Origin of the sequence: Pseudoflavonifractor sp. (assembly GCF_050943825.1) — a bacterium.
Taxonomy (GTDB): Bacteria; Bacillota; Clostridia; order Oscillospirales; family Oscillospiraceae; genus Pseudoflavonifractor.
Genome location: NZ_JBMNPX010000001.1, coordinates 55,759 through 282,425, shown reverse-complemented (window position 1 = coordinate 282,425; position 226,667 = coordinate 55,759). Strand labels below are relative to the sequence as shown.

Genomic DNA, 226,667 nt, shown 5'->3' with positions numbered 1-226,667 from the left:
CGGCCGTGTCATCGACCGTGAGCTGCCCGGCAGCCGGACCGAGACCCTGCTGGTGCTGGACGCCACCACCGGCCAGAACGGTCTCATCCAGGCCAAGCAGTTCATGGAGGCCGCCGGCATCACCGGCATTGTCCTCACCAAGCTGGACGGCTCTGCCAAGGGCGGCATTGTCATCGCCATTGCCGATGCCCTCCAGGTGCCTGTGAAGTACGTGGGCGTGGGCGAGGGTATCGACGACCTGATGCCCTTTGAGGCGGAGAGCTTTGTCCGCGCGCTGATCTGATATATAATAAGGAAGGAAACAGATGAAAAAGCTGGTATTGGGCGGCGCCTGCGCCGTGAGCGGAATCCTGCTGACCGTCCTGATGGAGGCCGGGGCCCTTGTCCGGGCAGGCATGTGGGCGGTTCTGGCCGCTCTGGTGCTGATGGCCTCCGGTCTGCTGCTTGGGATTCTGGGCCTGCGGGAACATTAGAGAGAAAGACAGTCTCCCGGGACTGTATCCTGTTTTGGAGGTATATCAATGGCAAGAATTGACGGACGGGCCAACGATCAGCTGCGGCCCATCGAGATTATCCCCGGTATCAACAAATTTGCGGAGGGCTCCTGCCTCATCCGCTGCGGCAACACCCACGTGCTGTGCACCGCCTCGGTGGAGGACCGGGTGCCCCCTCACGTCTCGGAAGGGGAGGGGTGGGTCACCGCCGAGTACTCCATGCTGCCCCGTGCCAACCGGGAGCGGAGCAAGCGGGACATCGCCAAGCTGAAGCTGTCTGCACGGTCCGCTGAGATTCAGCGGCTGGTGGGCCGTTCTCTCCGGGCGGCAGTGGACATGAAGGCCCTGGGCCCCCGCACCATCACCGTGGACTGCGACGTGCTCCAGGGTGACGGCGGCACCCGTACCGCCAGTGTCACCGGCGGCTTTGTGGCCCTGAGCTTTGCCCTGCACAAGCTGGTGGAGGAGGGCGTCCTGGAGGCAATGCCTCTCAAGACCTGCGTGGCGGCCATCTCCGCCGGCATCGTGGACGACCAGCTGCTGCTGGACCTGTGCTATGAGGAGGACTCCTCCGCCCAGGTGGACCTGAACTGCGTCATGACCGGCGAGGGTGAACTGGTGGAGCTCCAGGGTACCGGCGAGGGCCGATCCTTCACTCTGGAGGAGCAGCGGGCTCTCGTGGAGTTGTGTGCCAAGGGTATCCGGGAAGTGCAGGCGGTCCAGAAGGCCGCCCTGGGAGGTTGAGTATATGAAAATGGTATTGGCCAGCAAGAACAACCACAAGCTCAAGGAGATGCAGGACATCCTCTCCGCCCAGGGGGTGGAGGTGGTCCTGGAGTCCGACGTGGGCGCGGATGTAGACGTGGAGGAGACGGGCACCACCTTTGAGGAGAACGCGCTTCTCAAGGCCAAGGCGGTCATGGAGGCCACCGGTCTGCCCGCCATCGCCGACGATTCCGGCCTGTGCGTGGACGCCCTGGGCGGCGCCCCCGGTGTGTACTCCGCCCGGTACGGCGGGCCCGGCCTGGACGACGTGGGCCGTTACCGCCTGCTGCTGGAGAACATGAAGGGCCAGCTGGATCGCCGGTGCAAATTCGTCTCGGCTATCTGCTGCTGCTTCCCCAACGGGGACACGGTGACCGCCCGGGGTGAGTGCCAGGGCACCCTGGCCTATGCGCCCAAGGGGGCCGACGGCTTCGGATACGACCCCATCTTCTTTGTACCGGGTCTGAAAAAGACCTTTGCCGAGCTGCTGCCTGAGGAGAAGAACGCCATCTCCCACCGGGGCAATGCTCTGGCGATTTTCAAGGACAAGCTGGCAGAGTACTGCCGGGACCATCAGATTTAAGCGGCCCGGAAGGTCGTTTGAACAATATATTTATATAAGGAGGCGGCGGGTTGACCCGCCAAAAAACCTATGGATTTGACAAGCAAGCAGCGTGCCCAGCTCAGAAGCCTGGCCAACAGCATCGACACCATTGTCCACGTGGGCAAGGACGGCCTGGGCGAGAATCTGGTCAAGCAGGCCGATGACGCACTGGAGGCCCGGGAGCTCATCAAGGGCAAGGTCCTGGAGAACTCCATGCTCACCGCCCGGGAGGCGGCCGAGGAGCTGGCCGCCGCTACCCGGAGCGAGGTTGTGCAGGTGATTGGAACAAAATTCGTCCTGTATCGTCCAAGTCATAAAAAGGACAAGAAGGACAAGATCGTTCTGGTAAAGGACAGCCGGAAAAAGCCGGTGGTGTGACAGACATTCAGCAAAAACAATTGCGTGAAAGGAGCTGGCTCACTTGAAAATCGGTATCTATGGCGGCACCTTTAACCCGCCCCACCTGGGGCACATGGCGGCGGCCCAGGCGGCCGTGGCCGTCCTGGGGCTGGACAAGCTGTTTTTCATTCCCGCGGCTCTGCCGCCCCACAAGGAGCTGCCGGCCGACGGCGCCGGAGCGGAGCACCGCCTGGCCATGACGGCCCTGATGGCCGACGGCCTGGGAGAGTCCATCGGCCGCCGGGGGGATGTGGAGGCCCTGGACATTGAGCTGCGCCGGACAGGGAAGAGCTACACGGCGGACACCCTGGAGGAGCTGCACAGCCGATACCCGGAGGATGAACTCTGGCTGCTGATGGGGACGGATATGTTCCTCACCATTCAGGACTGGTATGAGCCGGAGCGCATCATGGCTCTGGCAGGGATTGCGGCCTTTGCCCGCACCGAGACGGACAGCGGCGAGCTGCTGCGGGTCCAGGCCGACTACCTGGTCAAAACCTACCAGGCACGGGTACAGCTGGTGGAGCTGCCTAAAATCACCGATCTCTCTTCCACTCAGATGCGGGAGCTTCTGGAGGAGGGGCAGGGCGGTGACCGGCTCTGGCCGCCGGTGTACGGCTATATTCTGCGCAACGGGCTGTACGGAGAGCACCGTGATCTGAAGCAGCTCAACGACGCTGAGCTGCGCTGCGCGTCGTACAGCATGATCCGGGCCAAGCGGATTCCCCATGTGAAGGGGACCGAGCAGGCGGCGGTGGAGCTGGCGGAGCGCTGGGGAGCCGATGTGGAGAAAGCCCGCCGTGCGGCCATCCTCCACGACTGCACAAAGTATCTGAATATGGAAGAACAGTTGCAATTGTGCCGGCAGTATGGTATTGTATTGGACGATTTAGAGCAAAAATCCGTGAAGCTGCTCCACTCCAAGACCGGTGCTGCCATTGCGCGTGATGTGTTTGGCGTGCCGGACGACATATACTGGGCCATCTTCTGGCACACTACCGGCAAGGCGGATATGTCCACCCTGGAGAAGGTGCTCTATCTGGCCGACTACATGGAGCCTACCCGGGATTTCCCCGGAGTGGAGGAGCTGCGGGAGCTGACCCGCCGTGATCTGGATGCTGCGCTCCGCCTGGGTCTGGAGATGAGTGTGGAGGACCTGAAGGAGCGGGGAGTTCCCGTTCACCACAACACCATGGAGGCTCTGAATTGGGTGCTGGAGCATGGGCCCCGGGATCCTTCCTGAATCCGAAACAGAAAAAATGACAGACACAGCCGCCGGTGAGGCGGCGCGCGGGAAAGGAACTACGAACCAATGAATCCTGAGCAGAATCGCAAAAAGGGCGGCGCCCGACTGCTGAAGCCGTCCTCCCAAAAAGCGGAAGCCGCACCGGAGAAGGAGAAAGAAGCGGTCCCGACCAAAAAATCTGAGTTTACGGGCAAGGACACCGAGCCCGGCCGGACTCAGAAGACAAAAAAGCCCAAGAAGCCCAAGCCTCAGCGCACCACCAAGCAGAAGGTGCTCCACGGCGTGTTTATCGGCGTCACCGTTCTGGCCGCCATCATTGTGGTCATCGGCATTGCCCTGGCCATCTTCGTGCAGAAGCCGGCCCAGGTCACCCAGCCCGACCGCAACTCCAAGGAGCCTACCGGCACGGAGGAGCAGGAAGAGGGCGGTTCCACCACTCGGCCGGATGGCGTGTCCAGCGACCGGAAGGAGGACTTCTATACCTTCCTGGTGGTAGGCCGCGACACCTACGGCGGCGGCAATACGGACACCATCATGCTGGCCTCCTATGACATTCCCAACCAGAAGCTGTCCGTTATGAGTATCCCCCGTGATACCCTGGTCAATGTCTCCTGGGACATCAAGAAGATCAACTCCGTCTACAACATGTACGGCGGCGGCGACGAGGGCATGGATGCCCTGAAGGAAGAGGTCAGCCAACTGGTGGGCTTCATCCCGGACTACACCTTTGTGGTGGAGTGGGAGGCCGTGGGTAAGCTGGTGGACGCTGTCGGCGGCGTGTACTTTGACGTGCCCTGCCGGATGTACTACAACGACCTGTCCCAGAACTTCAAGATTGATCTCCAGGAGGGCTATCAGCTCATCGACGGCGACAAGGCCATGCAGCTGCTGCGCTGGCGTCACAACAGCGACGACAACGGCAACATCCTCAACTCCGGCTACGCCAACGGCGACCTGGGCCGTATTGAGACCCAGCAGGCTTTCCTCCAGGCGGCCATTGAGCAGTGCCTCCAGAACATTACGGATGTGAAGACCATCACCGGCATTGCACAGATTTTCTTTGAGAACGTGACCACCGAGCTGTCCGTGGGCAACCTGGCCTGGTTTGCCCAGCAGGCCATTTTCGGCAACAGCGAGGGTAAGAAGCTGGACATGAACAGCGTGACCTTCCTCACCATGCCCTGGGTGGCTGCCAACGGTGTGTGGAGCCGTACCTACAACAACCATCCCTCCTATGTGGCGCCCGATGTGGACGAGGTGGTAGAGGTGGTCAACGAGTACTTCAACCCCTACGTGGAGGACCTGCGCAAGGATGAGCTGGACATCATGTATGTCAACGACGACGGCACCCTGGGCTGCACCAGCGGCGTGCTGGAGGACACCAAGTACAACAGCTGGGTGAAGAACAAGAACTCCGGTTCCAGTTCTTCCGGTTCCGGCTCTTCCAGCTCCAAGCCCTCTGCCAGCACCAGCCCGTCTCCCAGTGCAAGTGCTTCGGCGTCTCCCAGCACCTCTCCCAGCACAACTCCCAGTCCCTCGCCCAGCGAGAGTACTGCGCCCAGCACCTCCCCCAGCGTGACGCCCTCTCCCAGTCCCAGCACGAGTGTGACTCCGTCGCCCACGCCCAGTGAGACGCAGCCTGCCGTAAGCGAGACGCCCACTCCCAGCCCCAGCGCCTCGGAGACACCCAGTCCCTCTCCCTCTGAGAGCGGCGGCACGGACCAGCCTCCCGAGGGTATTCCTATCTATACGCCGGACCCGGCTAGTACGGCGTCCGCTCCTGCGGCGTAATTCAGCGCCATTCAACCCAACCGAGAAAGGGGTTTATCAACTATGACACCCAAGGAAACCGCGATTGTTCTGGCCAAGGCCCTGGACAGCAAGAAGGGCATTGATATCAAGGTGCTGGAGACCGGTCACCTGACCACCCTGGCGGATTATTTTGTCATCTGCACCGCCACCTCCACCACCCAGGTCCGCGCCCTGTCTGACGAGTGCGAGAAGACCATGAAGGAGACCGCCGGCGAGCTGCCCCACCATGTGGAGGGCCACCGGGGCGGCACCTGGGTTCTGCTGGACTTCTCCTCCGTGGTGGTGCACATCTTCATGGATGACGCCCGCAAGTTCTACGACCTGGAGCGCCTCTGGTCTGACGCCACGCCCGTGGACCTGACCGACGTGCTGACTGAGAACTAAAACAGAACAGCAAGGCCCCGTCTCCTCACAGGAGACGGGGCCTTTTTCACAAAACAGAAAACCGGGTGTGCGCTCAGCAGCGCACACCCGGTTTTGCTTATCCTCTGCGGTCCAGTACGATGGTGTAGCCCTCCACAATGTCGGGCGCCTCGCCCTCGGCCACGGGGGCGTGGTTGATGGTGACACGGTCACCGGGGTTGAGAATGACCGCCACATCGTTGTCCTTGGCGGGGATAGAATAGTAGACATCCTCGCCTTCCAGGGAGAAGTAGTAATAGGTGTTGCCGTCAATGACCGCCGAGCGGATGTCCGCGATGACGCCGGACACGTCGGTCTCCAGACGGCTGCCCTGGTCCACGGCAATGCCCTTGGCGGCCATCTGCTCCAGGTAGTTCTGCTCACAGGAGGCCACGGTGTCGCCGATGCCCACCACGGTGAACTGGCCCACGTTGACCATGGCGTACTGCTTCACCAGCTGGCGGTTGTCCTTCAGGGCGATGAAGTAGGTGGGCTGGTCGGCCACGTTGAGGAGCAGGGGGAAGGTGGCCTTGTAGCCCTGGTCCTGTACCATACCCTCGGCGGAGGCCTGAGCGGACTGCTCGGTGGCGCCGGGTACCTCGTAGAACTTGGTCTCCTTGGTGCGCTGGTTGCACAGCAGGAAGCCCAGGTTGGACTGGTCGCTGGTGGCGGAGGTGATGCCGGTGTACATGTACACGTCATCGTTCATGGCAATGTAGTTGTAGCCCTCCGTGGTGACGCGCACATCCTTCTGGCCGAAGATGGAGTTGATGAAGCCATGGATCAGTGTGCCATAGTAGTCGTACTGCTGCATGATGAGGGAGGCCAGGTATACTCGGTCCACCCACTGGGGCACGTCCTCATAGGCGTAGTAGGTGCACTCGCCGGTAACCGCGTTCATCAGCACGGCGCCGCTGATGTCAGTGCCGCCGAACAGGCCGATGGTCTTGACCACACGGGGGCAGATCCACCAGGGGTTGCCCTCCTCGTCGATTTCAAAGGAGGGCTCGGCGAACATGTAGGTGGGGTAGTTGAAGCGCAGGTGACGGTACACGTTGCGGTTGAGAGGCTCGGAGGGGGAATACTTCATGCCCTGACCCTCGGGCAGGCGGACCACCTGCACCTCCTGGGTCACCATGTCCACCACGATGTAGGCGGGCAGGCCATCGGAGCGGTTGGTGAACCATTTGATGATGTCGGCGTACTCCAGAGGCGCCACACGGACAGGGCGGCCCTGGTAGTTAATCTGGGTGGAGTCGTAGGCCACCTCAAACTGGCTGGCCATGTCAGGGATGGTGCCCATCTGGGTGGTGCTCAGGTAGCGGGCGGAGTCCTCATCCAGCATGGGGATCTCGTCAAAGGAGATCTCCTGCACGTCGGTGACAAAGTCGCCCTCCTGGACGTCCAGCAGCTCCCGGTAGGAAGCGGCGCGGAAGATGGGCAGGGAGATAACCTGGCCCACCAGACCCACCACAATTAACAGTCCCAGCAGGATGCCGATAGGCAGGCACTGCTTCTTGATGAAGCGGAAGTACTCCTTTACCTTACCGCCCTGGGCGGTGGTGACCGTGCCTGCGGCGGTGGTCACTGTGGTACCCTCCAGATGGAAGCCGCTGGTGATAAAGGCGCAGACGATGTATACCACGCACAGCAGTCCCACGAAGGTGTAAAAGTCCTCGGACTGGAGGTTGAGGGCAGGGAGGGTGAAGTAGAAGTAGACAAAGCCGATGATTGCAGTGATCACAAGGTTGAACAGTACCTTGCCTACTTTACTTTTGGGAGCGTGGAGCTTCTTCCCGCTCTTCGGTTTCTTCTGATTCAATGTAGGATTCTCCTTTTTGTCAAAGTGCACGGCGCAGGCCGCGCGGCTTACGGGACTTCCTTAGTATAGCCCAGACAAAGGGCAAAAGCAACATAGGCAGCGGAAGCAGAAGATTAAAATTACGTGAAAACGCCCAAAGCGGACACTCGTCTTTCCGGGAAGGAGAGAATAGACAAAAAATGGGGGAGACACATCAGAAAGGTGTGTCTCCCCAGGTGCGGAACAGAAAGGTTAGAGGGCGGCAGTTTCCCGCTCAATGTCGCTCTCGCAGGCCTTCATGGCCTGAAGGGTGCGGTCCAGCAGATCGTTGAGCTCCCAGCCCAGCAGCTGAGCACCCTGGGCGATGGTGTCCCGGGAGCAGCCGGCGGCAAACTTCTTGTCCTTGAATTTCTTCTTCAGGCTGGACAGCTCCATGTCCTGCACACTCTTGGAGGGCCGCATGAGGGCAGCAGCGCCGATGAGGCCGGTGAGCTCGTCCACGGCGAAGAGAACCTTCTCCATCTGGTGCTCGGGCTGCACGTCAGCGCCGGTCATACCCCAGCCGTGGCTGACCACAGCGTGGATGAGGGCGGCGTCCAGGCCCTGGGCCTCCATCAGCTCCCGTACCTTGACGCAGTGCTCGTCAGGCCACTGCTCAAAGTCCAGGTCGTGGAGCAGGCCCACGGTGGCCCAGAAGTCCGCCTGCTCGCCGTAGCCCAGCTCCTGGGCGAACCAGCGCATGACGGCCTCTACAGTCAGGGCGTGGCGGAGGTGAAAGGGCTCCTTGTTGTAGGTTTTAAGCAGGTCCAGGGCCTGTTGGCGATTCAGTTCCATTGCGGCAGCGCTCCTTTTTGGATAAAATAGTAGATAGGGTAGTAGGCTCATTTTAGCGCAGTCAGGCGGCCAGGTCAAGGGCGGGGAAGGGCAGCTATACAGGCAAAACAGGGGGCTGTGAAAATACTCGAAAAAAATAAAAAATACCTATTGACAAATTGAGTGTGAGTGGTTATAATAATCAACGTTGCTTCGGTCAACAGCAAAACAAAAGACTGAATGAGCACAGAGATGGAGTAGTATCGAAGTGGTCATAACGAGCACGACTGGAAATCGTGTGGCCGTCAAAAGCGGCCCGAGGGTTCGAATCCCTCCTACTCCGCCAGAAATCCCGCAGCTGAAAAAGCTGCGGGATTTTTCTTTTCCCGGCGTATGAGAGAAAAAGCTCCCGGCAGTTGAACTTCTGCCGGGAGCTTTGCTTATCATGTGAAGATTGTCATTTTCTCTCTTTGTTCTGCCTGCGCTCAGCGCGCTTTCTGATCCGCTCAGCCTTGGCGCGGCGGCTTGCCTCAGAGAGCTGGGAGAGGGCGGTGGAGAGACTGGAGGAGGACATGCTGCGGTAAACATAGCGCAGATGGCGTGTCTGCCGTTCTGCCTTGTTCAGCAGCTCGCTGTACCGTTTGCGCAGGGCGGCCAGGTCGGCATCTCTGCTGTCCAGCACAGATTTGGCGGAACCAATCCGCTCAGACAGGCTCTCTACCGCACCGTCCAGCCGACCGGAAATAGACTCCTTCGCGTCGTCCAGCTTATCAGAGATAGACTCCACAGCGTCATCCAGCCGGTCAGAGAGAGTTTCCCTGGCCTCGTCCAGCCGGTCGGACAGCTCCGCACGGCTCAGAGCAAGCTGTACCTGCAGCTCCTCGCCCATCTGAGTGAGCTTGCGCAGCATGGCGGTGAGGAGGGCAAGCTCACGGATGGTGGCAGCTGCATCGGCCAGCAGAATTACCAGCAGCACACCGGAGGCCACATGGATGGTCACAGTGGACAGGCGCTCCACCAACCCGGAGATGGCAGGGTGAATCCAGAAAATCACCAGGTAGGCCAACACGCCCCAGGTGAGGGAGATGGTAAGGCAGATACGTCCATGGAGGTTAAATCTGCGGGTGCTGTAATCCCAGTATTTGATGTGGGTTGTGGTCTCCAGCAGCCAACCTACCAGGTACTCCCAGGCGGACATGCAGACCGTAGCTACTACGTAGAAGAGAAGGGGTTGGCTGGTAAATGGAGTGAACCAGCACAGCATCATCAATACGCCGACACCGTAGATAGGGCAGACAGGGCCGTAGAGAAATCCCCGGGCCACAAACCGCTTCTCCAGGACAGAGCAGTATATCGTCTCCAGAATCCAGCCCAGAAAGGCATAGATGATAAAATAGAGAAAGAGCAGTGAGATGGGGAAGCCAAACAGAACAGGCTCTGACATATTATGAATCCTTTTCTTTGGTTTCTGCCGCGTCCGCCTCTTTTAGCAGCACGTCCAGAATCCCGTTATAGACCTGCTCCGGACGGGAGCGGAAGCCCTCAGCCAGCCGTTCAGCCTGGTCCTCCGAGGGAGAGAGAAGCTCCACAGTCAGCAGATTGCCTGCGCCGTCGTCCAGAGAGAGGCGGAGCGTGCAGGTGCCGTCCTCGCCCCGGGGCAGAATCTGCGCCCGGACCTGGGCGTCCCGCCGCAGCTCGGCGTTGAGCTTGACCAGCCTGCGGGAGCACTTGCTCTTCACCGAATAGGGCAGGCTGCTCTCGCAGACAGTGCCGTTTTTTCGCCCTTTTTCCGTGATGACATAGCGGCCGTCATTCAGGTCAAGGTGCCCGCTTTCCACCAGCTCGGCCACGGCCTCAGCAAAGTCAAAATAATCCACGCCCTCGTCCATCAGGGTCAGATCGGTCAGGGTGGAGAAGTCCAAGGGAGCGGCAGCCCGAGACATGATATAGAGCACCAGAAATTTGATTTCCAGCTTGTCGTGAATAAACCCGTATCGGGCCACGGCCACTCACTCCTCTCAAAGGTTGAACAGATAGCATGGCATACTTAATTATTATACCCCGAAAAAACAGCCAGGACAAGAGAAAAATCCCCGCAGCGCAAGACGGGAAAGCGGTCAGGACATTTTGCTGTCAGCAATGCGTCCGGCAAGGTCTGCTACGGTAATATGACTCAGATGTGTCCGGCACAGCGCGTCCAGTTCACCATAGAGTCCGTCCAACACCTCTGCCATTCCAGAGGCACAGAGGCAGTCCATATCGGTCTGCCCCGGCCTCCAGACAGCGGAGACAAAACACACCTCTACTGCGTCGGCAATCATCCGCAGGGTGATCTGGTCCGGTGCACAGGTACAGGAGTAGCCGCCGTCCGCACCCTCTTTGGTGGTAACCAGACCGGCGCAGCGGAGTCGTGCCATAACCCTGCGCACACGGGCTGGGTTGGTACAGGCAGCCTCAGCCAATGCCTCACTGGAGAGTGTGCCGCCCCGACGAAGCAGGCAGACCATGGCGTGGACAGCCAGCGCAAAATCACCGGTTGTCATAGCGTGTCACCCCGTTTCCCACCGGAGCAGGGCCCGGGAAGGGAGAGCTCGCGGCGCAGTGTACACCAGCCATCCCAGAGAAAGCTGAGATACAGGAGAATCAGACCGCCATAGAGCAATACAGTAAGAAAAAGCGGGCGATAACAGAGCAGTCCCTTGGCCAATCTAATCAAGGTGCGAATCAGCGAGAAGGACAGGAGACCTGCCATGCTGAGATAGACCAGCGCAATTCCTTTTTTCTTTGTGAGAAAAAGAAGGAAGAGGCTGACAGCAGCCACTCCAAAAGCTGCAGCGAGCCCCATATAGGAGAGAACTGTGGTGACGGTCAACAAATCAGGACCGGATTGAGAAAGAGGCATATCAGGTCGACTCCTTTTTGGCGGTATGAACGCGCTGAAGCGTAGAACAGATGGCACCGTGAGGGCAAACAGCTTTACACTTGCCGCAGCGAATGCACTCCATACTGTTGGGGGTCGTGTGAACCGGAATATCCATTGGGCAGGCCTTCTGACAAGCCCCACACTGGGTACACTTCTGGGCGTCTATCCGGAAGCGGTAGAGGGCCACCGGGTTAAACAGACCGTAGATGGCGCCCAGTGGACAGAGGTAGCGGCAGAAGGGGCGGTAGACCGCCACAGAGAGCAGAAGGAGGATAACAAGGATAGCAACCTTCCAATTGAAGAGCCAGCCCAGAGCGGACTGGAGCGCCGGATTGGAGGCCACTAGGGGAATACCGGCGAAGAGGGTGCCGGAAGGGCAGATATACTTGCAGAACCAGGGCTGACCCTGGCCCACAATGTCCAGCACTGTGAGGGGAAGGACAATGACAAAACCCACCAGAATGACGTACTTCAGGAACCGGAGCCACCGGTCGCCGGGCAGCTTGCGCAGCTTTTTGACAAAAGGAATTTTGTACAGCAGATCCTGAACCAGCCCGAAGGGGCACAGCCATCCGCATACGAACCGTCCAAACAGGGCACCGAAAAAGAGGAGAAAACCGGTTACATAGAAGGTGAACTGGTAGTTTCGGCTGGAGATTACAGCCTGGAAGGAGCCGATGGGACAGGAACCCAGTGCACCTGGGCAGGAGTAGCAGTTGAGACCGGGGACGCAGAGCAGCTTGCTGTTACCTTTGTAGATGCTGCCCTTGGCGAAACCGGCGGCGTAACCGTTCGAGAGGGCGGCAAAGCAGATCTGAACCCAGGTGCGGAGGTGCTTTCTGAAAAACGAGAGTCGCTTACCCAAGACCGATACACTCCATACAGATATTGATCGCCTTGCGGAATACAGTTTCCGCCTCACCCCGCCACACGCCAATGGCGACGAACACAACCCCAACTAAAAGGAGTATGAACGCGAATTTATTTTGCTTGAGAAAACTCATTTGGAGACCTCCGCCAGCATTTCGTCAATGATGACGGTCCAATCGTCTTTTTCCCGGGCACCCAAATAGGCGGTACCGACCTGTGCGCCGGTCTCATCCACAAAGAAAGTGGTGGGGACAGAGGTAATCTGGTAGAGAAGTCCATAGAGGTCAGCGGAGGGGATAATGTGTATATAGTCGGCACCAGTGGAGGAGACAATCTCGCGGGCAGTGTCCAGCTGAGTCTCGCTGACGGAACCGTCTCTATCCAGCACGTCGGAGATAAGGCCTACAATCTGGACACCCTTGTCGGCGTATTCTTCAGCCAACTCACCCAGTTCAGGCATTTCACTGATGCAGGGAGTACAGAAGGTGGCCCATACATTGACCATGGTAAGGGTATGACCTTCCAGAATGCTCTGATCAATCGAATTCCCGTCCAGGTCCTCCGCAGCAAAGGAGGAGAGGATACCGACGGAGGACTCCGAATCTGTGCCGGCCGAGGACTGGGTGGTATCGGCAGACGATGAGGGAGCAGGGGAGGGAGCGACGGAACTGTCGGACTGAGTGCAGGCAGACAAAAGGAGCGTCAGGCTCAATGCGGCAGCCAGCATAGCGGTGAATTTGCGCTTCATATTAGAACCTCCAAAACTGTAATTAAAAATAGTTCAGTTTCTGTATGGGCACATTATAAAGGAGGGACAGAGAGGTGTCAAGAAAAAGCCTGGAAGAAATGAGCTGATAGCAATGGAAAGAGAAAAGAGAAGTTTTTCGAGGAACCATTGACAAAGATTTAAAAATGAGGTATCGTATAAAAGTTCTCAACATTCAGTATTCCAAAAGCTGAGTGGAGAGCAGAATACATGCAGCGGTATCGAAGTGGTCATAACGGGGCTGACTCGAAATCAGTTTGCGGGCAACCGCACGTGGGTTCGAATCCCACCCGCTGCGCCAAAAATCCCTTGAAACCAAACGGTTTCAAGGGATTTTTTGTGTCATGAAGGGAAAATGCCCTCAAAATACGCTGAAATGCTGCCTTGAAACATGCGCGAAAAAATTTGTGGTGCCCCAATGGTGCCCGGCGCCAAAAAATGATCCCCGGGATGCTATGTGGGTCTAAGGGAAAACGTGGCTGTCCGATGGAAGATGGCGGGGTGAATGTGCACCTTTTTTTAGAAAAATAAGGATATATTAACAGCACAAGGTATGATATAATGGATTCGCCGCACATGGAACTTACTGGTGTGCAGAGGAAGTTCAGCATATGAGAAAAAAGAGCGGAGACGGGAGAGAGATTTTATGGGAATTACCTTCTTGATTGGAATTGTAGTGCTGATGTTTCTGGCGTTGGTAAAGGGGACAGTGGATGCTGCGATCGGGCTTATAACAGTTCTGTTCTGGGCATTTGTGGTTAAAAATATTGTTCAGGATGTTATTTTGGGATTTCTCAAGAACCGTAATACATTGGGTATGACTATATGGCATTTTGCAATAGATATGGCGCGCATCTGGTTGTATTTTACTATGGTGAACCGATACGCCGTCCAGTATGCATCCAGCGGAGGAATCGGCTTTTTTGGAGCGATGTTTAATTTTATCCTCTATTTCGTGATAGGAGGCGCTCTATTTTTGGCGGGAGAGATCTTGAGTATCCTCCATGTCTTTCGGACCAAAGCGGAGGATGCTCAGACAAAGCATTTTTCAATTGGCGCTGATATCGCATGTCTGGCCGTGCTGGGGGGATTCTCCCTACTTTGTATCATCTGAGTATTGTAGAACTGTTGACTGAGGCTCGGAGTGAGGAAGAGGAGAAGCAAAAGAGCGCCATGCCTGTTTCCATGTGAATAAAGGAAAAGATGAGACCGTCGGGGTGTCGCCAAAGACTGCGATCCCCGGCGGTTCTCTGTATATAGCATAAAGGAAGAACTGGTCAAAATGATAGGAGTGTGTTAAAATATGAGAAACTTAAGTCTCAAAAAAGATAATCTTTGAGAAATATAAGGAATGGAGTAACCGTCATTTGTGCCTCTATATGAAGACAGATAAATCTGTTTGACAGAAGAACGTTATAGAGAGTTGGAGGAGTAGAGATGTACAGCGGCAATGTTGAACATACAGAGTCACATCTTGTAGAGGACGTTTACAATATAAAAGCGCAAAAAGAGAATAGTTCTGTTGAGCCAGTAAGACCCGGAGTAGAGTCAAAGGCGTTTGCATTACTTAAGCAATATTGGAGAACCTTCATTGAAACAGGGGAGATTTGTGAGTTCGTGCGCCCGGAGATTGCAGAGTCGTGGAAACGCAGTATAAAATACGGTGTAAATCCTACTGAAAAAAATAAGAATTACGCATTTTTACCAGATCCTGAAGTTAAAAAACTATTAAATGAGAACCAAGCTCTGCTTGATGTGGCATATCCGTTGATGTCAAGAACGGTAGACTATATCGAGGGAACACAGTGTGCATTGACATTACACGACAAGAATTGCCGCCTTATCTGCCATATGTTTGCCGGTGATGATCAGGGCTTCTACAGGTCTTCAGCGGGCTTTAATATAGGTGCAGCATGGGACGAGAAGACAATTGGCACCTGCGCTCCGTCGCTTTGTATCCGGCTGGATCAGGATGTACAGCTGATAGGTGCGGAGCACTTTAAAGAAAATCTTGGGGGTCTGGCATGTACAGCCTCGCCTATTCATGCAAAAAACGGCGAAGTAATTGGGTGTATTAATATGTTTGGAGACTATAAAAAGCTGTCTTCACACACCAGAGCCCTTGTAAAGCAGATGGCGCTGCTCATCCAATCGGAGCTAAATCTGAAAGAATCATCGCAGATGGTGCAGAAAGTATTCAATCTGATGACAGAGGGGATCATTGTCCTGGACGAGCAATGCCATGCGGTTACGGCAAACAACAGGGCTGCAGCCATACTCCAACTGCCGCAGAAGTCGGTTGTATCTCTTGACTTCAGACAGGTTTTCCGTGCAGAGCATTTGGAGAACAGACTGATGCATGAGACGGTTCCGTTTACTTACGCGGAATATCCGCTCCATATAGGAGAGGGTGAAGTAGTCTGTGGAGTCACCGTAACCCCTATGCTGGAGGAAGGAAAACGTGAAGGAGCGCTTATTACATTGCGCAGACCCCAGCGCAGTGAACAATCTTCGATGAAGAAGCCGGGAAACCACGCTAGCTATACCTTTGATAATATTCTCTCACAGGATAGCGGCATTATGGCGTTGAAGGACATGTTAAGGCGTGTGAGCAGTACAGGGCATTGTATTCTGCTGGAGGGTGAAAGCGGGACAGGAAAGGAATTGTTTGCGCATGCCTTACATACTGAGAGTGACTGGAATGAAGGACCTTTCGTTACAGTAAACTGTGGTTCGCTCCCAAGGTCCCTTATTGAAAGTGAGCTTTTCGGCTACGAAAAAGGTTCTTTTACAGGGGCGCGGAGCGAAGGAAGTCCGGGAAAATTTGAGCTTGCAGATGGCGGAACAATTTTTCTGGACGAGATTGGTGAACTGCCATTGGAGATTCAAGCGACATTGCTGAGGGTTTTGGACAACCACAGGGTTAGGAGGATTGGAGCCAAAGCAGAGCGAAGTTTGAACTTCCGTGTTGTCGCAGCCACAAACAGAAACCTGTACGAAGAGGTGAAGCGCGGAAAATTCAGAAGCGATTTGTATTTCAGACTCAGTGTTTTGAAATATGATATTCCGCCCTTGAGAGCGCGCGGAAACGACGTATGTATACTGGCAAATCATTTTCTGGAAGAGATGAATCGAAATAGCGCCCAGGATTTTAAGGAGTTCTCGGCAGAATTTTATAGTATACTGACGCAATACTCATGGCCCGGAAATGTACGAGAACTCCGAAATGTTGTAACACGTGGATTTTATGCAAGCTCAGGGCCTGTAATCATGAAGAAGGATCTGCCCCAATATGTTCTGGAACAGATGGGAATGTCCAAAGCACCTATTACACCAGCGCAGCGAACTGAAGCAGTGCCGGAAAGAGCACCGGTGAGTGTAAAAGAGTTTGAAAAGCGGCAGATATTGGACGCACTGCGCCAATGCGGAGGAAATGTGGTTGCAGCGGGAAAGCTGTTGGGCTTCAGCAAGGCAACAATCTACCGGCGGATTAAAGCATATCAAATCCAGTTGACCAGAAAGAGTGGAGGAGCGGAAGGAGAGAACGGAGATAATTTCTAATGGAGTCTCAACTGTGATTCATAAATGAGACTAGTATCAATTTAAGTATCAAAAACGAAACTTGGTAGTAAGATATGTTTGGTAAGCGCCAACAATGAATGCCTGCAATAGGTCCGAAATCTCGGCTAGTGGGCATAATTGTTGGCGTTTTCCTTTTTGTGATAACACATCGAATGTTGGCACGCCACTTGCTTTATAAATATGGCAAGAATAAGGACATACCACATGTATGTTTTTCTTCCAGGCAGGAGAACTGAGCGGTGCCCCTTATTCGATTTCTGATTCATGCTGAGAAAGGAGTTGGTAAATTGTTTGTAATACTCAATTTGAACCTGGGCTCTACCTCTACCAAAGTATCGATTTACGAAGATGAAAAACTGTTTCAGGAATTTACCGCGAGGCACACAGACGAAGAAATGCTGGCTGCACCAACCCAAAAGGAACAGATTGCGATGCGAAAGCAATGTATCCAAAAGTGGCTGAGGGAAAGCAACATTTCACTGGATCGCATTGACGCCGCGGTTGTACGAATGGTAGGCCTGCGCAGATGTGTAAAAAGTGGTACATACCAGATTGGTGAGGTGCTGCGCAAAGATATCTATGCGCTCTATGAGCCTGACGGAGTGATCCGGCATTCAGCCGGGTTGACGGTTCCTCTTTTGGAAGAGCTGATGGAGGGCCGCAACATTCCGATTTATATGGTGGATACAGTACACGTTAATGAGTTCAAAGATGTGGCGCGCATTACCGGTCACCCCAAATTTGAGTGGGTGAGTGTACAGCACACATTGAATCAAAAGGCAATCGCACGCCTGGCAGCAGCTGAACTTGGCAAGCCCTATGAGGCATGCAAATTTGTTGTCGCCCATTTGGGTGGAGGCGTCTCCATTGGCGCACATGAGTATGGCCGTATTGTAGACAGCAGTAACTGCGGTGCGGGCTGCAGCGGGCCTTTCAGTCCTACCAGAACGGGGACACTGCCGACTATGCCGCTGATTGAGATGTGTTACAGCGGCAAGTATACTTATAAAGAAATGGAAAAGATGATTATGAAGGAAGGCGGTTTTGCTGCCTACCTTGGTGTCACCGACTGCAGAGCCGCAGAAGAAATGGCTGAAAATGGCGATGAGAAAGCAGATTTGATTCTGCGGGCGTTTGCCTATCAGGTAGCCAAAGAAATTGGCGCGCAATGCGCTGCACTGCAGTTCCGTGATATTGATGCGATTCTTCTTACAGGCGGCATCTCGTACTCCAAACGGATTGTGAGTGATATCAAGCATTACTTGGGCGATATCGCTCCTGTGCGCGTCTATCCTGGCGAGCGGGAGGCGGAAGCCATGGTTGACGGTGTGCTCCAGGTCCTCAGAGGTCAGAGAGAGGCAATGGTCCTGTAAGAGATTATCTAAAATATTAAGGGGGAGATACAAATGGCGAATCAGACTCCGGAATATGTACAGAACTACATTATGAACCTGGTGGAAAAAGGAAAAGCGGCGCAGAAGGCCTATGAGCGCACGTTTGTCACACAAGAGGCCGTAGACCGTGTGGTTCATGATGTGGGCAAAGCAATTTATGACAACGCCAGAATGCTCTGTGAAGAGGCTGTGGCTGAGACGGGAATGGGAAGCCTGGAAGGCAAGATGGCGAAGCTCCATAGCGTTACCTTGCGCAACTGGAACTTTATGAAGGGACGCCCCTCCGTCGGCGTAATCGATGACTTTTCCGAGCCGGGCATCAAAATCATCGCAAAGCCTATGGGCGTGATCGGCGCGGTTATGCCCAGCACCAATCCTATTGCCACGGTGATCGGCAACAGCATGATGGCGCTGAAGAGCCGCAACGCTATCATCATTGCTTCGCACCCTGCTTCTGCAAAGGGCTCCACCCACACCACACAGATTATCCGGGAGACGCTTGAAAAGCTGGGCGCGCCCATCGATCTGGTGCAGTGTATTGAGGAACCCTCTATCGAAATGACGACAGAACTGCTCAAGCAGGCGGATGTGAATATTGCCACTGGCGGCGCCGGAATGGTAAAGGCTGTCTATTCTGCCGGCCGTCCGGCCTATGGCGTGGGTCAGGGCAATTGCCAGGCCATCGTGGATGCGGACTATGAGGACTTCAAACGCATTGCAGCGACCTGTGTCGCCAACCGCTCCATGGATGAAGGCGTACCCTGCACCGGCGAGCAGACAATGATTATTCCCGCTGCCCGTGAGCAGGAGATGCTGGATGCACTCAGAGCTGCCGGGGCCTATGTCATTACAGATTCTGAAACGATTGATAAAATCCGCAGCATCATTTTCCCCACGCACCAGATCAACCGGGGCGTTGTGGGACGGTCTGCCCGTCAGCTGGGAGAAATCTTCGGCATTGATATTCCGGAAGGGACCAAGGTTATTGTGCTGAAGAATCAGGCTCGGGGAAGAGAGGACATGCTCTGCAAGGAGATCCTCTGTCCCGTCATCCGGTACACGACCTATACGGAGTTTGAGGATGCGGTGAATATCGCCATTGCCAATCTGGAATATGAGGGCGCCGGACACAGCAGCAGCATCTGGAGCAAGCACGAGGACCATATCAGCTACGCAGCCAGTCTCCTGCCCGTTGGCCGCTTCCATATCGAGCAGCCCACCATCGGCGCCCGCAACGCGATTGCGCCCACCGTTACAATTGGATGTGGTTCCTGGGGCAACAACAGCCTGTCTGAGAACCTGCAGTATTATAATCTGATGAATGTCACCCGGGTGACCACCTCTCTGGCAAACTACACGCCCGACAAGCCGGAGGACTGGGACGATTGGAACATGCGTCTGGACTGGGGAACCAAAGTCCGCTATTGATGCTGCAATACTCTCATTTAACGGGAGAGGAGTTTTCGGACATGAAAATGAATGCTGTGGTCCTGGAGAAGCATCAGCATCTTGTCTATAAGCAGGTCCCAATACCGGCGCTCAAGCCTGGAGAGGTGCGGATTGCAGTAAAATACTGCGGTGTATGCGGTACAGATCTCCATATTGTTTACGATGGCTCTCTCCGTTACCCGCATATTCCGGGGCACGAGATTACCGGCGTGGTCGTAGAGGCCGCCGATGAAGAAGGGGACGGGCTGATAGGCAAAGAGGTCACTGCTTACGGAATCATTGGCTGCGGACACTGTATTCACTGTCAGAATAAGGACTATTCCAAATGTCAGTCTTATACGTTTGTTGGCGCCGCGCGGGATGGAGGATTTGCAGAGTACGTCAATTACCCGGCGCGCAACGTCATTCCGCTGGCAGGGCTCTCTCTGCGCAGCGGTGCTCTGATTGAACCCACTGCGGTAACAGTCCATGCGATACGGCTTCTGCGTGAAATACCGAAGAGTTCCGTAGTGATTGGGACCGGCCCCATAGGGCTGCTGGCGGCCCAGGCACTGAGAGCCATGGGGACGCAGGATACAGTTGTTGTAGGCTTCAGCGACCGCAAAGCAGAGCTGGTGCGCAGCTTGGGCTTTGGGTTTGTCAACTGTACGAAGGAGTCTGTTGCGGAGCGACTGGCTGCCAGGGGATATGCTGACGGCGTACCGGCTGTGCTGGAGTGCTCAGGGCAGGTTACCGGACTAAATTGTGCCTTGAATGCGGCCAGTCCGGGCGGTGAAGTGGTTATGGTGGGCATATTTGAATCAGATGTCCTACTGGATGCCAAAGCATGTCATGGAATTCTGCGGAAGGAGCTCAGGGTATTCGGGTCGTGGATCAGCAGTCATTCCGCAGGCCAGAACGACAGTGACTGGTGTGTTGCCATGGATCTGATCCGCTGCGGGAAGATAGACACTGAGCAGATGATTACTTCAGAAATAGAGTTACAGGATGTGCCGGCAGCACTGGAGCAGCTTCACAGCGCGCGAGGAGCAGATATCAAAACCCTGATTCATGTTTGATATAACAGGGGATAGGAAAATTTAAATACAGAAATAGCTGCTTCATTAGACAGACACTGTGAGAGGGAGCGTTGAATAAAAAATCAGAGAGAAAGGATGGGAGATTCTGAAGTGGTAGTGAAAACATTGGATGAACTTTTTGCGCATGCAGAGGCTCAGCCAAGGAGGAAGATGGCAGTTGCCGCAGCGGAGGATGCCGGCGTTCTCCATGTGGTTCTGGAGGCCTATCACAATGGGGTGGTACAGCCCGTTCTGATAGGTGACGCCAAGCGGATTCGTACGCTGCTGCAGGAACAGCAGGCGGACATTCCGGATACATGGATCGTTGACGCCGAAAGCAATGCGGATGCTGCCAGAATTGCCGTAGACCTGGTGAAGCAGGGCGAGGCGGATATCCTGATGAAGGGGCTGATGCAGACAGCTGATTTGATGCGGCCTGTTGTCAACAAGGAACATGGCCTGAACAGGGGGCGCGTGATTTCACTGGTCTCCGTGATGGAGATTCCGGGTTATCACAAGCTGCTCACAGTCACAGACTGCGGCATCACAGCCAACCCCAATCTGGAACAGAAGAAGGGCATTTTGGAAAACGCAGTGGAGACATTGAAGAGCCTGGGAATTGAAAATCCCAAAGTGGCTGTGCTTTCTGCGTCTGAAACCGTTAACCCGAAGATACCGGACTCAACAGATGCCAAATGTCTGGCAGACATGAACCGGGGAGGGGAGATTACGGACTGCCTGGTAGAGGGCCCCATTTCAATGGATATTGCGCTGAGTGAATCCATCGCGCAGAAGAAGCACTATGAGAGCGCAGTCGCCGGTGATGCGGATATACTGCTCATGCCGAATGTGCTGGCAGGAAATCTGGCGGTGAAGCTGTTGGGACGGTTTGTGCCTGTCAAGACAGTATCTGTGGTGGCTGGAGCCGCAGCGCCCATTGTCCTGACCTCAAGAGGGACCTCTCACGAGAACAAGTACCGTGCCATTCTCCTTGCAGCTGCTGCGGTAAGCGGAAAAGAGCGGTAACCTATTTGCTCAGAACGTATTTCAAACGGAGGGAACTGTAAAAATGGACTATCAAAACAGTAAACGCAGATATTTTGTTCTGCTTCTGCTGATTCTCAACTCTGGCCTTTGCTTCTATGTCATGGGCTCTTCTCTGGGCCTGCTGGTCCCCACACTGGCCCAGGATATGCAGCTGACCACCGTGCAGGTTGGCGCCCTGATTGGCTCCATCTCTCTGGGATCGATGATTTTTTCCTTCTTTACCGGCCCGATCCTGGATAAATTCAGAACCAAGGTTGTCATGATCATCACCATGGTTCTTCTCGGCATTGCTCTGATTGCGCGAGGCCTGAGCACCAATTTTAACCTGCTCTATGTCATCTTTGTACTTAACGGTGTCCTCCAGGCTCTGCTCAATCCTGCGAACAACAAAATCTCCACCTACTGGTTCGGCAGAAAAGATGTATACATGGTAACCTCCTTCATCTCTGTGGGCCAGGGCATTGCCGGTGTGCTGGGCTATATCACCTTCCTGCCTCTGGTGGGCCTTCTGGGCAGCTGGAAAACCGTCTACTCCATGTTCGGCATTATCTTTATCGCACTTGCGGTGGTGTGGGTGTTCTTTGTCCCCTCTGTCAGCGACAAGGACAGCGCCCTGAACCGTGATATGAAGGTGGATGTGGAGCACCATACCTTCCTGATGGGTGTGAAGCAGATCTTCGGCAGCCGTCAGATCTGGCTGATCTTCCTGGGTACTTTCTTCTTCTTTGGAACGATCAACCTGTGGATGTCCCTCGCTCCCTCCGTGCTGTCGGAGATTGGCGGCATCGAACTGCAGACTGCCTCCAGCGTGTGTGCTGTGCTGAGTGTGGGCTCTACTCTGGGCTATTGGCTCTGCCCCATTATCTCCCAGAAGGTGGGCCTTCGCAAGCCTTTTATCGCACTGGCATTCCTCCTCTCCTGCGGCTGCGAAGCGCTGGCACTGGTTTTGCCGTTCAACTTCATGACGACTGGCCTTCTGATCTTCATCGGTGGCTTTATGCACGGCTGGGCTGTCACAGGTCCTCAGGGCATGCTTCTGGAGTCCAAGGAGGTCGGCGGCATCAATGCCGGACTGGCCGCATCGTTCTGGTTTGTATTTGGCAAGCTGAGCGCGGTGCTGCTCCCCATGATCAATTCGGCATTCCTGACCGCCGGTATGTTTGATAACGCCACCTCTCTGGCGGTTACTACCTCGATTGGCATTATCGGTATTGTGCCCATCCTGCTCGCCCGTGAGACCGGCCCCCGCGCCGCCCAAAAGGTTGCGGCGGAGAAGTGAGGCGCTGGCATGGAAAAAGGGACCGTTTTCAATATTCAGCGGTTTACGATTCATGACGGACCCGGCATCCGTACCGAGATTTTCCTGAAGGGCTGCTCCCTGAGATGCAAATGGTGCAGTAATCCGGAGAGCCTGCACAGCAAAATCGAGGTGGGCGTATACCGGGACAAGTGCATCGGCTGCAAGAGCTGCACCAAGGTATGTACCCAGGACGCCCTGCAATTTCTGGATGGCGGAATTAACAGCATTGACCGTGAACGCTGTACAGACTGTATGGAATGCAGTGAAGCGTGCCCGTCAAACGCGCTGAAGGCATGGGGAAAAGTCATGTCCTCCGGGGAAGTCGTGGAGGCCATTGAGCGCGATATGGAGTTTTACCGGAGATCCGGCGGAGGTGTAACCATCTCCGGCGGCGAGGCGCTTCTGCAGTGGAAATTTACCAAGGAAATTCTGCAGCAATGCAGGGAAAAGGAAATTCACACCTGCGTGGAGAGCGCCCTCAATGTCGACCGGACTGCTCTCGTGGAGGTACTGCCTTATACCGACCTGTTCATTACAGATATTAAGCATATGGACACAGAAGTACATCGTCAGTGGACGGGAGCGGGCAATGAACGGATTCTGGACAACATTCGCTGCCTGGCACAATCTTCCACGCCGTTTGTGATTCGCCTGCCCATTATACCCAATGTAAACGACAGCATGGAACACATCAAAGCGGTTTCTGATTTTCTGCGGCAGCTGGAGACAAAACCCGTTCAAATCCAGTTTTTAAGGTTCCGCAGGCTGGGTGAGGATAAGTACCGCTCACTTGGTTATCCGTATATCATGGAGAACTGCAATCCGGATCGCTCGGAGTTTGAGGCCAGAATTAAGGAGATGGTGGACTATATGATTTCATTTGGCCTCCCGGCTGCTGCAGGAACCACCCAGAAAATCAACCATACATAAACGGATAGCAAGGAACACTCATTTTTGAAAGGAGCATATGATATGAGCACCTGTAAAGCGCAAGGATATGACCGCTATGACCAGCATTACGGAGTCGGCTACCAGGTTGGTACCCACGAGTATTCTCCCTTTCCCAGGGTAAACAAGACAAGACAGGAATTCCTGGACACACCTTTTTACGTGGACACGCAGCGTGGAATGCTGGTCACGGAGGCCTACAAGAAATTTGAAAACTATCCTCAGATTCTGAAGGTCGCCAAAGCGTTCGAGATGGTTCTGACCAATGTGGACATCCACATCTATCCCGATGAGATGATCGTAGGTGAGGCCGCTGCACCCTTCAAGGCCGCGGCAGTGTTCCCCGAATTTTCCTATCACTGGATTAAAAATGAAATGGCCACAACCCCCTTCAACAAGCGCGACAGAGATACCTTTGAAATGAAGGACGGGGCAGTGGAGGACTTCAACTATATGACGGAGTACTGGCCCGGCAAGACCCTGGCCGATGCCATTGACGCTGATTGGGAGTACGATGAGCGTAAGGGCAGTCATATGGGTAAGGGAATCTATTTCCTCAATCTCTATTACCAGGCGGGCGTTGGGCATCTGGTGGCCGACTACGAGATGCTGATGGCCAATGGCTTCGGAAGCATCAGAGACAAGATTCAGAATAAGCTGAACGAGGTCGAGGCCAGCGAGAACCCGGATTCTGAGAAGCGGGATTTCTACAAGGCTGAGCTCATCTGCGTGAATGCAGCGATTCACTATGTCAAGCGCTATGCCGCACTGGCGGAAAAGATGGCTGCTGAGGAAAAGGATGAAAAGCGTAAGGCAGAGCTGCTCCGCATTGCATCCAACTGCGCGCAGGTGGCGGAAGGTCCCGCACGGGATTTCTGGGAGGCTCTGCAGCTGTGGCACATTGCAACCGACATGATCCTCATTGAGTCCAACGGACACTCTGTGTCCTACGGCCGCATGGATCAGTGGCTCTACCCCTATTACAAAAAGTCCCTGGACGAGGGGCTGCTCACCAAGGCGTTCATGCAGGAACTGCTGGAGCTGGCCTACATCAAGGCCGGCAGCAACACCAAGCTCAAGCCCATGTCCAAGCTGTACAATGCAGGCCAGGCATTTGCCGGCGAGAGCCTGACGGTGGGCGGCGTGGATAAGAGAGGCCAGGATGCCACAAACGACCTGACCTTCATGATGATTGACGCCAGCGTCCATACCCGACTCATTGTGCCCTGGCTCTGTGTCAGAATGCATGCCAATACCCCCTATGAGCTGAAGGTAAAGGTGGCGGAAGCCATCCGCGCCGGCTATGGTCATCCGAAGGTCTACAATGATGAGGCAGCCATTCCTGCCGCCATGTCCAAGGGCAGAACGCTGGAGGAGGCCCGCGATTACGCAGTCGTCGGCTGCGTGGAAATCGACACGCCGGGTAAGGAGTACGGCTGGCACGATGCCGCGTACTACAATATTGCCAAGGTCCTTGAGCTGGCCCTCAACAATGGCCAGTGCACCAACTGCAGCGACCAGTGCCCCATGTATAAGACCTGCGCCGGAGTGGGCAGCAAACTGGGTCCCTCCACCGGTAGCCTGGCCGACTTCAAGTCCTATGATGAGCTGTGGGCTTCCTTTGAGGCTCAGATGAAGTACTGGACGGACAAGATGGTCTCTGCACTCAACGTGATGGATCGCGTCCATCAGCGGATGAAGCCCCTGCCTTATCTCTCGCTTCTCTATCCTGATTGCGCAGAGAATGGACAGGACATTGCCCGCGGCGGCACTCGCTTTAACCATACCGGTCCCCAGGGCAACGGCCTGGGAACTACGGTGGACGGTCTGAGCGCCATCAAGCAGCTGGTCTTCGAGGAGAAGAAGTATACAGGCGCACAGTTCCTTGACGCCCTGAAGAAAAACTGGGAGGGCTATGATGCCCTGTATGCGCTGGTCAACAGTGAGAAGGTGCATCACTGGTGCAACGACGACGACTTTGCCGATGACATCGCCAAGGAAGTCTACAACACCTACTGCAAGTATGTGGAGCGGCGGCCCAATGCCCGTGGCGGCACATTTACGCCCGGCATCTACTCCGTGTCCACCAATACCGGTCTTGGCGGAATTATGGGAGCGTCTCCTGACGGCCGGAAGGCTGGCGAGGCAATCTCCGATAACCTGAGCGGCGTACATACGGCTGCCTCCTGCCACGAGGTCAGCGGTCCCACCGCGATTACCAATTCCGTTACAAAGCTGGATCATTCCCGCGGTACGAACGGCACGCTGCTGAACTGGAAGTTCTCTCCCGAGTGCCTGTCTGGAGAAGCGGGACGGGACAACATCATCAACCTGATTGATACCTATTTCGCAAAGAAGGGTATGCACAGCCAGTTCAACATCATCAGTGCCGATACCATGAAGGATGCCATGGTCCACCCTGAGAACTACAAGGATCTCCTGGTCCGTGTGGCCGGCTTCAGCGCGTACTTTGTACTGCTCAGCAAGCCGCTGCAGATGGATATTATCGGCCGTACTGAGCTGTCTTTTGAGTAAGAGATATAGATAGCAAAACGGCCATATAGAAGATCCCAGGTAAGACAGCCATTCCGGCAGAACCGATGCGCCACCAGTTTTTGCGGACCGGTGGCGCATCGTTCCTGCTTGGAGCAGCAATGTATCTGACTGATGTCAGCCTGTCGGTTACCTGGTGAATACAAAGGAGCAAATTATATGCACAATTTTACGTTTTCTATCCCGCAAAATATTTCCTTTGGAGAGGGAAGCCTGTCTCAGCTGTCCACGCTGCTGAAGCAGAAGCAGCTGGAACGCATTCTGCTTATTTCCGACCGGAGCCTGGAACAGCTTGGGGTTGTAGATAAGATCAAAACCATTGTCCAAGAAGCTGGGGTGGATGTGCTCCCTTTTGTGGATGTTGAGCCCAATCCGTCCGTTGCGACAGTGGAGAAAGCCAGAGACGCTTATTTGGCCTTTGACGCTTCCGGGATTATCGCACTGGGAGGCGGCAGTCCCATGGATGTTGCGAAGGCGGCGAGCATTCTCGTTTCGTATGGGGGGTCTATCGTTCAATATGAGGGCCGCGCTCAGATCCCGGGTCCCCTTGTACCTGTGATTGCAATTCCAACTACTGCAGGAACCGGAAGTGAGGCGACTGCGGCAGCTGTAATCAGCGACCCGGTCCGAAATTATAAGTTTTCCGTGGTCAGCCGTGAGATTTTACCCTGCCATGTTATTCTGGATCCTGAACTGCTCTACTCTCTGCCCGCCTCTGTTGCCGCGGCAACCGGAATTGATGCACTGATCCATGCGATGGAGGCCTATCTTTCTCTTGAAGCAACACCTTTTTCTGATGCGATGGCAAAACAAGCAATGGCGCTGATTGGGGCGAATATTCGCAGGTTTGTGGCAGACCGTCAGGACAAGGAGGCGGCCGGCGCGATGATGGTTGGCAGCAATTTTGCTGGATTGGCTTTCTCAAGCGCAAGACTGGGGAATGTCCACGCCCTCTCCCATCCTGTGAGCGCACATTTCCATGTTGCTCATGGTGTGGCAAATGCAATCCTGCTTCCCTATGTACTGGAATACAATGCGCCTGCAGACAGAGGCCGTTACCAGGAGATTTATCAGTACATTCATTGCGGAGAGACGAGCAAATTTGATGCTGCATTGCTGATCGATGAAGTACGCCATCTGCTGAAGGAACTGAAAATGCCTGAGAAGCTCTCCGATGTGGGCGTAACGGAGGACAAAATTCCTCTGATGGCAGAGGATGTAATGAAGAGCGGAGCAACTACCAGCAATCCGAGGCACACCACGCTTGAGGACGTGCTGCAGCTGTATCAAGAAGCACTGTAAATGAGAAAATAATTCGTCCTCTCTCCTTAAGAGTTCACAGAGACCGGAGGACAATGCATTATATAGTCCCGAGCGAGCGGCGGCCAATATGGCCGCCGCTTTTTTATACAGAAGCGTTAAGATATGTCCTCCAAAGAAGCTCTGGCTATGTGAATACCAAAGCTCCCTTCCATAATGTGAGGAACCTGATATACTAGTTTATGTAGAGAGTTGGGCAGCGGAAAAACATCATGGGAGAGAAACTGGAACCGTACAAAATCAAAACTGGAGGAGGTGAGAAAAGGCAACGGCCTATGGAGGGTGCGTTGAATATTTCACAAAATGTACTTCGGATAAAAAACGCACAATTTTGAAGTGAATGATAGAAAATGAGAAAAAATGTAGAAAAAAGAGAGCGAAAACTGCTGGTTTATGCTTCGGCTTTCATGCACAAAGAAATAAAAGAAAGTTTGTGTGAAGCATCCCAGGCAGACAGGCGGATGATCTGATATAATCGGTATGTGAAAAAAGCCACAATCATGCTGGCGATGACAGATATGATAGGATTTGACGGGGAGCAGAATGCTTTGGGCGAGCGGGTGCTCCCGCATATATGGATGGAGTGTTGACATGAAAGAAGCGGCGATTCAGTTTGTACTGAACGGGAACCGGATCTCCTGTACTTGCGATCCGGACATGACCCTTCTTCGGTACCTGCGGGGAACAGCATGCCTGAAGGGCGCAAAGAACGGTTGCGGAACCGGCCACTGCGGAGCCTGTACGGTACTGATGAACGGGCGGCCCATCCGCTCCTGTATTACCAAGATGTCCCGGATAGACGGGGCCGAGATTCTCACGATTGAGGGACTGAAGGGGGAGGACGGCGGTCTTCATCCCATTCAGAAGGCGTTTCTGGACGTGGGGGCCATCCAGTGCGGCTTCTGCACGCCGGGCATGGTGCTGGCAGCCAAAGCGCTGCTGGACAAGAACCCCAATCCCACCGAGCAGGAGATAGTCAAGGCCCTGGAGCACAACTACTGCCGCTGCACCGGCTACGTAAAGATTATTGAGGCGGTCTATCTGGCGGCGGCCCGGCTCCGGGGAGAGGAGCCCAGCCAGGAGGAGATTCGGTTCCTGGAGCACAGCACCATCTCCCTGGGTGAGCAGGAGGAGCAGGAGCCCCAGGAGCACAGAGTGCTGGGCAAGTCCATCTGGGACCTGGATGGTCCTGCCAAGGCAGACGGCACCCTGGCCTACTGCGGAGATATGGTGCGCAAGGATATGGCCTACGGCGCCTTCGTGTGGGCCCCTGCGCCCAAGGGTACGGTCACTGGTCTGGACCTGTCCGAGGCGGAGGCTATGCCCGGTGTGCTCCGCGTCATTACAGCCAAGGACGTACCCGGCGAGAACCGGCTGGGTACCTTTGACCGGGAGCAGCCTGTATTCTGCGATGAAGAATTCAACTTCCTGGGCGATATGCTGGCCCTGGTGGTGGCCGAGAGCGAGGAGCAGGCCAGAGCGGCGGCCCAGGCGGTAAAGGTCAGCTGGCAGGCTGCCGACGGTATTTACAGCATTGAGGACGGCATCGCCAAGGGCTCCATCCTCATGGAGAACGGCCGCCAGACCGGCGACGTGGAGGCGGCCAGAGGACAGGCGGCGGTGACCGTGTCCGGCGACTATGAGCTGGAGCGGATTGAGCACGGCTGTCTGGAGCCTGAGTGCGCGATGGGCTGCATTGAGGACGGGATGCTGACGGTGTACGCCACCACCCAGTCTCCCTTTGAGATCCGGCGGATGCTGGGCCACATCATGGCCATGGATGAGAGTGCCATCAAGGTGGTGGGCACCCATCTGGGCGGCGGCTTCGGCAGCAAGTGCGATGCCCACATCGAGGCGGCAGCGGCTGTGGCAGCCCATGTGATGAACGGTCCGGTGATGATCACGCTGGACCGGCGGGAGTCCCTGCTGCTGTCCACCAAGCGCCACGCCTACCATACCAGCTATAAAGTCGGTTTTAACGCTGATGGCACTTTCTCCTATCTGGATGCCTCCCTCTGCTCTGACGCCGGCCCCTATAACAACCTGAGCGGCGGCGTGCTGATGCAGAGCTGCATCTTTGCCGGTGGCCCTTACCATATTCCCATCATCTCGGTGAAGGGCAAGGCGGTGCGCACCAACAACGTGCTGGGCGGCGCCTTCCGGGGATTCGGCATCAACCAGGGCGCCATCTGCATCGAGACCCTGATGGACGAGGCGGCAGAAAAGCTGGGGCTGGACCCCTTCGAGATCCGCCGGCGCAACGCGCTGCGCATTGGCTCCCGCACCGTGGGCGGCGAGCTGCTCAAGCACAGCGTGGGTCTTGTGGATACCATCAACCTCTGTGAAAAGCTGACCCGTGAGGCGGTGGCAGAGTACGCGCCTCTGTATCCCCAGGGGGACAAGGTCTTGGGCGTGGGCGTGGCCAGCGGCTATAAGAACGTGGGCGTAGGCAAGGGCGTGCCCGACGACGGCGGCTGTATCCTCACCATCAAAGAGGACGGCCGGCTGGAGATGCGGGTGTCCGGCATCGACATGGGCCAGGGCTTCCGTACCGCCATGCTCCAGATCTGTGCTGAGGCCACTGGCTGGAAGATTGAAGATATCGACGTTATCTCGGGTGACACCTCCCGTACCCTGCGGCACGGACAGGCGGTCAGCGAGCGGCAGACCCTCAACTCGGGTCACGCCGTTGTGGAGGCGGCCGCCCGTCTGAAGACGGAATGTGAGTCCAACCCCTGGAAGCCGGGCGAGCGGCGGCAGGCGGAGTATTACTTCGTGGCGCCCCCCACCTACAAGCTGGAGGACGAGGAGGCTCGCCGTACCCAGGGCGACGAGTACCGCAACTATCCCGCCTACGCCTACACCACCCAGGCAGCCATCGTGGAGGTGGACAAGTCCAACGGCAAGGTGAAGGTACTGAAAGTTGTGGCAGCCCACGATGTGGGCCGGGCCATTAACCCCCATATCATTGAGGGCCAGATTGAGGGCAGCTGCTCCATGGGCATCGGTTACGCTCTCCAGGAGTCCTTCCCGTCGGAGAACGGCGTGCCCGTCAACCTGTACTACGGCAAACTGGGCCTGCCCAAGGCAGGGGAGACCCCGGCCTACGAGATTGCTCTGGTGGAGGACCCGGAGCCTCTGGGGCCCTTCGGCGCCAAGGGAATCTCCGAGGTGGCCACCGTGCCCATGACCCCGGCGGTGCTCAACGCCATCCACGACGCCGTGGGTGTCAGAATGCGCTGTCTGCCCGCCACACCAGAGCGAGTGCTGGAGGCTATAAAACAGGGATAAGGAGGTCGGGTCGCCATGCTCAGCGTAAAGAGCCTGCTGGGCCTGGAGTGCTTCCGGCGCATTACGCTGGAGGCGGGGAAGAACGGCCTGCACCGCCGTATCTCCTGGCCCAACATCGCCCAGACAGCCAGTATCCGTGAGTGGCTGGTGGGTGGAGATGTGATATTGATGAGCGGAGTTGGACTTGACCACTCTGCTGCATTCCTGAACAACATGATCGAACAGGCCGTGGCAGGAGACGCCGCATGCCTCATTATCCTACTTCACCGGGATCTGATTCCGGAGATACCGGCAGAGACTGTCGCCTATGCAGACAAGCAGGGGTTCCCGCTGTTTTCCGCACCGTGGGACCTCCAGCTTGCCACGCTGATTGGAGAGGTTTCCACCCTGATTCTTCAGGACCAATACGGTGAAAACCTGATGAATGAGCTGCTGGAAATGCTGCTGTTCAAGCGGGAACTGATACCGGAGGACCTGATGCCCAACCTGGTGGACAAATACCGTCTGAAAGGGCCGCACATCGTAGTAGCTTCTGCGTGCAGTTGGGTGAATGCGGGGGTGGATCTGCCCATGCGCCTGGCCGAGCTGCCCATCCGGCGGCAGGTCAACAGTATGATGATCCAGACGCTCCGGGGTGCATTTTCTCAGACCTATTACATCAACCGGGACTGGAATATGATTTTCCTCATCGGACTCCGGCCCGGACAGGAGCGCCAGCTCCGTCAAGCCCTGCGCGAAATTCAGCGTCGGGCGGCAGAGGCCTACCACAGTCTGCGTGTATGCTTTGGGGCGGGGAATATTTACCGTACACCAGAACTGTTTGCCCGCAGTTGTCAGGAGGCCGCAAAGTCCCTCAGCCTGTGCGGAGAGGAAAGTGTCACATTTTTCTCCGACTTGGGTATCTTCCAGCTGCTGATGGAACTGCCTGACCAGCGGCGTGTCCGTGAGTATGCGGCCGAACAGCTGGCACCGTTGCTGGAATATGACGCAAAATACAAGAAAAACCTGCTGCGGACACTGGAGATTTATCTTCAGACCAATTGCAGCTGTAAAAAAACCGCAGAGATTATGTATCTCCACCGCAACACACTGACCTATCAGATTGACAAAATCCGCAGTCTGCTGGGTGTGTCTCTGGAAGAGGCAGAGGTGCGGAATCATTTCTATAACTGCCTGAAACTCTACCGGTACAGCCGGGAACGGAAAAAGGGCGCTCCGGAGGGCGGTGGATAAACAGACGATACAGGCGCGGAAAGCGTTGTCCAAGGGTTGTAATCAAGGTATGTCAATATAAAAAATATTTATTTTTAAGGAGGACATCCAGATGAAAGCTTACTTCAACAACGTACAGAAAGAGGTTCCCCAGCAGCTCCAGGAAGTGTTCCTTGATCCCAAGGATACTGCCATCATCACCATCGACATGCACGACGGCCACCTCTCCGAGGATCCCGAGTGTCCCTGCCCCTCTCCCCGCGGCCGCGAGATCGTGGAGCCCCTGAATAACTTCATGGCTGAGTGCCGCAAGCTGGGCCTGCCCATCATCCATGTGCGTTCCACTCTGCGCAAGGGCGGCGTAGATGAGAAGCTGTATCCTTCCGCCTGGCGCATGGTGTTCCCCGTCACCGTGGGTGAGATCCCCAATATCGACGAGCACGCCATCGAGGGCACCCGCTGGAACAAAATGTCCATCGACGTCCACGATGAGGACTATATGGTCACCACCAAGAAGCGTCTGTCCGCTTTCTATCCCACCGACATGGAGCTGCTGCTGCGCAACCTGGGCATCCGCCGCGTGGTGCTCACCGGCTGCATGACCGACTGCTGCGTTATCAACACTGCCTTCGACGCCGCCAACCGTGACTTCCGCGTGGTGGTGCCCCAGGATCTGACCCGCGGCTCCGAGCACCTGGAGATCCCTGCCCTGCAGATGATCTCCCTCCACCTGGGCCTGGTGGTGGACTCCGCCGACCTGCTGGAGCACTGGAAGCAGGCCCTGTAACCGAACGGGGGAGGGGAACAATATGAAACACACGCCAAAGAGCCTGATCATCCGTTGCCTTGTCATTCTGCTGGGCACCATTATCGCCGCCTTCGGGTGCGCGTCCTTTGTCAAGTGTTCCTCTCTGGGCCTGGCGCCTGTAGACGCCTTTATCATGGGCCTGGGCGACAAGCTGGGCACTAGCTACGGCATGACGCTGAACATCATCAATATCATCCTCTTTATCTTCCTGCTGATCTTCAACCGCAAGATGATCCATTTCGGCACCGTCATCTATACCCTGCTGGTGGGCACTTTCTCCGACATGTTCATTGCCCTGCTCACCAAGGTCCTGGGTGAGGACCCGGCGCTGCCGGTCAAGGTGGTCCTGCTGCTCCTGGCCGTTGTGACCTTCGCTTTTGGCCTGGGTCTTTACCAGTCCGCCCAGCTGGGCGCCGGCCCCATCGACGGCTTCAACCAGACCATCGCCAAGTGGACCAAGATTCCCCTCAAGTACGAGCGGATTGGCTGCGACGTGCTCATGGCGCTGATGGGCTTCCTGCTGGGTAGCACCATCTTTGTGGGCACCGTTCTGGGCATGTTCGCCGTAGGCCCCATCATGGGTCCCACCATCACCCGGCTGGCCCCTGTGGTTGACAAGTGGGCAGACGGGGATTCTGTCGAGGCGAATAAGGTCTCCGGCTGAGTTCCATTCTGGTAACAGACTATATAAAAAGTCCCTGTCGGGAACCAACGGTTCCCGACAGGGACTTTTTTGCTGTGTAGTTCAGGAGTCCTCCTGCATAAATTCGATGAAGCGCCGGGTGGCAAGGGTAGGGTGGGTGAGGCAGGCCATCCCGATCTCCAGCGTCTGAGGTGGGTCCAGCGGGAGCGCCCGAATATTCTGCTGAGAGGGGAGAAGGAGGGTCTCGTTAATCAGGGTTACACCCAAGCCGGCACCGACCATCTCATGAGCTGCATACCGGTCTGAAGTGGTGAATTTTGTATTCGGCTCGATGTTAAAACGTTGGAGCAGAACGGAAGAATCGGTGCCGCTGTTGTTGTAGATGTCAATATAAGGCTCTGAGGCGAAAAGCCGGATAGGGAATACCTTTGCGCAGGCCAGAGGGTGCTGTGAGGAGACAAGTGCGATCATGCGGTCCTCCTGAAGCGGAAACCAGAGCAGATCATCTTCTCCTTTGCTGACAATGCAGACATCAATTTTCCGTTCCAGTACAGCCTGCCGCAGCTCCGAATTGTAGCCCCACAGAATGCTCACCTTGATATTGGGGTAACGTTTGACAAACTTGACTACCCGCTTGGTCAGTATGGGGTAACTGGAGCTGTAAGCGGTACCGATGGTCAGAGAACCAATCTCCAGACCGTTGAGCTGAGCCACCTGCTGACTGAGAAGCTCCTCTGCATGGATGAGATTTCTGATGTCAGGCAAAAGCGCTTCACATTCCTTGGTGGGCGTGACTCCGCGGTAGTTGCGGACAAGCAGGGGAAAGCCCACCTCCTCCTCCAGCGTGGCGATAATACGGCTGATACCGGAGGTGGTGTAGTTGGTCTGACTGGCAGCGGCGGACAGGCTGCCGGTATCGATGGCTTTCAGCAGAAGCTGCCATTTTTCGATATTCATAGGCCCTCCTAGTGTTGACAGTTTCGCAAATCAGAGTCCACTAATTCTCACTTTACAAAAAGGATACTCTATGGTTAAATTCTTGTCAAGGCGGTTGTGGTTTTTTTAACATTCACAATCGGCCTGCTGCACCTCGAAAACCGTATACGTTTTACGGCGCTGCATTACGTGCGGCGCTGTATTGCGAGAAGCCGCGCCAAGACCAAATGTTCTGCCGAAAAACTGCCGCCGGACAGATGGAGGCAGTTGCTGTCCCACAAAACATGTGTGTATTTCCTAGAAAAGAAACAAGGAGGGAATCAATATGAATAGCATGATCATTTGCCTGATTATCTTTGCGGTTATGATCATTCTCTTCTTCAACAGAAAGATCCCTATGTCGTTCACCAGTATGGGTGTTGTTGTGGCGCTGTTTGTGACGGGCTGTGTGGACGCCGATACGGTGTTTGCCGGCTTTGGCAACAACAACGTCCTGACGATGGCCGGTATGTTTATCGTGGCTGCCGGCCTGTCCCGGACCCAGATGGTCAACAACATCACCAAGCTGCTGTATAAGATTACCAACGGCTCCTTCACCAAGGTGCTGGCCTCTTACATCCTGGTTATCTTCCTGCTGGGCCAGTTCGTCCCCAGCCTGCCCGCACTGTTCGCCATGGTCTACCCCCTGGTGCTGAACATGTGCAAGCAGCTGAAAGTGAGCCCGTCCAAGATGATGTACCCCATCGCGGTGACCGTGGTTTCCACCTCCTTCGTCATTGAGCCCATCGGTCCTTATGCTGCCTGGTATGTGACGCAGAACGGCTACCTCCAGTCCTACGGCTGGACGGGCGACCTGCTGAGCATGTGGAACGAGACCATGGTGTTCCTGCCCACCGCAATTGTCACCCTGCTGCTGGCCATTTTCGTGCTGCCCAAGATGATGCCCGATGAGCCGGACGTGCCTACGGCGGCCATCTCCGGGCCCAGCCTGAGCGACCGCGAGCCCCTCTCTCCTGTGCGTGAGGTGTTTGGCTACGGCGTGTTCATCGCGGTTGTTATCGGCCTGATGCTGGGCCTGCCCTCCTGGGCGGTGACCATGGCCGGCGCGGCTGTGGTGGTTCTGGCCGGTGTGCTCACTGAGAAGGAAGCTCTGGTTCAGATGAACATGAGCATGGTGCTCCTCTACGCAGGCGTCACGGTTATGGGTGAGGCCCTGGGCCGTACCGGCGCTGCCCAGCTGCTGGGCGACGCTGCCGCCAGCATCCTGTCCGGCGTGAACAACGGCTATGTTATCGGCGCCGTGTTCTACATTGTCTCCTTCCTGATGACCTCTTTCCTCTATAACAAGGCCACCACTACCGTGCTCATCCCCATTCTGATTATCACCTGCAGCTCCATTGGCTGTGACCCCCGCGGTCCCATCATCCTGTGCTCCCTGGCTTCCATGTCCTCTCTGATTACCCCCATGCCCAACCCTGTGGTGCCCATGGCCATGCAGGCCGGTGGCTACACCCAGAAGACCATCCTGAAGGTTGGACTGGTGCCCGCGATTGTACGCGGAATTGTAGGCGTTCTGATTGCCATGACCATTTTCCCCGCGTTCGGCTAAGAAGCGTCTGCAATCGTGGAGAAGTGCAGCTACATTAACAAGAAAAGGAGTTATTACTATGAAACGATTTGAAAATAAGGTAGTAGCCATCACCGGCGGCGGCTCCGGAATGGGCAAGCTCTCCTGCGAGATGTTTGCCGCTGAGGGCGCCAAGGTCTGCGTGGTGGACATCAACGAGAAGACCGCTCAGGCCACTGCGGACGGCATCATTGCTGCCGGCGGCACCGCCAAGGCCTACGCCTTTGACATCACCGACGCTACTGCAATGGAGGCCTTCTTCAAGGACGTGGTGGACACCTTCGGCCGGATTGACGTCTACTTCACCATCGCCGGCATCAGCCCGGTGGGCACCGCCACCACCACCAGCGTGGAGGACTTCCGCAAGGTGGTGGCTCTGGATATGGAGAGCGTGTTCCTGGGCTGCAAATTTTCCATCCCCTACATGGAGAAGCAGGGGGGCGGCGTGATTTTGAACCTGGTCGGCACCTACGGCATCCGTCCCACTCCCAACAAGCTGGGCTATTCTGCTGCCAAGGCCGGTGCTCTGAGCATTACCCGCTCCGTGGCCATTGACTTTGCCCGTAGCAACATCCGCTGCAACGCCATCTGCCCCGGCTTTGTCAATACCCCGCTCAACAACGGCTTTGAGGGCGAGGCCCGCCAGCGGTTCCTGGATACTTATCAGCCCGCTCCCTTTGAGATCCAGGCTAAGGACATTGCCGAAACCGCACTGTTCCTGGCCAGCGACGAGGCCCGGGCCATCACCGGCCAGGCCATCGTGGTGGACGGCGGCACCGAAGCCTCCCTCTACCTGAACTACAAGCGGGCGTCCAAGTAAGACACCGGAGTGCGTTCCAGCCCGGCAGGGTGTGTACAGGCAAAGAGAACGGAGAGAACGGCGGGGGAGACTCCCGCCGTTCCTTCTCTGTACGGAGCAGGCCATACTTCTGCCGGGCAACCCCAGCGCACAGACGCGGCTTTCAATACCGTTTTCAAAACATCAAAACGGAAGGGAAGGACAAAGTCATGAAAGAATTCATTGTTGTTCCAAAGTACCTGTGGGACGGAAGTGCCGCCGCGGTTGCTGAGCACCAGGCTGTCCTGATCCGGGACGGTGTGGTTGCGAAAATCGGAGGAAAGGAGCAGCTGACGGCGGAGGCGCCCAGTGCCCAGCTCATGGAGAATGAGGACTGGCTCATGCTGCCCGCCTTTGTGGATGCCCATGACCACGGCCGGGGCATGTCTCCCGTCTCCTTCGGCGCGCCGGACCAGGCGCTGGAGATGTGGCTTCAGGACCTCAACAAGCTGCCTGCCATTCCTCACTATACGGCCTGCTACTATGACGGCATCCGCCTGGCATCCTGTGGTGTGGGCACCGTGCTCCACAGCCACAATCCCAACGATTTCTCCAAAATCAAGGACGAGATGATCGCCACTGCCAGAGGCTACAAGGATGCGGGCGTCCGCAGCATCCTCTGCCCGCTGTACCTGGATCAGAACAAGCGCATCTATTACAACCGTGACCAGTTCATTGCCTCTCTGCCCGAGCCTCTGCGCACCAGCTTTGCCGCAGGTATCCGTGACCAGATTATGACCATGGATCAGTACCTGGAGCTGGTGGAGGCCATCCGGGACGGGCTGAAGGAAGAGATTGCCCAGGGCTGGGTGGAGATTCAGCTCCATCCCAACGGCGGTCAGTGGTGCAGTGATGGCGCACTGCTGCGCATGAAGGAGTATGCCCTGGCCCATGGGATGAATATCCACCTCCATCTGCTGGAGACCCAGTATCAGGCGGAGTACGCCCAGAGAACCTGGGGGAAGAGCTTCATCAAGCACTATCAGGACATTGGTTTCCTGGGGTCCTGGGTGTCCTTTGCCCATGCGGTCTGGCTGGATGAAGAGGACCTTCAGCTCATTGCCGCCTCCGGTGCCCGGCTGGTGACCAACCCCTCCTCCAACCTGCGCCTGCGCAGTGGTACCTTCAATATGCGCCGGGCAGCTCAGCTGGGGCTGCACTGCGGTATCGGCCTGGACGGCTGCGCCTTTGACGACGACCAGGACTACCTGCGGGAAATCCGGGTGGCCTGGCTGAACAACCGTCATAACGGTGTGGACGGCAACGTCCCCTATCTGGACGTGCTGAAGATGGCCACCTCCGGCGGCGCCAGCGTTGCCGCCAGTCAGCTCTCGCCCGGCGTAATCCGGGAGGGTGCCAACGCGGATTTCGTCTGCGTCAGCCTGAACAAAATCTTCAGCCCCTACACCGACCCCGGACTGGATCCCCTGGCCATTCTGGTCCAGCGTGCCACCCGTGACAGCGTGGAGCTGACCTTTGTCAACGGCGTGCAGACCTGGGAAAAGAGCGAGACCTTCCGCAATAAGGAGGCCCAGGCCGAAAAACAGATTTGTGATGTCATCAGACAGCTTCGCGCCGCAGATGACGGCAAGCGGGACAACTCTGTTCTGCTGGCGCACGTCCACGATTTCTATGCAAAGTAAGCCTGTCTAAGGAAATGGGAAAGATTTGGTGAACTCTATGAACAAGCACTCCCTCAGAAAATCCGTGTTCTTCCCGGCGTTTGCAGTTGTCCTCGGAGCCGGCATTGTGGGACTCGTCAACAATCAGCTTCTCATCAACTGCTTTCAGTCCGCCTTCGAATGGGCGTACGCCAATATGAGCTGGCTGTACCAGCTGATTATGCTGGCGCTGTTTGTGATCTGCTGTGTACTGATGGTGTCCTCCAAAGGTTCCATCCGGATTGGCGGCGAAAACGCCAAGCCCAAATACGGCTTTTGGACCTGGTTTGCCATGTCCCTGACCGGCGGCATTGGCGCCAGCATTGTCTCCTCCGGCATCGCCCAGCCCATCACCTTTCTCCAGAGCGTGTGGGGAGAGCTGGAGGGGTATGGAATTGAACCGGGCTCCACAGAGGCAGTGCTCTTCGCTATGGGACGCTCGCTCCACGAGTGGACCTTCTTTCCCTACGCCTTTTACGGGGTCTGCGGCATCAGCATTGCCTATGTCTGCTTCAACAAAAAGAAGCCGGTCACCATTTCCAGCACACTGACGCCCCTCTTCGGCGACAGAGCCACCAAGCCGGCCATCTCGGCTGTGATTGACGTGGTGGCAGTTCTGGCGCTGGCACTGGCCATCGTGGGGACGCTGGGCACCTTCATCGGCCTGGCCACCACCTGCCTGAGCAGCGTGTACAATGTACAGACCACACCGTACCTGATGTTCCTCATTATGCTGGTCACGACAGCGCTCTATCTGCTCTCCTCGCTCAGCGGCGTGGACAAGGGAATTAAGTTCTTCGCACGGCTGAATTTCCGCTTCTATATGCTCATGCTGGTGATTGTGGTGCTGCTGGGCGGTTCGCTGGTGTTTATTCTCAATACCACCACATCGTCCATCGGCTACTGGCTGCAGAACCTTCCGCTCTGGGCCTTTGATACGGGAACCGTAGGCGGTCCCAATCTGGTCAAGTGGTGGACCATCTACAACTGGATCTTCTGGATGGCGTTTGCGCCGGTAACCGGCGTTTTCCTGGCTCAGCTCACCTACGGGCGTACCATCCGGGAGGTGCTGTTTGTCAACTGGATCATGCCCAGCCTGTTCGCCATTGTCTGGTTCGGCATCTTCGGCGGCTGCGCCATCAATTGGCAGATCAACGGTGTGGTGGATCTGGCGGCTGTCATCAGCCAGAACGGCACCTACGCCGGAATCTGGCAGTTCCTCCAGCAGCTACCCCTCAGCCAGCTGCTGATTCCCATCATGCTTTTCGTCATGCTGATTTCCTTCTCCACCAGTGCGGACAACAGCATTACTGTTATCTCCGCACTGTGCATGAGAGGGAAGCGGATCGGCGATGAGGCGCCTGCCCGCATCAAAATCATCTGGGGCCTGGTTATCGGCCTGCTGTCCTTCCTGCTGATGGCCTATGCCTCTGGAAGCAAGGGAAATGACGGCGTCCGCTACATGGTGGTGGCCATCGGATGCGTGCTCTCCATTTTTATTGTGCTCCAGATTATTTCTGTTGTTAAGATGATTTTCTTTGATACCAGAAAGCAGGAGCGGGATGAAAGCTGTTCCGGCAGCTGAAAATGAGCCCCAAAGCCCCTTGTCCGTATAAACGGGCAGGGGGCTTTTACTATTATTATAAAGGAAGCCCCGACCCAAAAGTGCTGGCCGGGGCTCTTGCATGTGTTTTACATTCCCATAGTATCCGAGAGATTTTCCACGACTTCGCCCACGGCCTTAATGGCCTTGTCGGCGGCGCGCTTGATTTCCCGCTTTCTGGTGCCCGACATAGCCATGCCCAGGGCGGCGCCGGCCGCCAATCCCATGCCCATACCGGTAATAAACTGGTGCTTTGTCATCGCTTTATGCCTCCTTTTCTGGTCCGCATTTATTATCCCCGGAAAAACAGAAAAATGCGTTGCTAAATAATGTGATTTAATGCTATAATATCTCTGTCCGGGCAGCTGCCGCCAGAGGGCAGCAAAACTGGAAACGGAAATACGAAGAGACACGCTTGCCCCGGTTATCGGATTGACCGGAAGCAGATAGGTTCGTAAGGCAAAGGGGCGGGGAAAACCTGGTCCCTTTTTTGGTGCGCACAGGCGGGAGATAATCCGCCCGATGCGGAAAGGAGTGGTATTTTGAAGCTGCTGATCCGCCAGGGAAAGCTGGTTGACCCCGTAGGGGGTATCGGCGGAGTGATGGACGTATTGATTGAGGACGGAAAGATCGCCGTCATCGGCAGTGACATCCGTGAGCCGGACGCCCAGGTGATTGATGCCCGGGGGATGGTGGTGTGTGCCGGTTTTATCGACATGCACGTCCACCTGCGGGAGCCGGGCTTTGAGTACAAGGAGACTATTGAGACAGGCTGCCGGGCGGCGGCGGCCGGCGGATTCACGGGTATCGCCCCCATGGCCAATACCCGCCCCGTCACCGACAGCCCGGAGCAGGTAGCCTTTATCCGTCAGAAGGCGGAGGAGGCCGGACTGGTACGGGTGTACCCCATCGGCGCAGTGTCCAAGGGGCAGAAGGGCCAGGAACTGACCGACGCGGCTGCCCTCCGGGAGGCGGGGGTTGTGGCGCTGTCGGATGACGGTGTACCGGTCCAGAATGCCAACCTGCTACGGGATGCCCTGATTCTGGCACACCGGCACAATCTGACCGTTCTCTCCCACTGCGAGGACGCGGACATGGTGGGCAACCGTGCGGTGAATGAGGGCCGTATTTCCCGCCAGCTGCGGCTGGACGGACGGCCCGCCATCGCCGAGGAGCTGCAAGTCATGCGGGACGCCATGCTGGCCGAGGAGACCGGAGCAGCAGTCCATATCTGCCATATCTCCACAGCCAAATCGGTGGCCATTGTCCGGCGCTACAAGCGCAAGGGCGTGCAGATTACCTGTGAAACCTGTCCCCAGTATTTCAGCCTGACAGAGGATGAAATACTGGACAAAGGCACCATGGCCCGGGTCAACCCGCCTCTGCGTACCAGGGCGGATGTGGAGGGTATCATCGAGGGCCTGAAGGACGGCACCATCGATGCCATCGCCACCGACCACGCCCCCCACTCGGCGGAGGAGAAGGCCAGACCCCTCACTGAGGCCCCCAGCGGCATGGTGGGACTGGAGACCGCTCTGGGCGTCACGCTGACGGCGCTGTACCACACCGGAGAGATGAGCCTGTCCGATATTCTGCGGAAGATGACCATGAACCCGGCCTGTATTCTGCGCATTCCCCACAAAGGTCGTCTGGCTATCGGCGGAGACGGCGACCTGGTGATTTTCGACCCGGAGGAGAAGTGGACGGTGGACCCGGAGAAGTTCTACTCCAAGGGCCGCAACACTCCCTTCGCCGGCATGGAACTGCAGGGAAAAGTCAAATATACCGTGGTTGGCGGTAAGATTGTATATCAGGACCAGCCCTGAGGGCAGGTTTGAGAGATTTAGAGAGAGCAGGAGGAAACAACATGTCTTTTGACGTTTTGCAGGAGAAGATTCTGGAGAAGCACAACCCCACTGTGGCTGGTCTGGACCCCAAGCCGGAGCAGATTCCCCCCCACATTCTGGAGGCTGCCTATCGGGACTACGGCACCGGTCTGGCTGGCGCCGCCGAGGCTGTGTGGCAGTTCAACCGGGGCCTGATTGACGCTCTGTGCGATCTGGTGCCCGCCGTGAAGCCTCAGTCCGCCTACTACGAGCGGCTTGGCTGGCGCGGCATGGAGGTTATGGAGCGTACCATTGACTACGCCCACGAGAAGGGCCTCTATGTCATCGCAGACATCAAGCGTGGCGACATCGGCTCCACCGCCCAGGCGTATGCCGACGGCTGGCTGTCCGGCACCAAGGTGGGGGAGGAGACCTACAAGGTCTTTGATGCTGACTGCGTCACCCTCAACGCCTACATGGGCTCCGATACCCTCAAGCCCTTCCTAGATGCCTGCAAGGCCAATGACAAGAGCATGTTCGTGCTGATCAAGACCTCCAATCCCGGCTCCGGCGAACTGCAGAATGTCACCGCCGGCGACAGCCTGGTTTACCAGCGCATGGGCGAGATAGTGGAGAACCTGGGCAAGGGCCTGGAGGGCAAGTACGGCTACACTTCCGTAGGCGCAGTCATCGGCGCTACCTGGCCTCACGAGATGGAGGACCTGCGCGCCCGGATGCCTCACAGCTTCTTCCTGGTGCCCGGCTACGGCGCTCAGGGCGGCACCGCCGAGGATGTGCAGTACGCCTTTGGCCCCAAGGGCCGCGGCGCCATTATCAACGCCTCCCGGTCCATCATGTGCGCCTGGCAGAAGACCGGCGGCGACGGACACGACTTCCAGGACGCCGCCCGGGCCGCCGCTGTGGCCATGCGGGACGCCATCGGCGCCTATGTGAAGATGGACTGAGGTGGCTGTCCATGAAGGTAGAGACAAAATGTAAAATTGTCCAGAGGGTCTGGCTCAACCCGGACACGGTCTATATGGTGCTGGAGGCGGGCTCCATGGTGCGGGATACCTGCAAGGGCCCCGGCCAGTTCGTGCACATCAAGTGCGGCGAGGGCAGCTTCCTCCGGCGGCCCATCTCGGTGTGCTCCTGCATGGAGGGCGAGCCGGAGGATACCATCGCCATTGTCTTTGAGCGGCGTGGCACCGGCACCGATTGGCTGGCCCAGCGTGAGTGCGGGGAGTATCTGGACGTGCTGGGCTTCCTGGGCAACGGCTTTACTATGAAGCCGGAGGGACGTTATCTGTTGGTGGGCGGCGGAATCGGTGTGCCCCCCATGCGGGGCTGTGCCCAGTACACCATGGGCCGCTCCACCGCCATCGTGGGCTTCCGTACCGCCCAGCGGGCCATCCTGCTGGACCAGTTCAAGCAGGAGTGCGACCAGGTGCTGGTGGCAACCGACGACGGCACCATGGGCCACCACGGTTTTGTGGATGCCCTGGTCCGTCAGGTGCTTGAGAAGGATAAAAACTTTACAGCCGTTCTGGCCTGTGGCCCCAAGCTGATGCTGCGCTCTGTCTGGAACGTGGCCAAGGAGTTCGGTGTGCCCTGTCAGGTGTCCATGGAGGAGCGGATGGCCTGCGGCGTGGGCGCCTGCCTGGGCTGCGCCACCCCCATGGCCGACGGAACCATGAAGCACGTCTGCAAGGACGGCCCCATTTTCGCCGCTGAGGAGGTGGACTGGAATGCCTGAGTATAACCGCACCTGGCTGCCCCAGGCGGAGCAGTTCGCCGACCAGTGTCCGGCAAAGCAGCCGGAGACAGACGCCCCCTGGACCCCTGCCCAGCCCATTGACGGGCTGGACATGTCGGTGACCCTGGCGGGCATGACCATGAAGAACCCCATCGTGGTGGCCTCCGGCACCTTTGGCTTCGGCCGGGAGTACGGCAAGCTGTATGACATCAGCCGCCTGGGCGGCATCTGCGTCAAGGGCCTGACTCCCGCCCGCCGGGAGGGCAATCCTGCCCCCCGCATTGCCGAGACCCCTATGGGCATGCTCAACTCCGTGGGCCTGCAGAACCCTGGCGTGGACGCCTTCATTGAACATGAGCTGCCCCGGCTTAAGGACATCGACATCCGCATCATCGCCAATATCTCGGGCAACACCCCCGAGGATTATGGAGTAATGTGCGAGAAGCTGTCCGCCGCCGGCGTGGATATGATTGAGGTCAACATCTCCTGCCCCAACGTGAAGGCGGGCGGCCTGGCCTACGGCACCCGGCCTGAGCTGGCCGCTGAGGTGACCGAGGTGGCCAAGAAGCATTCCACTGTTCCCGTGATGGTGAAGCTGTCCCCCAACGTGACCGATATCACCGAGATTGCCCGTGCGGTGGAGGGGGCGGGTGCTGACGTCATCTCCCTCATCAACACCATCCGGGGCATGCGGATTGACCTGAAGACCAGACGTCCCATCCTGAAGATGAATACCGGCGGCCTGTCCGGCCCGGCGGTGTTCCCGGTGGCGGTGCGCATGGTCTGGGAGGTGGCAAACGCCGTGAAGGTGCCCGTGCTGGGCATGGGCGGCGTGTCCAACGGCCGGGACGCGGCGGAGATGATGCTGGCGGGCGCCACGGCGGTGTCCGTGGGCGCGGCCTGCTTTGCCGACCCCTACGCGCCGGTCAAGACCGTGGATGAGCTGGCTAAGATTGCCGCGGAGCAGGGCCTGAGCCAAGTCTCCCAGCTGACCGGAGCCGTGCGGCCCTGGTAAAGCGTCCAATCCAGAAAACAGGAGTGGTCCCATGACCCGAATTTATATTGTCCGCCATGCGGAGGCGGAGGGCAATCTGTACCGCCGTGCCCACGGCTGGTATAACAGCCTCATCACCCAGCGAGGCTACCGGCAGATTGCCGCCCTGTCCCACCGCTTTGCCCAGGTCCATATTGATGCGGTGTACTCCAGCGACCTGTTCCGCACCATGACCACCGCCCGGTCTATCTATGAGACCCACGGCTTGGAGCTGCATATCCTTCCGGCACTGCGGGAGATCAATCTGGGGGACTGGGAGGATCGGCCCTGGGGTGAGATCCTGCGCCGGGATGGTGTACGGATGAGACAGTTCAGCACCGCGTCCCCTGAGTTCCAGGCGCCGGGCGGGGAGAGCTTCGCCCAGGCGGGCGGACGTATGTACAGCGCGGTAATGGACATCGCCAAGGCTCATCCGGGCCAGACTGTGGCGGTGTTCTCCCACGGCACGGTCATCCGTCAGCTCCAGGGCATCATCCGGGGCATGGACCCCAGAGAGATCCGCACTTTGGGCCACGCGGATAATACCGCTGTCACATATGTAGAGGTAGAGGACGGAAAGGCCAAGCTGGTGTTTGAGAACGACAACAGCCATCTGACCGAGGAGATCTCCACCCTGGCTCACCAGACCTGGTGGCGCCACCGGGATGGCAACGCCGCCGAGCCCAATCTGTGGTTTGCTCCCCTGGATATGGAGCACGACAGTGAGATCTACTACCAGGCACGCAAGGAGGCTTGGGTCAATATCCATGGCTCTCTGACCCACTTTGATGGGGACGGCTTTGTCCGGGAGGCGCTGGAGCAGTGCCGGCATGACAGCCGGGCGGTGACCGCCGCCTACCTGGGGGACGAGATGGCGGGCATCATCCAGATGGCCACGGAGCGGGACAAGGAACAGGGGGTGGGGTACATCCCATTCTGCTACATGCTGCCTGACCACCGCAAGCAGGGGCTGGGCGTCCAGCTGCTGGGGGAGGCGGTGTCGATGTACCGCCCCCTGGGCCGGGATAAATTGCGGCTGCGTTGCGCACCGGACAACCATGTGGCCCAGCGGTTTTATAAGCGTTACGGTTTCCACAAGATTGGCGAAGCTCAGGGTACCCGGGTTCCGCTGGACCTGATGGAGAAGTACATCGGATACGAGCCTCAGGAATTCTGAGCCTGAGGCGAAGCCATACGGGCAAATGCTCGTATGGCTTCTGTGTTAAGAAGTGTAATGATATTTTGCTTTACAGGAGAAAACCATGAGCATTGACGCACGGCAATTTTTGCCGGTTTCCAAACAGGATATGGCGGAGCGGGGCTGGGATTCCTACGACTTTCTGGTGATTACCGGAGATGCCTATGTGGACCATCCCTCCTTCGGCCCGGCCATCATCTCCCGCCTACTGGAGCACGAGGGCTACCGGGTGGCCATTCTGGCCCAGCCGGACTGGCGCAAGGCAGAGAGCTTTACAGCGATTGGGCGGCCGAGGCTGGCCGTTCTCATCTCCAGCGGCAACATCGACTCCATGGTGGCCCACTACACGGTGGCCAAGCGCCGCCGCCAGGATGACGCCTATTCCCCGGGGAATAAGGCGGGCCTGCGGCCGGACCACGCGGTGGTGGTGTACGCCAACAAGGTGCGGGAGGCCTTTGGGGACATCCCGGTGGTCATCGGCGGCCTGGAAGCCTCCCTCCGTCGCTTCGCCCACTATGATTACTGGGACGACAAGGTGCGCCGCTCCGTCCTGCTGGACAGCCAGGCCGACCTGCTGGTCTACGGCATGGGGGAGACTGCCACCAAGGAGATTGCCGCCCGCCTGGCCTCCGGCACGCCCATCGGGGAGATTACCGACGTGCGGGGCACTGCCTTCCTGGCGGAAAATCCCTCCGCCTGCGCCTACCCCATGGTGGAGGTGGCGTCCTTTGAGATGGTGGCGGGGGACAAGCGTGCCTATGCCGAGGCCAACATGACCGAGTACAAGGAGCACGACCCCATCGTAGGCCGCGCCATCCTCCAGCGCCACGGCCGGGACCTGCTGGTGGTCAACCCGCCTGCCATGCCCCTCACCACTGAGGAGCTGGACCTGGTGGCCGAGTTGCCCTACGTCCGGGAGCCCCACCCCATGTATGACAGCATGGGCGGCGTGCCCGCCATTGAGGAGGTCCGGTTCTCGGTGGCCCACAACCGGGGCTGCTTCGGCGCCTGCAATTTCTGCTCCCTGGCCTTCCACCAGGGCCGGATTATCTCCTCCCGCAGCCATGAGAGCGTCATCCGGGAGGTGACCGCCCTGACCAAGCACCCCGGCTTTAAGGGCTATATCCACGACGTGGGCGGCCCCACGGCTAATTTCCGCCGTCCCGCCTGCAAGAAGCAGATGAAGGCGGGCCTGTGCAAGAACCGGGCCTGTCTGTCTCCGGAGGCTTGCCCCAACCTAGACGCGGACCACACCGACTACCTCATGCTCCTGCGGAAGCTGCGGGAGATCCCCGGCATAAAGAAGATTTTCATCCGTTCCGGCATCCGCTTTGACTACATGATGAAGGACAAGAGCGGCGAGTTCTTCGCCGACCTGGTGAAGCACCATGTCTCCGGCCAGCTGAAGGTGGCCCCGGAGCACTGCGTCAACTCGGTGCTGGACTACATGGGCAAGCCCCATATCGAGGTCTACGAGAAATTCCGCCAGAAGTATGAGCGGCTCAACCAGAAGTACGGCAAGGAGCAGTATCTGGTGCCCTACCTCATGTCCTCCCATCCGGGCTGCACCCTGGAGGACGCGGTGAAGCTGGCCGAATGGCTCAACAAGTCGGGCCGCCAACCCGAGCAGGTCCAGGACTTCTATCCCACCCCCGGCACTCTGTCCACCTGCATGTACTATACCGGCATCGACCCCCGCACCATGCAGCCGGTCTTTGTGCCCACCAACCCCCATGACAAGGCCATGCAGCGGGCTTTGATGCAGTGGAAGCGACCGGAGAAGCGGCCTCTGGTGCTGGAAGCTCTCCACCGGGCCCACCGGGAGGACCTCATCGGCTTTGGCAAGCACTGTCTGGTGCGGCCCAACGGTCCCCAGGGGGGCCAGAGCCGTTCCAACGGCCCGGAGCGGGATAATAAGGGTAAGGCCCAGAAGGGCGGCAAGCCCCGGAAGCGTCCGGAGGAGAAGCTGAAGCAGGCGGGCAAGCGGGTGGAGCATAACAGCCCCACACCCGCCCGTAAAGCGGGCTGGGCCAAGCCCAAGGCCAAGAAGAACGCCAAGCCCAACCAGGGCAAGCGGGGGAGAGGGTAAGCCCATGGCGGACGCACCCCGAAATGAGGGAGCGGCCCAGCCGCTGACCCTGACCTACACCTGGGACCGGGAGACCCTGGTCCAGGCTCTGGAGCAGGTGAACCTGCACCGGGCCAGGAGCCTGATCTACTGGCGGCCCAATACGGTGCTGATGGCGGTGTGCAGCCTGCTGTTCCTGCTGCTGGCCGCCCTCCGTGTGCCCCACATGGTGCGCTGGCCGGAACTGGTCAACATACCGGAGGTGTCCGCCCTCATTGTCCCGCTGACGGCGGGGCTGGCCCTGAGTACAGTCTGGCTGCCGCTGCTGAGGCCCTTTGTCCGTTCCCGGGTGGCCCGGGAGCTGGAGCAGGGGACCTGTGCCTGTTTTCTGGAGGGGCGCCAGACCATCCGGCTCTCTCCGGAAGGCCTGGAGTACTGTTACGGCGCAGCCTGTGACCTGACGCCATGGAAACAGGTGCGGGCCGTCTGGCGGACCGGCGGGACCGTGGCGGTCTATCTCCGTGGCGGCGGCTTCCGCCTTATCCGCTGCGATGCCTCCGCCCAGGCGGTGGAGCAGTGCCTGCGGCAATATATTGGGAAATAAGGAACGCCCTCTGCCAGGCAGAGGGCGTTTTTCTATGGAATTATGACACGGGTGACCCGCTCTCCCAGCCGGGAGAGCAGCTCGTTGGTGATGGTACCGGCGTCCTGGGCTACCTCTTCGGCAGTGAGGATCTGTTCGCCGTCCCGGCCGATGAGGGTGACGGTGTCGCCCTCCTGGGCCTCCGGAATGCCGGTCACATCCACCAGCAGCTGGTCCATGCAGATGAGCCCCGCCACCGGGGCGAATTTGCCCCGGATAAGGACTTTGCCCTTGCCGTTGGAGAGGCTGCGGGGGTACCCGTCGGCGTAGCCGATGGTGACGGCCGCAACCCGGGCGGAAGCAGAGGGGGCAAAGGCACCGTCGTATCCGGCGCAGTCACCGGGCTCCAGGTTGTGAATCCGGGCAATTTTCGCCCGGAGAGATAGCACCGGCCGCAGGTCGGGCAGGGAGCCCACCTGTTCGTCCGGGCGGCTCAGTACGCCGTACAGGGCGATGCCGGGCCGGGCGTAGGCCATGCCGGCCTGCCGGGGATAGTTGAGCAGGCCGTAGCTGCTCAGGGCGTGGAGGGCCACCGGCCCATACCCGGCGGACATGACCAGCTCAGCCGCCTGACGGAAGCGGTGCAGCTGCTCCTGGGTGTGTTTCACCGCGTCGAGCTCCAGGGATTCGGAGAAGGCCAGGTGGGTAAACATCCCTGCGACCCGGAGCTGTTTCAATCCGCAGACAGCCAGCAGGCCGTCCCCGTCGTCCCAGGAGAGCCCCAGCCGGTGCATACCGGTGTCCACGGCCAGGTGGACCTTTACCTTATGAGCGGAATGGTTCAGCGCCTCTGCGTATGTTCGGCTCACCACAGCCTGGGCCAGCCTCCAGCGGACAAGCAGTCGGGCCTGTTCCGGCGGCGTCCAGCCCAGAATCAGGATTTCACCCCTAATTCCGGCCCGGCGAAGCCGGATGCCCTCCTCCAGCGTGGCCACCGCGAAGGCCTTCACGCCGCTGGACATGCAGACTCGAGCGGTGAGTACATCCCCGTGGCCGTAGGCGTTGGCCTTTACCACCGCCATCAGTTCACAGCCGGAAGGGAGCAGCTCGGCCAGCTGGCCGATGTTGTGAACCAGAGCGGAGCGGTCAATCTCCGCCCAGGCCCGCAGGCCGCTTGGGGCCTTCTGCCTGCGTCCCCGCCGCCAGAAGGCAAAGGGGAGCGCCGCCAGCAGAGAGACGGCGGCCACGGCCAGATAGTGGAGCAGGCTGCTGCCCAGCAGGAAGCCGTCCTGAGAGAGGATACCCAGGGCCTTGGCGCCGCCCCGCACCGCCACAATACAGAGCGGATGGAGCACATAGACCGCCGTGGACGCAGCACGAAAAGCAGGGAAGCTTTTTAGCTTTACACAGCAGAGAAGCCGAATCAGAGGCCAGATGGACAGGGGCAGGGCCAGATACATGCTGTCGTGCCGGGGCAGACCCGACTGGGCGACCAGTTCTCCCTCTGCCACCAGCAGGGCCAGCCCGCCGCAGAGCAGAGCGCCGTACTGGCCGGCAGCCAGGCGGGGCGGATGCTCCCGCAGAAGTACCCCCAGCAGAAGAAAAAGAGGAGAGAGAAACAGGCCGTTTCTGGTGTAGTCAAAGCAGGAGAAGAGCAGGTTATAGAATGCGTTCAGGGGCGGCAGGGCGGCGGAGAGGCCGTAATAGCTGTCGCCCAGCAGGCCCACCAGGTAGAGCAGCAGGCAGACGGACAGAGCGCCCCGCTCTCCCAGCCGCCGGAGCAGGAGAGCCACGATAACAGCACCCAGCACAGCGGCGGGGAAGTACCACAGGTGGTAGAAGGGGCCGTTGAACACCAGGTCGGCGGCCAGGGAGAGGGGCGTGCAGCCGCTGAAATACCCGTTGCGTACCATGAGCGGCAGGTAGACCAGGATGGAAATTCCGTAAAGTAATAACACTTTATAGCAAAAGTGCCGCAGGCCCTGCCAGCCCTTTTTCATTCCGGGAGCCAGAAAGAAGCCGCTGACTGCCAAAAAGAAGGGAACGGCCAGCCGGGCCAGAATGTCGGTGATGAGATAGTTGGCCTGACTGCTGACAGTGAGCAGTGGGCCGGTGTGGACGGCTACCACCAGCAGGGCGGCGGGGATGCGGAACAGGTCCAGTCCGCCATAATGGGCCGGGGCTTTTCCGGGGACGCTCACAGCACATCCCTCCAGATGGTGACCACCACGCCGCTGCCGTTGTTCCCCGACCACTGGCACAGGGTGTTTTTGGGCAGGCGGTCCGGCAGGTCCTCCAGATTGTCCCGGGAGACGGTGTACACCTCAAAGGAGCGGCCCTGCTCCTGGAAATGGAGGTGGGGGCCACGTTCCGGGTAGTCCTCTAGCAGGCGGTGATACTCCTCCAGCACCAGCCCCTCCCGCTCCATCAGTCTGGCGTGGGGCCATCCCACATAGCGGAAGTGCCAGGGCTCATACTGGATGCCGGTGAGGCTGGTCTTGTCCTCTGGATAGCGAAGAATGAAGCCGTACTCCGAGGCCCGGCGGCGGAAGGTGCGGAACACGCCGGTGTCGGGAAACTGGGGACAGATAAAGTCCAGGTCGAGCCGGTTCTCTCCCAGGTCGATGGCCAGGCCGGTCTGGTGCTCGCTGCACCCCGGCAGGGCCACGTAGGAGCGGGTAAAGGCCTCACCGTTGTCCCGGAGGGAGTCGGAGAAGATGGCCTCCTGCTCCCCGCGGCTGCGGTAGCCGCTGACCGGCACAATCTCCCCCGTACAGCCCAGGTCGGAGAGAAAGCGGTTGAGCACCGTCCCAGCCCGGGTGTCCAGCAGGATGTGGGGGCGGCGGTCGTCAGGGGGCAGGAGGGAGGCGGCGTCCGGCTCCCGCTCCAGCGGGTGGGACTGGTTGACCAGTACCAGCGGGCCGGTGCACACCATCTCCGCCGGAGTCATACGCCCACCGCCTGTTCCACCAGACGGTTCACCAGGGCAGAGAAATCCAGCCCCACCCCCGCCATCATGGCCGGGTAGCGGCTGTGGGAGGTGAAGCCGGGAATGGTGTTGATCTCGTTGAATACGATTTCTCCCTCCGGGGTGAAGAAGAAGTCCGCACGGGCGCAGCCAGTGCAGCCCAGCGCCCGGTAGGCTGTGACGGCGGTGCGCTGGACCCGTGCCTCGTCCTCCGGCGTGATACGGGCGGGCATGTGGATTTTAGAGGTGAGGGGCTGGTATTTTTCCGTGTAGTCAAAGAAGCCCTGGGTCAGCTCAATCTCGTCCACCCGGCCCACGGTCAGGGTTTCGGTGCCCAGTACGGCGCAGCCAACCTCAAAACCGGGGACGCTCTCCTCGATGACCACCTTGTCGTCGTGCTCCAATGCGGTGGCCACGGCCTGGGGCAGATCGGAGCGGTCGGTGACCCTGGTGATGCCGAAGGAGGAGCCTGCCCGAGCCGGTTTGACGAACAGAGGGAGGTTCAGCCCGGCGGTCAGATCGGGCAGCAGGGCGGGGTCCTCCCAGGTGCGGAACAGGGCAGAGCGAGGCACAGCCAGTCCAGCGGAGGCGGCCAGCCGGTGGGCCACGTCCTTGTCCATGCACATGGCGGAGCCCAGGCTACCGCAGCCCACCACGGGAATGCCCGCCAGCTCCAGCAGGCCCTGGACGGTGCCGTCCTCGCCGTTTTTGCCGTGGAGCACTGGGAAGGCGGCGTCCAGCCGTATGACCGACGGCCCGGCGGTGGCCAGAAGCAGTAGCCCGTGTGTCTCCCGGTCGGGAGAGATGAGGGCGGGGGTGCAGTGAGCGGCATTGCGGTGCCAGGTGTCGACGGAAATGTCGTCCACCGGGCCGTCATAATGCAGCCAGCGCCCATCCCGGGTGATGCCCAGCAAAACCAGGTTGTATTTGCTCCTGTCCAGATGGGTGATGACCGCATGGGCGGACTGGAGGGACACGGGGTATTCAGTGGAGCAGCCGCCGAAGAGTACGGCGATGGTCATTTTCTTCATCAATAACGCCTTCTTTCTGTGGCGTCATTATACAGGAAAGCGCACCCGGGTTTTTGACGGCGGAATTTCGAATTTCTTACAAAAAAGAGTCAGAGTTCTTACATAAAAATATCACATACACAGGCATAACTTTTTTATGAGTCTCTGCGTCTAAACAATAAAGCGGTTTCGCGTGGAACCACAGATGGCAGGAGGAAGAACCATGAGAGGGCGTCAAAACTGGATTGTATGTATGATTCTGATGGCTGCAATTCTGGCCGGCTGTTCCGCATCGCCGCCGGAAGCGTCTGACGGCAGCAATACGGCAGTACCCACAGAAAGTCCGATACAGAGTATGGAGCCGGAACCGTCGGGGACGCCGGAGCCCACCGAATCTCTTTTGCCTGAGGCGTCTCCTGATGTAGAAAAGGTATATCCGGTCGCTACCCAGGAGGACGCGGCGGAGGTTCTGCGGCAGGCGTACCTGGAATACAGGCCCAGTGTCATTTTTGACTTCCAGGACAGCGATATGTCCCTTCAGGACAGATCAATTCTTTTGCAGAATGCATCCAGCCAGCTGATTCAGGAGCAGCCGGAGCTGAAATATGCCTATGGGCTGGAGTGCGTGGAAGGTTCTGAGGGAACCATCTGTAACATTTCCTATATGCCCTATAAGCTGGGCTATCCGGACGGGATACCGGAGGGAAGCATCAGAATCGACAACCTGTCCCAACTCATCAGTACTGCAAACGATAATCTGGGCGCAGAAGAGATTCCCATTGCAATCTGCAACCCGGAGCTCCTGGTGGACGACATGCAGCGGGCGCTGCAGCAGGCCGGGTACGGCTATATTGTATACATGCTCAACAGTGATGGAACGGCGATAAAGGCCTTCCCGAGCAATGGCGAAACGCTGGAGCAGAGCACCGCAGGCGCGCAGGAGGAGCTGGAGCTTGCCCGGGCGGCGGCAGATAAGATTTTATCCGGCGGCATGGCGGACGAGGAAGCGCTGCGTGCGATTTATCGCTATATCGTAGAAAATACCACATATGACAACCGCTATTACGAGAATCCGGCAGCCCTGCCCCATGAATCCCGCACGGCGATGGGTCCGCTGAAAAACGGAACCGCCATCTGCGGCGGATTTTCTCTGGCATTTCAGATGCTCTGTCAGGAGGCCGGTATACCCTGCTGGACTGTAACCGGAACCGGTGCAGGCGAAGACCATATGTGGAACTGCGCCAGGCTGAATGGGGAATACTATTACTTCGATACCACCTGGGACAGAGGCAAGTCGGACGAGACATTGTGGAGCTATTTTGCCAGCACTGAGGAAGAATTCACCTGGAGTCACCAGTGGGGAATCGGGCAGGAGGAACTGATTCACGCGCTGATAGAAGAGCAGGAGGGGCTTAGTAAGTAAAAGCTGTCCACTATTATAAAAAGCGTTGCCCTAACTCCCGCCATCGGGCGAGGAGCGGGCAACGCTTTTTACATGTATGCACTTCTTAAAACGAGGTGAAAAGTGTCAGCAGCCAGCGGGGGATGGTGGGGAAGGTCTGGAGGATGGCGCTGCGGACTGCACTGGAGGAAATTTCAGCGCCTCCGTGGTTGGAAAAGGTCACCGCACCCTCAACCGCGTCCCCGATGGCGATGTGGCCAAATGCTGCGCCTCCTGCGGCCACCTTCTCAGCAAAGGCCAGGCCCCCTGCGGCATAAACGCCCTTGGCCAGACCGCCGATGGCCAGCCAGCCTACAGCCAGACCGCCTGCTGCGATGCCCGCACCCAGGGCGATACCTCCCAGTGCAGCCAGTCCCAGGGCCGCCGCACCCATGGCCAGCAGGCCCAGGCTCAGGCAGCCGAAGGAGAGCAGTCCGGCGGAGATGAGGCCGATGGACACCAGACCGGTGGCCACATTGCCCACGGCGATAATACCCCTTGCCCGGTACAGCCCAAACCGGCCCACGTTGATGTGGACCAGAGGCAGGCCAAATAGGGTGGTGCTGCTCTTGTACTCGTAGTGGATACGGTACGGCACGCAAACTACCTGCGATGTATCCTCAAAAGGTATGTCTGACGCTTCCCAGCCGGGCGCATCGCCCTTGAGCAGGTAGTCCAGGGTGACGCCGAAGTACTCGCTGATGGCCACCAGATTGTCCATATTGGGCTGGGAGGCACCCGACTCCCACTTCTGCACCGCCTGGCGCGAGACACCGATGATATTGGCCAGCTCCTCCTGCGAGATGCCGTGCTCTCTGCGAAGCTGGTAGAGCCGTTCTTCAAACATAGGGAATTCCTCCTCTTGGTCGTGAGAAAATGGTAGCACAAAGCGGGGAGAAAGACCACCATGAACAGTAAAACATTTGACAACCGCCGGTTGCGTCCATCCGAAACAACGCAAAAGAGCGGCCTGAGCCGCTCTTTTGCATACGCTGTATTCCGGATTTATACCCGGCCGATGTCGGTGCGGAACTGCATATCTGTAAAGGAGATATACTTGGCAGATCTGTAAGCGCCGTCAATGGCGTCAGCCAGGGCAGGGCCGGTTGCAGTAACGCCCAGCACACGGCCGCCGGCGGTGAGGACCTGTCCGTCCTCGTCCAGACGGGTGCCGGCATGGAAGACCATGGCGGTCTCGCCCGCCTTCTCCAGGCCGGAGATGGGGTAGCCGCTCTGGTACTTTCCGGGATAACCACCCGAGGCCAGCACCAGGCAGCAGGCGGCGGCATCCTTCCAGCGGATGTCCAGCTGGTCCAGGGTACCCTCACGGCAGGCGATCATAATGTCAAGCAGGTCGCTCTCCAGCAGGGAGAGGACGGCCTGACACTCCGGGTCGCCGAACCGGGCGTTGTACTCCACCACCTTGGGGCCGTCGGGGGTGAGCATAAGGCCGAAGTAGAGCACGCCGTGGAAGGGGCGGCCCTCCGCCTTCAGAGCGGCCACAGTGGGGAGGAAGATCTCCTTCATGCAGCGATCCGCCACCTCGGGGGTGTAGTTGGGGGAGGGAGAGATGGCGCCCATGCCGCCGGTGTTGGGACCCTTGTTGCCGTCAAAAGCCCGCTTGTGATCCTGAGAGGAGGGCATGGGAACCACGTGCTCTCCGTCACAGAAGGCCAGTACCGTCACCTCGGGGCCGGTCATACACTCCTCGATGACCAGGCGGGTGCCCGCCTCACCGAAGCGCTTGTCCGCCATCATGGAGCGGACGGCGTCCTCCGCCTCCTCCACGGACTGAGCCACGATGACGCCCTTGCCCAGGGCCAGGCCGTCGGCCTTGACCACGATGGGCGCACCCTGCTCCCGGACGTAGGAGAGCGCGGCGTCCATATCTGTAAAGGTGTTATACTTGGCGGTGGGGATGTGGTACTTGGCCATCAGATTCTTGGAAAAGACCTTGGAGGCCTCGATGATGGCCGCGTTGGCCCGGGGGCCGAAGGCAGGGATGCCCGCAGCCTCCATGGCGTCCACCATGCCCAGGGCCAGGGGATCGTCGGGGGCCACAACCACGAAGTCGATGGCGTGGGAGACGGCCCAGGCCACCATGACCTCCACGTCGGTGGCCTTGATGGGAATGCACTCGGCCAAGGAGGCGATACCGCCGTTGCCGGGGGCACAGAAAAGCTGATCTACTTTACGGCTCTTGGACAGGGCCCACACGATGGCGTGCTCCCGTCCGCCGCCGCCTACGACGAGAACTTTCATTGTGATATACCTCGTTTCTTGTTGGGGTTCGGAGTCCCCGCCGGGGACCGTTGTATGGGATGCGGCTTAGTGGTGGAACAGCCGCATGCCGGTGAAGGCCATCACGATGCCGTACTTGTCGCAGGTCTCGATGACGTTGTCGTCCCGGATGGAGCCGCCGGGCTGGGCGATGTAGGACACGCCGGACTTACGGGCGCGCTCCACGTTGTCGCCGAAGGGGAAGAAGGCGTCGGAGCCAACGCTGACGCCGGTCTGACGGGAGATCCACTCCTTCTTTTCCTCCACGGTGAGGACCTCGGGCTTGACCTTGAAGGTGTTCTGCCACACGCCCTCGGCCAGCACATCCTCGTACTCGTCGGAGATGTACACGTCGATGGCGTTGTCCCGGTCGGGGCGGCGGATGCCGTCCACGAACTGGAGGCCCAGCACCTTGGGGTGCTGCCGCAGAAGCCAGTTGTCGGCCTTGCTGCCCGCCAGACGGGTGCAGTGGATGCGGCTCTGCTGGCCGGCGCCCACGCCGATGGCCTGGCCGTCCTTGGTGTAGCACACCGAGTTGGACTGGGTGTACTTCAGGGTGATGAGGGCCAGAATCAGGTCCCGCTTGGCGTTCTCAGGCAGGTCCTTGTTCTGGGTGACGATGTTGTCCAGCAGGGCGGCGTTGATCTCGAAGTTGTTGCGGCCCTGCTCAAAGGTGATGCCGTACACGTCCTTGTGCTCGATGGCCTTGGGGATGTAGTCCGGGTCCATCTGCACCACATTGTAGCCGCCCTTGCGCTTGGTCTTGAGGATGGCCAGAGCCTCGTCGGTGTAGCCGGGGGCGATGACGCCGTCGGACACCTCCAGGGCCAGATAGCGGGCGGTCTGGGCGTCGCACACGTCGGAAAGGGCGGCCCAGTCGCCGTAGGAGCACAGGCGGTCAGCGCCGCGGGCGCGGACATAGGCGGAGGCGATGGGGGAGAGTTCCATGCCCTCGGCGAAGTAAATCTTCCGCTCCACGTCGGTCAGCTCAGTGCCCACAGCGGCGCCGGCGGGGGAGACGTGCTTGAAGGAGGCGGCGGCAGGCAGACCGGTGGCGGCCTTCAGCTCCTTGACCAGCTGCCAGGAGTTAAAGGCGTCCATGAAGTTGATGTAGCCGGGCTTGCCGTTGAGTACCTTGATGGGCAGATCGCCGGATTCCATAAAGATGCGGGCGGGCTTCTGGTTGGGGTTGCAGCCGTACTTCAGTTCCAGTTCGGTCATGTTCGCTCCTCCTTACTGATGCTTGTTGACGATAACGCTGTCCGCCTTACCGGTCTCCAGGTCCAGATAGGAGACGAAGAGGGACACCTTGTTCTCCTCGTTCAGGCTCTCCCACAGGCGGGAAGCCAGCGCGGCGGCGTCGGGGGCGTCCAGGGCCACGGTGCGGGGCTCACCCTCAAAGGAGGGCAGGGGGGAGCCGTCGCCCTGATAGGTGCTGATGAAGTGGGCCTGACCGGCGATGGGGGCGTCGTACTCAAAGAAGAACCGCTGGCAGCAGGCGGGGTTGCCGTTGGCGCTCTTCAGAATGGACAGCCGGTAGCTGCCGTCGGCACGGACAGCGCCGGAGATGCGGGGAGTGTAGTTGGGGCAGTCAGGCTCAAACTCACGGGTGCGCAGGGCACGGACAAAGCCTTCGCCCTTGCGGTAGGCGTCGGCGATGGTGTCGGTCTGGTCGCCGTTGGTGACGATGGTGGTGCCGTCCACCACCCGGACGGGGTGGTAGATGATGAGGGAGGGGTCGGTCATCTTGGACTCGTCGAAGGCGCGGGTACGGATGCCGTCCTCGGTGGCTTCAAAAACCCGGTTGCGGGAGTTCTCGCTGCGGCCCATGATGAAATAGGCAATCACAGCCTTCTTGTTGTCGGCGCTGCGGCCCAGGACGATGCCGCGGCCGGGATAGGAGTTGGCGCTGAGAAGCTGAAACAGATCGAGCATGTCGTATATTCTCCCTTACAAAAGTATCAGTAGCGGGGTGTCAGGCCTGAGGGCGGATATGGACGCACCGGCCCTCCACACAGAGGCGGTCCTGACAGAAGAGGGACACGGCCAGGGGAAGGAGCTTCCACTCGGCCTCCTCCATGACCCGGCGCTGGAGCACCTCGGGGGTGTCGCCCTCTCTGATTTCCACCGCCTTCTGGAGCACGATGGGGCCGCCGTCGGCCTCCTCGTTGACGAAGTGGACGGTGGCGCCGGTGACCTTGACGCCGTAGGCCAGGGCCATCTCGTGGACATGGAGGCCGTAGGCGCCCTTGCCGCAGAAGGAGGGAATGAGGGCGGGGTGGACGTTGAGGATGGCGTTGGGATAGGCCTGGACCATCTCCTCGGTGAGGATGTGCATAAAACCGGCCAGCACCACCAGGTCCGCCTTCAGTTCCCGGAGCTTGGCCACCAGGGCCTGGGTCATCTCCCGGTTTCCCGGGAAATCCTTCCGGGCCACCACATAGCCCGGAATCCCGGCCGCCTTGGCCCGCTCCAGGGCATAGGCGTCGGGGCGGGAGGAGATGACGGCGGTGATGGCGCCGTTCAGAATCTCCCCGCGGCTCTGGGCGTCGATGAGGGCCTGGAGGTTGGTGCCGCCGCCGGAGACCAGGACCACAATATTTTTCGGCATGAGAGTTACCTCCCCAATGTAGTAAAGTCCGTGCTGCAAAGTCTGAAAAGTGAAATCACTTCACAGTGAGCAGCGACAGAGAAAAGAGACAGGGCGGCCCGGGCCGCCGGAAGGACAGCTGCGGGCCGCCCTGAGTGGGGGCGTCAGTCCAGCACGACACCGTCGCTTCCGGGGATGACCTGACCAATCTGGTAGGCAGTTTCGCCGGCGGCGGACAGGACGTCCAGGGCCTGACCGGCCTGGGGAGCGGGGACGGCGAGGATCATGCCGATACCCATGTTGAAGGTGTTGTACATATCCCGGGTGGGGATGCCGCCCTTCTCCTGGATGAGCCGGAAGATGGGCGGGCAGGGAAAGCTGCCGGTATGGATGGCAGCGGTGAGGCCGTCAGTCATCATGCGGGGCACGTTCTCGTAGAAGCCACCGCCGGTGATGTGGCTGACGGCGTGGATGTCCACGCCCGCCTTCAGCAGGGCCTTGACGGCTTTTACGTAGATGCGGGTGGGGGCCAGCAGGGCCTCGCCCAGAGTGGTGCCCAGGCTCTCGCGATACTCCTTCAGGTTCTCGGCGGTCACATCAAAGACTTTGCGGACCAGGGAGAAGCCGTTGGAGTGGACGCCGGAGGAGGCCAGGCCGATGAGCACGTCGCCCTCGGCGAGGGCCTTGCCGTCGATGATCTTCTCCTCGTCCACGATGCCCACGGAGAAGCCGGCCAGGTCGTACTCCTCAGCGGGGTAGAAGCCGGGCATCTCGGCGGTCTCGCCGCCCACCAGGGCGCACTCGGCCTGACGGCAGCCCTCGGTGATGCCGGAGACAATCTCCGCGATGCGGGCGGGGTCGTTCTTGCCGCAGGCGATGTAGTCCAGGAAGAACAGGGGAGCGGCGCCGCCGCAGATGATATCGTTGACGCACATGGCCACGCAGTCGATGCCCACGGTGTCGTGCTTGTCCATGAGAAAGGCAATCTTCAGCTTGGTGCCCACGCCGTCGGTGCCGGACACCAGGACGGGCTTCTTCATGCCGGTCATATCGGGGGCGAACATGCCGCCGAAGCCGCCCAGGGTGCCCATGACGCCGGGGATGTAGGTGGACTCCACCATGGGCTTGATGCGCTTGACCGCCTCATAGCCGGCGGTGACGTCCACACCGGCGGCGGCGTAGGACTCAGAATGGGAGTTCTTCAATGGGGGAACCTCCAATCAAAATTGTAGTAGAAGGGGTGTGGTTTACTCCTTGCCGTTCCAGCAGTAGGTGCACACCTTGTCCCGGTCGATGCCGATGGCCTCCAGCAGGCCGTCCAGGGACTGATAGCCCAGGGAGTCAAAGCCCAGCTTCTCGCAGATGGCCTTGAGCATGCACTGGCCCCGTTCCGTGGAGGCGTCGGCGTACTCATCCAGGTGCTGCTGGCCCTCGTCGCCCTCCAGCTCCTGGATGGTGCGGCGGGCGATGAGCTCCATGTCGGAGTTGCTACGGGAGAAGTTGAGGTACTTGCAGCCGTACATGATAGGGGGACAGGCCGAACGCATGTGGACCTCCTCGGCGCCCGACTCATACAGGAACTCCACGGTCTCACGCAGCTGGGTGCCACGGACGATGGAGTCGTCCACAAAGAGGAGCTTCTTGCCCTCGATGAGCTCGGGGACGGGAATCTGCTTCATCTTGGCCACCTGGTTGCGGGCATCCTGGTTGGCGGGCATGAAGGACCGGGGCCAGGTGGGGGTGTACTTGACGAAGGGGCGGGCGAAGGGCTTGCCGCTGCGGTTGGCGAAGCCGATGGCGTGAGGCACGCCGGAGTCGGGCACGCCGGCCACATAGTCCACCTTGGGCAGCTTGCCCTTCTGGACCTCGTCACGGGCCATAATCTCGCCGTTGCGGTAGCGCATGACCTCCACGTTGACGCCCTCATAGTTGGAGTTGGGGTAGCCATAGTAGGTCCAGAGGAAGGCGCAGATCTTCATCTTGTCCCCGGCGGGGGCCAGAGTGGTCCAGCCGTCGGCGGTGACCCGGACAATCTCCTGGGGGCCCAGCTCGTAGGCGTCGTGATAGCCCAGCTTATGGTAGGCGAAGGACTCAAAGGATACGCAGCAGCCGGTCTCGCTCTGGCCGATGAGCACGGGCAGGCGGCCCATCCGGTCGCGGGCGGCGATGATGCCGTCCTGGTCCAGCAGGAGGATGGTGGCGGAGCCGTCAATCTCCTCCTGGGCGTGGCGGATACCGGAGATCAGGTCATCCTTCTGGTTGATGAGGGCAGCAACCAGCTCGGTGGAGTTGACCTTACCCGAGCTCATGGCCATGAACTGGTGGCCGTGGTCGGAGAAGTACCGCTCAATGAGCTCGTCGGCGTTGTTGATGATGCCCACGGTGGTGATGGCATACAGGCCCAGGTGGGAGCGCACCAGCAGGGGCTGGGGGTCGGTGTCGCTGATGCAGCCGATGCCAGAGCAGCCGTGGAAGTCGGCGATATCCTTGTCGAACTTGGTGCGGAAGGGGGTATTTTCAATGTTGTGGATCTGCCGCTGGAAGCCGTCCTTGGGGTCATAGACCGCCATGCCGCCCCGCTTGGTGCCCAGATGGGAGTGGTAGTCGGTGCCGAAGAACAGGTCCATGACGCAGTCCTGCTTTGAGATGGTGCCAAAGAAACCGCCCATGGATTACTCTCCCATCAGACGGCGCATGACCTCTTCATAGGCCTCTTCGGCGCCGCCCATATCCCGGCGGAAACGGTCCTTGTCCAGCTTCTCGTGGGTCTTCTCGTCCCAGAGGCGGCAGGTGTCGGGGGAGATCTCGTCGGCCAGCACGATGGTGCCGTCGGCGGTCTTGCCGAACTCCAGCTTGAAGTCTACCAGGTCGATGCCGATCTCCTTCATGAAGCCCTTGAGCAGGTCGTTGACCATGAAGGTGTACTTCTCGATGAGGGCGATCTCCTCCTTGGTGGCCAGCTTGAGGGCCAGGGCGTGGTAGGTGTTGAGCAGGGGGTCGCCCAGGTCGTCATTTTTGTAGGAGAACTCGATGGTGGGCTCGTCGAACACGATGCCCTCCTCCACGCCGTAGCGCTTGGCGAAGGAGCCGGCGGAGATGTTGCGGACAATGACCTCCAGAGGCACGATGGAGACCTTCTTCACGGCGGTCTCACGGTCGCTCAGCTCCTCCACATAGTGGGTGGGCACGCCCTTCTCCTCCAGGCGGCGCATCAGGTTGTTGGTCATGCGGTTGTTGATGGCGCCCTTGCCGGTGATGGTGCCCTTCTTCAGGCCGTTGAAGGCGGTGGCGTCGTCCTTGTAGGACACGATGACCACCTGGGGGTCGTCAGTGGCGTAAACCTTCTTGGCCTTGCCCTCGTACAGCTGCTCGCGCTTCTCGTAACTCATGTTAAACCGCTCCTGTCTATTTGAATTAATTTATTTTAAATGATGGAGAAAACTCAAAAGGTCTCGGTCTGGAGCTTGCGGTCCTTCTCGGCCACCTCGTCGGCCATGGCGGCCTTGAAGTCCTTCAGGGCGGCAGCCAGGGAGGCGTCGGAGAGGGCCAGCATCTGGGCGGCCAGGATGGCGGCGTTGTCGGAGCCGTCCACGGCCACGCAGGCCACGGGGATGCCCTTAGGCATCTGGACCATGGACAGCAGGCTGTCCAGACCGCCCATCATGGAGGTCTTAATGGGCACGCCGATGACGGGCAGGGTGGTGTAGGCGGCCAGGACGCCGGCCAGGTGGGCGGCCTTGCCCGCGGCGGCGATGATGACGCCGAAGCCGTTCTCCTCGGCGTGGGAAGCGAAGTCCTCAGCGGCGGCGGGGGTACGGTGGGCGGAGATGACCCGCACCTCACAGGGGATGCCGAAGCTCTTGAGACGCTTCACGCAGGGACGCATGGTCTCCAGGTCGGAGTCGGAACCCATGATAACTGCAACTTTCTTGCTCATAACGACCTCCATGATACAAAAAATTTCAGCTCTGCGAAAAATAAATCAGGTCATCCGTTATTATGGATGACCTGATAAAGTTCAGCAGTCTGCTCCGGGTGCATTGGGGCCGTTGAGAATGACGGTCAGGCAGGTAATGTGTCCTCCGTTCAGCAACGCAAGCACCCCTCTTAGTACCAAGAATAAATACAATATATCGTATTGCGCCCTGGTTTACAAGGGTTCCAACCCATTTTCGTAGGTTTGGACAAGAAAGGACAAATGTATACAATGGACAGTTGACCATTTTTGACAGAGCGCAAAAAGAATGGTCCATTCAGCACAGCCCGATGGCGTCCAGAATACGGCACACCTCGTCCGCCCGCACACTCCAGGCAGCGGCGGCGCCGTAGTCCCGGCGGCGGCATCTGGTCCAGCTGCCCACCTCGGTCAGGGCGCTGGCGCAGAGCTGGGAGAACTCCCGTGCGGTGTGGGCGCCGTAGATCACGTCGGGGAAATGCTCAATCTGCCCGCTGCCGATCATGGAGACGATGGGATTTCCGGTGGACAGGTACTCATAGATGCGGCTGGGGATGATGTCGGTGGGCAGCTCCCGGCCGGAGAGCAGATTCAGGCACACGTCGAACCGGCACAGGTAGTCGGGCAGGTCTACCGGCGCCTTGGGGCCCAGCAGGTGCACGTTGGGCAGGGCGGACAGCCTGCGCAGCTGGGCGCTGCCCTCGATTTGACCCACCAGCACGAAGGAGCACTGGGGCAGCTCAGCAGCAGCACGCAGCAGAGGAGACAAATCCAAATTCCGCCGGACGGTACCCGCCCAGCCCAGAATGGGCCTGGGGATGGAAGCTAGGTCGCCGGGAAGCTCCGCCTCCTGCCGGGCGAACATGGGGAAGTTGACGCCGTTGGGGAGTAGGGCGATGTTGTCGTTGCAGGGGGACAGGTGGTCGATGAGCCCCTGGGAGGCGGCGAAGATGACGTCGGCGGACAGGGCCAGGTCGCTCTCCCACTCCAGGGGGAAGCCGGACCAGTACCGGTCGCAGTCGTACACCAGTCCCCGGAAAGGCAGGCTGTCCAGCAGGTGGACCTGATCCGGGCAGGTGGTCCAGAGGATGGGTTCCCGGAACCGGTGGCGGTCCATTTTTGCCGTAATAAAGCGAGCGAGTTTGTTGACGCCGCGGGAGAAAAGAAAACCGTGGCGCTCGTCCACCTGGAGAACGGGAGGCAGGGTGTAGACTGTCAGGCCGGGCCGTACCCTGCGGCCGCCGTCCCGGGCGCCCCTGCCTCTGGAGGAGGGGGGCTCAAAGAACAGGACTTCCGCATCCCGCAGGCGGGTCATCAGCTGCTGGGTCCGGGTGGGGACCGCCTGCCAGGGGGAGGAGGAGAGACAGATATATTGCTTCAACCGCGTGTACCTCCCGGGGAGTAGTAGGAAAAATGAAGTGATGAGTCAGAACGGAACGGAGATTCTGAACAGCAGAAGCCAAGAGAGGAGAGCAGGCGAACGGAGGGAAGGTTATCTGCCCGCGGAAACGCATCTACCCGGGAGAGGGGAATGACCTCCATTTCATATGGCAGAAGGGCAGTACAGGCCTCCTTCGCCAGCCCCAGTCTCCGGACATGGGGCAGCAGCTCATAACCCAGTTCTGCCACAGCGGCAGCCCGGTCGATCCGCCACAGGCAGAAGGCACCCACGGTCTTTCCTTCCAGCACCGCCGCCCAGGAACGGCAGTCCGCCGTACTTCGTACCCGACGGATATAATCCTCCGCCTCGGCCATGCTCTGATAGGGAGTCCAGCCCATGAGGGCGGCATAGCTTGTGTCCCGGCGGATCTGAAAGATGCACGCCGCATCCTCCGGCGCCAGACAGCGCAGCAGCAGCCGGGGTGTGGTAACAGTATCGGAGAAGATCATTTGCCCAGCAGCTCCGCCGCCGTCTCACTGTTGCGGCGCTCCACCTTCCGCAGCCGGTCCACGCCGCCGGACAGGAACTCTGTGTCCCCAATCCGGGCACAGGCGGCGTCGATATGGGCACACAGACCCTCGTAAGTCAGGTCTGCCAGCTCGGTGTACAGGTCCTGGCCGATATAGGAGAGGAAGGAGCTGATTTTGGGGTCATATACCACGCCCACCAGGGGAACGCCCTGACCAGCGGAGAACACCAGAGCGTGGAGACGCATGGATACCACCGCCTGCATCCGGGCGAAGAGACCGATGGTGTGGTCACTGCTGCCGGTGGCGTGGATGATACGGTAGGGGGCCTTTTTGATATACATGGCTGCTTTCTGGGCTGCGCCCACATCCAGCCGCCGCTCAATGGGCAGGAATACCGGTGTCATACCGTACTTCTCCCACACATAGTCGGCCGCACGGCCGAAGATGGCGGCTTTTTCCTCAAAGCCGGGCCAGGGACGGAGCGTAAAGCCAAAATACTTGCCGGAAGGATCCAGCCCCTCGCTCTCCAGCACGCCGTCGATGACCTCGGGCCCGGCGGCAGGGAGAATGACTGTGGGGTCCGCAGAGAGAATGATTTTGGGATTCGTGACACCCATGCTCTCCAGCTCTGCCTTGGAATGGGTATCCCGCAGGGTGATGGCATCCACCCGCTTCTGGAGCACTTTGGCGGCTCGCTTCCGGTTGGAGGGGGAGTGGATGGGGCCGATGCCGCAGCCGTACATCATCACCTTGTTGCCCAGAATTTTGCCGGCGGAGATGGTGAAGAGATAGAACCACAGGGAGCGGTGGCTGGTCACATCCTGCATCAGGGAGCCACCGCCGTTGATATAGAGCCTGGTCTTGCCCATTCGCCAGAGAAACTTGGGGAAGGCAAAGGTGTAGATGGAGTTGACCCGGTAGGTCAGCCGAGTCTCGGAGGGCTTACGGGAGAGGACCCAAACGGGCAGGTCGGGGTCAATCTGCCGCAGCTCGGTGACAATGGCCTCCAGAATGGCGTCGTCACCGGCGTTGCCTCTGCCGTAGGCGCCGCACACCAGCGCGCCGTCCCGCTTGCCGTGGTTCCGGGCCTTTCGGCGTAGAATGACGGAGTAGATCTCCAACTGGCGCTGGAGGGTACTCTCCAGCGAATACTCGTTTTTGCCCTTCTGATAAAGCCGCTGGCCCATATGGGTGCGCATGGTCTCGTCAGAGGCAAGTGCGGCCAGGTGCTTGGCCAGAGTCTCATAGTCGCCCGCCTCAAAGAGCAGGCCGTTGACGCCGTGGTCGATGAGGTAGGGGACACCGCCCACCCGGCTGGCCACGGTGGGCAGTCCGGCCCGGGCGCCCTCGGTGAGGGAGTAGGGGAAGGTCTCAGACAGGGACGTGAGGGTGTTGATGTCCAGAGAACCGTAGAAGCTGTCCACGTCGGACACCCACCCGGCAAAGCACACATCCTCTGCCACTCCCAGGTCGGCTGCCAGGGACTTGAGCTCACTCATTTGTTCACCGTCACCGGCAATGAGCAGCCGCAGCTTGGGGCAGGACTGTCTGGCCCGGGCGAAGCCCCGAATCAGGGTTGGAATATCCTTCACCGGGTTGAGACGGGCGGCGATACCGGCAATAACGCAGTCTTCCGGCCAGTGGACGCCCACGCTCTCCAGATATTCACGCCGGGTCATAGAGGGGGTGCGGGGAGTGAAGTCGATGCCGTTGTAGATGGTAAAGAGCCTGTCCGGATCGAAGCCCCGGGAGATGAGCAGATCAGTCATGGCATCGGACACGCCGATGCGATAGTCCAGCATCCGCAGGGCCAGGGTGTTGATGGTGCCGTACGTCAGACGGGAGATGGGACGGCCCATATAGTCCAGGCGGTAGTCGGAGTGGACGGTAGTGACCACGGGCAGTCCGGTGGCCTTGCGAAGCAGCGCGCCCATCATGTTGCCCCGGGCGCCGTGGCAGTGGATGATCTCGTAGCCGCCCTCCCGAATCATGTTTTTTAATGTATGGAAGGTGCGGAAAATATTTTTACCGGGCAGTACCACGGTATTGATGCCCAACTCCCGGGCCTCTTGAGAGAAAGGGCCTTCCATAAAGCAGACCATGGTGACATCCACGCCAGGAGTGCGGGAAAGATTATGAAGAAGCATATGGACATGGGTCTTGGCGCCGCCGCTGTCGCCGCCGGAGATAAGGTGAATAACCTTCATATGTTTAGAGCCTCCAAAAAAGACTTGTTATCAGGGGTAGTAGTATGATACAATATCCGCAGTGTCCCTTGTATTGTACCATAATTATGTCAATTTACAAGTTCCATTGACAGCATATACGGAGGTTTCTCAGCATGAACGAAAAAAAAGGAAAAATTGTGGACGAAAAGGGCCGGCTGTTCGGCAAGATCAATGTTATCGACCTGATTGTACTGGTTCTGATTGTGGTTGTGGCCGCTGTGGTCGCGCTTAAGTTCATGGGCAAGGACGCAGGAATTCCCGGCGACAACAGCACCACCCAGATTGAATATACCGTCAAGGTGCCGCTGGTGCAGGAGTCGGTCTATGAGGCAGTCAAGGCCCAGGTAGAGGCTGGCGGCGAGGGTGCTCAGCTGATGGCAGACGGCTCCATGCTGGACGCGTACGTACTGGAGGTTTCCTCTGAGCCCTATCTCATCCCGGTAGAGAAGGATGACGGCACCGTGGTGGCCAGCGAGCAGCCGGGCTATGTCAGCGTAAACTTTACCATCCGGGCCACCATCACCAACCCTGTCACCCAGGCGGTTGGTACTCAGGAGGTTCGTATCGGCAAGACCCACATCGTCAAGACCAAGACCTTTGAGCTGGTCAACGGCATCGTTCAGACCTGTGAAACTGTGGAGCCGGCGGCCTGACCCAAAATGATGCAGGGCGGGGGAGACCCCGCCCTGTTTTTATAATCGGGACGCACAACTTATTAATTAAGGAGGAAGACAATTGCTGGATACGCTGCTCAGCCTGGACGGGGCAGTTCTGCTCTGGATTCAGGAGTTTGTACGCTGTGAAATACTCATGCCTCTGATGACGTTTTATACACAGATGGGCAATGCGGGTATCATATGGATTGTTCTGTCTGTGATCATGCTCTGCTTCCGGAAAACACGCCGTGCAGGAGCACTCTCGCTGGTGGCTATGCTGCTGGGACTGCTGTGCACCAATGTGGTGCTCAAGCATCTGGTGGCCCGGCCACGTCCCTGGCTGACTGTGGAAGGGCTCAACTTCCTGGTGGTGGAGAACGACCCAAACTCCTTCCCGTCAGGGCACACCTGCGCGGCTTTTGCCGCTGCCGGTGTCTGGTTCCGGACCCTGCCCAGGAAGTGGATGCAGTGGACTGCCGTGGTACTGGCGGCGCTCATGGGTTTCTCCCGGCTGTATGTCGGAGTCCATTTCCCCTCCGACGTAGTCGCAGGGTGTCTGGTGGGCCTGTTGTGTGCCTGGCTGGCGTGGCTCCTTTATCAGGCAGCCGAAAAGCGCTGGGGGACAATTCGCTGGCTGGAATAAAAGCGAATATGAAAACAAAAATGCCGCCAGGGCGCTGCCCTGGCGGCATTTTTGTTTTGTCTGTTAACGGATGGTCTTGTCGTATGGGAGGTGCATCAGGTCGGCCATGTTGGTATAGCCTACCTTGTCCAGAATCTCGGGCTGGTCGCCGAAGGCCTTGATGAGCTCGGCCACAGAGTAGTGGAAGGAGCCGAAGGGCACATCGGTGCCGAAGAGCACCTTGTCCTCGCCCAGCAGCTCCACAGCCTTCCGCATCAGTGCAGCGGAGCACATGGAGGTATCGGTCCACACGTTGTCCAGGTCCTTGACGCCCTCGTAAAGCACCTCGCAGCAGGAGGCGGAGTGGGCCACGATGATCTTGGTGTTGGTCCACTTGTGGCAGAAGGGCACCACGGCAGTCTGGAAGTCGGAGAACATGGGATTGGACTCCTTGCTGCGGGGGTCATCGTCGGTGTAGTAGGCGTTGGCGCCGCAGTGGGTGAGGACGGGCAGATCCGCATCGGTAAACACGCGGACGGCGGCCTCGATGCGGGGATCGTCCAGGGGCACGTTCTGGATGGTGGGGTGAAGCTTGAGGCCCTTGGCGCCCCGGGCGATATCCCTGCGGAGCTTTTCGCACATGTCGGCGATGTCCATGTCCAGCACGCAGGTGGTGAAGGGGATGATGCGGTCCTCCAGCTTGGAGGCGGCCCAGTACTCCTCAAAGGTCTGGTTGGGCCAGATGGGAAGCATGACGGTGTACTTCACCTCGGGGTGGGCGTCCAGCTCACGGGTCAGGTTCTCCAGAGTCCACTCCCAGCAGCGGTACTGGCCGGACTTAATCAGCTTGTAGACAAAAGGACCCACCTTTTCCGGATCGCTCATGATCTCGGGCGGGAAGAGGGGAGAGGTGTAGCCAGAGCGCTCACACTGGATGAAGGGATCGTCATAATCGCCCTTGTGGATATTGGTCTTGAAGGTGATGTTTTTCCGCTCATGGAAAATGTCGCCGATATGGGCGTGAGAGTCAATGATACGCATAAACAGGAGCTCCCCCTTTGTTGTATTTTTGGGCCGGATGGCTTACAGGTGGATGAGGTGGGCGATGTTGCGGTAGAAGACCTTGTCCTTGGTGTCGGGCTCGCCGGCAAAGGCGTCGTCGATGACCTGGATGCAATACTTCTCATGGACGAAGGGGCAGTCAGTGCCGTAGAGCACCCGGTCAGTACCCATGATATTGACTGCCTCCCGGGCAGCGGCGGCGTGGCAGAAGGAGGTGTCGGCAAAGACGTAGTCCAGATTTCCGCAGCCCTCCATCAGGTCCTTTGCGAAGGCGGCGCAGTGGGCGGCGATGAGAGGCTGCCCAGGCAGCATCTTGGCGAAGGCGCAGAAGTCGGACATGGCGCCGTATGCCTGAACCTGATTATGAATCATATCGGGGTGATAGTAAATACCCTCGCCCACATGGACCACGACGGGCAGATCGTGCTCGCCGAACAGCTTGGCGGCGGCCAGCATGCGTTCGTCAGTGGCGCGGACGCACTGGAGCACAGGATGGAGCTTGAGGCCTCTTGCGCCGTGGCCGATATCCTTTTTCAGCTTGTCCAGCATATCGTTGATGGGCAGCGTCATGTCGGCGGCAGTAAAGGGGATGATGCGGGGTTCGATTTTGGAGGCGGCCAGGTACTCCTCAAAGGAAGTGTTGGGCAGGCAGGGCAGAAGGACGATGCCCGCCATATCGCTCTCGTCCAGCTCCTTGGTGAGCTGTTCCAGGCCGAACTCCCAGCAGCGGTACTGACCGCCGTCAATCACATGGTCCAGGTCGTTGGGGTCGCCAGTAAAGAGGGGAGTGGTAAAGCCGGACTTCTCCAGTACCTCGAAATGGTCAGGGTAATCGCCTTTTTTCACATTGTTCCGGAAGGAACTGTTGAGGTTGTAGTGAAAAATATCGCCGAGGTGGGCATGGGAATCGATAATTCTTCTGGGCATGTGGTGTTCCTCCTTTTCTAATGGCTCAATTGAGCGGGATCTGGCGGTATTGAGATGCCCCGCATCAGGAGACGACAAATTTTTAACAAAGCGCCGGAAAAAAGAAGCCGCAGTACAGCGGCCCGGACGGGGAAACCCCGCCGGGCACAGCTGCCGGCAGCTTGGGGAGGGAAAAGCTTAGAGGGTGGTGAAGAGCTTGGAGATGATGTACCATTGGCCATCGATCTTGATCAGATGGAAGAAGTCCACCAGGGTGCCTTCGCCGCGGAAGCCGGTCTCAGACACGATGACGGAAGCCACATTGCCCTCGATGCGGATGGACTCGATCTCAGCCTGGTAGGGGTCGTTGTTGGAGGCCATGGAGGGAGAACCGGCGATGTCGGCGATGAAGCCGGAGGGATCGGCCAGCAGGCAGTCGGGGCCCAGGTAACCGTTCATCACGGCCTTCTCGTGGAACACGCCCTTCAGCTTCTCGATGTCAGCCTGATAGGTGCCGTTCATATAGTTCTCGATGACGGCTTTGACAGCTTTGGTCTCAGCATGGTTATTCATAAGTAAAAACCTCCTCATATTTTTCGCAATAGTGCTGCGAGTGCCCTTACCTTATCATTGGCAGAGGGAAAAGAATTGTAAAAAACGGCACTGGCGGTGCGGAAGAAAGGGCGCCTTGTTAAAGGAACGACAAACTTCCGAATTATACAATAAGGCCATTCACCACAGATGATATTATGGGCAAAAAAGAAATGGAGTGTGATGAAAAGAAGGCTGAATACAGGCATTCCCAGCGACCCAACCCAAATAAGCAACTGTGAGACGAGAAAGGGATGGAAATTATGAATCAAACCAAAGGTAGTAAAGGCATGCTGAAATTCGCAATCCTGGCAGTGGCACTGGTGTGCCAGATCAACACCATCGCCTCGGTTATGATGGCGGATATCGCGGCGGCATTCCCCGGTGCGTCCGATGTGGCGGTGCAGTACGTCATGCAGTCCGGCATGATCGGCGGCTTTGTTGTGGCACTTCTGATGAGCGTTCTCTCCACTCGCTTCCGCAAGAAACCCATGATCCTCATTGGCCTGGTGGCCATTCTGGTGGGCGGCCTGCTCCCCATCGCGGTGCACAGCTCCATTCTGATTCTGGACGTGTGCGGCTTCATCGTTGGCGCCGGCCAGGGCTTCCTGACCCCGCTGCTGGGCGCTCTGATTCTGGAGAACTTCGAGGGCAAAGAGCGTGAGCAGATGCTGGGCCTCAACACCACCTTCGGCACCGGTGGCGCCACTGTGCTGCTGCTCATTGCCGGCCCCGTCTGCAAGACCGGCTGGGTCAACGTGTACTTTATCTACTTTGTGGTTATCCCTGTCCTGATCATCGCGCTGCTCTGCCTGGCCATGGACAACAAGCCCCAGGCTGCCGCTCAGGCTGGCGGCGACAAGGCCGGCGTTCCTGTGAAGGGCTGGATTCAGTGCATCCTGGCCGTGCTGATGATGATCGCCTATGCGGCCTTCCCCCTGAACCTCTCCCTGTATGTGGTGCGTGACGCCGCCATCGGTGACGCGTCCTCCGTGGGCATCGGCATGAGCCTGGTCACGGTGGTGGCTGCTCTGGTTGGCCTGATTCTGCCTCAGATTATCAAGGTCAGCAAGCTGTACATCAGCTCTGTGGGCGCTGTTTTCGGCCTGGCTGCCACACTGCTGGTTATCTTCTCCACCAATATGGTCATGATTTATATCGCCGCCATCCTGGACGGCATCTTCTTCGGCATCGTCATGGCCGGTGCGGGCTATATCATCGGCCGTATCTGCACCCCCGCCCAGTATGGCCCCACCTTCTCTATTTCCATGAGCTTTATCTCCCTGGGTACCATCTTCAGCCCCATCATCATCAATGCCATTACCACCCTGTGGGGCGGTGATGTGGGACTGTCCACCAATGCGTTCTATACGGCAGCCGGCATCTTTGCCGTTGTGATTGTGCTGCAGATTATCTGGGGCACCTATCTGACCAAGACGCTCCCGCCTGAGAAAACCGAATCCTAAATTAAGAATAAAAGTAGGGCGGCAGACTGAAAGAGTCTGCCGCCCTGCTTTTGTTTTGCAGAAAAATAAGAAAAAAGAAGAAGTCAGGTATATTAATTTTACATACTAAAGTTGTGCTATTTTGATTTTATTTGAGAAATATCAAACAAAATTGCGTATCTATATTTTTCATGTATAGAATAATAGAGGAACATATTCAAATTATATTATACTTTGTTTCTATGTTATGATATTATACTTTTCGTTCTTTTGCATATCCAGAGAAACCACAGAAGCTGTTCTATTGTAAGAAACGTTCATATAAAGAATTTTTCCTGCTGCAAGACCCCCACTTTTTTTGCGCTCATTGCGGCCGCCCGGCCGCTTTTTTCAGGGCGACCTGAAATCAAAGAAGAGGAGATGTTGTTATGAGCGAACAGCCGAAAACCACAGCACCAGAAAACAGCAGCGAAATGGAATACGTCTATGACGCAGTGCCGCAGAGCGCGCGCAAAAGCGTCGGCAGTATTCTGGTCATTCTGACCGGCTATACCATTTCTCTGTCCAACTTCGTCACCGGCGCCACCGTGGGCTATAAGATGCCCTTCAAGGATGCCGTGCTGGCCTGCGCCGTTGGCAACCTGATGCTGATCCTGGTGGCCACCCTGCTGGGTATCATCGCGTACAAGACTGGCCTGTCCACCTCCGTGCTGGCCAGAAAGTCCCTGGGCGCCCGCAGCTCCGCCATTCTCTCCCTGCTGCTGGCAGTGTCTGCCGTGAACTGGATTGCAGTCAACGCCGACACCTTCTCCAAGCTGATTGCCTCCACCTTCACCTGGTGGCCCATCCCCGTTGGCATCACCTCCATCATCGTGGTTGCCCTGTGGGCCCAGTCCGCTATCCGCGGCGTGAAGGGCCTTGAGATTGTCAGCTGGCTGGGCGTGCCCTGCGCCATCATCCTGACCATCGCCTGTGCCATCGCCATCGGCAAGGTTGCCGGCTATGACACTGTGTTCCACTTTGTCCCCGAGGAAGCCAACACCATTTCCTTCGCCGCCGGCTCCACCTCCTTCGTGGGCGCCTGGATCTTCGGCTGCATCGTCTCTCCCGACGTGTGCCGTTATGCCAAGAAGGGATCCCACGTGGCCATCGGCGCTCCTATCGCAGTGGCTATCGGCCTGTTCGGCCTTGAGGTCATCGGCATCATGACCGCTCAGGCCACCAACAAGAGCGACTTCGTCACCGCCACCGCTGCCCTGGGTCTGGGCGTGCTGGTGTTCATCTGCGCCATCTTCTGCGTCTGGACCACTCAGGACAACAACATCTACAGCGCCGGCCTGGCCCTTCAGAACGTGATGAAGGACACCAAGCTGGAGGGCAAGGTGAAGCACGCCGTGCTGGCCGTCATCGTGGCCACCGCCGCCGCTATCTTCGCCGCTGTTGGTGCCACCAAGTTCCTGCTGCCCGTGGTGCAGACCCTGTCCGTGCTGCTGCCTCCCATCCCCGGCCTTATCATTGCCGAGGCCTTCTTCGTCAAGCGCAGCAAAGAGAAGAAGAACATCAACTGGGTGGCCATCATCACCTGGATTGTGGGTACCGTGGTGGGCGAGGTGGCCCTGAAGCTCAACTTCTTCATCCCCGCCATCCTCAGCATGGTCGTGACCTTCGTGCTGTACATCATCATGAGCAAGGCTCTGGACAACGTTCTGAACAAGGACGTTATGTAATTCCGGAACAGAAGCAGAACACCCCGGACGCTCCGCAATGGAGCGCCCGGGGTGTTTTATTTATAGAAGCTGAGAGCCAGTGGTCAAAGCTGAGCGGAGAGGAAAGCGGACAGCGTCCCCAACAAGGCGGGGTCAGGGTCGTGGGACGGATAGAAGCACCTGACCTTGGAATGGCTGCGCACAGCGGCGAGAAAGGGGGTGTCCAGGTCCCGCACCCAGGCCAGAATGGGAGTGTCGCCGTCCAGCGCGTTCAGCACCGCCTGACAAAAGCGGGGAGAGCGGCTTTCCATGGGACCCAGCTCATCCAGCAGGAGCAGTCCGCCAGGACCGGCGTGTTCAATGAGACCGGCACAGCGGTCAAAGGCCTCCGGAATAGAAGTGGCCTGCCGGTTCTTGCACCAGCCCAGCAGGATGGGAGCACAGGTTTCTGCGGACCGTCCCACAGGGTAGAGCCGGATGGGAGCGCGTCCTGTCTCATCGGCGGCTTCCTTTGGCGTGCGGTAGCCCCAGATGGGCAGGGAGGAGGGGAGTGTATCCAAGAGCGACTCTATCCAGAATGAGCGGCCTTTTCCGCTCGGACCCACAAGAAGAGTGTGAAACATGGCGGTTCCTCCCGTTCAGAATGGTTATGGTCTCAGCCTACCGGATGGACCTCCAGCGGGTTGACGTGGACCATGCAGTGCTTGACCTTGGGGAACTGCTCCTCGATGGCGTCGTGGACCATGGTGGCCGACTCGTGGGCCTGGGAGAGGGGCGTGCTGCCGTCGGCGGCGATGTCGATTTCCACATAAATGCGGTCACCGAACAGGCGGGTCTGAAGCCGGTCCACGCCCAGCACGCCGTCCTGGGCCAGAACCACCTCCCGCATCTGAGCCTCCACCTCGTCGGAGCAGGCGGTGTCCAGCATTTTGGAGATGGCGTCCCGGAAGATATCAAAGGCGGCCTTGAGGATGAAGAGGCAGATCACCACACTGGCCACCGGGTCCAGCACGGGCAGTCCCAGTCGGGCGCCCAGGATGCCGATAAAGCTGCCCACGGAGGACAGGGCGTCGGAGCGGTGGTGCCAGGCGTCAGCCATCAGGGCGGAGGAGTCAATCTTCTTTGCGGCTGCCCGGGTGTACCAGTACATGGCCTCCTTGGACACGATGGAGATGACGGCGGCAATCAGGGCCAGACGGCCGGGGACCACCAGCGCGGTGCTGTCGCCCAGAATATTCTGAATACCTGCCCAGCCGATGCCCAGGCCGGTAAAGGCCAGCAGCACCGAGAGAATCAGGGCCGCCACGCACTCAAAGCGCTCGTGTCCGAAGGGGTGCTCTTTGTCCGACTCCTTGCCCGACAGCTTTACGCCCACGATGACAACGAATGTGCTCAGCACATCGGAGGCGGAGTGGATGGCGTCTGAGACCATGGCGCCCGAGTGGGCGGCAACACCGGCCATCAGCTTGAAAACGGTCAGAAGGAAATTGCCTAGGATTGTGACGAACGAGACCTGCATGGCTAAGTTTTCATTTGCTTTCTTGTCCATAGAGTGACCTCCGGATGAATAGTGTGCTTTGTCACCTGCCCGAAACCATCAGCCATGTATGTCCAGGGTATAAAAAAATACACCCATGGAACATACAACTGTCCCACAGATGTACAGGAGATCATCTGCTGCCGCAACTGCGGCCCGGCTCCATGGATTCCGGAGGAATCCGTGGCCTGCTCAGTTTGTACTGTAGTTGCCCCCGGTGGGGGGGTAGAGTGCAGTGCAAAGTGAATGTTCGCATTGTAGCATATGCGGCGGTCTGTGTCAAGGTTCTGGGAACAAGGAAGAGAGGCGTCCGTTCCGTTGACGGGATTTTCCCCTTGGGATATAATACGTCAGAAAAAGAAACTAAGCGTACCACCGTGTTCGTGAGGCGGAGTGCGCTGGATATTGGAGTAAGCAATGGACTTTTCCCAATTCAAATCACAATTTTCCATCCGCCTGGACCCTCAGCAGGAGGCGGCGGTGCAGGAGACGGAGGGGCCGGTGCTGCTGCTGGCGGTGCCTGGCAGCGGCAAAACAACCGTCCTGGTGACCCGGCTGGGCTACATGTGTTACGTGCAGGGCATCAAGCCGGAGAGCATCCTCACCATGACCTATACTGTGGCGGCGGCCAGAGATATGGAGCGGCGGTTTGCCTCCTGCTTCGGTGAGGAGGCGGCAAAGCGGCTGAGCTTCCGTACCATCAACGGCGTGTGCAGCCGGATTATCCGCTATTATGAACGGGTCATGGGCCGCTCCGCCTTCCGCCTGCTGGAGGACGGCAGTCAGAAAAGCGCCCTGCTGGGGGAGCTCTACCGGAGCCAGACCAATGAGTTTGCAACAGAGAGCACCATAAAGGGGCTCCAAACTGCCATTACCTATGTGAAGAACCAGATGCTCAAGGGGAAGGAGCTGTCCGAAATCGAGGTGGAAGGCCTGAACTTCCCGGCCTTCTATCAGGCCTACTGCAAGGCTCTGCGGGACAGGCAGCTGATGGACTACGACGACCAGATGGTCTATGCCCTCCAGATTTTCCGGCAGTACCCTCAGATTTTAGGCGCGGTCCGGGACCGGTACCGGTATTACTGCGTGGATGAGGCCCAGGATACCTCTAAAATCCAGCATACCATCATCCGCCTGCTGGCGGGGCAGAGCGGGAATCTGTTCATGGTGGGAGACGAGGACCAGAGCATCTACGGCTTCCGGGCGGCCTATCCCCAGGCCCTCACCGAGTTTGACCGGGTCTATCCCCACGCCAAGGTGCTGTACATGGAGCAGAACTACCGCTCCACAGAGCAGATTGTGGCGGCGGCGGACCGGTTCATCCAGAAGAACAAAAACCGCCACCCCAAGCACATGCGGGCCACCCGGGGAAGCGGGCCGGAGCTCCGGGAGATTTCGGTCTATGACCGGCAGAAGCAGTACCGCTATCTCTGCAAGATGGCGGAGAACTGCGAGACCGAGACCGCCGTACTCTACCGGGACAACGACAGCGCTCTGCCGCTGATGGACCTGCTGGAGCGCTCCGGGATCCCGTACCGTTGCCGCCAGGTGGAGAGTGTCTTTTTCACCAACCGGGTGGTGCGGGACATTACGGACATCATCCGTCTGGCCCAGGCACAGGGCAATGCAGAGTATTTTCTGAACATCTACTACAAGCTGGGGGCGGGCATCAGCCGTGCCCTGGCCCAGGAGGCCGTGGCCCGGGCCGGGGCAGGGGAGCCCCTGCTGGAGTACATCGCGTCCTCCGCGGCGGCGTCCCCCTGGACCCGGAAGCAGTGCAGGGCGCTCCAGACCCACATGAACAACCTGTTGGAGGAGCCCGCGGATCGGGCAGTCTACCGCATCGTGCATTTCATGGGCTACGGAGCTTATCTGGAGGAGCGCAGCGGCGACCTGAATAAGGCGGAGATTCTGGAGGCGCTTGGGGCGGAGGAGCCCACACCCGGGCGGCTTCTGGAGCGCCTAGAGGAGCTGCGGGAGGTGGTGCAGGCGGGTGCCGGCACACCGGACTGTCCCTTTGTGCTCTCCACAATCCACTCCAGCAAGGGCCTGGAGTACGACCGGGTGATTTTGATGGACGTGGCGGACGGCATGCTGCCCAAAACTCTGCCGCAGCGGGAAGCGACTCCCCAGGAGCTGGACCTCTACGAGGAGGAGCGGCGGCTGTTCTACGTGGGTATGACCCGCGCCAAACGGGAGCTGGACATTGTCACCTTCCGGAAACCAGGGCTGGAATCCGCATTTTCCCAGGAAATTTTCCCACCCAAGCAGAAGGAGCCCAAAGCGGCAACGGAGAAGAAGCCGCTGACTGTAAAGAGACTGAGCAAGGAGCAGATTTTCCGGCTTTCGGGGGAGTACCAGCCTGGTACACGGCTGTGTCACAAGACCTTTGGTTCCGGGACACTGGTCAGCCGCAGCGGAGATATTGTCATCATTGCCTTTGACAACGGAGAGGTCAAAAAGCTGGCACTTTCCACCGCCCTCCGGGCCAGGCAGCTCCAGCCGGAGGAGAAAGAAATATAAAAGAGCAGAAACAGGCGGCCGGCGGGTATACCCGCCGGCCGCCTGCCTGTTCTCATATCCGGTTAAGTAATTCAGGTCCGTACCTTTTTCTTCTTCAGATAGCCTCTCAGTGTAAGCGCCTCCAGCACGATGAGGATGGCGGCCAGTACGCCGTCCACAACAAAAACGGTCACCTGCCAGGCGGGCATGGCGGTCGCCTCCATGTAAACCTCGGGAGAGTAGGCGCGGGAGTTGGCCACAGTGTAGAGGATGTTGTGGCAGGCATTGCGCATGGCAAGAACGGAGGTGGCGCTGGTCTGGTCGGTGAGGATGGCGTCATTGCCGGCGGTGCCCAGCATAATGTCCGAGCCGCCGCGGATGGCCTTGTCCGCATCCATGTAGCCGTAGTTGCCGAAGTAGTCGGTCAGGACCATACCCTGGAAGCCCCACTCACCCCGGAGGATGTCGTTGAGCAGGGTGGAACAGGCGCCGGCCCAGGTGGTGCCCACATAGTTGTAGGAGGACATGACGGCCAGGGTGTTGCCGTTGCTGGCCTTGACGCAGGCTTCGAAGGGCTTGAGGTAGATCTCACGGGCGGACTGTTCGGTCAGCCAGGTGCAAAGCATGCCGTTGCGGTTAATCTCCTGCTCATTGAAGGCGAAGTGCTTGATGTAGGGGTAGACATCGTGGTCATAGGCCGCCTGGCACTCCGCCACGGCCATCTCCGCGCTGAGCAGGCTGTCCTCGGAGTAGTACTCAAAGTTGCGCCCGCCGAAGGGAGAGCGGTGCATGTTCATGGAGGGGGCATACCAGCCGTTGAAGCCGAACTCAATGAACTCCTGCAGCATGTTGTAGGCGTACTCATAGGCCAGGTCGGTGTTCCAGGTCTGGGCCAGGGAGATCTCGCCGCAGTAGCCCATACCGTAGGAGGCGGTTACGCTGGAGTTGACGCCGGCAGGGCCGTCGGCGTCCAGCGTGGCGATTTTGCCCACGGAGGGAGCCTCTACCGTGCCGTAGCCGCCGTAGGCGATAAGATCCACCATCTCGCTGATGGTCATCTGGTCCAGCAGCTGATCCCACAGGGGGTCGTCGTAGTCCAGACCCCGCAGGTCCACCAGCTCCAGCCCGTTGTCCGCGCCGGTGGTGGGCATTACGTCCGCGTCGTTGTTGTACTGGTAGACGTCGTAAGTTCCGGCGCCGGTGACCTCATAGCCGTCGGGCAGGGAATAGCTGGCGGGGGCGGCCACAGCCTGGGCGTAGTTGGCAAAGCCGTCGGCGCGGGAGAGATAGGTGACCTCGCCCTCGGCAAAGCCCAGCTTGCTGTCGGCCACGGTCAGGTCGCCGTTGTGGAGGTTGTCCTCGTCGTAGACAATGGTGGAGGCCAGGGTAAAGTCGAAGGAATCCATCACGGTGTGGGCGTCGGTGCGCAGGGAGAGCGTGTAGGTTCCGGCTTCCAGAACGTAGTAGCCGGTGCCGTAGGTGTCAAAGGACGCCATGTCCTCCAGGTCAAAGCTCAGGGTGATGACCTCAGACTGGTTGGGCGCCAGCTCACTGGTCTTGCCGAAGGCGGCCAGATTGACCTCGGACTTTTCGATGCCGCCGTTGGTGTAGGGGGGCGTATAGTACAGCTCCACCACCTGCTTGCCGGCCACCGAGCCGGTGTTGGTGACGGTGACGTCCACGGTGACCGTGGTGTCGGTGATGGTGGGCTCACCCAGCTCCTGGGTGAAGGTGGTGTAGCTCAGACCGTACCCGAAGGGGTACATGACCGTCTCGTCATAGTCAAAGGCGAAGCCGTTTTCCAGCGCCTCCGCATAGGCGGTCTCATAGAAGCGGTAGCCCACATAGATGCCCTCCACGTAGTTCACGAAGGACACCACGCCGTCGGCGCGCTCCCAGTGGGCTTTGGCCGCCTGGGTGCTCTCCTGGACATTATCATAGGAGAAGTGGCCCACATTCTGGCTGGTGGGGGAGAGGGAGACATCCCGCAGCCAGGTATCCACGGTCTTGCCGGAGGGATTCACCGCGCCGCTGAGGATATTGCCCAGGGAGTTGAAGCCGGTGGCGCCGGGGCTGGAGCAGACGAGGACGCCCCGGATCTGCTCATAGTCCTCCGTCCAGCCCAGCTCCAGGGGGTTGGAGCCGTTGTAGACAATGATGACCTTCTCGAAGTTGGAAGTGACCAGATCCACCAGAGCCCGCTCGGTGCGGCTCAGCTCCAGATAGGTGGAGCCCGCCTCAAAATCGGCATAGTCGCCGTTGTTCTGGTAGGAGGCGTTGGTGTACTTGGTTCCCTGGTTGTAGCTGCCGTCCAGCACGGCGCCCATGTCGTTGGGCAGGTCGGCGCCCTCGCCGCCGGGGCGGGAGAGGACGATCAGAGCCGTGTCGGAAAAGGCGCGGGCATTCTCCAACATTTCGTCGGTGTAGCTGTCGGCGGTGGGTTCAGGGAGTGTCCAGTCCTGGCCGTTGTTGATGGTGATCTGGGGGCGGTCGCTCCGGTAGGCGGTGTAGAAGTCGGACAGCTCCTGGTTGAGGGAGAAGCCGGCGTTCTCCAGACCGGAGAGCAGAGATACGGCGGTGGATGCGTCCACCGTGCCGGAGCCGGTGCCGCCGTAGACGGGATTGGTGGAGGCCCAGCCGAACACATTCAGGTTGGTGGTGCTGTCAAGGGGGAGGGTACCGTCGTTTTCCAGCAGGACGATGCCCTCATTCATCACGTCCTCCACGGTCTGCTGGGAAGTGCGGATGGTCTCCTCCGACAGGGTGCCCATCTCGGTGAAGGCAGAGGTGATGAGGTTGGACAGCTGGCCCAGCAGGATACCGTTGACCATCAGGGCCACAATCAGTACGGCGGCGATGGCGCTCTGGGCGCGGATGAAGCCGGCGTGGGGCTTTCCGGCTTTGCCGGCGAAGATCAGGAGCAGAATCAGGGCCACAACTGTGACGCCGATGCCGATCAGCCAGCCGCTGATTTGGCTGATGACGCTGAATACATCCTCCCAGGCAATTTGGATACCGGTCATTTTATGTTCCTCCTTCTCATTTCAGCCGGCATATTCGCCGGCCGGTTCTGTGAGGACATTATAACGTGCCCGGGCCCGGAAACGCCGTTTTGGTAAAAGTGGTCATTCACCTGGTAAAAGTGGCAAATGTGTAAAAAGAGCGGCTCGTACGAGCCGCTCTTTTTAGGAAATGCTCAGATGGCGGGGGCATCCGCCGCCCGGTCTGGAAACAGAATATCCAGCACGAACATGCCGCTGTTAGCCTGCATCCGCAGCTCACCGCCGTATTTATAGACGATATACCGGATGCTTCTCACGCCGAAGCCGTGGGCATTTTTATCCTCCTTGTGGGTAACAGGGAGACCGTCACAGAACGCCGGAGGTTGGCTGCAGCTGTTTTCCAGGTGAATAGAGACCATCTGACCGCAGCGTCTGATCTGCAGGCTGATAATCCGCTCAGCCTCCGTTTGCTGCATGACGCTTTCCAGCGCATTGTCAAGGGCGTTGCCCATGAGGGAGTAGATATCCGGCGGGCTGATGAAATTGATGCTCTCGCCCTCAGCCATGCAGCTGAACTGGACAGAGTGCTCCCTGGCCAGCAGGGTTTTCTCGCTGAGAATATAGTCCAGTGCCTCGCAGCCGGTGTGATAGGTGGCGTCATAGATGGTCAGGGCCTGCTGCAGCTCCGCCACGTACTCTGCGCGGGAGGCCGCGTCGGGCGTGCGCTCCAGCGCCCGGAGCTGGTGCTTCATGTCGTGGCACTTCATGTTAATGATATCAATGGCCTCTCTGGAGCGCTTCTGCTGGTCGTTGGCAATCTGGAGTACCTGCTCCATCAGCTTCTGCTCCCGCTTGAAGCTGTTTTCCCGCAGAATGTAGTACTCCAGTGTCAGCACCAGCACACAGCAGAGAAGGCCGTAGCAGGGGCAAATCATCCCTCCCAACAGCGCCAGCCGGCTGTCAGTCCAGGAGGGGGAGTAGTAGGAACTGAGGACAATGGACGAGAGCAGGATAACCAGAGACATGGCAATCAGGCCCAGGTCATGGGGACGGAAGGAACCCCTGGAGAAGTTAGGGCGTACCACCAGCGCATATACCAGCGCGGCCACTGCAACATAAATCAGCAGCCGGAACAGGAGGAACTCGGACACAACACCAATGGACTCCTCTGTCCAGCCGGTGAGGTACTGCAGAATCCGCGCCAGCGCAAAGGCCAGATGCTCGGTGGCATAGCCGCTGGTGCCCACAAACAGCAGCTCAATAGGCATCAGGTCAAAGCAGAACATCATGCCGCCCAGGGTCAGCAGAAACAGGCCAAACCAGAAAACGATGTAGACAGGGGTATATTGGCCGGGAATCTGGGTAAGCAGGAGGTACCAGAGGCTGGCTACAGCCAGATAGCCCACCAGTGTGCCCGCCAGACGGGCAGGGAAGTGCGACCTTTTGGTTCGGCCGATAAGAAAGACCGACTCTGAGATGATAAGCTGAAGGGAGAAGCGGAGCAGACTGATGTATTGCAGGTCCTCCATTACAGAAAACCTCCCAGAAAGTCCATGTAATCCTGGACAAAGCTCTTTTTCATCCGTCGGGATACCGGCAGTTCCTCTCCTCCGACGAGAATTGTCTCCCTGCCGATGCGGTCCACATGCCTCAGGTTCACCAGACAGCCGGAGGTACACTCAGAAAACGCCAGGCCCTGCAGCCGCTGTCGGGCCTCCTGTATGGTGCCGCGCTGCTGGAACAGCCCCTTCCGGGTGTGGTAGACCAGGTAATTCTTGTCCTTCTCAATGCAGAGTATGTCGGTGGGGGGAATTCGGTAAAGCCCATCCCCGTTGCTCAGTAACAGGAACTGCGTCCCACGCTTTTCCGCAGCCCGGAGGGCCTTCTCCAGTTTCTGGACAAAATTAAAATACCCTACCGGCTTGACCATAAAATCCACCGCGTTGACCTCATAGCCGCGGATTGCATACTGTGCCATGTTGGTAATAAAAATGATGGCGACCGTCTCATCCCGGCTCCGAATTTCGTGGGCCACCTCCAGGCCATTGCTGCCGGGCATTTCAATGTCCAGATAGATGATGTCGTATTCTCCGTGAAAGGATTCCAGAAATTCCACGCTGGAGAGAAAGGTATGCACCTGCATAGGCAGACCGTTCTCCTGGTGGTAGCGGGACAGAAAGACCTCCAGATGGCCTGCGTCCTCCCTTGAGTCATCTACAACAGCGATGTTCATGGCAACCCCGCCTTTTCTATGGTTTGGAGTTTATAAATATTATACCATAGGGGAACCTGCGCTGTATAGCGTCCAGAAAAAGCGGTAGCCGCATCCCGGAGAAGACACAAAAGAAAAGGCGCAGCTCGAGCCGCGCCCCATTCTGATACCACATGGAAATAAAAAATGCGGAGTATCATCAGCAGACCTTTTCAGATCCTTTCATGATACTCCGCATGGTCCGAGTGGCGGGATTCGAACCCACGGCCTCTTGGACCCGAACCAAGCGCGATACCAAGCTTCGCCACACCCGGATATAAACCTCTTGCCTGGACATACACTGACATGCTCTGTACAAACTGCAATTAATTATAGTGATTCCACTTCCAAATGTCAAGGTAATTTTTTTCTGTGCCGGCGGAGATATTTTCGGCATACGCCGGGCAGAAGACGAATAGAGATAGTACGCAGAAACATGGACGGGCAGCCTTTGCATTACGCCAGAGAATGGGAGGACACAGGGCATGGAGAGCGCATATCGTCAATGGGAGAAGAGAAGAGACCGCCGCCAGTACAGGACGGCAGAGCGGCGCAGCGGAAATAAGGTAGCTTTAGCGCCCAAAGAGTGCCGGAGACTGGTACAGCTGGGCGTGTGCATTGCTCTGTTTCTCGTGGTATTTGTGGGCAAGGGCGTATTCCCAGAACAGATGCTGGCAGCCCGGGATAAGATTGTCCAGGTAATTCAGGGCGACACGGATTTTCGGGCGGCATTTGCCAGCCTGGGGCAGTCAATCTCAGATGGTGAGCCAGTATTGGAAACGCTGGGGACGCTGTGGGTTGATGTATTTGGCGGGGAAGAGGTGGAGGTGCCGGACAGCGGCTGGAAACCTCTTCCGCTTTATACAGAGACCGTATCGCATCTCCAGAGCGGCGTGACAGTTCATGGATTGCTGACGCTGGCTCTGGATGAAAAAGAGGAAATACCTCAGGCGGCGGAAGTGTCTGAGACACTGCCTGAGAGCAGCACCCCCCCTGCGGAGGAGAGCGTCCAGCAGGAACCTGACACCACGGCGGATGCAGTTCAGCCAACCCCGGTGCCGGATGTCATTCATGTGGATTATGACGGCCCTGCTCTGCCGGCCAACGCCACCATGGATCAGTATAATCTGGGCCTAGCGGCCACCATGTCGCCCATAGAAGGGGCCGAAGGCTGGTGGGTGTCCTCGCCCTACGGCTGGCGGGAGCATCCAGTGGATGAAGAGGAGAAATTTCACAACGGCGTGGATTTGGCGGTCAACACCGGGACCAGTGTTAAGGCCTTTGCGGACGGCGTGGTGGACTACATCGGAGACAGCCCGATTTATGGTCTGTACACCCAGATTGACCACGGAAATGGTGTGACCTCTTTCTATGCCCACTGCAGTGAGCTGCTGGTACAGCAGGGGCAGACTGTGTCCATGGGAGATGTGATTGCGCTCTCTGGAGACACGGGGAACTCTACAGGGCCACATCTGCATTTCGAGCTGAAGAAGGATGGGATACTGCTCAATCCGCTCTACTATATTCCGAGCGCGTGAGGTGAGGATACTGCGGTGGAGGAGGGTTGAAGTATCGGGCGGATTTCTTCTCCTGGCAGCGCTGCTCTGGTATCTGGATAAGGATGGAACACTGCTGCTGGCCGGGGCGGCTTGTGCACTCCATGAGGCGGCCCACTGTGTGGCCATCTGGGGCCTGGGCGGCAGGATTTCCAGGCTCAGACTGTCGGTCACCGGTGCTGAGCTGACCCTCTCCGGTACCCGGCCTCTGGGGCACACGGCGCAGTTTTTGGCGGCGGTATCCGGGCCTGTGGCCAACCTGGCGGCGGCGCTGCTGGCAGCCAGATTGGCGGAGCGGAGCGGGAGAGAGGCGCTGTGGGTCTTTGCGGGACTGAATCTGGGGCTGGCAGGCTTCAACCTGCTGCCCATGTCACAGCTGGACGGCGGGCGGGCGCTGCGCAGCCTAGCTGGCATTTTTTTGCCTGAGACAGCAGCCGATGCCCTGGCAGAAGTGCTGTCCTGGACTACATGCACAGCCATCCTGGTTTTAGGCGGACTGCTGTTCTGGCAGAACAAGGCCAACTTCACCATGCTGCTCACCGCGCTGTGGCTGGCGTATGCTAATAGCCGCAGCCTAGGCGGACTGGGCATGCCAAACAGGCGGCGCAGGCGTGTGGGAAGAAAACGGTGACAAACAGGGGAGAGCCTGCTATAATCCTTGTAGAAGAAAACAAAAGCGAGGATGAGTCATGGACCTCTGTAATGTAAATGATATCAAGGCCCTGCTGGGCCGGCACGGATTCCGTTTTTCCAAGAGCATGGGGCAGAATTTCCTGATTGAGGATCATGTTCCCAGGGACATTGCGGCGGCCTCCGGCGCGGATAAGGACTGCGGTGTGCTGGAGATTGGACCGGGTATCGGGCCGCTGACTGTCCGGCTTGCGGAGCGGGCCGGACGGGTGGTCTCGGTGGAGTTGGACAAGGCGCTGCTTCCGGTGCTGGCGGAGACGCTGGCCGGGCGTGACAACGTGGAGATTGTGCCGGGAGATATTATGAAGCTGGATATCCCGGCCCTTGTGGCGGAGAAGATGAGCGGCCTGAAGCCTCTGGCCTGTGCCAATCTGCCCTACAATATTACCACGCCGGTGCTGACCGCCCTCATTGAGGCGGGATGCTTTCAGGCCATTACGGTGATGATTCAGCGGGAGGTGGCGCTGCGGATCTGCGCCGCGCCGGGCAGCGGGGACTACGGCGCCTTCTCCGTCTACTGCCAGTACCACACCACGCCGGAGCTGCTCTTCGACGTGTCCCCTGAGTGCTTTATTCCCGCGCCCAAGGTCACCTCGTCGGTGATCCGTCTGGTCCCCCGGCCTGCGCCGGAGGAGGTGAAGGACGAGAAGCAGTTCTTCCGGCTGGTGCGTGCGGCCTTTGCCCAGCGGCGAAAGACCCTGCTCAACGCCCTGTCCTCCGCCTATGGAAGCCAGCTGAGCAAGGATGAGCTGAGGGACGCCATCGCCGCCTGCGGCCTGCCTGCCGACGTGCGGGGTGAACGGCTGGGGATTCCGGAGTTTGCGGCTCTGGCTGACGCGCTGGCACAGCGGATAGCGGACAGCAACTAAGCGAATATAAAAATTGCTCCTCTCACATGAGAGGAGCAATTTTTTGCAGAAAATTAGATTTACTCGATGTCGATGGGGTCCACCTCGATGGGATGAAGCTTGCGCAGCTCCTTGGTGACCCGGCCCACCTTGAAGAGACCCCACAGGTCGGAGATTCCGGTGTAGACCAGCACGGCGCCGATGACCATAAAGATGACGTCTGCCAGGAACAGGGGACGGCAGAGAATGAGGACGCCGAAGGCGGCGGACACCAGGGAGAGCACCAGCACCACCCACCAGTTGGAGTAATTCATCCGGTTCAGGTCAAAGGCCCGCTTCAGGTTGAGCAGGGAATCAATGACGATATAGATGCCCAGCACCACGGGGAGGATGGACAGGACGATGTCGGGGCGGAGGAGGAACACCAGGCCCACACCGGCGGCCACGATGCCCAGGAACAGCTCCAGTCGGAAGGAGCCCTGGCGGCTGTCGTGGACAAAGAAGCTGATGATGGTGATGATGCCGTAGATCAGGAGCATGAGGCCGAAGGAGAAGCACACCAGGCTGCTGGTGATGCCGGGCCAGATCAGGAGAACCAGGCCCAGCACGATGTAGAGGATAGCGGCCAGAAAAAAGCTGATTTTCATGTTTTTCAGGTATTCCCGCATAAGAGATCCCTGCCTTTCTGTATCTTGGCATTAGTATATCCCGTCTGTGGGAAAATGTCACGGGACAAAACGCTCTACCTGTGTGAAAGGGCCGTTATTCCTCAGTCTGCCAGTTCTTGCACACGTCCACCCAGCCGGCGCTGCGGGCGTATTCCGCCAGCTCATCGCAGGTGAGTTTAATGGCGGAGTTGGAGGAGCCGGCGGCGGGATAGACTGTGTCGAACCGACGGAGGGACACGTCCAGATAGGTGGTAACGGCGGGGTTGTCGATGCCGAAGGGGCACACGCCGCCCACCGCGTGGCCGGTAAAGTTCAACACTTCTTCTGCTGTCAGCATTTTTGCTTTACAGTGGAACATGGCCTTGAATTTGGAGTTGTCGATTTTGGTATCTCCCGCGCAGACGATGAGGACACAGCCGCCCTCCACAGAGAAGGAGAGAGTCTTGGCGATGCGGGCAGGAATTACGCCCACGGCCTGGGCGGCCAGCTCCACTGTGGCGCTGGAGACAGGGAATTCCAGAATATCCTGCTCCCGGCCCAGAGGCCGGAAGTAGCTGCGTACTGCTTCAATTGACATGGGGCGCCTCCTTTTTCTGATTGGTGCGGGCGAGAAAGCGGTCGTTGGAGATAATAAAACGCTCATGGGTTCCGCTGCCGATGGGACCGCACTCATCCTGTGCTTTTACTGTAAAGTTGATTCGCCTGCCATCAACGGCGGTGACGGTGGCCTCCGCCCACACCTTCATGCCCACGGGCGTGGCGGCGTCGTGGGTGATGTCCAGCTTGGTGCCAACGGTGCCCTGGCCCTCCTCCAGGCAGGTGGACACCGCATTCATGGCGGCGGTCTCCATCAAAGCGGCCATCATGGGGGTGGCGAACACGGGAAGAGCACCGCTGCCAACGGCCAGAGCGGTGTTCTGCTCTGTGACGGAGCACTCCGCCCGGCCAGTCATACCAATTTCAATTGACATGGAAACTTCATCCTCTCGGAAAAACTGCGGCTCAGGCTGTGTCAGCAAAAAGCCGCGCCAACAGACAATATTTTACACCGGTATGGGCTCTCGCGCAAGCCGCAAGATGAAAATAGAAAAGGCCGCCTTTCGGCGGCCTTTTCTCAAATTGTTGGAAGTCAGTACCCTAGAACAGCCCCCAGAACTGACCGCCCGTGGTGGTCTTGAGCCGAATCCACTCGCTGTCGTACAGGTCCAGAATGTTCTGGGGCAGGCCGGCGTAGCTCTCGCACTTGGCCATAATGTCAGCGTCAGGATAGGCGTAGGGGTCGTCGGCAATCTCCGGGTCCAGTTCCTCGCGGACGGACAGAAGGGGAGAGGAGTACCAGATGGCCTCGCAGTTCTTCAGCCCGGCCTGGGTGGAGCACATGTAGTTGATGAAGGCCTCGGCGTTGGCCTTGTTGGGCGCGTCCTTCAGGATGCACATGGCGTCCACGTAGATGTTGGTGCCCTCCTCGGGGATATAGAAGCCCAAATCCGGGTTGTTCTCGTACATGGTGAGGTAGTCGCCGTAGTAGTAGGTGCCCACGTAGGCGTTGGCGCCCTCCAGCTTCTGAAAGATGTCATCCATCACATAGGCCTGGACGATGGGCCACTGCTCCACCAGCAGGTCCACGGCCTGGCGGACCTGGGCTTCGTCGGTAGTGTTGTAGGAGTAGCCCAGACGCTTGAGGGCAATGCCGATGGCGTCCCGGGAGTTGTCAATCATGAGGATGTCGCCAGCGTACTTCTCGTTCCACAGCAGGTCCCAGCTGCCAAGGTCCTCTTCATCCACCGCCTTGGTGTTGTAGATGACCCCCATCAGGCCCCACATGTAGGGGACGGAGTAGAGGTTCTCCGGGTCATAGGCGGGATTTTTCAGTGCCGGGTCGATGTCGGCGAAGTTGGGGATGTTATCGAAGTTGAGGGGGGCCAGCAGGTCCTCCTCAATCAGGCGGGCCACCATGTAGTCGGAGGGTATTACCACATCGTAGTTGGCGCCGCCGCCGGCGATTTTGGAGTACATGGTCTCGTTGCTGTCGTACATCTGGTAGTTGACCTTGATGCCGGTGGCGGCCTCAAAGTCCTTGAGCACGGACTCGTCAATATACTCGCCCCAGTTGTACACGTTGACCACGTTGGAGCTGGTGTCGCCGCCCAGGGAATCCCGGCTGTAGACGCATCCGGTGAGCAGCCCGGCGGTGAGGGACAGAACCATGGCCATGGCAAACAGTTTTTTCACTTTGGTTCCATTCTCCTTTCTGCGCGCTGCTCAGTGCTCAGCGGGCTCACGGCCCACGTTTTCGGCCGTGATATCCATGATGCTCTCGGGGGCCATGGGCGCCTGGCCCAGGGCCTTCCGGCGGCCGGACGCCTTGGCGTCCTGACGGGCCTGACGCAGGTTGATGACCACCAGCAGCACCAGAACCGCCACAAACATCAGGGTGGACAGGGCGTTGATTTCAGGGCTCACCCGGCGGCGGACCATGGAGTACACCACCATGGACAGGGTGGATTCCTGGCTGCCGGCGGTGAAGTAGCTGATGACAAAGTCGTCGATGCTCATGGTAAAGGCGATGAGGGCGCCGTTGACCACGCCGGGCATGATCTCAGGCAGCACCACCTTGCGGAAGGCATACAGACTGGTGGCGCCCAGGTCCTGGGCGGCCTCAGCGATGTTGGGGTCCAGCTGCCGCAGCTTGGGCATCACCGACAGGATGACGTAGGGAATGTCAAAGGTGATGTGGGCGATGAGCAGGGTGCCGAAGCCCAGGTTGAAGCCCAGGTCAAACCACAGGTTTGCCTCAATGACCCAGTCCAGGCTGTTGAGCCAGCCGGACAGGGAGGCGAGCATCTGACCGGCAAAGACAAAGAGCAGCATCATGGACACGCCGGTGATGATATCCGCGTTGGTCAGGGGGATGTTGTTGATGCCCAGGAAAATGCCCCGGGGCCGCCGCTTCATGTTGTAGAAGCCGATGGCCGCGGCGGTGCCCACCACGGTGGCGATGAGGGTGGCCAGGAAGGAGACCAGCAGGGTGGTCCGCAGGGCGCTGAGCACCGTGTCGTTCTGGAAGAGCTGGACATACCAGTCCAGGGTGAAGCCGCCCCACACGGCGTTGCTCTTGGAGTCGTTGAAGGAGAACACGATGAGCACGAAGATGGGGGCGTAGAGGAAGAGGAACACCAGCAGGATAAACAGCCGGGAGAGAGGTCCGTTTCGCTTCACAGCAGCACCGCCTCCCCCTCACCCTCGCCGAAGCGGTTCATGACGCCCATGCAGATGAGGACAATCACCATCATCACCAGGGAGATGGCGCTGCCCAGATGGGGGTTGTAGGCCGAGCCCAGGAACTGCATCTCAATGAGGTCGCCCAGCAGCAGGGTCTTGCCGCCGCCCAGGAGACGGGAGATGACAAAGGTGGACACCGAGGGGATGAACACCATGGTGACGCCGGAGAGTACCCCGGGCAGGGACAGGGGGAAGGTGACCCGGCGGAACACGGTTACACTGTCGGCGCCCAGGTCCTGGGCGGCCTCGATGACCTTGGGGTCAATCTTCTCAATGACCGAGTAGATGGGCAGCACCATGAAGGGCAGGAAGTTGTACACCATACCCAGCACCACCGCGCCGGAGGTGTTGATGATGTCCAGCCTGGGCAGGCCGATGGCGGAGAGCAGGTTGTTGAAGAAGCCGTTGCGCTCCAGCAGGAACACCCAGGAGTAGGTCCGCAGGAGGAAGTTCATCCACATGGGCAGCATGATGAGCAGCATGGCCATGCTCCGCAGCCGGCCCCGCTCTCTGGCCAGCAGGTAGGCCAGGGGGTATCCCACCAGGATGCACACAATGGTGGCCACAAAGGCCAGCAGGAAGGAGCGGCCGAACACACCGGCATACTGCCCCAGGGTGTTGAAGTGGTCCAGGGTGACGGTCCAGTCCCGGGTGGTGAAGGCGTACACCACCACCACAATCAGGGGCGCCACCACGAAAACAGCCATCCAGACCACATAGGGGATGGCGATACCCTTACTCTTCATCGCCGCCCTCCGGAGTGTCCTCGTTGAGCTCGTCGTACTCCTCGCTGTAAGAGCTGTAATCGCCGAACATGCCGGAGTAGCGGCTCTTCTTCATGACGTGGAATCCGTCGGGGTCTATTTTTACGCCGATGCGGGAGCCCACAGGGGAGAAGTCGGTGGTCTGAATCAGCCACTTGAAGCCCCGGAAGTCCACGATGATATCGTAGTGCATACCCTTGAAGGTGACCTCAGTGACGGTGCCGGTGAGCTGGCCCTGCTCCACGGGGACGATGTCGATGTCCTCCGGGCGGATGACCACGTCCACCGGCTCGTTGGGGGCAAAGCCGCTGTCCAGGCAGGGGAACTTCTTGCCGTACATGCCCACCACCTTGTCCTCGTGCATGATGCCGTCGATGATGTTGCTCTCACCGATGAAGTCGGCCACAAAGGCGTTCTTGGGCTCGTTGTAGATGTCCTCGGGTGTGCCGATCTGCTGGATGTTGCCCTTGTCCATGACCACCACCGTGTCCGACATGGTGAGGGCCTCTTCCTGGTCGTGGGTAACGTAGATAAAGGTGATGCCCACCTGCTGCTGAATCCGCTTGAGCTCAATCTGCATGTCCTTGCGCAGCTTCAGGTCCAGGGCGCCCAGGGGCTCGTCCAGCAGCAGAACCTGGGGCCGGTTGACAATGGCGCGGGCGATGGCCACACGCTGCTGCTGACCGCCGGACAGGGCGTTGACCGACCGTTTGCCGTATCCGGCCAGGTTCACCAGAGCCAGGGCTTCCTCCACCCGGGTGCGAATCTCCGGCTCGGGCACCTTGGCGATGCGCAGGCCAAAGGCCACGTTTTCGAAGATGTTCATGTGGGTGAACAGGGCGTACTTCTGGAAGACGGTGTTGACCTTCCGCTTGTGAGGCGGCACATCGTTGATGCGCACGCCGTCAAAGAACACGTCTCCCGAGGTGGGCTTCTGAAAGCCGCCGATGATACGCAGGGTCGTGGTCTTGCCGCAGCCGGAGGGACCCAGCAGCGTGAGGAACTCCTTGTCATTGATATAAAGGTTAAGGTGGTCCAGAATGATGTCGTCGTCATACTTCACGACGCAGTCCGACAGGCGGATTAACTCCTTGGACATGTATCCTCCCCCATTTCTCTCTAATTTAGCGGAAACCGCAAAAAAAGACGCACCCCACACGGTTGGACCGGGCACGTCCTTTCAGACGTGATAATCATATATTCTCCCCATGGGAAAGTCAATAAAAAACCGCAAAGTTTTACAGGATTCTCACCCGGAAAATGGAGAAAAAGCGCGCCCGGCGGAAAAAGACGGAGAAGAGCTCCGCCTAATTCCGCCAGGCGCACGGAAAAACGGTTAAAATCGGGAAAAACAGGAAATTATCCCGTCACAGTCCGGGAAAGTATTCATCCACAAAATCCACATGCTCCACCGTGAAGGTTCTGCCCTTCAGAGGATTGAGGATGCCCGCGTCGGTGGGGAAGGAGAAGGTCAGTTTGTAGGAGTAGAGGGCCTGGCCGTTGGTGCGGCCGAAGCGGCGGTTGTCCCGCTCCCGGCCGTACTTGCCGTCGCCCAGCAGGGGATGCCCGGCATCGGCGAACTGGGCGCGGATCTGGTGAGTGCGGCCGGTGAGCAGCTCACACTCCACCAGGGACAGGCCGTTGCCCACCTTCAGGGTCTTGTATACGGTGAGGGCGGTTCTGCCGTCGGGCACGGGATGATGGTACACCGTCACCTGCTTCTTGACCTCGTCCTTTACCAGAAAGCCCTCCAGCCTGCCCTCAGGCGGGTTCATCTTGCCCAGGACCACCGCAAGGTAGAACTTGTCGATCTCCCGGTCCTTGATCTTCTGGTTCATAATCCGCAGGGTCTCCGCGTTCTTGGCGGCGATGACAATGCCGCCGGTGTTGCGGTCAATCCGATTGCAAAGGGCAGGGGCAAAGGAGTTCTCCTTATAAGGGCTCCACTCTTTCTTTTGATAGAGGTAGGCCTGGATGTGGGTGATGAGGGTGTTGACCCGCTCCGTCTCGTCGGGGTGGACCACGATGCCGGGCTGCTTGTCCACCAGTAGCAGGTTCTCGTCCTCATAGACAATGTTCAGCCGGGGCTTGAACACAGAGAGAAAGGCATTTTCCAAAGTGGGGGTATCAAAAAACTCGTCATTGATGTATAATTGGAGAAAGTCCCCCTCCTGGAGGCGGTAGTCCCGGGCGGAGCCCTTGCCGTTGACCTTGACCCGCTTGAGCCGGATGTACTTCTGGGCCAGGGGAGCGGGGAGGAGGGGGAGCGTCTTGCCCAGCCAGCGGTCCAGCCGCTGTCCTGCGTCGTTCTTTTTTATGGTAAATTCCTTCATAAATCATCTTCTCCGGTGTGGCCGACCAAAAACACGGCCTGTTTTTGTGCCTGCAAAGGGTGAAAAACGGGGAAATCAGAACACCTTTACAGCTGCTCGGGTTATTCTATCACATTTTAAGAAAAATTTGAAGAAAGTATTTGACAATAGCCGAGGTTTTTATTATAATACCATCTGTGTCATTGTGCGAGGTGTACCATGCGTTTAAATCTGCGTAAGATTATCCCGGCGCCCGGCGCAAGCATTCCGTTCGACTTCCAGATGGACCTGTCCGACCTGGAGTGGAACGGGGAGCGGCCCGCGGCACATCCCATTCATGTCAGCGGTACCGTCCGGAACATGGCCGGCGCCCTCTTCCTGGAAGGGGAGGCGGACACAGTTCTGGAGCTGCGGTGCGACCGCTGCCTGAAGGCCTTTTCCCGCGAAACCCGGATTCCTCTGGAAGCTCTTCTGGCCACTGAGCTGGCAGATGAGGAGAACGAGGATGACATCGTCCTGCTGGACGGGGACGAGGTGGATGTGGGTGAGATTGCGCGGACAGCGTTCATTCTCGCCATGGATACCAAGCATCTCTGCTCAGAGGATTGCAAAGGCCTTTGCGCCAAATGCGGCGCGAACCTCAACAACGGCCCCTGCGGGTGCAAGCCCGAGGTTGACCCGCGTCTGGCCAAGCTGGCCCAGTTACTGGACCAGCCTGAGTAAGTAATTCGTGCCCGCCCGGGCATTAGCCTAAGGAGGTGTCACCATGGCGGTTCCTAAGAGTAAAGTATCCAAGCAGCGTCGGAATAAGCGTCGCAGCTCCGTTTGGAAGCTGGAGACCCCCAATACCACGACCTGCCCCAAGTGCGGCGCGTTTCGTCTGCCTCACCGGATGTGCAAGTCCTGCCTGACCTACAATGGTCATGAGATGGGCAAGGCTCAGGCCGAGGCTGCGAAGTAAAACCGAACAGCAGAAAAAGAAGAGGGGGAAACCCCTCTTTCTTTTTGCATAGAAATCGGGTACAATAAAAACAGTATGTCTCCGGGACTCCGGAGGCGGAATATATGCAGGAAGAGAGCAACGACATGAGCCTTACCGTAATTCGCTCCGTGGACCCGGGCAGCCCGGCCCAGGACGCGGGCATCCGTCCCGGGGAGACCCTGACCAAGGTCAATGGCCATCCCATCGTGGACGTGATGGACTACAAGTACTATACCTACGACGCCCGGCTGGAGCTCACCCTCACTGAGCCCGGCGGAAGCAGCCGCACCGTGCGGGTGCGCAAGGAAGAGGGGGAGGACCTGGGCCTCAACTTTGAGACCTATCTGATGGACAAGGCCCGCTCCTGCGCCAACAACTGCATCTTCTGCTTTGTGGACCAGATGCCGCCGGGCATGCGGGAGACCCTCTATTTCAAGGACGATGACGCCCGGCTCTCCTTCCTGATGGGCAACTACATCACCCTGACCAACCTGTCGGAGCGGGAGCAGCAGCGGATTATGGACCTGCACATCTCGCCCATCAACATCTCGGTCCACGCCACTGACCCGGTCCTGCGCACCGAGATGCTGAAGAACCGGAATGCGGGGAAGTGCCTGGACCAGATGAAGCGGTTTGCCCAGGCTGGTATCACCATGAACTGCCAGATCGTCTCCTGTCCCGGCATTAATGACGGTCCGGCCCTGGAGCGCACCCTCACCGACCTGGCCGGGCTCTATCCCCAGGTGAACAGCATCTCGGTGGTGCCTGTGGGCCTGACCAAATTCCGGGAGGGCCTGTGCCATCTGGACGGCTACACGGCGGTGACCGCCGCAGCGGTGCTGGACCAGGTGGAGGCCTTTGCCAGGGCGTGCATGGACAAGCTGGGCACATCCCTGGTCTGGTGTTCCGATGAGTTCTATTTGAAGGCGGGCCGCCCCCTGCCTGAGGACGAGTACTATGAGGAGTACACCCAGCTGGAGAACGGCGTGGGCATGCTCCGTCTGCTGGAAGTGGAGTTCCGGGGCGCCATGTTCGCCTTGGAAGGGGACGAGACCCCGCCGCCCTTCTCCGTGGCCACCGGCGTGTCCGCAGCGCCCCACATCGCCGCTCTGCTGGAGAAGCTCCAGGCCCGCTGTCCCGGCGTGCGCGGCGCGGTCTATCCGGTGGTAAACCGCTTCTTCGGCGAGACCATCAATGTGGCCGGTCTGGTCACCGGCCGTGACCTGATAGACCAGCTGAAGGGGAAGGACCTGGGGGAGCGGCTGCTCATCCCGGCCAACATGCTCCGCTCCGGCGAGCAGGTGTTCCTGGACGACGTGACGGTGGCTCAGGCGGAGGAAGCGCTGGGCGTGTCCATCGTCCCGGTGGAGCAGGACGGCGGCGTTCTGCTGGACACCATGCTGGGCCTGGACAGCCCCGAGCCTCAGCCCGGCCCCACGCTGGGCGGCGGCGAGGAGTTCTACTGCTATAACCCCGGCGCCGGAAGATAAACCGATTGATTGACAGGGAAGATGACCTTACAGTCGTTGCCCCTGAGAGAGGTGTGATATTTGATGAAGCCCCTGGTAGCAATTGTGGGCCGGCCCAACGTAGGCAAGTCCATGCTCTTCAACCGACTGGTAGGTCAGCGGCTGTCCATTGTGGAGGACACCCCGGGCGTCACCAGAGACCGGATTTACGCCGAGTGTGAGTGGCGGAACCGGAAGTTCGACATTGTGGACACCGGCGGTATTGAGCCCAATACCGACAGTGAAATTCTCAGCTTCATGCGGGAGCAGGCCGAGATCGCCATCCGCAACGCCGACGTGACCGTCTTTGTCTGCGACATCAAGAGCGGTCTCACCGCCTCCGACCAGGAGGTGGCCAACATGCTGCTACGGTCCGGCAAGCCCGTTGTGCTGGCGGTCAACAAGATGGACCAGGTGGGTATGACCAACCCGGACATCTATGAGTTCTACAACCTGGGCCTGGGCGACCCCATCGCGGTCTCCGCCGTCCACGGCCACGGCACCGGCGATCTGCTGGACGCCTGCTTCCAGTACTTCCCCCCGGAGGGCGAAGTGGAGGAGCAGGATGACGTGATTAAGGTTGCCGTCATCGGCAAGCCCAACGTGGGCAAGTCCTCCCTCATCAACCGGATTCTGGGCGAGGAGCGGGTGATTGTCTCCAACATGGCGGGCACCACCCGGGACGCCATCGACAGCTACTATGAGAACGCCAAAGGCAAGTATATCCTCATCGACACGGCGGGTATGCGCAAGAAGTCCAAGGTGGACGACCGGATCGAGAAGTTCTCGGTGCTCCGGGCCACCATGGCCATTGAGCGGTGCGATGTGTGCCTCATCATGATTGACGCCCAGGAGGGCGTCACTGAGCAGGACACCAAGGTGGCCGGTCTGGCCCATGAGGCGGGTAAGGCCTGCATCATCGTGGTCAACAAGTGGGACGCCATTGAGAAGGACGACAAGACCATGGACAAGATGCGCCTGGACGTCCGCCGCGACCTGGCCTACATGACCTACGCGCCTATTCTCTTCATCTCCGCTAAGACCGGCCAGCGGGTGGAGCGGCTCTTTGAGCTCATCAACTACGTCAACGACCAGGCCTCCCTGCGTATCACCACCGGCATGCTGAACACCGTCCTGGCCGACGCCACCGCCCGTGTCCAGCCGCCCACGGACAAGGGCCGCCGGTTGAAGATCTACTATATGACCCAGGTGGGCATCAAGCCGCCCCACTTCGTTGTGTTCTGCAACGACGCTCAGCTGTTCCACTTCTCCTATCAGCGCTATATCGAGAACCAGATTCGAAATACCTTCGGCCTGGAGGGCACCCCTGTGGTGCTGACCGTGCGACAGAAGGGCGATAAGGAGGACTGACGAGATGAATGTGGATCTTCTCGCGAAGATTGGCCCTGGGTTTGTGCTCCCGGCTCTGGTGGTTGCGGTGGTCGCCTATTTCTGCGGCTGCTTCAACGGCGCGGTTATCGTCTCCAAGTATATCCTGCGGGACGATGTCCGCAAGCACGGCAGCGGCAACGCCGGCCTGACCAACTTCTACCGCACCTTCGGCGGCCCTCTGACCCTGGTGGTCATCCTCACCGATGTGCTCAAGGCCATTGTAGCCGTGTGGGTGGGCATTCTGGTTGCCAAGTATTTTGTGCTCGATGACGCGCTGGTTATCGCCTTGGGCAAGTACTGGGCGGGTACCTTCTGCCTGATTGGGCATATGTTCCCCTGCATGTTCCAGTTCAAGGGCGGCAAGGGCATCCTCTCCGGCGGCACCATCGCCATCATGATGGACTGGCGTGTGGCGCTGGTGGTGTGGGGCGGCTTCCTGGTGCTGGCTATCATCACCAAGTGGGTGTCTCTCGGCTCCTGCTGGGCGGGCCTGTCCTTCCCCTTTGTGAGCTGGTTCGTCTATCAGGATGTTGTTATCCTGCTGCTGGCCATCGTCTGCGGCGGCCTGATTCTCTGGAAGCACCGGGGCAATATCAAGCGCATCCTCAAGGGTGAGGAGTCCAAGTTCAGCTTTCATCATAAAAAATAGCGCTCTGCGCTATTTTGTGCGCATACGGGCACAATGCGCCCGTGCGCTGAAATTTGAAGTCCATGCGCGGCGGAGCACGCCATATGGACTTTTTTATCGATTACCAAAGGCAAGCGATAAAAAAGTCCTGACAGCGGAAAGAATATGCCTGACAGCGCCCGTGGGCCACGCCGGCGGAGCGCCCATCAAGGAGGTCATTGAAAATGAAAATTTCTGTTCTGGGTTCCGGCGGCTGGGGCACTGCTCTGGCCATGGTCCTGCTGGAGAACGGCCATGACGTTACCCTCTGGTCCTACAACGAGGCTGAATCCAAGGTGCTGCGAGAGACGGGTGAGAACCCCATGCTCAAGGGTGTGGCGCTGCCCGAGGCTCTGAAGTTCACCAGCGATATGGCCTGCGTCAAGGGCTGCGGCGCAGTGGTTCTGGCAACGCCCTCCTTTGCCGTCCGCGAGACCGCCCGGAAGCTGTCTGCCCTGCTCGACCCGGAGACCATCCTCATCTCCGTCTCCAAGGGCATTGAGAAGGATACCTCTCTCACGCTGACCCAGGTCATTGAGTCCGAGGTAGGGGAGAAGTTCAAGATTGTGGCCCTCTCCGGTCCCTCCCACGCCGAGGAGGTGGGCCGGCATGTGCCCACCACCGTGGTGGCGGCTTCCCGGGACCAGGCGGCGGCCGAGCTGGTGCAGGACCTGTTTATGAATCCCCGCTTCCGTGTGTACGCCTCCGACGACGTGGTGGGCGTGGAGCTGGCCGCAGCGCTGAAGAACGTCATCGCACTCTCGGCCGGCGTATGCGATGGTATGGGCTTCGGTGACAACACCAAGGCCGCTTTGATGACCCGGGGCCTGACCGAAATTGCACGCCTGGGCGAGGCGCTGGGCGGCCGGAAGGAGACCTTTGCCGGCCTGGCCGGTGTGGGCGACCTGATTGTCACCTGCACCTCCATGCATTCCCGCAACCGCCGCTGCGGCATCCTCATTGGCAAGGGCACTCCGGTGCCCGAGGCGGTGAAGGAGATTGGCGCTGTGGTGGAGGGCTACTACGCTGCCGCCACCGCCAAGGCTCTGGCGGACAAGACCGGCGTGGAGATGCCCATCACCGAGGCAGCCTACCAGGTTCTCTACCACGGCAAGGACCCCAGAGCGGTCATCACCGAGCTGATGACCCGAGCCAAGAAGCACGAGATCGAGGAGAGTTGGGTGTAAAGTTCTTTGGCTTGCATAACAGCGGGGCCGGAATGTTCCGGCCCCGCTGTTATTTTGCTGCCTGTTCCGGCTCCTCGCGCGTCACGGCAATCAGGGCCAGATTATCACCTAGAGTGGTAAAAAAAGCGGCTGCCAGAGCCAAATCCCTGTCCGAGAGCCCGCGTGCCAGCTGAACAGAGAGCAGAGACGTGAGAACAGGCAGCAGTTCGCCGGAGGAACGATAGCACTTTGACAAGGCGGTGCCTCCTCTCTCATATCATTCTACGCGCAGGCCGAAGAAAGGCGCCAAAAAAGCGATATGTGTCCGGGTATATACCCGGACACATATCGCTTTTAGACTTACAGGTCATGCTGTCCTGTGAGACGCTGGATAAAAAGCTGGATGTCGCCGCTGGCGATAACGTCACGGGATCGGTCCAACAGCTGCCGCTGCTCATCGGGGGAGAGCTCGGAAAAACAGGACATCTCCCCGCCGTCACCTGCGGACAGTGAGCCCAGATTCCAGGGCAGTCCGGCGATGGGGTTAAAAATATCCATTGTCACAGCTCCTTTCAAAACCGTGTCAGAGTTATCATTCCCCGGTGGTCTGCAAATTATCAATATTCTGTTTGTTTGAACAATAGAAAGATGTAAAGCTATTTTACATTACAGAAATTAAAAAGAAATGAGACATGTTTTGCGTAGGAAGCACAAAATATCAAATAACAACAGAAAAGAAAGGCGACAAGTAAAATAGCTTGTCACCTTTCTTTTTCGGCCCGTCCCTGATCTGACCTTTTTTTATGGAGCAGACCGATATAATAGGGTCTGCTGAGCGATTCAAAGAGGGGGTATGACATGACAGTCGTATACATAGACTCGCTCTTCCTGCTCAACTTTTTGGTCAACTATCTGCTGCTGCTGGCGGCGGCCCGGCTGTCCGGCGCAGTCATTCGCCGTCCGTCTCTGGCAATGGGGGCAGCTTTGGGCGGCGGATATGCCGCAGCGGTCTTTCTGCCCGGCATGGACTTTCTGCTCCATCCGCTGTGCAAGATAGGTGCGGCTGTGCTCATGTTGCTGTGCGCCTTTGGTAACAGCAGGCGGCTGCTTCGGACGGGGTTGATTTTTTTCGCGGTGGCGGCGGCCTTTGGCGGCGGAATTTTTGCCATCGAGCTGCTGGGCGGCAGAGGGCTGAGCCTGAAAAACGGCATTTTCTACTCCACCATGGATTTAAAGCTGATTCTCCTGTCCGCAGCGGGCTGCTACGTGGTCATCAGCCTGGTGCTGCGCCGGACGGGAGGACACACAGCCAAGCGGGAACTGGTACCCGCAGTGGTGACGCTGGGAGAACGGAAGACCATGCTGACCGCCCTTGTGGATACGGGCAACACCCTCACCGATCCGGCTACCAATCGGCCTGTCATGGTGGCGGAGGGGGAGAAGCTGTTCAGCCTCTTTCCGGCGGATGCAGCTCCCGGACCGACCGAGCTGTCAGACCCGGTGTCCGCCCTGGAGCATATGGCAGATGGTCCGCTGCGTGGCCGCTGCCGTCTGCTGCCCTACCAGGCGGTGGGGGTGGAGTGCGGCATGCTCCTGGCTGTCCGGATGGACCGGGTCCAGGTGGGGACGGAGGATTACGGAGGCATTTTGGTGGCGCTGTCGCCCAACCGCCTGTCGGACGGCGGGGGATACAGCGCCCTGATTGGGGCCTGATGGCCTAAAACAGAGAGGGAGGATGGAGTATGACAGGATGGAAGCTGCGCTGGTACGTCCGTATTCAGCGTATCCTGGCCCGGCTGGGGGTAAAGCTGCCGGGGAAAATCATGTACATCGGGGGAAGTGACACCCTGCCGCCGCCCCTCTCCAAAGGGGAGGAGGCGGAGCTCATTGCTAGGCTGGACGAGGGGGAGGAGACGGTCAAATCCCAGCTCATTGAGCGGAACCTGCGGCTAGTGGTGTACATTGCCCGGCGGTTTGAGAACACCGGCGTGGGCATTGAGGACCTGATCTCTATCGGTACCATCGGGCTCATCAAGGCCATCAACACCTACAAGCCTGCCAAGAACATCAAGCTGGCCACCTACGCCTCCCGGTGCATTGAAAACGAGATTCTGATGCACCTGCGAAAGACCTCCTGCCTGAAGAGCGAGGTATCTTTTGACGAGCCGCTGAATACCGACTGGGACGGAAACGAGCTGCTGCTTTCCGACATTCTGGGCACCGAGAACGACGTGGTAATGAAGCCCATCGAGGACGATGTGGACCGCCAGCTGCTGCTGGAGGCCATGGAAAAGCTGGACGGACGGGAGAAGCAGATTATTACCATGCGCTTCGGTCTGGACGGCAGGCCGGAGCGCACTCAGAAGGAGGTTGCCGACCTGCTGGGCATCTCCCAGTCCTACATCTCAAGGCTGGAGAAGCGGATCATCTCCCGGCTGAAGAAGGAGATTCTGAAGATGCTGTAACAGCCCGAGGCCCTGCTACAAACGCAGGGCCTCGGGCTGTTGTAAAGGGCTTAGGAACCGGAGTAGAAGTCGCACCAGGGGCGCAGGGTGCAGTTTGCGCACTCGGGTCCACGGGCCATGCAGACCGCACGGCCGTGGAGCACCAGCCGGTGGCAGAAGTCGTTGGACTCCTCAGGCGGCAGGACCTGCCGCAATTGAGTCTCCACCTTGGCTGGGTCCTTGGTGCCGTCGGTCAGGCCCAGACGGCCGGAGAGGCGGATGCAGTGGGTGTCCGCCACCACCACGCCGGGCTTGTGGTACACATCGCCCAGAATCAGGTTGGCGGTCTTGCGGCCCACGCCGGGCAGACGGAGCAGGTCCTCCATGGTGTCGGGCACCACGCCGCCGTATTCGTCCAGCAGCATCCGGGAGGCGGCTACAATGTCCCGTGCCTTGGCCCGGAAGAAGCCGGTGGAGTGGATCAGCTCCTCCACCTCGCTGATGTCGGCATTGGCCAGGGCCTCCAGGGTGGGGAAACGGCCGTAGAGGCCAGGGGTCACCTTGTTCACCCGCTCATCAGTGCACTGGGCGGCCAGACGGGTGGCAAAGAGGAGCTCGTGGGGCTTCTGGTAATCCAGGGAACAGATGGCCTCGGGATAGAGCTTTTTCAGCTCCTCCACAATAGCCAGAACGTCCTGTTCAGACTTCATCACTTTATCACCTCAAAGACATTTCAGCTTAATTTGTACGCCGGAAAAAGAAGATTGTAATTGCAGCATTGATTCGCTATAATAACCCATATGGGATTTGGACAGATGTCCCCTGCGGTGTGCCGTAGCCGGCGTCTGACGGCCCTCTGTACCGCCTTGAGGCGGAGGAGGTGTGTCCCGATTCAACGAAAAAACAGGGGGAGATCGTCATGGTAAAGGATATCATGGAATTTCTGGCCGCGCAAGACCCGGAAGTTGGGGCTGCCGTCCGGTCTGAGTATGACCGTCAGCGGAGAAACATCGAGCTCATCGCCTCCGAGAACTTTGTGAGCGAGGCGGTGCTGGCCGCGGCGGCCACGGTACTCACCAACAAGTACGCCGAGGGTTATCCCGGCAAGCGGTACTACGGCGGCTGCCAGTGCGTGGATGTGGTGGAGAACATCGCCCGGGAGCGGGCCTGCAAGCTCTTTGGTGCAGACCACGCCAATGTTCAGCCTCACAGCGGCGCCAACGCCAACTACGCGGTCTACCAGGCTCTGTGCAATCTGGGCGACACGGTCCTGGGTATGGACCTGTCAAACGGCGGCCACCTGACCCACGGCTCTCCCGTCAACTTCTCCGGCAAGAACTATAACATCGTGGCCTACGGCATCAACGACCAGGGCTACATCGACTACGACCAGGTCCGGGACATGGCCAAGAAGCACAAGCCCAAGATGATTCTGGCCGGCGCTTCCGCCTATCCCCGCTTCATCGACTACAAGACCTTTGCGGAAATCGCCCATGAGGTGGGTGCCTATCTCTTTGTAGACATGGCCCACGTGGCCGGTCTGGTGGCCACCGGCCTCCATCCCAACCCCGTGCCCTACGCCGACGTGGTGTCCACCACCACCCACAAGACCCTCCGGGGTCCCCGCGGCGGCATGATCCTCTGCAAGGAGGAGCTGGCCAAGAAGATTGACTCCGCCATCTTCCCCGGCAGCCAGGGCGGCCCTCTGGAGCATATCATCGCTGCCAAGGCGGTGGCTCTGGGCGAGGCCATGAAGCCCGAGTTCAAGGCCTATCAGGAGCAGGTGCTCCGCAACGCCAAGGCCATGGCCGCGTCCCTGATGGAGTCCGGTTTTGACCTGGTCTCCGGCGGCACGGACAACCACATGATGCTGGTGGACCTGCGCAAGGCGGGCGTCACCGGCAAGGAGCTGGAGCACCGGCTGGACGAGGTGAACATCACTGTCAACAAGAACGCCATTCCCAACGACCCGGAGAAGCCTTTTGTCACCAGCGGCATCCGGGTGGGCGTGCCCGCCGCCACCACCAGAGGCTTCGATGAGGAGGACATGAAGGTGGTGGGTGGCCTCATCTGGCAGGCCGCCACCGACTTTGAGGCTCAGGCCGACGCCATCCGTGCCAAGGTGGCCGAGCTGACCGCCAAGCACCCCCTGTATGACTGAGAACGTATAACAGAGCCGCCCGGAGTACCTCCGGGCGGCTTTCTTCATATATCCAGGATCACCGGCCCGGTAGTCCACTCCAGCCCGCAGGGGCGGGGCAGGGGGGAGCAAAGGGCATACAGATCGGTGCAGCGTGCCTCCAGCTCAAAGAGCTGCCGGGCAGGCTCGGGCATGCGCCGGGCGTGGGTGCTCTTCACCAGCACCGGTAGGGCCGCCTTCTCCCGCATCTCCCGGAGCAGCGCCTGCCCCCGGCGGTTGAAGCCCAATACCCGCAGATAAGGCGGGGCGGCGGGGCGGTCGGCGGCGGTCAGACCCAGAAAAGCCCACAGCACCAGCCGACGGATTCTGGCGTGGGTATACCGCTTGGTCTTGGCGGCGGCGCAGAATTCCTCGATGGAGCAGTTGGTTCTGGCCGCCTCTGTCAGCCGACGGGGCAGACCCTCGGCGGCGCCGCTGTCGGGCAGAGCAGCAAAATCGTCTTCGCTCATGGCCCGCAGCTTTGCAAGCACCGCCCGCTCACACTGCTCCAGCCCGGCAGGACAGCGGCCCTGTTCTGCCTCTTGTAAGAGGTGAGACGTGGTGGAAGGCGGGAGGTAACACCCGGCCTCTTCCCACCGGCTGTCCTTCAGCATGGCCCGAATGGCAGAGGCCGAGGCAAAGCCGTCAGCCGGAGCGGCGGCGTCATGTCCGGCGCCCACCCTGGCCACGGCCAAAGGTGTGACAGGGGAGCGGAGCAGCTTCAGCGCCTTCAGATACTCCACGGCTAGGTTGTTGTTTGGGGTGCCCAGGCAGCTGGCCTGAGAGCCGATGAGTTTTTCTGCCGCCGCCTGCCGGGCCACGGGGAAAGACACGCCACGGCCCAGCTCCTCTCGGAGCAGTTCCCGGTGGGCGTCGGTGAGCAGGCAGTCCGCCGCAGCAGACAGGGAAGCGGCATCCCCGCTCTCACAGCCGAAGGACAGCACGTCCACCACGCCGGAGGCGGTCAGCAGGGCCACCGCCCCCTGGGCGAAGGCCTCCGCTGATGCGGCCGCCCACACGGTGGGCAGCTCCAGCACCAGGTCGGCGCCGCCCCGCAGGGCGCACTCTGCCCGCCGCCATTTGTCCATGACGGCTGCCTGACCCCGCTGGACAAAGTTCCCGCTCATCACGCAGACGATGCCGGCGTCACCGCCCAGAAGCCGCCTGGTTTCGGCAATATGCCAGCCATGTCCCAGGTGAAAAGGGTTATATTCCGCCACAATACCGGCAACCTGCATGAATTTCCCTCCGAAATAAAGAATTCTTCAATTTGATGCAAAAAAGGTGTTGTCCTTTTGGGACAAAGGGGATAAAATAGAATATGCTTATTCTACTACGGAATCATCCTGCCCGCAAGGCGGAGAACGATTTGCAAAAGGAGAGACAAGTTACATGAAGGTACTCGTCATCAACGCAGGAAGCTCTTCCCTGAAATATCAGCTGATGGATCCCGCTACCCGGGACGTGCTGGCCAAGGGCCTGTGCGAGCGTATCGGCATCGACGGCCGCCTGACCCACAAGGTGCCCGCCAAGGACCAGAAGTTTGAGGCTGAGATCGCCATGCCCACCCACGCCGAGGCCATTGAGGCTGTTCTGCAGGCTCTGACTGACAGCGACCACGGTGTCATCGCCAGCATGGACGAGATCGACGCTGTGGGCCACCGCGTGCTGCACGGCGGCATGGCCTTTACCGAGAGCTGCATCATTGATGACGCCTGCATCGAGGCCATCAAGGAGTGCATCCCCCTGGGCCCCCTGCACAACCCCGCCAACCTGATGGGCATCGAGGCCTGCCAGAAGGTAATGCCCACCAAGCCCCAGGTCGCCGTATTCGACACCGCCTTCCACATGACCATGCCCGAGAAGGCCTTCACCTATGCCATCCCCTATGAGTATTATGAGAAGGACAAGGTCCGCCGCTACGGTTTCCACGGTACCTCTCACCGCTATGTCTCCGCCCGTGCCGCCGCTCTCATGGGCCGCGACCCCAAGGGCCTGAAGCTCATCTCCTGCCACCTGGGCAACGGCTCCTCTCTGGCCGCCATCGTGGACGGCAAGTGCGTGGACACCACCATGGGCCTTGGCCCTCTGGCCGGTGTTCCCATGGGCACCCGTGCCGGCGATATGGACGCCACTATCCTGGAGTACCTGATGGGCCGCTATGGCTATGACATCAAGGAGATGCTCACCATTCTCAACAAGAAGTCCGGTGTGCTGGGCATTTCCGGCGTGTCCTCCGACTTCCGTGACCTGGAGACCGCCGCTGCCGAGGGCAACCACCGCGCCCGTCTGGCTCTGGACGTGTTCTACTATGACGTGAAGAAGTTCATCGGCGCCTACGCCGCCGCCATGGGCGGTGTGGACGGCATCATCTTCACCGCCGGCGTGGGCGAGAACGCCGCTGGCACCCGCATGGCCATCGCCTCCGGCCTGGAGTATATGGGCGTGAAGATGGACGAGGAGAAGAACAACACCCGCGGCAAGGAGGCCATTATCTCCGCCGACGATTCCAAGGTGACCGTCATGGTCATCCCCACCGACGAGGAGCTCATGATCGCCTCCGACACCGCCGAGATCGTCTCCAAGCTGTAAGAAAAAGTAAGATTTTCATCAAAACTGCCAGGGGCGGAACCGTTTAACGGTTCCGCCCCTGATATTTTTGCACAAATTTTCGGATACTTTCATACATTTGAGGATTTCAGTCCGGCGCGTTGGGTGCTATAATACAGATACCCCTGGGAGTTCGTCAAAATAAAAAGAAAAGAGGAAAAAGCATGAAGAAACACCGCTCATATCTCCGTAAGGCTCTGGCGGGGACTCTGTCCGCCGCCATGTTGCTGGGCTGCGTCGGCATGACGGCCATGGCAGCAGAGGCAGAGACCTTCACCCTGGGCATCTACTCCACCACCGACATGCACGGAAAATGCTACGACCTCAACCCCATTGACGGCAAGAAGGTCAAGAACAGCTACCTCAAGGTGGCCACCGCCATGAAGGAAGAGCGGGCGGCCATGGACGGTACCATCCTCATCGACAACGGCGACATCATCCAGGGCAGCTCCATCATCAGCTATAACATGAACATGGAGGGCGGCGTGGACAACCCCATGGCCATCTGCTTGCGGTACATCGGCTACGATGCCTTTGTTCCCGGCAACCATGAGTTCAACTTCGACATGGAGACCCAGCAGATTTTCTACGACATGCTGGCCGACACCACCGGCAAGTACGCCGGTACCCCGGTGGACGCCCTCTGTGCCAACTACATCAACATCGCCACCCAGGAGCCCAACCTGAAGCCTTACAAGGTCATGACCTTTGACGTGGGCGGCAAGGAGTTCAAAGTGGGTATCCTGGGCTTTGAGAACGTGAACGTGCCCAACTGGGACCTGCCCACTCACTACGAGGGCTCCGACTTTGTCCACAAGGACAACACCGACCGGACCTATGCCTACGAGTGGACCAACTACTGGCAGAAGGCCATGCGGGAAGAGGAGGGCTGTGACTTCGTCATCGTCGCCAGCCACTCCGGCGAGGACAGCGGCCTGGTGGGCGCCGGTGACGGCGACGCCGTGGAGACCGGCAAGACCGATTTCTCTCCTGAGAACCAGGTCCGCCACCTGGTGGAGAACACCACCGGCATCGACGTGGTCATCGCCGGCCACAACCACAAGGTGGGCGTCACCGAGATGAAGAACGCCGACGGCAAGACCGTACCCTGCGTCAACGGCGGCACCTCCACTCTGACCAAGACCACCGTCACCATCGCCGCCGACGGCACCTTCACCATCGGCGAGAGCGAGAACATGGACCTGACCGCCTATGAGAACGACGCCGGTCTGAAGGCCCTCATGCAGCCCTATTACGACCGGACCCTGCCCTTCATCACTGAGCAGATCGGCACCCTGTCCGGCAAGTGGGACGATGAGACCGACCTGTTCCACGTTCAGAGCGACACCATGAACCTGGTCCATGAGGCTCAGCTGTGGGCCACCGGCGCCGATCTGTCCCTGGCCTCTCCCGTGGCCAACAAGGACTTCTGCATCGGCCAGCTGCTAAACGGCGCTGAGACCGCCCCCATCAGCCTGAAGGACTGCTACTCCTTCTACAAGTACGACAACAACCTGATCTACATGATCCAGATGACCGGCAAGCAGCTGAAGGACTGGCTGGAGGACTGCACCAAGGACTACACCGTGGAGTCCGACGGCACCATTACCGGCGGCGGCTTCGGCACCGACCAGCTCTACGGCATTGATTACGACATCTACATGGGCAACCCCGAGGGCAGCCGGGTGGTCAACATGACCTATCAGGGCAAGCCGGTCACCGACGACCAGACCTTCAAGGTGGCCCTCAACTCCTACCGTCTGTCCGCCAACGCCGCCGGCGACGAGTTCGGCTGGTATGCCGTCACCGGCATCACCATGGGCACCGACGCCGTGCTGTGGGACGGCTCCGTCTCCGAGGAGTTCGGCTCCATCGGCGGATCTGTCACCCTGGTCATCGCCGAGTACATCAAGGCCATGACCGCCGAGGGCAAGACCATCGCGCCCCCCGAGGCCCGCAGCCACTGGACCCTCAACGCCGGCACCTCCGCCGTGACCCGTCAGGACTTTGTGGAGCAGCTGTATGAGGCCGTGGTGGGAATGGAGTCCGTCCAGGTCTCTCCCGCGGCCTTCACCGACGTGGACGACTGCTTCGCCGTGGACTGGGCTGCCGACAAGGGCATCATCAGCGGCAACGGCGCCGGCCAGTTCCTGCCTGACCAGGCCATCACCCGTGAGCAGGCGGCCGTTATGCTGCTCAACGCCGCCAAGGCGCTGAACAAGGGGCCCCAGGGCGCCTGGGCTGTCATGATTCCTTATGCCGACGCGTCCTCCATCTCCACCTGGGCGTCTGAGGGCGTCATGTGGAACGTCATCCAGCAGGACATCCCCGTGGGGGAGGACAACCTCTTCCAGCCTCAGGGCACCCTGACCGTCGATGAGGCGGCGGCCATCATCTCCGCGTTTCTTACGGCGTAATCCCACATACTCACCGGAACCCCGGGGCACCTGCGTGCCCCGGGGTTCCGCTTTTTTGGACACAGATGGGGAAATGAGCCTTTACGAAAAATCGAACACCTGTTACAATAAAAGAAGATTATGATAAAAGGAGGCCGAGGATATGGCATACCGGCCTTTGGCAGATGAGATTCGTCCGGAGAGTCTGGACGATGTGGTGGGACAGCGGCATATTCTGGGGGAGGGTGGACTGCTCCGCCGTATCATTGAGAGCGGAAAAATCCCCAACCTGGTCTTTTACGGGCCCTCGGGCACGGGCAAAACCACGGTGGCCAACATTATCGCCAAGCGCTCCGGCCGGGCTCTGCGGCGCATCAACGCCACCACCGGGTCCCTCTCCGACATCAAGGACGTGATTGCCGACGTGGGCACCATGCTGGCCCCCAACGGTATCCTGCTGTACCTGGATGAGATCCAGTATTTTAACAAGAAGCAGCAGCAGTCCCTGCTGGAGGTCATCGAGAAGGGGGATGTCACTCTGGTGGCCTCCACCACCGAAAACCCCTATTTCTACGTGTACAACGCGGTACTCAGCCGCTCCACGGTCTTTGAGTTCAAGCCGGTGACTGCCGAGGATGTGCTGCCCGCCGTGAACCGGGGCATCGCCATCATGGAGCAGCGGCTGGGGGAGCAGGCGGTCTGTGAGGACGGGGTGCGGGAGCACATCGCCTCAGCCTGCGGCGGTGACGTGCGCAAGGCCATGAACGCGGTGGAGCTGCTGCTCAATTCCGCCCGCAGGAAGGACGGCGTGCTCACCGTGACCCTGGAGGACGCCAGAGCTGTGGCCCAGCGGTCGGCCATGCGGTACGACAGGGAAGGGGACGACCACTACGACATTGTCTCCGCCCTGCAGAAGTCGGTGCGGGGCTCCGACCCGGATGCGGCTCTCCACTATCTGGCCCGGCTGCTGGAGGCCGGGGACCTGGTCTCTGCCTGCCGCCGGATGATGGTCATGGCCTGCGAAGACGTGGGGCTGGCCTACCCCCAGATTATCCCCATCGTGAAGAGCTGCATTGACGCGGCCAACATGCTGGGCCTGCCCGAGGCCCGGATTCCCCTGGCCGACGCGGTGGTATTGATGGCTACATCCCCCAAGTCCAACTCCGCCTACATGGGCATGAACCGGGCCATGGCGGATATCCGGGCGGGGAAGACGGGGGACATTCCCCGCCACCTCCAGAACGTCCACGCCGATTCCTCCGGCATGGAGCGGGAACAGGGGTATCTCTATCCCCATGACTACCCCCATCACTATGTAAAGCAGCAGTACTTGCCGGATAAGCTGGCGGGGACAGTCTATTATGAGTACGGCGAAAACAAAACCGAGCAGGCCGCCAGGCGCTACTGGGATGAAATCAAGGGAGACTGATGGCAATGAAAACAGGACTGGTATTGGAAGGCGGAGCGTTCCGGACGATTTTTTCCAGCGGAGCCTGTGATGGGCTGCTGGCGGCGGACATCATGCCGGACTACTGTGTGGGCGTCTCGGCGGGCATCGCCTACGGCGTCAGCTATATCTCGAAGCAGAGCGGGCGCAATCTGGAGATTCTCACACGCTACGCCAACGACAAGCGGTACATGGGCGTGAAGAACGTCTTGCGGCCGGGCAACCACCGGTGCTATTTCGGGCTGCAGTTCACCTATGACACCATCCCCAATGAGCTGATTCCCTTTGACTACGAGACCTTTGCCGCCTTTCCAGGCGAGGTGGAGGCGGTGGTCACCAATATGGACACCGGCAAGGCGGAGTACCTTCCGGTTCCCAGGCAGGACGACCACTTTGAGCTGCTCCAGGCCACCTGTGCGCTGCCGTTCCTGTTTCCGGTCTACCACATCAACGGCAAGCCCTATATGGACGGCGGCACGGCGGACGCCATTCCCTATGATCGGGCGGTGGAGAAGGGCTGCGACCGCATTGTGGTAATCCTTACCCGGGAGCGGTCCTATATCCGCAAGCAGGAGTCCCTCCAGCCGCTGATTGACCGCTGCTACCGCAAGTACCCCAAGTTCTGTGATGCTATGCGCCGTCGGGCGGACGACTACAACGCCTGCCGTGGACGGCTGTTCCGTCTGGAGCGGGAGGGGAAGGTGCTCATCATCGCCCCCAAATGCACCAGGGGCTTTTCCCGCACGGAGCGGGATGTGGAAAAAATCAAAGCACTTTACCAGGACGGATACCAGCAGGCAGTAGCCCGACGGGAGGAGATCCGGGCCTTCCTGAAGGGCTGAGAAGAGGACAGGGCAGAGGGGGGCCCTGTCCTTCTTTTATGGACAAATCGCCCGAAATGTGTCTTGACTTCCCATGGTAGTATGGTATCCTTTACCTGAGTGTCAACATTTTGACGTTTTCACTCAGAAATAATCAGGAGGTAGATACTGTGAAAGGAAAGAAGCTCATCTCTCTTGCGCTCTCCCTGACCATGGTGCTCTCTCTGGCCGCCTGCGGCAGCGGAGAGACCCAGCCCAGCAGTGAGCCGTCTGGCAGCGCCGCCCTCTACACGGCCGGTACATACAGTGCCGAGGCACAGGGCATGGAGAGCACGGTCAAGGTGACCGTGACCGTCAGTGAGTCCGCCATCACCGACGTGACCATTGACGTGTCCGGCGAGACCGCCGGCTACGGCGCGGACATCGGCGATGCCATGAAGGAGGCTGTTATGGAGGCCCAGTCCGCTGAGGTGGACGGCGTCTCCGGCGCCACCATCACCAGCGACGCAGTCAAGGCCGCTGTACAGAAGTGCCTGGACCAGGCCATGGGCAAGGAGGACACCGCCTCCGAAGGCTATGAGCCCGGCACCTACACCGCCACGGTTGCCGGTCACAACGGCGACATGACCGTGGAGGTTACCTTTGATGAGACCAGCATCACTGATGTGAAGGTCACCGACCACAAGGAGACCTACGGTCTGGGCTACGGCCTGAGCACCTCTCCCGTGGAGGCGCTGCCTGCTGCCATCGTGGAGAGCCAGTCCCTGGCCGTGGACTCCGTGGCAAGCGCCACTGTTACCAGCGCCGCCATCAAGCAGGCTGTGGCCGACTGCGCCACCCAGGCCGGCGGCGACGCAGAGGCTCTGAAGTCCGCTCCCGTGGACCGTCCCGCTCCCGCTGACGAGACCTACGACGTGGACGTGGTTGTGGTCGGCGCCGGCGCTGCCGGACTGGCCGCAGCCAACACCGCCCTGGAGGCGGGCGCCAATGTGCTGATTCTGGAGAAGGTGGGCGTCACCGGCGGCTCCACCACCCGCAGCGGCGGCAAGATTCTGGGCGCCGGAACCCCCTGGCAGGAGGCCCAGGACTTCGAGGACACCCCTGAGATGATGTATGAGTACCTGATGAGCTTCGATCGGGATGGCATCATGGACGAGGATCTGGTGTGGGCCTTCTGTGAGAACTCTGCTGAGAACATCCAGTGGCTGGTGGACCGGGGCGTGAAGATTCAGGACGTGGAGCCCATCCACAGCTCCCTGACTCCCTGGCGGGTTCACAACGTGGAGGGCGGCGGCGGCCAGACCAGCGGCCACGGCGGCCAGTTCTGCGTGCCCCTGACCAACGCCTATGAGGAGGCCGGCGGCAAGATTATCTATAACTGCCGTGCCAACGAGCTGCTCACCGATGAGAGCGGCGCGGTTGTGGGCGTGAAGGGTGAGAAGTCCGACGGCAGCATCGTCACGGTCAACGCTCCGGCCGTGATTCTGGCCACCGGCGGCTATGCCCACAACGAGGAAATGATGGCCAAGTACAGCGACTTCCTGCCCACCAATGTCTATTCCGGCGTACCCATGACCAACGTGGGCGACGGCATCGAGATGGCCACCGCAGTGGGTGCCAAGAACTTTGACGCCCCCGGCCTCCAGCTGGTCTATGTGAGCTACGACTGCTACTGCGGCATCAACGAGGAGTCCGGCCTCATCGTCAGCGAGGACGGCAACCGTGTGGTCAACGAGTGGTCCTACCAGTCCCATGTGGCCCAGGCTCTGGCCGACGCGGACAGCACCTGCGGCTACTACATCACCGCCTCTAAGGACGGTCAGTGCGTGGAGCCCTATCCCACTCTGGCCGGTGGTATCCAGATTGAGTCCGTGCCCCACGCCTCCACCATTGAGGAGCTGGCCGGTCTCATCGGCGTGGACGCCGCAGCCCTCCAGGCCACGGTGGAACGGTACAACGAGCTGTGCGCCAAGGGCAGCGACGACGACTTCGGCAAGCCCGCCGAGTACATGATCCCTGTGGAGGGTGACACCTATTACGCCTTCCGCATGACCCCCGGTTCCTCCGTTACCTTCGGCGGCCTCCAGATCGACACTGGAGCTCACGTGCTGGACACCAACGACCAGCCCATTCCCGGCCTCTACGCCGCCGGCGAGGTGGCCTTCACCGGCCTGTTCGACGCCGAGTACCCCTGCTGCGGCATGGCTATCGGCTCCGCCATTTACTACGGCCGCGTGGCCGCCGCCAATGCGGTGGCCGGTCAGTAATCTGCAATCCGTCTATTGTTACAGCCCCCGGCGCAGAAATGCGCCGGGGGCTGTGCACATATGAGGAAAGAGAGAATGTTAAAAAATAGATTAAAATCACGTAAACCTAATTGACAATCAAATGACCATGTGATATATTCTAAGTACCTTAAGGAGGCGGTCAATATGATAGATGTACTGCCGGGAACCACGGTTGAGGCCGATCTGAGACGGCCTGATGCAGCGGACATGCTGCTCTCACCGCTGTTCCTCACGGGAGGTCTGATGCTTTCCCAGGTTTCCCAGCTGACGGGGCTGGAGCCTCATGTCATCCAGAACTGGGTGAAACGGGGGTTTGTGTCCCCGCCGGAGCGGAAAAAATACAGCCGCAGACAATTCTGCCGCATCTTGTTTATCAACATGCTGAAGGACGTACTTCAGCTGGAGAAAATCTGCCAACTTTTGTCCTACGTCAACGGCGCGCTGGCCGACGAGTCAGACGACCTGGTGGACGATTCCTATCTCTACACCTGTCTGGTCCGCCTGCTTGGGCGGCTGGAGGAGACGCCGATGCCGGAGGACGAGGAGCTGGTCCGCTGGTGCGACGAAGTGCTCTTTGACTATGGCGAGCCCCGTCCGGGCGCCCGGAGGAGGGTGAGCCGCACCCTGCGGGTTCTTCTCACGGCCTATGAGTCCGCCCGTCTCAAGCGGGAGGCGGAGGGGCTGATCCAGACGCTGGAGGAGCCCGGGGACTGAGCACCTGCGGCTTTTCAATAAATTTTTCCTACGGCGTCACATTTCCCGCATGAAAAGACATATTCAAAATGAAAGGAGGGGAGAGCTGTGGAGGCCTGGCTGGAATCACTGACCACGCTGCAGCGGGTGATGCTGTTCATCGCAGTCCCTGCCACACTGCTGCTTCTGATTCAGACGGTGATGCTGTTCATCGGAATGGGAGGCGGCGACGGGGACGCTGACAGCGGCGTCGATTTGGATGGAGACGGTATTCCGGACGCTGTTGACCTTGATCTGGACGGAGACGGAATTCCCGACGGAGCAGGGCTGTATTTGGACGGGGATGGAATCCCCGACGAGCCCGGCGGGCTCCACGAAGGAGTTCACGCCCACGGAGATGCCGGAGAAGGGGACAGCACCCACGGCGGGTTCTTCAGCGGTCTGCATATCTTTACTATCCGCGGATTCATCACATTTTTCACCCTGTTCGGCTGGAGTGGCCTGCTCTTCCTGACCTTGGGGATGCACTGGTTCCCGGCCCTGTTCCTGGCGGTACAGATTGGTATCATCGGCATGGTGGCCGTGGCGGTCATCCTCCGGGAGGCCCTCAGGCTCCAGTCCGACGGGACCCTGGACGTCCGCAATGCTCTGGGAGAGCGGGGAAGTGTCTACCTCACCGTTCCTGCCTGTGGGCAGGGGACCGGAAAGGTGAACGTGACCGTGCAGGAGCAGCTGCGGGAGTTTGAGGCAGTCACTGAGGACACGGAACCCATTCCCACCGGATCGGAAATTGTGGTTGTTGGGCTGACGGAGGACGGCACCCTTGTGGTATCTCCGTTTCTGCCCGGGAGAGAAGAAGTATAAATGAGAAACGAATAAAGAAGGAGAGAATTGTATGGATCAGATTATTACCCTCGTACTGATTTGCGTCGTAGCAGTCATCCTGTTTTCCCTGGTCCTGTTCCTCATCAAGCGGTACAAGAAATGCCCGTCCGATAAGGTCATGGTCATCTACGGTAAGGTAGGCAGCAACAAGGACGGCTCCACCCGCAGCGCAAAATGTATCCACGGCGGCGCGGCCTTTATCTGGCCCGTCATCCAGGCCTATGAGTTTCTGGACCTGACCCCCATGTCCATCTCTGTGGACCTGGAGAACGCCCTGTCACGTCAGAACATCCGCATCAACGTGCCTTCCCGCTTCACTGTGGGCATCTCCACCGAGCCGGGCGTCATGCAGAACGCCGCTGAGCGTCTGCTGGGCCTGCGGCTCCAGGAGATCCAGGAGCTGGCCAAGGACATTATCTTCGGTCAGCTGCGCCTGGTCATCGCCACCATGGACATTGAGGAGATCAACACCGACCGCGACAAGTTCCTGGAGGCCGTGTCCCGCAACGTGGAGGGCGAGCTGAAGAAGATCGGTCTGCGCCTCATCAACGTGAACGTGACCGACATCAGCGATGAGTCCGGCTATATCGACGCCCTCGGCAAAGAGGCCGCCGCCAAGGCCATCAACGACGCCAAGAAGAACGTGGCTGAGCGGGACCGCGACGGTTCCATCGGCGAGGCCAACGCCCACCGCGACCAGCGTATCCAGGTTGCCCAGGCCGACTCCGCCGCCATCCAGGGTGAGAACACCGCCAAGGTGGAAGTGGCCATGTCCAACGCCCAGCGCCGCGAGAAGGAGGCCGAGGCCACCCGTATCGCCACCGCCGCTGAGAAGATCGCCGCCGCCCAGGCTCTGGAGGAGGCCTACGCCGCTGAGCAGAAGGCCGAGGCTGCCCGTGCCGCCCGTGAGAAGGCCACTCAGGAAGCCGACATCATCGTCAAGACCGAGATTGACAAGCGCCGCAAGGAGCTGGAGGCCGAGGCTGAGGCCGAGCAGATTCGCCGCAAGGCCCAGGGCGAGGCTGACGCTATCCGCATGAAGATGGAGGCCGAGGCTGCCGGTAGCCAGGCCCTGCTGATGAAGCAGGCCGAAGGTCTGCGTGAGATTGTGGCTGCCGCCGGCGGCGATGCCGACGAGGCTGTCCGCCTCATGCTGGCCGACAAGATGGAGCAGCTCATGCGCATCCAGGTGGACGCCATCAAGAACGTGAAGATCGACAAGGTCACCGTCTGGGACGGCGGCCAGGGCCAGGACGGCAAGACCGGCACCGCCGGGTACATCTCCGGCCTGATGAAGTCCATCCCTCCCATGAGCGAGATGTTCGACATGGCCGGCATGAACCTGCCCAAGTTCCTGGGTGAGAAGAAGGAGGAGCCCGTGCCTCCTCAGCCCGCCTCCGAACCCACTCCCAAGCAGGAGCCCGAACAGAAGTAATCCATGATAAAAAGACCGGAGGTCTGCAAAACGCAGGCCTCCGGCTTTTTTATTCCTTATTCAGCAGATGTCGTCTCTCCCGGGCGGCGGATGCGGGACATGACGTACTCGTCTACATAGCCGCCGTTCTTTACCACCGCCATCCGGCGGCAGCCCTCCATCTCAAAGCCCATTTTCTCGTAGAGGTGGATGGCCCGGGGATTGTCGGCAAACACCTCCAGCTCCACCCGTACCAGCAGGAGCCAGTTGTCTGCCAGGTCCAGAATACGCTCCATCAGCGCCGTACCCACGCCCTGGTTCTGCCAGTCGGTGTGGACCATAATGCCTACGCTGCCCACGTGCCGGGTGCGGGGATTGGCACGGAGCATAATGCCCGCCAGGCCGATGATGGTGCCGTCCTCAGCCTCGGCCACAAACTGGTGGGCGTACTCGTCCAGGCTGTCGATAAAGGCGGCGGAGTCCTCTGTGCGGTGAGAGGGGAGCCCCATGGTATTTTCAAAGACACCGGGCATCCGCCGCAGGGCGGCTATACCGGCGGCATCCTCCGGTTCAAGGGGACGGATTGTGTAGGACATGGAATCGCCTCCGATCAATTTGTTTCAGTATAACAGCAGGCGGAGCATATGACAAGTCCCCGGCGATTTAGCCGGGGACTTGTATCCTTATGAGCTCAGTAGGCGGCTACGATGCCGCCGTCGTTGGCGTAGACTGTGCTGATACCGCCGGTCTCACAGATGATGACATCGTGGAACCGGCAGGACTTGAGGGCCTGCTCCTTGAGGTAGAAGGCACGCTCCAGGCAGTTGCAGTGGGTGATGCACAGGGTGCGGCCGGCGTGCTTCTCGTCGGACGCCATCATGGAGATCATCTTGCCCAGGGCCTGCTTCATGGAGAGGGCCTGACCCCGCTTGCAGATCTCGCCCTCGGGGGTGGAGCCCATGAGCAGCTTGATTTTCAGTGTGTCGGTTACGATGGACTGGAGCCGGGTGAGGCGGCCGTTCTTGCGCAGGTTGTCCAGGTTCTCCAGCACAAAGAGGGTCTGCATCTCGTTGATATAGCGGGAGGTGCGGCTGACCACGGTCTCAAAATCCTTGCCAGAGGAGGCCAGCTCCTGAATCTTCAGCGCGGTGAGCACCTCACCGGAGGAGGCGGAGCAGGAGTTGAAGATATGCACGCGGGCGTCGGGGTGCTCCTCCAGATACATGGCCCGAGCCTGGGCAGCGCTGTTGTGGGAGCCGGATAGCAGGGCGGAGAGGGTAACCACGTAGATGTCGTCCGCGCCGCACTCCATGGCGTCCAGATACTGAGCGGGGGAAGGGCAGGCGGAGGAGGGGGCCTTCTCGCTCTCCTTCATCCGCCACAGCAGGGCGGCCTGGTCAAAGGAGGCGTCGTCGGTCACCACGGTGTCCCCAACCCGGATGGTGAGGGGGACGCTGACAAAGCAACCGCTGCGGAGCATGGCGGGCGTCAGATCGCAGCAGCTGTCCACAATAATTTTAAAACTCATATCATCAATCTCCAGATGTAATATTGAAAATAAGATTGCTGTACGTGTTATTGTATCATGGGCGTCATGGAATGTAAAGGGAAAAAAGAAAGACAGGCAGAAAAATCACGTCAGCTGCTGCAATATGACACAAAGCAGCACAAACATGGATTTTTCTGCCTGCAAGGCCTCTTATACTTCTGTCCCGGATTCCGCCGCGGCTTCCTCCTGGGCGATCTCCCTGAGCAGCTTCTGGTCCTCCTTGGAGGAGAGGTCCAGCTTGGCGTACATATCGGGACGGCGGTCCCGGGTACGGATAATGGACTGCTTCCGCCGCCACTTGGCGATGTTCTTGTGGTCGCCGGAACGGAGGATGGGGGGGACCTTCCGTCCGTGCCACTCCTCAGGCCGGGAGTACTGGGGGTACTCCAGCATGCCGTTCCAGTGGCTCTCGTCCTCAAAGCACTCCGGGTCGGAGAGCACACCGGGTACCAGCCGGGCCACCGCGTCGGCAACCACCATGGCGGCCAGCTCGCCGCCGGTGAGCACAAAGTCGCCGATGGAGATCTCCTCGTCCACGCACTCCTCAATGAAGCGCTCGTCAATGCCCTCATAGTGGCCGCACACCAGAATCAGGTGGTCGTAGTCATCCCGCAGGCGCCTGGCGTCCGCCTCCCGGAAGGTCTTGCCGGCGGGGGACATGTAGATGGTGTGGCCAGGGCCGTAGGTATCGGTGATGTGCTTCCAGCACTGGTAGAGGGGGTCGGCCTGCATCACCGCGCCCCGACCGCCGCCGTAGGGGTAGTCGTCCACCTGCTTCTGCTTGTTGAGGGTGTAGTCCCGGATCTGGTGGGCCTCAATGCGGATAAAGTCCCGCTCCTGGGCCCGGCCCAAAATGGACTCGTTCATCACGTCGCCAACGGTCATATCAAAGAGGGTCATGATATCAATTCTATACATCGGTCTCCATCCCCTCGATGAGATGCACCCGGATATAGCCGCCCTCCACGTTGGTCTCCTTCAGGAACTCGTCCACAGCGGGAATGAGATAGGAGTGGGCACCGCCCTTCACCACATAGACCTCGTGGGCAGGGGGGGTGAGGATGTCCTTAATCTCGCCCAGCACTTCGCCGGTGTCGGCGTCCCGGACCTCCAGGCCCATCAGGTCGGCCAGGAAGTGGCGGCCGTCGGGCAGCTCCACGCCGGTGCGGTCGATAGACACCTTCTTGCCCTTGAGGCGCATGGCGGCGTTCACGTCGGACACACCCTCCAGGGTGGCCAGCACATTGCCCTTGTGGATCCGGGAAGAGCGGATACGGACCGGCTGGCCGTCGATGTAAAGCACATCGAACTGACAGAGAAACTCGGGGCTGTCGCACCAGGGGACGATCTTCACCTCGCCCTGGACGCCGTGGGTATTGACAATCTGTCCGGCTTCGAGAAATTTGTTTTTCATGTGAACCTCCGATTGCAGACGGCAGAGCGTCCGTATGAGGGAACAAAAAACGGCGGGTCAGCCCCGCCGTTTTTCAGTCTACAATTTCGACAGAGACCCTGGTCCCGTTCTTCTGGGCAACAGAGCGCATCAGCGTGCGGATCTCCTTGGCGATACGGCCCTGACGGCCGATGACCTTGCCCATATCCTCGGGAGCGACCCGGAGCTCCAGGACGGTCTCGTCCTCGCCCGCGTGCTCCGTGACGGACACCGCCTCGGGGTGGTCCACCAGGTTCTGGGCGATATAAGTGAGCAATTCCTTCATGCTGCCCTCCATTAGCAGGCTGTCGCTCAGATGGCGTTAGCCTTCTTCAGCAGAGCCTTCACGGTCTCGGTGGGCTGAGCGCCGGTCTTGATCCAAGCCTGGGCGCGGTCAGCGTCAACCTTGATCTCGGCGGGAGTCACCAGGGGATTGTAAGTGCCGATCTCCTCGATGAAGCGGCCGTCACGGGGATAACGGGAGTCAGCCACCACGATACGATAGAAAGGAGCCTTCTTGGCGCCCATCCGACGAAGTCTGATTTTAACCATTGTATCTTCACCTCCAAAATTATTTCACATCTATATGGAAGCGCCCCGGGGGACGCTAACCAACCACGTTAAAAGGGGAATCCGCCCTTTTTGCCGAACCCGCCGAAGCGGCCCTTCTTGGCCATCTTCCGCATCCGGCCGCCAGTCATCTGCTTGGTCATCTGCTGCATCAGCTCAAACTGCTTGAGCAGCCGGTTCACGTCCACCACCTGGGTGCCGCTGCCGGCGGCAATCCGCTTCTTGCGGCTGTTGTTGAGCAGGGAGGGGTTCTCCCGCTCCTCAGGAGTCATGGAGAGGATGATGGCCTCAGTGCGGCCCAGGGCGCGCTCATCCACGTTGGCACCTTCCAGCGCCTTGGCATTGACGCCGGGGAGCATCCCGGCGATGTCTGCCAGGGAGCCCATGTTCTTGACCTGGACCAGCTGGTCATAGAAGTCGGTGAGGGTGAGGCGGTTTTTCCTCATCTTCTGTTCCAGCTCCGCTGCTTTCTGCATGTCAAAGGACTGCTGGGCCTTCTCGATGAGGGAGAGCACGTCGCCCATGCCCAGAATACGGGAGGCCATGCGGTCGGGGTGGAACACCTCAATCTGATCCAGCTTCTCGCCGGTGCCGATGAACTTGATGGGCTTACCGGTGACGGCCTTGATGGAGAGGGCCGCGCCGCCGCGGGCGTCGCCGTCCAGCTTGGTGAGCATGACGCCGGTCAGGTCCAGGGTCTGGTCGAACACCTTAGCGGCGTTGACCGCGTCCTGACCAATCATGGCATCCACGATGAGGAGAATCTCAGTAGGGGAGACGGCCTCTTTCATGCGGGAGAGCTCAGCCATGAGCTCGTCGTCCACATGGAGCCGGCCGGCGGTATCCAGAAACACAATGTCGTTGCCGTGGGTTCTGGCGTGCTCGATGCCCGCCTTGGCAATCTCCACCGGGTCGCCCGGTCCCTGCTGGAACACGGGCACACCCAGCTGTCCGCCCACAACCTCCAGCTGCTGGATAGCGGCGGGACGGAAGGTGTCGCAGGCCACCAGAAGGGGACGCTTGCCGTTCTGCTTCTTCATATAGCCGGCCAGCTTGGCGCCGTTGGTGGTCTTACCGGCGCCGTTGAGGCCCACCAGCATCACTACCGTGGGCGGCTTGGGGGAGATGGTCAGCTTGGCGCTCTCGCCGCCCATCAGGGCGGTCAGCTCCTCGTTGACGATCTTGACAATCATCTGCGCGGGGGTGAGGCTCTCCAGCACGTCGGAACCCACAGCCCGCTCGGTGACCTTAGCCACAAAGTCCTTGACGACCTTGTAGTTGACGTCGGCCTCCAGCAGGGCCATGCGGATCTCCTTCATGGCCTCCTTCACGTCGGCCTCGGTGAGACGGCCCTTGCCCCGCAGGCGCTTAAATGCGTTGGAGAGCTTTTCGGTTAATCCTTCAAATGCCATGGGGTCACTCCTGCTTCATCTGAGCCACGGTGTCCTTGATCTGCCGACAGAGGGCCTCGATGGCGGGGTCTCCGCTGCCGCGCTGGTCGTTCATCTCCATGATGCCGTCGGCAAAACGGTCGATGTCGGAGAGCTGGGACTGCATCTTCTGGAAGCGGCGGATGATACCCGTCTTGTCCTCCAGCTCCTGCATGATGCCCTCAGCCCGGACGATGACGTCCCGGACGCCCTGGCGGGTGATGTCGTAGTTCTCGGCAATCTCGGCCAGAGAGAGGTCCTCATTATAGTAGAGGTCAAAGAATTCCTTCTGACGGTCGGTGAGCATATCACCATAGAAGTCGAACAGGAGCGCCATGCGGTAAGCCTGGTTTTTCATTCTTCAGCCTCCTTTCGGTTTCGTAAAGCGCATCAGCTTTACAACGTTGGTTATGATACAATATTTTGTGGTTTTTGTCAAGACGAAAATGGGGGATAACCGAGGGAAATTTTCCGTCAACCTGAACAGAGAGACGGTTGGTACTCCTTTTTCAGTCCATGGGGACAATCTTTTGGATTTGGGGGTGTCAAACAGGGGGATTCGATGTATAATAAAGGCTGTCAATTTTTCCATGGGTCTCTGACAAATCCGTCCAAAGGGGCGGGCAGCGGAGAGGCCAGAAAGGATGAGTGCGGATGACCCAAGTCACCCGAACAGAACTGATGCCCGGCGTGTATCTCACGGCGGTGCACACAATGAAATTCAAATCCTCCTATATGGGGATTCAGCTCCTCACGCCCCTGAGCGAGGAGCATGCCGCCGCCAATGCACTGGTCCCCATGGTGTTGCGGCAGGGTACCGAGCGCTGCCCGGACATGGAGCGGCTGTCCGCCGCGTTGGACGAGCTGTACGGCGGCTCGGTGGAGCCCATTGTCCGCAAGAAGGGCGAGACCCAGTGCGTGGGCTTTGTGGCCAGCTTCCTGGACGACGCGTACGTCCCCGACGGTACGCTCATTCTGGAGCAGGCGGCCGCTCTGCTGGGGGAGCTGCTGCTCACCCCCGCCAGAGAGAACGGCGGATTTGTCTCCGCCTATGTGGAGCGGGAGCGGGCCAACCTGGTGGACCGTATCCGAGCCCAGGTCAACGACAAGCGGCAGTACGCCGTGCTCCGGCTGGTGCAGTTGATGTGCCAGGGAGAGCCCTACGGCGTAGACCGGCTGGGCAGCGAGGCCAACGCCGCCGCCATCACCGGCGAGGCGCTGTGGGAACGCTATCAGGCGCTGCTGTCCGGCGCCCGGGTAGAGCTCTATTTCTCTGGCTCCGCCCCCTTTGAGCGGGTGGAGGCTGCCTTCCGCAGCGCCCTTGCCGGGCTGAAGGGCCGGACGGTTGCCCCCGTCTCTATCTGCCGGAATACGCTCAGCGGGGGAGAAGAGAAGCCCCGGAACTTTGAGGACGCGCTGGACGTGACCCAGGGCAAGCTGTCCATGGGCCTGCGCACTGATATTAAGGTGACGGACGAGGAGTACCCCGCTCTGATGCTCTTCAACGCCGTGTTCGGCGGCACCACCACCTCCAAGCTCTTCCTGAATGTAAGAGAGAAGCTGTCCCTGTGCTACTACGCCAGCTCTCAGCTGGAGAAGTTTAAGGGCCTGATGCTGGTGTCCTCCGGCGTGGAGTTCGACAAGCGGGAGGCCGCTCAGAGCGAGATTCTCGCCCAGCTGGAGAAGTGCCGCCGGGGCGAGATTGAGCCCTGGGAGCTGGAGGCTGCGCGGCGCAGCGGGGTGAACAGTCTGAAGAGCATGCTGGACAGCCAGGGCCGCATGGAGGACTTCTGGCTGGGTCTGGCTGTGGAACCCGGGGACGCGCCCGAGGACCTGGCCGCTAGGCTGGAGCAGGTCACCGTGGACCAGGTGGCCGCTGCCGCCCGCCGGGTGCGGCTGGACAGCATCTATTTCCTCAAGGGGAAGGAGGATCGCCAGTGAATCGCAAGGAATACCCCCGCATGGGGGAGACGGTCTTTTCCGCCCGGCTGGACAACGGACTGACCGTGTATGTGGACGTAAAGCCGGACTTTCAGAAGAGCTACGCCTTTTTTGCCACCGACTACGGCGGAATGGACATGAAGTTCCAGCTGGACGGCCAGTGGCATGACACCCCCGCCGGAGTGGCCCATTTCCTGGAGCACAAGACCTTTGACACCAAGGACGGCAACGCCCTCCAGGACCTGGCCGCCAACGGCGCCAGCCCCAATGCCTTCACCAGTTCGGCCATTACAGGCTACTACTTTGAGAGCACCGAGAAGTTCTATGAGAACCTGAGGATTCTCCTCTCCTTTGTCTCCCAGCCCTACTACACCCAGGAGAGCGTGGACAAGGAGCAGGGCATCATCGGTCAGGAGATCCGGATGATTGAGGATGACCCGGAGAACCAGGTGTACTACGCCATGCTGGAGGGGCTGTATGTCAACCACCCCATCCGCACCTCGGTGGCCGGGACCATTGAGTCCATCTCCCACATCACCGCCGACACTCTAAATCTGTGCCACAGCGCCTTCTATAACCCTGGCAACATGGTGCTCTGTGTGGCGGGCAACGTGGACCCGGAGAAGGTGCTGGAGATGGCCCGGGAGATTCTGCCCAAGGAGGGCAAGGGCTCCATTCCCAGGGACTATGGTCCTGCTGAGCCCGCAGCCGCGGCTAAGAGCCGGACGGAGCTGAAGATGGAGGTGTCCACCCCCATCTTCCAGCTGGGCTGGAAGATGGAGCCGGCGCCCAAAGGGGAGGAGCAGTTCCGGCAGAAGCTGATTGCTGAGCTTGCCTGCGAGGCTCTGCTGGGCAACTCCAGCCCGCTGTATGTCCGTCTGTACCGGGATGGACTCATCAACAGCAGCTTCTCCTACGGCTTTGACGGCTATCCTTCCTGTGCCTACGCTGTGGCCGGCGGCGAGAGCACCGACCCGGACGCTGTGGCCGCCGCCATTGCCGACGAGGCGGCCCGGATTGGAAGCGAGGGTGTGGACGCCGCCCTCTTTGCCAGGTTGAAGAAGGGCCTGTACGGCGCCAGGGTGCGCAGCCTCAACTCCTTTGAGAATATCTGTGTGGGTATGGCCCAGGCCTATTTCACAGGCTACGACATGCTCCGGTTCCCCGAGGTCTTTGAGGGCATCAGTCAGGCGGACGTGGAGGAGTGCATCCGCACCTGCTTTACGCCGGAGCGGGCGGCACTGGCCGTGGTGCAGCCGGGGGAGGGACAGGCATGACCAACACCGTCTTTTTCCCCGGCCTGGGGCTGGAGTTCACCCTGAACCGGGTGGCGGCTGCTCCATTCGGATTCAATATCTACTGGTACGCCGTCATCATTGTCTCAGGCGCCATTCTGGCCTGGTTCTACTGCAGCCGCAAGGGTCCCAAGCTGGGCATCAGTGACGACGACCTGACCGACCTTCTCATCTTTGCCGTGCCCCTTGCCCTGGTAGGGGCGCGGCTGTACTACATTCTGTTCTACCTGGACCTGTTCAAAAACGAGGACGGCAGCCTGAACTTTGGCAAGATGCTGGACGTGCGGGACGGCGGACTGGCCATCTACGGCGGCGTCATCGCGGCAGTGATTGTGCTGTTCTTTGTCTGCCGGTACAAGAAGATTCCCTTCCTGGCCTTTGCCGACCTGGGCGGCATGGGCCTGCTCATCGGCCAGTGTATCGGCCGGTGGGGCAATTTCGTCAACGTGGAGGCTTACGGTGGCCTGACCGAGCTGCCCTGGCGGATGTGCTCGGAGAAGATCGCAAACGAGCTGTACGCCAAGGGGCTGGTGGATGCCTCCGGATGGCAGCAGGTGGTGGATGGTACCCTGGGCGTCCATCCCACCTTCTTCTATGAGTCGGCCTGGAACCTGGTGGGCTTCCTGCTTATTGTGTTCATCTCCCGGAACTGGCGCAAGTTCGACGGCCAGCTCTTCTTTACCTACCTGGCCTGGTACGGTGTGGGCCGCGGCATCATCGAGGGCATGCGCACCGACAGCCTCTACTTTATGAATACCCCCATCCGGGTGTCCCAGGTGCTGGGCTTTGCCTCCGCGCTGGCGGCAATCATCCTGTGGGTGTGGTTCTACCTGCACCGGCCTGCGCCGGATCAGCTGTGGGTGCACCGCCGGGCCGCTCTGGAGGCAGCTAAAGCAGCCAACGAGAAAAAGGAGGACGAGGACAATGGCAGCGACCATCATTGACGGAAAGGCCCTGGCGGCCAAGTGCAAGGCCAGAATCAAGGAAGAGGTGGAGCGCCTCTCCAAACGGCCCGGTCTGGCCGTCATCATCGTGGGGGACAATCCCGCCTCCCGCATCTACGTCAACCACAAGAAGAAGGACTGTGCCGAGTGCGGCATTTACAGCGAGGAGTACGCTCTTCCCGAGTGCGCCCGGCAGGAGGAGCTGCTGGAGCTCATCGACCTGCTCAACGGCAGGGAGGACATCGACGGCATTCTGGTCCAGCTGCCTCTGCCTGCCCAGTTTGACGAGAAGGCGGTGCTCAACGCCATTGACCCCGGCAAGGACGTGGACTGCTTCCACCCCTACAATGTGGGCCAGCTGATGATTGGGGAGCACACCTTCCTGCCCTGCACTCCGGCCGGCGTGATGGCCATGCTGGACGAGTACGGCATTGACCCCGCCGGGAAGCACGCGGTGGTGGTGGGCCGCTCCAACATCGTGGGCAAGCCTCAGGCTATGCTGCTGCTCCAGCGCCACGCCACGGTGACTATCTGCCACTCCCGTACCCCCAACCTGGCTGAAATCACCCGCCAGGCCGACATCCTGGTGGCGGCAGTGGGGAAGACCGGCCTCATCACCGCCGACATGGTGAAGGAGGGGGCCGCCGTCATCGACGTGGCCATGAACCGGAACGAGGAAGGCAAGCTCTGCGGCGACGTGGACTTCGAGGCCGTAAAGGAGAAGGCCTCCTTTATCACCCCGGTGCCCGGCGGCGTGGGACCCATGACCCGGGTCATGCTGCTGGAGAATACCCTCACCGCGGCGAAGGTCCACGGGAAATAAGAAAAAGAGCCTGGAGCACATTTTTTGTGCTCCAGGCTCTTTTCATAACAGGAAAGAAGGGTGCAAAAAGGCCCCTGCGCTTAAGCGCAGGGGCCTTTTCTCAGTTCAGAGAGAATCACACGGCGCGGGTGACCTTACCCGAACGGAGGCATCTGGTGCACACATAGACGTGCTTGGGCGCACCGTCCACGATCGCCTTAACACGCTTCACGTTGGGCTTCCAGGGACGGTTGGTGCGGCGGTGAGAGTGGGACACCTGAATGCCGAACACAACGCCCTTGTCGCAAAATTCACACTTGGCCATTCGCTAAACCTCCTCGCTCGTCAGGTTTTGCTTACAAAGCATCGACTGATATAATAACAGAAACTGTGGGAAAATGCAAGCATTTTTTCAAAGAAAGATAAACTGGACAAAAAACAGGGCAAACTATGGGGAAAGAGGGAAGAATGGCCGTATTTTCGTCCGTACATATGGAGAACAAAAAGTTGAAGATTTAATCCAGTCCTGCCGCAGCCACCAGATCGGCCATGGAATAGAGGCCGGGCTTCTCCACACAGGCCAGGAAACGGGCTGCCTTGACCGCACCGGCGGCAAAGACCTCCCGGGACTGGGCGGAGTGGTGCAGCTCAATGACCTCGTCCCGTCCGGCGAAAATGATCTCGTGGTCGCCCACGATGGTGCCGCCCCGGACGGAGGAGATTCCAATCTCGTGGGAGTCTCTGGGCTTGCGGACGGACTGCCGCTCATAGACGTACTGGGGCTGGTAGGGGAGGGCGGAGGCGGCGGCATCGGCGATCATCAGGGCGGTGCCGCTGGGGGCGTCCACCTTCCGGTGGTGGTGCCGCTCCACAATCTCCACGTCATAGTCGCTGCCCAGGATGGAGGCCGCACGGCGCACCAGCTCCAGCAGCACATTGATGCCCAGGGACATGTTCCCGGAGCGGAAAATGGGCACCAGCTTAGCCGCCTCATCAATGGCGGTCAGCTGCTCCTGGGAGTAGCCGGTAGTGGCCAGGACCAGGGGGACCTTGCGGGTGGTGCCGAAGTCCAGCAGGCCCTGGAGGGCGGCAGGGCTGGAGAAGTCGATGACCGCGTCCACCTCGCCCTCAAACTCGGCAGGGGAGGTGCATACCTTGAAGTCCCGGTCGCTGTTGCCCAGGATATCAAAGCCCACGGCGATTTCAATGTCCGGCGCGGAGCGGCAGATGTCCTCCACCACCCGGCCCATGTGGCCGTTGCAGCCGGAAATGCCAATTCGGAGCATAATTCAACGTCCCTTTCCGGATAAAATCAGAGCAGACCCATCCGCTGCATGGAGGCCCGCAGGGTCTCCAGGTGGGCGGGGGAGATGTCGCACAGGGGCAGGCGGAGCCCGCCGGCCTTCATGCCCATCAGGTCCATGGCGGCCTTGATGGGGATGGGGTTGACCTCAATGAAGAGGGCGTCGATGAGGTCCATGTACTCCACCTGGAGCTTGGAGGCTGCGGCAAAGTCGTTGTCCAGGCACAGGTGGCTCATCTCCACCATGGTCTTGGGGACGATGTTGGCGGCCACCGAGATGACGCCCTTGGCGCCCAGGCTCATCATGGGCACCACCTGATCGTCGTTGCCGGACCAGATGTAGAAGTCATCCCCGCAGAGGAAGCGGGTGTGGGCCAGCAGGGAGAAGTTGCCGCTGGCCTCCTTGACGCCGTTGAACCGGGGGTTCTCGGAGAGAATCTTGTAGGTCTCGGCGGCGAAGGAAACGCCGGTACGGGAGGGCACATTGTAGAGGATGATGGGCAGCTCCACCCGGTCGGCGATATACTCGTAGTGCTTGATAAGACCGGTCTGGGAGCACTTGTTGTAGTAGGGCGTCACCAGCAGCAGGGCGTCGGCGCCGGAATCCTGGGCGTGCTGGCACAGGTACACGGCGGCGGTGGTGTCATTGCTGCCGGCGCCGGCGATGACCTTGACCCGGTGGTTGACGTGCTTGACGCAGAACTCCACGGCGGCAATGTGCTCCCGGATGCTCATGGTGGAGCTCTCACCGGTGGTGCCGCAGACGCACAGGGCGTCGATGCCGCTGGCAATCTGGGCGTCAATCTGGGCGGCAAAGGCGTCGTAGTTGATGGCGCCGCTGTCGTCAAAAGGGGTAACCAGCGCGGTGCAGGCGCCGGTAAAGACGGGCTCTCTCATAGATGTGACCTCCTCAAAGTCGGGATGGGTAAGAAATCAGGCGCGGGGCTCGATGTAGCCCTCGGCGCACAGCAGCTCGGCCAGCAGCACGCCGCCGCCGGCAGCGCCCCGGAGGGTGTTGTGGGACAGGCAGACGAACTTGTAGTCGTACTGGGTGTCGGGACGGAGACGGCCCACAGAGATGGCCATGCCGCCCTCCAGCTCCCGGTCCAGCTTGGCCTGGGGACGGTCGGGCTCCTCAAAGTAGTGGATGAACTGCTTGGGGGCGGTGGGCAGGTCCAGCTCCTGGGCGCGGCCCTTGTAGGACGCCCACAGAGCCTTGATCTCCTCCTCGGTGGGCTTGTGCTCAAAGTCCACGAATACGGCGGCGGTGTGGCCGTTGGACACGGGCACACGCAGGCACTGGGAGGTGATGGCGGGGGAGTCGGCGGTGACGATGACGCCGTTTTCCAGCTTGCCCCACACCTTCAGGGGCTCCTTCTCGCTCTTCTCCTCCTCGCCGCCGATGTAGGGGATCAGGTTATCCACCATCTCGGGCCAGGTCTTGAAGGTCTTGCCCGCGCCGGAGATAGCCTGATAGGTGCAGGCCAGCACCCGCTTGAGGCCGAAGGCCTCCTTCAGGGGGTGCAGGGCGGGGACGTAGCTCTGGATGGAGCAGTTGGATTTGACGGCGATAAAGCCGCGGGTGGTGCCCAGACGGCGGCGCTGGGCCTCGATGACCCGGATGTGGTCGGCGTTGATCTCAGGCACCACCATGGGCACGTCGGGGGTCCAGCGGTTGGCGGAGTTGTTGGACACGACGGGACACTCGTGGCGGGCGTAGTTCTCCTCCAGGGCCAGAATCTCGTCCTTCTTCATGTCCACCGCGCAGAAGACAAAGTCCACCATGGCGGCGATTTTGTCCACGTCCTCCTGGGCGTTCATGACGACCAGCTTTTTGGCCTCCTCGGGCATGGGAGTGTCCATGGCCCAGCGGTCGCCGATGGCCTCCTCATAGGTCTTGCCGGCGCTGCGGCCGCTGGCCGCCACAACGGTGAGATTGAACCAGGGGTGATGCTCCATCAGGGTGACAAAACGCTGGCCCACCATACCGGTGGCGCCGATGACGCCTACTTTGTACTGCTTCATGTTCAGGACCTCCATCGCTCTCTTTTAACTTTATGCTATTCCGGCTCCGGCCGATTTAAGACCAGATTCGGTAGGGAAAACAAAATGAGTCGCTGTCACTTTGAAAATATCTCAGAATAAAAAAAGAAATCAGCGGGTTTACATACCGGCTGATTTTGTACTATAATGTCAGAGACGGTCACCGTCCCCGGCACTACAAAAGCAGACAGCACTCCGCCGGAGGACCGGCGACAGTCGCAGGGCTGATGTGCCCGGCGCCCAGGAAAGACGGTTCCGTACCCGCATTTCCTTCGGCGGTTTTCCCTTTGACGCGGGTCACCGGGCCAACGGAGCCCTCACCGCGCTACTTTTGAAAACCGCAACCTCTATCTTGCAGTGATTCAGTTGATTTTTGAAAATAGTATCACAACCGCTTTGCCCTGTCAATACAGGGAATGGCGGCTATCCCAGATATTTGGAGTTTCCTATGAAAAAAACGCTGATGAAATTTGCCACGCTGGCTCTTGCAGCCGCGCTGACCCTTCCCGCCCTTCCCTCAGCTGCCCAGGCGGCCAGCATCCCTATGAGCGCCAGCATCCGCATCGGGCTGACCTACGGCACTGACGCTGTTCCAGGCGCCAACCTGCTCAACAGTACTGGCAGCGGCTATCGGCTGGGCTACTATGATGACAGCCTCAACTTTGTCCAGCTGGGCTACACCACAGAGACCGGTATCTCCATTGTCAAGACCCAGAACGTGTGGTACGGACCGCTCTCCACCGGCCTGAGCGGCTATACGGACACCCAGACCTCTTCCATCGCCGTGGGCTGCTACCACATCCAACTGCCCGGCACCTACACCACCTTTGAAGAGGCCTCCGCCGCCGCTGCGACCGTGTCCGGCGGATTCCCCGCCTGGACCAACGGGACCTATACCGTGCGGATGGGGTCGTACCTTACCTCAGAGGAGGCCAACACAGCCCTGACCGCATTGGGCGTCTCTGGTGCCACGGTCACCGGAACCAGCAGCTACGGCGTGTCTGTGGTCAAGACGGGCACAAGCACCATTCTCTTTCAGTTTGACGGCGGCTCGTCCCTGTCTCTGGGCGTGATGCCCGGACTGGACAACTCGGTCAAGACCCTGACCTGGTACGCCAAGCGGAAGTACTACGGCGGGTTCCGCTACCAGCGCATCAACGGCGGCAACCTGACGGTGGTCAATGTGGTGGATCGTGAGGACTACATCAACTGCGTCATCTCCCAGGAGATGAGCCCCTCCTGGCCGGTGGAGGCACTGAAGGCCCAGGCGGTCACCGCCCGGAGCTACGCCGCCTCCTGCACAGGACGCCACACCTCCAGCGGTTTTGACCTGTGCGCCACCACCCACTGCCAGGCCTATCCCGGCGCAGGCTCTGTCAACGACAATACATACCGGGCAGCCCAGGAGACGTCGGGCCAGTACGTATGGTACAACGGCTCCATTGCGGAGACCTATTATTTCTCCTCGGACGGCGGCGCTACGGAGAGCGCCAAGAACGTCTGGGGCGGCGACCTGCCCTACTTAGTTGGTGTCACGGACCCCTGGGAGGCCACGGTGGCCAGCAAAATTTCCGGCTACAACTGGAGCTACACTTTTACCGCCGATGAGCTGGCCGCCAAGTTGCGGGCCTCCGGCCGTAATTGCGGTACGCTGGCCAGCGTGCGGGTGTCAGAATACACGGCCACGGGAAATGTAAGGGCATTGACCTTTACGGATACAAAGGGCAGTAGCTGGACCATCACCGGCTGCGACAACTGCCGGATCTTCCTGGGGGTGAAGTCGCCCCGGTTCACCGTCACTGGCGGAAGCGGCGGGAGCTACTACGTCAACGAGGACGGCGGAACACTGTCCTCTGTCTCGGGGGCCTACGCCATTGACGGCAGCGGCAATGTGTCCGCCATCAGCGGTACGCCCTATGTCATCACCGGCAGCGGCACAGAGGTGCTGACCTCCTCCGGCTCCACAGGCGGCAGTTTCACCTTCACCGGAACCGGCTACGGCCACAACGTGGGCATGAGCCAGTGGGGTGCCTACGCCATGGCCCAGGCAGGGAAGACCTATGTGGACATTCTGAAGTTCTACTACACCGGCGTGGAAATCCGATAAGGAAACCGGCGTGTTATTTTCAATCTGAAAGCAGGGAACAACAAGAGCATGGAACTGAAAACATCTGATTTTTACTACGACCTTCCCCAGGAGCTGATTGCCCAGACGCCGCTGGACCGGCGGGACGGCTCCCGGCTGATGGTGCTCAACAAGGAGACGGGGGAGACCTCCCACCACCACTTCTATGAGCTGCCCAACTTCCTCCGTCCCGGCGACTGCCTGGTGCTCAACGACTCCCGGGTGCTGCCCGCTCGTCTGCTGGGCCACCGGGAGCCCACGGGCGGCGCGGTGGAGGTACTGTTGCTTATCGACCGGGGCAACAAGGTCTGGGAGTGCCTGGTGCGGCCCGGACGGAAGGTGAAGCCGGGAACCAAGCTCTCCTTCGGCGACGGCCTGCTGACCGCCGACGTGCTGGAGGAGGTGGAAGGCGGAAACCGGCTGATTGAATTCCACTACGAGGGAATTTTCCTTGAAATTCTGGAGCAGCTGGGCAAGATGCCTCTGCCGCCCTACATCAAGGAGGAGCTCAACGACCCGGAGCGGTACCAGACCGTGTACTCCCGAGAGGTTGGCTCCGCCGCCGCCCCCACCGCCGGCCTCCACTTCACCAAGGAGCTGCTGGCGCAGATTGAGGCCATGGGCGTGCGCCTGGCCTATGTGACCCTCCATGTTGGCCTGGGCACCTTCCGGCCTGTAAAGGAAGAGAACATTACAGACCATGAGATGCACGCCGAGTACTGCATGATCTCCCAGAAGACGGCGGACATCATCAACGAGACCAGGGCCAACGGCGGCCGGGTCATCTGTGTGGGCACCACCTCCTGCCGGACCATTGAGAGCTGGGCCGCCGAGGACGGCACCCTGAAGGAGAGCGCCGGCTGGACCAGCATCTACATCTACCCCGGCTACCGCTTCAAGGTGTTGGATTGCCTCATCACCAACTTCCACCTGCCCGAGTCCACCCTGGTGATGCTGGTCTCCGCCCTGGCCGGCCGTGAGAACATCCTGAACGCCTATGCGGAGGCGGTGCGGGAGAAGTATCGGTTCTTCTCCTTCGGCGACGCCATGTTTATCTGTTAAAACGCAACAACGGCCCTGCCGCAAGTTCTGCGGCAGGGCCGTTTTATGCTGTGGGGCGTTCAGGGGGTGTTGATGACCACGGAGGTGCCGTCCCAGTCGACAGCGAAGCCCAGAGCCTCGCCCAGGTCCCGGAGCTTGAAGTAGGTGTATCCCGCGCCGGAGGCGTCGGTGATGGTGATGGCGTGGAGGTCAGTCTTGACGCCATTCACCAGGACGGAGGCCTGGTTCTCCGTGTAGCTCTGGTCGCCGGAGAAGGGGGTGGACATCTCGGAGCCGTTGGGAGTGGTGTAGGCCGCGTTGGTGGTGATGGTGATGGCTCCGGCGGCGCCGTCCCAGCCCACGTTGAACTGGGCGGCAGTACCGTTGAGCACGTGGGCCACGTCCCGCAGCTTGAGATAGTTGGTGCCGTTGCCGTTGGCGTCCTTGAGCATGTAGGCGTCAAAGTCCACGGCCTGGCCGTTCACCAGGATGGGGCGGGGGGTGGCGTAGGCGGTGTTGACAGCGGGCTGTTCAGGCGTCTCGGGCACGGATGCACCGTCAGGCGCAATGACAGCGTAACGGGCCTTCTCACCATCGGCAGTCTGGTAGACGAGATAATCTCCGTCCTTCACACCGGTCAGAGGCAGTCGGTCGCCGTCATTGGGGCCGCCGGTGATGGTGAGGGGAGACTGGAACGTGAGGGAGGAGTCGCTGCCGCTGAGATGGAAGTCCACGGCGCTCCGTTTATTTCCCTGGAGGATGAGGGAGCCGGTGCCCGTGATGGTGATGTGTTCTCCGTTGCTCAATGTGGACAGGCCCAGCTGCTCGGCCTTGTTGACGCTGCCGTCCGCCAGGCACAGCGTCCAGTTGTCGGAATTTCCGGAATAGACGGAGAAATAGACGTTTTTGCAGTCAAGTCCGTTCAGAGTGAGGGTCTGGGTGGCGCTGTCGTAGCTCCAGCCGTCGCCGCTGGCGCTCTCGTCCACATAGCAGCCCACGAGGGTCCCGTCCCGGTAGAGGATTTCGATGTCGTAGAGGCTGCCACCTGCCAGGGCGGGGACGGACAGGCTCAGGCAGAGCGCCAGAGCCAGGAGGAGGGACAGGAAGGTCTTTCTTTGCTTCATGTGCGGGTTCATCCTTTCTTGTATGCCGGTTTCCGGCTGTGTGGCGTTCCCGGGTCCGGCATACAGGCCATTCTTGAAAACAGCGGAGAATCCACCTATAATGAATAGCGATGTATCACAGGACGGAGGAACGCCGGTATGGTCAGTGTAGTGTTGGAGAAGGACGGTTTCAAGGTGTTGCGCACAAACGTCGGTCTTCCTGTAAAAATTAGCATGCCGCACCCCACGGAGAGGCTGAACCGTCCATGACCACCATACAGACATACGCCCTGAACGCACTGCTGGGCATTCCCCAGACCGCGATACAGATTTGGGTGTTTCTCCGTCTATTCTATGTGCGGCGGCCGGTCTGCTATGGAGTTACCTACACACTGGCCCTGCTGGGAATCCAGCTTGTGTACGGAGCGGCGGAGACGGTGTGGGCGGGCGCTTATCTCAGCTCCTCCCGTATTGCGGTGACGCTGGCCGCTGTGGTTGTCATCCCCTGTTGTTTCAGCATGGAGGGGAAGGGCAAGACCATTCTCTTCGGTATTGCCCAATTGCCCAGATGGCGCTGCTGCTGCTTGCGGACCTGATATACAGCAGATCGCTGACTGTGCTACTTGGAGAGAATATTCTCAATGAGCTGCTCCTTCATCCGGTGCTCCTCACCGCCATCAAGCTGCTCTACGCCCTATTCGTCCTGCTGCTGAACTTCGGGTTTTGCAGCATCTGGAGCAGGCTGGTCAGCCACGGAGAGGTGGGGTGGGACGCACCGTTTCTGCTGTTCATTCTGGGGCGGTGCGTGTCCATCATCATGCTGGACTATTTCATCTGGACGCTGACCCCTGAGATGCCGCTGACACTCTCTCTGCTCTGTCTGCTGGTGGTTGTGCTTCTGGTGTCGGGCGTGGTGCTGCTCCGCCTGTTTGCCCAGGCGAAGGAGTATTACCGTGCCCAGGAGCGTCAGCGGATGCTGGAGCGTCAGCTGGACCTGCGGCGTACCCGGAAGAGTGAGCTGGAGGCCAACGCCAGACAGATCAGCCAGTTGGGTGACCAGCTCCGAAGCCAGCTGGAGGCAGCGCGGCAGTCCCTCATTGAGAGAGACCTTCCCCGTGCCGGCGGCGCGTTGGACCGTGCGTCCAAACAGCTGAAGGCGGTGCAGGGCACCTACTGCGCACATCCGGTCATAGACGCCGTGATGGCCGACAAGGCCAGACGATGTGAAGCGGAGCATATCCGGCTGGAGTTGGCCCTGGACCTGCCGCCGGAGTTGCCGCAGGACGGTCCGGCGCTGTGCAGTCTGTTCGGAAATCTGCTGGACAACGCGGTGGAGGCCTGCCTCCGCCTGCCTGAAGGCGAGCGGGTTATCCGCTGCCGGGCCGGCTGTCGGGGCGGCTATCTGGTGGTGGAGGAGGAAAATCCTCTTCCTCCACCGTTGGACGAGGCCGCCAAGCGGAGCCGTGTCAGGGCAGGCCGTGGCCTCGGGCTGGAGATTCTGTCCGGCATTGCCCGGCGGTATGGGGGAGAAGTGGAGACACAGCAGCGAGACGGCCGCTTTCAGGTCACTGTCTGGCTGGGGCTGGACGCTCCGCCGGAGGGAGAGGGGGAGAACCATGGATAATCTCTGTCCGCTGGCGGTGTTTCTCCTGTTCTTCATCCCCAGCGCCTGCTTTTACCGCTTCTGCAAAAAGAGCGTGCTTCCCCGGTGGCGGTACGCCCTCGTTTTGCTCCCGGGCAGCCAGGGCGCTGTGCTGGCGGTCATTCTGTCCGTTATACAGTCCTTCCCGCAGGAGGGCAGCGGCGCCCGCTGGCTGTTTTCTCTCCTGCTGCCGGTTCAGATGCTGGCGGACGTACTGCTGCTCCGGCTTCTTGGCCGCCTGGAGGACGGCTACCAGAGCCGCAGCCGCAAGGCTGAGCTGGAGCATCAGCTGGCACTGCTGGACGCCTACTACGCCGGCCTTCTGGAGCGGGAACAGGCTGTCCGCCGGATGCGGCACGATATCAACAACCATCTGCAGACCATTGCGTGTCTGCTGGAGCGGGGCGACGCGGCGGCAGCCAGTGCACATCTGGACCGCATGGACGCCCTGCTGGCGGCATCCGGGAAGCCGCCGGAACACCCTGCCGGGAGGTGAAAGACCATGTGGAATGTGCTGATTTGTGACGACCAGCGGGAGCAGTGCGGACGGCTGGCGGAGCTGCCCGGGGAGGACCCGGAGCTGCGTGTTTCCTGCTGTACCTCAACGCGGGAGCTGGAGGAGATTTGTGCTCCCCGGCGGCCTGACATCCTTCTGATGGATATCTGCCTGGGGGAGGAGAGCGGGATTGAGCTGGTCAAGCGCCTGGTGCCTGAGACAGCAGGCATTCAGGTTATATATGTGACGGGGTATGTGGAGTACTGCACCAAGGTCTACGAGACGGAGCACATCAGCTTTCTGCTCAAGCCGGTGGACAGGGTGGAGCTGCTTCAGGCCGTAACCCGGGCGAAGGAACGGCTGGTACGCCGCCGCACAGAGGGGCTGACGCTCCAGACCAAGAGCGCGGTCTACTTTCTGCCCTTTGCCGAAATCCGGTATCTGGAGAGCCAGGGACGGCAGGTGCGCTGCGTAACCGACCACGGCACCTGTGAGAGCTATGCCAGGCTGAGCGAGCTGGAAGGCCAGCTGAACGACCGCTTTTTCCAGTGTCATAAGAGCTTTGTGGTGAACATGGACCGGGTCACCGCCTTTGCGTCTACCTGCTTCACGCTCAGCACCGGGGAGCGGATTCCGGTCAGCACACGCCAGAGGGCGGAGGCCAGACTGCGTTTTCTCCAGTCACTGAAGGAGGGCTTCCCTGATGGAAGCCGAAGCGGAACCTAGCGCTTGGCGGCAGCCCATCCAATATGCTGTGTTATCTCTGCGCCTCTTGCCAAGCGGAGACGGTTTTGCTATGATAATGTCCGATGAACAGACCGCGGGGCGGTTGTTTGACTAGACTGAATGTAAAAGGAGTTTTTGCGTGTTTGAAGTAGTCAAGACTGAGGGCAGAGCCCGGCGTGGCGTGTTTACCTGCGCCCACGGAACGGTACAGACCCCTGTTTTTATGAACGTCGGCACCCAGGGCGCCATCAAGGGCGCGGTGTCGGCCCACGACCTGAAGGATGTTGGCTGCCAGATTGAGCTGTCCAACACTTATCACCTCCATCTCCGTCCCGGTGACGGCGTTGTAAAGGAGATGGGCGGCCTCCACAAGTTTATGGACTGGAGCGGCCCCATTCTCACCGACTCCGGCGGGTTCCAGGTGTTCTCCCTGTCCGGCCTGCGGAAGATCACCGAGGAGGGCGTCACCTTCGCCTCCCACATCGACGGACGCCGGGTCTTTATGGGCCCGGAGGAGAGCATGCGCATCCAGTCCAACCTGGGCAGCGACATCGCCATGGCCTTTGATGAATGCGTGGCCAACCCCTCCACCAGGGAGTATGTCAAGCCCTCCTGCGAGCGGACCCTCCGCTGGCTGGCCCGGTGCAAGGAGGAGCACGACCGGCTCAACAGCCTGCCCGACACGGTCAACCCTCACCAGATGCTCTTCGGCATCAACCAGGGCGGCATTTACCCCGACCTGCGGGTGTGGCACATGAAGGAGACTGCCAAAATCGACTGCGACGGCTACGCCATCGGCGGTCTGGCGGTAGGGGAGCCCACCCAGACCATGTACGACATCATTGACGCCGTGGAGCCCCACATGCCCAAGGACAAGCCCCGGTATCTGATGGGCGTGGGCACGCCCTCCAACATCATTGAGGCGGTTGCCCGGGGCGTGGACTTCTTCGACTGCGTCATGCCCGCCCGCAACGCCCGCCACGGGAAGCTGTACACCTGGGAGGGCACGCTGAACATCAAGAACGAGAAGTACAAGACAGACCCCACCCCCATCGACCCCACCTGCACCTGTCCGGCCTGCCAGTCCTTCTCACGTGCCTACCTGCGCCACCTGTTTGCGGCAGGGGAGATGCTGGCCATGCGTCTGGCGGTGCTCCATAATCTCCACTTCTACAATGAGCTGATGGTCCGCATTCGTGCCGCACTGGATGAGGGTACCTTTGAGGAATTCCGTCGGACATACAGCGGAAAGTTGGACGCTCCCATCGGAAATTCTTAAAGAGGACTTGCCAAGCGGAGTGAATGCCGCTATAATGTATAAAGTTGCCACAGGGCATAAGAGCAGAAATACTGTGTTTGGAGGAATTGACCTTGGATATCGTTTCCATCGTAATGATCGTCGCAATGCTGGCCATCTTCTACTTCCTGCTGATCCGGCCGGAGAACAAGAAGAAAAAGGCCATGGCCGAGATGCGCAACAGCCTGGCGGTGGGTGACCTGATCACCACCATCGGCGGCATTGTGGGCACCATCTGCGCCGTGAAGGAGGACACCATCGTCATTGAGACCGGTGCCGACCGGGTGCGCATCGAGTTCACCAAGTGGGCTGTGTCCACCAAGGGTACTCAGACCTCTGAGGATGCCGCTCCTGCCAAGGACGAGAAGGAAAAGAAGTAATTCCCAGCTGTCAGAACAGCCGACCGCATCTGCGGCCGGCTGTTTTTCATGTCCGGTACGGATGAAAGTGAAAAAGCAGACATGCCGGGCGATAGCGCGGCATATGATCCACCAGACAAGCACAATGTCTGGGAGGGGAATGGAATGAAACATATGGAAGAGGATCAGGGGACCAGACTGGTCCGCTGTGTGCTTGGGGTGCTGTTGGGCGGTGCCGTAGCGCTGCTGGGTTGCTTTTTCTTTCTCCTGTTGGCCTCGATCGGAATTTCCAAAGGGTGGATAGGGGAGCAGCTGATGTATCAGATGACCATTGTAAGCTGTGTGATTGGCGGCTTTTTGGGCGGAACTGCAGCCATCCGCCGCTGCCGTTCCAGGGCACTGGTTGTGGGACTGCTGACCGGCTGTGTCTTTTTCCTGATCCTGCTCACAGTGGGCGTGCTCTTCTTCGGACCAGCCGCGCCGGAGGAAGGTCTGGCCTTGCTGTGCGGCGCTCTGTGCGGCGGCGCGGCAGCCGGCCTTCTGGGCGCAAAACGCCCCGCCAGGAAAAAGCGGAAGACCCGCCGCTAAAAATGGATTGAAATGGACCGCTTCCTATGCTATAATGAATCGAAGCTCCAAAAAACGACAGTGGAGGAGGGGAAACAGATGAAGCATGTGAAGACTCTTAACGGCGCTACTTTGAAGAACAGCGCTGCTCACGGCGGCTGCGGCGAGTGCCAGACTTCTTGCCAGTCCGCTTGTAAGACCTCTTGCACGGTTGCCAACCAGAAGTGCGAGAACAACAAGTAAGTCGAACAACAAGACTGGAAACGGGGTGGGTTTTGCCCACCCCGTTTCCGTGCCCGTATTAGGAGAGAAAAGAATGGTACATACTTTTACCGCCCTCGGCGTATATGTCGCCGTGGATGTAAACAGCGGCGCTGTCCATGTGCTGGACAAGACCGCCTATGACCTGCTGGAGGCGCTGGACCGGCAGAGCGCCAATCCCGGCCAGCTGGCTGAGCACTGCCCGGCAGAGCTGACCGCCCAGTTGCCCCAGTACAGCGCCGAGGCGCTGGAGGAGGCCTGGCAGGAGCTGTGTGGCCTTCAGGAGGATGGGCTCCTCTTTGTGGAGGACGACTACATCGACCCCGCCGCCGCCGTGGCCATGCAGCGTGAAGCTCCCATCAAGGCCCTGTGCCTGCACGTGTCCCACGACTGCAACCTGCGCTGCAAGTACTGCTTCGCCTCCACCGGCGACTTTGGTACCGGTCACCGCATGACCATGGACTTTGAGACCGCCAAGCGGGCCATTGACTTTGTCATTGAGCGCTCCGGCAAGCGGCGCAACATCGAAGTGGACTTCTTCGGCGGCGAGCCTCTGATGGCCATGGACACCGTGAAGAAGACAGTGGAGTACGCCCGCTCTATTGAGAAAGAGCATGGCAAGTGCTTCCGCTTTACTATCACAACCAACGGCGTCCTGCTCAACGACGAGAACATCGAGTACATCAACCGGGAGATGTCCAACGCCGTCCTCTCCATCGACGGCCGCAAGGAGGTCAACGATCGGATGCGCCCCACCGTGAACGGTAAGGGCAGCTACGACGTGATCGTCCCCAAGTTCCAGAAACTCATCGCCGGCAGGGGAGACAAGGACTACTATCTCCGCGGTACCTTCACCCGGGACAACCTGGACTTTGCCGATGACGTAATGCACATGGCGTCTCTGGGTGCCAAGAATATCTCTGTGGAGCCCGTGGTGGGCGGCCCCGAGGATCCCTATGCCCTTCGTGAGGAGGATGTTCCCACTATTCTGGCTGAGTACGAGAAGCTGGCCGAGGAGCTGCGCAAGCACCCCGAGGTGAACTTCTTCCACTTCAACGTGGACCTGGCCCAGGGTCCCTGCGTCATCAAGCGGCTGCGCGGCTGCGGCGCCGGCTGTGAGTACGTGGCCATCACCCCGGAAGGGGATATCTACCCCTGCCACCAGTTTGTGGGTAACGAGGACTACAAACTGGGCAACCTCTACGAGGGCACCTTCAACATGGAGATTTCCAAGGCATTCTCCAACCTCAATATTTACACCAGAGAGGACTGCAAGGACTGCTGGGCCCGATTCTACTGCTCCGGCGGTTGCAGTGCCTCCAACCTGCTTGTCAATGGAGACATAAAAAAGCCCCACCATGTGGGATGTGAGCTGGAACGTAAGCGTCTTGAATGTGCCATCGCTCTGCGGGCCATTGCGGCAGGTATGGCTGAGTGATATACAAACTGTAATTATACAGATTGTAATCATCTGGTTTTCGCGTTCTAAACCCGGATTATCGCAATATTTGCCTGAAAAATAGCACATTTTTCAACAGAACGGACACCCGTTTTACCAGGTGTCCGTTCTGTTTGTTGACCAAGTTTACATAATTTAAGTTACATAATATTTCGTCATAATGGACAAAAATGATTTTTTTGATTTGTATTTCTTGCGTTGATTCTTCGGAAGGGATATATTATTATCCATAAACTAGCCGAAAAAGAAGGTCTGTCACTTGAAATTGGGATTTATTGGTGCTGGCAATATGTCAGGTGCTATTCTGGACGGCGTTCTGAAGGGCGGCCTTCTCAAGGCAGACCAGCTGTGTGTCTCCAACCGTCATGAAGATAAGCTTGTGCGCTTTGCTCTCCTCGGTGTCCACACTACTACGGATAACCGTCAGGTGGCCCATGAGGCGGATTTGGTTATTCTGGGTATTAAGCCTCAGATGTTCGGTGAAGTCCTCCCTCAGATTGCGGATGAGTTGAGAGGCAAGGGTGTGCTCTCTATTTCGCCGGGCTATTCACTCTCCTGGCTGAGGGAACAGCTTCCCGGATGCCATGTAATGCGTGCTATGCCCAACACCCCCTTGCTGGTTGGAAAAGGCTGTACCGCTCTGGCCCGGACAGACGATGTGCCCGAGGCGCTCTTCGGCGCTGTCAAGGACGTGTTTTCCTCGGCAGGTGAGGTATTTGTGGTGCCGGAGAATTTGATAGATGCTGTGATTGCCATCGCCGGTTCCTCGCCGGCCTACTTCTTCCGTATGGCCGCCGCTATGGTAGACGCCGGTCAGGCTCTGGGACTGGAGCCTGATGATGCACTGCGTATGGCAGCGCTCACCATGGAGGGTTCAGCCCGGATGTTGTTGGAGAGCGGTAAAACCGCCGGAGAGCTGACCCGGCAGGTGTGTTCTCCCGGTGGCACTACTCTGGCGGCGCTGACCGCCTTTGACGATTACCACCTTGAGGACATGGTGGCGCAGGCTATGGAGCGCTGTGTCCGCCGTTCTCAGGAGCTGGGTAAGTAACAGCGCTTCTAATCACGCCGGGACTTGCATAGGTTGGTCATGGAGGTGACGGCCTATGCACAGAGCTGTGGCAGGGGTGTGGGATGTTCCCGCAGAGGGCGGTGGTCCCGCCCTTGCAGCGTTGGGAATCTGTTTCTTTCTGGGCAGTACGGCAGGATGTCTGCTGGCCGCCGCAGCCGGAGGCAGCGGCAGCGAGAGTCTGACATCCTATATTCAGGGATTTCTCTCCGCTGCAGGAGAGGGCGGCGTGCAGCCCCCCGCTCTTTTGCCGCTGCTGTGGGATCTGCTCCGCTGGCCTGTTTTTGTTGTGGCTCTGGGCTTCACAGCACTCGGTGTTCTTGGTATTCCTATTTTGTTTGCTGTCCGGGGGTTTCTGTTGTCCTTTGCAGTGTCCTCCTTTGTTCGTATGTTCGGCAGCGAGGGCTGCTTTGCAGCCACGCTGATTTTCGGGGTATCCGGCGCGGTCAGCATCCCGGCGCTTTTTGTTCTGGGTGTCCAGGGACTGACAGCTTCGGCCCGCCTGGCCGGGCGGACCATGGGGGAGAGCAGGAGAGGCTCCCCCTTTGGCCGGGCCTATTTTCTGCGCTGCGGCATGTGCGCCGGGGCGTTCTGTGTGTGTATACTGCTGGAATACCTGGCCGTCCCCACGCTCGTTGCGTGGGCAGCCGGGATGCTGGCGGCATAGGCGTGTACCTGCCAGGAGGCAGAGCCGCCGAATTCTACATAGGATGGAGACGCGGCAGGGGATGGATTATTTAAAAGAGTATGAGTCATACCTGAAGACAGAGAAAAAGGCGTCCCTCAATACACTCAGTTCCTACCTGCGGGATATCCACCAGTACGCAGGCTGGCTGGAGGGAGAGAACCTGACGGCAGAACAGGCCGGGCAGGCGGATGTGGAGCGGTATGTGAAGCATCTGTCCGGAAAAGGGAAGTCAGTGGCCACGGTGACCAGAAGTCTGGCCTCCATGAAGTCCTTTTACAACTTCCTGATTGGCGCCGGCGTTGTGACTGTCAACCCTGTGCGGGGGATCACCCCTGCCAAGGTGGAGCGGAAGCTGCCTCAGATTCTCACCAGCAAAGAGGTGGACCTCTTTCTGGAGCAGCCCGATCCCTCCGACGCCAAGGGCTGCCGGGACAAGGCCATGCTGGAGCTGCTGTATGCCACTGGCATCCGGGTTTCCGAGCTGATTGGGCTCAATCTGGAGCATGTCAATCTGTCCGCGGGCTTTGTCCGCTGCGTGGGCCGGACCAAGGAGCGGATTATTCCGCTCTATCCCGCCGCCGTGCGGGCGCTGACCGCTTACATGACTCAGGTCCGCCCCCAGATGATTGAGCACCCGGACGAGAAGGCCCTGTTTGTCAACATGAACGGGGAACGTATGAGCCGCCAGGGCTTTTGGAAGATCATCAAGCACTACCAGGAGAAGGCGGGCATCCGTAAGGACATTACCCCCCACACCCTGCGGCACTCTTTTGCAGCTCATCTGCTGGAGAACGGCGCGGACCTGCGGTCCATCCAGGAGATGCTGGGTCACGCCGATATCTCGTCAACCCAGATATACGCTCAGCTGGTGAACCAGAAGCTGAAAGATGTATACAACAAAGCCCATCCCCGCGCATAAGCTGAGGGTGGATACGGGACTTTCGTTTACAATTCTCCTTCTAAAACAGCAGACGCCGCGGCAGAATCTGCCGCGGCGTCTGCTGTTTTATCGCGATAATTCTTTGTTGCGCCACATCCTCCGTCGTGATAGAATAAATCCGTATGTATACCCAGGAGGTTACCATGATCATTTTGGGAATAGACCCTGGCTTCGCCATCGTTGGCTTCGGGGTGCTGGAGGCGGTACCAGGGCGGCAGAGACTGATCCGCTGCGGCGCCATCACCACTCCGGCGGGGCTGCCGTTGCCTGCCCGGCTGCTCCAGATATCGGACGATATGGCCACCCTGCTCCGCCAGTTCAAGCCGGACGCCATGGCGGTGGAGGAGCTGTTCTTCAACCAGAATGTGACCACCGGCATCGGCGTAGCCCAGGCCAGAGGGGTCATTCTGACCGAGGCAGAGCGGGCCTGCGTCCCCATCTTTGAGTACAGCCCCTCCCAGGTCAAACAGGCGGTGGTGGGGTACGGAAAGGCGGAAAAGCGGCAGGTGATGGATATGACCAAACGCCTGCTGGGGCTGAAGGACGTGCCCAAGCCGGATGACGCGGCGGACGCCGTGGCCATCGCCCTGTGCCATGCCCGTTCGTCCTCTTCCAGACTGTCTCTGCTGGACTCCGCCCGACCGGGCAGCGGCCGGTATGCCGTCCGGGATGATCGCCGCTGACAATTGAGAAACACAGTGAGGAACCGATATGTTTTACTATGTGAAAGGCCCTGTGGTCCACATGGCGCCCTATCTGGCCGTTGTGGACTGCGGCGGCGTGGGCTATGCCTGCCGCACCACCAACAACACCCTTGCCCGGCTGAGGAAAGGGGAGAACGCCACTCTCTACACCCACCTCAACGTCCGTGAGGACGCCATGGAGCTCTACGGCTTTGCCAGTGAGAATGAGCTCAGCTGCTTCCAGCTGCTTATCAGCGTGTCCGGCGTGGGGCCCAAGGCGGCGCTGTCCATCCTGTCCTCCACCAGTCCCGAGGGTCTGGCCACGTCCATCATTACCGGCGACGAGAAGGCCCTCACCGTGGCCCCCGGCATCGGCAAGAAGATCGCCCAGCGCATCATTCTGGAGCTCAAGGATAAGCTGGCCAAGGGCCAGCTCACCACCCCCGGCGGAGAGAGCTACGGCGGAACCGGCGTTACGGTCATTCCCCAGAACAAGGCCAGCGAGGCCGCGGCCGCTCTGGCCGTCCTGGGGTACAGCCAGGCCGAGGCGGCTGCCGCCCTGAAGAACATCGACATGGAGGCGCTGGCCCTTGAGGAGATCATCAAGCAGGCGCTGAAGAAGATGGTGAAGTGACCACAAAAACAGCCGGCGGACATCACGTCCGCACGGAAGAGGAAGTGAGCATTTGAGCATCGATTTTTCGGAGAGCGGTTTTGAGACCGAAGAGCCTCTGGTGACCACATCCCTGACCCGGGACGATGAGAACGAGGGCTCCTTACGGCCCAAGACTCTCTCAGAGTACATCGGCCAGAAGAAGGCCAAGGGCAACCTGGAGGTCTTTATCCAGGCGGCCAAGATGCGTGGGGAGCCTCTGGACCACGTGCTGCTCCATGGCCCACCGGGCCTGGGCAAGACCACCCTGTCCGGCATCATCGCCAACGAGATGGGGGTCAACATCCGTATCACCTCCGGCCCCGCCATTGAGAAGCCGGGTGACCTGGCAGCCCTGCTGACCAACCTACAGGAGAATGACATTCTCTTTGTGGACGAGATCCACCGGCTCAACCGCTCGGTGGAGGAGATTCTCTATCCCGCCATGGAGGACTTTGCCATCGACATTATCATTGGCAAGGGCCCTTCCGCCAACTCCATCCGTCTGGACCTGCCCAGATTCACGCTTATCGGCGCCACCACCCGAGCGGGCCAGCTGTCCGCGCCTCTGCGGGACCGCTTCGGCGTCACCCTGCGGCTGGAGCTGTATACCCCTGATGAGCTGGCCCTGATTGTCTCCCGTTCGGCGGGTATTCTGGGCGTGCCTATTGAGGCGGAGGGAGCCATGGAGATTGCAAGACGGAGCCGGGGCACACCCCGTATCGCCAACCGGATGCTCCGCCGGGTGCGGGACTTCGCACAGGTGCGTGCAGGCGGCGTCATCACCCGCGACGTGGCAGATGAGGCCCTCAGCGCCCTGGAGGTGGACTATCTGGGTCTGGACGCCGTGGACCGCCGGATGCTCACCAGCATCATCGAACACTACAGCGGCGGCCCCGTTGGCCTGGAGACCCTGGCAGCCACCATCAATGAAGAGGCCGTCACCCTGGAGGACGTGTATGAGCCCTATCTGATGCAGATGGGTTTCCTGACCCGTACACCCAGAGGCCGCTGCGTCACCCGCCGGGCCTATGAGCATCTGGGGCTGCCCGTGCCCCGGGCTGACGGTCTGGACCAGCTGTCCTTCTGACAAGAGCCAACATCGGGACTGTGTCCCATCCAAATACACACAGCGGAAAGGAATGTTTTGAATATGGGAAAATTGTTCGGTACTGACGGAATCCGCGGCGTGGTCAACGCCGGGCTGGACGCCACCCTGGCCTATAAGGTGGGCCTGGCCGCTGCTCAGGTGCTCACCAGAGAGGGCAACCACAAGCCGCTGGTGGCCATCGGCAAGGACACCCGCATCTCCTCCGACCTGCTGGAGGGCGCTCTGATTGCCGGACTGTGCTCCGCCGGCGCCGATGTGCTTCATCTGGGCGTCATTCCCACCCCGGCCGTGGCCTGGATCACGGTGGACAACAACGCCGACGCAGGTATCGTCATCTCCGCCTCCCACAACCCCTTTGAGCACAACGGCATCAAGATCTTCAACGGTCAGGGCTTCAAGCTCTCCGACGCCCTGGAGGGCGAGATTGAGGATATCATCCTCTCCGGCAAGGAAGTGCCCCTGAAGACCAACGGCGACATCGGCCGGGTCATCTACGCCGACCAGAAGGAGCGGGAGGACTACATTGACCATCTGGCCTCCACCGTGAACACAGATCTGGCGGGCATGCGGATTCTGGTGGACTGCGCCAACGGCACCTCTTCCACCACTGCCGCCCGGCTGTTTGACCGTTTCCCCGAGCTGCACACCGACGTCATCAACGCCGACCCCGACGGCGTGAACATCAACAACGGCTGCGGCTCTACCCACCTGGATAAGCTGTGCACCATGGTCAAGGCCGGCGGCTACGACCTGGGCATTGCCTTTGACGGCGATGCCGACCGCTGCCTGGCCTGCGATGAGCTGGGCAATGAGATTGACGGCGACCAGATTATGGCCGTCTGCGGCCAGGACCTGATGAGCAGGGGAGAGCTGCCCGGCAACGCGGTGGTAGCCACTGTAATGAGCAATCTGGGCCTGCACGTGTTCTGCCGCGAGCGGGGCATGCAGCTGCTGTGCACCGACGTGGGCGACCGCAACGTGCTGGAGAAGATGGAGGAGTGCGGCTATGTGCTGGGCGGCGAGCAGTCCGGCCATATGATTTTCCGCCGCTACGCCACCACCGGCGACGGTCAGCTGACCGCTCTTCAGCTTCTGGCTCTGCTGCACAGATCCGGGAAGAAGGCCTCCGAGCTGGTGGCCGACTGCAAGCGTTATCCCCAGCTGCTGGTAAACGTGGCTGTGGCCGACAAGGCCAAGAAGGCGGAGATCATGGCCAACGCTGATCTGAAGGCCGCCATTGCCCAGCAGGAGGCCCGGCTGGCAGGGGACGGCCGCATTCTGGTACGTCCTTCCGGCACCGAGGCTCTGATCCGGGTCATGGTGGAGGCCAAGGACGAGGAGACTGCCCAGTCCTGTGCGCACGAATTGGCAAATCTGATTAAAACCCTCTGAGTTTTTCCGTGTCATTTAAAATAACTTGCATAAAACTATTGACAAATACCGGTTCTTCTGCTTTAATAGGTAAGGAGATTTTGAATGAAGCCAATGGATCAGGATCACCAAAAGTTGTCAGATGAGGCCCTGTGTATCCAGGCTGCGTCCGGGGATCGTCTGGCGGAGGAAATACTGGTCATTCGGTATAACCGCTTGGTACGTATGTGTTCCCGCCCCCTCTTTTTGGCTGGGGGAGACAGCGAGGACCTGATTCAGGAGGGAATGGTTGGCCTGCTGGCTGCCATTCGGGTCTATGACCCGTCCAAGGGTGCTTCTTTTCATACTTATGCTGAAACTTGCATAAGGAACCGTCTCCTATCCGCGGTGAAAGCGGCGTCCCGCGATAAGCACACGCCGCTGAACAACTATATCTCATTCGAAACCCCTTTCTTTGATGGAAAGACCGACCACTATGCTTATGGTACTGACCAGGAGCGTCTGGAGAACCCTGAAACCATCATGATTGGCAGGGAAGAGCTTCAGGAGCGCTTGGGCGTGCTGAAGGGCCAGCTGTCCGGTTTCGAAGCGAAAGTCCTCGGACTGTATCTGAATGGACTGTCCTATGATGAGATTGCAGCCGAGGTAAAACGGTCCCCGAAATCGGTGGACAACGCTGTCCAGCGCATCAGGCGCAAGGTGGCGAAGCATTTCCAGTCTGGCGATATCAGCGAAAGCTGAACGCAAATATTACATGTCCCAGCAAAGTAGGTTTATCCTGACCTGGGCAAAGAGTCAAAGAGAGGGTATCATCATGTTTGAAGACAAGACACTCGTATGCAAGGAATGTGGCAAGGAGTTCGTGTTCACCGCTGGTGAGCAGGAGTTCTACGCCGAGCGCGGCTTCCAGAACGAGCCCCAGCGCTGCAAGTCCTGCCGTGACGCCCGCAAGAACGCCGCCCGTGGCCCCCGTGAGTACTTCACCGCCACCTGTGCTGCCTGCGGCGGCGAGGCCCGGGTTCCCTTCGAGCCCAAGTCCGACCGGCCTGTCTACTGCAGCGAGTGCTTTGCTCGTATGCGTGAGCAGCAGTAATTCGCGCAATAAAACGCCTGGCGCATCTGCGCCGGGCGTTTTTTATTTGCCTGAGAAAAATCGAAGATGGAAGAAAAAACAGAATCTCCATCTTGCATTCTTGAGGGAATTAGGATATACTACCCATATCCTAGAGATTTACGGAGGTAACCACCCATGGTTCAGATTACGAAGGATACCATTATCGGCGACATCCTGGACATCGCCCCCGAGACTGCGCCCCTGTTCCTCTCCATCGGCATGCACTGCCTGGGCTGCCCCTCTTCCCGCGGTGAGACCGTGGAGCAGGCCTGCATGGTTCACGGCGTGGACGTGGACGCGCTGCTGGCTGAGCTGAACAAGATGACCACCGGCGCTGCCCAGTAATCAATACCGTAAGAGAGAGCGGCTCCGGCCGCTCTCTTTTTTTCAACAGAGAGGTGAACAGATTGCGCGTTTATGAGCTTTCACCCCGGCTCCAGTCGGTGGCCGACCTGGTGCCGGAGGGAGCCCGATTTGCGGATGTGGGCACGGACCACGCCTATCTCCCGGTCTGGCTGGTATTGCAGGGGAAGATTGACCGTGCAGTGGTGTCCGACCTGCGGGAGGGGCCGCTGAACCGGGCCAGGCAGACCGCCGCCCACTACGAGGTGGAGGAGAAGCTGTCCTTCCGACTGTGCGACGGCCTGGCGGGTATTTCTCCCGACGAGGCGGATACCATCTCCATCGCCGGAATGGGCGGGGAGACCATTGCAGAAATTCTCACCGCCGCCCCCTGGGCGGGGCAGGAGGGACGCCGCCTGATTCTCCAGCCCATGACGGCTCAGGAGCAGCTTCGGGCCTGGCTGTGGGACCACGGCTTCCACATCCAGCAGGAGGTCCTGACCCAGGAGGGTCGTACAGTCTATATCACGCTTCTGGTTGTACCAGGGGAGGAGGGACCCTATACGCCCGCAGAGGCGTGGGCCGGACGCCAGCATCAGGGCATGGACGCGCCGCTGAGAGGGCAGTACCTGGAGAAGCTGCTCCGCCGCGCAGAGGCTGCTGCCGCCGGCGTGGTCCGGTCCAGCAAACCGGAGGACGCTGCCCGTGCAAAAGAGCTGGAAGCGGTGGCCACAGGCCTGCGGCAGATGCGAGAGGAGTGGAATGCATGGCAACTGTAATGGATGTCTATCATTTTCTGGACGGAAAAGCACCCTTCAGCACCCAGATGAGCTTTGACAACGCTGGGTTCCTGGTGGGACGCGGGGGCAAAGAGGTACACACCATTCTGGTGGCACTGGACATCACCGAGACGGTGGTGGAAGAGGCGGTCCAGGCCGGCGCGGAGCTGATTGTGTCCCACCATCCGGTTATCTTTTTCCCGGCCAAGCATATCACAGACCAGGACCCGTCAGGCCGCAAGCTGCTTGCCCTCCTGGAGCACAATATCGCCGCCATCTGTGCCCACACCAATCTGGATATTGCACCCGGCGGCGTCAATGACGCTCTTGCCCAGGCCCTTGGTCTGGAGCAGATCGGCCCCTTCAGCGAGGATGGCCTGGGGCGGACCGGAATTGTCTCCGGTGCGCCCAGCGCGGAGGTCTTCGCAGCTCAGGTGAAGGAGCGGCTGGGCGCCAACGGTGTCCGCTTTGTGGACGCAGGCCATCCGGTCTGCAAAGTGGCTGTGGGCGGTGGTGCCTGCGGGGACATGGGCCCCGCGGCGGTGGCCTGTGGCTGCGATACCTTTGTCACCTCGGACGTCAAGTACCACGAGTTCCAGGAGGCGGAGGCACTGGGCCTCAACCTGATTGATGCCGGACACTATCCCACGGAAAATGTGGTGTGCCCGGTGCTGGCCGATTGGCTGCAGGAGGGGTTCCCCGATGTGCGCGTACTCCTGTCTCACCGTCACCATGAGGTGTTTTCCTACTGCTGACGGCCCGCAAGGGGTTGAAAAGCGTACTTTTTTGTGATATACTGTCCTACGCGAATTTTCATGAGAGGGAGTATTCCAATGTCTGGACATTCCAAATGGCACAATATACAGAAGACCAAGGGCGCCGCTGACGCCAAGCGTTCTCAGATTTTCACCAAAATCGCCCGTGAGATGATCGTGGCCGTCAAGACCGGCGGCAGCGGTGATCCCGCCAATAACTCCCGCCTGGCCACCGTCATCGCCAAGGCCAAGGCCGCCAACATGCCCAACGACAACATCAAGCGCACCATCGACAAGGCGCTGGGCTCCGGCAACACCGACAGCTACGAGAACGTGGTGTACGAGGGCTACGGCCCCTGCGGCGTGGCCGTCATCGTGGAGGCCCTCACCGATAACCGCAACCGCACCGCCCCCTTTGTCCGCCACATTTTTGACAAGTACGGCGGAAACCTGGGCGCCACCGGCTGTGTGTCCTGGTCCTTTGACCAGAAGGGTGTGATTGTCATCGAGCGTGAGGACCTGGACGAGGACACCGTGATGATGGACGCTCTGGATGCCGGCGCCAACGATATGACTGCCGACGACGACTGCTTCGAGATCACCACCTCTCCCGACGTCTTCGGCGAGGTTCTGGCCAAGCTGGAGGAGAAGGGCTATGTGTTCGCCTCCGCCGAGGTGGAGATGGTCCCCCAGAACTACGTCAAGCTGGAAAACGAGGATGACGTCAAGAACATGGAGAAGCTCATCGACTTCCTGGAGGAGAACGACGACGTCCAGAACGTGTACCACAACTGGGAGCAGGACTAATCACTGAGCTCCGTATATCTGAACGCACAGATAAGAGAGCAAGAGCGGGTTTGATTAACACAAACCCGCTCTTGCTTTTATAATTCAGTCCGTTTGCTTCGCCGATGCTATTTTGAGCTCACTGCCTGCAATACAACGGTTTTTTGTTCTAGTGGGTATGGGGGGGACTCGAAGTTATCTAAGTGCCTCTAGAAGCTGCTCTGACGCTCAGATGGCCATTCTATAATTTCAGAGTACGATTCATAAAGTCCGCCGGCGAGCTCCTGCGCAAGTACTGTGACTTTGCGATAGGGCAGCAGTGATTTTAAGCATGGCTCCGCTGAGATGAGTAGATTTACATCATAGTTGGCAGGCACGTTCGCCAAGTGCCGCTGTTGACTTTCTACCCAGAACGTGGTATCGTGTTTCCACACTCTTTACGAAAGGAGGTTCGGATGCACGTAACTGGTTCGTGCTCCGGCCTAACTCAAATTCAGCAAAACGGCTATTTTGTTGGTGCGCTTCAGGCACACGGAAGTTCGTTCTTTGGTGAAGCCGACCCCGAGAGGGGGCGGCTATGAATTTACAGAACGAACTCAACAAAATAAAAATTTTGTTGAGTTTAGGGGAGGGGTCTCTCCGTCAAAACCGCACTTTTGGCATTTTAGGCCCTTCTGGGACTGGCTGGCACCAACCACTGTATCCGGACGTTTTTTATGGATTATCGTATTGAAGCACCTGCAATTATTCGTGATTTTTTGTCATACCATGAGACCATTCAAGGCCATTCCCGCAAAACTGTCGATGAATATTTCCTGGACTTGAGGAACTTTTTCCGTTACCTCAAAATTGAACGCGACTACGTACCGCGCAGCACAGATTTGGATCAAATCACAATTGATGACTTGGATATCGACTTGGTCCGTTCTGTCAAGCTCAGCGATGTCTATTCCTACATGAATTACCTGAGCCGCGACCGGGCCAAACATGCCAACAGCCCTGATACAGGCTATGGACTTACTCCGGCTGCCAGAGCCCGGAAAATTGCAGCCATCCGTTCCTTTTATAAGTACATTACCAGCAAGGCCAAACTGATGGACGAAAATCCCATGCAGGACTTAGACTCGCCCAGGCTGAAAAAGGCTCTTCCGCACTATCTCAGCCTGGATGAGAGCATCCAGCTTCTGGAATCCGTTGACGGAGAAAACAAAGAGCGGGACTACTGCATCCTGATTCTCTTTCTCAATTGTGGACTTCGTATTTCTGAGCTTGTTGGATTAAATCTGACAGATATACGGAATGAGCAGCTTAGAGTGCTGGGCAAAGGCAATAAAGAACGTATTCTGTTCCTCAACGAGGCCTGTCAGCAGGCCATCGAAGACTGGCTTGCTGTTCGTGGTACACAGGGCATTATTGATAAAAACGCGCTCTTCATCACCAGGCGCCACACCCGTATGACAACAGACGCTGTACACTACATGATTAAAAAGCGGCTGACCGCTGCCGGCTTGGATGCCAGTATGTACTCTGCCCACAAACTCCGGCATACAGCAGCTACGCTTATGCTTCAAAACGGTGTCGATGTCCGTACCTTACAGGAGGTTTTGGGCCACGACCATCTGAATACGACACAGATTTATACCCATGTGGACAGCGACGATCTGAGAACTGCTGCAAAGGCCAATCCATTGGGCCATATTCGGAGAAAGAAGAAATCTCCCTCTCCCCTTTCTGATACTAATAACGGCGGCATCACCGGGGATGAATCATGAAATAAAACTGGGCGAGTACTGCTGCTCTTTGCGGTACTCGCCCAGTTTTTACTGAGAAATATCCCGATATGCGCCTAAAATATGTATGAATCGTACTTCATGGAAAAAATATGTGCTCAATGGCCGCCAGTCGGCGTCATAGGAGTGGGCCGCCAGAAGGACATTTTCCATAGTAGGCGGATACCCTACATCGACCACAACGGGCGTATGGCTGAATACTTCTTTGTTGAATCGCAGCTGAACCATATCTCCCGGCATGATCCCGTCCAATGAGGTCTGCATTCCAACGGGGCCCACAGTTTCATCCGGCCGGGTAAGAAAGTCATAGAAATATTCCACTCCGGTCCAGGACGGGGACTTCCGGTTGGCATCGATATAGTACCAGCCGTAGACCGGGTCGTAATTCATTACTCCAGTGCCTGCAAACAGACACTGAGATGCAAAATTCGTGCAGTCCCCCCCTATTTCTTCGTAGTCATAGTAGGCTGGATTGCGCTCAAAAGCCCATTTGTGTGCGTAGCTGACAGCCGCCCGCCGGTCATACGGTATCCGTTCCAGCATAACACCACTCCCCCTTCCAGACATTCTATGCCGGGAACAAGGAACTTAGCATATGAAAAAACAGGAGAGGGTTTCCCCTCTCCTGTTTTTGCGGTATGGAAATACAGCAGGCTTAGGCCTTGCCGTCGCAGCCCAGCACGTTGATGAGCTTGTGCTTGACCAGCTCCTTGATGTTGGCGCGGGCGGGCTTGAGGTACTCACGAGGATCGAACTTGTCAGGATGCTCGGCAAAGAACTTGCGGATGGTGCCGGTCATGGCCAGACGCAGGTCGGAGTCGATGTTGATCTTGCAGACGGCGCCGCGGGCAGCCTGACGCAGCTGCTCCTCGGGGATGCCCACAGCGTCGGGCATCTTGCCGCCGAACTCGTTGACCATCTTCACGTACTCCTGGGGCACGGAAGAAGAGCCATGGAGCACGATGGGGAAGCCGGGCAGACGGCGGACGACCTCGTCCAGGATGTCAAAGCGCAGCGGAGGGGGAACAAGCTCGCCCTTCTCATTGCGGGTGCACTGAGCGGCAGTGAACTTGTAAGCGCCGTGGCTGGTGCCGATGGCGATGGCCAGAGAGTCGCAGCCAGTCTTGGTCACGAACTCCTCGACCTCCTCGGGACGGGTGTAGTGAGAGTCCTCGGCAGAGACGTTGACCTCGTCCTCCACGCCGGCCAGAGCACCCAGCTCAGCCTCGACAACCACGCCGTGGTCGTGGGCGTACTCAACGACCTTGCGGGTGATCTCGATGTTCTCAGCGAAGGGCTTGGAGCTGGCGTCGATCATGACGGAGGTAAAGCCGCCGTCGATGCAGCTCTTGCAGGTCTCGAAGCTGTCGCCGTGGTCCAGGTGAAGCACGATGGGAATATCGGGGCACTCAATGACAGCGGCCTCGACCAGCTTCACCAGATAGGTGTGGTTGGCGTAGGCACGGGCGCCCTTGGACACCTGGAGGATGACGGGAGCCTTCAGCTCCTGGGCAGCCTCAGTGATACCCTGGACGATCTCCATGTTGTTGACGTTGAAGGCGCCGATGGCATAACCGCCGTCATAAGCCTTCTTAAACATTTCCGTAGATGTGACCAAAGCCATAGGAAACATCTCCTTTCAAATTTTGCACCATGATTCTATCAGTTCTGATTGATAATTGCAAGAGTATATGCTAGAATATTTCCGCGGAAATAAAAATTAACCAAATCCTTAGCGAAAAAAATCCGGTTATTATGAAAGGAAGAGAAAAGTTATGAGCGAACTGAAAGGCGCTTGCATCATCGGACAGTCTGGTGGCCCCACCGCGGTTATCAATTCCAGCGCTCTGGGTGTAATTGAGACCGCTCTGGACTGCGGCAGCATCACTCGGGTGCTCGGTGCCGCCCACGGCATCCGCGGCGTTCTGGATGACAAGCTGTACGATATGTCCCAGGAGGACCGTGAGGAGCTGAAGCTCATGCGGTACACCCCCTCCTCCGCTTTGGGCTCCTGCCGCTACAAGCTGGCCGACCCCGATGTGGATGACAGCGACTACAAGCGGATTCTTGAGATCTTCAAGAAGTATGATGTCCGCTACTTCTTCTATAACGGCGGCAACGACTCCATGGACACCTGCAACAAGATCTCCAAGTACATGCAGAAGGTGGGCTATGAGTGCCGCGTGATGGGCGTGCCCAAGACCATCGACAACGACCTCAACGGTACCGACCACTGCCCCGGCTTCTCCTCCGCTGCCAAGTTCATCGCCACCTCCTGCATGGAGGTCCACCGCGACGCTCACGTGTACGACACCGGCATGGTGACCGTGGTGGAGATCATGGGCCGTCACGCCGGCTGGCTGGCTGGTTCCGCCGCTCTGGCTACCTGGGCTGGCTATGGTCCTGACCTCATCTACCTCCCCGAGGTGGACTTCGACATGGACAAGTTCATCGCCGATGTGACCGCCATCTACAACAAGACCGGCAAGTGCATGGTGGCCGTGTCTGAGGGCATCCACTATGCTGACGGCCGTTTTGTGTCCGAGGCCAAGACCTCTGCCACCGACGGTTTCGGTCACGCTCAGCTGGGCGGTCTGGCCGCCATGCTGGCCGAGATCATCAAGGAGAAGACCGGCGCCAAGGTCCGCGGTATCGAGCTCTCCCTGCTCCAGCGCTGCGCTTCTCACTGCGCTTCCGCCCGCGACATCAACGAGGCCTATATGGCTGGTCAGGCCGCTGTTGAGGCCGCTGTCGCCGGCGAAACCGACAAGATGGTGGCCTTCGATGTCACCCGCGACGGTGCCAACTACACCTGCACCACCGCCCTCAAGCCTCTGGACATCTGCGCCAACTTCGAGAAGAAGGTTCCCCGTGAGTGGATCAACGCCGAGGGCAACGGCATTGAGCAGCCCTTCATCGACTACGTTCTGCCCCTCATCCAGGGCGAGCTGGACGTTCCCCAGGAGAACTCTCTCCCCCGCTTCGCCAAGCTGAAGAAGGTTCTCACCACCGAGATGTAATCATTACTGACTCTGGTCAGTATATAGAAAGCCCCCACCGCATGGACGCGGCGGGGGCTTTCTTCTTATTATTGCGTTCATAAAAAAGCTGGGCGGCAACTTGCCGCCCAGCTTTTTTGTGTCAAATCCCGTGCTTTTCCTCAGCGCCGATGAGGGCCCGCAGAACGGTGTACACACGCTCGTCAATGCCCTTCTTCATGGCCAGAGCCTCGTTGATGTCATAGTCCACATAGGCACCCTTCTGCATGGCCACCACCCGGTTGGTCTTGCCCTGGGCCAGCAGCTCCACAGCGTTATAGCCCATGTAAGTAGCCTCCATCCGGTCACGGGCAGAGGGAGAGCCGCCGCGCTGAACGTGACCCAGAACGGTCACACGGGGGTCAAGGCCGGTATACTCCTTGATTTTGGCGGCCACATCATAAGAGCTGCCCACGCCCTCAGCCACGATGACCATGAAGTGGGTGCGTCCGGCCAGCCGGGCGGCGCGGATAGGCTCCACCACGTCCCGCTGGAAGTCAATCTCCTTCTCCGGAATCAGCACAGCGGTGGCGCCGCAGGCCACACCCACGTAGAGCGCCAGATGGCCGGCATGGCGGCCCATGACCTCCACCACGGAGCAGCGCTCGTGGGACTGCATGGTGTCCTTCAGGCGGTCAATGGCCTCCAGGGCGGTGTTGCAAGCGGTGTCATAGCCGATGGTGTACTCCGTGCAGGCGATGTCGTTGTCGATGGTTCCAGGCACACCCACAACGGCGATGCCCTCCTGATTGGAGAACTCCAGGAGGCCGCGATAGGTACCGTCGCCGCCGATACCCACGATGCCATCCAGGCCGAAGAGCTTGCAGGTGTTGGCTGCCTTCTTGCGGCCCTCAGGGGTTTTGAACTCATCGCTGCGGGCGGTATAGAGCACCGTGCCTCCGCGGCCGATCAGGCCGCTGGTCTGGACGAAATCCATGGAGGTGATGTCGCCGGTGATAAGGCCGTTGAAGCCGCGGCGGATACCAAGGCACTCGATTCCCATGTGCATCGAGGCGCGGACAACAGAGCGGATCGCGGCATTCATGCCCGGGGCGTCGCCGCCGCTGGTGAGGACGCCAATGCGTTTCACTGCACTTTTCATAGGAAAAACCTCCTGATGCTTTTAAGTGTGGGGATGACTTCCCCGGATTTTATACCTTCAGTTCCGTATCTTTGCCCTCCAGAGCGGAAGCGTAGCGCTCCAGCACGGGCTGCACATACTCTGTCAGGAACTCGTCCACCCGCTCAGGGCAGCGGCCGATGTAGCGGGCGGGCTCCAGATGGACAGTCAGCTCTTCCCTGCTCATGCCGAACATGGGGTCCTCGGCGATAAGGTCAATCAGGTTGTTGGGCAGACCTCTGTCCTTCACGTTCCGGCCCGCCTCCTGGGAGAGCACACGGATGCGCTCGTGGAGGTCCTGACGGTTGCCGCCCCGCTTCACCGCGTCCATCATGATGTTCTCGCTGGCCATGAAGGGCAGCTCCTCCATCACGTGCCGCTCAATCACCTTCTCGTGGACCACTAGGCCGGAGGCCACGTTGGCGTAGATGTTGAGGATGGCGTCCACGGCCAGGAAGGCCTCGGGCACGGAGAGCCGCTTGTTGGCGGAGTCGTCCAGGGTGCGCTCAAACCACTGGGTGGCGGCGGTGACGGAGGGATTGAGGGCATCCACCATCACATAGCGGGCCAGGGAGCAGATACGCTCGCAGCGCATGGGGTTGCGCTTGTAGGGCATGGCGGAAGAGCCGATCTGGTTCTTCTCAAAGGGCTCCTCCACCTCCTTGAGGTGGCAGAGCAGGCGCATATCGGTGGCGAACTTGCTGGCGGACTGGGCAATGCCGGACAGGGTGGAAACCACGGCATAGTCCATCTTGCGGGAGTAGGTCTGGCCGGAAACAGGAGTCACCGCGTCAAAGCCCATCTCCCGGGCAATCTTCCGCTCCAGCTCCTTAACCTTCTCGTGGTCGCCCTCGAAGAGCTCCAGGAAGCTGGCCTGGGTACCGGTGGTGCCCTTGGAGCCCAGGAGCTTCAGGCTGTCAATCCGGTGCTCCACCTCCTCCAGGTCCATCAGCAGCTCATTCATCCACAGGGTGGCCCTCTTCCCCACCGTCACCAGCTGTGCGGGCTGGAAGTGGGTAAAGCCCAGTGTGGGCAGGGCCTTATACTGATTGGCGAAGACGGAGAGGGCGTGGAGGACGCGTACCAGCTTATCCCGCACCAGCTCCAGGGCTTCGCGCATGAGGATGACGTCGGTGTTGTCGCCCACATAACAGCTGGTGGCGCCCAGGTGGATGATAGGCATGGCCTTGGGACACTGCTCACCCCAGGCGTGAATATGAGCCATTACGTCGTGGCGGAGCTTCCTCTCCCACTGTGCTGCGGAGTCGTAGTCAATATCCGTAAGGTGGGCCTCCATCTCGTCGATCTGCTCCTGGGTTATAGGCAGGCCCAGCTCCATCTCGGCTCTGGCCAGGGCGACCCACAGGCGGCGCCAGGTGGAGAACTTTTTGTCCGGCGAGAAGATGTACTGCATCTCGTCGCTGGCGTAGCGGGAAGAAAGCGGGCTCTCGTAAACAGCTTTGTTACTCATATTCAACCTCTTTTTCTTGGTTTTTCAAGGCAGATCCAAAGTGCTTTCAGAATACCACAAAACAGCGGCGGGGACAAGTCCCGCCCCTCCGTCGGACCGACAAAATCCGGCGTGGAGCGGGACCCTCCCCGCAGCAAAGAAACAAATTATTCCGCCAGGAAATCGCGCAGGCGGCGCAGGCCCTCCAGGATGTTCTCCATGGAGGTGGCATAGGACCAGCGGACAAATCCGGGCGCGCCGAAACCGGTGCCGGGCACCACAGCCACCAGCCCCTTCTTCAGGAAGAGGGCGGCAAAGTCGTCGGCAGTCTCCACCTTCACGCCGTGGAGGGTCTTGCCCAGGATATCCTTCAGATTCATCATCACATAGAACGCGCCCTCGGGCATGATGCAGCTCACGCCGGGGATGGCGTTCATGCCCTCCACCATGGCGTTGCGGCGGGCCTCAAAGGCCTGACGCATGGTCTCCACCTTCTCCTGGGAGCCGGTGAGGGCGGCCAGAGCCGCCTTCTGGGAGACGGCACAGGGGGAACCGGTGGAGTGGCTGATATAGTTGGCCATCACAGTGGCAATGGGCTCGCTGGCACAGGCGTAGCCGATGCGCCAGCCGGTCATGGCGTAGGACTTGGAGACGCCGTTGACCAGAATGGTCCGCTCCTTGATCTCCTCGCCCAGAGAGGCCAGGCTGACAAACTTCTTGTTGTCATAGACCAGGCTGTAATAGATCTCGTCGTCAATCACATAGAGGTCGTTGCGGACACACAGGTCGGCGATGACCTCCAGCTCCTCCCTGCTGTACATCATGCCGGTAGGGTTGGAGGGGTTGTTGAGAATCAGCGCTTTGGTCTTGGGGGTGATGGCAGCAGCCAGCTTGTCCGCAGAGAGCTTGAAGTTCTCCTCCTCCGTGGCGGTCACCACCACAGGCACACCGCCCATCATCTTAATCAGCTCAATGTAGCTGACCCAGTAGGGCGCAGGGAGAATGACCTCATCGCCGGGGTTGACGATGGCCCGCAGGGCGATATAGACGGCGTGCTTGGCGCCGCTGGCTACCACAACCTGGTTGGGAGCGTATTCCACGCCGCAGTCGGCCTTCATCCGGTCGCACACAGCCTGGCGCAGCTCCACAGTGCCCCGGGCAGGGGTATAGCGGGTATTGTTGTTGTTGATGGCGGCAATGCCCGCCTCCTTGATTTCGTCGGGTGTATTAAAATCAGGTTCCCCGGCAGCGAAGCCGATAACGTCAATGCCGTCCGCCTTCATCTGCTTAAACATGCTGTCAATCGCCATTGTGGTAGATGCCTGAACGGCGTTTGCAATACGGGACAGTTCTTTCACGGTGAATCTCCTCCCAATTCGGCTTAACTAGAGTTATTATATGCGGCGCTATGCAATATTGCAAGACTATAATTGCATTAATGAGACTGGTTTCACGCCGCCTCAAAACAGTAATTTCACGAAAAGGCCCGTACCCATAGCGGGGCACGGGCCTGTGTGCTCAGTGGTTGAGCGCTTTGTACAGCGCACGGGAGACAGCGGCGCCCGCCACAGTGGAAATCAATGCCTCCAGAACACCTTGGACACCTACAAACAGGGCCACAAACAGGAACGGGTTCATGGCCAGGCCGGTGCTGTCCGCAAAGCCCTGGGCGATGCCCTGAATATAGTCAGTATGGTAGAACGCTGCGGTGAGCACACCGGTAAACAGCGCCGTGTTCAGCAGCGAACCGGCCAGGCTGGAGCCACCGAAGGCAATCAGCTGACCTCTGGTTTTGTCCGCTCTGATAAGGCCACTGAAGATGAGTCCACAGAGCAGCCCCATCAGAATCCGGGTGGGTACGCAGGTCAGGAAGGTGCCCACGGGGCTGATGCCCATCAGCGTGACGCCAAACGCGCTTTTTCCGAAGCACTCCCAGAAGGACAACAGCCCGAACACGCCGCCCAGGGCTGCGCCTGCAGCCGGCCCCAGTACAATGGCACCAATGATGACAGGTATCTGCATGATGGTAAATTCCAGGAAGGGAGTCTTAATCATCCCGATCCCGGTAAATTCCAGCAGCAGCAGGATCGCCACCAGAACGGCCAGTTGGACAAGGTATCGTATGCGGGGACTGGTGTTTGTCTTCTTTCCACTTGCCATATCAAAAACCTCCTGCTCCCGCTCCCCACTCCGAGGGATGCAGGGCAATCTATTTACCCCAGCGGAATATTCCGCTGCCAGGTACTGTGTCGTGGCCGATATCTGCACCGGCGCTTTCGGTTTTTCTGTTCAGAGTTTACCAGATCTGCCTAAAAAGCGCAAGCAGGCCCCTCAGTCCGCCTGTCTGGCCAGCCCTTCCAGTGTGTCTCCCGTGAGGCGGTAGGTGGTCCACTCGTCCAGCGGCACCGCCCCCAGGGAACGGTAAAAGGCAATGCTGGGCTGGTTCCAGTCCAGGCAGTACCACTCCAACCGTCCGCAGCCCCGCTCTACCGCGATGCGGGCCAGTTGGCTGAGAAAGCGGCGGCCGTATCCCCTGCCCCGGTACTCCGGGAGAATGAACAGATCCTCCAGATAGAGTCCGGCCCTGCCCAGGAAAGTGGAGAAATTATGGAAGAACAGAGCAAATCCAATCTCTCTGCTGTCCTTGACCGCAAAGAGCACCTCTGCCTTCCCTTTCTGAAAAATCCACTCCCTGAGCAGCTCTTCGGTGGCTACTACCTGGTCGGCCAGCTTTTCATACTCCGCCAGCGCCTTGATAAACGACAAAATGGTCCCAGCATCCGCCTCTTCAGCGAAGCGGAAGGTCAACTCGTCTGCCATGGAATCACACTCTCTTTCCTGTTCAGAAAAGACCGGATACAGCGCACTGTATCCGGTCTTTTGGTATTCAACTTGCTCAGATTTTAGCGGCGATCAGCTCACCCATCTTCTTGGTGCCTACGGCCTGAGCGCCGGGCTCAGCGATGTCGGGTGTACGCCAGCCCTCCGCCAGCACTGCGTCCACCGCGTTCTCAATGGCGGCGGCCTCGTCCGCCAGATGGAAGGAATAGCGCATCATCATGGCGGCGGAGAGAATAGTGGCGATGGGGTTAGCCTTGTCCTGGCCCGCGATGTCGGGGGCAGAGCCGTGGATGGGCTCGTAGAGCCCGGGGGCGCTGTCGCCGATGGAGGCGGAGGGCAGCAGACCGATGGATCCTGTAATCATGGAGGCCTCATCGGACAGAATGTCGCCGAACATGTTCTCGGTGGCTACCACGTCAAACTGGCTGGGGTCACGGACCAGCTGCATGGCGCAGTTGTCCACCAGCACGTCGGAGTACTCCACGTCGGGGTACTCCTGGGCCAGACGGTGCATCACGCTCCGCCACAGCCGGGAGGTCTCCAGCACATTGGCCTTGTCCACACTGGCAACCTTTTTGCGACGCAGCCGGGCTAGCTCAAAGGCACGGCGGCCGATGCGCTCAATCTCCATCTCGGAGTAGGCCATCAGGTCGGTGCATTCCACGCCCCGGTCCTCGGTCTCGTAGCGGCCACGCTTGCCGAAGTAGATGCCGCCGGTCAGCTCCCGGACCATCATCAGGTCAATTCCCTTTTCGGCTGTCTCCTTCTTCAGGGGGCAGGCGTCCGCCAGAGCGGGACGCAGAGCCGCGGGACGCAGATTGGCGTACAGGCCCAGGTCCTTCCGCAGGGCCAGCAGGGCGGTCTCGGGACGCTGCTCGGCAGGCTTGTCGGAGCCCCACTTGGGGCCGCCCACGGCGCCCAGAAGCACTGCGTCACAGGTCTTGCACAGCTCGGCGGTGCCGTCGGGGTAGCTCTTCCCCACCGCGTCGGTGGCGCAGCCGCCCATAAGCACGTCCACATAGGTGAAGCTGTGGCCGAACTTCCGGCCCACCGCGTCCAGCACCCGCACCGCCTCGTTTACCACCTCGGGGCCGATGCCGTCGCCCCGGATGAGGGCAATCTTGTAGTTCATTTCGCCACACCTCTCGCCTTCAGGGAGTTGAGCAGTCCGCCGCTCTGGATGATGCCGTTGACAAACTCCGGGAAGGGCGCGGCCTGCCAGGTCTTGCCCTGGGTCTCGTCGGTGATGACGCCGCTCTGGAAGTCCACGGTCACCTTATCGCCGGGCTGAATAGCCTCAGCGGCCTCGGCGCACTCCATGATGGGGAAGCCGATGTTGATGGAGTTGCGGTAGAAGATGCGGGCAAAGCTCTTGGCAATGACACACTTGACGCCGCAGGCCTTGATGGACAGAGGCGCATGCTCACGGGAGGAGCCGCAGCCGAAGTTGGCGCCGGCCACGATGATGTCCCCCTCCTCCACGGTGGAGGCGAAGTTTGCGTCGATGTCCTCCATACAGTGGGAGGCCAGGGCCTTGGGGTCGGGGTTATTCAGGTGGCGGGCGGGGATGATAACGTCGGTATCCACGTTGTCGCCGTATTTATAAACCTTCATGGCAAAGTTCCTTTCTGTTGAGTGAGAAATAGAGGTCTGCCGCGGTGAAATCAGAGCTTCTCCAGCTTGGCGGGGTCGGTGACGCAGCCGGTGACGGCGGAGGCGGCGGCAACAGCGGGGCTGGACAGGATGATCTCGGAGCTCACAGGGCCCATACGGCCTACGAAGTTCCGGTTGGTGGTGCTGATGGCGCGCTCACCGTCGGACAGGACGCCCATGTGGCCGCCCAGGCAGGGACCGCAGGTGGGGGTGGATACGGCGCAGCCGGCCTCAACAAGCGCCTGGATGTAGCCTGCCGCCATGGCGTCCAGCATGATCTGCTGGGTGGCGGGGAACACGATGCAGCGTACGCCCTTGGCCACCTTGCGGCCCTTGAGGATCTCGGCGGCCTCCTTGATGTCCTTCAGCCGGCCGTTGGTGCAGGAGCCGATGACCACCTGCTGGATGGGCATACCCTCCACCTGGTCCACGGTGCGGGTGTTGGAGGGCAGATGGGGCAGAGCCACAGTGGGACGGAGCTGGTCCAGGTCGATGACCACCTCGCGCTCGTACACGGCGTCGGGATCTGCCTCAAAGGCCTCCCACTCCCGGGTGACGCGGCCGTTGAGGTAGGCTCTGGTCACGTCGTCCACGGGGAAAATGCCGTTCTTGCCGCCGGCCTCGATGGCCATGTTGGAGATGGTGAAGCGGTCATCCATGGCCAGCTCCTTCACGCCCTCGCCGCCGAACTCCAGGGACTTGTACAGGGCGCCGTCCACGCCGATCTGGCCGATGAGGTGGAGCATCACGTCCTTGCCGGACACGTAGGGCTGGAACTTGCCCTTCAGGGTGACCTTGATGGCGGAGGGCACCTTGAACCAGGCCAGGCCGGTGGCCATACCCGCGGCCATGTCGGTGGAGCCCACGCCGGTGGAGAAGGCACCCAGAGCGCCGTAGGTGCAGGTGTGGGAGTCGGCGCCGATGACGGTCTCGCCGGGGGCGACCAGGCCCTTCTCGGGCAGCAGGGCGTGCTCCACGCCCATCTGGCCCACATCGTAGAAATTGGTGATGTCAAAGCGCTTGGCAAACTCTCTGGCCTGGGCACACAGCTGGGCGGACTTGATATCCTTGCAGGGGGTGGAGTGGTCCAGCACGATGGAGATCTTGTCCTTATCAAAAATCTGGGTCAGCCCAGCCTTGTTGAACTCCGTAATGGCCACGGGGGTGGTGATATCGTTGCCCAGCACCATGTCCAATTTGGCCTCAATCAGCTGTCCGGCCTCCACGGATTCCAGCCCGGCGTGCTTGGCCAGGATTTTTTGGGTCATGGTCATTCCCATTCTAGATTCCCTCCTGATATGTAGTGGAAGTTTGCTGTGTTTTATGGAGTTAGTATGACAGAACACTTGCAAAAAGAATGTAACGCGTGATACAATTTTCCCAGACAGAAAACTGCTGAGGTCCCCGGGAGGCGAACAGGCATGGGTGAAAAAAAGGAAGATATCTGGTGGCCCCTTGCGGAAGGGAGAGCACCCCAAATCTATGAGCCCGGGCGGCTGATCTACCTCCAGGACACCCAGGCCGAGCAGTTCTATTACATCCTCTCCGGCACGGTGAAGTGTTTCCTCAGCTCAGGCGCGGGAAGCGAGCGGACCCTGACCCTCCATCACGGTGGAGAGCTGATTGGCGAGGCCGCCTTTTTTGACCGCCAGCCCCGGGTCTCCTCCGCTGTTGCGGTGACCAGGTGCGAGCTGGTGTCAGTGGACCGGCCGCGCCTGTTTGAGGTATTCGCACGGCACCCGGATCTGGCCGTGTCCATGCTGGAGTACCTAGCCCGTACCGTGCGGCTGCTCTCCGTCCATGTGGACGGTACCCTGCTTCAGGCAGACCAGAGAATCGCACGCTATCTGCTGTCCCTGACCCCCGAGGCGGACGGCACCATCCGCTGTACCCATGAGGAGATTGGCGCAGCGGTGGGCGTGAGCCGGGTGACGGTGAGCCGAGTGCTGGGAGACCTGGCCAAGGCGGGAGCAGTCTCCACAGGCTACCGCACGCTGAAAATTGCGGACAGAGCTTCACTCCAGCACATGGCGGAGTCAGAGGGACGGTAAAGAGGAAAAAGCGCTGGACGGAAGTTCCGTCCAGCGCTTTTTGATTACAGGATAATGCAGATGAGCCCGCCGGAGCCCTCGTTGATGATGCGGGTCAGGGTTTCCTGGAGCTTGCCACGGGCGTCCTCCGGCATGCGAAGCAGCTTGGTGTGCAGGTCCTCGCTGACCAGCTCGTGGAAGGACTTGCCGAAGATGTTGGACTGCCAGATGGCGCTGGTGTCCCCCTCAAACTCCTGGAGCAGGAAGTTGACCATCTCCTCCGACTGCTTCTCATTGCCCACAATGGGAGAGACCTCGGTCTCGATATCGGCACGGATCATGTGGATACTGGGAGCACTGGCCTTCAGACGCACGCCGTAGCGTCCCCCCTGCCGGACAATTTCCGGCTCCTCCAGACGGAGCTCGTCTGTGCCGGGTACCACGATGCCGTATCCGGTCTCCTTCACCTCCCGCAGGGCGTCCGCCACCTTGTCGTACTCCCGCTTAACCCCAGACAGCTCGGTGAGCAGGCCCATCAGGTCACCGTCGTCGTGGATGGTGAAGCCGGACTGCTGGGAGATGGTGTCGTAGAAGAGCCCTCTGGGCAGCTCCAGAGACGCCGAGGCCAGGCCGGTACCCAGGCTGATGGTGCTGACCCTGGCGGAGGACACATTGTCGCACTGACTGATGGCGGAGACCGCACGCTCCACGTCCCGGATTCTCCGCATCCCCTCCGCCGCCGAGCGGATGGCGGCGTACAGGCCGCTCTTGATGGGGTGTCCATAGGGCAGGGCATCCACCCAGGGCGGCAGGAACAGGTCTAGTTCCTTCACCGGGAACTCGTAGAGCACACCCTTGATGATGCTGGTGACCGCGTTCTCGTCCAGCTCCAGGCAGTTGACGCAGATGCAGGTGACGTCGTACCGTGAGGCCAGGTCGGCCTGGATGGCCCTGGCCCGTTCCGAACCGGGCTCAGCCGAGTTGAGCACCACCAGGAAGGGCTTCCCCAGCTCCTTCAGCTCGGTGATGACCCGCTCTTCCGCCTCCAGATAGTCCTCTCTGGGGATGTCGGTAATGGTGCCGTCGGTGGTGACCACAATACCGATGGTAGAGTGCTCGGCGATGACCTTCCGCGTTCCAATCTCGGCGGCCTCGGACATGGGAATCTCGTGGTCAAACCAGGGGGTTGTGACCATGCGGGGCGCCGCGTCCTCCAGCGACCCCACCGCGCCGGGCACCATATACCCCACGCAGTCAATCAGCCGCACAGAGAAGGCGGCCCCGTCCTCCATGGCGATCTCCACCGCCTCCTCGGGGACGAACTTGGGCTCCGCCGTCATGATGGTCCGGCCCGAGCCGCTCTGGGGCAGCTCATCTCTGGCACGCTCCCGGCGGTAGACATTCTCGATGTTGGGGATAACCAGGGTCTCCATAAAGCGTTTGATAAAGGTGGATTTTCCCGTCCTGACCGGCCCCACCACGCCGATATAGATATCGCCCTCCGTGCGCAGTGCGATATCCTCATAAATCTTACGGTGTTCCAATTCGACTCCTCCTTGCGGACGATTCAGGCATGGGCGAGCAAGCCTGGCTTTCTCTACATAGGTATGGGGATAAGCCATGGTTTATGACAGTGAAATCACGGCCGTAGGAACGGACTCCTACACAGAGCAGCGCCCTCTCCGCATAACGGAGAGGGCGTTTTGATTCCCTATTCAGCGCCGCCGGGGGATGAGCAGAAGCCGGCCGGCCAGCTCCGTGCCGCTCTCCAGCTCGTTGGCCTGGAGAATGTCGTCCATGGTGGTCCGGTAGGTCTTGGCGATGTCCCACAGCCGCTCATGGCTCACCACCCGCAGGACAATGGAGGGTGCGTCCTCCCTGGACTCCGCCTCCCCTACCTGTACATCCGCTACGGCAGAGACCCGCCGGGTGCTCTGGGCCAGATAGGAGAAGTCCACATCAAACCGGACCTCAATGCCACCGCTGGTGGGTGTGGCGTAGATCTCCCCCGCACACCGGCAGGCGCAGGAGCATCTGCTGCCCTCCGGCAGCTCTAACTGGCAGGGCACGGAGACCTGTCTGGACACCGCGTAGATCTCGTTGTCCTCGGCGGTATATACCACCGTAAGCATGGCCTCGGCGGTGAGGATAAGCCGGTCCGCCTCCCTGGTCTGGGTCACCTGCCCGATGCTCACCCTGGCGTCGGACACCAGCTTGGCCATGGTCCCGGTTTCAATGATCTCCCGGGGAGTCTGCCGCCGGGTGCTGCGCTCCAACAAGCTGTGGAAGGTGCAGGGCTGGAACTCCGGCGTCAGCTCACAGGAGACGCCGTACAGGTCGGTCAGCAGCTCCACACTCCGCCGCTCCCACACCACAGCCTGGGCCAGCAGCCCCATGGACACCGAGACCGTCCGCCCGTCCCCGGGGCTCAGGGTGCAGGTCAGATCGGTCAGCAGGACCTCCAGATCACAGTCGGCCTCCTCCCCTGCCCCCGAGACCTCCATAATCTGGGAGAACGGAAGCTCGTAGTCCACGGTGCAAAGAGTCCCGTCCCCTGAACGGTAGCAGAGATGCAGCACCGCCTCTCCCTTGAAAATCAGCTTGTTGCCGATGATTTTGGACTCGCTGCACACCAGATCGGGGCGGCATTTGAGCAGCTCCTCCGCCTCAGGCCGGCTGCCGGAGATGGTCAGCTCATCGGAGAATGTAAAAGGTTTTTCCTGTACACATACTGGGATATAAGTGTCCTGGACCTCCTTCAGCTGCTCCACAACCATGCCGGACTCCCACTCGGCGCCGGAACAGAGGTTATTCTCCCCTTTGGCGTATACCCGTAGGTCAATGGCCAGATTGACCCGCACCACCACTTTTCTGGGGTTGATGACTCGGGTGTCCGCCGTCTGTACTCTGGGGACTGCCACAACAGAGCAGCCAGGCGTGATGCCGGGGCCGTCTGCGGTACAAAAGAACGGGATGTTGGCCTCAATGCGGCGCAGGCCGCTCTCCCCATCTGGCAGGTAGAGCACGGAGCAGCGGGCAGTACCGGTCACCTCCACCCGCCCCTCCTGGGTTCCCTTGTCCTTGATGCACACCATCCCGGCGGTATCCACGATGCGGAGAATATCGGGGCAGGCGTCGGGGACGATCATCTCCATGGTCTCCTCATGGAACACCGTGGTCTCCAGCACGGCGTCGTAACAGCTCAGACAGTTGCGGTTTAATGTCAGCTCCATTGCATTCCACTCCTTGTAGGGGCTCTTCCGCCCAATTCATGCTGTGAAATTCTATGTACAAGGAGTGGGCAATATGTCAGCGTAGGCCAAAAATGGCTTTCAGAATACCGCGGAACGCCTTCGGGGATCGTACCACAACAATTTTCATTCCATTACCCTCCTTACTGTGATTCATGGTTTCGCTGTTCCAGCCTGACGCAGCCCCAGAAGCCCAGGACAGCCCCGGCGGCCAACATCAGAACGCTTCCTGGAAAGAGCAGTACAGCCGCGCCCAGCGCGCAGGCTGCAGCGGTCTTTGCCGTTCGTCTACTGGGCAGACGCATCGGTGCGCCTCCTTCCTGCATGTGTCCGGGCGGCGCCGTTCAGTCTTTGCCTTCTGCCCGAGCGCACCCAAGCCAGTATACGGCTCTGGGCGGAAAGAGGTGCAGAAAAGCGGTCTGGAGTTAAAAATGTGCGTGAGAATGAAAACAGCGGCCGACTCATGTGAGCCGGCCGCTGCCGCTGTCTTTTTCTCTGTGTCTGATTAAATTGTGGCGCCCAGCTCCCGGAGCATGGTGATGAATTCCTCCTCCGTGAGCACGGGGATACCCAGGTCCTGGGCCTTTTTCAGCTTGGAGCCTGCGGCCTCGCCCGCTACCACATAGCTGGTCTTTTTGGAGACCGAGCCGGACACCTTACCGCCCAGCGCCTCAATCTGAGCGCCTGCCTCGTCACGGGTGAAGCGCTCCAGGGAACCGGTCAGCACAAAGGTCTTGCCCGTCAGTGCGTCTCCGGTGGGGGCGTCGGTGTTCTCCATCACCACACCGGCCTCCCGCAGGTTCTGAATAAGATGCTGGCTCTGGGGGCTGTGGAGCCACTCCCAGAGGCTTTTGGCGGTGATAGCGCCCACGTCCGGGACGGCGGTAAAGTCCTCCTCCGTGGCCACCAGCAGGGCGTCCATGGTGGAGAAATGGGATGCCAGAATCTTACCCGCCTTCTGTCCCACCTGGCGAATGCCGAAGGCAAAGAGCAGCCTGGCAAGACCGGCGCCCTTGGAGCGGTCAATGGCAGCAGCCAGGTTTTCCGCGCTCTTCTTACCCATCCGATCCAACTGAGCCACCGCTTCCGGGGCCAGAGAGTAGAGGTCGGCCGGGGTCTTTACCATACCGGCGTTGATGAGCGCCTCCATAACAGCGGGCCCAAGGCCATCGATGTCCATGGCGTCCCGGGAGGCAAAGTGGGCCAGGTGGCGCAGCAACTGGGCGGGGCACTCCGCGCCGGTGCAGCGGATATGGGCCCCGTCCTCGTCCCTGGCCACCGGTGCGCCGCACACTGGGCAGTGGTCAGGCAGATGGTAGGGCACGGTCCCATCAGGCCGCTTCTCCTTCACCACAGAGACAATCTCCGGGATGATCTCCCCCGCCTTCTGAACCAGAACGGTGTCCCCGATGCGGATATCCTTCTCCGTAATGAAATCCTGGTTATGGAGGGTGGCGTTTGTCACTGTGGTACCTGCAAGGCGGACTGGCTTTACAACCGCCTTAGGCGTGAGCACACCGGTCCGGCCGACCTGGACCACAATGTCCTCCACCACGCTCTCCTTCTGCTCGGGCGGGTACTTGTAGGCAGCAGCCCACCGTGGGAATTTTGAGGTAGAGCCAAGAACTTTCCGGTCTGCAAGGCTGTTCAGCTTTACAACCGCGCCGTCGATATCGTAGGGAAATTTCTCGCGACCGTCGCCGATTGCAGCGATGCGGGCGCCAATCTCCTCCATACTGGTACACAGAGTACGGGGGATTACCCGGAACTGCTGACGCTCCAAGTAGTCCAGGGTCTCGGTGTGGGTGCTGAATTCCGCGCCCTCCGCTTTCTGAATGTTGAAGACTACAATGTCCAGCTTGCGGGATGCGGCCACCTTGGGGTCCAGCTGACGCAGAGAGCCGGCCGCAGCGTTCCGGGGATTAGCAAACAGGGCCTCGCCTTTGATTTCACGCTCCGCATTGAGCTGCTCAAAGACCTTTTTGGACATATAGACCTCGCCGCGGACGATGAGCTGAGGAATGGGCTCCGGCAGGCGGAGCGGAAGAGAGCGGATGGTCTTCAGGTTCTCGGTCACGTCCTCCCCCACCCGGCCATCGCCACGGGTAGCGCCCCGGACGAACAGGCCTTCCCGGTACTCCAAGGCCACAGAGAGTCCGTCTACCTTGGGCTCCACGTCAAACTCTGCCTTACCATCCAGGCTCTCCTGAACACGCCGGACAAAGTCTCCCAGCTCCTCCAGGTCAAAGACGTCCTGAAGGCTCTCCAGAGGGACCTCATGGGTGACCTCCTGGAAACCCTCCGCCACCTGTCCCCCGACCCGGCGGGTGGGCGAGTCCTCGGTAATCTGGTCCGGGTGGGCCTGCTCCAGCTCCTCCAGACGACGGAGCTTGTGGTCAAAGTCATAGTCGGACATGGTGGGGTTATCCAGCACATAGTACTCGTAGCTGGCCTTATTCAGCTCTGCCCGGAGCAGTGCTATCTCCTGAATCTCGTCCATAGGGGACCTCCACTTGGAATTTTCGGGTGAATCCGGGGGCCAGTCGGGCCAACAGCCTGTAAAGGCCATACCCTGTCAGACCACCCAGTGTATTGAGAATTAAATCATTGATATCGCTGCTGCGGCCCACAAAAATCTGCACAATCTCAATGAACAGTGAGGCACCTCCTGCGGCCAACACGGACCGCCACCAACGGGGCCGCCGCCAAAGCAGCGCCGGGAAAAAGCCCAGAGGCAGGAACATGACCACATTGCCCAACAGCATGTAGATGCCCCACTTGCTGCCTTCCAGCAGCTCCGCCAGAATGGTAACCTGCAGATACATGCCGTGGCCATGCCAGCCCAGCCATCCCTCTGCAGGCAGATAGCCATGCATCAGTCCACCCCAGAATCCGGACGGAAACACGGTCAGGGCAGCCAGTCCGGCGCAGAACAGCACAAAAATCAGCAGTGCTCCTTCCCGCCAGACACTGCTGGTGAAACCAAGCTGTTCAAAACGGTGCCGACGCACGGGGCGAAGCAGGAAAAAGGCCACGGCGGCCAGCACCACACAGGGCAGCATCTCGTAGATATAGTCCCAGGTAATCTCCCAGTACCAAAGCAGCGTATTCAATCCGGCACCTCTTTCTCTCTTGATTGACACCATTTTATCACAGAAAGAGGGCCGATTCCTTGCGCTTTTCTTACGATTTCAACTGTCTTGCCCCGGAATGCTCAAATAGGTGTCCGGCACCTCACCCACAAGCACAGTCTCCGCCACACAGACCTGTGCGCTTACCTGGGTATCCAGCGGCCCGCCGGGGATCAGCAGGGTTAGGGATACCGATAGGTTGAGCATGATTTGGTGATGAGTCTGGTTGATACCCTCTGCGGTAAACACGTGCTCAAATGACGCATCTGCGCCGCCAATGGAGCGAATACGCACCGGAAGCAGCGGCCCCTTCTCCGCCAAGGCAGAAAAGGGCAGCAGATTTCCCAGAGGGATTCCTAAAGTGCCGGTGTCCAGTGTGTCCACCTGGGCAATGACCGCGCTGAGAAGCTCTGTCCTCAGGCGGTTCATCTCGGCTGAGTTGCTGGTGAAGGCGGTGATTCGGCCACTGCTGTCGGTCCGGAAGGTGATGATATCGTCGTATGCTACAGCTTCCTGGGCCAGCGTCTTGCTAATTTCCGTCTCTATGATGCCTGTGACGATATTCTCTACCCGGCTCTTTGCCATAGCGGCAATGACAGGCCGGGCCTTGCTGTCCAGAAAGCTGATCAGCAGCACCGCCAGCGCTAGGCCAAGGGCGGCTGCAAGAAGTAGCTGTATACCGCTCCCCTGCCGCCTGATACGCTGCCGGAGCCGCCAGCGGGGCCAGAAATACCGTCTCCATTTCTCCATACGGGTCACCCCCTATGGAGAGTCTATGCGCGGCCCGGCTCGTCTTAAAACGGGAAATTCAGCCTTCCCGCAGCAGCTCCTCCACCGCCAGCAGGACGCCGGCCTTTCCGCTCTCATAAGTCAGGCCGCCCTGGAGGTAAGCCGTATAGGGCTCCCGCATGGGCGCGTCGCAGGACAGCTCGATGGAGGCGCCCTGGATGAAGGCACCTGCCGCCATGATGACCTGGCAATCGTAACCCGGCATATCCCAGGGCTCGGGAGTCACGTAAGAGTCCACAGGGGCGCCGAACTGGATACCCTTGCAGAACCGCTTGAGGGGCTCAGGGCTGCCGAAGTGAATCATCTGAATGATGTCGTGTCGCACAGCATCGGAGGCGGGCTCTGTCTTGTAGCCCAGCAGCTCCATCATGCGGGCGGCAAACACTGCCGTTTCGACCGCCTGAGCGGTGGTATGGGGGGCAAGGAAAAGTCCTTGATAGAAGCTGCGGTTGCTGCCCAGAGAGGCGCCGCACTCCCGGCCGATGCCGGGAGCAGTGAGGCGCATGGCGGCCCCCTCCACCAGGTCACGCCGGCCGGCAATATACCCGCCCGCAGGGGCCAGGCCGCCGCCCGGGTTCTTAATGAGAGAGCCCACCACCAGGTCAGCACCGGCCTGGGTGGGTTCGATGGTCTCCACAAACTCACCGTAGCAGTTGTCCACCAGGATAGCGGCGTCGGGATTGTTCTCCCGCACCACAGCACACAGCTCACCAATCTCCGCCACAGACAGAGAAGAGCGGGTGGAGTAGCCCTTCGACCGCTGGATCAGCACAGCCTTCACTCTGGGGTCCCGCACCGCAGCGGCCAGACCGTCCTTGTTAGGCGCATTGTCAAGCAATTTAACTTGACGGTATTCTACGCCGTACTCCATCAGGGAGCCGTGCCCTTTGGGCACCACGCCGATGACGCCCAGCAGGGTATCGTAGGGTGCGCCCACGGCAGAGACCAGAATATCGCCCGGCTTCAGTGCGCCGAAGAGGGCGCAGGTAATGGCGTGGGTGCCGTTGACAAACTGAACCCGGACCAGGGCGTCCTCAGTGCCAAAAATATCGGCGTAGATCTCGTCCAACTTATCCCGGCCCAGGTCATCGTAGCCGTAGCCTGTGGTGCCGGCAAAGTAGCCCTCGGCCACCCGGTGCTTCTGAAACGCAGCGAGTACCTTGCGGGTGTTCTCCTCAGCAATGGCGTCAATGCGGTCAAACTGGGGCCGCAGATCGGCTTGTGCCTGAGCCGCCAGGGCGAGAACCTTGTCACTTAACTGTAAAGACATTATCTTTTACACATTCCATTCTATCTAAATTTTTCTTTTATATCGGATAAAAATTAGTCTTTGTGTGCTGCCTCGGCAAAAGCGGCCACTAGGGCGGCGCAGGCCTCCACGTCCCGGCGATCCACCATCTCGGCGGGCGAATGCACATAGCGGCAAGGGATGGAAATTCCGCCGCTGGGTACGCCGGAGCGTGTCTGATGGATGGCTCCCGCATCGGTACCGCCGGCCCGGATCACATCCATCTGGAAATTAATACCCTTCTCCTCCGCCAGCTTCTCCATGGTGCGGACCACCTGAGGATGGCAAATCACCGAGCTGTCCATCACCTTGATGGCCGCTCCACCGCCAGTCACGCTGCTGCCGGAGTGCTTGGGGTTCATCTCATCATCGGCAGGGGTCACATCCACCGCCACGCCGAAGTCAGGGTCGATGCCGAAGGCGGCGGTGCGGGCACCCCGCAGGCCCAGCTCCTCCTGAACGGTAAAGACAAAGTACAGGTCATTGTCGCTGTCCTTTAGCTGCTCCAGGGCCATCAGCAGCACCACGCAGGAGATGCGGTTGTCCATGTAGGGAGAGACAATGCGGTCGCCAGCGGCGAAGGTAGGCGTGTCATACACAGCGGTATCCCCTACTCGGACCATAGACTTGGCCTCCTCGGCGTCCTTGGCGCCGATGTCCAGATACAGGTTCTCCAGGGTCATGTCCTTGGCCGCCACGCTGTTGTCCAGACACACCACACCCCGGACGCCGTTCTTAAAGCGGACGGCAGTGCTCAACAGGTCAAAGGGGTGGAGCCCGCCCACCTTGCCGAACCGGAGGAAGCCGTGCTCGTCGATGTGGGTGACAATAAAGCCAATGGAGTCCATATGGGCGGCAAACATAATCTTGGGTCCTTTGCCCTTCTTACGGACAATCAGATTACCCATAGTGTCCCGCTTAATCTTGTCGGCGTAGGGCGCGGCGAGCGATTCGATGACATCAGCGATACCGGCCTCATCACCGGCGGGACCATGACAGGCGTTGAGCGCCTGGAGCGTCTTGAGAATATCCATTGATTACTCCTCCTGTCCGGCAATGGCCCCGATGAAAAGCCGTGCCAGGTTTAAGATGTGGTCAAAGTCCCCCAGACAGGCCACGCTGGCGGGGGCGTGAAGATAACGGACGGCGGCGCTCATCACAATGGTGCGCACACCCTCCCGGCTGCGCTGGATAGCAGAGGCATCGTTGCCGCCGGCGATATAGTGCTTGGTCTGCCAGGGGATCTGATTTTCATCAGCCAGGTCCCGCATCAGCTCAAAGAGCCCCCGGTCGGCCACAGAGCCGCCGTCCATAAAGGGGATGACAGGGCCTTTGCCCAGGGTGCAGACCTGCTTGTGGGCGTGAGTGCCAGCCAGATCGGCGGCAGTGGTGGTCTCCAGCACCAGGGCAATCTTGGGATCAACGGAAAAGGCCGCACCGAAGGCACCCCGGCAGCCCACCTCCTCCTGCACAGTAAACGCAAAGGTGCAGTCCATGGGCAGGTCCTCCTTCAGCAGCTCCAGCATGACGGCGCAGCCCACACGGTCATCCAGGGCCTTGGCCTTCACATAGCCGCTGCCGAACTCGGTCCAGTCGCTGTCAAAGGCGGCAAATTCGCCAATCTCAACCAGCTTCTCTGCCTCTTCCTTGCTCCTGGCGCCGATATCCAGATAGAGGTCCTCCACCTTGGGGACCTTTTTCTCCTCTTCCTCGCTGACCAGGTGGTAGGCCTTCAGACCGATGACGCCGGGAAGGCGGTTCTTTCCTACCCGGACAGCCTTGCCGATAAGCACCCGGCGATCAATTCCTCCCACGCAGGAGAACTTCAGGTAACCCTCATCGGTGATGCTGCGGATAATCAATCCCACCTCGTCCATATGGGCGGCCAGCAGCAGCTTGGAACCAGTGGACTTTTTACCCTTCTTAAAGACAATCAGGCTGCCCATGGGGTCAACCCGCATCTCGTCGGCATAAGGAGCGGCCGCGGCCTTGATATAGGCCCGCACGTCCTCCTCAAAGCTGGACACACCGTCCATCAGGCACAGATCACGAATGGTATCTTTCAGCACAGGACTTCCGCCTCCTCTCCCAGGCCCTCGGCGAAGGCGGCCAGCAGCTTGGCTACAGACTCCACATCCTCCAGAGCCAGCACCTCAATGGGTGTGTGCATATATTTCAGCGGCAGAGAGATAACGGAGGTAGCCACCCCCTCCCGGCTGATCTGCATATGCCAGCCGTTGGTACCAGTGTGACCGGCCATGACCTCGGGCTGCCAGGGAATCTGGTTTTCCTCTGCCTTTGCCTTCATTCGGCGAGTCATCCAGCTGGTCATGTTGGGACCAATGCCGATGGCAGGGCCGCCGAAGAGCTCACAGGAGCGATCCTTGGGGCCATCCGGCGTCCGGCCGTGGGTCACGTCCACCGCCACGCAGTAATCCGGGTCAATGGCAAAGGTACCTGCCTTGGCACCTGCGCCGGAGACCTCCTCCCGGGTGCTGCCCATGATATAGAGATCCAAGTCCAGCTCCCTGTCCTTCAGCAGCTCGGCCACCCGGAGCAACGTCACAAAGCAGGCCCGGTCGTCCATGGACTTGCCGCACACCTGCTGCTCTCCCAGCGGGAAACAGCCGCCCCGGTACACAATGGGAGTGCCCACCGGCACAGCCTTCTCCGCCTCCTCCTGGCTCATGCCAATGTCGATGAAGAGATCATTCAGGGGAAGCGCCTTATCAGAATCCTCTTTCTTGAGCACATGGGGCGGCATGCAGGCCACGACACCGAAAATAGGGGGCTCTGTCAAGATGGTCAGCTCCCGGTCGGGCAGCATACGGGGGTCTACGCCGCCGATGCTGCGGAAGCGGAGAAAACCGTCCTCCACACCGGTAACAATCAGGCCGATCTCGTCCAGATGGGCATCCAGCAGCAGACGGGGCGCGTTCTCCTTTCCGCAGCGGCGCACGCCAACCACATTGCCCATCCGGTCGATGGAGACCTCATCCACAAAGGGGCGCAGAAGCTCTGCGGCCGTCTCAGCCGCAGGCCGCTCAAAGCCGGAGGGAGCGCATTGACTGCACAGCCGCTCCAGCGTGTTTCGAATATCCAAATAAGTCACGTCCTTTTCAGTGGGGTTCAGCTCTCGCACAATCCGCTTGAAGGCGTTGCCCCGCTCCATAAAGTTCTTAAACCGGTCGAACGAGGCACAGGCAGGAGACAGAATGACTACATCCCCCGGCTGAGCCATGCTGTGGGCGGCCAGAACGGCCTGCTCAAAGTCCTGATACATCCGGATGGGTGGGTTGCTGCCGTTATAACCAGGGGCGCTTTCTACGGCAGTGCGGATTTTCTCCGCTGTATCACCTGTCAGGATAAGTTCCTTTACATGTTCGATGATTTCAGGTCCCAGCACATCAAACGGAATGTGTTTGTCATAGCCGCCGGCAATCAGAATCACCTTTTCCTCAAAGGAGCGCAGTCCGGCAATGGTACGGGTGGGGCTGGAGGCAATGGAGTCATTGTAGTACCGGACGCCGTCCACGGTCCGCACCAGCTCAATACGGTGCTCCACACCGCCGAAGCTGCGGGCAAAGAGCCGGATGGTCTCATCAGACACCAGGCCGTTGACCGCTGCGATAGCAGCCATATAGTTCTCCACGTTGTGGTTGCCGGGCAGAAGGATTTCGGACAGCGGGAGCACCTTCCGATGGCCATCTCGATCGGAGCACCAGATGGCCTCGTCCTTCACATAGACGCCCCGCTCCAGTATCTCACAGCGGCTGAAGCACATCACATTACCCGGCGCTTTTTTGGAGAAGCTGCGGGTAATTTCATTGTCCCAGTTGAATACAGCCAGGTTTTCTGTGCTCTGATAGGCAAAAATGTTCTCCTTTGCGGCCACGTACTCATCCATGGACTTATGTACGTCCAGATGGTTAGGGGCCACATTGGTGACAACTGCGATGTCAGGGCTCATGTCCATGGTCATCAGCTGGAAGGAAGACAGCTCCAGCACCACCATGTCATCCGGCTCCATATTCGGCGTCTCAGCCAGCAGAGGCTTGCCGATATTTCCGCCTACATAGACATTGTACCCCGCCTTTTTCAGCAGTTCGGAGATAATTGTGGTGGTTGTGGTTTTTCCATCGCTTCCAGTGACGCCGATTATCTTGCAGGGGCAGACCTGGAAGAACACTTCCATCTCCGAGGTGATGACACTCCCCCGCTCCCGGGCGGCCAGCAGAGGCGTTACATCCGGCCGCAGTCCGGGTGTGCGGAAGATAATGTCCTGATCCAGGCCATCCATGTAGTCGGGGCCCAGGCGTACCTCCGCTCCCAGGCTCTCCAGCTCTTCAATGAGGCCGTCAAAGTCCTCCCGTTCTTTCTTGTCGCAGGCCGTTACAGACAATCCGGCCCGCAGTAGCATCTTGATCAGCGGTGTATTGGACACGCCAATGCCGATGACCGCGATACGCTTTCCCCGCAGGGAATCTAAATATTCCTGTATTGTGGAATTCATAGGAATTCCCCCCTTCGGAAAAATCAGTCCTTAACTTTTATATTATATAACCCAAACACATAAATTTCAATCGCAACTCTGATATCCACCAAAGTACATCGCAGTTTTATTTGACATTTCTTTTCCAATACGGTACAATATACCCCGCGCAAGTAAGCTGGACAGCCGCGGATCGAGGCCGAAAGGCCCGATATGAGGAAAGTCCGGGCTCCGCAGGGCAAGGATAACGGGTAACACCCGCCGGGGGCGACCCTAGGAAAAGGGCAACAGAGATATACCGCCACGCTTTGGCGTGGTAAGGGTGGAAAGGCGGAGGTAAGAGCCCGCCCGACGACTGGGAACTGCTCGTCGCTGTAACCTCTATCCGGAGCAACGCCGTGGGAGAACATATGGCCGGCCCGGCCGTTCTCAGGAGGCGGCTTGACCGTACCGGCAACGGTGCGGCTAGATAGATGGCTGTCTTAAAAGACAGAACCCGGCTTACAGGCTTACTTGCCACTTTTGTCTAAAAAGCTCCGATTCCATATGGAATCGGAGCTTTTTTAATGGCTATTTTTGTGTTTCTTCTGTCTCGCCGCCGGCAGCAGCAACGGGATTTCCGTTGCCGTCAATCCCCTTCACCCTAAGCCTGGAATTGGTCCAGTCCCGTACCAGGGCATATATCACCGCAAAGGTCGGAACGCCCAGCAGCATACCGGGGAAGCCGAACAAGCCGCCGCCCACGATGATAGCCACCAGTACCCAGATGGCGTCGAGGCCGGTGCTGTCGCCCAGAATCTTGGGGCCGAGGATGTTTCCGTCAAACTGCTGGAGTGCGATAACCAGTACGCCAAAACGCAGCGCTGCCCACGGATCCACAATAATCAGGATCATGATACAGGGAACCGCACCGATAATGGGCCCGAAGAATGGGATAACGTTGGTTACACCAACTACCACTGCCACCAGCATTGGGAATGGAATACGGAAAATCAGATTCAAGACAAAGCACAGCACACCGATGATGGCACTGTCGATGATTTTCCCGTTGATAAAGCCTACGAACACGCCGTTAGCGTGCCGGCAGATGCCAAGAAAGCGATTGGCCTTTGCTGTGGGAACGAAAGCATAGATGATTTTCTTGAGCTGCGGCACCAGCCGTCCCTTTCCCGCCAACATATAGACCGAAGAGATCAGGGCCGTAATGGCGGAGATCAGCACATTACCTACCGCAACGCCCAGGCTCAACAGCTCAGGCACCTTTTGGGATGCCCACTCAGCAACCCGCTTAAGCATGTTCTGATAGAGTGTCACCAGGTCGGTAAGGCCCTCACCTTCCAGGTGATACTGGTCAATGATTTTCTGCGCAAAACGGTTCAGATTGCTCAGATAGGTGGACATATTGCTTCCCAGCGCCATAATACTCTCAATAACTTGCGGCAGGATCAGATTCAGGAGAATCACCACCACAACAAGCGCCAGAAGATACACTGTCAGAACAGAGAGCCCTCTCTTATGCCGAAGGTTATGATAGACGTTGCGCTCAAAGAATTCCATCGGCGTATTGAGCAGATACGCAATGGCAAAACCGGCGATGAACGGCGACAGAACGCCTAGCAGCTTATCCGCCTTTGACTGAAGTGCATCAAAATTGGCCAGCGCCATATAGAATAAAATGCCGATCAGAACCACCAGAAGATTGGAGATCGCCCTGCCATCAAGCAGGTACCATTTTCGCTTTGACCCCTTATCCTCCATATACCACTTCCCCTTTCCACTTTCTCTCATTGTACCACGCTCTCCGGGGGGACGCAATGGAAAACGGGCATCCCAATTGGGATGCCCGTTTCTATCAGCCAAGCAGGGCGCGGTGATATACCTTCTTACCCTTCTTCAGGATAACACCCTCTCCGGACAGCTCTTCAGCCGTAAAGGAACGGGTAATGTCCGCTACCTTTACACCGTCGACCTCCACGCCGCCCTGCTCCACCAGGCGGCGGGCCTCTTTCTTGGAGGGCACCAGGCCACACTTGAGCATCAGGTCCAGTACGGCCACAGCGCCGTCGGTCAGGTCATCGGCGGTGAGGGTGGTGGTGGGCATGTTGGCCTTGTCACCGCCCTGGGAGAAGAGGGCACGAGCGGCGTCCTGAGCCTTCACGGCCTCCTCCTCGCTGTGAACCAGCTTGGTCAGCTCATAGGCCAGAATCTCCTTGGCGGTATTGAGCTGAGCGCCTTCCCACTTGTCCATCTCGTCAATCTGCTCCAGAGGCAGGTCGGTGAGCATCCGCAGGCACTTGAGCACATCGGCATCGCCAATGTTGCGCCAGTACTGGTAGAACTCATAGGGGGTGGTCTTCTCCGGATCCAGCCAGACGGCGCCCTTCTGGGTCTTGCCCATCTTCTTGCCCTCAGAGGTGAGCAGCAGGGTAATGGTCATGGCATAGGCGTCCTTACCCAGCTTGCGGCGGATGAGTTCGGTGCCGCCCAACATATTGGACCACTGGTCATCGCCGCCGCACTGCAGGTTGCAGCCGATGGTCTGGAACATGTGGTAGAAGTCATAGGACTGCATAATCATGTAGTTGAACTCCAGGAAGCTGAGACCCTTCTCCATGCGCTGCTTGTAGCACTCAGCCCGCAGCATGTTGTTGACAGAGAAGCAGGCGCCCACCTCACGCAGCAACTCCACATAGTTGAGCTTCATCAGCCAGTCGGCGTTGTTGAGCATCAGAGCCTTGCCCTCGGAGAAATCGATGAACTTACTCATCTGCTTCTTGAAGCACTCACAGTTGTGCTGGATGGTCTCCACGGTCATCATGGAACGCATATCGGTGCGGCCGGAGGGATCGCCCACCATGCCGGTGCCGCCGCCAATGAGGGCGATGGGCCGGTTGCCTGCCTTCTGGAGCCGGCGCATCAGCATCAGCGCCATAAAGTGGCCCACGTGGAGGGAGTCGGCAGTGGGGTCAAATCCAATATAGAAAGTGGCCTTGCCGTTGTTGATGAGCTCCTTGATCTCTTCCTCATCGGTAACCTGGGCCACCAGGCCGCGGGCCTTCAGTTCGTCATAAATGGTCATATCAATTCTCCTTTTTCTTTCATTTCAATTCAATAAAGACGTTTTCCGCAGTAGGGACATTTGGCGTCATCCATCTCATGGAGCTGGCCGCAGTAGGGGCACGGTGTCCGGGCGATGCTGTCCTCCGTTTCTTCTTCCGGAGGCTCAACAGCATAGAACTCCAGCTTTTTGCACTTGCGGCAGCAGTATATATCCACAGTCAGGGCTCCGGATATCAGGTTGTCCAGTCCGCCCAATATCCAACCGTACTTTCCCATTTGCAGGTGTTCCTGACCAATGTGAACCATCTCTCCGCCGCAGCGAATGCATATCTCGCGCTCCATACAACACCTCCTTGAGGCACAGAAAACGCCCCCTGTCCATTGCGGACAGAGGGCGTAGTTATTACGCGGTACCACCTCTGGTTCGCCGCCTCCTCACAGAGACGGCCTCATGGAGTGCCAACACACCCCGGCGCGATAACGGGCGCACCCGACACAGCCCTAATAATGGAACTCCATGTTCAGGCGGCTGCTCCAAGGTGTATTCACAGCATGCTCCCTCCCCCTCTCACCAAACCGGGGGCTCTCTGGGCGGAGCGTTTTGCCGTTACTCTTCCCTGTCATCGCAGTAGCTATATTGGCTTGAATTATAGTATGTCCAAACAATTTTGTCAAGCGGAAAGACCTAGTGCTTTAAGAAAGTCCTTTCAGTCACAACTCAACAAAACTTAGCTTTTGCGGAGTTGCTTATAGCGCAGTGCGCCATCAAGCAGCTCTCCCGCGCTGGCCAGCGCCGCCGGCGTAATCTCCTCGCCGGAGGTCAGACGGGCCAACTCCGCTTTCCGAGCGTCCCGATCCAGTCGGGCCACCTCTGTAAAGGTCCTTCCCTTTCTCTCTCCCTTCTGGACAGAGAAATGCACGTCCGCCATAGCGGCAATCTGCGGCAAATGGGTGACACAAAGCACCTGCTTGTGCCGGGCCACATCAGCCATCTTCTCCGCCACCTTCTGGGCCGCCCTGCCGGAAACTCCGGTATCCACCTCGTCAAAGACAAGGGTGGTTACATCATCATTTTCAGCCAGCACGTTTTTCAGCGCCAGCATAATACGGGCCAGCTCACCGCCGGAGGCTATTTTCTGAATGGGCTTCAGTGCCTCGCCCACATTGGCAGACATGAGGAACTGCACCTCATCCATGCCAGTGCTGTCCAGTCCCTCATCACAGTTTTTGGGACTGAACTCCACCTGAAAACGTACCTTCGGCATATCGAGTTGGGCCAGTTCTTTCTGGATCCTGTCTTGGAGCGCCTGAGCCGCTTCACGCCGCTGCTCGGAAAGCATTCCCGCTTTACGGTGTGCTTCTTTCAAAGCCGCGGCATATTTTTTCTCCAGTCGGACAATCGTATCATCCGCATACTGAATGTCGTCCAGTTCCTTTTTACACCGGTCCAGATAGGCCAGCATTTCCTCCTCAGAGCTACCGTACTTCTTTTTCAGCCGATAGATAATATCCAGCCGGCTCTCCAGTTCATCCAGCTCTCCGGGTTCAAAATCGAAGCTCTCCCGCAGATCCCGCAAAGTCTCCGCTACATCATCGGCAGTACAGCGCAACTCTGTCACCTGCTCTAAAATCCCGGCCGCCGCTGTGCTCATGCCAGCGGCCGGTCCCAAGGCATCCTCCGCTGTGGCCAGAAGAGAAGCTGCGCCATCCTGGTCTTCGTCTCCGGACAGCGCAAAACATGCCCGCTCTACCGCCTCGATGAGCTTGCCCGCATTGCGCAGCAGAGTACGGCGCTCTGTCAGCGCAGCCTCTTCCCCAGCCTTGAGCTGAGCCCGTTCCAACTCAGCAATCTGGTAATTCAGGCTGTCAATCCGTCTAGCCCGCTCCGCCTCATCCATCCGCAGCGCGTCCATCTCCCGCCGGATTGTGGTCAGTGTGCTGTAAGCGCACTGATAATCCTCCAGCACCGCACCTGTACCGCCAAAGGAATCCAAATAGCTCAGGTGGCACCGTTCATCCAGCAGCTGCTGGCCGTCATGCTGACCGTGGATATTCACCAGCTGGCTGCCAAGGGCCTTCAGCTGAGAGACGGTAAGGAGCCGCCCGCCCAGGCGGCAGGTGTTCTTTCCGTCCGGGTGAATCTCCCGGCGGAGTATCAGGCTGCCGTCCTCATCAGGCGCCATCCCATTCTCCTCAAACCAAGCCAGGTTGGGCAGCTGGGTAAAGACCGCCTCCACCAGAGCGGATTTGGCCCCGGTACGGATAAGATCCCGGCTGGTACGCTCTCCAATCACTGCGCCAATGGCGTCAATTACAATGGATTTTCCCGCGCCGGTTTCACCGGTGAGGGCGTTGAAGCCGGCATCAAACCGGATATCCGCCGATTCAATCACCGCAATATTTTCAATATGAAGCAGAGAGAGCACAGCAATCACCGTCCATCCGGCGGAACTTTACTTCAGCATCTTGTGAATTTCGTTGCAGAACTCGGCAGCAGCCTCATTGGTACGCATGATCAGGAGTGCAGTATCATCTCCTGCCAGGCTCCCTACTAGATCCGGAATCTCCATGCCGTCCACTGCCGCACAGGCTGCAGAGGCCAGGCCGGGCATGGTCTTGACCACCACAATGTTCTGCGCCATATCAAAGGACGTTACGCCTTCCTTAAAGATGGTCCGCAGGCGTCCGGCAAAATTGAGAGAGGTCTTCCGCTCAGAAACCACATATTTATAGGTCCCATATCCAGTTAGCTCCTTAATCAGGTGGAGCTCTTTAATATCCCGGGAAATGGTTGCCTGAGTGGAGGTGACACCCCGAAGCCGGAGTTGCTCCAGAAGCTGATCCTGGGTTTCCACGTCCACCTCTTCAATAATGCGGAGAATCTCTTCCTGTCGCTTACTTTTCATGCATCTCACCCGTTTCCAAGTTTCTGATGGAGAATTTCGTAAAAGCTGCGGCCGGTAAGGCACACCAGCCTGGTCTGTGCTTTGGATTTCCGTACCTCAACCACATCTCCGCCGGAGAGCTTATGGGCCTTTCCTCCGTCAACAGAGAGATAAGCCGTCTTTCTGGCCAGCCGTCCCATCCGAATGGCTACCGTCCGCTCACAGCTAAGTACCATAGAGCGGGAATAGAGCACATGGGCGCAGATAGGCGTTACAATCAGATTTTCAGCTGTGGGCTCCACAATCGGTCCGCCGGCAGACATGGAGTAAGCGGTGGATCCGGTAGGGGTACAGACCACAACACCGTCGCCTGAGAAATCAGAGACCAATTTTCTGTCGCCAAACACAGAGAAGTCGATGATACGTGCCACTGCTCCTTTTGTGATGACGGCATCATTCAATGCAATGTCCTCATAAACCTGTTTTCCCTCATGGAACACTTTTACATCCAGCATCATCCGGGACTCGATGCTATATTTTCCAGAGGCCAGCTTGGTCAGCTGCTGCAGCTCACCCTGCTCCAGCTCCGCCATAAAACCGACGCTGCCAAGATTGACGCCCAGAATGGGGACATTATGGGCATTGGCATCCTTTGCAGCGTGAAGAATTGTGCCGTCGCCGCCAAAGCATATCAGCACATCCGCACCGGCCAGTTCCCGCTGCATATCGGAAAAGTGAAGATTCCTGGGCAGTTCAATCCGACTGCTCTTTTCCGGCGTAAACGGGAGGCAGATTGCGGTCTCAACACCGGCTGCTTTCAGAATGCGGTCTGCGGCCTGGGCCGCCCGCAAGCCCTTGTCCCGATATGGATTCGGGCTCAGCACAACTTTCATAAACTCATTCCTTCTCTAAGGCGTTATGAGAGGCCTCCACCAGGGCCTCCAGATCTCCGCTCCATACAGCGTCAGAGGCTCCGGCAGACAAAAAGCCCAGGTATTCTATATTTCCCTCCGGCCCTCGGACAGGAGAAAAGGTCATATCCTTTACAGTGAAGTCAGCCTCTCTGGCATTGATCAGGAACTGCTCCAGCACCTCCAGGTGGACCTTGGGATCACGTACGACACCCTTCTTCCCCACCTTCTCTTTACCCGCCTCAAACTGGGGCTTCACCAGACAGACCACATGGCCATCTTCTTTGAGCAATCCCCGCACAGCGGGCAAAATCAATCTGAGCGAAATGAAGGAGACATCTATGCTGGCAAAGTCCAGCTCATCAGGAATCTGTTCATGGGTGAGATATCTGGCGTTGGTCCGTTCCATGCAGATTACCCGCTCATCACTTCGCAGGCTCCAGGCCAGCTGTCCGTAGCCCACGTCCACGGCATAGACCTTGGACGCGCCATTTTGAAGCATGCAGTCAGTAAATCCGCCGGTAGATGCGCCAATATCGCCGCAAATCGCACCTGAGAGCTGAATAGGAAAGGTCTGCATCGCTTTTTCCAGCTTGAGGCCGCCCCGGCTGACATAGGCCAGGGTCTTGCCCTGCACCTCAATTTCAGCGTTCTCCTCGACCGGTGCGCCTGCCTTCTCCACCTTCTGCCCTGCCACATAGACCTGGCCCGCCATAATAACCGCCTGTGCTTTTTGACGGCTCTCCATCAGCCCCCGTTCACAGAGCAGAACGTCCAACCGTTTTTTAGCCATGCTTACAGACCTCCAGCGCCTTCCGGCAGAGACTTTCACCATCCAACCCACAGAGCTTCCGCAGCTCAGCCACGGATCCATGTGTCACAAAGGAACTGCCCAAATTACAGAGCACGGTATGTGCAGCCGGGGTTCCCGCCAGGGCCAGCTCTGCAGCCAGCCGACGGCCTACACAATTGGCATCCATAACATCCTCTGCCACCAGAAGCCGGGTTGTTTTGGAAATTGAAGATTGAACAAGTGTAACATCAATAGGTGTAATGGTATTCAGCTTTATAACCTCAGCTGATACGCCGCAGGAAGAGAGCGCATCGGCACAGCGAAGCACCTCGTTTATCATGACGCCATATCCCACCAGCGTAATATCTTCTCCCTGCCGGAGCAAAGCAGCGTGTCCAGTACCGGAATCTGCTGTATATTCTCCTTCTCCACCGCGAGGATATCGCAGTGCAACAGGACCGCTAAGCTCCTTTACAGCATAGGCAAGCATTGTCCTCAGCTCAGAAAAGCTGGCCGGGCAGAGAACTGTCATACCGGGAACCGTGTCAAGAAAAGCCACATCAAAAACACCATGGTGGGTTTCACCGTCCTCCCCCACCAGACCGGCCCGGTCTACTGCCAGTATCACATGCAGGCCTTGAATGGCAATATCATGGATCAGCATGTCATAGCTGCGCTGAAGGAAGGTAGAATACACCGCAAAGACCGGCGTCAGTCCCTGCTTGGCCATACCGGCTGCCATTGCAGCCGCATGACCCTCTGCAATTCCCACATCAAAATATCGTGCAGGAAATTTGCCGGCAAATTCCTTCAGGCCGGTTCCGTCCCGCATCGCTGCTGTAATGGCGCAAATTCTCCGGTCAGCCTGTGCCAGTTCACACAGCGTCTCGCCAAAAACGGCAGAAAAATTAGAGCTCCCGCCTGACAGCGGCTCTCCAGTCTGAACACAGAAGCGGCCAACGCCGTGAAACTGATCCGGATTACGCTCAGCAGGCGTATAGCCTTTTCCCTTCACAGTCCTTACATGGAGTAAAACTGGGCCTTCGATATCCTTGGCGTACCGGAGGAGGCGGGTCAATCCTTTTACATCATGGCCATCCACGGGGCCAAGATATGTGAAGCCCATATCCTCAAAAAAGGAACAGGGCAGCAGGGTCTCTTTCACTGCCTTCTTCACTCTGTGTGTAATCCGATAGAGCGTCTTGCCGCCAGGCACTGTGCTGGTTATCTTCCGATAGCCTTTTTTGAAGCGGAGATACTGAGGCTTCAGTCTCTGTCTGGCCAGATGCTCCGCAATTCCACCCACATTTTTCGTGATGGACATTCCGTTGTCATTGAGAATGACTATCATCCGTTCTCCGCTGTTGCCGGCGTCAGAAAGCCCCTCATAGGCCAGTCCACCTGTCAGGGCACCGTCTCCGATGAGCGTGATGACGCAGTAGTCCTCCCCCATCAGGGTCCGTCCCCTGGCCATACCAGTGGCTACGGAGACAGAATTGGATGCATGACCGGCAATAAATGCGTCACATACACTCTCCGAAGGCTTTGGAAAACCCGCAATACCACTGAAGGTTCGAAGGCTGGGCATCTCATCTGCCCTGCCCGTCAAAATCTTGTGGGTATAACACTGATGTCCTACGTCAAAGACCAGCCTATCCCGGGTAAAGTCAAATACCCGATGAAGCGCCACGGTAATCTCCACAGCACCCAGATTGGAGGCCAGGTGCCCACCTGTTTTGGATACCGAGTCAATAATGCTGGCACGAAGCCGGGTGCAAAGCGCCTCAGCTTCACAGTCCGTTATATGCTTTATATCCGGAATATCCGCCTGCTGAATCATAAGCACCTCGTATGAATGACTTATCGAATGAGAAAGGTCCCCAGCAGTCCAATGGCTACGCCCAGAAGCGCCCCCATAATGACCTGCATGGGTGTGTGCCCCAGGAGCTCTTTCAGTTCCTTGCCAAAAAGCTCCGGCTTCATCTCGCTCCAGTGGTCCATCATATAGTTGAGGATTTTTGCCTGCTCTCCTGCAGCTTTCCGCACATTGGCGGCATCGTACATGACTACAATGGCAATGACCGCCGCAATGGCAAAGAGCGGAGAGGAGAAGCCGTACAGCATGCCGGTGGACGCAGCACAGGCACAGACAAAGGCGGAGTGTGAGCTGGGCATCCCGCCACTCCCCCAAATCCGGCGCCAGTCAAGCCGCCGCTTGGTCAGAAGCTGGATGACCACCTTCAACACCTGTGCTACAGCCCAGGAAAGGGCAGCCAGAATCAGAATTAAATTGCCCAGATGGTAATTGGCGGCATTCAGTTCCATATATGGTCACTTCTCCCGTTTTACCAGTTTATCTGCCAGCCAGCACAGGAATCCGGCGTCCTTAAATGTGCTGCGAAGGGCTTCTTTGGCCGCTTCCGTCTTTTCGCTTACCAGCTTTTCACAGGCCTCCATACCCTTAAGGCTGACAAAGGTCACTTTCTCGTTGGCGGCATCGGAGCCAATGGGCTTACCCAGCTTAGCCTCGTCGCCTTCTACGTCCAGCATGTCATCGCGGATTTGGAACGCAAGGCCCAGCAGCTTGGCATATCGCCGCACCGCGGCAAGCTCCTGTTCTCCGCCGCCGGCCACAATACAGCCTATTTCCGCTGCCGCAGAGATGAGCTCACCGGTTTTCAGCCGCTGCAGCTCCTCCACCTCAGACAGCGAGAGAGAATGTCCCTCACCTGCCATATCCAGCGCCTGTCCGCCCACCATACCCCGGGCTCCTGCCGCACGGCCAAGGCAGGCAGAGGCGGCCAATGCCCGCTCTGCGCTTAAAGCTGTTCCGTGCTCGGCAATCGTCTCAAACGCAGCGGTCAGCAGCGCGTCCCCAGCCAGGACAGCAGTAGCCTCACCGTAGACCTTATGGTTGGTGGGACGGCCCCGGCGTAAATCGTCATCGTCCATGCAGGGCAAATCGTCGTGAATCAGGGAATAAGTATGGATCATCTCCACCGCGCACGCAAACGGAAGGGCTGTGGTCACGTCTCCACCGCACATACGGCAGGTCTCCAGCGCCAGCACGGGCCGGATGCGCTTTCCGCCGGCCAACAGGCTGTACAGCATGGCATCATATAGATCGGCACGGGAATCCCGCCCGGCAAAACAGTGCTGAAGATAGTCCTCTACCAGGGCGCAGTCTGCGCGAAGCACTTCATCATACATCATCCCGGAAACTCCTTTGTTCTGCAAAACTTCGGCGTGAACCTGCAAAGCAGGCCGTCCCGTGCCGGAAAGGCCGCATAGGGGCGCGCCACACACTGCGCCCCCTGCTGGTCAAAACTATCACACGCTCTGGTCCATTGGCTGCTCTACTGGCGTCCCATCCGGGGCGGCGGTCAGCTTGATAACCTTCTGCTCCGCCTTGTCCAGCATAGTGGAGCACTTCTTCATCAGGCTTGTCCCCTCCTCAAAGAGAGCCAGGGCATCCTCCAGCGGCGCGTCTCCCCGCTCCAGCCGGGAGACAATCTCCTCCAGACGGGCCATTGCCTGTTCAAAGGTCAGCTTTTTCTCTGCCATCTGTCAATCAATGCTCCTTTACAATACAAGGAATCTCTCCATCTGCCACTCTCAGGCGCAGAGAATCACCTGCTGCCACTTCCTCCTTGGAGCGCACCACAGTGCCGTCCTCCCGCTGTGGAATGGCGTAGCCTCTGGCCAGCACCTTCAGGGGGCTCATGGCGTCCAGAGACGCTGCCAGCCGGGCAAAGCGCTGCCGCTCCCGGCTCAGCGCACCTGAAAGTCCGTGGGCCAGACGGGTGCGCTGGTAATCCAGCAGTACCCTGCGGTCCTCAACATAGTTCATCGGATTCTGTAAAGCCCGGCTGCCTGACAGCTGTTCCAATTTGGAGGATAGCTCACCCAAACGTCTGGTCATAGCCTGCTCCATCCGTGCCGACAGCTGCTTTAATTGGCCTGCCACATCATTTTGATCCGGGACAGCCAGCTCCGCTGCGTTTGAGGGTGTTGCAGCGCGCAAATCCGCTACAAAATCGGCGATGGTCACATCCGGCTCGTGGCCGACCGCAGAGATCACGGGAATTCTGGACACATAAATAGCCCGGGCCACAACCTCCTCGTTGAAGGCCCACAGGTCCTCCATGGAACCGCCGCCCCGGCCGGTGATGATGAGGTCGGCCCACCCAAGGCGGTTGACCCACCCCAGCGCCGCAGCAATTTCACCGGGGGCCTCTGCCCCCTGAACCCGTACAGGCACCACAGCCACCTCTGCCATAGGCCACCGCGCGCCCAGAATCCGCAGCATATCCCGTACTGCCGCGCCGGCGGCCGAAGTCACCAGGGCAATCCGCCGTGGAAAACGGGGAATGGGCTTTTTGTGGGCCGGGTCAAACAGCCCTTCGGCATACAGCTTGGCTTTGAGCTGCTCGAAGGCCATATAGAGGTCACCCACACCGTCAGGTGTCAGGGCGCTGACATAGAGCTGATACTGCCCGTCCCGTGGAAACACCGTCACCCGACCGAAGGCCACCACCTTCATGCCGTTCTCCGGGCGGAAGCGCAGGGCGGAGGCCTCTCTGCGGAACATGACACAGCGGATAGCTCCTCCCTCGTCCTTCATAGAGAAATAATGGTGTCCGGAAGGATACATCTTATAGTTGGAGATCTCGCCCCGGATATAGATGCCGGAGAGGGTCCTATCGCCATCCAGCACGTCCTTGATGTACTGATTGACCTGCGTGACGGAATAGACTGTGTCATTCCTCATGGCTGTGCTCCTTCGCCTTCAGGCTCCGCCAAACCAAAATGGCCACACCCATAGCGTTATCCGTAGAGAATCTGGGCTCGGCAAAGACCGCTCCCTTCAGCTTCTCACGCAGCAGGCTGTTGGAGGCCACGCCGCCGGAGCAAAGCACACTCAGGCCAGGATGCTCCCCCAGTGCAGCCGCTGTGGCCCTGGCGACCGCATCGGCAATGGTGTTCAGCGCAAAACGGGCGATGTCAGCAGGGGCTTCCCCCCGCTCTGCCATAGCCTTCACCTGGTTTTCTACACCGGAGAGAGAGAAGGAACAGCCGTTGAGCTTTACCTTAAACCGCTTTTCGCTCTGAGATTCCCGTGCCAGAGCGTCCAGCGCCTTTCCGGCAGGAAAATCCAGCCCCAGCAGCTTTCCGGTCCGGTCAATGAGCTGACCGGCAGAGATGTCGCTGGTACCGCCGATGGCCTGTGCACGGACATTGACGCCCTCCGGCTCCACATACAGCAGCTCCGTGGTGCCGCCGGAGAGGTGCCATGCCAGAATAGGCTCATCCAGCAGATCCAGCCGGCCAGCGGACCAGGCGGCAGCAGCAATGTGTCCCTGCTGGTGGGACACCGGGAAAAAGGGCACATTCAAAGCAGCGGACAGCGCTCTCCCCTGCCCCTCTCCTGCCAGGAAGCAGGGCATATAGGAGCCGTCCACCGCACGGGGGCGGGTGCTGGCACCCACGGCAGCCAGTTCACAGAGCAAATTCCTTTCGTGGAGCTGCTCAAAAAGGCTGGGCAGCCGCTTCACGTGCTGGAAGAGAGCGTCGCTCTGGCGCAGGCCCAGGGTACCGGAAGGCACATCCAGCAGGTGCCCGATATTCTCCCCTGTGGTTCCGTCAAACACGGCCACAGAGGTGGTGTAATTGCTGGTGTCCAAGCCCAGACAGCGCAGTCCTGTCATGCCTTGGGGGCCTCCGCATCCTCACCGGCGGCAGGCTCGGCATCGAAAATATCCTCTGCCTGGAAGTCGGACGTTCGCTCCGGAATGGATTCCTTGCGGACAAAGGAGCCCAGAATGCCGTTGATAAAGGAGACAACCTCGGGCGTCTCATATCCTTTGGCAATCTCCAGGGCCTCATTGATGGCAGCGGCATTGGGCACGTCCTGCATATAGAGAATCTCATACATGGCCACCCGCATTATGGCTACCGCCACCCGGGGAATCCGGGAGAAGGTCCAGCCGATGGCGTAGCGGGAGATATAGTCGTCCAGCTCGGGGCAGTGGAGATACACGCCCCGCACCAGCTCACTTATGTACTCCCGCTGTTTGGCGTTGGGATATTCGGCGTAAAGAGGCTCCTCTTCCCCGATGAGCGCAAAAGTAGCGCGCGTCAGGGCCGTATCCAGGAGCTCATCTGCGGTCTGGTTGGTAAAGCTGAGCTCAAAGGTGAGGTGCACGGCAATTTCTCTGGCGTTGGTCCTGGTCATGTTTCTTCCTCCGTCATGGGCCGTTCTGCCGGCCCCTCTATTTCTCTCGTGAATGGATAGTCCAATGAATATAACCCTATTATATACAAAGTCCGACCAAAGATAAACCCCCAGTTTTGCGCCTGTACGCAAAAAAGCATTGAGCGCGGGGGCCGCGCCCAATGCTCTTTTATGGCAGGTGTTACTGGGGCCGCTTGGCGTCCCGGTCAAAGGTGATGCCGGAGACATTCACATTGACGCACGCGGGCGTCAAACCGCTGGTATTCTCAAGGCTGGAGAACACGGCATCCTGCACCTTGGCGGCCACCTCGGGGATGGTGTAGCCGTACTTCACCAGGATGCCCACATCCACAGTCAGGCTGCCGTCCTCATTGCTGGAAACGCGGACACCCTTGGCCAGGTTCTTCTTGCCGCCCAGCATCTCCACCAGATCGTTGCCCAGATTGGCGGCCAGGCTGCCGACACCCTCTACCTCCAGCGCGGCGGCGGCGGCAATAACCGCCATAACATCCTCGGATATATGGATATTTCCCATCTCATCGGGGCGGGAAACATACTCTCTGCCTTCGCCCATAAAGGTCACACTCCTTATGTCGTACAGTATAGGGTCCGATATCTTTAAGCATTGTACCACAAACCGGGGAAAATAACAAACATATTTTTATCCATGCTCTGAAAACCTTTCTGCCGGATCGCAGGCAGGCGGCCAGCCTGCGGTTTTCCTTCCCCGCAGACCGGCCGCCCGGCTGTTCCGGTCCTATTCCTCTGTGGCCTCGATGATTTTAATCTGGCTGGCCTCCATGCCGGTCTCGTCGGTAACGATCTCGGTGATTCTGGCCACATCCGCATCCGTGAGACCGGCGCCGTTGTTGGACACCACCACGGATACGCTGTTATCCCCGATAAAGGCCACACAGTCGGCATAGCCCTTGGCGGTGACCAGATTTTCAATCTGGGCCTCACTGACAGTGACGCTGGCCATAGTCTGAATGGAGGCGTTGGCTTCGTCCTTCATGGTCTGGTCGGCATTCTCATCCCCTGCGGCCTCCTGGAGCAGCGAGAGAGCGCTGTCCCTGGCCTGCTGCCGGTTGAGCCGTGCGGAGTCAAAGTAGTTGCTGCTGGACTCTGATGTACTGCCCTCTGTCTGCTGGGCAGAGGTCTCGCCGCTCTCCCCGGCGCTGGGCGAGGGCGAAGGCGAGGCGGAAGCCGTGCTGCCTGTCAGGAGAGGATCGCTGGTCTGTCCGCCCACCAGCGCTGCCTCCCCCAGCGTCTTTCCGGCGTCCGTACTGTTGTCCTTGTGGTAGGACCAGTTGAGGTAGACCGCCACACACACAAAGAGGACGATGGCCGCCACCACCGCGTTTCGTTTCCAGAGCTTCATACTGAACCAATCCTTTCACTGTTTATCATCATTTTGATTTGCATATGGATATTTTATCGGCCCCCAGCCCGGTAAGGGCGGACACCGCGTCCACCAGCTTGAGGCAGACCGCCGGGTCACCGCCCCCCGGGCAGACCACCAGCGCGCCCTGGTACTGCGGACAGACCTGCTGAAGCACCACGGTATCCTCCGTACCCGATCCGGTGGACACTACCACCGTGCTGGTGGTACTCTCCTCCCCGGACCGGGTGGAATCCTGAGCCAGAACCTGCCGGGCGCTGCTTTTCACCGTGAGAACCACTGTCACCTCCCCCGCTCCGTCCACCTTGGAGAGGGCCTGTTCCAGCTTCTGCTCCATCTCCTCCACCTGGAAAACCTCTCCGCCGCTCTCGTTTTGACTCTCTGTACCGCCCGATGCGGGACTGTCCTCCCCGCCCACTGGCAGAAGAAGCAGTACAATGCCGGCCGCAATCACCAGAAGCACATACTTATATTTTTGGAAGAGCTCCGCCGTCTTTTGGGTCAGCCTCTCCCAATGAAATGTCCCTTTCATTCCACATCCTCCACGTAGTACTGCCGCTCTGCCGGGATGGCCAAATCTGCCGCAATCACCCGGGTGAGCGCGGCCTGCTCTCCCTGGGTCAGATCGCCTGTAATCTCAACCCCGTCGGGCACCGGATAGTCCCCTGACTCCGTCCAGGCGGTCACCCGGACCTGGCAGACAACCCCCAGCTCCTCCGCCTTGTCCAAAATATATGCGCTGGTCTCGTCGGCTATGATATCTTTCATCAATCTGCCGTTCTCCTCCTCCAGTGTGTCCACTGTCCCCATAGCCTCCACCCGGTATTCGGTCAGAATCCCGGCAAATGTTCGGCTGTCCACCCGGAGCACAGGCTGAATCATGGCCAGTACCAGCACAAGAGAGCCGGTGAGGCGGCCGATCTTCTGCACAGTCCCATTGGGAGACAGGCCATCCGCCAGAGCTACAATGATGGCGCCGCAGGTGATACCCACCAGCCACTCCCTGATTAGTTCTATCATACTGTCACCACCGAAATTGCCGAAACAATGGATACCAACATCAAAAGCGCACAGGCACCCGTCATGCCCAGCACCAGCCCAAAGGCGCCGCCGATGCTGTCAATCAGGCCCGTGACCCGTCCGGCCGACACGGTGCCTGTCAGCGCGGCGGTCAGCTTGTAGGCCAGGTAGTGGATGCCCAGCTGGAGAAAGGGCACCAGGCAGATTCCCAGCACAGTGAGCATGCCGAATACCCCCACCGTATTTCGCAGCACTGAGGCTCCCACCAGAACGGTTTCTGCCGCATCGGAGAGAATACCGCCCACCACAGGGACCACGCTGGACACCGCAAACTTGGCCGCCTTCACCGTAGCCGCGTCGGCCGTACCGGCGATGGCGCCGGAGACCGTCAGATACCCCACAAAGATGATAAGTACCGACGTGAGTACCGTAGTTACCACCCATTTGAGCACGCCGCCGATGCGTTTGAGTCCCTCGTTGCCCAGAGCTGCATAGGCAGTGGCAGCGGCAATGTAGGCATAGACCAATGGAATGAGCAGCCGGGTAATCAGTGACATCAGCACGTCGGAAAAGAGCACGGTGGCCAACTGGCGGGCCGCGGCGCCGCTGGGTGCACCGCTGGCAGCGGCCGCGGCGGTGATGGTGGGCAGAAGCACCTTGGAAAACATGTTCATGTTGTCCAGGGCCTCCCGTCCCAGCCCGATAAGGGTATTCACGTCAGCCACCGCCAGGGCTGCAACAGCCAGTGCCCCGGTAACTGACACTACGTCAATCCCGCCGCCCAGCTGACCTGCCGCCTTCATTCCATCGGCCAGGGCGCAGAACAGCACCACCGCAAGCAGCAGCACACCGCTGCGCACCGCCTTGCGCACCACACCGAACACCTCGTCGCTTCCGGTATCCAAAATGGACTGGAGCCCTTCCTCCAGTCCGGTGTCCGGCGTGATAGCCTGTCCACCGCCATATTCTTCCGCCGCCTGCTCCAGACCGTGGAGATCCAGCGCCTCCGACTGTGCAGAAAGCACCTCATCCTTTGTCTCCACCGCCCGGGCTCCGTAGCAGAGCAGCATCAGCACAACCAGGACCGCAGCGCATATCCTGTATTTTTTCATATGTGCACCTCTAAAGCAGGCCGGTAATGGCGGACAGCACCGCCCGCACCAGCGGCAGGGCCAGGTACAGTGCCGCTGCCGACCCGGCAATCTCCACAAAGGCGGCGATGCCGCCCTCTCCCGCGTCCTTGCAGACCTCCACCGTCACTCTGGTAATGATGGCTACACCCACCGTCTTGACCACTGGAGCCAGCACGGCTGGCTCCAGCCCTGCTGTCTGAGCCAGCTCGTCCAACAGCTCCCGCACGCTTTGCAGGGCCTCCAGAGCGGCGGCGAGGATAACCGCCCCGGCAGTCAGCGCCAGTACCAGGCCCAGCTCTCTGACCTGCTTTTTCACCACCACCGCGCACAGGGATGCCGAGATGGCTACGGCGGCAATCTTCAGAATGTCCGTCATAGGCCAAACAGGTTCTTTACCAGATTGAAGAGATCGCTGATCTCCTGCACCACCATCATCAGCACCACCACCAGCCCCGTCAGCGTGGTCATGGTGGCCTGTTCATCCCGTCCCGAGCGGGTGAGCACTTGATTGAGCACTGAGACCAGAATGCCGATGGCGGCAATTTTAAAAATCAGATCGACGTCCATTTCAGTTTAACTTCCCCTTTCCTCCGCCATGCGGCAGGGTATTATGTATCACAAGAGTACAATCACCAGGAAGGCCCCGGCAGCCAGCCCAAGCGCGCCGTATACCTTTCCCATTCTGGCCCGCTCAGACACAGCCGCCTCCAGGCACTGCTCCAGCTGTTCCCGGGCCAGTGCCAGCGCCTGTGTCTGCCCTTCGCTGTCGTAGCGGCCCAGGATACCGCCCAGTGTCTCCAAAATCTGCTGCTCTTCAGGCTCCAGCTCCAGGTCGGACTCAACCAAAGCATTCTGCCACAGGTCCTCCAGCCGCTCCTCGCCCAGACGGAAGAGGCTGCCCCGACAGCGGGCAAAAAACGTCCCTACCGGCGGCGACAGGTGGTCAGCCAGAAGCGCAAACAGTTCGGGAATTGAGGTCAGCCGGAAGGAGAGCTCCCGCTCCATCCGCTCCAGCGCCTCGGTAAAAAGGCGGAGCATATGTACCCGGCGATTCAGTCTGGCTGCCGCTCCAAAGCCCAGCGCTCCCGCGCCGCCGGTGAGGAGCACCGCGCCCAAAAGCCTCAGCATGTCACGCCTCCCTCCAGCCTCTTCACCTGATAGGTGCGGCTTCTTCCACTGCCCCGTATGAGCACAACCCGCTGAAATATCCCCGCCTCCATCATCCTCCGGTAGAGGGGACGCGAGGACAGGTCCTCCGTGCCAGAGGCGTGGGCGGTGGCCAGCAGCGTCACGCCGCAGTTGGCGGCTGCCTCCAGCGCCGCACAGTCCGCCGGTGCTGTGATCTCGTCCGCCGCCAGCACCTGGGGATTCATGCCCCGCAGCAGCATGAGCAGCGCCGTCCCCTTGGGACAGCCGTCCAGCACATCGGTCCGGCGGCCCACGTCCAGCTGCGGCAGGCCATCGTACATGGCGGCCAGCTCTCCACGCTCGTCGGCAATCCCTACCCGCATGGGCGTAACACCATCTCCGTTAGAGACGGCCCGGATAATGTCCCGCAGCAGCGTGGTCTTTCCTCCGCCGGGGGGCGAGAGAATCAGTGTGCTCTGAAGCACGCCGCCCACTGTGAGCCCGTCCAAAATTCCGGCAGAGATGCCCGGTACCGCACGTGCTATCCGGATGGAGAGCGAAGACAGCCGCCGCAGGTTGCACACCTCGCCGTCCCGCACCACGCCGCTGCCGCAGATACCGATGCGGTGTCCTCCCTTTACGGTGACAAAGCCGTTGCGCACCTGCTCCAACACCGTGTGGGCAGAGGCCTGGGTGGCAATCTCCAGCACCTGACCCAAATCCCGTTCGGTCAGCGGCAGCTGCTCACAGCCGGGTATGACCCGTTCTCCCTCCGGTCCGGATACTGTGATGGGGTAGCCGTTTCTCAGCCGCAGCTCCTCCGCCCGGCACTGCTGCTCCCCGCTCATCCGTTCCGCTGCCTGACGCAGCCGGGACGGCAGCAGGGCCGCCGCCTGACGGAACCGCACACCCGCATCCTCTGTCATGCCTCTGTTCATAGGAACCCTCCTCTTTTGCAGCTTGTATCACTGGCATAATCCTATGAGCGTACCGGCCGGAATATGAATCCTTGTCCAACACAAAAAAGAAAGGGCGCGGACATTGTCCGCGCCCAAGGCTGTCTTTTGCAGGGAAAACGTGTATTTGAAGTTTCAAAAGGCTGCTGCCTGTACATCTCAGGCCTGACTCCGGTTTAAATAAAACCGGAACAGCCCGGGCAGACTATGAACTGTTTCTTCAGGTATTCTTTCATAAGGTGTTGTGTGCTATGAGTCTTATTATCTGTACCAGCGACTGCGTCTACCAGAGCGACGGATACTGCAGTCTGGCCCGCGCTGGTTCCTGCGGCAAACCCGACATGGCAGAGCTCTGTGTAAACTTTGTGCCAAAACATCGGCGCTCCTTACCGCAGCATCCCGATACTCCCGGAAGTGCTTCTGAGAATTGATTACAAGATTGCAGCCAACGCCTCTCTTATATTTCGTACACGAATCAGTTGAAGGCCCTCCGGTTCTGTCAGCTTACCGCTGTTGCGGGCCGGAATCAGGCACTTGGTAAAGCCAATGCGCCGCACCTCGCTGAGCCGCTGTCCCAGGCCGTTGACCGCTCTCAGCTCTCCGGTCAGACCGACCTCACCGATTGCTACCAAATCACTGGGGATGGGCTTGTCCCGGAAGCTGGACGCCAGCGCCATCACCATGGCCAGATCTGCGGCTGGCTCGTCCAAATTCAGGCCGCCGATTACATTGATATAGGCGTCACAGGAATTCACCAGCAGCCCACCCCGCTTCTCCAGCACCGCCAGCAGAAGCATGGCCCGGTTGTAATCAAAGCCGTTGCTGGTCCGCCTGGGTACATTGAAGCTGGTGGGCGCCAGCAACGCCTGCACCTCTGCCAGCACAGGCCGCACGCCCTCCATCACACAGGTGACACAGGTCCCCGGCGTATTCTCCGGCCGTCCGGAGAGCAGCATCTCAGACGGATTGGGCACCTCTGTCAGCCCCGTGTCCGCCATCTCAAATACGCCGATTTCGTTGGTGGCACCAAACCGGTTCTTGGCCGCCCGGAGAATCCGGTAGGCCATGTTCTGCTCACCCTCAAAGTAGAGCACGCAGTCCACCATGTGCTCCAGCACCTTGGGGCCGGCAATGGAGCCCTCCTTGTTGACATGGCCGATGACAAAGACCGTAATTCCCTGTCCTTTGGCCAGCTGCATCAGGGTCATGGTGCAGTCCTTCACCTGCCCCACGCTGCCCGGCGCGGTGGTCAGTTCTCCGTTGTAGAGGGTCTGGATGGAGTCTACAATCAGGATGTCCGGCTGAAGCTCATTCACCGCCTCCACAATGTCGTCCAGATTGGTCTCGGAGAGCAGGTACAACCCCTCTCCGTTCACATGCAGCCGTTCAGCCCGCAGCTTAATCTGCCGCTCGGACTCCTCGCCGGATACATATAGCACCTTGGCAAAGCGGCAGAGGTTGTCGCAGATCTGGAGCATCAGCGTGGATTTTCCGATGCCGGGCGCGCCGCCCACCAGCACCAGTGAGCCCTTCACCGCGCCGCCGCCCAGAACACGGTCCAGCTCACTCATGCCGGTCTCAAAGCGCAGCTCATGGGTGGAGGAAACCTCGCTGATGGGCCGGGGACGGTTGAACCCTCCCCCGCTCCGCCTCTGTCCCGCGGCGCTGGCCGACAGGACAGAGGCAGTCTTTTTCTTCGTCTCTGCAGGCTGCTCCACCAGGGTATTCCACGCCCGGCAGGAAGGGCACTGACCGGCCCATTTGGGCGTCTCATTGCCGCACTCTGTACAGTAAAAAACCGTTTTCGCTTTCATTCAAAGAACTCCTTGCTGGGAATCTTGATATTGCAGGTACGCGCCACACAGGGCACCCGCCAGCTTCAGCTGGTACGCCGGGCTCTGGAGCAGCAGGTCCTCCTCCGGGTTGGAGAGGAATCCGCACTCCACCAGAATAGCCCGGCAGGTAATGTGATTCATCAGGTAGACGCTCTCGCTGATTTTGGCAGGCTTGCGGGTGTTGTCCGGGTCCACCAGCCGTAGGGCGTCCTGAGCGGCCTGGGCCAGTGGTAGGGAGGTCTCACTGTCCGCATAGAACACCTGGGCACCACGGTATTGGGCGCTCTGATATGTGTTCTGGTGAATGCTGATGAGGGTGGCGTTTTCTATCGACTCGATCCGCGCCACCCTGTTATGGAGGTCGGAGGTCTTTTTCTCTCGCAGTGTATCCGCGTTGCTGTCATGAAGGGAGATATCCTCTGTCCGCAGCAGCTCCGTCCGCACACCATAGATGCCGAAGAGCAAATCCAGCTTTTGGGCGATGGCCAGATTGATGCCGCTCTCCGCCACACCGGTGACCGACACCGCGCCGCCGTCCTCCCCGCCGTGTCCTGCGTCTATGACTACGGTTTCCGTGTCAAACCGGGCAGCTGAGAGGGCGGAATACGCTTCCCCACCGCCCCTGCTTAACAGAAGAAGGGCTCCTCCGCCCAGCAGGGCCAGGAGCGCCAGCGTGCGGGAAAAAAATTTTTGCCAGGCTGCGTTTTTCACGGCAGACACCTCCTCCCGAGATTCTATGAGGAGATTTCTTCCGCTATGCGGCCTTATGGGAATTATAGCACAAAGGCACGAGGATGAGAAGCGGTTTCTCCTCCCTTGCGGATGGCATAGGATGGTGCGAAGGGCGGCCCTCTTCGGCTGTCCTTCCTGTGAAACCTGTGAAGGAGGAAACCTGTTTGTATCCCGATCATAATACGCCAACGCCCACTCCGCCCGCCTCCGGGTGCAGCGACGGCTGTGGTATCCTTCCGGAGTGCGCACCCCTGGCGGTGCCCTATGTACCCTTTCAGCAGACAGGCGCCAAGCGCTACAATCAGGCGGACGCGCTGAACAATGGTACCCTCTACCCCGGACTGAACCTTCCCTTCCATATCAAGGTCGACGGCCGGAACGTGGTCAACGGCCATCTGGCCGAGCTCCAGGCCCTGGAATTTGTGCTGCTGGAGTTGGGCCTCTATCTGGACACCCACCAGGATGACAGCGAGGCCTTTGAACTCTACCGGCAGTACGCCGCCATGGAGAAGGCCTCCCGTGAGCAGTATGAGGCCGCCCATGGCCCGCTGCTCCAGCGCTCTGCTGCCGGTGAGAAGACCTGGGCCTCCTGGCTCAAGGATCCGTGGCCCTGGAATTACGTCGAGGGAGGGACCAAGTAAATGTTTGTCTATGAAAAAAAGCTCCAGTACCCGGTAAAAATCGCCACCCCCAACCCCAGGCTGGCCTCTTTTATCATCAGCCAGTACGGTGGTCCTGACGGTGAATTAGGTGCCTCTATCCGCTATCTGAGCCAGCGGTACGCCATGCCCTACCCGGAGCTGAAGGGTCTTCTGACCGACATCGGCACCGAGGAACTGGGCCATCTGGAGATGATTGGCGCCATTGTCCATCAGCTCACCCGCGGGCTCAATGACCAGCAGGTGCGGGAGGGCGGCTTTGCGCCCTACTTTGTGGACCATACCACCGGTATCTATCCCACCGCCGCCTCCGGTTCCCCCTGGAATGCCGCCGGAATCGGCGTGAAAGGCGACGTCATCTGCGACCTGTCAGAGGACATGGCAGCAGATGGTGCATTGCTGTAAGGACAATGCACTCCGCGTTCATAAAAAATGTCATCCTATCAGCAAAATACCGGGCATAAGGTTGTACGGAAAGGAGTGTATCTTCTATGGAACACCTTCCGCCCCCCTCCTGCCGGAGCGTCTTTCAAAAATCGGGCACTCCACTCACGACAGAACGGTACACGCAGCTCTGGATTCGGCTGATCAATCAGATTGAGCGGTCCAATTCTGCCGCGGCTGGAAGCAGATAAGCACACAAAAGCGGTCCCCTGACCATAAGGCTTCAGGGGACCGCACCCTATTCAGAGGTGATATCCAATGTCCCGCGTTGCGCTTTACTGCCGCCTGTCTGAGGAGGATCACAACAAGGCTTCTGCCTCAGATGACAGCGCCAGCATCCAGAACCAGAAATCCATGCTTCTGCAGTACGCCATGCAGCAGGGCTGGGAAGTTTTTCGCATTTACAGCGATGATGACTATGCAGGCTCAGACCGAAACCGCCCGGAATTTCAGCGGCTTCTGGCGGACGCGGAGGCACGCAGATTTCAGATTGTCCTCTGCAAAACCCAGTCCCGGTTTACCCGCGAACTGGAGCTGGTGGAGAAGTACATACACGGCCTCTTCCCCCTCTGGGGAATCCGGTTCGTCAGCATCGTGGATAACGCAGACACAGAAAACAGAGGCAACAAGAAATCCCGGCAAATCAATGGTCTGGTGAATGAGTGGTACCTGGAGGACATGTCGGAAAACATCCGCAGCGTACTCACCAACCGCCGTGAAAAAGGGCTCCACATAGGTTCCTTTGCCCTCTACGGATATGAGAAGGACCCGGAGCACAAAGGACACCTTGTTATCGACCCCGAGGCCGCTGCTGTGGTCCGGCGGGTTTTCACTCTCTTCTCTCAGGGATACGGGAAAACAGCCATCGCCCGAATTCTCAATGAGGAGGGCATCCCAAACCCCACGGAGTACAAGCGGCAAAAGGGACTGCGGTACAGCGCCCCACCCGGGAAAACGGGAACACTCTGGAAATACCCCGCCATTGCCCACATGCTGACCAACGAGCTCTACATCGGCAACATGGTCCAGGGGCGGTACGGCAGTGTCTCCTACAAGTCCAGGCAGAACAGGCCGCAGCCCAGGACACAATGGATTCGGGTGAACAATACCCACACCCCCATCATTGACCGTGATCTGTGGGCACGGGTTCAGATGCTGATTTCCGAGAAGGCAAAGCCCTTTACATCCGGCTCTGTTGGGCTGTTTGCGAAGAAGGTCCGCTGCGCCAGCTGTGGGTACACGATGCGCTCCACAAAGAATCGCGGCAGACACTACCTTCAGTGCTCCAGCCGCCATGTATCCAGAGATGCCTGCGTCGGCGCCTTCATCTCCGTAGAGAAACTGGAACAAATCGTAATTCAGGAGCTGAACCGGCTCTCGGCCCTGTTCCTTGACTTGACTGAGCTGGAGCGAAATCTGGAATTCTCCAGTACCCTGCTGGCCCAGAGAGCCGGTCTCCAGCAGCAGCTGGCAGCGCTCCAGCGCCGCCAGGAGGCGCTTGCCAAAGCGATACGGGACCTCTATTTGGATAAGGCACGTGGTATTTTATCCGAGATGGATTTTCTTGTCCTGTCAAAGGAGCTTTCCGCAGAACGGGCGCAGCTGGAGCAGCGAATGGAAGCTGACCGCCAGCAACTGGCGGAACTCAATGCCCGGATTGCCGCCGGGGATGATAGAAAAGAGCGTATCCAGCGCTATATCAACCCGGAGCATCTGACCCGGGAAATGGTGGAGATTCTGATCGACTATATCCTGGTCGGGAAACGGCGTCCTGGTGAAAAGGCCCCGCCGGTGGAGATACACTGGAATTTTTGAGCACAGGGCAGATCTCTGCATCGGGTGAGTGTATGTACGGAATCTTCATCTGAGCATTCATCACACTCTGGAAGTTCAATCCCCACACATGTGGAGCAACGAAGACAAAAAATCACTAGCGCTGAAATCCGGCGGTTCATCCCCACATAGGTGGGGTATACATTTTCAACCGGCTCTCCGCTAACAGAATCGCACGGTTCATCCCCGCATATATGGGGCTTTCTGAACTGTTACCGGCTTAGCAGGAGCATCCCTAGACCATAGGATTTTCCCGGTCCAATTCCTCCCTGCACAGCTTTTCGGAATTGCTCCGCATCTGTAATCTGGAGCGCCCCCTGGTAATGGTACTGATCCAGATACATCCGTCCCCCGCGCTTCTGTGTGTGCCGCCCGGTCAGCTGGCTGCCTTCAATCTCCCGGCAGTTCAGCAACCGGAATCCGTTCTGGTCCCCTTTTCTCTCCAGCCAGGCGCAGCGCTCTTCCAACGTACGGAGGACCCGCCGCTGGCTGTTTTTTCCCTCACCCCGCACCACTTTTTTCGTCGGAGATGCCAACAGATCAAAGTTCCAAATCTGTCCCTCCCCCATGGCGTCCAGCCATGGGGTCAGCTCCCGCTCGCCGGAAAAGCGCATCCCCGGCAGTATACGTTCCCGGTTCACCGGCCGATTAGAGTAGAGATATACTGCCAGCGCACAGCTGCCCTCCCGTACCCGATAGAGCACGCCGGCGCTCTTTCGATCGGTTTCAAAGAGCCCCATTATCATCTGATGGAGCTGCTGACAATCACCCAATGCCCGTTGGATACTCCACTGGCGGGAAAGCAGGTCAATCTTCGTCAGATACATTCTGCACCTCTCTTCATAACGCCTCGGTATACTGTCCGGCGTGCAAACTCCCGTCCGCCGGAAACCCGTTCATCCGGGCGGGTATAGCTTCCTGTTCCGTCTTCCGGGCATTCGCACTCGTAGTACAGAGCATGCAGATTTGGCTCATCCCCCTCCCGGATACACACTGGATAACGCCGGATCGCGTCCATCAGACCGGCATAAGATTCTGTGACTTCCTCTAAAACCGGGCGGGACGGAACACAGCTCTTCCGGCCAAGACAGATGGGCCAGGCAGGACGCTTCAGCGCCTTCACGACCCGTTCCCGCCACTCATCGGGCAGATCCAGCACCGCCAGAAAACTGGCATCCTGCAGATACCACCGGCGCGAAAGGACGGTGTTGTTTTGGCGCGGCTTCCCCTCCGCATTATAAAGCGGATACCCCTGTGCCGTATGGAGATCCAGTATGCGGATGCCAGGCCGATCTGCCCGCACCGCCATATGCAGGACCGAGGACAGCGCCGCAATCTCCGGGTCTCCCCGCTCCAATCCCATAGCGCAGGCCAGAAGCCCTACCACACCGGATTTACTCGGAAAGTCTCCGCTGTCCCGTCTGTCCCACTTGGAGTGGTCCCCCCAGGCCTGCAGCACTCCCTCCAGCCGCAGAATCAATAAGGTTTTCTTCTCTTCCATGGCAACCGCCTCACATCAGCGTACCGGCAATCTGCTCCACAAGCTCCGGCAGGGTTCCGCATACCGTAGTCTCACATTCCGGCACAACTGTATACGGCGCGGGGCAGAACCACAGCCGCCGCTTTACATGCAATCCGAAGCTGTTCTGAATGGTGTCAACCTGATCAGCAAGCGCCTGAATGCTGCCTTTGATCAAGTCATAGTCATTGGCCGGCTCCGGCTTGACGGGCCGCACAAAGGCGTTGACCATGCTGACCGGGACCTTCTCTTCCTTGCACTCAATCAGAATCGCGCTGGGGAGCACATGCCCCGCGAAGCTGTTCTGTTTCCCCGAAGGATTGGCCAGCGCCATGGTACGGATCAGGGCAGGGATTGCAGCCCGTATCAATTCCTCCGCGTCCTGTGTGTATCTCAGGTTCTCCCGCAAGATATCCGTGTCCAGGGATGCATACAGATAGTAGCAGGCAGAGTTGTAGTCTGTTTCGCTGATGATTGCAGCTCCCTTCTCCTCCAAAGTGCCGCCGGAGAGAAGGTCATCCATGGCGGTAAAGTAATCAGACTCCATGTTCAGCTTGTTGGTGGAGATGGCGTGGGCCACCTGCATAGCGGCTTCCACGTCCCGGAACGCGTTGGAGGTGACCATCCGGCCGAACAGAGCCATATCAAGCGTGATGGGGCGGGCATCCGCACCCTTGACTGCCTCCTGCAGCTCCTTGGCTTTCAGCTCCTTAACCTCATTCACGGACCAGCAGTCCTTCAGCTTCTCATAAATCGCCTCTGCCACAGCCTGAATATCCTCCGGCGCATAAAATATAATCTGGGCCGTATAGCTGCCATCCTTATTCTCTGCGCCGTCCTTGTTGCCAAATCCGCTGAGCATGGGAAATACAGCGTCAATATACTCCTGGCTGACTCCCATCTCCGCCAGCCTCTCTGCCGCCAGTCTGGGCAGCTGACGGGTCCGGATGCCCAGCTGCCCCGCCCCAATGGCCTGAGCGAGCAGCGGCGAGGTCCTCCAGCTTCGCTTCAGGCACTGGCTGGACACACGGCCCCGGGTTGTTCCGCCAAATATACAGGATTTGGGTGCCCCGGACTCATCCCGGTTCAGATTGACGGGGGGATAATTCTTCAGCATATGAATTTCATATAACATGGATTATGCTCCTTCCTGTTCATCCTGCGCTGCTTCCGGTTTGATGTAGAGGGCCCTGGCCCATTTCCGCTGTACGCTCTGTTTCCCGCCGTTCCAATAGAGCAGGTCTTCCAAGAGCTTCCGGCAGTCCACCGCGTACCCCTTGGATTTTGCCAGCCGGACCAGTCTGGCCAGCTTTGTGAGCATGAACCCATCCTCGTCCCACTGGAGGTCCAGCAGCGTCTCCAGCCGGTGTCCGGTGCTCTCCGACACCTCCTTGTCCCGCCCCAGCTGATAGAAAATCTGCTCCATGGGCTGACGGCACTTCTCGTCCGCGTCCCAGAGGCAATGCAGACACGCTGCCGCAAATGCCCGCTCCTCCTGCCATGGCGGTACAGAACAGGGCAGGCACCGGTAAAAGGCGCGCATGGCATGCCCATCCGCCTGATTCAGCATGGTTCCGACCGCCCGCTTCAGGGATACGCGCTCCCCCTTGGGCAGCGCATCCAGCTGCTGGAAGAAAACACTCCAGTCCTCACAACTCATCTCTTCATCCCCCTTCTGATTGCCGCGATTTCTTTTCCAAGTATCTTTTGCCGGTAATTCATGACCTGGAGCATGGTTTTCCCACGCAGCGTCAGCTGCTCCAGCGTCCAGTCCGCACATTCTTCCGCCGCCCTGCACTGCCGGGTCACAACAGCGGTCAGGACAACGTCGCAGTCAAAGCCAGGCTGAACCAACACATCAAACTGGCTCCACAGAAGCTGCTCACAGATGGCGTAATATCTCTGCCTGGCCTGGATACGGCTGCTTTCCGGTATCTCCTCCTGTGTCAGCGCCTTATAGAGCGCCCGGCCCAGACGTTCTGCCCGGTGGATATATCCTGCGATAAAGCGCAGTGCGGTTTCGTTTCCCAACAGCCTCTTTGGTATCTTGAGGTCATGACGCTGGATTTTTATATAGTTTGCCTGCTTTGTCATGACCCCGTAGAGCACGAGGAACAGCGGGCGCTCAGAGACGTCCAGTTTTTCATACTGCGCCACAATCTGCGGCGCTCGTTTCCCTTTGATATCGATTAAATCTGTCAGATTGCGCCAGATTGTCTCATCCTCAGTCGGTTTCCAGTTGAGCCGTCCTCTTGCGCTGTATTGATATGTGACATGGGGGTCTGTCCAGGTGTCTGTTCTCTCATAGTTCATTCCCTGGCTGAAGTATACATGGGAAACCTGTTCACCGCCCTTCTCGGGAATCAGATGGATGCGCCGGGCCGGGAAGAGCATGCCAAACAGCCACGATGTCCGGATTACTTTTTGTTTGGGCACCACTTCGTCCGGATTGCGCCACAGAACCGGTGGGCAGTCAAGGGGCAGTTCGGTCCGGTCCGTCCCCAGCATACCGAACACCAGCGTCTGAAACAGGTTCTCGCCCTGAATCAGCGCAAACCATGGCGGAGCGCCGTTGACATTGGAGGGATACTCCTGCACCGCCGCAGTACAAAAGGTCTGCGCCGCCAGCATCATCCGCAGCGCCTTGCCGGGCGTATACACAACCTTCTCCCGCTTATGTTCAAAATGGATGTGGTTATTCCCATTTGGAAGGGAGTAATCCAACGTGGATACCGGTTTCGGCTCCCGATCCCAATCTTTGCAGTAATGGGTCTGAAGAAAGGGACGCTTGGAATCAAACAGGTCAAAGCTCACCCCCTCCCGCCCGCATTGGTCCACATAGCGCTGAATTACATCCCGTTCAAACCGCCCCACAGCCAGCAGCTCATCCAGCGCTTCTTCGTCCTCCGGGTGGAGCATGTCCATTAAAAAGACAATCAAAAACCGGTAGACGCTGTACTCCACCATAGGCGATGGGTCCTGAATCCCGAGGAATATATGGGCCTGCTCCAGCGCTTCCAGCAGACCTACTTCTCTCGTTGTCCCGCCCGGCGCTGAGACCGGGATCCACGGCTGTGTCAGGATATTAAACGACGCCTGCACACGCATCACCACCCTCAAAAAATATTCCAAGTTCTCTGTCCGCCACAATCCTGCTTCCATCCGCTTGAGCACACCACATATTCCCGTCTTTATCTTGCGTGCCGGGATAGATTTCCACCCCCTCCAGCAGTCCTTCCCCCAGGATTGTCTCCCTGTCTCCGTGCCGGAGAAGCCTTGCCCTGACGGAGACACTGGCCTTCAAAATCTCCCGCGTCTCCTCCCTGCTTGTCTCTGACAAAAACAGCCCGTCGTCTCTCCTTCGGCTTTTCCCGAGGAAATACCGGAACCGCTCCGGCGGCAGAAGTGCAATGCGGACTGTCGGCTCCCCCAGCCGCGTTCTGGCAGAGAGGTAGCTGCTGCGCTCCAGATCGTCAAACCGGACTTTCTCAGCCTCTCTGATGGGGGTATATCCCTTATTGGGAGCGTTGATTAGATAACACCCGCTGGACGCCGCTCTGACCTGGTCCTCCATCAGATGCTCCAGCCAGTGACGCAGCTCCTCCGGCGGCGCCTCCTTCAGGTCGTATCCCAGTGCCACCAACTCCGGCAAATCCTCCGGAATCCGGATGACATTTCTACCCTCCAGCAGGCGGATGCTCTGCCGCAACAGGCACGCCGGATAGACAATGCCGTCCGCTCCAAACGCTCCCGGCTCACGGGGTGTCAGTACGTAGAGATGCGGAGCGGCAAAATGGGGCGGCCGTGGTGTATCCTCATGTCGGAACATCCGCCCCAGACGCTGAAACAGCAGGTCCATGGGTGCGATGGCTGTCATCATAACATCAAAGTCCACATCAAGTGACTGCTCTGCCACCTGAGTGGCAACCAGTATGGCCTTCCGTGGCCGCTCCTTCTTCTCTTTTCCAAAAAGCCTGATACAGTGCCGCTCTATTTCCTCCCGCTGTCCGGCCGGGAACCTGGCATGAAAGAGCATCAGTTCCCCATCAAATTCTCCCTTTTTTATCGTCTGGTAGACCTCCTGGGCCTGCCGGACCGTATTGAGCAGAACACAGAGGCATCCGCCCTCCGCCGTCAGCTCTACCGCCTTTGCGGCTATGTCTTCTGCCTGATGTAAGATTGGGCAGAGGGTAACTGCCGTTCTCTGCCGCTTTTCGGTCCGGCCGACCGGCCGGACCAGCACATTTCCCGACTCTGTGACAGCTGTGACCGATGGATAGCAGGCTGGAATGGGTTCCGCTGTGAAAGCAGACAGCATCTGCGCTTTTTTCTCCGGCGGAAGGGTGGCGGACAGCAGAACCACAGGGATTTCCAGCACCCGGCACCACTCCAGCAGCCGGTGCAGAATCTCGCCCATGTAGACATCATAGGCGTGGAGCTCGTCGATCACCAGAGCCTTTTCCGCCAGGCCCAGCAGGCGCAAAACTCCGTATTTCACCAGCAGTACGGACATCATCGCCTGATCCACGGTCCCTACCGCATAGGACCCCAGCAGCCCACGCCGCACCGGCAGGATCCAGCGGGCGGCATAGCACGCCTCCTCTGTCTCAAATCCGGGCCAGGGCCGTCTGTCCTCATCGCCCGCCAGCCAGGCCGTGCTGTGCAGCAGCCGGACGGGCTTCTGGAACCGGTGCAGCTCCAGCAGCGCCCGCATACGCCCCACCATCTGATTGGAGGTCGCCGCCGTAGGCAGTCCCACATAAAAGCCCTGTTTTCCCCATTGCCGGGCCATATGAAGGGCCGCGTAGACACCGGCTTCCGTCTTGCCCTCTCCCATGGGCGCCTCCAGCAGTACCAGGGAGATGCGCTCCTCCGCCTGCCGGAAGAGAGTCTCCACCTCCGTCTGCAGTCCGCGCATTCCGCCCTTCGGGATATTGGGCCACACATCGCAAAACTCTGTGCCGAATTCCGCGGTCTGTGCCGCCAGTCCGCTGGCCTCCAGGAACTGTTCCGCGAGACGTTCCGCATACTCCTGCCCATCCGGCTGGCCGAACCAGGTCTCCGCCTGGGCAAAATAGTCGCTGGACGCAATCCAGTCAGACAGAATCACAATTCCCAGCAGCAGCGCCCCCACGCTTCCCCGCTCTTTCTTCTCCAGCGCCGGCAGGAAGAGTTCCTCGGCGTGCAGAAAGTGAAGCCGCATCCGGTGCTCCAGCTCCTCCTGCAGACTGTTCCAAAAGGGATTCTGCCGCTCACCCTCTGCGCCGCTTTTCCCCTGATGATGCGCGGCCAGAATATCGGCGTAAAATTTGGCCTCGCTGCGATGCCCGGCTGTCCTCCAGATACGTTCCCGCAGGCACCGCCACGTGGTCTTCTCGTGCCGGATGGATTCTTCGTGGAGGACGGGCCTTAATCCCGCCTTGTCCATCCGCTCCTTCATCGGCGGCCAGCGGTACTGAAATTGTCCCTCCACCTTTCCGATATCATGGAGTGAGACCAGATATCCGATCCAATTGCAGAACACCTCATCCGTGCAGGACAAGGCCGTCAGCAATTTCTGCCGCACCCCGGGCGCAACCGCTTTTTTTACGATGACCTGGGCAACAATCCCGGAGAGTTCGGAATGTGTCAGGATGGATTGAAATGGTTCTGTTTTTGCCCAAACCTGTAATAAACCAATCCTCATAGCAGCCCCCTTTCCCAGATGATGTATCTTAATATATTACACCTAATAAAGTCCATTAAATAGGACTATTTAAAGCATGAGTTTTATTTTTTATTTTATCACATTTTTTGGCTCTGGGCGAGTATAAAAACGAAATCGGCGCATTGACTTGTCTCCTTCTCTGACGGTATAATACTCTCATGAAAGGGGGCGCAGGCCGTGAAAAAGGTGGAGTTTGTAAGAGTCAAGTCTGAGCTTTGCGGCTACGGCTTCGGCAAGGGCAGTAAGTACGGCTTTGACGGCGTGGAGGATATCATCCGGGATCGGATTCTCCAGGGCTGGACCTACTGCGGCTATGTGCCAATTGAAACAAGAGGCACCGGCGACATTGAGACCATGTCTCTGGTGTTCCAGCGGGACGAATAGCGCCCCCTTCCCAGGCAGCGCGGAATATGTCGGACACGATGGAAAAGGATTGACAAATTTCGTTTTTTTCGATATACTGCTTCTCGTCATGTGATATGAGTTTTTACAGAGTATCCATGCAAATATTTCTTCTGACCACCCGCTCGGGTTAAGGCCATACGGACAGCCGGGTCAACTGCCGAAGGCAACTGAAATGTTGCCATTATTGATTGAGTTAAAAGCTCAATTTTATAAGTTGGTTCTATCTGGTACCGCCGCGTGAATTCCACGCATCAACTTGTAAAACGGTCAATAAGAGTAGTAAAAGTAAGTATTTGCTATATAGACTCTGTATGAAGCTGTATCAACCGACCTCTCCGGGCACAGCGGCATTTTGCCGTCTGCTCTTCTCTTGTGCCGCGCCATAGAGTCAGGTTTGACGGACAAAAGACTGTTTTACAGGTAATGTGGTTTTCACATTACCTGTTTTTCTTTTTTGCGGCGCGCATTTGTCAGGAAGTATCACGGGTTCTGTACAGGGCCCTGACAGGAGTGTTGGGAAATGGGAGAGAAAATGAGGCTTTACGGCTTCAACAATTTGACCAAGGCGCTGAGCTTCAACATCTATGATGTGTGCTACGCCAAGACCCCCCGGGAGCAGCGGGACTATATCGCCTATATCGACGAGCAGTACAACTCGGAGCGTCTGACCAATATCCTCACCTCCCTGACCGATATGATCGGCGCCAAGGTGCTCAACATCGCCAAGCAGGACTATGAGCCACAGGGTGCGTCGGTCACCATTCTCATCGCCGAGGGCTCCATGATTCCGGCTGGCAAAACCCAGCTGGCCCACCTGGACAAGAGCCATGTGACGGTGCACACCTATCCGGAGTATCACCCGGAGACCAGCCTGGCCACTTTCCGTGTGGACATCGACGTGGCCACCTGCGGTGAGATCACGCCCCTCTCCACCCTGGACTACCTGATTGGTTCCTTTGACTCGGATATCATCACCATGGACTACCGGGTCCGTGGCTTCACCCGGGATGTGAACGGCAAAAAGCTCTTCATGGACCACACGGTCCGATCCATCCAGGACTACATCGACCCCGCCACCCTCCGCCGCTACGACGCAGTGGACGTGAACGTATACAGCGCCAACCTCTACCACACCAAGATGATGCTGAAGGATATCAACCTGCAGAACTATCTGTTCAAGACCGACGTCTATGAGCTTCCTCCCCAGGTGCGGCTTGAGATTATGGACAACATCCGCCGTGAGATGATTGAGATCTTCAGCGGCCGCAATATCTACTGATAGGAGATGAGAAGCATGCCGGTTTTGGATCAGACCAGCGCACCCATTTATGAGGCGCTGGAGCGTTTCCGCAGCATGCGTGTGGTTCCCTTTGACGTTCCCGGCCACAAGCGGGGCCGGGGCAACCCGGAGCTGGCCCGTCTGCTGGGCGAGACCTGCGTGAGCATGGACGTCAACTCCATGAAACCCCTGGACAACCTGTGCCACCCCGTGTCGGTCATACGGGATGCGGAATACTTGGCGGCGGACGCCTTTGGCGCGGCCCATGCCTTCCTGATGGTGGGCGGCACCACCAGCGCCGTGCAGAGCATGGTGCTCTCGGCGGTCAAGGGCGGAGAGAAAATCATCCTGCCCCGCAACGTCCACCGCAGTGTTATGGGCGCTATGGTGCTGTGCGGCGCCGTCCCTGTCTATGTCAACCCCGAGTGCGACGACCGTCTGGGGATCCCCCTGGGCATGAAGGTCAGCGAGGTGGAGCGGGCTATCCGTGAAAACCCGGACGCCAAGGCTGTGCTGGTGAACAACCCCACCTACTACGGTATCTGCTCCGACCTGAAGGCCATTGTAGAGCTGGCCCACGCCCACGGCATGCTCTGCCTGGCCGACGAGGCCCACGGCACCCACTTCTATTTTCACGAGGACCTGCCCATGTCCGCCATGGAGGCGGGGGCTGACCTGGCCGCCGTATCCATGCACAAGTCGGGCGGCAGCCTGACCCAGAGCAGCCTGCTGCTGGCCGGCCCCAACATGTCCCCCGGCCACGTGCGGCAGATCATCAACCTGACCCAGACCACCAGCGCCTCCTATCTGCTCCTCAGCAGTCTGGACATCGCCCGGCGCAACCTGGCCCTCCGTGGCCGGGAGGAGTTTGGCCGGGTTATGCGGATGGCGGACTACGCCCGGGAGGAGATCAACGCCATCGGCGGGTACTACGCCTTCAGCAAGGAGCTCATCAACGGCGACAGCGTGTACGACTTTGACATCACCAAGCTGTCGGTCAATACCCTGAACATCGGCCTGGCAGGCATTGAGGTGTACGACCTGCTGCGGGACGAGTACGACATCCAGATTGAGTTCGGCGACCTGGGCAACATCCTGGCCTATCTCTCCATCGGCGACCGTCCCAGAGAGATTGAGCGGCTGGTCTCCGCCCTCAGCGAGGTGCGCCGACGCTTCGGCAAGAGCAGCGCCGGACTGATGAAGCAGGAGTATATCGACCCGGAGGTTGTGGTATCCCCCCAGCGGGCCTTCTACGCCCCCAAGGAGCGGCTGCCTCTGGAGGATACCGTGGGCCGGGTGTGCAGCGAATTTGTCATGTGCTATCCCCCCGGAATCCCCATCCTGACGCCGGGCGAGCGCATCACGCAGGATATCATCGCCTACATCCTCTACGCCAAGGAAAAGGGCTGCTCCATGACCGGCCCGGAGGACCCCGATATCACCTGCCTGAATGTTTTGGACTTAAAGGAGGACTGACGGTATGGAGCTTTGGTTTCGTGAGGCCCACACCCCCAATGTAAAGCTGTCCATCCGGGTGGACAAGCAGCTGTACAGCGGCCAGAGCGAGTTCCAGCGGATCGACGTGTTCGATTCCCAGGAGTTCGGTCGCTTCCTCACCCTGGACGGCTACATGATGCTCACCGAGAAGGACGAGTTCATCTACCACGAGATGATGGTGCACATCCCCATGGCCGTCCACCCCAACGTGAAAGACGTACTGGTCATCGGCGGCGGCGACGGCGGCGTGGTGCGGGAGCTGTGCCGCTATCCGGAGATTGAGCACATCGACCTGGTGGAGATTGACCCCCAGGTAGTGGAGGTGTGCAGGCGTTATCTCCCCTTCACCACCTGCAGCCTGGACGACCCCCGGGTGTCCATCCACTATGAGGACGGCCTGCGGTACGTCCGTACCCCTGTGGAACAGTATGACCTCATCATCGTGGATTCCACCGACCCCTTCGGCCCCGGTGAGGGTCTGTTCACCCGTGAGTTTTACGGCAACTGCTCCAAGGCCCTGCGCGCGGACGGCATCATGGTCAACCAGCACGAGAGCCCCTTCTATCAGGAGGACGCCGTGGCCTGTCAGCGTGCTCACAAGCGGATTGTGGAGTCCTTCCCCCTGGCCAAGGTGTACCAGGCCCACATCCCCACCTACCCCTCCGGCCACTGGCTCTTCGGCTTTGCCAGCAAGAAGTACCACCCCCTGCGGGACCTGGACGAGGTCCGCTGGAACGCCCGGAAGCTCAGCTGCAAGTACTACACCACCATGCTGCACAAGGGCGCGTTCTATATCCCCGCCTACGTAGAGGAGCTGCTGAAAAATGTTGAATCCGCAGATTGACGTATATATGGGCTGCGACTGTCCCTTTGAGCAGGCTGAGACCGTGCTCTTCGGCGCACCCTTTGACTCCACCACCTCCAACCGGCCCGGCACACGCTTCGGCCCCTCCGCCCTGCGGCGGGAGTCTTACGGGCTGGAGCTGTACAGCCCCTATCAGGACAAGGACCTGTCCGACTGCGCGGTGCTGGACAGCGGTGACCTGGAGCTGTCCATGGGCAGCTCTGAGCTGGCTCTGGCCGACATTGAGGCGAGAGCGGAGGAGATTCTCTCCGCCGACAAGCGCCCCTTCCTCATCGGCGGCGAGCATCTGGTGACCTTGGGCGCCTTCCGGGCGGTGCACCGGAAGTACCCCGACGTGGCCATCATCCATTTTGACGCCCACACCGACCTGCGTGAGGAATACCTGGGTGTGCCCCTGTCCCACGCCTGCGTCATCCGCCGCTGCTGGGAGCTGACCGGAGACGGCAAAATCTTTCAGTTCGGCATCCGCTCCGGCGACCGTGAGGAGTGGCGCTGGGGCAAGGACCATGTGACCTGCCACCCCTTCGACCTGGAGGGCCTGGAGGATGTGGTGGAACAGCTGGGCAACGTCCCGGTCTACTTCACCGTGGACCTGGACGTGATGGACCCGTCGGTGTTTCCCGGCACCGGTACCCCCGAGCCCGGCGGCGTGTCCTTTGACGCCCTGCGCCGGGCGGCGACTCTGGTGTGCAGCCGCTGCAACGTGGTGGGCTGCGATGTCAACGAGCTCTGCCCTCCCTTCGACCAGAGCGGCGTGTCCAACGCGGTAGCCGCCAAGGTGGTCCGGGAGATGCTGCTGGCCCTCAGCAGCGGGAATTGATTGTCTGTTATTTTTCAACATACAGGAGGAATGAAACATGGCAAAGGTACTGATCATCGGCTGCGGCGGCGTGGCCGGGGTGGCCATTCACAAGTGCTGCCAGAACAGCGAGGTTTTTGAGGAGATCTGCATCGCCAGCCGCACCGTCAGCAAGTGCGAGGCCGTGAAGGCCCAGCTGGAGGGCAAGACCAAGACCAAAATCACCACCGCCCAGGTGGACGCCGACAAGGTGGACGAGGTGATCGCCCTCATCAAGAAGGTTCAGCCCGACCTGGTGATGAACATCGCCCTTCCCTATCAGGATCTCACCATCATGGACGCCTGCCTGGCCTGCGGCGTCAACTACATGGACACCGCCAACTATGAGCCCGAGGACATCGACGACCCCGAGTGGCGCGCCGTCTACGACAAGCGCTGCAAGGAGGAGGGCTTCTCCGCCTACTTCGACTACTCCTGGCAGTGGGCTTATAAGGAGAAGTTCGAGCAGGCCGGCCTCACCGCCCTGCTGGGCTCCGGTTTTGACCCCGGCGTGACTCAGGCCTACTGTGCCTACGCCCAGAAGCATCTCTTCGACCAGATCGACACCATCGACATTCTGGACTGCAACGGCGGCGACCACGGCTACCCCTTCGCCACCAACTTCAACCCCGAAATCAACCTCCGTGAGGTGTCCGCTCCCGGCTCCTACTGGGAGAACGGCCACTGGGTTGAGATCCCCGCCATGTCCATCAAGCGGGAGTACAACTTCGACCAGGTGGGTCAGAAGGACATGTACCTCCTCCACCACGAGGAGATCGAGTCCCTGGCCAAGAACATCCCCGGCGTCAAGCGCATCCGCTTCTTCATGACCTTCGGCCAGAGCTATCTGACCCACATGAAGTGTCTGGAGAACGTGGGCATGCTGTCCACCACTCCCGTGGAGTTCGAGGGCCACCAGATTGTGCCCATCCAGTTCCTCAAGGCCCTGCTGCCCGACCCCGCCTCCCTGGGCCCCCGCACCGTGGGCAAGACCAACATCGGCTGTATCTTCACCGGCAGGAAGGACGGCAAGGAGAAGACCGCCTACATCTACAATGTCTGCGACCACCAGGAGTGCTACAAGGAGGTGGGCTCCCAGGCCATCAGCTACACCACCGGTGTGCCCGCCATGATCGGCGCCATGATGCTCCTTACCGGCAAGTGGAACAAGCCCGGCGTGTACACCGTGGAGGAGTTCGATCCCGATCCCTACATGGACGCCCTGAACAAGTGGGGCCTGCCCTGGCAGATCAACGACACCCCCGCCCTGGTGGACTGAGCCATGGCGGAGCTGCGCACCCCTTATTTTCTGGTGGATGAGGAGCAGCTGGTCCACAACCTGGAGATTCTGAAGGATGTGGCAGAGCGCTCCGGCGCCAAAATCCTGCTGGCCCAGAAGGCTTTCTCCATGTTCGCCTGCTATCCCCTGCTGGCACAGTACCTCTCCGGCAGCACCGCCAGCGGCCTCTACGAGGCTCGGCTGGGTAAGGAGCACTTCCCCGGTGAGGTACACGTGTTCTCCCCCGCCTACCGAGAGGACGAATTCCAGGCCCTGTTGGAGTACGCCGACCACTTTGTCTTTAACTCCCCCCGGCAGCTGGAGAAGTACGCCCTGCGGGCCAGAGAAGCGGGCAAGCAGGTGGGCCTGCGGATCAATCCCGAATGCTCCACCCAGGAGGGCCATGCCATCTACGACCCCTGTTCTCCCGGCTCCCGGCTGGGCACCACCCTGGCCAACTTCAAGCCTGAGCAGCTGCCCCTGCTGGACGGTCTCCATTTCCACACCCTCTGTGAGCAGAACTCCGACGACCTGGAGACCACTCTGGACGCTTTTGAGGCCAAGTTCGGCCCCTATCTGAAGGGGCTGAAGTGGCTCAACCTGGGCGGTGGGCACCATATCACCCGTACCGACTACGATCGGGAGCGGCTCATCAGACTGGTGCTCCGTCTGAAGGACCGCTACGGTGTGGAGGTCTATCTGGAGCCGGGCGAGGCTGTGGTGCTCAACGCCGGATTCCTGGTGACAAGCGTACTGGAAACCCTGCACAACGGCATGGACATCGCCATTCTGGATACCTCCGCCGCCTGCCACATGCCCGACGTGCTGGAGATGCCCTACCGGCCTCCCCTTCAGAACAGCGGACAGCCCGGCGAGAAGGCATACACCTACCGTCTGGGCGGCCCCACCTGCCTGGCGGGCGATATCATTGGAGACTACTCCTTTGACAATCCCCTCCACGAGGGAGACACGCTGGTCTTTGAGGACATGGCCCTCTACACCATGGTCAAAACCAACACCTTCAACGGCATGCCCCTCCCCTCCATCGTCTGGCGAGACAGGGATGGCAACCAGCGGGTGGTCCGGCAATTCGGGTACGAGGACTTTAAGGGCCGGCTCTCCTGAAGGTTGCTCTTATGCCAACGCAGCAGAGCAGAAGGCACGCGTGACCTACGACAATATTCTGCGCATGTCTGACGACCCCGATGTCAACGACGTGATTCGCTTCCTTCGCGAGAGGGAGATCGTCCATTTCCAGCGCTTTGGCGAGGCGGTCCGCCTGGCCAAGGAGAAGATGGACCAGAAAAACGTCTACTTCACCAACCCTGCCTTCGACAAATAAAAATACAAGGGCCCCCGGCACATGCCGGGGGCCCTTACTTTTATAGTACAACAGGCGGCGCGGAATTCTCCGCGCCGCCTGTTCGCTTCTCTGTTACAGCGTGGTCAGGGACACAAAACGGGTCAGCATGGCAGCGACCTCAGCACGGGTGCTGTCGGCCTGGGGCCGCAGCTGTCCGTTATTGTCGCCGGTCAGGATGCCGTTGGCGCATGCCCACTCCATGGCCTCGCGGGCCCAGGAGGAGATCTGCGCCCCATCCCGGAAGCTCTCCAGCTTCCCATCAACGGCAACCACAGGGCTGCCGGCACAGCGGTAGAGCATCAGGGCCAGGGTCTCCCGGGTGATGGGCGCGTTGGGGTCAAAGAGGCCCGCGGAGGTACCGCTGGTAATCCCCTGCTCTGCCGCCCAGTCAGCCGCAGTGCTGTACCAGGTGCCCTGAAGCACATCCTGGAAGCTGCCGCTTGCGGTGGGAGCAGGACTGCCCTCCAGCCGGTGGAGCACCGTAACCAGCATGGAGCGGGTCATGGTGTCATAGGGGGCAAAGCCACCGTTGCCCACGCCGGAGAACAGCTCCCGGCTGGCGGTAAACTGTACGGAGTCGGCAAACCAATCCCCGGCAGCCACGTCGGAAAAGCTCTTGCTGTTGTCCACCAGCTCAATGGAGGCGGACTCGTCCAGCCGGACAGCCAGCGCGCCGTCCTGATATACCGTGCGGGGCAGCACCTGGCGGGTTCCGTCCGCCAGAATCCGAACTGCCACAGTGCCCGGATTGGCCGTCTTGCAGGGGATACGGATCGTAGCATGGTCCACGTCATTGGGAATGGTCACCTGAGCGGTCACCTTGCCATCGGGCGCAGTGGTCACCTGAGCAGTGGCGCCGGTCTTTTCGTCCGTCACAGTCACGGTGACAGACTCCTCAGGCTCCTCAGTGGAAGAGCCACCACCGCCAGCGCTTCCGCCACCACTGGCACCTCCTCCGCCGCCAGTACCACCGCCGCCACCGCCGGTACTTCCACCACCACCCTCAGGCGGGGTGACAGGCTCCTGGTCGGCAGTGAGAACCTGGCTGATCTGCTTCCAGGCATCTGCACCGGCCTGCTGAGCCGCCTCTACCGAATTGGCAGAACGGATAGCGGACAGGCCCTTGTTCAGTGCACTGGACAGCGCTGCCTGACCCTTGGCAGAATACTCGCTCTGGTCCAGGCCATCATACTTACTCTGAAGCAGCTGGGTCTCGGTGCGCTTCTGTCCTGCCAGCTCGTAGCGCTGCTCCAGGTCGGCGGACACGCTCTCACTGATGTAGCTTTTCAGCTTCTCATCCAGAGAATTATAACTGGAAATGGCATTCTGATAGTCTCCCAGATGCTCCTCCTGCACCTGAGCCATGGACCGGAGGGTCAGGCCGCCAAGGGATTCCAGCCACTCGGCAGCCTGCTTCATGGTCATCAGCTCGTCTGCCTTTGGCTGCAGCTGCTCTGCTGCTTTGCCCACCACCAGATTTCGGTCATCTTCTCCAGTAAGAGTACTGCGGGTCACCAGCTTATCCTGAGCCAGATCCGCCAGCGCGGCCTGAGCCAGTGCGGCAGACTGCTGGGCGTTGGACTCGGTCAGGTTCTTGCCGGACAAACTGTCAAGAGCGGATTTGCGGTCTGCCCTCCAGGAGGCGGTAATTTCCTCCACGCGCTTTTCAATGGTGAGAACAGCCTCCATGGCCTCCTTAGCAGTCTCCACAGCCCTGTCCATCACAGTGGTGGATTCGGTGCCCTGAATCTTACTCATGCCGTCGGCATAGGCGCTGGAGAGTTTTCCCCAGTCCTCTGCGGTATAGGAGGCTTCCCTGTATGCCTTAAACTCTGTCTCCAGCTCCTCCAGATAGGGCTTCTGAATCTCGCTGAGCGGCGTTCTCCACACTGCATAGAGGTTCACCACTCCATCTGCCTCACCAGTCAGGCTCTGAACCTGCGCCTTATCAGCGTAGCGCACGGCGCCGCCCGGTGTGGTAGCCCAGCCGGCAAACTCCTTACCTTCCTTGGTGAAGGTATTGGCCTCCAGCGCAATGCTCTGGCCGTAGGTAGCAGTCATGGTCTTGACCTCACCCTCACCGCCGTTGGGGTTCAACTGGATGGTGTACTGGTTGGGCGTCCACTGGGCATAGAGGGTAATACGGTCGCCGTCGGTCTTACGGCCAGCCAGGTTGCGCACACTCTGGCTGCTCTCATACGCTGTACCATCGCCCTTGGGCTGGGTGTTCCACTTGGAGAAGGTGTAGCCATAGCGGCTGAGCCCCATGCCTCCGGGCAGCTGCACATCACTGTCCCACTGAGCTGGCACACCGGCAATAGAGCCATTGCCGCCATTGGCGGAGAAATAGATGGTATACTTGTTGGGAATCCGCTGGCTGTACAGGGTCTGACCTGCGGCTTCAAGCTCAGCGGGTGCGGGAGTCCGGAACTCGGGATCCAGGAACCAGGCCGCCCGGTCATGGCCATCAAAGGGGTCCTGCTCCTCGTAGTCGTCCAGATAGACGATAAGACCCGGCTGATTGGGCAGATAAATCTTCTCCATGAAATTGTTCCGCGCCACAAAGCCGCCGCCCTCCAGCTTTGTATTGTGGCTCATATCCAGCTCAGTGAGCCGGTTGTGATCGATATGAAGGAATCTGAGATTTGCAAGTCCACTCACGTCAATGGAAGTCAGCCGGTTGTCAAAGGTCTCAATAAACACCAGCTTGGTGTTGTCAGTCAGATCCAGGCTGGTCAGCAGGTTGTTCCGGCAATACATAGACAACAGGTCTGTGCATCCGGTCAGCGTCAGGCTGGTCAGCAGGTTCATCTCACAGTTCAGGGCGATCAGCTTGCTGTGGCCAGTCAGGTCCAGCTGGGTAATTCGGTTAAAGCTGCAACCGAGGTGCTCCAGATTCATATTCTGAGACACGTCCAGGCTGGTCAGCCGGTTATTGGAGCAATACAGCTGAACCAGTGCGGGGTTCTGGGACAGATCCAGCTGCGTCAGGCTATTCCGGGAACAATCCAGCAACTGAAGATTGGGGAACGCCTCCAGGCCTTCCAAACTGGTCAGACCCAGGCCGGAGAGGTTCAGTTCGGTAACTCCCTGCCGCTCCTCCTCTGTCAGTATGCCGTCCGCGCCTACGCCGCCAAGGTTATTCCCATTCAGCAGCCAAGACCGAAGCGTCATCGCCCTGAAATGCACGGGGCTGAACAGCTACAATTGCTGCAGCCGGAAGGGAGAGCTGACCAACCAGCGCAGCTGCAGTCAGCACAATCGGTATCTTTTTAATGTATGGTTTCATCTTTCTCTCCATTTTCTATTATAATTCCCTACTATGTTACTATTGATTTAAGCTGCCCCATTATAGTGTTTCCATCTTTACTTGTCAATGGCAATATGGGGAATTCTTATTTAAATTATTTTTTAACAAAAATTGTGCCGCCTGTATGCCCCGCCATCACAAAAAGAGCGCCCCCGGCAATACCGGGGGCGCCTCATGTGCTTACGCCTTATTTAATTACCTTGTTGCTGTTCTGTACGCTCCGTTTCTTCTCTTCCCAATCCTTACGCTGAGCTGCCTCGTTGTAGAGACGGACATAGCTCTCATGCCGACTGGGTGCAATTTTCCCTTCCTTAAGCGCTGCGAGAACCGCACAGCCCTTCTCTTTTACATGGGCGCAGCCGGTAAACCGGCACTGCTCCAGATAAGGCTCAAATTCTCGGAAGGTGGCCGCAAGGTCCTCCTTGCGGCAGCCCTCCATCTGTTCAGTATCAAAGGAGGAGAATCCAGGGGTATCCGCTACAATCGCTCCATTCTTCAGCCGGAACAGTTCCACGTGACGAGTGGTGTGTCTGCCCCGCCCCAGCTTGTCGCTTACCTCGCCCACCGGGAGCCCAAAGCCCGGCTCCAGCGCATTGAGAATACTTGATTTTCCTACGCCCGAGTTGCCTGTAAAGGCAGATACCTTTCCAGCTATTATCTCAGCCAGTTCGTCAATGCCATCCCCCGTCCCAGCGCTGACACGCAGCGTGGTAAAACCGGCGGAGCGATAAATCTCATAGAGAGACTGTGCGGAATCCAGATCGCACTTATTCAGGCAGATGATACTTTCGCAGCCTTTCCAGGTCGCCAGCGAGATCATGCGGTCGATAAGGAACGGGTCTGTAACCGGAACAGCGCCGGAAGCAATGATCACCATCTGGTCAATGTTGGCTACTGCCGGGCGCTGGAACTGGTTGCGGCGGGGCAGGATCTCGTCCACAGCGCCGCTGCCGTCCGGTAACGGCGTAAAACGGACCCTATCCCCCACAAGCGGGGAGATTTTTGCGTGGCGGAAGCGCCCCCTGGCCCGGCAGGCTGTCGGTGGGGCGCCGCTTCCGTCATCCACATAATAGAAGCCGCTGAGGGCTTTTAAAATGATACCTTCACTCATTTTACAAAATCAATATAGGTGGTACTCTGAAGCTGATCGTCCAGATAGACGCACACCTCTGCCTGCATGGTACCCTCCGGCGCAGTAAGCGGCGGTGTAATCACACGGAACACCGTGTCCACAGTGTCATCATATTGGGTCTGCCCATTCACGGTCACCACCACATGGACCAGGTTCCGGTCAGAGGGCAGCTCAATCCGGATGGTCTTCTGTACTGTGGGCTGAGAGGTGGAGGGAGAAGGACTGGGTGTCACGCTCTCAGTGGGCGGCGCGGTGGTCTCCCCTCCGCTCTCCGAAGGATCGGGCGACTCAGTGGCGCCAGCATTGGGATCCGGCCCCTTGCTGACGGTCAGGTTGACAATGGTCTTGGGCAGAACCTCGGTTCTGGGCTCCTTATCCTGGCTAACCACATAGCCGACAGGCTGAACGTCGTCATAGACCTCCACGGGGGTTCCCAAAATCAAATCCATCTGCTCCAGCCACTTCTTGGCCTGCTCCAGGGGCTGGCCCCGCAGGTCAATCATGGTGATGGGTTCGAGGTCGGGGCCTGTGCTCACCACCAGCGTAACCTCATCTCCCGCCTTGAGCGCAGTTCCCTCTTCAGGGCTCTGGGAGATGATATAGTCCTTTGTGACTTCCTCAGAAGCCTGCTCTTCCACCTTTACGACAATCCCCTTGCTCTCCAGCAGGGTCTTGACCTCGTCCAGCTTCTTGTTCTCATAGTGGCCCATTTTGATATCAGAGGCGCTGCCGCCGCTGACCGTCACCTTGATGGTGCGCTCGCCGGACTGAACCTGGGTACCCGAGTTAGGGCTCTGCTCGATAATCTCCCCTTCCGGGTACTCTTCACTTTCCACCGTTTTTTCGACTTCTACTGTAAAGCCATTTTCCAATACATCACTGTCATTTTGGGCTTCTTCCAGGGTCATACCCACTACCTGAGGGGTGGTGTACAGGGGAATATTCGGATTGAGCAGTGGTCCAAGGAAGGACACCCACAGGAAATATCCGATTCCGGCAAGGAAGATGATGATGGCGCCTATGGCAAGAATAACAGGAACCGGACTTCCCTTTTCCGACCGGCCGTGGCGGTCATAGTCGTCATAGTCATCCTCATAGTCCTCTTCCCGGCTCTTGCGGCGCCGTTGGGGCTCCGGTGTACCCCTTCCCTGACTGTTTCCGGCAGTCTGACGGGCCGCAGCTGCACTGCCAGCGCCGTGAAAGGTATTGTGTGTGCCCCCGGTCTTCATGACCTGAGTGGGCTCGTCGCTGCTGTTGAGCAGGTCCACATCTGCATAGTCAAAGTTGATGCTGGGGTTCTTCCGGAATTCCTCCAGGTCCACCAGCATGGCGTCAGCGGAGACATAGCGCTGATCCACGTTGGAGGCCATGGCCTTCATGGTGATCTCCTCCAGCGCCTCGGGAATATCCGGGTTGATCTCACGGGGCGAAAGCGGGATGGAGTTGATATGCTGGATGGCCACCGAGATGGGCGAGTCGCCTTCATAGGGCAGGCGGCCGGTCAGCATCTCATAGAGTACCACGCCTGCGGAGTAGATATCGCTGCGGGCGTCGATATAACTGCCCCGGGCCTGCTCAGGCGAGATATAGTGGACAGACCCCAGTGCCTCCTGGGTCAGGGTGTTCTGGGCCGCAGAGGTAAGCCGGGCAATGCCGAAGTCAGCCACCTTCACGCTGCCATCCCGCAGCACCATGATGTTATGGGGCTTGATATCCCGATGGATAATGCCCCGGCTGTGGGCGTGGGAGAGGCCCTTCATAATCTGGGTAATAAAATGCAGTGCCTCACGCCAGTTCAGCGGCTCGCCCTTCTTCTGCATGTACTGCTTGAGGGTGATGCCGTCAATCAGCTCCATGACGATATAGTCCAGGTCATCGGAGTGGGAGACGTCGTACACCGCCACGATATTGGGGTGGGACAGCATGGCGACAGCCTGGGACTCGTCGTGGAACCGGCGGCGGAACTCCGCGTCCTGAGCCAGGTCGCTCTTCAGAATTTTGATGGCGACCAGCCGGTTGAGCCGGTGGCAGCGGGCCTTATACACCACTGCCATACCGCCGGAGCCGATGCGCTCCAGGATTTCATATCGGTTATCGAGTAATTTACCTATGTATTGATCCATGGTAAATCTCCTCCTCGAGGGCCTTGTTCACATCAGGTGAGAATGGCCGGATTTTCGTGCGGCTGTATGGAAACCCAAAGGTGAGCCGCGGCGCTGCCCGTTCTGCCCGACAGCCGGCATCTGCCGCACACTGGGTACGGCGCAGTGCGTCATGCCTGAAGCAGCACTGCCGTCACATTGTCCGGCGCGCCCCGGGACATGGCGATATCCAGCAGCCGGCGGCAGCAGTCCGCTTTTTCTCCGCCGTGGATAATCTCATAGAGTATCTCCTGGTCTGTAACGATATTGGACAACCCATCTGAGCACAACAGGAGGCAGTCCCCTTCTTTCAGGTCCAGGCGGTACAAATCAGCTCTCACGTGCTCTTCCGCACCCAGAGCTCGGGTAATCAGGTTCTTACGGGGGTGCAGTCGGGCCTCCTCAGGTGTAATCCGGCCCTTCTGGACCAGATCCTCCACCACAGAGTGGTCCCGGGTCACGCGGGAAATCCCCTCCTCCGTCACCAGGTAGCATCTGCTGTCCCCGATGTTGAGGATATGAGCCCCATGCCCGGCTACCAGCACAGCCACCATGGTGGTGCCCATGCCCTGGCAGGCCGGATCGCTGCCCGCCCGTTCAAAGACCGCCCGGTTGGCCAGCTCCGCAGCCCCGGCAAGGGCCTCGTCCGGCTCCTGGGCGTCGATGCTGCCGGTGCGCAGTGCCTCCACAAAGGTATCCACCGCCAGAGTGCTGGCCACGTTCCCCGCCTTGGCGCCGCCCATCCCGTCACAGACCACCGCCAGCGCCAGACCTTCGTCCGGTACATCCAGGTAATAGGCATCCTGATTCTGATGTCTGACGGCACCACGGTCTGTGATGCCCCACGCTTTTATCATGTCGATTGCCTCTTCTCTGCGGACAGTTTTCTCTCTGCCGCCCTCCGCAAACAGGCGGCGTCTTCTCTCAGGTCCCCTGCATGGCCTTCCTGCGCAGCTGGCCGCAGGATGCGTCGATGTCCCCGCCCAGCTTGCGCCGCACCGTTACTGTGATGCCGTGCTGCTCCAGCCGCTTCTGGAATGCCTCTACCCTGCGGCTGGGCTTCAGCGGGCTCTCCTTCACCTCGTTGAGCGGGATCAGGTTCACATGTCCCGGTGTCCCCTTGAGGTGCTTGGCCAGCAGGTCAGCCTGCCAGTCCGAGTCGTTGACGCCGTCAATCATGGCGTACTCGTAGGAAATCCGCCGTCCGGTCTTTTCGAAATACCGGTGGCAGGTATCAAACAGCCGCTCCACACCCACAGCCTTGTTCACCGGCATAATGCGGGAGCGGGTCTCGTCGTCCGGCGCGTGCAGGGAGACAGACAACGTCAATTGTAACCGAAGATCGGCCAGTTTGTCAATTTTTTCGACCAAACCGCAGGTGGACAGGGAGATATGGCGCATGCCGATATTGAGTCCATCCGGATGATTTACCAGCTCCAGGAAGCGCATGACAGTGTCAAAATTGTCCAGCGGCTCGCCAATTCCCATCAGCACAATATTGGAAATAGGCACCCCGGAATCCAGCTGGGTAAAGAGCACCTGGTCCAGCATTTCAGACGGTGTCAAGTTTCTTACCTTGCCGCCAAGTGTGGACGCGCAGAAGGCGCAGCCCATGCGGCAGCCCACCTGGGAAGAGATGCATACAGTATTCCCATGGTGGTAGCGCATCAAAACAGTTTCGATGCAGTTTCCGTCTCTCAGCTTCCAGAGGTATTTTATGGTTCCATCTTGGGCTGAGACCTGTTTTCTCTCCACAACAGGTGCTGTAATATAGCAGCTGCCGCTCAGCTTTTCCCGCAGGCCCTTGGAAAGGTTGGTCATATCGTCGAAGGAGACGGCGCCCCGGTGGAGCCACTGGAACACCTGCTTGGCCCGAAAGGCCGGCTCCCCCAGCTCCCGGAAATAGTCTGCCATCTCCGCTTGATTCATGGATTTGATATCGGTCATATCTGTGTCGCTCCTTGAAGCGGTCAGTGCCGCTCAGGTGTTCCGCCTCAGCTTTGCAATAAAGAAGCCGTCGGTTCCATGGCGCTGAGGCCAGAAGGTAAACATACCGTTGTCCGCCCTTCCAAGCGGCTCCGGCAGTTGGAATTTCTCAAGTGTAAAGTCTTTATTCCTGTCAAGGAAACCGCGCACCACGTCGCCGTTTTCCCTCTCCAGGAGGGTACAGGTGGCATAGAGCAGCACGCCGCCCGGCTTCACATAGGTGGCCACGTTATCCAGAATGGCGCTCTGCACCTCCGGCAGTCCCGCCAGCGGCTCCGGGTCCTTGTAGCGGATATCCGGCTTCTTGCGGATGATACCCAGGCCGGAACAGGGCACGTCGGCAATCACCACGTCAAAGGCATTTTCAAAGGCCGGACGGTGCTTCTTTCCGTCCATCACGGCGGTCTTGATGCAGGTAAAGCCCAGCCGCTCTGCTCCGGCCTGAATCAGCTTCTCTTTGTGGGCATG

Annotated in this window: 215 protein-coding genes, 3 tRNA genes, 1 other RNA gene, 3 pseudogenes, 2 riboswitches and 1 other annotated feature (2 of these 225 only partly in view); of the genes and pseudogenes, 104 read left to right on the top strand and 118 right to left on the bottom strand. The window is 59.1% G+C overall.

The window, feature by feature from the left end; genetic code table 11:
* The 8 genes from ftsY to rsfS all read left to right on the top strand — a co-directional run.
* Positions 1-283 carry the end of a signal recognition particle-docking protein FtsY gene (gene ftsY, locus ACOX7T_RS01415; RefSeq protein ID WP_433439136.1) on the top strand. The gene continues 617 nt to the left of window position 1, outside the view, so 283 of the gene's 900 nt are visible here — the last part of the coding sequence; its start codon lies off the left edge, out of view; the stop codon is at positions 281-283.
* Positions 284-305: 22 nt separating this feature from the next.
* Complete coding sequence (locus tag ACOX7T_RS01410; protein WP_433439134.1) at positions 306-473, top strand: hypothetical protein; 168 nt, start codon at positions 306-308, stop codon at positions 471-473.
* Between the two features lie 48 nt (positions 474-521).
* A complete protein-coding gene (gene rph / locus ACOX7T_RS01405; protein ID WP_433439132.1) occupies positions 522-1,238 on the top strand; it encodes a ribonuclease PH in 717 nt (238 codons plus the stop codon).
* Between the two features lie 4 nt (positions 1,239-1,242).
* Positions 1,243-1,842: an XTP/dITP diphosphatase gene (locus ACOX7T_RS01400; protein ID WP_433439131.1), complete on the top strand. Its 600-nt coding sequence runs from the start codon at positions 1,243-1,245 to the stop codon at positions 1,840-1,842.
* 69 nt (positions 1,843-1,911) lie between these two features.
* Entirely contained in the window at positions 1,912-2,241 is a 330-nt protein-coding gene (yhbY, locus tag ACOX7T_RS01395; RefSeq protein WP_295368823.1) for a ribosome assembly RNA-binding protein YhbY, read from the top strand.
* A gap of 43 nt (positions 2,242-2,284) precedes the next feature.
* Entirely contained in the window at positions 2,285-3,505 is a 1,221-nt protein-coding gene (yqeK, locus tag ACOX7T_RS01390) for a bis(5'-nucleosyl)-tetraphosphatase (symmetrical) YqeK (RefSeq protein WP_433439129.1), read from the top strand.
* A gap of 69 nt (positions 3,506-3,574) precedes the next feature.
* Positions 3,575-5,299 carry an LCP family protein gene (locus ACOX7T_RS01385; protein ID WP_433439127.1) on the top strand — a complete coding sequence of 575 codons (1,725 nt, stop codon included), beginning with the start codon at positions 3,575-3,577 and terminating at the stop codon, positions 5,297-5,299.
* 42 nt (positions 5,300-5,341) lie between these two features.
* On the top strand, positions 5,342-5,704 hold the full coding sequence (rsfS, locus tag ACOX7T_RS01380) for a ribosome silencing factor (protein WP_006575087.1): 363 nt from the start codon (positions 5,342-5,344) through the stop codon (positions 5,702-5,704).
* A gap of 97 nt (positions 5,705-5,801) precedes the next feature.
* On the opposite strand, the gene ACOX7T_RS01375 is transcribed toward rsfS, so the two are convergent.
* Both ACOX7T_RS01375 and ACOX7T_RS01370 read right to left on the bottom strand, forming a co-directional pair.
* A complete protein-coding gene (locus ACOX7T_RS01375) occupies positions 5,802-7,544 on the bottom strand; it encodes a CvpA family protein (protein WP_433439125.1) in 1,743 nt (580 codons plus the stop codon).
* Between the two features lie 231 nt (positions 7,545-7,775).
* On the bottom strand, positions 7,776-8,357 hold the full coding sequence (locus ACOX7T_RS01370; protein WP_433439122.1) for a hydrolase: 582 nt from the start codon (positions 8,355-8,357) through the stop codon (positions 7,776-7,778).
* Positions 8,358-8,590: 233 nt separating this feature from the next.
* Here ACOX7T_RS01370 and ACOX7T_RS01365 point away from each other — a divergent pair.
* A tRNA-Ser gene (locus tag ACOX7T_RS01365) sits at positions 8,591-8,682 on the top strand.
* Between the two features lie 111 nt (positions 8,683-8,793).
* Here ACOX7T_RS01365 and ACOX7T_RS01360 read toward each other — a convergent pair.
* The 7 genes from ACOX7T_RS01360 to ACOX7T_RS01330 form a co-directional block, all read right to left on the bottom strand.
* The gene (locus ACOX7T_RS01360; protein WP_433439120.1) at positions 8,794-9,780 is read right to left on the bottom strand and encodes a putative ABC transporter permease; all 987 of its coding nucleotides are present in this window, start codon (positions 9,778-9,780) and stop codon (positions 8,794-8,796) included.
* 1 nt (position 9,781) lies between these two features.
* On the bottom strand, positions 9,782-10,339 hold the full coding sequence (locus ACOX7T_RS01355) for a DUF4364 family protein (RefSeq protein ID WP_433439117.1): 558 nt from the start codon (positions 10,337-10,339) through the stop codon (positions 9,782-9,784).
* A 114-nt stretch (positions 10,340-10,453) separates the two neighbouring features.
* Positions 10,454-10,879 carry an RrF2 family transcriptional regulator gene (locus ACOX7T_RS01350; RefSeq protein WP_433439115.1) on the bottom strand — a complete coding sequence of 142 codons (426 nt, stop codon included), beginning with the start codon at positions 10,877-10,879 and terminating at the stop codon, positions 10,454-10,456.
* Entirely contained in the window at positions 10,876-11,238 is a 363-nt protein-coding gene (locus ACOX7T_RS01345) for a hypothetical protein (protein WP_433439112.1), read from the bottom strand. The genes ACOX7T_RS01350 and ACOX7T_RS01345 overlap by 4 nt, the downstream gene beginning before the upstream one ends.
* A gap of 1 nt (position 11,239) precedes the next feature.
* Positions 11,240-12,124, bottom strand: coding sequence for a 4Fe-4S binding protein (locus ACOX7T_RS01340; protein ID WP_433439109.1), 885 nt, complete (start codon positions 12,122-12,124; stop codon positions 11,240-11,242).
* Positions 12,117-12,263 carry a CD1871A family CXXC motif-containing protein gene (locus tag ACOX7T_RS01335; RefSeq protein WP_433439107.1) on the bottom strand — a complete coding sequence of 49 codons (147 nt, stop codon included), beginning with the start codon at positions 12,261-12,263 and terminating at the stop codon, positions 12,117-12,119. The genes ACOX7T_RS01340 and ACOX7T_RS01335 overlap by 8 nt, the downstream gene beginning before the upstream one ends.
* Positions 12,260-12,877 (bottom strand): TlpA family protein disulfide reductase, encoded by a 618-nt coding sequence (locus ACOX7T_RS01330; protein ID WP_433439104.1) that lies wholly within the window; start codon positions 12,875-12,877, stop codon positions 12,260-12,262. Before ACOX7T_RS01330 ends, ACOX7T_RS01335 begins: the two co-directional genes overlap by 4 nt.
* A gap of 230 nt (positions 12,878-13,107) precedes the next feature.
* On the opposite strand from ACOX7T_RS01330, the gene ACOX7T_RS01325 reads away from it, so the two are divergent.
* From ACOX7T_RS01325 to ACOX7T_RS01255, 15 genes are all read left to right on the top strand, one after another.
* A tRNA-Ser gene (locus ACOX7T_RS01325) sits at positions 13,108-13,196 on the top strand.
* Positions 13,197-13,541: 345 nt separating this feature from the next.
* The gene (locus ACOX7T_RS01320) at positions 13,542-14,009 is read left to right on the top strand and encodes a hypothetical protein (RefSeq protein WP_433439102.1); all 468 of its coding nucleotides are present in this window, start codon (positions 13,542-13,544) and stop codon (positions 14,007-14,009) included.
* Between the two features lie 323 nt (positions 14,010-14,332).
* Positions 14,333-16,456, top strand: a complete 2,124-nt coding sequence (locus tag ACOX7T_RS01315) for a sigma-54-dependent Fis family transcriptional regulator (RefSeq protein ID WP_433439100.1) — start codon at positions 14,333-14,335, stop codon at positions 16,454-16,456.
* Positions 16,457-16,716: 260 nt separating this feature from the next.
* Positions 16,717-17,850: a butyrate kinase gene (gene buk / locus ACOX7T_RS01310; RefSeq protein WP_433439098.1), complete on the top strand. Its 1,134-nt coding sequence runs from the start codon at positions 16,717-16,719 to the stop codon at positions 17,848-17,850.
* A 33-nt stretch (positions 17,851-17,883) separates the two neighbouring features.
* On the top strand, positions 17,884-19,299 hold the full coding sequence (locus ACOX7T_RS01305; protein WP_433439095.1) for an aldehyde dehydrogenase family protein: 1,416 nt from the start codon (positions 17,884-17,886) through the stop codon (positions 19,297-19,299).
* A gap of 41 nt (positions 19,300-19,340) precedes the next feature.
* The gene (locus ACOX7T_RS01300; protein ID WP_433439093.1) at positions 19,341-20,378 is read left to right on the top strand and encodes an alcohol dehydrogenase catalytic domain-containing protein; all 1,038 of its coding nucleotides are present in this window, start codon (positions 19,341-19,343) and stop codon (positions 20,376-20,378) included.
* A gap of 111 nt (positions 20,379-20,489) precedes the next feature.
* On the top strand, positions 20,490-21,404 hold the full coding sequence (locus ACOX7T_RS01295; RefSeq protein WP_433439090.1) for a phosphate acyltransferase: 915 nt from the start codon (positions 20,490-20,492) through the stop codon (positions 21,402-21,404).
* A gap of 43 nt (positions 21,405-21,447) precedes the next feature.
* Positions 21,448-22,704, top strand: coding sequence for an MFS transporter (locus ACOX7T_RS01290; RefSeq protein ID WP_433439089.1), 1,257 nt, complete (start codon positions 21,448-21,450; stop codon positions 22,702-22,704).
* A 9-nt stretch (positions 22,705-22,713) separates the two neighbouring features.
* Positions 22,714-23,655, top strand: coding sequence for a glycyl-radical enzyme activating protein (locus ACOX7T_RS01285; protein WP_433439087.1), 942 nt, complete (start codon positions 22,714-22,716; stop codon positions 23,653-23,655).
* A 42-nt stretch (positions 23,656-23,697) separates the two neighbouring features.
* The gene (gene hpfG / locus ACOX7T_RS01280) at positions 23,698-26,208 is read left to right on the top strand and encodes a (2S)-3-sulfopropanediol dehydratase (protein WP_433439085.1); all 2,511 of its coding nucleotides are present in this window, start codon (positions 23,698-23,700) and stop codon (positions 26,206-26,208) included.
* Between the two features lie 177 nt (positions 26,209-26,385).
* Positions 26,386-27,528: an iron-containing alcohol dehydrogenase gene (locus ACOX7T_RS01275; protein WP_433439082.1), complete on the top strand. Its 1,143-nt coding sequence runs from the start codon at positions 26,386-26,388 to the stop codon at positions 27,526-27,528.
* A 609-nt stretch (positions 27,529-28,137) separates the two neighbouring features.
* Entirely contained in the window at positions 28,138-30,837 is a 2,700-nt protein-coding gene (locus ACOX7T_RS01270; protein WP_433439080.1) for a molybdopterin cofactor-binding domain-containing protein, read from the top strand.
* Between the two features lie 15 nt (positions 30,838-30,852).
* On the top strand, positions 30,853-32,070 hold the full coding sequence (locus ACOX7T_RS01265) for a PucR family transcriptional regulator (protein WP_433439077.1): 1,218 nt from the start codon (positions 30,853-30,855) through the stop codon (positions 32,068-32,070).
* A gap of 91 nt (positions 32,071-32,161) precedes the next feature.
* Positions 32,162-32,836: a cysteine hydrolase family protein gene (locus tag ACOX7T_RS01260; RefSeq protein ID WP_433439074.1), complete on the top strand. Its 675-nt coding sequence runs from the start codon at positions 32,162-32,164 to the stop codon at positions 32,834-32,836.
* A gap of 22 nt (positions 32,837-32,858) precedes the next feature.
* Positions 32,859-33,521: a YczE/YyaS/YitT family protein gene (locus ACOX7T_RS01255; RefSeq protein WP_433439072.1), complete on the top strand. Its 663-nt coding sequence runs from the start codon at positions 32,859-32,861 to the stop codon at positions 33,519-33,521.
* Positions 33,522-33,602: 81 nt separating this feature from the next.
* Here ACOX7T_RS01255 and ACOX7T_RS01250 read toward each other — a convergent pair whose 3' ends face one another.
* The gene (locus ACOX7T_RS01250) at positions 33,603-34,457 is read right to left on the bottom strand and encodes a LysR family transcriptional regulator (protein WP_433439070.1); all 855 of its coding nucleotides are present in this window, start codon (positions 34,455-34,457) and stop codon (positions 33,603-33,605) included.
* Positions 34,458-34,761: 304 nt separating this feature from the next.
* Between ACOX7T_RS01250 and ACOX7T_RS01245 the strand changes: the two genes are divergently transcribed.
* The 4 genes from ACOX7T_RS01245 (at position 34,762) to ACOX7T_RS01230 (ending at position 40,147) form a co-directional block, all read left to right on the top strand.
* A complete protein-coding gene (locus ACOX7T_RS01245) occupies positions 34,762-36,045 on the top strand; it encodes an SLC13 family permease (RefSeq protein WP_433439068.1) in 1,284 nt (427 codons plus the stop codon).
* A 58-nt stretch (positions 36,046-36,103) separates the two neighbouring features.
* Positions 36,104-36,883, top strand: a complete 780-nt coding sequence (locus ACOX7T_RS01240) for an SDR family NAD(P)-dependent oxidoreductase (protein ID WP_433439066.1) — start codon at positions 36,104-36,106, stop codon at positions 36,881-36,883.
* Positions 36,884-37,071: 188 nt separating this feature from the next.
* On the top strand, positions 37,072-38,544 hold the full coding sequence (locus ACOX7T_RS01235) for an amidohydrolase family protein (protein WP_433439063.1): 1,473 nt from the start codon (positions 37,072-37,074) through the stop codon (positions 38,542-38,544).
* 37 nt (positions 38,545-38,581) lie between these two features.
* Positions 38,582-40,147: a BCCT family transporter gene (locus ACOX7T_RS01230; RefSeq protein ID WP_433439061.1), complete on the top strand. Its 1,566-nt coding sequence runs from the start codon at positions 38,582-38,584 to the stop codon at positions 40,145-40,147.
* 107 nt (positions 40,148-40,254) lie between these two features.
* Here the strand turns inward: ACOX7T_RS01230 and ACOX7T_RS01225 are convergent, their stop codons facing one another.
* Positions 40,255-40,425 carry a hypothetical protein gene (locus ACOX7T_RS01225; protein WP_006574640.1) on the bottom strand — a complete coding sequence of 57 codons (171 nt, stop codon included), beginning with the start codon at positions 40,423-40,425 and terminating at the stop codon, positions 40,255-40,257.
* A gap of 282 nt (positions 40,426-40,707) precedes the next feature.
* Between ACOX7T_RS01225 and ACOX7T_RS01220 the strand changes: the two genes are divergently transcribed.
* The 7 genes from ACOX7T_RS01220 (at position 40,708) to ACOX7T_RS01190 (ending at position 48,650) form a co-directional block, all read left to right on the top strand.
* Complete coding sequence (locus tag ACOX7T_RS01220) at positions 40,708-41,991, top strand: dihydroorotase (protein WP_433439059.1); 1,284 nt, start codon at positions 40,708-40,710, stop codon at positions 41,989-41,991.
* 41 nt (positions 41,992-42,032) lie between these two features.
* Positions 42,033-42,956, top strand: a complete 924-nt coding sequence (pyrF, locus tag ACOX7T_RS01215) for an orotidine-5'-phosphate decarboxylase (RefSeq protein ID WP_433439057.1) — start codon at positions 42,033-42,035, stop codon at positions 42,954-42,956.
* 11 nt (positions 42,957-42,967) lie between these two features.
* Positions 42,968-43,747 carry a dihydroorotate dehydrogenase electron transfer subunit gene (locus tag ACOX7T_RS01210; protein ID WP_433439054.1) on the top strand — a complete coding sequence of 260 codons (780 nt, stop codon included), beginning with the start codon at positions 42,968-42,970 and terminating at the stop codon, positions 43,745-43,747.
* A gap of 112 nt (positions 43,748-43,859) precedes the next feature.
* On the top strand, positions 43,860-44,762 hold the full coding sequence (locus ACOX7T_RS01205; protein ID WP_433439571.1) for a dihydroorotate dehydrogenase: 903 nt from the start codon (positions 43,860-43,862) through the stop codon (positions 44,760-44,762).
* A 31-nt stretch (positions 44,763-44,793) separates the two neighbouring features.
* Positions 44,794-45,957: a GNAT family N-acetyltransferase gene (locus ACOX7T_RS01200; protein ID WP_433439052.1), complete on the top strand. Its 1,164-nt coding sequence runs from the start codon at positions 44,794-44,796 to the stop codon at positions 45,955-45,957.
* An 85-nt stretch (positions 45,958-46,042) separates the two neighbouring features.
* Positions 46,043-48,067: a YgiQ family radical SAM protein gene (locus ACOX7T_RS01195; protein ID WP_433439050.1), complete on the top strand. Its 2,025-nt coding sequence runs from the start codon at positions 46,043-46,045 to the stop codon at positions 48,065-48,067.
* Positions 48,068-48,071: 4 nt separating this feature from the next.
* Positions 48,072-48,650: a hypothetical protein gene (locus ACOX7T_RS01190; protein ID WP_433439048.1), complete on the top strand. Its 579-nt coding sequence runs from the start codon at positions 48,072-48,074 to the stop codon at positions 48,648-48,650.
* A 32-nt stretch (positions 48,651-48,682) separates the two neighbouring features.
* Here ACOX7T_RS01190 and vanT read toward each other — a convergent pair whose 3' ends face one another.
* The 3 genes from vanT to vanG are packed head-to-tail and all read right to left on the bottom strand — an operon-like array spanning position 48,683 to position 52,628.
* Positions 48,683-50,830, bottom strand: coding sequence for a serine racemase VanT catalytic subunit (gene vanT / locus ACOX7T_RS01185; RefSeq protein ID WP_433439046.1), 2,148 nt, complete (start codon positions 50,828-50,830; stop codon positions 48,683-48,685).
* A complete protein-coding gene (locus ACOX7T_RS01180) occupies positions 50,827-51,579 on the bottom strand; it encodes a M15 family metallopeptidase (RefSeq protein WP_433439044.1) in 753 nt (250 codons plus the stop codon). The genes vanT and ACOX7T_RS01180 overlap by 4 nt, the downstream gene beginning before the upstream one ends.
* The gene (gene vanG / locus ACOX7T_RS01175) at positions 51,576-52,628 is read right to left on the bottom strand and encodes a D-alanine--D-serine ligase VanG (protein ID WP_433439042.1); all 1,053 of its coding nucleotides are present in this window, start codon (positions 52,626-52,628) and stop codon (positions 51,576-51,578) included. Before vanG ends, ACOX7T_RS01180 begins: the two co-directional genes overlap by 4 nt.
* Before the next feature lie 232 nt (positions 52,629-52,860).
* Here vanG and ACOX7T_RS01170 point away from each other — a divergent pair, with 232 nt between their 5' ends.
* On the top strand, positions 52,861-54,030 hold the full coding sequence (locus ACOX7T_RS01170; RefSeq protein ID WP_433439040.1) for a transglutaminase domain-containing protein: 1,170 nt from the start codon (positions 52,861-52,863) through the stop codon (positions 54,028-54,030).
* A gap of 85 nt (positions 54,031-54,115) precedes the next feature.
* Here the strand turns inward: ACOX7T_RS01170 and ACOX7T_RS01165 are convergent, their stop codons facing one another.
* The 12 genes from ACOX7T_RS01165 to csaB all read right to left on the bottom strand — a co-directional run bounded on the left by ACOX7T_RS01165 (position 54,116) and on the right by csaB (position 66,991).
* Positions 54,116-54,895: a helix-turn-helix domain-containing protein gene (locus tag ACOX7T_RS01165; protein WP_433439038.1), complete on the bottom strand. Its 780-nt coding sequence runs from the start codon at positions 54,893-54,895 to the stop codon at positions 54,116-54,118.
* A 158-nt stretch (positions 54,896-55,053) separates the two neighbouring features.
* On the bottom strand, positions 55,054-56,310 hold the full coding sequence (purD, locus tag ACOX7T_RS01160; RefSeq protein WP_433439035.1) for a phosphoribosylamine--glycine ligase: 1,257 nt from the start codon (positions 56,308-56,310) through the stop codon (positions 55,054-55,056).
* Between the two features lie 66 nt (positions 56,311-56,376).
* Positions 56,377-57,549: a phosphoribosylaminoimidazolecarboxamide formyltransferase gene (locus tag ACOX7T_RS01155; RefSeq protein WP_433439033.1), complete on the bottom strand. Its 1,173-nt coding sequence runs from the start codon at positions 57,547-57,549 to the stop codon at positions 56,377-56,379.
* Positions 57,550-57,561: 12 nt separating this feature from the next.
* Positions 57,562-58,263, bottom strand: a complete 702-nt coding sequence (locus ACOX7T_RS01150; protein ID WP_277215250.1) for an IMP cyclohydrolase — start codon at positions 58,261-58,263, stop codon at positions 57,562-57,564.
* Between the two features lie 40 nt (positions 58,264-58,303).
* The gene (gene purN / locus ACOX7T_RS01145; protein ID WP_433439031.1) at positions 58,304-58,939 is read right to left on the bottom strand and encodes a phosphoribosylglycinamide formyltransferase; all 636 of its coding nucleotides are present in this window, start codon (positions 58,937-58,939) and stop codon (positions 58,304-58,306) included.
* A 143-nt stretch (positions 58,940-59,082) separates the two neighbouring features.
* Positions 59,083-60,123 (bottom strand): phosphoribosylformylglycinamidine cyclo-ligase, encoded by a 1,041-nt coding sequence (purM, locus tag ACOX7T_RS01140; protein ID WP_433439029.1) that lies wholly within the window; start codon positions 60,121-60,123, stop codon positions 59,083-59,085.
* A 42-nt stretch (positions 60,124-60,165) separates the two neighbouring features.
* Complete coding sequence (locus ACOX7T_RS01135) at positions 60,166-61,587, bottom strand: amidophosphoribosyltransferase (protein WP_433439027.1); 1,422 nt, start codon at positions 61,585-61,587, stop codon at positions 60,166-60,168.
* A gap of 3 nt (positions 61,588-61,590) precedes the next feature.
* Positions 61,591-62,307: a phosphoribosylaminoimidazolesuccinocarboxamide synthase gene (purC, locus tag ACOX7T_RS01130; RefSeq protein ID WP_006574619.1), complete on the bottom strand. Its 717-nt coding sequence runs from the start codon at positions 62,305-62,307 to the stop codon at positions 61,591-61,593.
* 53 nt (positions 62,308-62,360) lie between these two features.
* Positions 62,361-62,855: a 5-(carboxyamino)imidazole ribonucleotide mutase gene (purE, locus tag ACOX7T_RS01125; protein ID WP_148318267.1), complete on the bottom strand. Its 495-nt coding sequence runs from the start codon at positions 62,853-62,855 to the stop codon at positions 62,361-62,363.
* Positions 62,856-63,171: 316 nt separating this feature from the next.
* Positions 63,172-64,254 carry a glycosyltransferase family protein gene (locus tag ACOX7T_RS01120; protein ID WP_433439023.1) on the bottom strand — a complete coding sequence of 361 codons (1,083 nt, stop codon included), beginning with the start codon at positions 64,252-64,254 and terminating at the stop codon, positions 63,172-63,174.
* On the bottom strand, positions 64,251-64,763 hold the full coding sequence (locus ACOX7T_RS01115; protein WP_433439021.1) for a GNAT family N-acetyltransferase: 513 nt from the start codon (positions 64,761-64,763) through the stop codon (positions 64,251-64,253). Before ACOX7T_RS01115 ends, ACOX7T_RS01120 begins: the two co-directional genes overlap by 4 nt.
* Positions 64,760-66,991, bottom strand: coding sequence for a polysaccharide pyruvyl transferase CsaB (gene csaB / locus ACOX7T_RS01110; protein WP_433439018.1), 2,232 nt, complete (start codon positions 66,989-66,991; stop codon positions 64,760-64,762). The genes ACOX7T_RS01115 and csaB overlap by 4 nt, the downstream gene beginning before the upstream one ends.
* A 134-nt stretch (positions 66,992-67,125) precedes the next feature.
* On the opposite strand from csaB, the gene ACOX7T_RS01105 reads away from it, so the two are divergent.
* Entirely contained in the window at positions 67,126-67,665 is a 540-nt protein-coding gene (locus ACOX7T_RS01105; protein WP_433439016.1) for a DUF4330 domain-containing protein, read from the top strand.
* Between the two features lie 82 nt (positions 67,666-67,747).
* Positions 67,748-68,311: a phosphatase PAP2 family protein gene (locus tag ACOX7T_RS01100; RefSeq protein WP_433439014.1), complete on the top strand. Its 564-nt coding sequence runs from the start codon at positions 67,748-67,750 to the stop codon at positions 68,309-68,311.
* Positions 68,312-68,374: 63 nt separating this feature from the next.
* On the opposite strand, the gene ACOX7T_RS01095 is transcribed toward ACOX7T_RS01100, so the two are convergent.
* From ACOX7T_RS01095 to ACOX7T_RS01085, 3 genes are all read right to left on the bottom strand, one after another.
* Complete coding sequence (locus ACOX7T_RS01095) at positions 68,375-69,331, bottom strand: amidohydrolase family protein (RefSeq protein WP_148318275.1); 957 nt, start codon at positions 69,329-69,331, stop codon at positions 68,375-68,377.
* A gap of 42 nt (positions 69,332-69,373) precedes the next feature.
* A complete protein-coding gene (locus tag ACOX7T_RS01090) occupies positions 69,374-70,279 on the bottom strand; it encodes an amidohydrolase family protein (RefSeq protein ID WP_433439011.1) in 906 nt (301 codons plus the stop codon).
* A 177-nt stretch (positions 70,280-70,456) separates the two neighbouring features.
* Entirely contained in the window at positions 70,457-70,831 is a 375-nt protein-coding gene (locus ACOX7T_RS01085; RefSeq protein ID WP_433439009.1) for a nuclear transport factor 2 family protein, read from the bottom strand.
* Between the two features lie 281 nt (positions 70,832-71,112).
* Between ACOX7T_RS01085 and ACOX7T_RS01080 the strand changes: the two genes are divergently transcribed.
* Positions 71,113-72,315 (top strand): MFS transporter, encoded by a 1,203-nt coding sequence (locus ACOX7T_RS01080; protein WP_433439006.1) that lies wholly within the window; start codon positions 71,113-71,115, stop codon positions 72,313-72,315.
* Between the two features lie 407 nt (positions 72,316-72,722).
* Positions 72,723-74,021, top strand: a complete 1,299-nt coding sequence (locus tag ACOX7T_RS01075) for a purine-cytosine permease family protein (protein WP_433439004.1) — start codon at positions 72,723-72,725, stop codon at positions 74,019-74,021.
* Positions 74,022-74,104: 83 nt separating this feature from the next.
* On the opposite strand, the gene ACOX7T_RS01070 is transcribed toward ACOX7T_RS01075, so the two are convergent.
* Positions 74,105-74,623, bottom strand: coding sequence for a nucleoside-triphosphatase (locus ACOX7T_RS01070; protein WP_433439002.1), 519 nt, complete (start codon positions 74,621-74,623; stop codon positions 74,105-74,107).
* 32 nt (positions 74,624-74,655) lie between these two features.
* The gene (locus ACOX7T_RS01065) at positions 74,656-75,549 is read right to left on the bottom strand and encodes a cation diffusion facilitator family transporter (protein WP_006574607.1); all 894 of its coding nucleotides are present in this window, start codon (positions 75,547-75,549) and stop codon (positions 74,656-74,658) included.
* Positions 75,550-75,645: 96 nt separating this feature from the next.
* A riboswitch (NiCo riboswitch) is annotated at positions 75,646-75,743 on the bottom strand.
* A gap of 211 nt (positions 75,744-75,954) precedes the next feature.
* On the opposite strand from ACOX7T_RS01065, the gene ACOX7T_RS01060 reads away from it, so the two are divergent.
* Entirely contained in the window at positions 75,955-78,060 is a 2,106-nt protein-coding gene (locus ACOX7T_RS01060) for an ATP-dependent helicase (RefSeq protein ID WP_433439000.1), read from the top strand.
* Positions 78,061-78,131: 71 nt separating this feature from the next.
* Here the strand turns inward: ACOX7T_RS01060 and ACOX7T_RS01055 are convergent, their stop codons facing one another.
* The 4 genes from ACOX7T_RS01055 to ACOX7T_RS01040 all read right to left on the bottom strand — a co-directional run bounded on the left by ACOX7T_RS01055 (position 78,132) and on the right by ACOX7T_RS01040 (position 83,567).
* Complete coding sequence (locus tag ACOX7T_RS01055; RefSeq protein ID WP_433438997.1) at positions 78,132-81,062, bottom strand: glycoside hydrolase family 3 C-terminal domain-containing protein; 2,931 nt, start codon at positions 81,060-81,062, stop codon at positions 78,132-78,134.
* Positions 81,063-81,235: 173 nt separating this feature from the next.
* Positions 81,236-82,570, bottom strand: coding sequence for a GHKL domain-containing protein (locus ACOX7T_RS01050; RefSeq protein WP_433438995.1), 1,335 nt, complete (start codon positions 82,568-82,570; stop codon positions 81,236-81,238).
* The gene (locus tag ACOX7T_RS01045) at positions 82,570-83,274 is read right to left on the bottom strand and encodes a LytR/AlgR family response regulator transcription factor (RefSeq protein WP_433438992.1); all 705 of its coding nucleotides are present in this window, start codon (positions 83,272-83,274) and stop codon (positions 82,570-82,572) included. Before ACOX7T_RS01045 ends, ACOX7T_RS01050 begins: the two co-directional genes overlap by 1 nt.
* Before the next feature lie 216 nt (positions 83,275-83,490).
* Positions 83,491-83,567, bottom strand: a tRNA-Pro gene (locus ACOX7T_RS01040).
* Positions 83,568-83,777: 210 nt separating this feature from the next.
* On the opposite strand from ACOX7T_RS01040, the gene ACOX7T_RS01035 reads away from it, so the two are divergent.
* The 3 genes from ACOX7T_RS01035 to rsmA all read left to right on the top strand — a co-directional run bounded on the left by ACOX7T_RS01035 (position 83,778) and on the right by rsmA (position 86,407).
* A complete protein-coding gene (locus tag ACOX7T_RS01035; RefSeq protein WP_433438989.1) occupies positions 83,778-84,830 on the top strand; it encodes a M23 family metallopeptidase in 1,053 nt (350 codons plus the stop codon).
* A 139-nt stretch (positions 84,831-84,969) separates the two neighbouring features.
* The gene (locus ACOX7T_RS01030; RefSeq protein ID WP_433438986.1) at positions 84,970-85,479 is read left to right on the top strand and encodes a site-2 protease family protein; all 510 of its coding nucleotides are present in this window, start codon (positions 84,970-84,972) and stop codon (positions 85,477-85,479) included.
* A gap of 58 nt (positions 85,480-85,537) precedes the next feature.
* The gene (rsmA, locus tag ACOX7T_RS01025) at positions 85,538-86,407 is read left to right on the top strand and encodes a 16S rRNA (adenine(1518)-N(6)/adenine(1519)-N(6))-dimethyltransferase RsmA (RefSeq protein WP_433438983.1); all 870 of its coding nucleotides are present in this window, start codon (positions 85,538-85,540) and stop codon (positions 86,405-86,407) included.
* A 59-nt stretch (positions 86,408-86,466) separates the two neighbouring features.
* On the opposite strand, the gene ACOX7T_RS01020 is transcribed toward rsmA, so the two are convergent.
* The 8 genes from ACOX7T_RS01020 to ACOX7T_RS00985 form a co-directional block, all read right to left on the bottom strand.
* Complete coding sequence (locus ACOX7T_RS01020) at positions 86,467-87,033, bottom strand: HdeD family acid-resistance protein (RefSeq protein ID WP_433438980.1); 567 nt, start codon at positions 87,031-87,033, stop codon at positions 86,467-86,469.
* Between the two features lie 115 nt (positions 87,034-87,148).
* The gene (locus tag ACOX7T_RS01015) at positions 87,149-87,631 is read right to left on the bottom strand and encodes a YbaK/EbsC family protein (protein WP_433438978.1); all 483 of its coding nucleotides are present in this window, start codon (positions 87,629-87,631) and stop codon (positions 87,149-87,151) included.
* Positions 87,621-88,025 (bottom strand): thioesterase family protein, encoded by a 405-nt coding sequence (locus ACOX7T_RS01010; RefSeq protein ID WP_433438976.1) that lies wholly within the window; start codon positions 88,023-88,025, stop codon positions 87,621-87,623. The genes ACOX7T_RS01015 and ACOX7T_RS01010 overlap by 11 nt, the downstream gene beginning before the upstream one ends.
* A 166-nt stretch (positions 88,026-88,191) precedes the next feature.
* Positions 88,192-89,286 carry an ABC transporter substrate-binding protein gene (locus ACOX7T_RS01005; RefSeq protein WP_433438973.1) on the bottom strand — a complete coding sequence of 365 codons (1,095 nt, stop codon included), beginning with the start codon at positions 89,284-89,286 and terminating at the stop codon, positions 88,192-88,194.
* Positions 89,287-89,316: 30 nt separating this feature from the next.
* Complete coding sequence (locus tag ACOX7T_RS01000) at positions 89,317-90,273, bottom strand: ABC transporter permease (RefSeq protein ID WP_006572662.1); 957 nt, start codon at positions 90,271-90,273, stop codon at positions 89,317-89,319.
* A complete protein-coding gene (locus ACOX7T_RS00995; protein WP_433438970.1) occupies positions 90,270-91,082 on the bottom strand; it encodes an ABC transporter permease in 813 nt (270 codons plus the stop codon). The genes ACOX7T_RS01000 and ACOX7T_RS00995 overlap by 4 nt, the downstream gene beginning before the upstream one ends.
* Complete coding sequence (locus tag ACOX7T_RS00990) at positions 91,072-92,199, bottom strand: ABC transporter ATP-binding protein (RefSeq protein WP_433438968.1); 1,128 nt, start codon at positions 92,197-92,199, stop codon at positions 91,072-91,074. Before ACOX7T_RS00990 ends, ACOX7T_RS00995 begins: the two co-directional genes overlap by 11 nt.
* 268 nt (positions 92,200-92,467) lie before the next feature.
* Positions 92,468-93,433, bottom strand: a complete 966-nt coding sequence (locus tag ACOX7T_RS00985; protein ID WP_006572658.1) for an RluA family pseudouridine synthase — start codon at positions 93,431-93,433, stop codon at positions 92,468-92,470.
* Positions 93,434-93,631: 198 nt separating this feature from the next.
* Between ACOX7T_RS00985 and ACOX7T_RS00980 the strand changes: the two genes are divergently transcribed.
* From ACOX7T_RS00980 to ACOX7T_RS00955, 6 genes are all read left to right on the top strand, one after another.
* The gene (locus tag ACOX7T_RS00980; RefSeq protein WP_433438966.1) at positions 93,632-94,135 is read left to right on the top strand and encodes a YceD family protein; all 504 of its coding nucleotides are present in this window, start codon (positions 93,632-93,634) and stop codon (positions 94,133-94,135) included.
* Between the two features lie 43 nt (positions 94,136-94,178).
* Positions 94,179-94,373, top strand: coding sequence for a 50S ribosomal protein L32 (gene rpmF, locus ACOX7T_RS00975; RefSeq protein ID WP_040646773.1), 195 nt, complete (start codon positions 94,179-94,181; stop codon positions 94,371-94,373).
* 104 nt (positions 94,374-94,477) lie between these two features.
* Complete coding sequence (locus tag ACOX7T_RS00970) at positions 94,478-95,884, top strand: DUF512 domain-containing protein (protein ID WP_433438964.1); 1,407 nt, start codon at positions 94,478-94,480, stop codon at positions 95,882-95,884.
* Between the two features lie 63 nt (positions 95,885-95,947).
* Positions 95,948-97,273 (top strand): ribosome biogenesis GTPase Der, encoded by a 1,326-nt coding sequence (gene der / locus ACOX7T_RS00965; RefSeq protein WP_433438962.1) that lies wholly within the window; start codon positions 95,948-95,950, stop codon positions 97,271-97,273.
* Positions 97,274-97,277: 4 nt separating this feature from the next.
* The gene (locus ACOX7T_RS00960; protein ID WP_433438960.1) at positions 97,278-97,943 is read left to right on the top strand and encodes a glycerol-3-phosphate acyltransferase; all 666 of its coding nucleotides are present in this window, start codon (positions 97,278-97,280) and stop codon (positions 97,941-97,943) included.
* A 203-nt stretch (positions 97,944-98,146) separates the two neighbouring features.
* On the top strand, positions 98,147-99,148 hold the full coding sequence (locus ACOX7T_RS00955) for an NAD(P)H-dependent glycerol-3-phosphate dehydrogenase (protein WP_433438958.1): 1,002 nt from the start codon (positions 98,147-98,149) through the stop codon (positions 99,146-99,148).
* Positions 99,149-99,197: 49 nt separating this feature from the next.
* On the opposite strand, the gene ACOX7T_RS00950 is transcribed toward ACOX7T_RS00955, so the two are convergent.
* A complete protein-coding gene (locus ACOX7T_RS00950; protein ID WP_433438956.1) occupies positions 99,198-99,383 on the bottom strand; it encodes a DUF6774 domain-containing protein in 186 nt (61 codons plus the stop codon).
* A 104-nt stretch (positions 99,384-99,487) separates the two neighbouring features.
* On the bottom strand, positions 99,488-99,685 hold the full coding sequence (locus ACOX7T_RS00945) for a hypothetical protein (RefSeq protein WP_433438955.1): 198 nt from the start codon (positions 99,683-99,685) through the stop codon (positions 99,488-99,490).
* 300 nt (positions 99,686-99,985) lie between these two features.
* Between ACOX7T_RS00945 and ACOX7T_RS00940 the strand changes: the two genes are divergently transcribed.
* The gene (locus ACOX7T_RS00940) at positions 99,986-100,840 is read left to right on the top strand and encodes a sigma-E processing peptidase SpoIIGA (protein ID WP_433438953.1); all 855 of its coding nucleotides are present in this window, start codon (positions 99,986-99,988) and stop codon (positions 100,838-100,840) included.
* Positions 100,841-100,869: 29 nt separating this feature from the next.
* Entirely contained in the window at positions 100,870-101,592 is a 723-nt protein-coding gene (gene sigE, locus ACOX7T_RS00935; protein ID WP_148318327.1) for an RNA polymerase sporulation sigma factor SigE, read from the top strand.
* 50 nt (positions 101,593-101,642) lie between these two features.
* Here sigE and nth read toward each other — a convergent pair whose 3' ends face one another.
* Complete coding sequence (gene nth, locus ACOX7T_RS00930; protein WP_277216179.1) at positions 101,643-102,281, bottom strand: endonuclease III; 639 nt, start codon at positions 102,279-102,281, stop codon at positions 101,643-101,645.
* A gap of 209 nt (positions 102,282-102,490) precedes the next feature.
* Here nth and glyA point away from each other — a divergent pair, with 209 nt between their 5' ends.
* Entirely contained in the window at positions 102,491-103,732 is a 1,242-nt protein-coding gene (gene glyA / locus ACOX7T_RS00925; RefSeq protein ID WP_433438950.1) for a serine hydroxymethyltransferase, read from the top strand.
* 44 nt (positions 103,733-103,776) lie between these two features.
* On the opposite strand, the gene ACOX7T_RS00920 is transcribed toward glyA, so the two are convergent.
* Complete coding sequence (locus tag ACOX7T_RS00920) at positions 103,777-104,988, bottom strand: tRNA(Met) cytidine acetate ligase (RefSeq protein ID WP_433438948.1); 1,212 nt, start codon at positions 104,986-104,988, stop codon at positions 103,777-103,779.
* 154 nt (positions 104,989-105,142) lie between these two features.
* On the opposite strand from ACOX7T_RS00920, the gene ACOX7T_RS00915 reads away from it, so the two are divergent.
* The 8 genes from ACOX7T_RS00915 to ACOX7T_RS00880 all read left to right on the top strand — a co-directional run bounded on the left by ACOX7T_RS00915 (position 105,143) and on the right by ACOX7T_RS00880 (position 116,325).
* A complete protein-coding gene (locus tag ACOX7T_RS00915; protein ID WP_433438946.1) occupies positions 105,143-106,342 on the top strand; it encodes an acetate/propionate family kinase in 1,200 nt (399 codons plus the stop codon).
* 182 nt (positions 106,343-106,524) lie between these two features.
* Positions 106,525-108,777 (top strand): 5'-nucleotidase C-terminal domain-containing protein, encoded by a 2,253-nt coding sequence (locus tag ACOX7T_RS00910; protein WP_433438944.1) that lies wholly within the window; start codon positions 106,525-106,527, stop codon positions 108,775-108,777.
* 142 nt (positions 108,778-108,919) lie between these two features.
* Positions 108,920-110,185 carry a replication-associated recombination protein A gene (locus ACOX7T_RS00905; protein ID WP_433438942.1) on the top strand — a complete coding sequence of 422 codons (1,266 nt, stop codon included), beginning with the start codon at positions 108,920-108,922 and terminating at the stop codon, positions 110,183-110,185.
* Between the two features lie 5 nt (positions 110,186-110,190).
* Complete coding sequence (locus ACOX7T_RS00900) at positions 110,191-111,045, top strand: patatin-like phospholipase family protein (protein ID WP_433438941.1); 855 nt, start codon at positions 110,191-110,193, stop codon at positions 111,043-111,045.
* Between the two features lie 149 nt (positions 111,046-111,194).
* The gene (locus ACOX7T_RS00895) at positions 111,195-113,291 is read left to right on the top strand and encodes an FAD-dependent oxidoreductase (protein ID WP_433438939.1); all 2,097 of its coding nucleotides are present in this window, start codon (positions 111,195-111,197) and stop codon (positions 113,289-113,291) included.
* A 165-nt stretch (positions 113,292-113,456) separates the two neighbouring features.
* The gene (locus ACOX7T_RS00890; RefSeq protein ID WP_433438937.1) at positions 113,457-114,026 is read left to right on the top strand and encodes a DUF1836 domain-containing protein; all 570 of its coding nucleotides are present in this window, start codon (positions 113,457-113,459) and stop codon (positions 114,024-114,026) included.
* An 87-nt stretch (positions 114,027-114,113) separates the two neighbouring features.
* Positions 114,114-114,869, top strand: a complete 756-nt coding sequence (locus ACOX7T_RS00885) for a hypothetical protein (protein WP_433438935.1) — start codon at positions 114,114-114,116, stop codon at positions 114,867-114,869.
* A gap of 31 nt (positions 114,870-114,900) precedes the next feature.
* The gene (locus ACOX7T_RS00880; RefSeq protein WP_433438933.1) at positions 114,901-116,325 is read left to right on the top strand and encodes a flotillin family protein; all 1,425 of its coding nucleotides are present in this window, start codon (positions 114,901-114,903) and stop codon (positions 116,323-116,325) included.
* A gap of 56 nt (positions 116,326-116,381) precedes the next feature.
* Here the strand turns inward: ACOX7T_RS00880 and ACOX7T_RS00875 are convergent, their stop codons facing one another.
* The 8 genes from ACOX7T_RS00875 to ylxM all read right to left on the bottom strand — a co-directional run bounded on the left by ACOX7T_RS00875 (position 116,382) and on the right by ylxM (position 121,643).
* A complete protein-coding gene (locus tag ACOX7T_RS00875) occupies positions 116,382-116,900 on the bottom strand; it encodes a GNAT family N-acetyltransferase (RefSeq protein ID WP_433438931.1) in 519 nt (172 codons plus the stop codon).
* 95 nt (positions 116,901-116,995) lie between these two features.
* Positions 116,996-117,832 (bottom strand): DegV family protein, encoded by an 837-nt coding sequence (locus ACOX7T_RS00870; protein WP_006572631.1) that lies wholly within the window; start codon positions 117,830-117,832, stop codon positions 116,996-116,998.
* A 171-nt stretch (positions 117,833-118,003) separates the two neighbouring features.
* Positions 118,004-118,771, bottom strand: coding sequence for a tRNA (guanosine(37)-N1)-methyltransferase TrmD (trmD, locus tag ACOX7T_RS00865; protein WP_433438928.1), 768 nt, complete (start codon positions 118,769-118,771; stop codon positions 118,004-118,006).
* On the bottom strand, positions 118,764-119,267 hold the full coding sequence (gene rimM, locus ACOX7T_RS00860; protein WP_433438926.1) for a ribosome maturation factor RimM: 504 nt from the start codon (positions 119,265-119,267) through the stop codon (positions 118,764-118,766). The genes trmD and rimM overlap by 8 nt, the downstream gene beginning before the upstream one ends.
* A 73-nt stretch (positions 119,268-119,340) precedes the next feature.
* On the bottom strand, positions 119,341-119,571 hold the full coding sequence (locus ACOX7T_RS00855) for a KH domain-containing protein (protein ID WP_040646823.1): 231 nt from the start codon (positions 119,569-119,571) through the stop codon (positions 119,341-119,343).
* Positions 119,572-119,597: 26 nt separating this feature from the next.
* Positions 119,598-119,837: a 30S ribosomal protein S16 gene (gene rpsP / locus ACOX7T_RS00850; RefSeq protein WP_040646762.1), complete on the bottom strand. Its 240-nt coding sequence runs from the start codon at positions 119,835-119,837 to the stop codon at positions 119,598-119,600.
* Between the two features lie 68 nt (positions 119,838-119,905).
* The gene (ffh, locus tag ACOX7T_RS00845) at positions 119,906-121,267 is read right to left on the bottom strand and encodes a signal recognition particle protein (RefSeq protein WP_433438924.1); all 1,362 of its coding nucleotides are present in this window, start codon (positions 121,265-121,267) and stop codon (positions 119,906-119,908) included.
* A gap of 4 nt (positions 121,268-121,271) precedes the next feature.
* On the bottom strand, positions 121,272-121,643 hold the full coding sequence (gene ylxM, locus ACOX7T_RS00840) for a YlxM family DNA-binding protein (RefSeq protein WP_006572625.1): 372 nt from the start codon (positions 121,641-121,643) through the stop codon (positions 121,272-121,274).
* A 296-nt stretch (positions 121,644-121,939) separates the two neighbouring features.
* Here ylxM and yfmF point away from each other — a divergent pair, with 296 nt between their 5' ends.
* Genes yfmF through folD form a run of 4 tightly spaced genes read left to right on the top strand, consistent with a single transcriptional unit; the run spans position 121,940 to position 126,288 of the window.
* Entirely contained in the window at positions 121,940-123,226 is a 1,287-nt protein-coding gene (yfmF, locus tag ACOX7T_RS00835) for an EF-P 5-aminopentanol modification-associated protein YfmF (protein ID WP_433438921.1), read from the top strand.
* Positions 123,223-124,503, top strand: coding sequence for an EF-P 5-aminopentanol modification-associated protein YfmH (gene yfmH / locus ACOX7T_RS00830; protein ID WP_433438919.1), 1,281 nt, complete (start codon positions 123,223-123,225; stop codon positions 124,501-124,503). The genes yfmF and yfmH overlap by 4 nt, the downstream gene beginning before the upstream one ends.
* On the top strand, positions 124,500-125,465 hold the full coding sequence (gene lgt, locus ACOX7T_RS00825; protein WP_433438917.1) for a prolipoprotein diacylglyceryl transferase: 966 nt from the start codon (positions 124,500-124,502) through the stop codon (positions 125,463-125,465). The genes yfmH and lgt overlap by 4 nt, the downstream gene beginning before the upstream one ends.
* A complete protein-coding gene (gene folD, locus ACOX7T_RS00820) occupies positions 125,446-126,288 on the top strand; it encodes a bifunctional methylenetetrahydrofolate dehydrogenase/methenyltetrahydrofolate cyclohydrolase FolD (protein ID WP_433438915.1) in 843 nt (280 codons plus the stop codon). The genes lgt and folD overlap by 20 nt, the downstream gene beginning before the upstream one ends.
* Positions 126,289-126,403: 115 nt before the next feature.
* Here folD and rpmB read toward each other — a convergent pair whose 3' ends face one another.
* From rpmB to asd, 4 genes are all read right to left on the bottom strand, one after another.
* Entirely contained in the window at positions 126,404-126,592 is a 189-nt protein-coding gene (gene rpmB, locus ACOX7T_RS00815) for a 50S ribosomal protein L28 (RefSeq protein ID WP_006572618.1), read from the bottom strand.
* A 190-nt stretch (positions 126,593-126,782) separates the two neighbouring features.
* Positions 126,783-127,553 (bottom strand): 4-hydroxy-tetrahydrodipicolinate reductase, encoded by a 771-nt coding sequence (gene dapB, locus ACOX7T_RS00810; protein WP_433438913.1) that lies wholly within the window; start codon positions 127,551-127,553, stop codon positions 126,783-126,785.
* Between the two features lie 26 nt (positions 127,554-127,579).
* Positions 127,580-128,467 carry a 4-hydroxy-tetrahydrodipicolinate synthase gene (gene dapA, locus ACOX7T_RS00805; RefSeq protein WP_006572616.1) on the bottom strand — a complete coding sequence of 296 codons (888 nt, stop codon included), beginning with the start codon at positions 128,465-128,467 and terminating at the stop codon, positions 127,580-127,582.
* A gap of 36 nt (positions 128,468-128,503) precedes the next feature.
* Positions 128,504-129,595 carry an aspartate-semialdehyde dehydrogenase gene (asd, locus tag ACOX7T_RS00800; protein ID WP_433438911.1) on the bottom strand — a complete coding sequence of 364 codons (1,092 nt, stop codon included), beginning with the start codon at positions 129,593-129,595 and terminating at the stop codon, positions 128,504-128,506.
* Positions 129,596-129,793: 198 nt separating this feature from the next.
* Positions 129,794-129,971, bottom strand: a riboswitch (Lysine riboswitch).
* 90 nt (positions 129,972-130,061) lie between these two features.
* Here asd and ACOX7T_RS00795 point away from each other — a divergent pair.
* Together ACOX7T_RS00795 and queA are read left to right on the top strand one after the other, a co-directional pair.
* Positions 130,062-131,720, top strand: coding sequence for a SpoIID/LytB domain-containing protein (locus ACOX7T_RS00795; protein WP_433438909.1), 1,659 nt, complete (start codon positions 130,062-130,064; stop codon positions 131,718-131,720).
* A gap of 54 nt (positions 131,721-131,774) precedes the next feature.
* Positions 131,775-132,800 carry a tRNA preQ1(34) S-adenosylmethionine ribosyltransferase-isomerase QueA gene (gene queA / locus ACOX7T_RS00790; RefSeq protein WP_433439569.1) on the top strand — a complete coding sequence of 342 codons (1,026 nt, stop codon included), beginning with the start codon at positions 131,775-131,777 and terminating at the stop codon, positions 132,798-132,800.
* Between the two features lie 59 nt (positions 132,801-132,859).
* Here the strand turns inward: queA and ACOX7T_RS00785 are convergent, their stop codons facing one another.
* On the bottom strand, positions 132,860-133,903 hold the full coding sequence (locus tag ACOX7T_RS00785) for a hypothetical protein (protein ID WP_433438907.1): 1,044 nt from the start codon (positions 133,901-133,903) through the stop codon (positions 132,860-132,862).
* 245 nt (positions 133,904-134,148) lie between these two features.
* Here ACOX7T_RS00785 and ACOX7T_RS00780 point away from each other — a divergent pair, with 245 nt between their 5' ends.
* The 23 genes from ACOX7T_RS00780 to ACOX7T_RS00670 all read left to right on the top strand — a co-directional run bounded on the left by ACOX7T_RS00780 (position 134,149) and on the right by ACOX7T_RS00670 (position 152,751).
* Positions 134,149-134,478 carry a hypothetical protein gene (locus tag ACOX7T_RS00780; RefSeq protein ID WP_433438905.1) on the top strand — a complete coding sequence of 110 codons (330 nt, stop codon included), beginning with the start codon at positions 134,149-134,151 and terminating at the stop codon, positions 134,476-134,478.
* 20 nt (positions 134,479-134,498) lie between these two features.
* A complete protein-coding gene (locus ACOX7T_RS00775; protein ID WP_433438904.1) occupies positions 134,499-135,506 on the top strand; it encodes a GHKL domain-containing protein in 1,008 nt (335 codons plus the stop codon).
* On the top strand, positions 135,499-136,020 hold the full coding sequence (locus ACOX7T_RS00770) for a hypothetical protein (protein WP_433438902.1): 522 nt from the start codon (positions 135,499-135,501) through the stop codon (positions 136,018-136,020). Before ACOX7T_RS00775 ends, ACOX7T_RS00770 begins: the two co-directional genes overlap by 8 nt.
* A 6-nt stretch (positions 136,021-136,026) precedes the next feature.
* Positions 136,027-136,746, top strand: a complete 720-nt coding sequence (locus ACOX7T_RS00765; protein WP_433438900.1) for a LytR/AlgR family response regulator transcription factor — start codon at positions 136,027-136,029, stop codon at positions 136,744-136,746.
* A gap of 139 nt (positions 136,747-136,885) precedes the next feature.
* Positions 136,886-138,025 carry a tRNA guanosine(34) transglycosylase Tgt gene (gene tgt, locus ACOX7T_RS00760; RefSeq protein ID WP_433438898.1) on the top strand — a complete coding sequence of 380 codons (1,140 nt, stop codon included), beginning with the start codon at positions 136,886-136,888 and terminating at the stop codon, positions 138,023-138,025.
* 92 nt (positions 138,026-138,117) lie between these two features.
* Positions 138,118-138,423 carry a preprotein translocase subunit YajC gene (gene yajC, locus ACOX7T_RS00755; protein WP_433438896.1) on the top strand — a complete coding sequence of 102 codons (306 nt, stop codon included), beginning with the start codon at positions 138,118-138,120 and terminating at the stop codon, positions 138,421-138,423.
* 144 nt (positions 138,424-138,567) lie between these two features.
* Positions 138,568-138,990, top strand: a complete 423-nt coding sequence (locus ACOX7T_RS00750) for a TIGR04086 family membrane protein (protein ID WP_433438894.1) — start codon at positions 138,568-138,570, stop codon at positions 138,988-138,990.
* A 78-nt stretch (positions 138,991-139,068) separates the two neighbouring features.
* Positions 139,069-139,212 carry a six-cysteine ranthipeptide SCIFF gene (scfA, locus tag ACOX7T_RS00745; protein WP_294520725.1) on the top strand — a complete coding sequence of 48 codons (144 nt, stop codon included), beginning with the start codon at positions 139,069-139,071 and terminating at the stop codon, positions 139,210-139,212.
* 73 nt (positions 139,213-139,285) lie between these two features.
* Entirely contained in the window at positions 139,286-140,668 is a 1,383-nt protein-coding gene (gene scfB / locus ACOX7T_RS00740) for a thioether cross-link-forming SCIFF peptide maturase (RefSeq protein ID WP_433438892.1), read from the top strand.
* 280 nt (positions 140,669-140,948) lie between these two features.
* A complete protein-coding gene (gene proC, locus ACOX7T_RS00735) occupies positions 140,949-141,740 on the top strand; it encodes a pyrroline-5-carboxylate reductase (protein WP_433438890.1) in 792 nt (263 codons plus the stop codon).
* Between the two features lie 55 nt (positions 141,741-141,795).
* Positions 141,796-142,425, top strand: a complete 630-nt coding sequence (locus ACOX7T_RS00730) for a stage II sporulation protein M (RefSeq protein ID WP_433438888.1) — start codon at positions 141,796-141,798, stop codon at positions 142,423-142,425.
* Positions 142,426-142,486: 61 nt separating this feature from the next.
* Positions 142,487-143,365 (top strand): site-specific tyrosine recombinase XerD, encoded by an 879-nt coding sequence (gene xerD / locus ACOX7T_RS00725; protein ID WP_433438886.1) that lies wholly within the window; start codon positions 142,487-142,489, stop codon positions 143,363-143,365.
* Positions 143,366-143,529: 164 nt separating this feature from the next.
* The gene (gene ruvC, locus ACOX7T_RS00720) at positions 143,530-144,069 is read left to right on the top strand and encodes a crossover junction endodeoxyribonuclease RuvC (protein WP_433438884.1); all 540 of its coding nucleotides are present in this window, start codon (positions 143,530-143,532) and stop codon (positions 144,067-144,069) included.
* A 28-nt stretch (positions 144,070-144,097) separates the two neighbouring features.
* The gene (gene ruvA, locus ACOX7T_RS00715; RefSeq protein ID WP_433438882.1) at positions 144,098-144,703 is read left to right on the top strand and encodes a Holliday junction branch migration protein RuvA; all 606 of its coding nucleotides are present in this window, start codon (positions 144,098-144,100) and stop codon (positions 144,701-144,703) included.
* A gap of 52 nt (positions 144,704-144,755) precedes the next feature.
* The gene (ruvB, locus tag ACOX7T_RS00710) at positions 144,756-145,811 is read left to right on the top strand and encodes a Holliday junction branch migration DNA helicase RuvB (RefSeq protein WP_006572587.1); all 1,056 of its coding nucleotides are present in this window, start codon (positions 144,756-144,758) and stop codon (positions 145,809-145,811) included.
* 63 nt (positions 145,812-145,874) lie between these two features.
* Positions 145,875-147,224, top strand: coding sequence for a phosphoglucosamine mutase (glmM, locus tag ACOX7T_RS00705; protein WP_433438880.1), 1,350 nt, complete (start codon positions 145,875-145,877; stop codon positions 147,222-147,224).
* A gap of 84 nt (positions 147,225-147,308) precedes the next feature.
* Positions 147,309-147,944, top strand: a complete 636-nt coding sequence (locus ACOX7T_RS00700; protein WP_433438878.1) for a sigma-70 family RNA polymerase sigma factor — start codon at positions 147,309-147,311, stop codon at positions 147,942-147,944.
* Between the two features lie 73 nt (positions 147,945-148,017).
* Positions 148,018-148,296: a zinc-ribbon domain containing protein gene (locus ACOX7T_RS00695; RefSeq protein ID WP_006572583.1), complete on the top strand. Its 279-nt coding sequence runs from the start codon at positions 148,018-148,020 to the stop codon at positions 148,294-148,296.
* A gap of 156 nt (positions 148,297-148,452) precedes the next feature.
* Positions 148,453-148,662 (top strand): DUF1858 domain-containing protein, encoded by a 210-nt coding sequence (locus tag ACOX7T_RS00690; protein ID WP_433438876.1) that lies wholly within the window; start codon positions 148,453-148,455, stop codon positions 148,660-148,662.
* Between the two features lie 53 nt (positions 148,663-148,715).
* Positions 148,716-149,438 (top strand): tRNA (adenine(22)-N(1))-methyltransferase, encoded by a 723-nt coding sequence (locus ACOX7T_RS00685; protein WP_433438874.1) that lies wholly within the window; start codon positions 148,716-148,718, stop codon positions 149,436-149,438.
* Positions 149,426-150,193, top strand: coding sequence for a Nif3-like dinuclear metal center hexameric protein (locus tag ACOX7T_RS00680; protein WP_433438872.1), 768 nt, complete (start codon positions 149,426-149,428; stop codon positions 150,191-150,193). Before ACOX7T_RS00685 ends, ACOX7T_RS00680 begins: the two co-directional genes overlap by 13 nt.
* Positions 150,194-150,271: 78 nt before the next feature.
* Entirely contained in the window at positions 150,272-151,000 is a 729-nt protein-coding gene (locus tag ACOX7T_RS00675; RefSeq protein WP_433438870.1) for a YebC/PmpR family DNA-binding transcriptional regulator, read from the top strand.
* Between the two features lie 695 nt (positions 151,001-151,695).
* Positions 151,696-152,751, top strand: coding sequence for a tyrosine-type recombinase/integrase (locus ACOX7T_RS00670; protein ID WP_433438868.1), 1,056 nt, complete (start codon positions 151,696-151,698; stop codon positions 152,749-152,751).
* A 48-nt stretch (positions 152,752-152,799) separates the two neighbouring features.
* On the opposite strand, the gene ACOX7T_RS00665 is transcribed toward ACOX7T_RS00670, so the two are convergent.
* Entirely contained in the window at positions 152,800-153,312 is a 513-nt protein-coding gene (locus ACOX7T_RS00665; RefSeq protein WP_433438866.1) for an amidase domain-containing protein, read from the bottom strand.
* 112 nt (positions 153,313-153,424) lie between these two features.
* Positions 153,425-154,393: a class II fructose-1,6-bisphosphate aldolase gene (gene fba, locus ACOX7T_RS00660; RefSeq protein ID WP_433438864.1), complete on the bottom strand. Its 969-nt coding sequence runs from the start codon at positions 154,391-154,393 to the stop codon at positions 153,425-153,427.
* 151 nt (positions 154,394-154,544) lie between these two features.
* Between fba and ACOX7T_RS00655 the strand changes: the two genes are divergently transcribed.
* Positions 154,545-155,789 (top strand): 6-phosphofructokinase, encoded by a 1,245-nt coding sequence (locus ACOX7T_RS00655; protein ID WP_433438862.1) that lies wholly within the window; start codon positions 154,545-154,547, stop codon positions 155,787-155,789.
* A 121-nt stretch (positions 155,790-155,910) separates the two neighbouring features.
* Here the strand turns inward: ACOX7T_RS00655 and pfkA are convergent, their stop codons facing one another.
* From pfkA to leuC, 8 genes are all read right to left on the bottom strand, one after another.
* Positions 155,911-156,909: a 6-phosphofructokinase gene (gene pfkA / locus ACOX7T_RS00650; RefSeq protein WP_433438861.1), complete on the bottom strand. Its 999-nt coding sequence runs from the start codon at positions 156,907-156,909 to the stop codon at positions 155,911-155,913.
* Positions 156,910-156,958: 49 nt separating this feature from the next.
* Complete coding sequence (gene purB, locus ACOX7T_RS00645) at positions 156,959-158,398, bottom strand: adenylosuccinate lyase (RefSeq protein ID WP_433438859.1); 1,440 nt, start codon at positions 158,396-158,398, stop codon at positions 156,959-156,961.
* A gap of 146 nt (positions 158,399-158,544) precedes the next feature.
* Complete coding sequence (locus ACOX7T_RS00640) at positions 158,545-159,687, bottom strand: pyridoxal phosphate-dependent aminotransferase (RefSeq protein ID WP_433439568.1); 1,143 nt, start codon at positions 159,685-159,687, stop codon at positions 158,545-158,547.
* A gap of 208 nt (positions 159,688-159,895) precedes the next feature.
* Complete coding sequence (locus ACOX7T_RS00635) at positions 159,896-160,537, bottom strand: ECF transporter S component (RefSeq protein WP_433438857.1); 642 nt, start codon at positions 160,535-160,537, stop codon at positions 159,896-159,898.
* A 171-nt stretch (positions 160,538-160,708) separates the two neighbouring features.
* Positions 160,709-161,197 (bottom strand): N-acetyltransferase family protein, encoded by a 489-nt coding sequence (locus tag ACOX7T_RS00630; RefSeq protein WP_433438856.1) that lies wholly within the window; start codon positions 161,195-161,197, stop codon positions 160,709-160,711.
* Positions 161,198-161,273: 76 nt separating this feature from the next.
* Complete coding sequence (gene leuB / locus ACOX7T_RS00625; protein ID WP_006572537.1) at positions 161,274-162,350, bottom strand: 3-isopropylmalate dehydrogenase; 1,077 nt, start codon at positions 162,348-162,350, stop codon at positions 161,274-161,276.
* Positions 162,347-162,832, bottom strand: a complete 486-nt coding sequence (locus tag ACOX7T_RS00620; RefSeq protein ID WP_148318465.1) for a 3-isopropylmalate dehydratase small subunit — start codon at positions 162,830-162,832, stop codon at positions 162,347-162,349. Before ACOX7T_RS00620 ends, leuB begins: the two co-directional genes overlap by 4 nt.
* Before the next feature lie 50 nt (positions 162,833-162,882).
* On the bottom strand, positions 162,883-164,151 hold the full coding sequence (gene leuC, locus ACOX7T_RS00615; protein ID WP_277216878.1) for a 3-isopropylmalate dehydratase large subunit: 1,269 nt from the start codon (positions 164,149-164,151) through the stop codon (positions 162,883-162,885).
* 141 nt (positions 164,152-164,292) lie between these two features.
* On the opposite strand from leuC, the gene ACOX7T_RS00610 reads away from it, so the two are divergent.
* Entirely contained in the window at positions 164,293-164,922 is a 630-nt protein-coding gene (locus tag ACOX7T_RS00610; protein WP_433438853.1) for a Crp/Fnr family transcriptional regulator, read from the top strand.
* Positions 164,923-164,966: 44 nt separating this feature from the next.
* On the opposite strand, the gene spoIVA is transcribed toward ACOX7T_RS00610, so the two are convergent.
* The 10 genes and pseudogenes from spoIVA to murD form a co-directional block, all read right to left on the bottom strand.
* Positions 164,967-166,445 carry a stage IV sporulation protein A gene (gene spoIVA / locus ACOX7T_RS00605; RefSeq protein WP_433438851.1) on the bottom strand — a complete coding sequence of 493 codons (1,479 nt, stop codon included), beginning with the start codon at positions 166,443-166,445 and terminating at the stop codon, positions 164,967-164,969.
* Positions 166,446-166,616: 171 nt separating this feature from the next.
* Entirely contained in the window at positions 166,617-168,134 is a 1,518-nt protein-coding gene (locus ACOX7T_RS00600) for a DUF3794 and LysM peptidoglycan-binding domain-containing protein (RefSeq protein WP_433438849.1), read from the bottom strand.
* 523 nt (positions 168,135-168,657) lie between these two features.
* Positions 168,658-170,652 (bottom strand): NAD-dependent DNA ligase LigA, encoded by a 1,995-nt coding sequence (gene ligA / locus ACOX7T_RS00595; protein ID WP_433438847.1) that lies wholly within the window; start codon positions 170,650-170,652, stop codon positions 168,658-168,660.
* A complete protein-coding gene (locus ACOX7T_RS00590) occupies positions 170,606-171,265 on the bottom strand; it encodes a VanZ family protein (RefSeq protein ID WP_433438845.1) in 660 nt (219 codons plus the stop codon). The genes ligA and ACOX7T_RS00590 overlap by 47 nt, the downstream gene beginning before the upstream one ends.
* A gap of 78 nt (positions 171,266-171,343) precedes the next feature.
* On the bottom strand, positions 171,344-172,033 hold the full coding sequence (yunB, locus tag ACOX7T_RS00585; protein ID WP_433438843.1) for a sporulation protein YunB: 690 nt from the start codon (positions 172,031-172,033) through the stop codon (positions 171,344-171,346).
* Positions 172,034-172,091: 58 nt separating this feature from the next.
* On the bottom strand, positions 172,092-173,342 hold the full coding sequence (locus ACOX7T_RS00580; RefSeq protein ID WP_433438841.1) for an aminotransferase class I/II-fold pyridoxal phosphate-dependent enzyme: 1,251 nt from the start codon (positions 173,340-173,342) through the stop codon (positions 172,092-172,094).
* Positions 173,343-173,395: 53 nt separating this feature from the next.
* Positions 173,396-174,394 carry a M42 family metallopeptidase gene (locus ACOX7T_RS00575; protein WP_433438839.1) on the bottom strand — a complete coding sequence of 333 codons (999 nt, stop codon included), beginning with the start codon at positions 174,392-174,394 and terminating at the stop codon, positions 173,396-173,398.
* Between the two features lie 3 nt (positions 174,395-174,397).
* Entirely contained in the window at positions 174,398-175,429 is a 1,032-nt protein-coding gene (locus ACOX7T_RS00570; RefSeq protein ID WP_433438837.1) for a M42 family metallopeptidase, read from the bottom strand.
* Positions 175,423-176,337, bottom strand: coding sequence for a M42 family peptidase (locus ACOX7T_RS00565; RefSeq protein ID WP_433439566.1), 915 nt, complete (start codon positions 176,335-176,337; stop codon positions 175,423-175,425). Before ACOX7T_RS00565 ends, ACOX7T_RS00570 begins: the two co-directional genes overlap by 7 nt.
* Positions 176,338-176,490: 153 nt before the next feature.
* Positions 176,491-177,873 (bottom strand): annotated as a pseudogene (gene murD / locus ACOX7T_RS00560) (UDP-N-acetylmuramoyl-L-alanine--D-glutamate ligase); the annotation flags it as partial.
* Positions 177,874-178,022: 149 nt separating this feature from the next.
* Between murD and rnpB the strand changes: the two are divergent.
* An RNA gene (gene rnpB, locus ACOX7T_RS00555) (RNase P RNA component class A) lies at positions 178,023-178,372 on the top strand.
* A 50-nt stretch (positions 178,373-178,422) separates the two neighbouring features.
* Here the strand turns inward: rnpB and ACOX7T_RS00550 are convergent.
* From ACOX7T_RS00550 to ACOX7T_RS00430, 25 genes are all read right to left on the bottom strand, one after another.
* The gene (locus tag ACOX7T_RS00550; RefSeq protein ID WP_433438835.1) at positions 178,423-179,610 is read right to left on the bottom strand and encodes an AI-2E family transporter; all 1,188 of its coding nucleotides are present in this window, start codon (positions 179,608-179,610) and stop codon (positions 178,423-178,425) included.
* A 94-nt stretch (positions 179,611-179,704) separates the two neighbouring features.
* Entirely contained in the window at positions 179,705-180,931 is a 1,227-nt protein-coding gene (tyrS, locus tag ACOX7T_RS00545) for a tyrosine--tRNA ligase (protein ID WP_433438833.1), read from the bottom strand.
* Positions 180,932-180,960: 29 nt separating this feature from the next.
* Positions 180,961-181,254 carry a zinc ribbon domain-containing protein gene (locus ACOX7T_RS00540; protein WP_433438831.1) on the bottom strand — a complete coding sequence of 98 codons (294 nt, stop codon included), beginning with the start codon at positions 181,252-181,254 and terminating at the stop codon, positions 180,961-180,963.
* 45 nt (positions 181,255-181,299) lie between these two features.
* Positions 181,300-181,545: a binding site (T-box leader), on the bottom strand.
* 95 nt (positions 181,546-181,640) lie between these two features.
* Positions 181,641-183,338: a DNA repair protein RecN gene (gene recN / locus ACOX7T_RS00535; RefSeq protein WP_433438829.1), complete on the bottom strand. Its 1,698-nt coding sequence runs from the start codon at positions 183,336-183,338 to the stop codon at positions 181,641-181,643.
* A gap of 27 nt (positions 183,339-183,365) precedes the next feature.
* Entirely contained in the window at positions 183,366-183,818 is a 453-nt protein-coding gene (locus tag ACOX7T_RS00530) for an arginine repressor (protein WP_006572560.1), read from the bottom strand.
* 5 nt (positions 183,819-183,823) lie between these two features.
* Positions 183,824-184,690, bottom strand: a complete 867-nt coding sequence (locus ACOX7T_RS00525) for an NAD(+)/NADH kinase (RefSeq protein ID WP_433438827.1) — start codon at positions 184,688-184,690, stop codon at positions 183,824-183,826.
* A gap of 4 nt (positions 184,691-184,694) precedes the next feature.
* Entirely contained in the window at positions 184,695-185,501 is an 807-nt protein-coding gene (locus ACOX7T_RS00520) for a TlyA family RNA methyltransferase (protein WP_433438825.1), read from the bottom strand.
* A complete protein-coding gene (gene dxs, locus ACOX7T_RS00515; protein WP_433438823.1) occupies positions 185,494-187,341 on the bottom strand; it encodes a 1-deoxy-D-xylulose-5-phosphate synthase in 1,848 nt (615 codons plus the stop codon). Before dxs ends, ACOX7T_RS00520 begins: the two co-directional genes overlap by 8 nt.
* Before the next feature lie 20 nt (positions 187,342-187,361).
* Positions 187,362-187,826, bottom strand: coding sequence for a divergent PAP2 family protein (locus ACOX7T_RS00510; RefSeq protein ID WP_433438821.1), 465 nt, complete (start codon positions 187,824-187,826; stop codon positions 187,362-187,364).
* Between the two features lie 6 nt (positions 187,827-187,832).
* The gene (locus tag ACOX7T_RS00505) at positions 187,833-188,714 is read right to left on the bottom strand and encodes a polyprenyl synthetase family protein (protein ID WP_433438819.1); all 882 of its coding nucleotides are present in this window, start codon (positions 188,712-188,714) and stop codon (positions 187,833-187,835) included.
* 117 nt (positions 188,715-188,831) lie between these two features.
* Positions 188,832-189,065, bottom strand: a complete 234-nt coding sequence (xseB, locus tag ACOX7T_RS00500) for an exodeoxyribonuclease VII small subunit (protein WP_433438817.1) — start codon at positions 189,063-189,065, stop codon at positions 188,832-188,834.
* A 7-nt stretch (positions 189,066-189,072) separates the two neighbouring features.
* The gene (xseA, locus tag ACOX7T_RS00495; RefSeq protein ID WP_433438815.1) at positions 189,073-190,272 is read right to left on the bottom strand and encodes an exodeoxyribonuclease VII large subunit; all 1,200 of its coding nucleotides are present in this window, start codon (positions 190,270-190,272) and stop codon (positions 189,073-189,075) included.
* On the bottom strand, positions 190,262-191,209 hold the full coding sequence (locus ACOX7T_RS00490; RefSeq protein ID WP_433438813.1) for a Kae1-like domain-containing protein: 948 nt from the start codon (positions 191,207-191,209) through the stop codon (positions 190,262-190,264). The genes xseA and ACOX7T_RS00490 overlap by 11 nt, the downstream gene beginning before the upstream one ends.
* A complete protein-coding gene (gene nusB, locus ACOX7T_RS00485; RefSeq protein WP_433438811.1) occupies positions 191,206-191,736 on the bottom strand; it encodes a transcription antitermination factor NusB in 531 nt (176 codons plus the stop codon). The genes ACOX7T_RS00490 and nusB overlap by 4 nt, the downstream gene beginning before the upstream one ends.
* Positions 191,737-191,917: 181 nt before the next feature.
* Positions 191,918-192,310: an Asp23/Gls24 family envelope stress response protein gene (locus ACOX7T_RS00480; protein ID WP_006572570.1), complete on the bottom strand. Its 393-nt coding sequence runs from the start codon at positions 192,308-192,310 to the stop codon at positions 191,918-191,920.
* A gap of 183 nt (positions 192,311-192,493) precedes the next feature.
* Positions 192,494-193,117, bottom strand: coding sequence for a SpoIIIAH-like family protein (locus ACOX7T_RS00475; RefSeq protein WP_433438809.1), 624 nt, complete (start codon positions 193,115-193,117; stop codon positions 192,494-192,496).
* A gap of 28 nt (positions 193,118-193,145) precedes the next feature.
* On the bottom strand, positions 193,146-193,670 hold the full coding sequence (locus tag ACOX7T_RS00470; protein WP_433438807.1) for a stage III sporulation protein AG: 525 nt from the start codon (positions 193,668-193,670) through the stop codon (positions 193,146-193,148).
* Positions 193,667-194,158, bottom strand: coding sequence for a stage III sporulation protein AF (locus ACOX7T_RS00465; protein WP_433438806.1), 492 nt, complete (start codon positions 194,156-194,158; stop codon positions 193,667-193,669). The genes ACOX7T_RS00470 and ACOX7T_RS00465 overlap by 4 nt, the downstream gene beginning before the upstream one ends.
* Complete coding sequence (locus ACOX7T_RS00460) at positions 194,155-195,270, bottom strand: stage III sporulation protein AE (RefSeq protein WP_433438804.1); 1,116 nt, start codon at positions 195,268-195,270, stop codon at positions 194,155-194,157. Before ACOX7T_RS00460 ends, ACOX7T_RS00465 begins: the two co-directional genes overlap by 4 nt.
* A 10-nt stretch (positions 195,271-195,280) precedes the next feature.
* The gene (locus ACOX7T_RS00455; RefSeq protein WP_433438802.1) at positions 195,281-195,667 is read right to left on the bottom strand and encodes a SpoIIIAC/SpoIIIAD family protein; all 387 of its coding nucleotides are present in this window, start codon (positions 195,665-195,667) and stop codon (positions 195,281-195,283) included.
* Positions 195,664-195,858: a stage III sporulation protein AC gene (gene spoIIIAC / locus ACOX7T_RS00450; RefSeq protein ID WP_006572576.1), complete on the bottom strand. Its 195-nt coding sequence runs from the start codon at positions 195,856-195,858 to the stop codon at positions 195,664-195,666. The genes ACOX7T_RS00455 and spoIIIAC overlap by 4 nt, the downstream gene beginning before the upstream one ends.
* Positions 195,859-195,906: 48 nt before the next feature.
* A complete protein-coding gene (locus tag ACOX7T_RS00445; protein ID WP_433438799.1) occupies positions 195,907-196,419 on the bottom strand; it encodes a stage III sporulation protein AB in 513 nt (170 codons plus the stop codon).
* Complete coding sequence (locus ACOX7T_RS00440; protein ID WP_433438797.1) at positions 196,413-197,357, bottom strand: stage III sporulation protein AB; 945 nt, start codon at positions 197,355-197,357, stop codon at positions 196,413-196,415. Before ACOX7T_RS00440 ends, ACOX7T_RS00445 begins: the two co-directional genes overlap by 7 nt.
* Positions 197,358-197,806: 449 nt before the next feature.
* Entirely contained in the window at positions 197,807-199,189 is a 1,383-nt protein-coding gene (radA, locus tag ACOX7T_RS00435) for a DNA repair protein RadA (RefSeq protein WP_433438795.1), read from the bottom strand.
* The gene (locus ACOX7T_RS00430) at positions 199,190-199,921 is read right to left on the bottom strand and encodes an N-acetylmuramoyl-L-alanine amidase (RefSeq protein WP_433438793.1); all 732 of its coding nucleotides are present in this window, start codon (positions 199,919-199,921) and stop codon (positions 199,190-199,192) included.
* Positions 199,922-200,106: 185 nt separating this feature from the next.
* Here ACOX7T_RS00430 and ACOX7T_RS00425 point away from each other — a divergent pair, with 185 nt between their 5' ends.
* The 3 genes and pseudogenes from ACOX7T_RS00425 (at position 200,107) to ACOX7T_RS00415 (ending at position 202,860) form a co-directional block, all read left to right on the top strand.
* Complete coding sequence (locus ACOX7T_RS00425) at positions 200,107-200,583, top strand: spore coat protein CotJB (RefSeq protein WP_433438791.1); 477 nt, start codon at positions 200,107-200,109, stop codon at positions 200,581-200,583.
* Positions 200,584-200,991, top strand: a pseudogene (locus tag ACOX7T_RS00420) (manganese catalase family protein); the annotation flags it as partial.
* Positions 200,992-201,303: 312 nt separating this feature from the next.
* Positions 201,304-202,860 carry a recombinase family protein gene (locus tag ACOX7T_RS00415; RefSeq protein ID WP_433438789.1) on the top strand — a complete coding sequence of 519 codons (1,557 nt, stop codon included), beginning with the start codon at positions 201,304-201,306 and terminating at the stop codon, positions 202,858-202,860.
* A 230-nt stretch (positions 202,861-203,090) separates the two neighbouring features.
* Here ACOX7T_RS00415 and cas6e read toward each other — a convergent pair whose 3' ends face one another.
* Genes cas6e through cas3 form a run of 6 tightly spaced genes read right to left on the bottom strand, consistent with a single transcriptional unit; the run spans position 203,091 to position 210,083 of the window.
* Positions 203,091-203,705 carry a type I-E CRISPR-associated protein Cas6/Cse3/CasE gene (cas6e, locus tag ACOX7T_RS00410; RefSeq protein ID WP_433438787.1) on the bottom strand — a complete coding sequence of 205 codons (615 nt, stop codon included), beginning with the start codon at positions 203,703-203,705 and terminating at the stop codon, positions 203,091-203,093.
* Positions 203,696-204,379, bottom strand: coding sequence for a type I-E CRISPR-associated protein Cas5/CasD (gene cas5e, locus ACOX7T_RS00405; RefSeq protein ID WP_433438785.1), 684 nt, complete (start codon positions 204,377-204,379; stop codon positions 203,696-203,698). Before cas5e ends, cas6e begins: the two co-directional genes overlap by 10 nt.
* Before the next feature lie 10 nt (positions 204,380-204,389).
* Complete coding sequence (gene cas7e, locus ACOX7T_RS00400; RefSeq protein ID WP_433438783.1) at positions 204,390-205,532, bottom strand: type I-E CRISPR-associated protein Cas7/Cse4/CasC; 1,143 nt, start codon at positions 205,530-205,532, stop codon at positions 204,390-204,392.
* Positions 205,533-205,535: 3 nt separating this feature from the next.
* Complete coding sequence (gene casB, locus ACOX7T_RS00395; protein WP_433438781.1) at positions 205,536-206,057, bottom strand: type I-E CRISPR-associated protein Cse2/CasB; 522 nt, start codon at positions 206,055-206,057, stop codon at positions 205,536-205,538.
* Positions 206,054-207,571, bottom strand: coding sequence for a type I-E CRISPR-associated protein Cse1/CasA (gene casA, locus ACOX7T_RS00390; RefSeq protein WP_433438779.1), 1,518 nt, complete (start codon positions 207,569-207,571; stop codon positions 206,054-206,056). The genes casB and casA overlap by 4 nt, the downstream gene beginning before the upstream one ends.
* Positions 207,483-210,083 (bottom strand): CRISPR-associated helicase Cas3', encoded by a 2,601-nt coding sequence (cas3, locus tag ACOX7T_RS00385; protein ID WP_433438777.1) that lies wholly within the window; start codon positions 210,081-210,083, stop codon positions 207,483-207,485. Before cas3 ends, casA begins: the two co-directional genes overlap by 89 nt.
* A gap of 198 nt (positions 210,084-210,281) precedes the next feature.
* Here cas3 and ACOX7T_RS00380 point away from each other — a divergent pair, with 198 nt between their 5' ends.
* The 8 genes and pseudogenes from ACOX7T_RS00380 to ACOX7T_RS00345 all read left to right on the top strand — a co-directional run.
* Entirely contained in the window at positions 210,282-210,488 is a 207-nt protein-coding gene (locus ACOX7T_RS00380; protein WP_433438775.1) for a DUF4177 domain-containing protein, read from the top strand.
* A 541-nt stretch (positions 210,489-211,029) separates the two neighbouring features.
* Positions 211,030-211,788, top strand: coding sequence for an adenosylmethionine decarboxylase (speD, locus tag ACOX7T_RS00375; RefSeq protein WP_006572517.1), 759 nt, complete (start codon positions 211,030-211,032; stop codon positions 211,786-211,788).
* Between the two features lie 6 nt (positions 211,789-211,794).
* Entirely contained in the window at positions 211,795-213,264 is a 1,470-nt protein-coding gene (locus ACOX7T_RS00370; protein ID WP_433438773.1) for an aminotransferase class I/II-fold pyridoxal phosphate-dependent enzyme, read from the top strand.
* A 4-nt stretch (positions 213,265-213,268) separates the two neighbouring features.
* Positions 213,269-214,129 (top strand): polyamine aminopropyltransferase, encoded by an 861-nt coding sequence (gene speE / locus ACOX7T_RS00365; protein ID WP_006572515.1) that lies wholly within the window; start codon positions 213,269-213,271, stop codon positions 214,127-214,129.
* Positions 214,110-214,970 carry an agmatinase gene (gene speB / locus ACOX7T_RS00360; protein WP_433438771.1) on the top strand — a complete coding sequence of 287 codons (861 nt, stop codon included), beginning with the start codon at positions 214,110-214,112 and terminating at the stop codon, positions 214,968-214,970. Before speE ends, speB begins: the two co-directional genes overlap by 20 nt.
* A gap of 37 nt (positions 214,971-215,007) precedes the next feature.
* Positions 215,008-216,267, top strand: coding sequence for a saccharopine dehydrogenase family protein (locus ACOX7T_RS00355; RefSeq protein ID WP_433438769.1), 1,260 nt, complete (start codon positions 215,008-215,010; stop codon positions 216,265-216,267).
* Between the two features lie 3 nt (positions 216,268-216,270).
* Positions 216,271-217,392 carry a carboxynorspermidine decarboxylase gene (gene nspC, locus ACOX7T_RS00350; protein ID WP_433438767.1) on the top strand — a complete coding sequence of 374 codons (1,122 nt, stop codon included), beginning with the start codon at positions 216,271-216,273 and terminating at the stop codon, positions 217,390-217,392.
* A gap of 19 nt (positions 217,393-217,411) precedes the next feature.
* A pseudogene (locus ACOX7T_RS00345) lies at positions 217,412-217,609 on the top strand (manganese catalase family protein); the annotation flags it as partial.
* Positions 217,610-217,702: 93 nt separating this feature from the next.
* Here ACOX7T_RS00345 and ACOX7T_RS00340 read toward each other — a convergent pair.
* From ACOX7T_RS00340 to rsmB, 7 genes are all read right to left on the bottom strand, one after another.
* The gene (locus ACOX7T_RS00340; RefSeq protein WP_433438765.1) at positions 217,703-220,804 is read right to left on the bottom strand and encodes an S-layer homology domain-containing protein; all 3,102 of its coding nucleotides are present in this window, start codon (positions 220,802-220,804) and stop codon (positions 217,703-217,705) included.
* Entirely contained in the window at positions 220,770-220,919 is a 150-nt protein-coding gene (locus ACOX7T_RS00335; RefSeq protein WP_433438763.1) for a hypothetical protein, read from the bottom strand. Before ACOX7T_RS00335 ends, ACOX7T_RS00340 begins: the two co-directional genes overlap by 35 nt.
* 208 nt (positions 220,920-221,127) lie before the next feature.
* Positions 221,128-222,051, bottom strand: a complete 924-nt coding sequence (gene rsgA, locus ACOX7T_RS00330; RefSeq protein WP_433438761.1) for a ribosome small subunit-dependent GTPase A — start codon at positions 222,049-222,051, stop codon at positions 221,128-221,130.
* Positions 222,048-224,195 (bottom strand): Stk1 family PASTA domain-containing Ser/Thr kinase, encoded by a 2,148-nt coding sequence (pknB, locus tag ACOX7T_RS00325; RefSeq protein ID WP_433438759.1) that lies wholly within the window; start codon positions 224,193-224,195, stop codon positions 222,048-222,050. The genes rsgA and pknB overlap by 4 nt, the downstream gene beginning before the upstream one ends.
* Positions 224,196-224,344: 149 nt before the next feature.
* Positions 224,345-225,070 (bottom strand): Stp1/IreP family PP2C-type Ser/Thr phosphatase, encoded by a 726-nt coding sequence (locus ACOX7T_RS00320; RefSeq protein ID WP_433438757.1) that lies wholly within the window; start codon positions 225,068-225,070, stop codon positions 224,345-224,347.
* 67 nt (positions 225,071-225,137) lie between these two features.
* Positions 225,138-226,160 (bottom strand): 23S rRNA (adenine(2503)-C(2))-methyltransferase RlmN, encoded by a 1,023-nt coding sequence (rlmN, locus tag ACOX7T_RS00315; RefSeq protein ID WP_433438755.1) that lies wholly within the window; start codon positions 226,158-226,160, stop codon positions 225,138-225,140.
* A 33-nt stretch (positions 226,161-226,193) separates the two neighbouring features.
* Positions 226,194-226,667, bottom strand: the final stretch of a protein-coding gene (gene rsmB, locus ACOX7T_RS00310; protein ID WP_433438753.1) for a 16S rRNA (cytosine(967)-C(5))-methyltransferase RsmB. It continues 870 nt past the right edge of the window; the window shows 474 of its 1,344 coding nt (coding positions 871-1,344); its start codon lies beyond the right edge, outside the window; the stop codon is at positions 226,194-226,196.

What these genes read in the sequence shown, in the direction of transcription:
- ACOX7T_RS01410 (WP_433439134.1), top strand. Translation starts at nt 306, where the DNA reads ATGAAAAAGCTGGTATTGGGCGGCGCCTGCGCCGTGAGCGGAATCCTG.
- rph (WP_433439132.1), top strand. Translation starts at nt 522, where the DNA reads ATGGCAAGAATTGACGGACGGGCCAACGATCAGCTGCGGCCCATCGAG.
- ACOX7T_RS01400 (WP_433439131.1), top strand. Translation starts at nt 1,243, where the DNA reads ATGAAAATGGTATTGGCCAGCAAGAACAACCACAAGCTCAAGGAGATG.
- yhbY (WP_295368823.1), top strand. Translation starts at nt 1,912, where the DNA reads ATGGATTTGACAAGCAAGCAGCGTGCCCAGCTCAGAAGCCTGGCCAAC.
- ACOX7T_RS01385 (WP_433439127.1), top strand. Translation starts at nt 3,575, where the DNA reads ATGAATCCTGAGCAGAATCGCAAAAAGGGCGGCGCCCGACTGCTGAAG.
- rsfS (WP_006575087.1), top strand. Translation starts at nt 5,342, where the DNA reads ATGACACCCAAGGAAACCGCGATTGTTCTGGCCAAGGCCCTGGACAGC.
- ACOX7T_RS01370 (WP_433439122.1), bottom strand. Translation starts at nt 8,357, where the DNA reads ATGGAACTGAATCGCCAACAGGCCCTGGACCTGCTTAAAACCTACAAC.
- ACOX7T_RS01360 (WP_433439120.1), bottom strand. Translation starts at nt 9,780, where the DNA reads ATGTCAGAGCCTGTTCTGTTTGGCTTCCCCATCTCACTGCTCTTTCTC.
- ACOX7T_RS01350 (WP_433439115.1), bottom strand. Translation starts at nt 10,879, where the DNA reads ATGACAACCGGTGATTTTGCGCTGGCTGTCCACGCCATGGTCTGCCTG.
- ACOX7T_RS01345 (WP_433439112.1), bottom strand. Translation starts at nt 11,238, where the DNA reads ATGCCTCTTTCTCAATCCGGTCCTGATTTGTTGACCGTCACCACAGTT.
- ACOX7T_RS01335 (WP_433439107.1), bottom strand. Translation starts at nt 12,263, where the DNA reads ATGAGTTTTCTCAAGCAAAATAAATTCGCGTTCATACTCCTTTTAGTT.
- ACOX7T_RS01330 (WP_433439104.1), bottom strand. Translation starts at nt 12,877, where the DNA reads ATGAAGCGCAAATTCACCGCTATGCTGGCTGCCGCATTGAGCCTGACG.
- ACOX7T_RS01320 (WP_433439102.1), top strand. Translation starts at nt 13,542, where the DNA reads ATGGGAATTACCTTCTTGATTGGAATTGTAGTGCTGATGTTTCTGGCG.
- ACOX7T_RS01315 (WP_433439100.1), top strand. Translation starts at nt 14,333, where the DNA reads ATGTACAGCGGCAATGTTGAACATACAGAGTCACATCTTGTAGAGGAC.
- ACOX7T_RS01305 (WP_433439095.1), top strand. Translation starts at nt 17,884, where the DNA reads ATGGCGAATCAGACTCCGGAATATGTACAGAACTACATTATGAACCTG.
- ACOX7T_RS01300 (WP_433439093.1), top strand. Translation starts at nt 19,341, where the DNA reads ATGAAAATGAATGCTGTGGTCCTGGAGAAGCATCAGCATCTTGTCTAT.
- ACOX7T_RS01290 (WP_433439089.1), top strand. Translation starts at nt 21,448, where the DNA reads ATGGACTATCAAAACAGTAAACGCAGATATTTTGTTCTGCTTCTGCTG.
- ACOX7T_RS01285 (WP_433439087.1), top strand. Translation starts at nt 22,714, where the DNA reads ATGGAAAAAGGGACCGTTTTCAATATTCAGCGGTTTACGATTCATGAC.
- hpfG (WP_433439085.1), top strand. Translation starts at nt 23,698, where the DNA reads ATGAGCACCTGTAAAGCGCAAGGATATGACCGCTATGACCAGCATTAC.
- ACOX7T_RS01275 (WP_433439082.1), top strand. Translation starts at nt 26,386, where the DNA reads ATGCACAATTTTACGTTTTCTATCCCGCAAAATATTTCCTTTGGAGAG.
- ACOX7T_RS01270 (WP_433439080.1), top strand. Translation starts at nt 28,138, where the DNA reads ATGAAAGAAGCGGCGATTCAGTTTGTACTGAACGGGAACCGGATCTCC.
- ACOX7T_RS01265 (WP_433439077.1), top strand. Translation starts at nt 30,853, where the DNA reads ATGCTCAGCGTAAAGAGCCTGCTGGGCCTGGAGTGCTTCCGGCGCATT.
- ACOX7T_RS01260 (WP_433439074.1), top strand. Translation starts at nt 32,162, where the DNA reads ATGAAAGCTTACTTCAACAACGTACAGAAAGAGGTTCCCCAGCAGCTC.
- ACOX7T_RS01255 (WP_433439072.1), top strand. Translation starts at nt 32,859, where the DNA reads ATGAAACACACGCCAAAGAGCCTGATCATCCGTTGCCTTGTCATTCTG.
- ACOX7T_RS01250 (WP_433439070.1), bottom strand. Translation starts at nt 34,457, where the DNA reads ATGAATATCGAAAAATGGCAGCTTCTGCTGAAAGCCATCGATACCGGC.
- ACOX7T_RS01245 (WP_433439068.1), top strand. Translation starts at nt 34,762, where the DNA reads ATGAATAGCATGATCATTTGCCTGATTATCTTTGCGGTTATGATCATT.
- ACOX7T_RS01240 (WP_433439066.1), top strand. Translation starts at nt 36,104, where the DNA reads ATGAAACGATTTGAAAATAAGGTAGTAGCCATCACCGGCGGCGGCTCC.
- ACOX7T_RS01235 (WP_433439063.1), top strand. Translation starts at nt 37,072, where the DNA reads ATGAAAGAATTCATTGTTGTTCCAAAGTACCTGTGGGACGGAAGTGCC.
- ACOX7T_RS01230 (WP_433439061.1), top strand. Translation starts at nt 38,582, where the DNA reads ATGAACAAGCACTCCCTCAGAAAATCCGTGTTCTTCCCGGCGTTTGCA.
- ACOX7T_RS01225 (WP_006574640.1), bottom strand. Translation starts at nt 40,425, where the DNA reads ATGACAAAGCACCAGTTTATTACCGGTATGGGCATGGGATTGGCGGCC.
- pyrF (WP_433439057.1), top strand. Translation starts at nt 42,033, where the DNA reads ATGTCTTTTGACGTTTTGCAGGAGAAGATTCTGGAGAAGCACAACCCC.
- ACOX7T_RS01210 (WP_433439054.1), top strand. Translation starts at nt 42,968, where the DNA reads ATGAAGGTAGAGACAAAATGTAAAATTGTCCAGAGGGTCTGGCTCAAC.
- ACOX7T_RS01205 (WP_433439571.1), top strand. Translation starts at nt 43,860, where the DNA reads ATGTCGGTGACCCTGGCGGGCATGACCATGAAGAACCCCATCGTGGTG.
- ACOX7T_RS01200 (WP_433439052.1), top strand. Translation starts at nt 44,794, where the DNA reads ATGACCCGAATTTATATTGTCCGCCATGCGGAGGCGGAGGGCAATCTG.
- ACOX7T_RS01195 (WP_433439050.1), top strand. Translation starts at nt 46,043, where the DNA reads ATGAGCATTGACGCACGGCAATTTTTGCCGGTTTCCAAACAGGATATG.
- ACOX7T_RS01190 (WP_433439048.1), top strand. Translation starts at nt 48,072, where the DNA reads ATGGCGGACGCACCCCGAAATGAGGGAGCGGCCCAGCCGCTGACCCTG.
- ACOX7T_RS01180 (WP_433439044.1), bottom strand. Translation starts at nt 51,579, where the DNA reads ATGACTCCGGCGGAGATGGTGTGCACCGGCCCGCTGGTACTGGTCAAC.
- vanG (WP_433439042.1), bottom strand. Translation starts at nt 52,628, where the DNA reads ATGAAGAAAATGACCATCGCCGTACTCTTCGGCGGCTGCTCCACTGAA.
- ACOX7T_RS01170 (WP_433439040.1), top strand. Translation starts at nt 52,861, where the DNA reads ATGATTCTGATGGCTGCAATTCTGGCCGGCTGTTCCGCATCGCCGCCG.
- ACOX7T_RS01165 (WP_433439038.1), bottom strand. Translation starts at nt 54,895, where the DNA reads ATGTTTGAAGAACGGCTCTACCAGCTTCGCAGAGAGCACGGCATCTCG.
- purD (WP_433439035.1), bottom strand. Translation starts at nt 56,310, where the DNA reads ATGAAAGTTCTCGTCGTAGGCGGCGGCGGACGGGAGCACGCCATCGTG.
- ACOX7T_RS01155 (WP_433439033.1), bottom strand. Translation starts at nt 57,549, where the DNA reads ATGACCGAACTGGAACTGAAGTACGGCTGCAACCCCAACCAGAAGCCC.
- ACOX7T_RS01150 (WP_277215250.1), bottom strand. Translation starts at nt 58,263, where the DNA reads ATGCTCGATCTGTTTCAGCTTCTCAGCGCCAACTCCTATCCCGGCCGC.
- purN (WP_433439031.1), bottom strand. Translation starts at nt 58,939, where the DNA reads ATGCCGAAAAATATTGTGGTCCTGGTCTCCGGCGGCGGCACCAACCTC.
- ACOX7T_RS01135 (WP_433439027.1), bottom strand. Translation starts at nt 61,587, where the DNA reads ATGGGCGGTTTCTTTGGCACCATCTCAAAGCAGGACTGCGTCATGGAC.
- purC (WP_006574619.1), bottom strand. Translation starts at nt 62,307, where the DNA reads ATGAGTTACGAGAAGCGCGAGCAGCTGTACGAGGGCAAGGCCAAGAAG.
- purE (WP_148318267.1), bottom strand. Translation starts at nt 62,855, where the DNA reads ATGAGCAAGAAAGTTGCAGTTATCATGGGTTCCGACTCCGACCTGGAG.
- ACOX7T_RS01115 (WP_433439021.1), bottom strand. Translation starts at nt 64,763, where the DNA reads ATGATCTTCTCCGATACTGTTACCACACCCCGGCTGCTGCTGCGCTGT.
- csaB (WP_433439018.1), bottom strand. Translation starts at nt 66,991, where the DNA reads ATGAAGGTTATTCACCTTATCTCCGGCGGCGACAGCGGCGGCGCCAAG.
- ACOX7T_RS01105 (WP_433439016.1), top strand. Translation starts at nt 67,126, where the DNA reads ATGAACGAAAAAAAAGGAAAAATTGTGGACGAAAAGGGCCGGCTGTTC.
- ACOX7T_RS01095 (WP_148318275.1), bottom strand. Translation starts at nt 69,331, where the DNA reads ATGCGTATCATTGACTCTCACGCCCATATCGGCGACATTTTCCATGAG.
- ACOX7T_RS01090 (WP_433439011.1), bottom strand. Translation starts at nt 70,279, where the DNA reads ATGCCCAGAAGAATTATCGATTCCCATGCCCACCTCGGCGATATTTTT.
- ACOX7T_RS01085 (WP_433439009.1), bottom strand. Translation starts at nt 70,831, where the DNA reads ATGAATAACCATGCTGAGACCAAAGCTGTCAAAGCCGTCATCGAGAAC.
- ACOX7T_RS01080 (WP_433439006.1), top strand. Translation starts at nt 71,113, where the DNA reads ATGAATCAAACCAAAGGTAGTAAAGGCATGCTGAAATTCGCAATCCTG.
- ACOX7T_RS01075 (WP_433439004.1), top strand. Translation starts at nt 72,723, where the DNA reads ATGAGCGAACAGCCGAAAACCACAGCACCAGAAAACAGCAGCGAAATG.
- ACOX7T_RS01070 (WP_433439002.1), bottom strand. Translation starts at nt 74,623, where the DNA reads ATGTTTCACACTCTTCTTGTGGGTCCGAGCGGAAAAGGCCGCTCATTC.
- ACOX7T_RS01065 (WP_006574607.1), bottom strand. Translation starts at nt 75,549, where the DNA reads ATGGACAAGAAAGCAAATGAAAACTTAGCCATGCAGGTCTCGTTCGTC.
- ACOX7T_RS01060 (WP_433439000.1), top strand. Translation starts at nt 75,955, where the DNA reads ATGGACTTTTCCCAATTCAAATCACAATTTTCCATCCGCCTGGACCCT.
- ACOX7T_RS01055 (WP_433438997.1), bottom strand. Translation starts at nt 81,062, where the DNA reads ATGACCGGTATCCAAATTGCCTGGGAGGATGTATTCAGCGTCATCAGC.
- ACOX7T_RS01050 (WP_433438995.1), bottom strand. Translation starts at nt 82,570, where the DNA reads ATGGAGGACCTGCAATACATCAGTCTGCTCCGCTTCTCCCTTCAGCTT.
- ACOX7T_RS01045 (WP_433438992.1), bottom strand. Translation starts at nt 83,274, where the DNA reads ATGAACATCGCTGTTGTAGATGACTCAAGGGAGGACGCAGGCCATCTG.
- ACOX7T_RS01035 (WP_433438989.1), top strand. Translation starts at nt 83,778, where the DNA reads ATGGAGAGCGCATATCGTCAATGGGAGAAGAGAAGAGACCGCCGCCAG.
- rsmA (WP_433438983.1), top strand. Translation starts at nt 85,538, where the DNA reads ATGGACCTCTGTAATGTAAATGATATCAAGGCCCTGCTGGGCCGGCAC.
- ACOX7T_RS01020 (WP_433438980.1), bottom strand. Translation starts at nt 87,033, where the DNA reads ATGAAAATCAGCTTTTTTCTGGCCGCTATCCTCTACATCGTGCTGGGC.
- ACOX7T_RS01015 (WP_433438978.1), bottom strand. Translation starts at nt 87,631, where the DNA reads ATGTCAATTGAAGCAGTACGCAGCTACTTCCGGCCTCTGGGCCGGGAG.
- ACOX7T_RS01010 (WP_433438976.1), bottom strand. Translation starts at nt 88,025, where the DNA reads ATGTCAATTGAAATTGGTATGACTGGCCGGGCGGAGTGCTCCGTCACA.
- ACOX7T_RS00995 (WP_433438970.1), bottom strand. Translation starts at nt 91,082, where the DNA reads ATGAAGAGTAAGGGTATCGCCATCCCCTATGTGGTCTGGATGGCTGTT.
- ACOX7T_RS00990 (WP_433438968.1), bottom strand. Translation starts at nt 92,199, where the DNA reads ATGTCCAAGGAGTTAATCCGCCTGTCGGACTGCGTCGTGAAGTATGAC.
- ACOX7T_RS00985 (WP_006572658.1), bottom strand. Translation starts at nt 93,433, where the DNA reads ATGAAGGAATTTACCATAAAAAAGAACGACGCAGGACAGCGGCTGGAC.
- ACOX7T_RS00980 (WP_433438966.1), top strand. Translation starts at nt 93,632, where the DNA reads ATGCGTTTAAATCTGCGTAAGATTATCCCGGCGCCCGGCGCAAGCATT.
- rpmF (WP_040646773.1), top strand. Translation starts at nt 94,179, where the DNA reads ATGGCGGTTCCTAAGAGTAAAGTATCCAAGCAGCGTCGGAATAAGCGT.
- ACOX7T_RS00970 (WP_433438964.1), top strand. Translation starts at nt 94,478, where the DNA reads ATGCAGGAAGAGAGCAACGACATGAGCCTTACCGTAATTCGCTCCGTG.
- der (WP_433438962.1), top strand. Translation starts at nt 95,948, where the DNA reads ATGAAGCCCCTGGTAGCAATTGTGGGCCGGCCCAACGTAGGCAAGTCC.
- ACOX7T_RS00960 (WP_433438960.1), top strand. Translation starts at nt 97,278, where the DNA reads ATGAATGTGGATCTTCTCGCGAAGATTGGCCCTGGGTTTGTGCTCCCG.
- ACOX7T_RS00955 (WP_433438958.1), top strand. Translation starts at nt 98,147, where the DNA reads ATGAAAATTTCTGTTCTGGGTTCCGGCGGCTGGGGCACTGCTCTGGCC.
- ACOX7T_RS00945 (WP_433438955.1), bottom strand. Translation starts at nt 99,685, where the DNA reads ATGGATATTTTTAACCCCATCGCCGGACTGCCCTGGAATCTGGGCTCA.
- ACOX7T_RS00940 (WP_433438953.1), top strand. Translation starts at nt 99,986, where the DNA reads ATGACAGTCGTATACATAGACTCGCTCTTCCTGCTCAACTTTTTGGTC.
- sigE (WP_148318327.1), top strand. Translation starts at nt 100,870, where the DNA reads ATGACAGGATGGAAGCTGCGCTGGTACGTCCGTATTCAGCGTATCCTG.
- nth (WP_277216179.1), bottom strand. Translation starts at nt 102,281, where the DNA reads ATGAAGTCTGAACAGGACGTTCTGGCTATTGTGGAGGAGCTGAAAAAG.
- glyA (WP_433438950.1), top strand. Translation starts at nt 102,491, where the DNA reads ATGGTAAAGGATATCATGGAATTTCTGGCCGCGCAAGACCCGGAAGTT.
- ACOX7T_RS00920 (WP_433438948.1), bottom strand. Translation starts at nt 104,988, where the DNA reads ATGCAGGTTGCCGGTATTGTGGCGGAATATAACCCTTTTCACCTGGGA.
- ACOX7T_RS00915 (WP_433438946.1), top strand. Translation starts at nt 105,143, where the DNA reads ATGAAGGTACTCGTCATCAACGCAGGAAGCTCTTCCCTGAAATATCAG.
- ACOX7T_RS00910 (WP_433438944.1), top strand. Translation starts at nt 106,525, where the DNA reads ATGAAGAAACACCGCTCATATCTCCGTAAGGCTCTGGCGGGGACTCTG.
- ACOX7T_RS00905 (WP_433438942.1), top strand. Translation starts at nt 108,920, where the DNA reads ATGGCATACCGGCCTTTGGCAGATGAGATTCGTCCGGAGAGTCTGGAC.
- ACOX7T_RS00900 (WP_433438941.1), top strand. Translation starts at nt 110,191, where the DNA reads ATGAAAACAGGACTGGTATTGGAAGGCGGAGCGTTCCGGACGATTTTT.
- ACOX7T_RS00890 (WP_433438937.1), top strand. Translation starts at nt 113,457, where the DNA reads ATGATAGATGTACTGCCGGGAACCACGGTTGAGGCCGATCTGAGACGG.
- ACOX7T_RS00880 (WP_433438933.1), top strand. Translation starts at nt 114,901, where the DNA reads ATGGATCAGATTATTACCCTCGTACTGATTTGCGTCGTAGCAGTCATC.
- ACOX7T_RS00875 (WP_433438931.1), bottom strand. Translation starts at nt 116,900, where the DNA reads ATGTCCTACACAATCCGTCCCCTTGAACCGGAGGATGCCGCCGGTATA.
- ACOX7T_RS00870 (WP_006572631.1), bottom strand. Translation starts at nt 117,832, where the DNA reads ATGAGTTTTAAAATTATTGTGGACAGCTGCTGCGATCTGACGCCCGCC.
- trmD (WP_433438928.1), bottom strand. Translation starts at nt 118,771, where the DNA reads ATGTATAGAATTGATATCATGACCCTCTTTGATATGACCGTTGGCGAC.
- rimM (WP_433438926.1), bottom strand. Translation starts at nt 119,267, where the DNA reads ATGAAAAACAAATTTCTCGAAGCCGGACAGATTGTCAATACCCACGGC.
- ACOX7T_RS00855 (WP_040646823.1), bottom strand. Translation starts at nt 119,571, where the DNA reads ATGAAGGAATTGCTCACTTATATCGCCCAGAACCTGGTGGACCACCCC.
- rpsP (WP_040646762.1), bottom strand. Translation starts at nt 119,837, where the DNA reads ATGGTTAAAATCAGACTTCGTCGGATGGGCGCCAAGAAGGCTCCTTTC.
- ffh (WP_433438924.1), bottom strand. Translation starts at nt 121,267, where the DNA reads ATGGCATTTGAAGGATTAACCGAAAAGCTCTCCAACGCATTTAAGCGC.
- ylxM (WP_006572625.1), bottom strand. Translation starts at nt 121,643, where the DNA reads ATGAAAAACCAGGCTTACCGCATGGCGCTCCTGTTCGACTTCTATGGT.
- yfmF (WP_433438921.1), top strand. Translation starts at nt 121,940, where the DNA reads ATGACCCAAGTCACCCGAACAGAACTGATGCCCGGCGTGTATCTCACG.
- lgt (WP_433438917.1), top strand. Translation starts at nt 124,500, where the DNA reads ATGACCAACACCGTCTTTTTCCCCGGCCTGGGGCTGGAGTTCACCCTG.
- folD (WP_433438915.1), top strand. Translation starts at nt 125,446, where the DNA reads ATGGCAGCGACCATCATTGACGGAAAGGCCCTGGCGGCCAAGTGCAAG.
- rpmB (WP_006572618.1), bottom strand. Translation starts at nt 126,592, where the DNA reads ATGGCCAAGTGTGAATTTTGCGACAAGGGCGTTGTGTTCGGCATTCAG.
- dapB (WP_433438913.1), bottom strand. Translation starts at nt 127,553, where the DNA reads ATGCTCCGAATTGGCATTTCCGGCTGCAACGGCCACATGGGCCGGGTG.
- dapA (WP_006572616.1), bottom strand. Translation starts at nt 128,467, where the DNA reads ATGAGAGAGCCCGTCTTTACCGGCGCCTGCACCGCGCTGGTTACCCCT.
- asd (WP_433438911.1), bottom strand. Translation starts at nt 129,595, where the DNA reads ATGAAGCAGTACAAAGTAGGCGTCATCGGCGCCACCGGTATGGTGGGC.
- ACOX7T_RS00795 (WP_433438909.1), top strand. Translation starts at nt 130,062, where the DNA reads ATGAAAAAAACGCTGATGAAATTTGCCACGCTGGCTCTTGCAGCCGCG.
- ACOX7T_RS00785 (WP_433438907.1), bottom strand. Translation starts at nt 133,903, where the DNA reads ATGAAGCAAAGAAAGACCTTCCTGTCCCTCCTCCTGGCTCTGGCGCTC.
- ACOX7T_RS00780 (WP_433438905.1), top strand. Translation starts at nt 134,149, where the DNA reads ATGACCACCATACAGACATACGCCCTGAACGCACTGCTGGGCATTCCC.
- ACOX7T_RS00770 (WP_433438902.1), top strand. Translation starts at nt 135,499, where the DNA reads ATGGATAATCTCTGTCCGCTGGCGGTGTTTCTCCTGTTCTTCATCCCC.
- ACOX7T_RS00765 (WP_433438900.1), top strand. Translation starts at nt 136,027, where the DNA reads ATGTGGAATGTGCTGATTTGTGACGACCAGCGGGAGCAGTGCGGACGG.
- ACOX7T_RS00750 (WP_433438894.1), top strand. Translation starts at nt 138,568, where the DNA reads ATGAAACATATGGAAGAGGATCAGGGGACCAGACTGGTCCGCTGTGTG.
- scfA (WP_294520725.1), top strand. Translation starts at nt 139,069, where the DNA reads ATGAAGCATGTGAAGACTCTTAACGGCGCTACTTTGAAGAACAGCGCT.
- scfB (WP_433438892.1), top strand. Translation starts at nt 139,286, where the DNA reads ATGGTACATACTTTTACCGCCCTCGGCGTATATGTCGCCGTGGATGTA.
- ACOX7T_RS00730 (WP_433438888.1), top strand. Translation starts at nt 141,796, where the DNA reads ATGCACAGAGCTGTGGCAGGGGTGTGGGATGTTCCCGCAGAGGGCGGT.
- xerD (WP_433438886.1), top strand. Translation starts at nt 142,487, where the DNA reads ATGGATTATTTAAAAGAGTATGAGTCATACCTGAAGACAGAGAAAAAG.
- ruvC (WP_433438884.1), top strand. Translation starts at nt 143,530, where the DNA reads ATGATCATTTTGGGAATAGACCCTGGCTTCGCCATCGTTGGCTTCGGG.
- ruvA (WP_433438882.1), top strand. Translation starts at nt 144,098, where the DNA reads ATGTTTTACTATGTGAAAGGCCCTGTGGTCCACATGGCGCCCTATCTG.
- glmM (WP_433438880.1), top strand. Translation starts at nt 145,875, where the DNA reads ATGGGAAAATTGTTCGGTACTGACGGAATCCGCGGCGTGGTCAACGCC.
- ACOX7T_RS00700 (WP_433438878.1), top strand. Translation starts at nt 147,309, where the DNA reads ATGAAGCCAATGGATCAGGATCACCAAAAGTTGTCAGATGAGGCCCTG.
- ACOX7T_RS00695 (WP_006572583.1), top strand. Translation starts at nt 148,018, where the DNA reads ATGTTTGAAGACAAGACACTCGTATGCAAGGAATGTGGCAAGGAGTTC.
- ACOX7T_RS00690 (WP_433438876.1), top strand. Translation starts at nt 148,453, where the DNA reads ATGGTTCAGATTACGAAGGATACCATTATCGGCGACATCCTGGACATC.
- ACOX7T_RS00680 (WP_433438872.1), top strand. Translation starts at nt 149,426, where the DNA reads ATGGCAACTGTAATGGATGTCTATCATTTTCTGGACGGAAAAGCACCC.
- ACOX7T_RS00675 (WP_433438870.1), top strand. Translation starts at nt 150,272, where the DNA reads ATGTCTGGACATTCCAAATGGCACAATATACAGAAGACCAAGGGCGCC.
- ACOX7T_RS00670 (WP_433438868.1), top strand. Translation starts at nt 151,696, where the DNA reads ATGGATTATCGTATTGAAGCACCTGCAATTATTCGTGATTTTTTGTCA.
- ACOX7T_RS00665 (WP_433438866.1), bottom strand. Translation starts at nt 153,312, where the DNA reads ATGCTGGAACGGATACCGTATGACCGGCGGGCGGCTGTCAGCTACGCA.
- fba (WP_433438864.1), bottom strand. Translation starts at nt 154,393, where the DNA reads ATGGCTTTGGTCACATCTACGGAAATGTTTAAGAAGGCTTATGACGGC.
- ACOX7T_RS00655 (WP_433438862.1), top strand. Translation starts at nt 154,545, where the DNA reads ATGAGCGAACTGAAAGGCGCTTGCATCATCGGACAGTCTGGTGGCCCC.
- pfkA (WP_433438861.1), bottom strand. Translation starts at nt 156,909, where the DNA reads ATGAAAAGTGCAGTGAAACGCATTGGCGTCCTCACCAGCGGCGGCGAC.
- purB (WP_433438859.1), bottom strand. Translation starts at nt 158,398, where the DNA reads ATGAGTAACAAAGCTGTTTACGAGAGCCCGCTTTCTTCCCGCTACGCC.
- ACOX7T_RS00640 (WP_433439568.1), bottom strand. Translation starts at nt 159,687, where the DNA reads ATGGCGATTGACAGCATGTTTAAGCAGATGAAGGCGGACGGCATTGAC.
- ACOX7T_RS00635 (WP_433438857.1), bottom strand. Translation starts at nt 160,537, where the DNA reads ATGGCAAGTGGAAAGAAGACAAACACCAGTCCCCGCATACGATACCTT.
- ACOX7T_RS00630 (WP_433438856.1), bottom strand. Translation starts at nt 161,197, where the DNA reads ATGGCAGACGAGTTGACCTTCCGCTTCGCTGAAGAGGCGGATGCTGGG.
- leuB (WP_006572537.1), bottom strand. Translation starts at nt 162,350, where the DNA reads ATGAACTACAAGATTGCCCTCATCCGGGGCGACGGCATCGGCCCCGAG.
- ACOX7T_RS00620 (WP_148318465.1), bottom strand. Translation starts at nt 162,832, where the DNA reads ATGAAGGTTTATAAATACGGCGACAACGTGGATACCGACGTTATCATC.
- leuC (WP_277216878.1), bottom strand. Translation starts at nt 164,151, where the DNA reads ATGGGAATGACCATGACCCAAAAAATCCTGGCCAAGCACGCCGGGCTG.
- ACOX7T_RS00610 (WP_433438853.1), top strand. Translation starts at nt 164,293, where the DNA reads ATGGGTGAAAAAAAGGAAGATATCTGGTGGCCCCTTGCGGAAGGGAGA.
- ACOX7T_RS00600 (WP_433438849.1), bottom strand. Translation starts at nt 168,134, where the DNA reads ATGGAGCTGACATTAAACCGCAACTGTCTGAGCTGTTACGACGCCGTG.
- ligA (WP_433438847.1), bottom strand. Translation starts at nt 170,652, where the DNA reads ATGGACGAGATTCAGGAGATAGCACTGCTCCGGGCAGAGCTGAATAAG.
- yunB (WP_433438843.1), bottom strand. Translation starts at nt 172,033, where the DNA reads ATGGAGAAATGGAGACGGTATTTCTGGCCCCGCTGGCGGCTCCGGCAG.
- ACOX7T_RS00580 (WP_433438841.1), bottom strand. Translation starts at nt 173,342, where the DNA reads ATGTCTTTACAGTTAAGTGACAAGGTTCTCGCCCTGGCGGCTCAGGCA.
- ACOX7T_RS00575 (WP_433438839.1), bottom strand. Translation starts at nt 174,394, where the DNA reads ATGGATATTCTCAAGACGCTCCAGGCGCTCAACGCCTGTCATGGTCCC.
- ACOX7T_RS00565 (WP_433439566.1), bottom strand. Translation starts at nt 176,337, where the DNA reads ATGGGCAATGTGGTTGGCGTGCGCCGCTGCGGAAAGGAGAACGCGCCC.
- ACOX7T_RS00550 (WP_433438835.1), bottom strand. Translation starts at nt 179,610, where the DNA reads ATGGAGGATAAGGGGTCAAAGCGAAAATGGTACCTGCTTGATGGCAGG.
- tyrS (WP_433438833.1), bottom strand. Translation starts at nt 180,931, where the DNA reads ATGACCATTTATGACGAACTGAAGGCCCGCGGCCTGGTGGCCCAGGTT.
- ACOX7T_RS00540 (WP_433438831.1), bottom strand. Translation starts at nt 181,254, where the DNA reads ATGGAGCGCGAGATATGCATTCGCTGCGGCGGAGAGATGGTTCACATT.
- ACOX7T_RS00530 (WP_006572560.1), bottom strand. Translation starts at nt 183,818, where the DNA reads ATGAAAAGTAAGCGACAGGAAGAGATTCTCCGCATTATTGAAGAGGTG.
- ACOX7T_RS00525 (WP_433438827.1), bottom strand. Translation starts at nt 184,690, where the DNA reads ATGAAAGTTGTGCTGAGCCCGAATCCATATCGGGACAAGGGCTTGCGG.
- ACOX7T_RS00520 (WP_433438825.1), bottom strand. Translation starts at nt 185,501, where the DNA reads ATGGCTAAAAAACGGTTGGACGTTCTGCTCTGTGAACGGGGGCTGATG.
- dxs (WP_433438823.1), bottom strand. Translation starts at nt 187,341, where the DNA reads ATGATTCAGCAGGCGGATATTCCGGATATAAAGCATATAACGGACTGT.
- ACOX7T_RS00510 (WP_433438821.1), bottom strand. Translation starts at nt 187,826, where the DNA reads ATGGAACTGAATGCCGCCAATTACCATCTGGGCAATTTAATTCTGATT.
- ACOX7T_RS00505 (WP_433438819.1), bottom strand. Translation starts at nt 188,714, where the DNA reads ATGATGTATGATGAAGTGCTTCGCGCAGACTGCGCCCTGGTAGAGGAC.
- xseB (WP_433438817.1), bottom strand. Translation starts at nt 189,065, where the DNA reads ATGGCAGAGAAAAAGCTGACCTTTGAACAGGCAATGGCCCGTCTGGAG.
- xseA (WP_433438815.1), bottom strand. Translation starts at nt 190,272, where the DNA reads ATGAGGAATGACACAGTCTATTCCGTCACGCAGGTCAATCAGTACATC.
- ACOX7T_RS00490 (WP_433438813.1), bottom strand. Translation starts at nt 191,209, where the DNA reads ATGACAGGACTGCGCTGTCTGGGCTTGGACACCAGCAATTACACCACC.
- nusB (WP_433438811.1), bottom strand. Translation starts at nt 191,736, where the DNA reads ATGACCAGGACCAACGCCAGAGAAATTGCCGTGCACCTCACCTTTGAG.
- ACOX7T_RS00480 (WP_006572570.1), bottom strand. Translation starts at nt 192,310, where the DNA reads ATGGGCGAAGGCAGAGAGTATGTTTCCCGCCCCGATGAGATGGGAAAT.
- ACOX7T_RS00475 (WP_433438809.1), bottom strand. Translation starts at nt 193,117, where the DNA reads ATGAAGCTCTGGAAACGAAACGCGGTGGTGGCGGCCATCGTCCTCTTT.
- ACOX7T_RS00470 (WP_433438807.1), bottom strand. Translation starts at nt 193,670, where the DNA reads ATGAAAGGGACATTTCATTGGGAGAGGCTGACCCAAAAGACGGCGGAG.
- ACOX7T_RS00465 (WP_433438806.1), bottom strand. Translation starts at nt 194,158, where the DNA reads ATGATAGAACTAATCAGGGAGTGGCTGGTGGGTATCACCTGCGGCGCC.
- ACOX7T_RS00460 (WP_433438804.1), bottom strand. Translation starts at nt 195,270, where the DNA reads ATGAAAAAATACAGGATATGCGCTGCGGTCCTGGTTGTGCTGATGCTG.
- ACOX7T_RS00455 (WP_433438802.1), bottom strand. Translation starts at nt 195,667, where the DNA reads ATGACGGACATTCTGAAGATTGCCGCCGTAGCCATCTCGGCATCCCTG.
- spoIIIAC (WP_006572576.1), bottom strand. Translation starts at nt 195,858, where the DNA reads ATGGACGTCGATCTGATTTTTAAAATTGCCGCCATCGGCATTCTGGTC.
- ACOX7T_RS00445 (WP_433438799.1), bottom strand. Translation starts at nt 196,419, where the DNA reads ATGCTGAGGCTTTTGGGCGCGGTGCTCCTCACCGGCGGCGCGGGAGCG.
- ACOX7T_RS00440 (WP_433438797.1), bottom strand. Translation starts at nt 197,357, where the DNA reads ATGAACAGAGGCATGACAGAGGATGCGGGTGTGCGGTTCCGTCAGGCG.
- radA (WP_433438795.1), bottom strand. Translation starts at nt 199,189, where the DNA reads ATGAAAGCGAAAACGGTTTTTTACTGTACAGAGTGCGGCAATGAGACG.
- ACOX7T_RS00415 (WP_433438789.1), top strand. Translation starts at nt 201,304, where the DNA reads ATGTCCCGCGTTGCGCTTTACTGCCGCCTGTCTGAGGAGGATCACAAC.
- cas6e (WP_433438787.1), bottom strand. Translation starts at nt 203,705, where the DNA reads ATGTATCTGACGAAGATTGACCTGCTTTCCCGCCAGTGGAGTATCCAA.
- cas5e (WP_433438785.1), bottom strand. Translation starts at nt 204,379, where the DNA reads ATGGAAGAGAAGAAAACCTTATTGATTCTGCGGCTGGAGGGAGTGCTG.
- cas7e (WP_433438783.1), bottom strand. Translation starts at nt 205,532, where the DNA reads ATGTTATATGAAATTCATATGCTGAAGAATTATCCCCCCGTCAATCTG.
- casB (WP_433438781.1), bottom strand. Translation starts at nt 206,057, where the DNA reads ATGAGTTGTGAGGACTGGAGTGTTTTCTTCCAGCAGCTGGATGCGCTG.
- cas3 (WP_433438777.1), bottom strand. Translation starts at nt 210,083, where the DNA reads ATGAGGATTGGTTTATTACAGGTTTGGGCAAAAACAGAACCATTTCAA.
- speD (WP_006572517.1), top strand. Translation starts at nt 211,030, where the DNA reads ATGGGAGAGAAAATGAGGCTTTACGGCTTCAACAATTTGACCAAGGCG.
- ACOX7T_RS00370 (WP_433438773.1), top strand. Translation starts at nt 211,795, where the DNA reads ATGAGAAGCATGCCGGTTTTGGATCAGACCAGCGCACCCATTTATGAG.
- speE (WP_006572515.1), top strand. Translation starts at nt 213,269, where the DNA reads ATGGAGCTTTGGTTTCGTGAGGCCCACACCCCCAATGTAAAGCTGTCC.
- speB (WP_433438771.1), top strand. Translation starts at nt 214,110, where the DNA reads ATGTTGAATCCGCAGATTGACGTATATATGGGCTGCGACTGTCCCTTT.
- ACOX7T_RS00355 (WP_433438769.1), top strand. Translation starts at nt 215,008, where the DNA reads ATGGCAAAGGTACTGATCATCGGCTGCGGCGGCGTGGCCGGGGTGGCC.
- nspC (WP_433438767.1), top strand. Translation starts at nt 216,271, where the DNA reads ATGGCGGAGCTGCGCACCCCTTATTTTCTGGTGGATGAGGAGCAGCTG.
- ACOX7T_RS00340 (WP_433438765.1), bottom strand. Translation starts at nt 220,804, where the DNA reads ATGACGCTTCGGTCTTGGCTGCTGAATGGGAATAACCTTGGCGGCGTA.
- ACOX7T_RS00335 (WP_433438763.1), bottom strand. Translation starts at nt 220,919, where the DNA reads ATGAAACCATACATTAAAAAGATACCGATTGTGCTGACTGCAGCTGCG.
- rsgA (WP_433438761.1), bottom strand. Translation starts at nt 222,051, where the DNA reads ATGAGTGAAGGTATCATTTTAAAAGCCCTCAGCGGCTTCTATTATGTG.
- pknB (WP_433438759.1), bottom strand. Translation starts at nt 224,195, where the DNA reads ATGGATCAATACATAGGTAAATTACTCGATAACCGATATGAAATCCTG.
- ACOX7T_RS00320 (WP_433438757.1), bottom strand. Translation starts at nt 225,070, where the DNA reads ATGATAAAAGCGTGGGGCATCACAGACCGTGGTGCCGTCAGACATCAG.
- rlmN (WP_433438755.1), bottom strand. Translation starts at nt 226,160, where the DNA reads ATGACCGATATCAAATCCATGAATCAAGCGGAGATGGCAGACTATTTC.